This is a genomic window from Acidithiobacillus sp. AC3 (assembly GCF_050261095.1).
GTDB lineage: Bacteria > Pseudomonadota > Gammaproteobacteria > Acidithiobacillales > Acidithiobacillaceae > Igneacidithiobacillus > Igneacidithiobacillus copahuensis.
Genome location: NZ_CP189838.1, coordinates 2,056,466 through 2,222,500, shown reverse-complemented (window position 1 = coordinate 2,222,500; position 166,035 = coordinate 2,056,466). Strand labels below are relative to the sequence as shown.

Sequence of the window (166,035 nt, the reverse complement as noted above, 5' to 3'; positions counted from 1 at the left end):
GGCGTTCCGATTGCAGGCGGAACGCCTCGCCGATCAGGATGATCAGGGCCGCGCCGATCTGGCCGCCAGCTTCCAGCAGGCCATCGTCGATACCCTGGTCGAAAAGACCCGGCGGGCGCTGCAGCAAACGGGCTTTGGAGAGCTCATCGTGGCCGGTGGCGTCAGTGCCAATCGTCTGCTCCGGACCAAGCTGCAGGAAACGCTCGCACCGGTGGCGCAGGTCCATTTTCCGAGCATCCGGCACAGTACCGACAATGCGGCGATGATCGCCCTGGCCGGATCGATCCATCTGGAGAAGGCCAATACCGCCCTGCATCCGCTGCGGGAGCGTGCGCGTTGGCCGCTGGAGGAGCTATGAAGACCTCGCAGGAAGCACCTTTTTCCCTCTATGAGCTGATTCAGGACGCGGCTGAGCGCAATGATGATTTTGCTGAGGGCCTCGATTGGCAGCAGACCGGCCATTTTCCGGAAGCGGTCAAATCCTTTCGTAAGGCCCTGGACGCAGAGCCGGATTCCTCCCTGTTCTGGACCTTCTATGCCTGGGCGCTGGCGGAATCCGGCGATGTCCATGGGGCCATTGCCGCCTGCCGCAAGGCGATTGGCCTCGATCCGGAATGGGGAATCGCCTGGAATGACCTCGGGGAATACCTCATGGAGAGCGGTCGGGTAGAAGAGGCACTCTTCCCCATCCGCAAGGCGCTGCGCAGCAAGCATTTCGATCGCCAGCATCTGGCGTATATGAATTTGGCACGCTACTACCTGCATCATGGTCAGTTGCGACGCGCGCGGCAGGCGGCCGAGGAGGCGCATCGCTTGCTGCCCATCTTTCATCCTGCCAAGGAACTGGCAGAATGGATTCGCGAACGGCAGGAGGCCTGGGGCATCGACGATTGATGGTGGTAGCGCTGGAGCGTTAGCCACGCCTTTCGCTATACTTCGGGTGCCCATTCCCAGCCAAGGAAGATTCATGAGCACCGAACTCTGGTACACCGAACGGTATGAAGAACATGGCGCGGCCCTGAGCCTGAAGGTACGCGAGGTCTTGCACCGCGAGCAAAGTCCCTACCAGACCATCGAGATTTTCGAGACCGAACATTTCGGTACCCTGATGACTTTGGACGGCCTGGTGATGCTTACCGACCGGGACAACTTTCTCTATCATGAAATGATGACCCACCCGGCACTGTTTGCGCATCCGGCGCCCAAGCGGGTGCTGATCATTGGTGGCGGGGATTGCGGCACGCTGCGCGAGGTTCTGCGTCACCCCGAGGTGGAAATGGCCGAGCAGGTAGAGCTCGATGAGCGCGTTACGCGCGTAGCGGAGCGCTTCTTTCCGCTGCTTTGCGAACGCAACGACGATCCGCGCGCACGTTTCCGTTTTCAGGACGGCATCGCCTGGGCAGAGAATGCCAAACCGGGCAGCTATGATCTGATCATCGTCGACTCTACCGATCCGGTGGGGCCAGCGGCCGGACTCTTTGGCGAGGAGTTCTATGCGGCGTGTTTCCGTGCCTTGGGCGAGCAGGGCGTGCTCGTTGCCCAGTCCGAGTCGCCGCTACTCCATGCCGATCTCATCCGCCAGTGCCAGCGGCGGATGCAGGGCGCCGATTTCGACGCGGTGGATACCCTGTTCTTCCCGCAGTTTGCCTATCCCTCCGGTTGGTGGAGTGCCACCCTGGCGCGCAAGGGGATCGAGCGCGACGCCTTCCGCCGCAAGGATGCCGAACAGATGACGGGCCTGCAGTATTACCACGCGGACATGCAGGCAGCGGCGATGGTGGCCCCAGCATTTCTGCTTTCTGAACACTAAGAGATGTTGTTATCCTCTTATTCTGTTGTTTCGTAAAGAAAAAAATATTTATCCTGGTTTAATAATCCTGTAACAATTCTTTGCTACACTGCTCCCATCAAAAATTGCCGATCGGCCCCCGGTCGGCTTGAGGAAGGGAGCGTGTAGCATGTCGAACTTGATTCGGCTGTTTCGGCCTGAATCTGCTTTACAGGTGGGTGGGACCTCGAGCCCTACCGATAGTGATCTCGTTGCCCCGCGCGGCTGGCAATATTTTCCCCAGCCAGTTGCCATCCTTGAGGAATGGGGGCTCCAGCGTGTCCTCGTCTACCGCTACCTACGCGGACCCGACCGGTCCTGGGGACTCCATCCCTGGTGGCGCTATCCCAAGGCGCGCTGGCCTAAATTGTCCGACGCACGGAGTCTCCTTCGCCGCTGTTTTGTCGCAGACGTTGTCAAGGGAGAGCCCATAGCCATGGGTTCCGGACGCTATCTATGTCTACAACAATCCGCGAATGGCCTGTATTTCTTCTTTTTCGATCTTACTCTCAAGGCTGTGGCGACTTCAGACGTTTTGGGCGTCATACTGAAAAATTTGACGGAGGCGTTGCCCTTGCAGGTGCCCTTCTTCCCCCCGATTTCGGTTCAAGAAAAACATATCGCTCGCCTTTTCATGCGAAAAATGAGCAGCGCAGAGATTGCCCAAGAGCTATCCGCGGAACCGCAAAAGATTAACAAATCCATTACGCGAATCGGTAGACTTTTTGGAGTTGTGGATCGCGACGAGTTGATGATTTGCCTGTGGCAGGCGTATCGGAAAAATAAAATCTGGCTTTATGAGGAAAATTATGAATAAGTCACTTAACTATATGGTTATTATTTCTGGTCTCGTCCTGCTCCTGCCGGGCACGTGTTTCGCGGAGGAGAAGGGACAGGATCTGCCTTTCCTGCATCGTTATCCGGGCAGTTCCATTTACCACTACGACCACATACGTTTTGATGAGGCCAACATGCCTCTGGGACCCTTCATCGACAAGGCTGCGACCCAGTCTCAGCCTGTCCAGGGCGAGTTGGTTTACATCTACTACAAGAACCCCATGGACCGTTCTCCTTTGGAGATCATGAGCAACTACCAGCAGACCCTGCAGCAGGAGGGCTTCAAGATCCTTTGGCAGTGCGCAAACGATGCCTGTATCGCCAAGGGCTATAGCCACCAGGTCAGTTTTTATACTGACCCTATCTGGCGCGGCGCGGGAGATAATTTCGGTACCTATTTCGGGCCAGGCGGGGGCCGCATGAGTACGGCCCGCCTGGACTCCCCCAACGGCTCGCAAACTTGGGTCTATTTATGGGTAGGTAGCCATAACGGTCCTTATGCTGGGAAAACCTACATCTACGCCGTACAGACCAAGCCCATGCAGACCGGTCTGGTCACCGCTGACCGGGAACTGTTGACGGCAACGGAGATGGGTAGCGCCCTGGCACAGCAGGGCCGCTTTTCCATGCACATCCATTTCGACTACAACAAGGCAACCCTGCGACCTGACGCCCTGCCGCAGATCCAGCAGTTGGCGCAGACCCTTCGCCAGCATCCCAACTGGACCATTGGGCTGGACGGTCACACCGACGCGGTGGGATCGGCGGAATTCAACCAGCGCCTTTCGGAAGACCGCGCCCGTGCCGTGAAAGCGGCCTTGGTTGCCGATGGCGTGCCCGCACAACAGATCGCTACGCGTGGCCTGGGGGCGACACAGCCGGTGGCCGATAACAGCACAGACGCCGGGCGGGCCAAGAATCGTCGCGTAGAGGTGGTCAATCTTACCCCTGGATTTGTGCCGACGGCGGGCACGACGGGTGCGGGTGGAGCTCCCGCGATGGCAACTGCAGGCGCCGGGGGCGTGGGTTCGGCGCCTTCCATGGGGGGGGCAGCGGGTCAGGGGCCCTCTCAGAATTCTGCTAATCAGCCTGTACCTGCACCGGTGCGACAGATCACGGATACGGCTACCGATGCCGCGCAGTCGGAACTTCGGTATCAAGTGTCTCGCGGTGTCAGCAATCTGGTCGGCGGTTTGTTCAATCACTAGAGAAATCTCATCTTCCGGGGTAATGCTCAGTCAGGGGGGGCGTAACAGTGCAAAGGAAACGAATCGGCGCGAAGCGCCAATTTGGGCAAGGCATGACAGAGTATTTGATTGTCGTGGCCTTGATTGCGATTTCATCCATTGTGGTCTTTTCGCGCTTTGGTCAGACCATGCGCAACCAGGTAGCCGGTTTGGCTCACGAATTGGTGGGAACGGACTCTACCAAGTATGGCGTGAAATATGCCAAGCAAAAGGCCCAATATGCGGCCGATAATGCTCAAAAGACCAAAAGTATGTCTGACTATAGTTCGTATAAGGATTTGCAGAAGAGGTAAAGGCAGTTTGTCTTGCGTAAGCGAGGATCCCTTGTTGTAACTCACTAAACTGATGGAGATGTTTTATGAAGCAGAAATTCGTTGCAGTAAAGAAATCTGTGCGTGAGGCTGGTCAGGGCATGACTGAGTATCTTATCGTTGTCGCCCTGATCGCGATTTCCGCTATCGCGGTGTTTTCCTTTTTTGGCCAGACTATGCGCCACCAAGTTGCGGGCATTGCCAATGAGTTGTCTGGAGGCGATTCCACCCAAAACGTGAATGCAGCGAAGGGTACGGCTAGCTCTGCAAACAGCAAAGGCACAGTGCAGAAGACCATGGGGGATTATAGTTCCACTACAGCTCTGAAATAAGCCAAATTTTTTTACTTGCGACCGCTTCGGCGGTCGCATTTTTCCGCAAGGACGTGGAACACCCGCGCCCTTACGGAAGGGTACATTCATATTTGTGATTTTATTGCGAGCGATTGTTAGTGGGATTTTTGTGGGAGGCGGGATGCGAGGCGTAACTTGGAACGCAGAGCTTGGCAAGCTTCGCCAGAGGACACGCTCTGGCAAAAGTCGGGAGTCCGGTCAGGCCGCGCTCTTTGCGTTGCTGCTGATACCAGCAGCCATCGCGGGCGTTTTGCTGGTTTTCAATACGGGCCAGGTCACCGCCAACAAACTCAAGGTACAGAACGCTGCCGATGCTGCCGCCTTCAGCGCCATGGAGCTGCAGGCCCGGCAGATGAATCTCGACGCCTACCTCAATCGCGCCATGCTCAGCAACCAGATCGCCATCGGTCAGGCGGTAAGCATTCTCTCCTGGTCGCGCTATGTGGGGCGAGTGGGGGAGAACATTCATACCTTGTTCCAGCCATACCAAACTTTGGCCCAATTTATCCCCTATATTGGTACGTGGTTATCTCAACTTATTAGTACGTATCAGAAAGGAATTGAAGCTAATGCAAAAATTGTAAAAACTGCTGGTACTTTCTATGCCGGGGTCTTCATACCCGTAGCGAATACTATGGATGCTGTATATTCGGGGGCATCTCAAGCCTTCAATTTGGCTTTGGCGGTGAGCACCCCGAACGGGGCCGTGCAAAAGACCGTTGAGCAGGTCGTCAAGCTCAACGCCGGACCCGACGCTCGGGTTCTGAATTATACCCCTGCCGGATATACGGCAACTATTGCCCCTTATTGGAATGCTCGGCGAAGCTTCGTCACTACCTGGGGCGGCAAGGCGGACCCCAACGGGTCGGATCCGGGCGGCCGTGCGCGTATGGCCAGCATGATCAATGAGGGTAGCCAAGCGTTTACCAGAGACCGTGATCATGATTTTGGCCCCGGGCTATTTAACTTCTCACTGTGGATTGCTGGCGTTGGTAGCCACAAAAGTGGTGGCAGCCAACTCAGTCTGAACAGCGATGGACGCTACGTTTGGTCGGGAGCGGATTCCGTAAATACTTATTTATGGTTTCGTACAATCACTTGGACCGGTATCAAAAAGAAGACGATATACAATGATGCATGGGCCTGGGGTGGGGCGTGGTCCCTGCCTAGCGAAAGCAGTTTCCGGTACTACCAAACGGACTATACCAACCGCACTTGGCGCTACCCTTACGTGGACCCACAAATTGCTGGGGATCAGAAATCTGTAATGGACCGTACAGGTGCCGTCTATCAATCTGCTTGGCAAAGGGATAGTCGCGGTATGTATAAAATAGTGCGGGATGATTCCGATCGTTTTGCACCGGACTACTTTCCCGACGCGGGAGTTGGGCGTGCAGACACCCGTGAGGCGAATGGCATTGCTCGCTACCGCGACCTGAAATGGAACGGCAATCGCCCGCGCGAAGACATGACCGACAGCGCCCCCCGCTACTTGGTCGTCGTGGACCTCCCCATCGCTAAGGTCCGGGACTCAGCAACGGCTCTCGGTATCAGCCATGATCCTGATGCAAGCAATGCAAAATTGGGTTGGCTGAATATGCACCTACAGAGCAAAGGTGCCGGGCGCAACGAAGGCGTGCGTGCCGCCGCTGCGGCCCAGGTCTATTTCCGTCGGCCGCAATCGCTTTGGCCGCGAAGCGATGGCCTTGATGAGCGGGCGAATCTTTTTAGTCCCTTCTGGACCGCGCGTCTGGTGGATCTCAATACCACTGAGAAGGCGCAGGTACTTGCTTTGAATGCTACGGAGTAACAGATGATTTTTTTGCGGAAAAGATCGGTAGGAGTGCTGACTCTACTCGCCGCCTTGTATGGTGGTCCTGCGGCTTTGGCAGCGGATGCATCGGGCCAGCACGGGCAAAATGGGTTTAAGGAGTTCTTGGCCAGACCGACGGCGCCCAAGGAGGTATTGCAGTCGAAATCGCTGCAGGGACCAATGGATCCCTACCCGGCGGCAGATGCCCTCATGCGGCACAACGTGGGGCGGTTGGCAGATCTGGACTGGAAGGGTATGCGAGCGCATGACAATTCCAGCGCTGGCTACCTGGGTGATTCGGTCGTCAATGGCCCGATGGAGGCCAAGCTTCAGCAAATTACCGCTAAGTCCTTGATGAGTTGTCGTGCGCTCAGCCAGTCCGATATGCCCCAGGGCTTCACGTTGTCGGATGACCTGCACGATTTTGTACTCAACCCTGCAGCGTTGCAGGCGAGTCTCGCCTTGCAAGGGATGCTGTTTGCGCCTGCGTCCACCGAACATTGGAGGATTGTGCAGGTCTCCTGGCAGCTTGCCGGCCATGCTATGCCGCATTGGGACATGACCCAAAAGACGGAATACACACAGCTGCAGACCTTTTGGCGCGTTGTGCCGTTTGTTGCTACCGGCTCCATGTCGCAGTTGCACAAGGCCTTTATCCAGGCCGCAGCAGCGCAAGGCTACGTTTTTAATCCCCCACCAAAGGTTCCGGGTTGGAAGGCAGGGGATGAATTTATGACCTTCACCCAGCGGGTTACCCCTGAGGTCGCGAACAACGCAGTGATCATCGTCGACGATCCCAGCAAAGATGATGGTGATCCAGAATCGGTAGAAGACAAAAAGCTGATGCAGAAACTACACAATACCGGCTGGCGCTGCGTCGTTTTCAATGATCTGGCGAAGGACTGGTTAACAAGGATCAATCCCAAAACCAACCGTCCCTATCAGCTGTGTGATCTCAAGATGGGATACATTCTGCAAAGCTCGATCATCCCCTTGGGAAAGAAGACCGAAGAATTTACCAAGGCCCACCTGAAAGAGCGCCTGGATAAGGAGAGTAAAATGACCCCGGCGCAGTTGGCGGCTTATAAGAAATCAGTAGATAAGCGTTTAACGTTGGATACACTGAACAATTCACCTCAGCGACGGGAAAAAACCTTGGAAATTATAGGTAAATTCTCTAATGCAAAACAAAAAGAAAAAAGTTTTGAAAAGACGGAGTGGCCTGAGATTGCAGCGCAGTTGCGAAAGAGTGGAGTCCCAGAGGAGGAAATATCGAAAATGATAAATAGTTACCGAGAGGCTGCAAAGATAGCTGAAGACAAGTTAGCCAAACCATGGATTCAAATGGAAAATCAGGCGGCGTCCAACTGAGGATAGAACATGCTCAGAAAAAATACGGAATATTTCTCTACGATGACGGGAAGATGGCCTTCTCGTGAGAAGGGGCAGGCCCTGACAGAGGTGGTCGTGGTGGCGGGTTTCGTGCTCGTGCCGTTGCTCATCCTCGGAGTGTGCGTGGGCAAATGGGGATATTTGCAGGATCGCAGCATCGAAGCCGCCCGCTATGCCGCCTGGGAGCGGGGGGTATCGCCGGCAGCGCCTCCTGTTGGACGCGACTGGGCTTCTCTCAAGTCGGACGCTGACCTGCAGAAAGAGGTTTCCATCCGCTTCTTTGGGGGGCGGGGTGAACGGCTCACCGCAGTAACAAGCAGTGCCGGGGCTGCAAGGATCGCTAGCGGTTCGAGCCCCGAACCGCTGCTGCGTAAGCACGACGGGCAGCCTCTACTGGTGCAGCGAGAGCAGAACATCACGGTGGCGACGCGGCAGGAGGCCTTCGACGGTGGCTGGACATCTGGAGTCAGCAACGCCCTCAATCGCCTTGCTGGAAATCCCTTACAGATGACCGGACCGACGGTAGCAGCAGTGACGGTATCGGCGGCCGGTCTGCCGCAGCGGATTTTTGCCGAGGTGGGGCTCGGTGATCCACTGCAGTTCAGAGCACAGGCGGCGATCTTGACGGACCTATGGACGGCCAATGGACCGGGAGAGGAAGAGCACTTGCTTCGTGATGGGTTCATGAAGCCACAGGAGCTCGTTTCGAAGAGTAAGGTGGCATTCAGCGTCGCGGGCCAAGCCTTTTATCTGGCAACTTGGCCACTAGGCAACCTGGCCGAAGAATTTGAAAAGCATTGGAATGATCCAGACCGCGACCGGCTGAGAATCGATACAGAGCAGCAATTTGGCGATCGTTTGCAGCCCTATCCGCAGATCCCACCGTACCCGGGACCGTGATCCGATGGCCAAAATGCGCCTGCTTGCCTTGTTGGCGTTGGGTCTTGCGGCACTATCGTCCTGCGCTCAGGCAGAGGAATTGCCCCTCTGGCCCCTGCCAGAGAGTCTGGGCGAGAGGCCTTTGGCCAAAGAAATGCGCCTCAATGGTGTACCCGTGAATATGGCTATTTTCGGCGGCAGGATGAGCGTTGATGAATTCCGTCGGGCTATGGAGCGCAGTTGCAAGGCAGAACGTGGAAGCTTCCAGGCGATGGCATTTGGCATGAGGCAATTGTGGTCGTGTATTCACGAGCCTTATTCGCAGACGGCGCAGTGGCAACAGGTAGGCAATCACATCCAGGGGGAGCTTTCTACCTTGCGGATGGACGCTCACGCCGAGCCCCATCCCCTGCCGATCGCTCTGCCCGATGGGACCGCCCTGCAGTCTGATCTCGAAACGCTGGACCCCGGTGGCAAAGAGGGCCGAGTTCTCGTGCTGCAAAGTGGGCTGAGCGTTGCGCAACTGCGTGCCTGGTTTCTCCGCCAGGCGCAGGCGCACGGGTGGAAAGTGGCGGACGCGTTGAGCACAGCCTCCACGCGCCTGAGTCTGGCGAGGGCGGACGGGCGTCTGGATATTGCCTTCCCCGCCCATGCCGGGCTGGGGACACAGGTTGTAATCGTTTGGCAAAAAAGGAAATGAGGAAGATCAGCTATGAAACCAGAAGCAAGAAGCAGCACTGCAATCTGCAAGACGCAAAGAGGACAATCGATGATCGAATACCTGGTGGTGCTGCTTGCGGCGGTTGTTATTTTACTCGCCCCCATCCCCTCAATCGTTCCGGGAAAATTGCCAGACAACGCCTCCGTGCTGACGCAGCTTTCCGCGGCGCTGCGCGGCTTCTACAGCGATTACTCCTGGGCGGCATCCCAGCCTGTGGTTAATTGACACTGAAAAAGGAAGGAAAGTGGCTACGCAACTCCCCAATGACTTCGAATCCGGAAACGTGCAAAAAAAGCCGGCCCGTGCCCTGGGTGGCTGGCTGATTCTGGCCGTCGCCATCGTGGCTGGTCTGGCAGCGGCCTTCCTCGCCGTGCACACCTTGCGGTCTCGCGAGGAAGCGGCGCTGGATCAACTGAGGGCAAGCAGAGCAGGGAATATGATCCGCGCGGTAGTGCCCGTCCGCGACATTCCTGCAGGGACGATTCTGGATCTAGGTATGGTAGCCGCGCGGAACATTCCGGGTGATACCGCTCCTGCCGATGTCATTACGCCGGAAACGTTCGACAGTTATGCCGGCCATCGAGTCAATGTTCCTTTGCTACAGGGAAAGCCGATACTGAGTTCCTATCTCAGCGGTCGGCGTACCCTGGCAGACATCATTGATCCGGATAAGTTGGCGATGACCTTTACCGTCGATAACATCAGCACCCTCGATGGCATGCTGCAGCCTGGCGACCATGCGGATGTGCTCTGGTTCTATGCCGGGCCGGTAGGTGATGAGCAGCAGGGTAGCGGGCAGCTTCGGGCTCGGGATCGCTTTTTGAAAGCGGGGCAGGATGTGTTGCCATCCGCTGGCTCCGACGCACTTGAGGGCCCCGCGGCGCTTCCCGGTTTGGCTGGCAATACCGGCGGACCGCTCATTTTTCGTGCTGGAGGCACGGAGCAAGAGAGCAAGCTCCCCAAAGATGGGGTGCGATTCCTCGAGCGGGATCTCAAAATTGTTGCGACGGGGACACGCACCGTAGCCTCCGATTCTGCTGCCAATATGAACAATGATCCCGCCATGACGGGACAACCGGCACAATTTAACACCGTGACCGTGGAGCTGAAGCCGGAGCAGATTCAGAAGCTGGTTCTTGCGAAGCGACTGGGGGAATTGCAGCTCGTGCTGCGTAGCCATGATTCTCAGGTGGCCGCTTCCAACAAGGTCTACACTGTGCGCGATATCTTGGGAATTCGCGATCGCAAAGGCGGACCGCTCTATGCCGCCGATTCCATCGAGTACATTGTTGGCGGTACGGGTCAGAACGGCCAGGTCAACAAGCGCCTCGACATCAGTGGGCTGCGCCGCCTGGCCGATGGATCACGCCAGAAACAGCAAGGTCTTGCTCGTCAGGAAGTCTCTGCTTCTGGCGATGCAATACCGCGTCCAGTTCAGATAGACAAGTTGCTGCCGCCCGTGGACGCTTCGCGGCCTTTTCTCCCCCGTTAACTTCTGCACAAAGGAAACCTCATGTTATTGGGTAAGAAACTGTTGCCTGTTCTTATCAGTACTCTGCTGGCTGCTCCCGCCTTGGCCGCAGAGGATCCCACCCTGGACCTGTACGCCGGCCAAGTGCGGGTGATACCCACCAAGCCGGTGAAGCGCGTAGCGGTTGGGGATGGCAAGGTGCTCAGCACTACCGTGGTCGACGGCAGGGAATTGCTGTTGCTCGGCGATGGCGAAGGCGAAACCAGTCTTCGGGTGTGGTTCAAGGATGGCGGAGAGGATGCCTATCGTGTGTTGGTAGCGCCAAAAAACGTGGGTCGTGCTGCCGCCGAAATGCGGGAGCTGCTCACCAACAGCAGTACGCCTGTCACAGTCCGCATTGTTGGCGACCACGTCGTGATGGACGGAAAAAATCTGCCGGCTACGCTATTGGCCCGGATCACGCAGCTGCAGACTCTCTATCCCAAAACCATCGTTCTGGCCAGCCCGGCACCTTTCAAGATGGAAAAAATGGTTTGGCTGGATGTCAATGTTCTAGAAATCAAAAAAACGGCACTGGAGAATCTGGGTGTCGACTGGACGAAGCAGATTGCTGGTCCTTTCGTTGGCTATGGTAAAGATTTTGTTGGCCCGCGCAATGTGCCCCTGGTTCCCCTGGGCCAGGATCTCACTCAACCGCCCGTCGCTGGGACCGGGATTCGCTTGACGCCTACGCCTCCGGGCCTGGATGGGGTAATCGATTTAACCAATCTGGCTCGCCCCATAGCTGGCGTTTCGAATGTTGGAATCATCACCGGGATGTTGTCCAAAATTAATCTGGCCATGAGTAAAGGCGACGCGTATCAAATCGCCAACCCGCAACTCAGTACCCGCAGCGGCGGCGAAACCAAGTTTCTGGCGGGCGGGCAGGTTCCCATTCTGCAGGCGCTGGCGTCGGGTACGGCGGCGTTTCAAAACGTCACCTATAAAAATTACGGTATCCAGCTTGATTTCAAGCCCCAAGTGGATGACGACAACAATATTACCATGCACGTTTTGGCCGATGTATCGGACATCGATCCGAGCACCAGTGTGGTCCTGAACGGCCTGAACGTGCCTGGTTTTCTCACCCGGCGCAGTGAGGCCGACATCAATGTCGGGGACGGTCAGACCATGGTTATTTCGGGATTGGTGAACCCCAAGACTGCCAAGAGTGCCTCTCAGCTGCCCTGGCTCGGAGATATCCCTATTCTGGGCAACCTCTTCAAATCGACAGATTTCCAGGCCGGCAGCACCGATTTGGTCATCCTGGTGACTCCTCGCGTGGTATCGCCTGCCTCGCTTGAGAACATTCGTCAGGTTTCGCGAGCGGTCGGCATGAAAGACGAGTTCAAGAACACCTTGCCCAAAAATTCCCCAATCCTGGGCGCGGTGGATAACACTCTTGGCTCGCGCGTGCCGTATCCCGAAACGCAAGCGCTGCCGGCACCGCACCCTCAGCCGCCGCTGGTGGTAACGCAGCCGCGCCCCAACCCGACTGTCACCGATCCGTCGACCAAGGAGTAGGACATGTTTCGTGTCGTCGCACAGCATCACAAGCACGGACTACTGCCCGTTCAGCCCCATGACGGGGTCTGCGTCATGGGGCGTTCCCCCGATGCGCATCTACGCTTGGAGGGTTGGAACGTCGGCAAAGAACACGCGCGGCTCGTGCAGCGAGAGGATGGCGTACATGCAGAGGCCGTAGGCGCACTCGGCTCCATCGTCGTCAATGGGGAGAGGGTTAAATGGTACGGTCCTCTGAGCGACCGGGATATTATCGAAGTGGCTGGGGTGACGGTTCGGGTTGAACGGGAAGCCTCGCAAAGTACCTTGCCATCCTCTCCGACGAGCCCCACGGAGGAGGCAGGTGCCGAGCGAGTTCTCGTCCCGGCCCAGGCCCAGTCTGCGCCAGAGCCGGATTTGCCTCGGGCGCTGCCCGTCGATCCGCGCTGGATGCAGTGGCGTCAGGGGATCGAGGAACGCTTGCGCACGCAGATGGACCTGCGTCGGCTGGATCTCAGCAGTATGAGCCGGGAGGAGCTGCAGCGCATGGTCACCCAGCTCGCCAGTGAAGTGGTACAGGGCATGCGCCTGCCGCCAGAGCTGGACCGAGAGCGTCTGATCAAAGAGGTGGTCGATGAGGCCGTAGGTCTGGGGCCTCTGGAAGACCTGCTCGCCGACGAAACCGTTACGGAAATCATGGTCAATCGCTTCGACGAGGTCTTTATCGAGCGCTCCGGGCGTCTGGCGCCTGCGCCAACGGTTTTCAGTAGTGAACAGGCCGTGCGGCACATCATCGATCGCATCGTCGCTCCCATCGGTCGGCGCATTGACGAGAGTTCACCCCTGGTGGATGCGCGACTTCACGATGGATCCCGCGTCAACGCCGTCATACCGCCCGTGGCGCTGAAAGGCGCCAATATCACCATCCGGAAATTCAGCAAAAAGCGTCTGCAGATGGAGGATCTCATCGGCTTTGGTTCGGTAGAGCCGCGCATGGCCGAATTCCTGCGGGTGGCTGTCGAACAGCGCAAGAATATCGTCATTTCCGGAGGCACCGGCTCGGGCAAGACAACGCTGCTCAATGTCCTTTCCAACTACATTCCGCCGCGGGAGCGGGTCGTGACTATTGAAGACGCGGCGGAACTGCGACTGTATCAACCGAATCTGGTATCAATGGAAGCGCGCCCGGCCAATGTCGAAGGGAAAGGCGCCATTCCCATCCGCGAGCTGGTGCGCAATGCCTTGCGTATGCGCCCCGACCGTATCGTGGTTGGTGAGTGTCGTGGTGGTGAGGCCCTGGACATGCTGCAGGCCATGAACACCGGCCACGATGGCTCCCTGACCACCGCCCATGCCAATAGCCCCCGCGACATGCTTTCCCGTATGGAGGTCATGGTGATGATGGCAGGCATGGAGCTGCCCCTGGCGGCCATTCGCGAGCAGATTGCCTCAGCTATCGACATTATCGTACAGATCACCCGTTTTTCCTGCGGTTCCCGAAAGCTCACGGCCATAGTGGAGGTCACTGGTACGGAAAGCGGCGTCATTCAGCTCCAGGAACTTTTCAGCTACCGGCAGCAGGGCTTCGGGGCCGACGGCAAGGTGCGGGGCAGCTTCCGCGCCAGTGGGAGCATGCCGGAATTCTACGAGGAGATGCGGGCTCGTGGCTTGCCGGTAGATACGAGTATTTTCCTGGAGGAAGAACATGAACGGTCCTGAGCTGGGCTTTGCTGCTCTGGTCTTCCTGTCCGTAGGGGTACTGTTCTTTGTTCTTGTCCAGGGCGCACGTATGGTCCTGGCCCGCCAGCGGGCGACCTTTACCCAGACGACCAAGAGCAGTCTGGCGGACATGTTTCTATTTGCTGATCCCAGTCTGCTCTGGCGCCTGAATCTGGGTGCCTTGCTGCTGATTCCGCTGCTAATATACCTGCTGATACCCTCATTGCCCCTGGTGATTGCCGTAGCGTTGCTGGTGGCGGTGTCTCCCCGGCTGCTGCTCGGTTACCTCAAGGCGCGGCGTTTCGACCGCTTGCACCAGCAACTTCCCGACACCTTGCTCATGATGGCATCGGCTCTGCGCGGTGGGGCCAATCTGGGGCAGACTCTCGAGGGCCTGGCCCGGGATCTCAGTGCCCCCATGAGTCAGGAACTTTCCTTGGTCGTTCGGGAACAACGCCTGGGCGTTTCTTTCGAGGACGCTGTGGGGAATCTGGCCATGCGTGTCCGTTCGCAGGATTTCGATCTGGTGGTTTCCGCCCTGCGCATCAATCGGGAGGTGGGGGGCAACCTTGCGGATACCCTGCAGCGCCTGGGAGAAACCGTTCGTCGGCGTTTGATGATGGAGCAAAAAATCAAGGCACTGACCTCCCAGGGAAAATTGCAGGGCCTGGTCATGACCGCCCTGCCGGTGCTCATTGTGCTCGCACTGCTGCACATCGAGCCGGCTGCCACCGGCGCTCTTTTCAACACCTACAAGGGATGGGGAGTGCTGGGCATTACCCTGGTACTTGAACTGCTCGGGTACTGGGGTATCCGCAAGATTGTCAGTATCGAGGTGTAAAACGATGTCCATACGTTCCTGGCAGGCGTGGTTGGTTGCGTTGCTTGGCGCTGGGTTCGCGCTGCTATTGCTGGTCTATTTTGGTGAACGAACCCTGCTTGCTCTGGCAGGCAGTTCCGGACAGCTTCCCTTTCTCCTCGTCGGGCTTTTGGTTGCCCTGGTGGTGGGGGCGGGCATCTACGGCTTTTCCCTGCTCTATCAGGCAGTGGATAAAGTGCCGCGCGAGTATCTGGATCCCTTACCCAAGGGCTTGGCCAAGATTTGGCCTCTGGTGCGTTTTGTGGATTCCACCATCGTTCGCTTTTTGCCCGACAAGCTCGTCTACCGCAGTGCCCCCCGTATTCAAAAGGCTGGTCTCCATTATCTCATCACCCCCCGCGATTTCTTTGCGCTCAAGATTTTGTCGGCGCTTTTGCCCCTGGCCTTCGCACTTTTTGTCTATGCCACTCTCGGGTTCTTCCGTTGGGAATTCACCCTGCTCGGGGTGCTGCTTTTCAGCTTTTACCCTGATCTCTGGCTGGTGGAACAATCCAAAAAACGGCAGAAGAGAATTTTGAAGGATTTGCCCGTCTATCTGGACTTTATCACCCTGATGGTGGAAGGGGGGCTGAATCTGACGGGCGCCATCCAGATTGCCGTAGATAAAGGACCGGAAGGGCCATTACGCAACGAATTTCGCATCATTTTGCGGGATCTGCGCTCGGGTATGCCGCGCATAGAAGTCTTTCGCCGTTTTGGCGAGCGCGTAGCGATGCAGGAGTTGCGCAGTCTGGTCACCGCCATCATTCAGTCGGAAGAGCGCGGGGGAAGCCTGGCTCCGGTACTCAAGGCACAGGCGGAGCAGCGTCGGGAAGAGCGCTTTTTGCGCGCAGAGAAAGCCGCATTGGAAGCGCCGGTAAAGCTCCTGGCACCCTTGGTCATGTTCATTTTCCCCATCGTCTTCATTGTGCTCGCCTTTGTCATCTACATGAAATATGTGCAGGAGGTGGCGACATGAGCGAGCGCGGAGGGATCTGGCGGGAGGATCACTGTCTTTGGCCGCGCGCCCGCTTGGCCCGCGATCCACTTTCCCGGGCAGTCGGATTGCTGGGAAGACGTGGTCTGGCCGACGACGAGGCACTCTGGCTGCGCCCCTGTAGCGCCGTACATATGTGGGGCATGCGCATCGCCATCGATATCGTCTGGCTCGATGGTACAGGCAGGATTCTCGGTCTGCGCGCCGGACTTCGTCCCTGGCAGTATGCCTGGCCACGGGTACGCGGGGTACGAGACACGATCGAACTGGCGGCTGGCGCCATCGAACGCTGGCAGCTTTTAAGCGGCCAGCGCCTGGAGTGGCGCAGCGCTGGGTCAGGGGTGCTGTAACCGTCAGGAAATTGGAAGTTTCAGGAACAAGGGAGGGAGCCAATGAAATCTATGCGACAGGTATCGCGGTCCCCGTCACAGGCCGGCGCTGGGGCAGTGGAGTTTTTGATCAGTATTCCCATCGTCCTGCTGCTGATTCTCGGCAGTTTGCAGGCCAGCCTTCTCTACCAGGCGCGCCTGCAACTGGAAGTCGCTACCCAAGAGGCGGCCCGCGCCGGTGCCCTGCATGGTGGCGACCTGAACGAGATTCGTGAAGGTCTGGCGAGGGGACTGACCCCTCTCTATACCCACGGGCAGGGTGTTGCGGATCTGGCCAAGGCGCGTCTGCGTGCCGAGGTGGCGGCCCGAACGGCGACTATTGAGATTTTGAGCCCCACCAAAGAGGCGCTGGCCGATCACAAGGAATTTGGCCGTCTCCCCTTGGACGACAAGACCGGTCAGGCCCTGACCCCCGGTGGAAACTGGGGGTGGGGGATTCCCGAAAGCCAGCTGGGGTATCGCAAGACCGCATTGGGCGGGCAAAGCGGCCTCAGCATCCAGGACGCCAATCTGCTCAAGATTCGTGTCACCTATCATCACCCCATGATCATGCCCTTTATCGACAGGCTTTTCGCGCGTTTTGATGCCGCCAATGCCGGGCACGGCAGTGCCGTGGGCAGCGATGCAGGGAGCAAGGGTGCTTTTGCTGGGGCGCAAGGATTGCAGGATCGGTTACGCAATACCTTTCCGCTCACGGCCGAGGCCACTTTCCGGATGCAGACGCCCTTCACGCATCTCGGAAATTTGCAGGCCGTAGGCAATTTGGCCAACCCGCAGGCAGGCGGTAGCGAACAATACAATCCGCCGGACGCAGCGCCACCTGCCGATTTAGAGCCCTTGCCCGCGCCAGAAGCCGAGATTCCCGACTACGAGGGCGATCTGCCCCCGCCACCTGATTTTTCTGCGTGTGTCCATTAAATCCTTGAGCAAACCAGGAGGGAGAGATACTATGATACCTGAGCGTATGCCGCGGGTTGCAGCATGGAAATGGACGATACTCTTTATGACCAGCAGCTCTGCATTTACTGTGGCATCGGGCGTCAGCGCGATGGATTGCAGTAAGGCGCGAACCCCCACAGAAAAGGCCATCTGTGATGATCCAGAGTTGATGAAATTGGATAGACAGCTGAGCCGTGATTACAAAGAGCTTCGCTCGACCTATGAAAAGAGTGGCCATTATACGTCATTTCTGCAGTCTCAGGCTGATGAGCAAAAGCAGTGGCTAACTGAGCGAGATGCCTGTGGGACTAATGCGGATTGTATTGCGAAAGAATACAATTCTCGCTTAAAAGATATCGCAGGTTATTCGCGAGTATGCATTATCCCCGACGCTGTTTCGACCGCGCCCACGGCTTCCAAAGGCTCGGATACCGAGCCACCCAAACTGGCGGCTCCGAAATGCTCCCCCGCAGATCGTGTGGACTACGGCTTTATAAAGAAGAGTGAAGGCGCTATGCTTGACTTTTATGTGCCAGGAGCTTTTAAGGCGAATATCAAAACGGGAAGAAATTTGGGGCCAAGATATGTGAATGGTAAACAAACGGCCATGGCGGCCAGCGGGGTCACGGTGGGAGAAGGTGTGGATCTTGGGCAGCAAACCATAGCCAATCTAAGGCGCTATATGGAAATAGAGGAGAAGAAATACGGGAAGCCGGGTAGCGTCTCAATAGAAAATATACTATCGCTGGTATGGCCATACATTGGATTGAAAAAATCGGACGCTGTAAATGCACTCAACGGTTATTACGACAAAAATAAGAGCTATCCGACATTGAATAGCGAAGAAGCTGGTTTCATTTCCTCGGCGGTAAAACACGGTTATGCCGAAGACGCCGCGGCATTATTCAACAAGAATGCCCATCCAAAAATGAATTTCTGGTCTTTACCTGGTGCCGTGCAGACCACCCTCACCGATATGAAATACCATTCCTATATCTCGAGCGTCGCCCAGCATTACTATCGTGCGGATTGGGAGGGAGCCGCGGCGGAATTTGAGACCCTTGCCATTGGAAAATATGCCCAGTATAACAGCTTGCTGAAAAAGTCCGTGGTATAATTGCCGGAATAGGCAAGGAGGGATTCGATCATGCGTGGAGCCAAGGCGGAGACAGGTGCGATGTTCAGTTATCTGTCCCCGGAGGAGCGTGTGCCGGCAGACCATCCCCTGCGTGCCATCCGGGTGATTGTGGACCGATCCTTGGTTGAACTTGACGGACACTTCAACCAGATTTACTCGGACCTTGGCCGTCCCTCGATTCCTCCAGAGCACCTGCTCCGCGCTTTGCTTTTGCAGGTCTTTTACAGTGTTCGCTCGGAACGCCAGCTGATGGAACAGCTCGATTACAATCTCTTGTTCCGCTGGTTTGTGGGCCTGGGAATGGATGCCCCGATTTGGGTGCCTACCGTGTTCACCAAGAACCGGGATCGCTTACTGGACAATGGAACGGTGCAACGTTTTTTCCAGAGGGTCGTGGAGCAGGCACGGAATCAGGGGCTACTCTCCGAGGAGCACTTCTCTGTCGACGGTACGTTGCTGGAAGCCTGGGCTTCGCAGAAATCCTTCCAGCCCAAAGACCCCGAGGATCGGCAGGGCGATGGCTCTGATTTCCGTGGGCAGAAGCGGAGCAATGACACCCATGAGTCGATCACCGACCCCGATTCCCGCCTCTACAAGAAGGCGTCGGGAGATGCCTCACGGCTGGCCTACCTGGGGCATGTGCTGATGGATAACCGGCATGGGTTGATTGCTGGAGAGCAGGTTACCACGGCAGACGGCACGGCAGAGGTGGATGCTGCAGTCCAGCTCATTGATGAACTGGGCGGCGCTGATCGCATTACCTTGGGAGCCGACAAGGGCTACGACCGGCACGAATTTGTGCAGGATCTGCGTGACCGCAATGTCACGCCCCATGTGGCGCGCAAATGCAAAGGGTCCGCCATAGATGGGCGCACCACACGGCACGTCGGCTATGCCGTCAGTATCCGCGTGCGCAAGCGGATTGAATCGATCTTCGGTTGGATGAAGACCGTGGGCGGGATGCGCAAAACCCGATTCCGTGGCCTGGATCGTGTAGGTCTGCACTTCACCCTGGTGTCCACCGCCTACAATCTGATCCGAATGGCGCGACTGGGGGTGGTGTGATGGGAGCACTGCGCCCAGAATTCGGGAAATCGACAAAAATGGCTAGGAAAATCGCAAAAAACCCGTACAGAGATGCCTTCAGACAGCCATTTTCGAGAAAAACAGGGACCTCGCAGATTTTATTGCGGGGTTTTTCCGCAGCCTGATAAAGCCCGTTTTCAGGCACGTGCCCAGATGTTGCGCAATGCCATCCAGGATCAATCCCTGCCAAAACAGGGCGATCCCTGTGCCCCTAAAAAAATGCCTGTCGCCTTCAATCGTTCCAAAGAGTGGGAAACCCAGCGGCTGCCCCGTTGGGCGTGAGTATTTACCCCTACTGCAGATCAGGAGATTCAGCATGATACGAAAACTTATTTTGGGCACGGCAGCTTGTGTGGCTATCACCTTCAGTGGGAGCGCGAGCGCGGCAGATACCCTTCTCAACTGCCCAGCCATAGCGGCCAAAACCCCGGAGAACTATGCCCGCGGCTGTAATCCGCCACTGACTCCCCTACAAGACGCTATTTGCCACTACAAACCAAAGTCTTGGACCGACAGCCTCCTGATGTTAGATGATGCTGTCGGCGTCCACTACGTCCGCGATTTACGCGCGGCTGGTATAGGCACACCGCAATGCAAGGATCTGCTCGAAAGCCACAATGCTTATGAGAAGAAACTCCAAGGCTGCGGCAGCAACGGAGAATGTGTTCTCAAGGTCATGAGGAATTGGGCGGGGACTTTATCGCATTTGGAAGATCGTTTGCGTCCGCCTTTAAACGAGACTGTCCTGAAAAGATTTGCCGGCGGAATCGAATTCCAGGAAGGGCAGCATGCTATCTCCCTGCTGAAACGCCTGGAACAAGGCATGGATCTCTACCCTCTGCCACAGATGGCGTTACCCAACGGTAACGTTCTGGTCTGGGGTTTCCAATCCCACAATGCACAGGTGCAGTCGCTTGCCGTGGTCAATCGCCAGGGCGCGGTGCAGCTCCTTGGCGTCGTGGACGGGATTTACCTAGCCTGGCCTTCGGGAAAAACCCAATGGCAGCCAGAGAAAGACGCACGGATTGCCCTATTCATTCGCGATTCGTCCGTCCTGAACCAGAATTTGCCCGCTATCCGCGCCTGGGCGGCGGCGGCCGTTCTGGGCTTCAATCAGGATTGTCCGGGCAAGGACCAAGCCCGCTGTCAGACGGCTATAAAGCTTTCCCTGCCCATCCAAGCTTACAGCCTGAATTGTAAGGCTACCAACGGTAAAGTCATCAACCAGCGCTGCGCCGTTCCCTTGCCGGAGGTGCCGGATAACGTCTCGCCAGGGCTATTCTGGCAGTGATTTTGCGTTGGCCCAGGTTTCCTCTGCGGGATGTTTGGTTGCGCCCCTGTAGCGCCGTACATATGTGGGGCATGCGCATCGCCATCGATATCGTCTGGCTCGATGGTACAGGCAGGATTCTCGGTCTGCGCGCCGGACTTCGTCCCTGGCAGTATGCCTGGCCACGGGTACGCGGGGTACGAGACACGATCGAGCTGGCGGCTGGCGCCATCGAACGCTGCCAGCTTCTAAGCGGCCAGCGTCTGGAGTGGCGCAGCGCTGGGTCAGGGGTGCTGTAACCATCAGGAAATTGGAAGTTTCAGGAACAAGGGAGGGAGCCAATGAAATCTATGCGACAGGTAACGCGGTCCCCGTCACAGGCCGGCGCTGGGGCAGTGGAGTTTTTGATCAGTATTCCCATCGTCCTGCTGCTGATTCTCGGCAGTTTGCAGGCCAGCCTTCTCTACCAGGCGCGTCTGCAACTAGAAGTCGCCACCCAAGAGGCGGCCCGCGCCGGTGCCCTGCATGGTGGCGACCTGAGCGAGATTCGTAATGGTCTGGCGAGGGGACTGACTCCCCTCTATACCCACGGGCAGGGTGTTGCGGATCTGGCCAAGGCGCGTCTGCGTGCCGAGGCAGCTGCCCGAACGGCGACGATTGAGATTTTGAGCCCCACCCAAGAGGCGCTGGCCGATCACAAGGAATTTGGCCGTCTCCCCCTGGACGACAAGACCGGTCAGGCCCTGACCCCCGGTGGAAACTGGGGGTGGGGGATTCCCGAAAGCCAGCTGGGGTATCGCAAGACCGCATTGGGCGGGCAAAGCGGCCTCAGCATCCAGGACGCCAATCTGCTCAAGATTCGTGTCACCTATCATCACCCCATGATCATGCCCTTTATCGACAGGCTTTTCGCGCGTTTTGATGCCGCCAATGCCGGGCACGGCAGTGCCGTGGGCAGCGATGCAGGGGGTAAGGGAGCTTTCGCCGGGGCGCAAGGGTTGCAGGATCGGTTACGCAATACCTTTCCGCTCACGGCCGAGGCCACTTTCCGGATGCAGACGCCCTTCACGCATCTCGGAAATTTGCAGGCCGTAGGTAATTTGGCCAACCCGCAGGCAGGCGGTAGCGAACAATACAATCCGCCGGACGCACCGCCACCCGCCGATTTAGAGCCCTTGCCCGCGCCAGAAGCCGAGATTCCCGACTACGAGGGCGACCTGCCCCCGCCGCCTGATTTTTCTGCGTGTGTCCATTAAATCCTTGAGCAAACCAGGAGGGAGAGATACTATGATACCTGAGCGTATGCTGCGGGTTGCGGCATGGAAGTGGACGATACTCTTTATGACCAGCACCTCTGCATTTACTGCGGCATCGGGCGTCAGCGCGATGGATTGCAGTAAGGCGAGAACCCCCACAGAAAAGACCATCTGCGGCGATCCGGAGTTGGAAAAAATGGACAGGCAGTTAAACCGCGACTACCGGTCTTTTCTGGACGAATACCAGAAAAAAGGCAATCACGATTGCCTGTTGGAAGACGAAACGGCGAAGCAGAAGGCTTGGCTCAAGGAACGGGATGCCTGTGGAACCGATGTAAACTGCATCAAGTTCGCATACGCTGATCGCAGCAATCTGCTCAGGTCGTATGCATCGGTATGCGTGGTCATCAACGACGCGTCTGAGAAGTATTTGGGGCGGGCTTGCTACAAGCCCGCACTTCCGACCGCGCCAACAGCAGTGGCAACATCTCTACCGGTAAATCAAAAGTCAAAGAACGATTGTTCTCCGGGGTATAAAATAGACTTTAGTGTGACTAAAAATGGTGAGGGAGATCGAGTAATTACTGGATATATTCCGGGCTATTATATTGCGGATGTCAGGGTACAGTCTGGCCCCGATGCTGGTGCCCTGATAGCCCGCCCTGTAGCTCTAACGACAGCTAAGGCTCGCGCAAAAGCGAAAAAAGCTGCTATAAGTAGTGGAGTCACCATCGATACTGGGCTGGATCTCGCTCAACAGAGTGAATCTCACCTACACAGCATAATGACGAGTTATGTGAAAGGGCATGGGGTTCCTGTGGGTGCGTCCATCGACAGAATATTTAAGCGCGTGAGATCGTTTTTAGCCAAAGGGCCAGGGCATTCTGGCCCACAAGGAGAAGCGGCTTACCACATGATTCTCGGTAACGAACCCAAGTTAACGCGTGCGGATGTCGAACTTATGCGCGACTCCATGCGTGAGTACAACGTGCAACTTGCCGAGAGAAATTATAATTTATATAACAAGGACGGAAAAAAATTCCAGGAACTTCCGGCGGAAGCGCAGACACTTATGTTGGACGTTGTTTGGAATTTTGGTGGATTTGATGACGTTCACGGAAAAAATGCTTATTCCCCCACGAAAGAGGGCGAAATAATACAGAAAAAAGGTGAGAGAGCCATGCTCGCTAAGAAGACACGATATCAATTCTGGACGTTGGTCTATGCCAATGACTGGAAACGACTGGCTGAAAAACTTAAGAGTGCCGACTTTCCACTGCGCACCAGGAGTTACGACGAGAGATATCGTGCGCGTGGACGCTTGCTCGATCGGGCACTGCAGCGTGGCTGGCCAGACAGTTCGGCTTGTTGATTGAGATCCAGAAGGAGAAGGGAAATGAAGAGATTGGTACTTGCAGTCGTGATTTCATGGCTGGCATCAAATACCGCCTGGGCAAAATCCGTCGAGGATTTGCCCTATACACAGGTCTATGATGGTTGTTCGGAAGGACATAGCGCTTGGCGCGTCATATGTAAGGCGACGGAAGAGCATCATGTAAAGCCAGCGTTAGAGAAAATTATCGATGAATCAATTCAATACGACGGATATGTAGCATCAGCCTATACCCATGTCCTGGAGGATTTGCCTATGGACAGCCCGCAGCAGAAGGCCATGATTGCCGAGCAAAAGGCCTATCTCGACGGCATGGACGACTGCGGCAACGATCTGAAATGTATTTTGCGGGCAGAAAAGAGGCGCCTGGATGAGTTGAACGCCTTGCGTAGGAAGCTCGAAAAGCCTCTGCCGGATGCCGAGATGCAACGTCTGACGAAGGGCTGGAAGATCGGGCGCGAGAGCCTGTATGACCGTCTGGTAGAGGGTTTCAGCATCTATCCGCTGCGTCAGGTCACCCTCGCCGATGGCCGCACGGTACAGTGGGGATTTGCGCCACACGCCGCCATGGTGCAATCGGTGGCTGTGCTGGGACCCGATGGCCATCTGCAGGCCCTTGCCGCAGCCAATGATCTCTATCGCTCCCAACTCCCCTCTACAGTGAAATCTGTGCCGGAATTCCGAGTGTTTCTGCCAGATGCCCAGCGGAGTTCTGCGGTATTGGGCATCCTGCGCAGCTGGGCGGTGGCAAGCAGTTTGGGTTTTTCTGTCGATTGTGCGGCCAAGGACCGGGGTGCCTGCAATAAAGCCCTTGTCAGCCTGCCGCCGCCAACGGTCTACGACTTGCGCTGCCTTCAGAAGCGGCTGGTGGCGGCCTGCGCTGTGCCGGGAGACGGAGCAAAAGGCAGCCTCCAGGAGGTGAGTCTATTTTGGCAATAGGATCGGCAAGCACGTTTGATGCAGGGGATAGGGCCTATCCGACAGCGGCGCTGTTTTGCCTTGTTCAGCGAGTTTTCCTCACGGAGGAATGAATGAAACGCCTGGGTCTCGTATTCTGGCTTCTCGCCTTTTTGTCCCCGACACTATTCGCTGCTCCTGCCCCCGTTACTGCCGAGGTTCAGGATGGTAAAAAGATTGTCATGCACAATGGCGGAGTGATATATCCCTACACTCTCATCCTCAAAGAGGGGGATAAAATTGTGGTGTCCCGCAAGGGGGAGTCAAATGCTGGTCATATACCCTCGGTAGAAACCTTCCCTGCGAAATACTGCGGCTTCCCGGCCCAGATCGCGGTGCTTAAAGAGATGGTCAACAATGCTGACGGTAGTGGATATATTTATGACTTTCTGATCTTTAACAGCTTGCTGAAAAAGTCCGTGGTATAATTGCCGGAATAGGCAAGGAGGGATTCGATCATGCGTGGAGCCAAGGCGGAGACAGGTGCGATGTTCAGTTATCTGTCCCCGGAGGAGCGTGTGCCGGCAGACCATCCCCTGCGTGCCATCCGGGTGATTGTGGACCGATCCTTGGTTGAACTTGACGGACACTTCAACCAGATTTACTCGGACCTTGGCCGTCCCTCGATTCCTCCAGAGCACCTGCTCCGCGCTTTGCTTTTGCAGGTCTTTTACAGTGTTCGCTCGGAACGCCAGCTGATGGAACAGCTCGATTACAATCTCTTGTTCCGCTGGTTTGTGGGCCTGGGAATGGATGCCCCGATTTGGGTGCCTACCGTGTTCACCAAGAACCGGGATCGCTTACTGGACAATGGAACGGTGCAACGTTTTTTCCAGAGGGTCGTGGAGCAGGCACGGAATCAGGGGCTACTCTCCGAGGAGCACTTCTCTGTCGACGGTACGTTGCTGGAAGCCTGGGCTTCGCAGAAATCCTTCCAGCCCAAAGACCCCGAGGATCGGCAGGGCGATGGCTCTGATTTCCGTGGGCAGAAGCGGAGCAATGACACCCATGAGTCGATCACCGACCCCGATTCCCGCCTCTACAAGAAGGCGTCGGGAGATGCCTCACGGCTGGCCTACCTGGGGCATGTGCTGATGGATAACCGGCATGGGTTGATTGCTGGAGAGCAGGTTACCACGGCAGACGGCACGGCAGAGGTGGATGCTGCAGTCCAGCTCATTGATGAACTGGGCGGCGCTGATCGCATTACCTTGGGAGCCGACAAGGGCTACGACCGGCACGAATTTGTGCAGGATCTGCGTGACCGCAATGTCACGCCCCATGTGGCGCGCAAATGCAAAGGGTCCGCCATAGATGGGCGCACCACACGGCACGTCGGCTATGCCGTCAGTATCCGCGTGCGCAAGCGGATTGAATCGATCTTCGGTTGGATGAAGACCGTGGGCGGGATGCGCAAAACCCGATTCCGTGGCCTGGATCGTGTAGGTCTGCACTTCACCCTGGTGTCCACCGCCTACAATCTGATCCGAATGGCGCGACTGGGGGTGGTGTGATGGGAGCACTGCGCCCAGAATTCGGGAAATCGACAAAAATGGCTAGGAAAATCGCAAAAAACCCGTACAGAGATGCCTTCAGACAGCCATTTTCGAGAAAAACAGGGACCTCGCAGATTTTATTGCGGGGTTTTTCCGCAGCCTGTTAACCCCCAGAACTGGGGCTTGATCGATGAATTCGAACAGATTGATATGAGAAACAAACCGACTGACGAGTGGGGCTCCCATGCTGATGGAGAGCACAGCATCGCTGTATTACGCGCAGGCCACTATTACGGGCCCCGGTGCAGAATCTTTGACCTCTACACCAAGCCCCTGCCTGCCAAGGGCCCTTCCTTCGACTGCAAAACGGCGAGCAACCTGGCCGAAGAAATGGTGTGTAAGCACCCCGAACTCGCTGCTCTCGATCGAGCGTATGGGGCAAGACTGCGGGACCGACTCTTGAAGGTGCCTGCCGCGGAGCGACAGGATGCGGCCAATGGCTATTACTGGGATATGGGGATTCGGGATAACAGTGCGATGAGCGTGAAAGACTTGGCAGCCGCCTATCGGGATGCGCTGGGTACCGACTCAGCCCAGTACTTTGCGGAGAAACAGCCAGCGCAATCTGCCCACGCTGCCTGCGAAAAGGCCCATACCCCCAGCGAAAAGACGGTCTGCGCCAATTCCCAACTCAAAACCCTGGATGAACAGTTGGCCCAGGCCTACCATCAGGCCTTTATCCGGACCCAGCCCAATTCCCCCGAACGTCGCGAGTTGATCCAGGCTCAGCGTAACTGGCTCAAGACCCGCGATACCTGCAAGGCCGATGTGCCCTGCCTGGAGCAGGCTTACCGTAATCGTATCCAGAGGCTAAGCGATCATGCGCGCTAGGGGGTTGCTGACAATTTCCGTTGCGTTGTTTTTGGGTGTCGGTGCTGCTGTGTCCCTCGCAGCGCCGCTCGCTGCCCCGGTCGACCAATACGACTGCCCCGCGCTGGCCGAGTCGAAATATTGGTATGGGGGATTTACCGAGCTCTGCAAAAAGGATCCCCAAACGCCTTTCCAAAACGTCTGTTGGGTAGACTATAACTATAAACCGAAAGATTGGCTGGATATTCCGTCGCTTTTGGATAGCACGGTGCAAATGAGTTTTCGTAGGGATCTACTGCAGGCAGGCAAGAACACTCCCTACTGCAAAGCCCTTATCGATACCCAGGGGCCCTACGAGCGCAAGCTCATTGCCTGCGGTAAGAATGGGCCTTGTGTGGTCCAGGTGATGAGAGACCGATCATGGCAGCTTGCTGGAATTGAAAAGCGGTATACCGCCCCAGCAACAACACGCGAGACCTTTGAAGCCTTTTTGGGCAAGGAAGGCTCGTTGCGACTGGATGATGAGCAGACGCTGGAGCAGCGCGCCATCCGGGGATTGAGTATCAGCCCCCTGCCTCGCGCGCCGTTGGCAGAGGATTTGACCATCAGCTGGGGATTTGAGCCCCACAACGCCCAATTGCAGTCGGTACTGTTCAGCGGTGCACAGGGCAAGGTCTTTGCCCTGGCGTTGGTGGACAGTCTCTACCTTGACGGAGAAGGGAAGACTACCCTGCCCAAGGACGCACGGATTCGGCTCTTTGTGCGCGATCCGGGCCAGCTTGCGCGAATCCTTCCGGGGCTACAGGCCTGGGCGGCAGCCGATGCCCTGGGCATGAATGTAGCTTGTGATAAACCGGGTGTATGCGAGCATTGGCGTCAGTATCCCATGCCCATCACCGCCTATCGCCTGCCCTGTCCGGGCGGTCATTGGGATGCCTGTCGCCTGCCCTTGCCGAAAATCACCGCCCCCATACCAGCGCTGGAGCGCTTCCGGCAATAGGTATCGGACGTCATGAAACCATCTGCGCTCGTTGTTCTGCTTTTGGGTCTGACATCAAATACCGCCTGGGCAAAATCCGTCGAGGATTTGCCCAATACACAGGTCTACGACTCCTGTTCGGAGGGGCCTCGCGTCTGGCACGTTATATGTAAGGCGTCCGAGGGACATCATAAAAGGTCAGCTTTAGAGGAAAAGCTCTTAGATGAATTATTTCAATACTTCGGATATGTAGCATCGGCCTACACCCATGTCCTGGAAGATTTGCCCATGGACAGCCCGCAGCAGAAGGCCATGATTGCCGAGCAAAAGGCCTATCTCGACGGCATGGACGACTGCGGCAACGATCTGAAATGTATTTTGCGGGCAGAAAAGAGGCGCCTGGACGAGTTGAACGCCTTGCGTATAAAGCTCGAAAAGCCTCTGCCGGATGCCGAGATGCAACGTCTGACGAAGGGCTGGAAGATCGGGCGCGAGAGCCTGTATGACCGTCTGGTAGAGGGTTTCAGCATCTATCCGCTGCGTCAGGTCACCCTCGCCGATGGCCGCACGGTACAGTGGGGATTTGCGCCACACGCCGCCATGGTGCAATCGGTGGCTGTGCTGGGACCCGATGGCCATCTGCAGGCCCTTGCCGCAGCCAATGATCTCTATCGCTCCCAACTCCCCTCTACAGTGAAATCTGTGCCGGAATTCCGAGTGTTTCTGCCAGATGCCCAGCGGAGTTCTGCGGTATTGGGCATCCTGCGCAGCTGGGCGGTGGCAAGCAGTTTGGGTTTTTCTGTCGATTGTGCGGCCAAGGACCGGGGTGCCTGCAATAAAGCCCTTGTCAGCCTGCCGCCGCCAACGGTCTACGACTTGCGCTGCCTTCAGAAGCGGCTGGTGGCGGCCTGCGCTGTGCCGGGAGACGGAGCAAAAGGCAGCCTCCAGGAGGTGAGTCTATTTTGGCAATAGGATCGGCAAGCACGTTTGATGCAGGGGATAGGGCCTATCCGACAGCGGCGCTGTTTTGCCTTGTTCAGCGAGTTTTCCTCACGGAGGAATGAATGAAACGCATGGGTCTCGTATTCTGGCTACTCGCCCTCTTCCCCCCGGTCCTGTGCATATTCTGGACCATCGTGGGCACCGATTCTGATGCATCGTGGGCGGTCATTCTGATCGATCGTGGGCACTGATTCTGGTGTGATCGTGGGCACTTTTGCGGGTTTTTCAGAATCAGTGCCCACGATTCCAGAATCTGTTCGGATTTACCCTCTGGCGAATTGAAATCTTTCTGGTCATTCATTGGCTTAGCAAGCATTCTTGGCTCTTTTACAGGAGATCGAGGATGCCTACACCGAGGATGACGATGAAAGCGATTTACGAAGTGCTCCGTTTACACGCCGCAGGGTTCAGCCAGCGGCAAATTGCCCGATCTTGTGGGCTCTCCAAGGGAGTCGTCGGGAAGTATTTACAGAAAGCCGAACAGGCAGGTATCTCTTGGCCTCTGCCAGAGGGGCAAGAAGTAGCCCTGGAAGCGGCATGGTTCTCCAGTCCCTCACGGCACACCGTCTCTGGCAAGGTGCAGCCGGATTTTGCCCGGATCCATGCCGAGCTGCGGCGCAAAGGCGTGACCCTGCAGTTGCTCTGGGAGGAATATTCCGCCGCGTACCCGCAAGAAGCGGTGTATCAGTATGCCCAGTTCTGCGTCCTGTACCGACGCTGGCGGGCGGGGCTCAAACGCAGCATGTGGCAAAACCACAAGGCTGGTGAGAAGCTGTTCATCGACTACGCTGGTCCCATCGTGCCGGTGGTTGATCCCCAGACCGGGGAGATCCGCCCGGCGCAGATCTTCGTCGCGGTGTTGGGTGCCTCCAACTACACCTATTGCGAGGCTACCTGGACCCAGAGTCTGCCGGATTTCCTCGGCGCGCATGTACGCGCCCTGGAGTTCTTTGGCGGGGCACCGCGTCTGTTCGTGCCAGATAATTTGAAGGCGGCGGTAACCAAGGCCTCGCGCTACGAGCCCGAAATCCATCGAAGTTATCAGGATCTCGCCCGGCATTATGCTGCGGTGGTACTGCCCACCCGCCCTTATAAACCGAAAGACAAGGCCAAGGTCGAGGTCGGGGTGCAAGTGGTGGAGCGCTGGATTCTGGCGCGCCTGCGCCACTTCCAGTTCTTCTCGCTAGCGGAACTGAATCAGACTCTCCACAGCCTACTGGAAGACCTGAACGGACGCCCCTTCAAACAGCTACCAGGCTGCCGCCGCAGCGCTTTTGCGGAGTTGGACGCTCCTGCCCTGCAGCCACTACCAGAACAGCCCTACGAGTATGCTGACTGGAAGTCCGCCAAAGTCAGTATCGATTACCATGTTGCCTACCAAGGACGCTTCTACTCCGTACCGCATCGCCTCGTCGGACAGCGGGTGGAGCTACGCATCAGCGCGCAAACCGTGGAGATCTTCCAGGGGCAACAGCGCGTCGCTTGCCATCTGCGTGAGGGCGTCCAGGCGCGCTACAGCACCTTGACCGAACACATGCCCAAGGCTCACCAGCGGCACCTGGAATGGAGTCCGGGGCGCCTGTTGCATTGGGGGCTCTCCATCGGTCCATCGACTCGGGACGTGGTGCGCTGGCAACTGGAGAACAAGCCCCATCCGGAGCAGGGATATCGCTCCTGTCTCGGCCTACTCCATCTCTGTCGCCGCTACGGGAAGGAGCGTCTGGAACACGCCTGTCACCGTGCTCTACGCCACGGCTCCCCCACGACCCGCAGTGTCCGCTCCATCCTGGAGCGGGGACTGGACCACAGCCCACACGATCCCGTTCCTGCCAAACCGTTACCGCAGCACGGCAATATCCGCGGCCCTCGCTACTATCACTAAACCGGAGTCTTCCCATGTCTTTGCAACCGACCATTCAGACCTTACAGCAACTCAACCTACACGCCATGGCAGAGGCCCTGGCCGAGCAGTCCACCTCGCCGCAACTGCAAGAACTTCCCTTCGTAGATCGCCTGGCACTGCTTCTCGACCGAGAACTCTGTGCGCGCGACAACCGCCGGCGAAAGCGCCTGTTGCAGCTGGCCAAACTCAAGGTACATGCCGCCGTCGAAGACCTCGATCATCGCGCCTCCCGTGGTCTGGACCGTACCAAAATGGCGGCCTTGATACAGTGTGACTGGATACGGCGAGGACAAAACCTGCTGATCACCGGTGCCACCGGTACCGGCAAGACCTGGATTGCCTGCGCCCTGGGGCACCAGGCCTGCCGTCAGGGCCTGAGTGTGCGCTACTTCCGTTTGCCGCGCTTACTGGAAGAGCTTCATATCCGTCACGGTGACGGCAGTTTCGGCCGCTTTCTCACGACTCTTGCCAAGGTGCACCTGTTGCTCCTGGACGATTGGGGCCTCGCCCCGATGAACAGCGAGGATGCCCGGGATCTGCTGGAAATCCTTGATGATCGCGTCGCCCAGCAGGCCACCCTAATCACCAGCCAATTGCCGGTCTCGCATTGGCATGAAATCCTCGGAGAACCCACCGTCGCCGATGCCGTCCTCGACCGTCTGCTGCACAGTGCCCACCGCCTGGAGCTCAAAGGCGAATCGATGCGCCGCCAACGGGTACAGACCGGCGATGGAGAGGCAGGATCATGAGTAAATTTACCGTTTACATGGTAAAGGTAAATGAAGAAATTTACACCGATGATCGGCCACCACGGCCGGGTGCTCATGACGCCACTGATTTGACCGATCGTGGGCACCTATGCCTAGAATTTACGTGACCAGAAAGTTCGCTGATTGGGGGTGCCCACGATCAGCAGAATCACCGCCCATGATCAACAGAATACGCAGTCCTGCAGGCTGCCCCTGCCCCTGTGACTGCGGAGACTCTTGCGGGGAAATCGAGTTCGCCCGGTGTAGGGCCAGACACTTATACCCTTGTTCTCAAGCAAGGCGGCAAAACTGTCGTTTCCCGAAAGGACGATACGGAAGGCGGTCATGTCCCAGAGGTACAGACCTTTCCCGCGAAGTACTGCGGAGTTCCGGTCCAGGTGGTTGTTTTATGGGCCGAGCATAATAACGCCGAGTGGGGCGGAGATCTCTATGACTTTTTGATCTTTAATCCGCAAAACTGGGGTCTTGTAGATGAATTCCAACAGTCCGATACAATAAATAAAGAAAGCGGCAAATGGAATTCTCACGCCGACACTGATCATACCATTGCCATATTACGCGCAGGCCACTATTACGGGCCCCGGTGCAGAATCTTTGACCTCTACACCAAGCCCCTGCCTGCCAAGGGCCCTTCCTTCGACTGCAAAACGGCGAGCAACCTGGCCGAAGAAATGGTGTGTAAGCACCCCGAACTCGCTGCTCTCGATCGAGCGTATGGGGCAAGACTGCGGGACCGACTCTTGAAGGTGCCTGCCGCGGAGCGACAGGATGCGGCCAATGGCTATTACTGGGATATGGGGATTCGGGATAACAGTGCGATGAGCGTGAAAGACTTGGCAGCCGCCTATCGGGATGCGCTGGGTACCGACTCAGCCCAGTACTTTGCGGAGAAACAGCCAGCGCAATCTGCCCACGCTGCCTGCGAAAAGGCCCATACCCCCAGCGAAAAGACGGTCTGCGCCAATTCCCAACTCAAAACCCTGGATGAACAGTTGGCCCAGGCCTACCATCAGGCCTTTATCCGGACCCAGCCCAATTCCCCCGAACGTCGCGAGTTGATCCAGGCTCAGCGTAACTGGCTCAAGACCCGCGATACCTGCAAGGCCGATGTGCCCTGCCTGGAGCAGGCTTACCGTAATCGTATCCAGAGGCTAAGGAACCTCTGAACTGGTGGTAAAATCGTCGTGATTTGGAGCGAGTTTGTCTCGCAAAATCGATTTGGCGACGAAAGTTCTCATTTTCCCTCTCCAGAGACGCCAGAAAGCGCATGGTGAGCACGGAAATCGCCCACTTTCCGTCTTTGTGACGGATTACGCCCGTAGCCAACAGAGCTCCTCACGAACCAGATACAGGTTCACCAGGGCAAACAAGGTGGTCAGTTGCGCACCGTTTTTGGTCAGGCCTCGATAGCGAGTCTTGCGGTAGCCAAACTGACACTTCAGGACGCGGAAGGCATGTTCACCACGCGCACGGATGCTTGCCACACGGCGGTTGAAACGCTTGAGTGCTTGTAGCCCCGTCTTCTGGCCGGGATGGCGACGTCGGGCCACGGCATCCTGAATCCTCTGCTTGCGCAAAAATTCATGGACCTGCGGGTAATCGTAGCCACGATCGGCGAGCACCGTCTTCTCGTTTCCGGTCAGCAGCTCTTCCAGCACCCGATGATCCGGGACATGGGCCGCGGTGACCTCGACGGTCTGAACCAGACCTTGCGTGTCCGTCGCGACATGGGCCTTCATGCCGAAATACCACTGGTTCCCCTTCTTGGTTTGATGCATTTCGGGGTCCCGTTTACGGTAAGCGTGCAGCCAACCCATCTTTTCACTGTGTAAATTTTTGCTGACGCTATCCCCGGATTTTCACTGGAGGGGATAGTGATGACAAAGGAAGAGCGGGCGGAGAAGGTGAAATTTTGGCGGCAGCAGTTGGACGCTTTTGCAGCGAGTGGTCTTTCGGTCAAGGACTACTGCGCGCAGCAGGGGATTGCCGTAGCCAATTGGTATTATTGGCGCAAGCGCCTGACCCAGCACAGTACGCCGCGAGAGCTTTCCGCATCCGGTGAAGAATTTTTGCCGGTCCGTCTGGCAGAAATGTCTTCCTCGATGCCCGCAGTAGAAGTCCAGTTACTGTCCGGGCGCCGCCTGAAATTCTCGGCGCCGCTGAATAGCGCGTGGCTGCAGTCCCTGGTTCAGGTTCTGGAAGGGCCATGTGGCTGAGTCCAGGCAGTCGCATCTGGCTGGCAGCCCATCCCGTGGACATGCGTCTGGGCTTTGATGGTCTGGCGGCCAAGGTACAGGGAGTGCTATCCGCCAATCCCTTCTGCGGCCATGCCTTTGTCTTTCGTAACCGGCATGCGTATCCCGCTGGATCTACTCTGGATCGATGGATATGGGAAGATTCTGGCTGTGCGCGCCGGACTTCGTCCCTGGCAGTATGCCTGGCCACGGGTACGCGGGGTACGAGACACGATCGAACTGGCGGCTGGCGCCATCGAACGCTGGCAGCTTTTAAGCGGCCAGCGCCTGGAGTGGCGCAGCGCTGGGTCAGTGGTGCTGTAACCGTCAGGAAATTGGAAGTTTCAGGAACAAGGGAGGGAGCCAATGAAATCTATGCGACAGGTATCGCGGTCCCCGTCACAGGCCCGCGCTGGGGCAGTGGAGTTTTTGATCAGTATTCCCATCGTCCTGCTGCTGATTCTCGGCAGTTTGCAGGCCAGCCTTCTCTACCAGGCGCGCCTGCAACTGGAAGTCGCCACCCAAGAGGCGGCCCGCGCCGGTGCCCTGCACGGTGGTGACCTGAACGAGATTCGTAATGGTCTGGCGAGGGGACTGACTCCCCTCTATACCCACGGGTAGGGTGTTACGGATCTGGCCAAGGCGCGTGCGCGTGCCGAGGTGGCGGCCCGAACGGCGACGATTGAGATTTTGAGCCCCACCCGAGAGGCGCTGGCCGATCACAAGGAATTTGGCCGTCTCCCCCTGGACGACAGCACCGGTCAGGCCCTGACCCCGGGCGGAAACTGGGGGTGGGGGATTCCCGAAAGCCAGCTGGGGTATCGCAAAACCGCATTGGGCGCGCAAAGCGGCCTCAGCATCCAGGACGCCAATCTGCTCAAGATTCGTGTCACCTATCATCACCCCATGATCATGCCCTTTATCGACAGGCTTTTCGCGCGTTTTGATGCCGCCAATGCCGGGCACGGCAGTGCCGTGGGCAGCGATGCAGGGGGTAAGGGAGCTTTCGCCGGGGCGCAAGGGTTGCAGGATCGGTTACGCAATACCTTTCCGCTCACGGCCGAGGCCACTTTCCGGATGCAGACGCCCTTCACGCATCTCGGAAATTTGCAGGCCGTAGGTAATTTGGCCAACCCGCAGGCAGGCGGTAGCGAACAATACAATCCGCCGGACGCACCGCCACCTGCCGATTTAGAGCCCTTGCCCACGCCAGAAGCCGAGATTCCCGACTACGAGGGCGACCTGCCCCCGCCGCCCGATTTTTCTGCGTGTGGCAATTAAATTGTTGAGAAAACCAAGAGGGAGAGATACTATGATACCTGAGCGTATGCTGCGGGTTGCAGCATGGAAATGGACGATGCTCTTTATAACCAGCACCTCTGCATTTACTGCGGCATCGGGCGTCAGCGCGATGGATTGCAGTAAGGCGAGAACCCCCACAGAAAAGACCATCTGCGGCGATCCGGAGTTGGAAAAAATGGACAGGCAGTTAAACCGCGACTACCGGTCTTTTCTGGACGAATACCAGAAAAAAGGCAATCACGATTGCCTGTTGGAAGACGAAACGGCGAAGCAGAAGGCTTGGCTCAAGGAACGGGATGCCTGTGGAACCGATGTAAACTGCATCAAGTTCGCATACGCTGATCGCAGCAATCTGCTCAGGTCGTATGCATCGGTATGCGTGGTCATCAACGACGCGTCTGAGAAGTATTTGGGGCGGGCTTGCTACAAGCCCGCACTTCCGACCGCGCCAACAGCAGTGGCAACATCTCTACCGGTAAATCAAAAGTCAAAGAACGATTGTTCTCCGGGGTATAAAATAGACTTTAGTGTGACTAAAAATGGTGAGGGAGATCGAGTAATTACTGGATATATTCCGGGCTATTATATTGCGGATGTCAGGGTACAGTCTGGCCCCGATGCTGGTGCCCTGATAGCCCGCCCTGTAGCTCTAACGACAGCTAAGGCTCGCGCAAAAGCGAAAAAAGCTGCTATAAGTAGTGGAGTCACCATCGATACTGGGCTGGATCTCGCTCAACAGAGTGAATCTCACCTACACAGCATAATGACGAGTTATGTGAAAGGGCATGGGGTTCCTGTGGGTGCGTCCATCGACAGAATATTTAAGCGCGTGAGATCGTTTTTAGCCAAAGGGCCAGGGCATTCTGGCCCACAAGGAGAAGCGGCTTACCACATGATTCTCGGTAACGAACCCAAGTTAACGCGTGCGGATGTCGAACTTATGCGCGACTCCATGCGTGAGTACAACGTGCAACTTGCCGAGAGAAATTATAATTTATATAACAAGGACGGAAAAAAATTCCAGGAACTTCCGGCGGAAGCGCAGACACTTATGTTGGACGTTGTTTGGAATTTTGGTGGATTTGATGACGTTCACGGAAAAAATGCTTATTCCCCCACGAAAGAGGGCGAAATAATACAGAAAAAAGGTGAGAGAGCCATGCTCGCTAAGAAGACACGATATCAATTCTGGACGTTGGTCTATGCCAATGACTGGAAACGACTGGCTGAAAAACTTAAGAGTGCCGACTTTCCACTGCGCACCAAGAGTTACGACGAGAGATATCGTGCGCGTGGACGCTTGCTCGATCGGGCACTGCAGCGTGGCTGGCCAGACAGTTCGGCTTGTTGATTGAGATCCAGAAGGAGAAAGGAAATGAAGAGATTGGCACTTGCAGTCGTGATTTCATGGCTGGCATCAAATACCGCTTGGGCAAAATCCGTCGAGGATTTGCCCTATACACAGGTCTATGATGGTTGTTCGGAAGGACCTAGCGCTTGGCACGTCATATGTAAGGCGATGGAAGAGCATCATGTAAAGCCAGCGTTAGAGAAAATTATAGAAGAATCAGTTCAATACGACGGATATGTAGCATCGGCCTATACCCATGTCCTGGAGGATTTGCCTATGGACAGCCCGCAGCAGAAGGCCATGATTGCCGAGCAAAAGGCCTATCTCGATCGCAGGGACGACTGCGGCAACGATCTGAAATGTATTTTGCGGGCAGAAAAGAGGCGCCTGGATGAGTTGAACGCCTTGCGTAGAAAGCTCGAAAAGCCTCTGCCGGATGCCGAGATGCAACGTCTGACGAAGGGCTGGAAGATCGGGCGCGAGAGCCTGTATGACCGTCTGGTAGAGGGTTTCAGCATCTATCCGCTGCGTCAGGTCACCCTCGCCGATGGCCGCACGGTACAGTGGGGATTTGCGCCACACGCCGCCATGGTGCAATCGGTGGCTGTGCTGGGACCCGATGGCCATCTGCAGGCCCTTGCCACGGCCGACCATCTCTATCGCTCCCAACTCCCCTCTACAGTGAAATCTGTGCCGGAATTCCGAGTGTTTCTGCCGGATGCCCGGCGGAGTTCTGCGGTATTGGGCATCCTGCGCAGCTGGGCGGCGGCCAGCAGTCTTGGGTTTTCCCGTGACTGCGAGGGCAAGGACAAGTCTGTATGTGCGCGTGCCCTGGCGGACGTGCCGCCACCGACGGTCTACGATCTGCGCTGCCGTCAGAAGCGGCTGGTGGCGGCCTGCGCTGTGCCGGGAGACGGAGCAAAAGGCAGCCTTCAGGAGATGAGCCTGTTTTGGCAATAGGATCGGCAAGCACGTTTGATGCAGGGGGAAGGGCCTACCCGGCAGCGGCGCTGTTTTGCCCTGTTCAGTGAGTTTTCCTCAGGGAGGAATGAATGAAACGCCTAGGTCTCGCATTCTGGCTTCTCGCCCTCTTTCCATGGTCCTGTTGCAGGCAGTAGAGAAGACAGGCCTAAGCAGATCGTATTATTAAATTCTCGGAGGTTCTGGTTATGAGTTCTATAGAGTGGCAGAGCCGGTTGGGCATCGAGGTCATTTTGTTCATCTTGGGTTTGGGTGGACTGTCAGCGCTTATGCTGAGGTGCAATCCATAGATCAATTACCATATATAACTCCTAATTCTTGTGGGCCTAAAGACAAGCGTCCTGCGGAGGAAATTACATGTGACTTAGTTGACGAAAATATAAAAAAAACGGGAAAAGTAGATGGAGACAGTTTCAGCGCAAGATTATTGCAGGAAGATATGTACGTCACCGGCCTGTATTATCGTGCTTTGCAGAATACGGCGCTGAATAGCCCGGAGCAGCAGCGTATCGTCAAAGAGCAGGGCGAGTACCTGGACCGGCGCGATGCCTGCGGTCAGGATGTGCACTGTATAATGCGCGTCGAAAAGGCTCGCCACAAGGAATTGATCGCCCTGACCCGGTCGCTGGAAAAGAATCTGCCGGACGAGGAGATTGTTCACTGGACCCATGGTCGGGTGTTTCCAGGCCGGAACGGCAAGGCTCAGTCCCTGGGCCAGCGGGTGATGGCAGGCTTCGACCTGTACCCTCTGCCGCACGTAACCTTTGCGGATGGCAGCACGCTGTTTTGGGGTTTTTTACAGGGTGATGGCTCCGTACAATCCCTGGCCATTACCGACGCCAAAGGGCACCTGCAACTGCTGGGTACGGCCGATGGCCTGCTATTGGCGGGAACGGGAGAAGGAAAGCTCCAGCAGGCGCATCTGAATCTGTTTGTGCGCGACGCGAAGATGCTGGAGCGTTATCTGCCAGCTGTCAGGGCTTGGGCAGCCGCGGACGTCTTGGGTTTCAACCAGCAATGTCCCGGTAAGGACAGCGATCGTTGTGCATCGGCGCTGCGGGCCCCTCTCCCCATAAAGGCCTACGCTTTGGATTGCAATGGTCATGGACAGGGCCAGGTGCAGGTCCAGCGCTGCCCTCTCAACCTGCCGGCGCTGCAGAACATGCTGTCCCCCGGACTGTTCTGGCAGTGAACGCATTCCGTCGGCCGGTGCGCCGGTCTGGGCTGTAACAAAGCGCTTCTGCGTGATGAGTATCCGTGTGACGCTGCAATAGGGAATGGAAGGATGATGAAGAAGGGAGTGTTATGAAAAAAACAGCGGTGGAAAAATGAAGCAGGCGAATGGACGCCTAAAAAATACGCTGCTGGCTACGGGGGCGTTGCTTTGGGCCGCTGGCGCCTGTGTTTCCTGGGCGGCAGTACCCGAAAAATACGACTGCCCTGCGTTGGCGCTGTCGAAATACAATTACGACGCATTTTCCGAGCTCTGCAACAAGGATCCCCAAACGCCTTTCCAAAACGTCTGTTGGGTAGACTATAACTACAAACCGAAAGCTTGGGTGGATAATCCGTCGCTTTTGGATAGCACGGTGCAAGGGAGTTTTCGTCGGGATTTACTGCAGGCGGGCAAGAACACTCCCTACTGCAAAGCCCTTATCGATACCCAGGGGCCCTATGAGCGCAAGCTCATTGCCTGTGGCAAGAATGGGCCTTGTGTGGTCCAGGTGATGGGGGAGCGCTCACGTCAACTTGCCGGAATTGAAAAGCGGTATACCGCACCTGGAGTGACGCGGGAGGCCTTTGAAGCCTTTTTGGGCAAGGAAGGCTCGTTGCGACTGGATGATGGGCAGACGCTGGAGCAGCGCGCCATCCGTGGGTTGAGCATCAGCCCCCTGCCTTACGCGCCGTTGGCAGAAGATTTGACCATCAGCTGGGGATTTGAGCCCCACAACGCCCAATTGCAGTCGGTACTGTTCAGCGGTGCACAGGGCAAAGTCTTTGCCCTCGCATTGGTGGACAAACTGTATTATGAAGGAGAAGGGAAGACTGCCCTGCCCAAGGACGCACGGATTCGGCTCTTTGTGCGCGATCCGGGCCAGCTTGCGCGAATCCTTCCGGGGCTACAGGCCTGGGCGGCAGCGGATGCCCTGGGCATGGATGTAGCCTGTAACAAACCCGGTGTATGCGAGCATTGGCGTCAGTATCCCATGCCCATCACCGCCTATCGCCTGCCCTGTCCGGGCGGTCATTGGGATGCCTGTCGCCTGCCCTTGCCGAAAATCAACACCCCCGTACCAGCACTGGGGCGCTTCCACCAATGAAGCGGGGGACGGTATGTAGGAAAAAGACGTTTTTCTTCTGTCTCTGGGAGAGAAGTTTATGTCAACCCTGCGGTAAGGTTATTGTCAGGAAAATGTGAGCGCCGACCAATATCCAGATAATAGGAAGGTCTATGTGATGATTAGTATTATCAGGTTATTTTTTGCTACCGTTATTGTGTTCTTTTTCATCTCTCCTGTGGCGTATGGTGGGAACAATTCTGAAATGGAGAAAGAGCTTGTCGTATATCTCAAAAAAATTCAAAAGTTGTCTACCGATTATCGCCAGGATGGGCTGCTAGAAAAAGAAAACCAAGCTTTTCGAAAAAAGCTTCTTGATTCTGTCAAAATGCCTTCATCACTTTCTTCTAAATATACCGAATTAAAAAAATTCATGTACATTTCAACCTCGAAAGATGGAGAGGTCCGCGCCTATACTTGGGATACGGAACTGGGCGGTACAATGCACTTTTTTGATACAGTTTATCAGTTTATGGGAAAAAACGGAAAAATTTACACGGAAAGTGAGGAGAGGGGAAAAAATGATCCTGGCGGAATTGTGACGGGAATTTTTGATGTCAATACTGAGAAGGGGAAAGTCTATCTGCTTCGGTCGACAGCAATCCTGGGCTCCAGTCTCGATTATGAGTCCATAAGGGTGGTTGAAATCGCAGAAAATTCGCTCCAAGACAAAAAACTGATTAAGACAGAGTCAGGTCTAACAAGCTCCATCGGATTTGAATATGACTTTTTCTCTATAGATGATAGCGGTGAGAGGCCGATAAGGCTTATCAAGTATGACACTGCAACAAAAACAATAAAAATCCCAGTGGTGGTCAGCAGTCAGAAGTTCCCATATGGGAGGGTTACCGATAGGTTTATCAGTTATAAGTTTAATGGCACCTTTTTCGTGAGGCAAGGTTAAAGGCATGGTTAAAGGCAGGCTATCCGCAAGCTGTTTCTGACCGAGCGGTAAAAGCGCAGGTATGCAGGTATTCGGACGGTAGAAAGACGGAACCGATCACCGCTCACTACAGGGCGCTGCCAAATGCGTGCGATCGTCCCAGTACTGGCGGCACTGCCGTGTTACCCGCAGTGGACATTCTGGCCAACGATTCCGCTTTTGCTAACAGCACCGTGGGGCGTACCGACGTCCCTAGGGTTTTTCCTGATGCTCGTTGATATGCCGCAGCAGCTCCTCGGCGCTGGCATGGGTGTAGTCTTTGGCGACGCTGAGTGTCAGGGTTGCCTGACTGGGATGATCCAGCGCCTCGCGCAGCAGGCCGAGAAACTCGGGTGAGGCAACCAGAATCAGCGCCTCGAATGCACCCTGCTTGCGTTCCTCGTTGAGGAAGCTGCCCAGCTCGGCGGCAAAATCCTGCTTTTCATTTTCCTTGGGGCTGCTCTGGGGTTCGATGGCCGGGCGAGCGCCGTGGGCGAAGCTTTGCTGACTGCGACCAGCGGCGCTGTCGGCGATCAGATCCGCAGCGTGTTTGCGGCTGTCCTCGTGGCTCCAGGCGCGCAAATATTCCGGCATCTGCAACGAAGTATGTCGCTGGTAGAGTTTGGCGCTGCTGCCATTGGCCACCAGGATCCAGGTTTTGGCTCCCATATTTTTTCCCTTTGTGTATCCGCTACTCTCTCATCCTTACCGCAAGTCCTCTGGTTCGTCATACTCATAACGAGGTGTTCCGCCTGCGCTGGGCACGGGATCGGGCAACAATTTCCGTAGTTCCGCACCCGCGGCGCCAACGATTTTCGCATTCTTGTCCAGTTGCGCCGCAATTTCCTGCGCTTCTTCCATGCTCATTTCCAGAGTGGTACTCTCTGCATCTTCACGAATGATCTTCATACGGGCCTCCTCAATCAAACACGCCTTTCGGTTGCTGGAAATGGTCGTCGATACGGTAGTCCTGCTCACCAAGCAAATAGACCATATCCAGCGGGACGGCGGAAAACTGCTCGGCATTTTTGATGATCGGCTCGACGATCTTGTTGAGGTCTTTCTTGGCAAATTCGATACGCAAGGTATCGGAGGGAGATTCTACCAATTTCATGGGCAATGCCTCCTTTCTGTCTGACACAAGATAAGTGTAGTACAGCGTGTCCGGAACTGTGTTCGTGGATTGACGCTATCTCAGGCTAGTCGTTGGTTCCACAAGACGATGGCCGGGCTGGTATGCTCCCAGCCCAGTCGGGAGATGCTCGCGGCATCCAGATGTAAATGGTCGCCAAATTCCAGACCCAGCCCCAGCCAGCAACAGGCAAGGGCGCGCAGAATGTGGCCGTGGGCAAAGCATAGGACATGTTCGTGTCCTGCATCCTCCCAATCCTGGAGCAGCTGCCGGCAGCGCTCCTGCACCTGCTCGCCGTTCTCGCCCTCGGGTGCACCGCAGCGAAAGATGGTCCAGTCGGGATTTTCCTGATGGATTTCCGGGGTAGTTTTGCCCTCGTAGCGGCCGTAGCGCCACTCGTACAGGGCCTCGTGGGCCTCTGGCGCGAAGCCGGCGAGCACGGCGGTGTGCCGCGCCCGTCGCAGCGGACTGGTGTAGATTCCATCGAAATGGTGTTCCCCCTCGGCAAAGTGGGTCCACAGAGCCTTTGCCTGTTCCCGCCCTTCCTCGGTGAGATCGATATCCGTGCTGGAGGTGTGTTGCCCGCTTTTCGACCATTCCGTCTCCCCATGCCGGACCATGGTGATGGAGCGGATCTTTTCGTGCTTCATAGATCCCCCCACTCCGGCTCGGCCAGACGGAAGGGGTCGTTGTCGACATATTGGTAGCGTCGCTCCCAGGGGCGCGGGGTCAGTTCCTCGCCACTCTGTTTGACCGCCAGCACCTGGTGCAGGGCCGACCAGTTGCGCCAGAAGCCGTAGGCGCAGCCGGCCATGTAGATGGCCCAGATGCGGTAACGGGTCTCGCCGACCATGGCAATGGCTTCTTCCTTGTGTGCCTCCAGGCGCCGGACCCAGTGGATGAGGGTCTGGGCGTAATGCGGGCGCAAGTTTTCGACATCCAGTACTTCGAGATTGGCTCCGGCCATGTCCCGTACCACCCGCCATAAATGGGGAATTTCGCCATCGGGAAAGACGTATTTGTCGATGAAGTCACTACCGGAGTGATGACCACCCTCGTCATCCTGACTGGCGGCGGTGATGCCGTGATTCATGACCCAGCCGCCTTCCTTCAGCACCCGCTGGATGACGTCGAAATATTCGGGGAGTTTGGCGCGCCCCACATGTTCAAACATGCCGATGGAACTGACCTTGTCGAAGTATTCCCGTTCGGGAATGTCCCGATAGTCTTGCAGGCGGATCTCGACTTTGTCGGCCAGGCCCTCGCGCTCCATCCGCTCCTTGGCCAAGGCATACTGCTCTTCGCTCAGGGTCACGCCCACGCCCTGTATGCCATAATGGCGTGCCGCCCAGCTCAGCAGCCCGCCCCAGCCGCAGCCGATGTCGAGAAGTCTCTCGCCCGGCTGCAAATGTAGCTTGCGACAGATGTGGTCGAGTTTTTGCTCCTGGGCGGTGTCGATGTCTTCTTCGCCGGTTTTGAAGTAGCCGCAGGAGTAGACCATGTTGCGGTCGAGCCAGAGTTGATAGAAGTCGTTGGAGACATCGTAGTGATAGTGGATGGCCTCTTGGTCCTTGCTCTTGCTGTGCAGGGCCTTGCGAATGAGGCCGGTTTTTGAAGACTTTTTCTTGGGGAAGGCATTGCTCAGGCCCTCGGCCACGGCAAGGATATCCTGATAGCGTCCCTCCAGATCCAACTCGCCTTGCACATAGGCCTCCCCCAACACATCCAGGGTGCTCCCCACGAGCAGGCTGGTGATGATTTTGGCGGATTTGAGCCGCATGGTGACGATGGGCTCGTCGGCAAAATCGTAGCTGTGATCGTCCCAGAAAATGATCCGTAGCGGTAGCGGATGGCCGTTGAGGCCATTTTTGACATGGTCAAGAAAGTTTTTACGTAGATCCACTCGCTTCTCCTTGTATCAAAATTTCCGAAAATCTAGCGGGTGACGCATCGTATGCGCCTTATCAGTATAGGGAAGGCTGCGCGTTTTTGCCGTGTTGGAACGACTATGCTGCTGAGCCTCCTTTGTTTTGCGTGCTCTGGGCCGCTTCCCGCACACTGTGCGCGGGATGCTTTTCGAGCAGTGAAAGTGCCTGCAACTTTTCCGCGCCGTTGGGCAAGCGGGTGATGGCCTCTACCACCGCCAGACCCTGTACCACATCCACGTCGGACTGCAGGGCACACTCGGCGAGGGGGACGGCGGCCTCTGCCCGACCCTGATTCTGCAGGCTGAGGATGGCGCCCATGCGCACCTCGGAGTGCGGATTGCGCAGCGCCCAGACCAGGCGATCAAAATAGGGGGTGTTGCGCTCCCACGCCTCGATGTCCCGCCCGCAAGCCGGGCAGATCTGGCTGCCGACGGGAATTTCCGCGTAGCAGAGTGGGCAGTAGTGGTGGTTCACTAGCAGCCACACTCCGCTTCCCAGCGCAGGATGTGGTTGGCGGGCACCAGCTCTTGCAGGCGCGGCATGACCGCATCCACGGTCTCCGGCTCGTCGAAAAATTCCAGAACCAAGGGGAGATGCACATTCAGTCGCAGCACGTCATCGGCATGGACCGTACCCTTGCTGCCAAAGCCGGCAATGCCCCGGAAGGCCGTTACGCCATGGACCTTGTATTGGTCATGCAGCATGCGAAAAATCTCTTCCATGAGATTGTGCCCGTCGTGTTTGTCACCCTCTTTGATGTACACGCGTACTACCGATACCGTCGTCATGCTTCACCTCTCAGATGCTGCGCGAAATCCAGGCACCGGCAAAGGCCGCCGCCACACATAAAAACAGGGAAGAGAACATATACAGCAACGCCTTCACCGGTTCGCCATTTTCGAAGAGCACCAACGTCTCCAGCGAAAAAGTGGAAAACGTGGTATAGGCCCCTAGGCCGCCGGTGAGCATGCCGGTGCGCAACTCGGGGCTCAGGGAAATGCGCTCCAAGGTTTCGAAAAACAGGAATCCCATGATGAAACATCCCATCACATTGATGCTGAGGGTGGCCCAGGGAAAGTTTCGGCCAAACACGGTCTGCACCAGTAGCGACTGTCCATAGCGGGCCCAGGCGCCAAGAATGGCAAAAAGCGCTATGAACCCAAACGTGGCGAACATCTATTTTTCTCCTTGTCCTCAAACATAAAAAACACTGGCAAAAATCACCAAAAGCAAGAGACCGATATATGCTAAGTAGGCATTCAATGAGCCATTTTGCAGGGCGAGTCCGATGCGGTCTGCCAAAATCTGTGTCAGCCTCACCACGGGACGAAAGAGCCACGGCCCAAAAAATGGTGCCTCGCTGTAATTAAAATGCAGCTCGCGCACAAAATATTCCCGCCCGCGATGTTGCCGCTGCAGATCGTTCGTAGGCCGATACACGAAGCTGTAGAACACCCGCAGGGCATTGGCGAAGGCAAGCGCCGTGACGGCATTTTGCGCCGGTACTTGACGCAGGCCGTGGGCCCAGACCGGTACCCGTCGCCGGCCTTGTCGCAAATGGCCCCAAACGATGAGACCTACGGGTAGCAAGGCAAAGAGCAGCCCCACCAGCAAGAGCAAGGGCGGCGAAATGAAGGCAAAGTGAAAGCGTAGCGGAATGAGAATTGGCCCTTGGGTCATGGCCTGGACGGCCTGGGGGTCAGCTGGCCAATGGGCAAAGCGCAGCCAGTGCAGGCTCCAGGGCAGGACCACGGCATAGAGCAGAACGAGAAGACCCAACAGGAGGACGGGCCAGGTGCCGCCAGGACGCCGACGCGCCCCCCCACCGCCCAAGAGTCCGACACCAAAGACCTTGATCATGGTCGCCAGGGCGATGGCGGCGGTCAGCGCCAGTCCGGCTCCGCCCAGGGCAAGGGCAATCCGTGCGGCGGTATTGTGTAAATGGAAGTCCTGAAAGACGGTCTGAAAGAGATACCACTCGCCGGCAAAACCAGCGGTGGGGGGCATGGCGGCCAGACTCATGGCCCCCAGTACCGCCCCGAGACCCAGTGTCCAGGGGGCCAGGGCCAGTATCCGGCTTTGTGCGATCTGATAGTCATCCTTGACGTCGGCAGCACGATCGGCAGACAGCATCATGCTGCCCTTGGCGAGGCTATGGCCCCCCAGGTGAATCAGGCCTACGGTCCAGGCCAGGGTGCTCAGTGCGACAAAGCCCTCGGCGCGAAAGAGCGAGGCAGCACCCAGCGCCACCACGGCCAGGCCAGCATTCTCTGCCGTCGAAAAGGAGAGCAGACGACGCCAATCATCCTGCTGAAAGGCGTAGAGAATAGCGAGGATGGACGATACGGTACCGACGGCGACGAGCAGGATGCCCGTGCTGGTGGCTGAGCCGATGGGCAGCCAGTCGAGGATGGCCCGTCCCAGGGCAAAAAATGCCACATTCAACACGATACCGGAAAGCAGGGCTCCGGAAGCGCCGGTGCCGCTGCCGTAGGCTCCCGGATACCATTCGTAAAAGGGCAGCAGGCCCAGTTTCGCGCCAAAACCAATGATAAAGAGCACGGCGATGCCGAAGGCAGTATTGGGGTACTGCGCCCAGCTTGCGGCCCAAGTGGAAAACTGCGTATCGCTGGCACCAAGCAGCAGCACGCAGAGCAGCAGGGCTACCGCCCCGATTTCCAGCAAGGCCAGCATGTAGAGATTGGCCAGCCCCGAACGTTCCACGGCCTCGCCGCGATCCGCCAGCAACAGAATGGCTCCGCCAAAGCTGAGGAATTCCCAGGCGATTAAAAAGGCGATGCCTTCCTGCAGCCCGGCTACGCCGAGACTGCCCAGCAAGGCAACTGCGGCGCCGGCATACCACAGATGCGGGCGGCGCGCCCGGCAAGGCGAAAGAAAGGCCGCAACGGCTGCCAGCGCCCCAAAAAAGAGCAGCCAGGCCGCCGCCGGTTGCAGCATCCAGCGCACCTGCTTTGCGCTCAAGGACCAGAGCACTGCCGCTTGCTGAGACTGGGGTAAGGCTAGGGCACTGCCCACCACAATGGCAATGCTGCCGGCCAGCACCGTCAGCCGTGCCAGAACCGACAGACGCAGCAGCCCCAAGGGAATCGTCAGCAGAAGGAACAGAACGGCGATGGCGAAACTAGTCAACATAATGACCTCCTTCCACCCACTGTGGCTGCCGCTCCAGGAGCAGGAGCAGGGCATGGATGAGGGCCGCCGGATTGGGCGGGCAGCCAGGCAACCAGACGTCCACTGACAGCACGCCGTCCAGACCATGCCCGCCGGCATAGCCAGCATCCATGGGTGCCCCGGAGACCGCACAGGTGCCGACGGCAAGTACCATGCGAGGCTCCGGCATGGCCTCCCAGGTGGCCAGCAGGGGGTCACGCATGGGGGCGGTCACCGGTCCGGTTACCAGCAGCAGATCGGCAAAGCGGGGTGAGGGGGTGAAGAAGATCCCCAGGCGATGCAGGTTATAAAAAGGATTGTCGAGGGCGCTGATTTCCGACTCACAGCCATTGCAGGAGCCGGCATCCACGTGCTTGATGTGCAGGCTGCGCCGCAGGCTGCGCGCGACTTTTTTTTGCAAGTCCTTGGCGGCAGGGCTGTTTAGCGCCGCCTGCCAGTGCAGGTCCTGGCGCTCACGCACGGCAAAGGCCCAGTCCCCCGAGGGCAGCATCGCCTCCTCTGGGCAAGCCTCGACACAGGCCTGGCAGACGATGCAGCGCCCGTAATCCACGCCCATGCCGTCGCCTTCGCGGTGAATGGCCGCCGTTGGGCAGGCATCGGCGCAGGACTGACAGTCCGACGCGCAGCGCTCGGGTTGCCAGCGGGGCATCCCCAGCACTCCCTCCTGACCGTCTGGCCCACGGGCTGGCCATTGGGTGCTGGCAACACCGTTCTTGATTCCTGTCCAGGTCCAGAATGGCATCTCGTCCCCCTAGCGATCGCAACCAGCAATGGTCAAACCAAAACTGGCCTCATTGATGGCATAGTCCATCAGGTTGGTGTCGTGTACGGTGAGGGGAAAGACCCGCCAGTTGGAAAACGATGGCGACTTGATCTTCACCCGCTGTAGTTTCCCCGCACGGATACGCACGGCATACAACAGGGAACCGCGCGGGCTTTCTGCCCAACCAAGCCCCGCCTGCTCGCCGTCGGGGATGGCGAAGTCGGCGCGCACCGGCCCCGGTTTGAGGCGGCCTGATGCCTGCACGATCAGTGCCAACGCCTCACGCAACGATTCGGCGCGTACCTCGGCACGGGCCATGGCATCGCCTTTTTCGCGCACCGGCACGTTGAAGCGCAGTTTGGGGTAGGCCGCATAGGGATGATCACGGCGCAGATCTCGATCGAGACCGGAGGCGCGCGCTACCGGGCCGGTCGCTCCCTGATCGAAGGCGGCTTGCTTGGGCAGCACCCCCGTACCCATGAGGCGATCGAGGTGAGTGGCAGTATCGTGAAGGTCTTGCAGATAGGCATCGGCTTCGTAAATGAAGCTCTCCAGATTGCCGGCCAGATGCTCGGCAGCGAGATCGCGGCGCAATCCGCCTACGCAGAGCAGCCCACGCAGGAAACGGGAGCCGGTGAGCTTGCCGTTCAGCTGTTTGACCCGCTCTTCGAGAAGCAGACCGGTGGCCGAGCCGACTTTGAGCGTCGTGGTTTTGGCGAGCAGCCCGAAGAAATGGAGATGGTTGTAAAGACGCTCGAGCTCCACGATGATCACCCGCAGCAACTGTGCCCGCCACGGCACTTCGATGCCCCAGGCTGCCTCGACAGCCTGGCAGTAGGCCAAGGCATGGCAGGCGCTGCCCACGCCAGATACGCGCTCGGCGAGGAACACGGCCGACTCCGCGGACATGCCCTGAAAGCGCTTTTCCAGGCCCCGATGCTTGTAAAAGAGGCGCGGGTGATAATGGAGGATCGCTTCGCCGATGTACGAGAAATGAAATTCTCCCGTCTCCACGAAATCCGCCCGCACCGGCCCCCAATAGAGGTCCTGCACCTGATCGTTGGCAACCTCGGGCATGGTTGGGGGGGCATAGGCGCCGGCGATGCTTTCACCGCTGTATTGCGGGCCAAGGGGGGCTGCGGCGAGCTGGTAGCCCTCGTGAATCACCAAGGGATAGGGTTCGGGGTGGTCCAGGAACTCCACTCCACCCAGTTCCTGCATCTCCCGCTCGTACCAGCCGAGCAGCGGGACCAGCTTCGCCAGGGAAGGGATCTGTCGTGAGGCACGCAGCTCCAAGAGTAGAAACTGTGGGTTCTCCGGACGGCTGAGCAGATAGCGCAAGACACAGACATCGTCCTCTTCCCAGTCATGCCAGGCCATGAGGAAGCGCATGCCTTGCTGCAGACAGTCCTGCGCACGGCTTTCGAGGGCGTCAGCCGTGATCTCGTGGACTTCGAGTTGAGGGTTGAAGGGAGACGTACTCATGGCGCCACCGCAAAGGCATGTTGAAAGAAGTTCCAGAGGCCATCGGGCCACCACAGGCCAAGCACCAGTATGGGCACGAAGGCCAGCAGCATGGGCAGGATGTTCCACAACGATAACTTGAGGGTCGGTTCCTTGCCGGATTCTGGCTCTGGTCCCCAGATCATGCGCCGAAAGTGATTCAGGAAGGCGGTAAAGATCAGGATCAGCAACACTGCCATCACCCATACGGCCCAAGGGTTAGCGCTCAGGATGCCGCCACGCAGAATGGTGATCTCCGACAAAAAGAGACCAAAGGGCGGCGCCCCGGTAATCGCCACTGCCCCCAGCAGCCAGACGCCGCCGGAAAAGGGATAGTAACGCAGAACCCGGCGCATCTGGCTCATCGACTTGGTTTCGTAAGCGCGCATCATGTTGCCGGCACCGAAGAACATGAGGGATTTGGTCAGTGAGTGGTTGATCATGTGGTACATGGCCCCGGCGAAGGCGATCGGCCCGCCAAAGCCAAAGCCCATGGCCAACACGCCCATGTGCTCCAGGGAGGAATAGGCGAACATGCGCTTGGCGCCATCCTGGCGCACGATGAAGAGCCCTGCTACTGCCAGAGAGATGACCCCCAGTACCAGCAGCGCCGTGTGGCCCATAAGGCTGTATCCCCCGGCGTCGACGATGGAAAGGAAACGATAAATGCCGAGCAGGGCAATATTGAGCAGCGCGCCAGAAAGCATCGCCGAGCCGGGGGCCGGACCTTCGCTGTGGGCATCGGGCAGCCAGGTATGCATCGGCGCGAGACCCACTTTCGTTCCAAAACCGACGAGGGTGAGCAGAAACGAGAAAAACAGCAGCGCTTCTGGCACCTTTGGAGCCGTCAGGCGCAGGTTCTCCCAGGTGAGGGCATAGGTAGGTCCGAGGGTAAAGGTCCCGCCCCAATAAAAGAGGATGATACCGAGCAGGGCCAGGGCCAGACCCGCGGAGACCACGATCAGATATTTCCAGGCCGCCTCGATGCACTCCGCTTCGCGTTCGAAACCCACCAGAAAGGCGCTGACGATGGTCGTGAAATCGATGGCGATCCAGAAAATGCCCGGGTTGTTCATCAATGGCGCGATCAGCATGGTCAGGGCGAAACCTGCCTGCAGCGCGTAAAATTTGTGCAGACGCGGCCTTTCCTCCGGTAGCAGGCGCATGTAGCCGATGGCGTAGATCGAGGCCAGGAGATAGACGACGCCAACGCAGAAGAGCACCCAGGCCCCCAGTGGCGTGATGAGGATATACTGCTTGGCGGTGACTACGGCGTGATTCGGGGCGGCGACCAGAATTGTCAGGGTCAGGCCGAATACCACCAGGGCGCTGGCCAGATTGAGGAACTCTCCCCAGGCAGGACGGCGAATGGCGAGCATGGCAACAATTGCCAGCGATGGCACGATCCACAAGGCGGCGATCAGGGCGTTGAAGTTGACCATGCTCAGCCCACCAGTTTCTGCAGGCCGCGGCTGCTGGTGGTCCCGGCGTGACTCTGCAGGAAGCGGACCAGCATGCCAAAGGCCATGACGATAGTGACCAGATCGAAAATAATGACCAGCTCCAGCAGTGCCGGCATGCCAGGAACAATGATCTGTGAGCCGAGGAAGATACCATTTTCGATGACCAGCAGACCGAGGATGTGGCTGATGGCCTCGGAGCGCAGAATCATCATCAAAAAGCCGATCAATTTCAGGCTGAACATGCAGGTGAGTGCCAGTACCGCGATGTTGTCGGTGAGATGCAGGGAAACGCCCAGCTTCCGCGCCACCTCATAAGAAAAAATCACCAAAGCTGCCCCCAAGAGCATGCTCGACGAGGGCTTGAGCAAGGGCGTGAATTCGCGATTGATGTGCAGGCGCTTCACCAGGCGCAAGACCAGATAGGGCAGGAGGCTGCCGCGAAAGAGCGCCGACAGGACAGCGATGATGTAGAGCTCCGGGTAGTGCCCGTAATAGCCGATGGAGGCCGAGATAGCGGCGATCACCCAGGACTCGGCGGCAAAGGCATAGACATGATTTTTCAGCCAGTGCGAACCGAGCATCACGAAAGACAGCACCAGGGCGAGGATGGCGAGCAGGCTGAACAGCGACGTTGCCAGGGGGCCCAGATGGAAGATCAGCATGGCAGGCTCCTAGAGTTGGTCCGCCACAATGGCGAGTACGGCAAAGAGAAAGGACAGGGCCAGCGGCTCCTGATAGCGATAGAAACGCAGGCGCGACTGCACCGTATCCACCATCACCATGAACAGCCCCACGGCAGCATATTTCGCCAGGATGACCAGCAGGGCCAGCAGTACCGAGCCAAAATCCCCGCTGACCGACAGGCCCCACGGGAAGAGGAAGACATTCAGAAAGATGGTGTAGAGAATGAACTGCTTCATCCAGCTCGCCCACTTCAGTAGCGCCAGTAGCGGCCCGGAGTATTCCAGTATCCGCGCTTCGTCGATCATGTAGATTTCATAGGGGATGGTGGAATGGATGGGTAGACGGTCGGTTTCAACCGTCAGCAGGATGATGAAGGCGAGGACCAGAAAGATGTGGGCCGGACTCCAGTACGCTACTGGGTTCTGTGCCAGCAGGTGATTGGCGACAAAGGGCAGCATCGAATGATCGAGAAAGGTGATGCCGACAAAGACCAGGATCAACGTCGGCTCCGCCAGAATGCCCAGCATCACGGCCCGGCTCGATCCCAGGCCGCCAAAGGGCTGGCCAGTGTCGAGCCCGGCGAGCAAGATGAAAAAGCTCCCCAAGGTCAGGATCAGACCACCGCCGAGGATGTCTCCCATATCGGAAAGGGGCAGGGGGAAATTGGTCAGCACCGGGATGAGCATGGGCACGATCATCATCGCCACGAAAGCCACCACCGGCGCCCAGAAAAAGACCCAGGTCGCCGTTTCCGGCACCAACTGCGTTTTGTGGAAAAGCTTCCAGAGATCCCGATAGGGCTGGAAGATGGATGGACCCTGGCCGCGCTGGACCTTCTCTTCCATCTTGGCGATGAATCCGTGCAGGAGAGGCGAGAGCAACAGGACCGTCAAGACCTGCGCCACCTGCAAGACAATATCCTTCAATGAGCACCTCCCCCTGCCTACAAAAGACAATCTACCACCCCTTTTTGCGGGGATGTGGTAGAAGTCATTAGCCACGGGGGCGGTTCGAGGCGGACTTCATCGCCTTTTTTTATAAGCTAGGCGAGAGCAGAAGATTTGTCAATTTCGCGGTAGCTTTGGCTTGTATGCCACTGTAAAGCTGCTGCGTGCTCGTCAGCCTGTCTATTGTCATATAGAAATAATATATGGCAAACGTAGGTAAGTGTCGTACTGGAATTCGAATCTTGCCAAAGAACCCACAATCAAGCCACGAGCACGATGAACATCTCGCTCCCGGAAACGCTAAAGTCCTTTGTGGACGAACAGCGCAGTCAGCAAGGCTATGGCAGGAGCAGGCCAACCGGAATGTGGACGCGGCTGTCCCCTAGATCAGTCTGAAGGATATTCGGAGCCCTCATCCCTTCTCAAAACGCCCAATGACCAGAAGCGAAAAAAGCAGACTGCAAAAAGAGCGCAGCGGCACTGAGGGCCAGGGCAACGTAGCCCCAGCGAGGACGCCATTGCCAGAGCTGGCCACCGAGTAAAAAGAGCGGCAAATTCAGATACAAGAGCCGGTAGGTGGAGACAGGTCCCTGGGAGGCCCCCTGAAACCACAGGTAGGCGCCCACCAGCACCAGCGCAATCCAGGCCCAGGCCCAGGCGCGGCGCCAGACGAAGTAGAGCAGTGCAAGCAGATTGCCGGCGAGGACGACCACATTCATCAAAAAATATACCGAACGCGCCGGATTGAGGGCGGTGACTTCCCCTGCCAGTGCCTGCCAGAGAGGTGTGTAGTCGGCGCCAGAGAAGGGGTACAGGTGAACAATGTTGGTGAGCTTTTGCAGCGGCGATAGTTCACCCAGGTACGAAGCGTGGCCATGGATGAAGGCGAGTGGCGCAGAAAAAGTCACATACTGATATACGATGAAGGCTATGAGCCCGCTGCTGGCAAACAACCCCAGGAGCACTGACCCCCCCAAGCTCCGCCAGGACCGTTCTTGCCAACGCTGCCAGGCCAATATCGACCAAAGGGCAAAGGCAAAGAACACCATCAGCGGGCCGCTGGCGCTGCCCAGGCCCAGCCAGAAGGCAGTCAGAGCTGGTCTTTCCCTGTGCCAGGTAAGCAGTGCCAGGAGTGCCAGAACATTCATCAGGCCCGTGGGATAATCGCTGGCAAAGAAAAAGGCCGCCGGAGAGAGGGCGTAGAACCAGGTGGCAGCATTGGCTGCAGGCTCTTCCAGATTCTCGCGGGCGAAGCGATGGAAGAGGAAGATCGACAGGACTCCGCTTCCCGCCGCCAGCCAAATGCCGATATTGGCCAGCGCGAAAAAGGGCAGGATCTTGCCCAGCAGCGCCAGGATCAGGGAGTACAGGGGGAAAAACACGATGTTCTGCCCGGCCGGCGAGCCCGGCACATATTGGTATCCGTGCTGCGCAATATCCAGGTACCACTTGGCATCCCAGTTGACGAGGCTCGCTGCCAGCGGCCCGGGCACCGGATCGAGACCGCGGCTGAAAAAATAATAGCCGCAGAACACCCCGAACCAGATCAGCAAAGCGGTGACGAAGTTGACGCGTAAACGGGGAAGGAGGTCGCGATAGGTCGAGAGCTTCGGGATCTTCATCCGGATGTACAGGCTTTCTCGGCTTCCAGCATGGGAAAGTATGCGACTATGCAGTATCTGCCCGGCGCTGCCAACCGGGTTATTGTCCCAGGAACAGCGGAAACAGGAGCCAGCCGAGACCGAGCAGCAGCATTCCCGCAGCGGCATACAAGCGCAGGATGGCAGGTTGCCAGAGCGCCAGACTGCGTTGCTCGTGCGGGTGACGCCAGAGACTGGGCAGGTAGTAGGCGAAGGACAGGGCGCTGCCCAGGATGAGCACGATGGCAAGACCCCAGACCTGGGCGTGGATATCGGCTACCAGGACGCCAAGTTTCACAAAAAAGCCCAGGGTCGGTGGCATCCCGGCAAGGGACAACAGGCTCACGGCGAGCAGTCCTGCGGCCAGCGGTGCCTGCTGGCGCAGGTGACGCCAGGGAATTTCGTCAGTTCCCTCAGGCAGGCTGAGCAAAGGGCCAAAAATTCCCGTATGCATCAGACCGTAGACCACGGCGTAGAAGGTGGCGATGATCAGGCCCAAGGGGCCAGCGGCGAGGGCAGCGAAAAAATAGCCGGCGTGCGCAACCGCCGAGTAGCCGAGCAGGCGGCGGAAAGAAGGGGTGCGCCAGGCAAGCAGGTTGCCGATGACCATGCTGAGCACCGCCAGGGCCAGATAGGGCAGGAGCCAGGTGCCAGAGACCCCGGCCAGATTGATCAGCACTCCCATGATGGCGACCTTGCCCACCGCCCCCAGGTACAGCACCGCCGGGGTTGGCGCTCCGGCATAGATATCCGCCACCCAGGCATGAAAGGGGGCGACCGCCAGCTCAAAGCCGAGGGCGGCGAGCAGCAGGATAAAGCCCAGGCGCGCGGCGAAGGTGCCGTTGATCGGCCCCAGCGGTGGATTCAGGGCGAGGTCACCATTCCCTAGGTAGATCAGGGCGATACCCAGGGCAAAGAGGGCCGAGGCGAGGGCTGCCAGCAAGGCATATTTCATCGCGGCCTCAAGGGCGCGGGACGAAGAGCCGGGCCAGACAAAGAGCGCAAAGAACGGCAGGACCTGCAACTCCAGGCCGATGAACAGCCCGATCAGCTCATCACTGCCCACCAGCAGGAGCGCTCCCAGCAGCACACTCAGGCAAAGTCCGGTAAAGGCCCCGGGCATGCGTTGCAGCAAAGGATGACGGGCCAGGAGCAGAAAGAGCACGGCACTGGCCAGGCCCAGATAGGTGCCGAGGATCGTGGCGCTACTGTCCCAGTAGAAACCCTGGCCCAAGTCGAGGCGGCCATGCAGCACCAGGGCAGCGGCGCCGAGGCTACCCAGCACTCCCCAGTACGGGGCAAGACGGCCAAGGCGCGGATGCAGGTCGAAGAAAAAGGCCAGGAGGGCGGCAATGGCAACGGCGATCGGCGCCCACAGCGTCGCACTAATGACCATGCGCACCCCCGATCAGCAATGGGCTGTGTACTGGCAGGAGCTGGGCAAAATCGGCGAGCAGGGTTTGGCTACCCAGACCCAGATAGAGGCTTGCCGCGCCCAGGAGCAAAAAAACCCACCATTCCCGCTGGGCGAGGTCGGCAATCTGCGCCGGCAGTCGCGGATTGATCTGTCCCAGCATGCTGCGTTCATAGGCGCGTAGGAAGACCACCAGGTTGACGATCATGCCCAGGGTGGCGATGCCCGCCCAAAGCGGCAGGACGCGGAAACTGCCGAGCAGGGTCAGGAACTCACCAGGAAAGTTCCCCAACCCGGGCAGGCCCAGGGCCATCAGGAAAAACAGCAGGGTCCAGGCACCGAAGCGTGGCATGCGCCGGAACAGTCCACCCAGACCCTCCCAGTTGCTGCCAAGGCCCCGCGCCTCGAGTACGGCCAGCACGGTAAAGAGTCCGGCGGCGAGGACGGCATGGGCGATGCTGAGAAAGAGCGCGCCGCTCCACGCTTGCTCCTGTAGGGCGAAGATCCCGAGGGCAACGAGGTTCATGTGGCTGACACTGCTATAGGCAACGGTCTCGCGCAGCTCGCTGGTGCTGAGGGCGAGGAAGGCGCCGTAGAGGGTGCCGATGGCTGCCAGGATGATGCCGGCGGGACTGAAGAGTAGCGCCCCCTGGGGCAGCAGGGGCACGGCCCAGTGCACCAGCCCATAGACGCCCGCCAGCACCGTCGCCCCGGAAAGAAAGAGGGCGGCAGCGGGAGCGCTTTGCACATAAGCTCCGCGTGCCCAGCCGTGCAGAGGAAAAAGAGGGAGCTTGACTCCGAGCCCTGCCAGCATCCCCAGAAAGAGCAGCAGTTGGATCCGTCCGGAGAGGTCACTCCCACTCAACTGGATCCAGGAAAAATCATAGATACCGGTACTGTTGCCGCGATTGAGGTAAATGGGCAGGACTGCCAGCAGCAGAAACAGCGAGGCGGTTACCGTATACAGGAGAAAGGTCAGGGCGGCGCGTCGGTCTTTTTTGCCGCTGCGCAGGATCAACCAGGCCGCCGCCAGGGCGACGATCTCGTAAAAGATGTAGAAGCTGAGGAAGTTGTTGGCAAAATAGGTGCCCATCAGGGCGCCCTGCAGCACCGCCAGAATCCGTGCCAGATGCAGATATTCGTCGTGGTGCCACTGCACGGCCAGGGCGACGGGCAGGAGCAGGGCGGTCGTCAGGGCAAAAAGATCCGCCAGGGGATTGGCCTGCAGCTGCCACAGGGCGCCGAGGAGGGGAAGATGAATGGCCACCACGGCGGAAGGATCGCCCGCCAGCAGGGGAATGCAGAGCAGGATCTCCGCCAGCGCGCCCGCAATCGTCAGGGCAACGGCCGAGCGCTGCGCCAGGCTCAGCCACAGGGCGATGCCCCAGGGTAGCAGGACCAGCAGCGAGACGATCATAGTGGCCAGCTCCAGATCAGCAGCAGGAGGAGCAGGAGCCCGGCAATCATGCTCACAGCATACCGGCTTGCCAGTCCATTTTCGCCGCGGGCCAGGGCATAGGCCGACAGGCGCAGGCCGTCGCGCAGCCCCCCCTGGGCCAGTCCCTGCACACCCAGATTCTCGACGCCACTACGCAGGAGTCTGCCCAGGGCGTAGAAGGGGGCAGGGAAGAGGCGCAGGATCGTGCCGTCGATCCACCAGCCGCTGGCCAGAAACCGCCAGCGACTGAGACCGCGGCCGGCACGCTCGCGCCGTGCTGCCCAGTAACCGAGTGCGATACCCAGAAAGGTGGCCAAGGCCCCCACCAGGGTCAACAAACCTCCCTCCAGCCCGATCGGGCGCGGCGGGAGTCCCAGCTCGGGGGCCAGCCAGTGCACCCAGAGGTGCGGTCCAGGCCAGCCGGGCGGAAACTGCAACCAGCCAATGCCAATGCTTGCCGCCGCCAGGAGGGCCAGGGGGATCTTCATCCCCCAGCCCATCTGATACGGCCCTTCCAGTTCCGAGGGCTTGCCCTCGAAGACCAGAAAATACAGGCGGAAGGCGTAACCTGCTGTCAAAACCGCGCCGCTCAGGCCGAGGGCGTAAGGAACGCCACCGCCCGCTACCAGGAAGCTGGCGTTGATGATCGCGTCCTTGCTGTAGAAGGCCGCAGAAATCAGAGGCACGGCGGCGAGCGCGAAGACCCCGGCAAGAAAGGTCCAGCGTAGGAAGGGCTGGCGGTATTTGAGACCGCCCATATGGCGGATGTCGTGATCGTCGGCGTAGATCAGAATGATGGCGCCGGAGGCCATGAACAGCAGGGCCTTGAAACAGCCATGCACGAGCAGGTGAAAGAGCCCGAGGCTGGGGGCACCGATGCCCACCCCCATGAACATATATCCCAGCTGACTGATGGTGGAATAGGCGAGGACGCGCTTCACGTCGACTTGTGCCAGACCGCAGGAGGCTGCAAAGAATGCCGTCCAGGCGCCGAGCACGGCAATGGCCTCGAGCATGCCGGGGACGGCAGCAAAGAGCCCCAGCAGACGGATACAAAGGTAGACCCCAGCGGTCACCATGGTCGCCGCGTGGATCAGCGCGGATACGGTGCTCGGGCCGGCCATGGAATCCGGCAGCCAGATATGGAACGGGAACTGCGCCGACTTCGCATAGGCGCCGATCAGGATCAGGATACTCGCCGCCAGTAAGAGGGCAGGCGCAGGTTGCGCCGTGACCAGAGCTAGAAGGGTACTGATGCTCAGGGTATGGTACTGGGCAAAGAGCAAAAAGATGCCCAGCAGCAGTGTGGTATCACCAATGCGGGTGACGACGAAGGCCTTGCGCCCCGCCCAGGCATTCTCCGGTTCGCGGTACCAATGCGAGATCAATGCATAGGAACACAGACCCACGGTCTCCCAGCCCAGATAGAGCAGCAAGAGATTGTTCGCCATGGTCAGAATGAGCATGCCGGCAACGAAGAGATTGAGATAGAAATAGTAGCGTCGCTCGCCGTAGTCGCCGCGCAGATATTGCTGCGAAAACAGGTGAATCAGAAAGCCGACGAAACTGGCGATGGAAATCATCACCAGGGTCACGTCATCCACTCGCAGGGTCAGATCCACACGAAAATCGCCCACCGCCATCCAGGTCCAGAGCCGATCGAGCAGGGCGGGCTCGGCGCCCGGGCCGAGCCAGATAGCGAGTACCACCAGAGAAGAAAGTAAGGGCATGGTGGCGGCCAGGCGTCCACACCAGCGCGGCCCGAGCCGTTCGCCAAAAAGGGCGTTGATCAGGGCGCCGAGTAGAGGAAAGCCCGGGATGAGAAAGAGCCATTCAGTCATCTTGCTTCTCCCGTTCGCGCAACAGACGCAGGCCATCGACGTTGAGGGTGCCGAGTTCCCGGCGGACGCGCAGCAGCAAGGCGAGGCTTGGTGCCAGGGCGGCGCCGCTCAGGGCCATGATGAAGAGCGCCAGTACCTGACCGCTGATGGCGTGCCAGCGGGCACCCCCCGCCAGGGCTATCAGCAGAGCGGCGTTGAACAGCAGTTCTACCCCGAGCAGCCAGAAAACCAAGCTGCGGCGCAGCAGGATCAGGGCCAGACCCACAAAGAAGAGCAGGGCGGCGGCAGCCAGGGCGATCTCAATCATGGTCTTTCTCCCCGGCATGCAAAACCAGCACCGCCCCAATAACCACAAAGAGCAACACCGCTGCCGCTTCGCTCCACCACAGGTTGGGACCGTAGAGGGCGCGCCCCAGCAGGGCCGGCCCCAAGGCATGGATCGCAGTGGTGATGGGTTGCTGTTGCCAGAGCAGGGCCGCCAGCGCCAGGGCGAAGGCCAGCAGCAGCAGGGCGCCAAGGGGCCAGCCGCTACGCCAGCTCTGGCGGGCGGCGGCGGCCCGGGCCTCGGGCCCGATGAGCATGAGGGTAAAGAGAAAGAGCACCAGGATGGCACCCAGATAGAGCAGGATCTCCATCGCCGCCAAAAAGGGCGCACCGAGCAGATAAAAAAGGATGGCGAGGATGCCCAGGACGGCGGCAACGGCGACTACCCCGTACATGGCGTCGCGCAGCAAGAGCACCCCCAACAGCAAGGCGGCAAGCACGACGAGCAAGAAAAAGCCGAGGAAGATCATGGCAGGTTGCTCCGCGGATCGCAGTTTCTCGGCTCTGGGAGGGCTTGGGTGCGTACGCCGGCGTGGTCGTAATAGCGGTACTCGGGATGCTTGCCGGTGCCGTCGATGAGCAGGGCCTCCTTGTGGTAGACGAAGTCACCGCGTTCAGTCTTGGCAAAGGCGAATTCCGACGAAAGCTGGATCGCTACCGTCGGACAGGCCTCCTCACAGAGTCCGCAATAGATACAGCGGGCAAAATTGATGCGAAAGCTCTGCGCAAAGCGGCGGCCATTCGGGCGATCCGCCCCTTCCAGGGCAATGCAGTGCGTTGGGCAGACCGCCGAACAGAGTTCGCAGGCCACACAGCGTTCCTCGCCATCGGGATCGCGGGTCAGGATCGGGCGACCGCGCCAGCGCTCGCCCAGTTTGGGCTGCTGCTCCGGATATTCCAGGGTGTCCCGGCGCCGGAGCTGTCGCAGGGTCGTCCACAAGCTCGCCAGTAGGCCGTGCCACAGTCTCATAGCGTCCCCCACAGGGCGGCGGCAATGGCCGTCAGCAGCAGATTGAGGATGGCCAGCGGCAGCAAGGCGTTCCAGCCCCAATGCAGCAACTGATCGTAGCGTGGCCGGGGCAGGCTGGCGCGCAGCCAGAAAAAGATCCCAATGATGAAGCCGGTCTTGAGCAACATCCACAACCAGCCCGGCAACCAGGGGCCACTCCAGGCACCCAGATAGAGCAGGCTGATCAGCGCGGCGATGAGCACCAGCCCAAGGTACTCTCCCAGGAAAAAATAGCCGAAGCGCATACCACCGTACTCGGTGTGATAACCGGCGACGAGCTCACTCTCTGCCTCCGCGAGATCAAAGGGCAGACGCTGGGTCTCGGCAATGCCGGCTATGAAAAAGATCAGAAAGCCCAGTGGCTGATAGACGATCAGCGGCACCGGCTGACCCGCCGCACCGAGCCCCTGCAGGGCGAGACTGCCGGATAGCAGGACCAGGGCGAGCAGGGCAAGGCCCATGGGCAGTTCGTAGCTGATCAGTTGGGCCACGGCCCGGATGGCACCATAGAGGGCAAACTTGTTGTTGGACGACCATCCCCCAAGAAATACCCCGTAGACGTGCAGGGAGCTGAGGGCCAGGATGAGCAGAAGACCGATCTCCCAGTCGCCCGCCCAGGAAATGCCCGGGGCCAGGGGAAGCACGGCAAAGCCCGCCAAGGCACTGAAGGCGACCAGAATTGGGGCCGTGCGATAGAGCAGGCCGCTGGCAAAAGGCGGGACGAAATCCTCCTTGCAGAGCAGCTTCAGCGCGTCGGCCAATGCTTGCCCAACTCCCAGAGGACCCAGGCGGTTGGGCCCCAGGCGATTTTGCAGCAGGCCCAACACCCGCCGTTCGGCAAAGACGAGAAAGCCAGCAATGCCCAGCAGCACCAGCAGGGTGACGAACATGGCGACGATTTGCGCAAAGAACAGCATCAGTCCAGCCACTCTGGATCGACGCCGTCGCCCGGGCGCAGGCCCAGGAAAACGAGTTCAGCACGCGGGATGGCGAGGACCTCCGCCGCCATGTCCGGCAGTTCGCGTAGCGGCAGGGTTCGGCTCGTGCCATCGGCGGCGCGGAGTCGCACCTGTCGCGCATCTTGCTGCCCGGGAGCGATCCAGGCAGCACTGGCGGGGGCCAGGCTGTGCAGTTCCCGCGCGCCGTTGGCGAGCTCTTCCTCGCTGTAATGGCTGAAGCGGCAAACGCTCCAGCCTTGGTCCGTGGCGCGGGGTGGGGGCGCCGAGTGCAGACGGAAGCGGGCGCGCAGCTCTTCCGGCAGAAACACGCCAGGGTCCCCCGGCCGAGGTTCGGAACGCAGCAGAAAATCACGATGGAAGCGCAGACGCTCCTGCCAGCGTTCGGAAAGCCCGAGGCGCTCGGCAAGGGCGCGACAGAGCTCTACGGGACTGGGCAGGAGCTCCTCGCGCAGGGCACCCCCCGCCGCCAGCGGGAACGGCCCCAGCTCCGGGCGCCAGTGACGCTCTTCCCGTGCCGGGGTGTAGGCCACTGCCGCCGCTTGCAGCCGCCCCTCACCGTTGTAGTACAGCCCCGGGCGCTCGCTCAACGCCGCGCAGGGCAGGGTCAGCCAAGCATCGTCCCAGGATAGGCTGCGGCGGTGATCGATGAGGCTGAGATCGATGTCGCCGTGGCTCCGCCACCAGGGCCCATCCATTTCCTGCGGGTCCTGGCCGAGGGCCAGCAGATGGTCATAGTCGTGCCCGGCAAGGGCAGTACGCAGACGGCTGGCGTGACCATCGACGGCGTAAAAGGAGGCGCCCGGAAGGTTGCCCTGGCGATAGACCGGCAGGATGCCACTGCCATCCGGCCAGGTGCCGATTTCCCGGCGCAACAGGTGCAGGAGTTCGGGCCCCACCGACTCGCTGTCGATAAGCAGCAGGAAAGGCCGATGATGGCGTTGTCCCAGCCAGTCCCAGGCAGCATCGAGCAGATCCGCCGGGGGTAACAGACGATCCTCGCCAGCCAGCGCCGTCAGAGGACTGGGCAGGCAGCGCAGGAGGCTGATGGCCGCGCCGCGGTCGTGCGCCGCGCGCAGAAACAGAGGCAGGGTGGGCGCGACCCGATCCACCGCGCCGATGACGAGAATCTCTGCATAGGCGGAAATCCTGGCCGGTCCTGGCGGGTGTGGCAGGGCCAGGATCTCGCGTGCCTTGGCTTCCTCCCAGGGCTCGAAAAAGGCGGCGAAGGGGGCATCGAGGACACGCGCGAGGGCAAAGAGGGCCAGATTGCTGTTGAGATCCTCTCGCGGCGAGCCGAGGAAGGCGCTACGCCCTTCCGCCAGGCGTGCCGCAAGTCGGTCGAGGACGCTGTCGACATCCTGGCGGCGCCCCCCGGCCTGGGCCTGCCGCGGCCGATCCTCGGCGGCGACGTAGCGAAAGCCATAGCGGCCGCGGTCACAGAGAAAATGCGGATTGATTTCGCCATGGCAGCGCTGGCGGACGCGCCGCAGGTGGCCGCGGGCGGCACCGGGTCGGGTATTGCAGCCGATACTACAGTGTGGGCAGATGCCGGCGCTTTCCTCCAGATCCCAGGGGCGCAGGTAGTCCTGATGGTAGACCTTGTCGGTAAACACCCCGGTGGGGCAGACCTCGGCGAGATTGCCGGCGAGGGGGCTTTCCAGTGGACCATCCTCCAGACGACCGAAAAAGACCCGATCGCGTGAGCCGAAAACGCCAAAGTCTTCGCCGCCCGCCAGATCCTGATAGAAACGCACGCAGCGATAGCAGGTGATGCAGCGATTCATCTCCTGACGGATCAGGGGACCCAGCTCCTGACTCTGATAGCGGCGTTTTTCTGGTTCGTATTCGCGGTAGGCATGGCCACTCGCCACCGTCATGTTCTGCAGGTGGCACTGGCCCCCTTCGTCACAGATCGGGCAATCATGGGGGTGGTTGCGCATCAGCAGTTCGCTGATCAGTTGGTGTTCGTGCTGTACCTTGGCTTCTGCTCGCCCCAGTTGCAGATCGCGGCTGGCGGGCAACAGGCAGGCCATGGTCAGGCGCGGCGGGTGCTTGCCGTCGTGGGGATAGACCATCACCCCGCACTGGCGGCAGGCTCCCAGGCTGCCCATGGCCGGATGAAAGCAGAAATAGGGGATGCTGCTTTCCTGCCGATGTGCGAGGACGGCCTCCAGGACATTCTGCCCCGCGCGGAAGGGGATCGCCTCGCCATCCAGGTAAAAGACCTCAGCCATGGCGCACCGCGTAGGGACAATGCCCTTCCTGCACATGTGCGGCGAGCTCGTCGCGGAAGATCACCATCCCCGATAGCAGCGGCATCAGGGCACCCGGGGCCAAGGCACAGAAGCTGTTGGGGGCGATCTCCTTGCCCAGAGTTTCGATTTTTTCGAGATCGCGCATTTCGCCTTCTCCTCTTTCGATCCTCTCCAGTAACCATAGTAGATAGGGAAGACCTTCGCGGCAGGGGGTGCAAAAGCCGCAGGATTCGCGGGCGTAGAAGCGGGTGGTGGCGACGAGAAAATCGAGGGGGCAGTGTTGATCATCCAGGACGATACAACCACCGGTGCCCAGGCGCGAGCCGATTCTCGCCATGGCATCGAAATGCATCGGGGTGTCGAAATCCTGGGGCTGGACGAAGGGCGTCGAGGCGCCCCCGGGCAGTACGCCGCGAATTTCCCGTCCTGGCAGCGGCCCGCCCGCATGTTCGTAGAGAATCTCGCGCAGGGTCGTACCCATGGGTAGCTCAAAGAGCCCCGGCTTCTGCACTGGCCCACAGACGCTGTAGAGCTTGGTCCCCACCCCGCCATTGGCCCCCCAGCCCTGATAGGTCTCGACGCCCTCGCGCAGGATCCCAGGCAACTGGGCAAAGGATTCGGCATTGTTGACGGTGGTGGGTTGCTGCCAGAGTCCTTTCTGGGAGATGTGGGGTGGTTTCTTGCGGGGGTTAGGGCGGCGTCCCTCGATGGCGTTGAGGATGGCGGAGTCCTCCCCGCAGATGTAGCGTCCGAGGGAGAGATGGATGTCCAGTTGCAGCCGGCCGGCGGGCAGGTCCAGCAATTTCGCCGCCTCGGCAGCGGCCAGGGCGCGGGCGAAGACCTCGGCACCGGCCGTATATTCGCCGCGGATGAAAATGACCGCCTCCTGCACCCCCAAGGCATGGGCGGCGATCAGCATGCCTTCGAGAATCTGCTGGGGGGCACCAAAGAGCAGGGCGCGATCCTTGAAACTGCCGGGCTCGGTCTCATCCAGGTTACAGACCAGATAACGGGGCTCGGGGGCATCGAGGCCGCGCAGGCGCCATTTCACACCGGTCGGAAAGCCCGCGCCACCACAGCCGCGCAGACCGGATTTTTCCACCAGGGCAATCAAATCTGCCGGAGACATCTGCAGCGCCTGCGTGAGCCCTTGGTAGCCCCCCACGGCGCGATAGGCGTCGAGATTGGCCGGATCGTCACTCGCAAAGAGCATACTGAGGGGCTGAATGCTCATGACTCGCGCTCCCAGCCCTGGAGTAGCTGGCGCAGGGCCTCGGCGCTGAGGGGCGCAACCGTGTTCTTGCCATCGACAAAGGCCGCTGGCGCGCGCTCGCAGAGGCCCAGGCAGACATGCGGCAGGACGCTGTAGTGCCCGTTGCTCTGGCCGAGGGGCACGCCGCTCTGCGCCACCGCCATCCGCAACAATCCGGGTGCGCCGGCAAGATGGCAGGCGATGCTGTCACAGATGCGCAGCACATGGCGTCCGGGATCCTCGCGCAACACCAGGGGATAAAAGGTGCAGAGTTCCTCCACCCGCACCGGGCTGATGCCGCAGAGACGCGCTACCAGCTGCAGTCGCTCGTCATCGATCCAGCCGTGTTCCGCCTGCAGGATGCGCAACAGATCGCAGACGGCGGCCTCCGGATGGCTGCCCGCATGTTCCACCACCTGCTGCAAGCGGCTGAGCAGGGTTGTGGGTACGCTTTCAGCGGTCGAGGTCGGCGAGGACATAATCCAAGGATCCAATACTGGCGATGAAGTCGGGAATGGCGAGACCCTGCCCCAGCTCGGTGATCATCTGCACATGCGGAAAGGAGCCTGTGCGCACCCGCAGGCGCTGCGGGCGCGGGCCACCATCGCTGCAGACAAAATACCCCAGCATCCCGCGCGCCGACTCCCCCAGCCCCAGGGCCACCCCGGCGGGTGGGCCAAATTCCGCCGCCATCTGCTCGAAGTGGTGGATCAGGGTCTCGATGTCTTGCAGGGTGCGGTCCTTGGGCATCAGCGCCTCGGCAGCATCGCGCGCGAGCACCGGGCCGGAGGGCATCATCCTCAGCAGCTGGCGCAGGATAGTGATGCTCTCGTGAATCTCTTCCAGGTGCAGGGCGGTGCGGCTCCAGGCGTCGCCGTCGCTGGCGGTGGGCACGGCAAACTGCAATTGCGGATAGAATCCGTAGGGTTCGGTTTTGCGCAGATCCCAGGCGCTGCCGGTGCTGCGCAGGACGATACTGGTCGCTCCCCAGCGCTCGGCCATGGCGGTACTCACCTGGCCAATGCCGCGGGTGCGGGCGCGGAAGATGTCATTATCGATGCTGAGCGCTTGGGTATCGCGCAGGCCGGCTTCGACGCGATCAAGGACTGGGCGCAGCTTTTCTTGCCAGTCCTCCGGCAAATCCTCGGCTACCCCGCCAATGCGAAAAAACTGCGGATGCAGGCGTCCGCCGGTGAAGTCTTCGATCAGATCGAGGAGCAGGGAGCGGTCGCGAAAGGCATAAAACGCCGGACCCATGGTGCCGAGGTCATTGCCATAACTGCCCAACCAGACTAGATGCGACTCGATGCGGCAAATCTCTGCCAGCAGGGTGCGGATCCCTTCGGCGCGTTCGGGCACGCGGATGTCCGCCAGGGTCTCGACGGCGCGCAGGTAGGGCCACTCGCCGAGTACGCCACCCAGGTAATCGACGCGATCGGTATAGGGGATGAAATTGTGGTAGCTGTGTCCCTCGGCAATTTTTTCGACGCCGCGATGGTGATAGCCGATGTCGGGATCGACGCTCACGACGCGCTCGCCGCGCAGACGCAGGCGATAGCGCAGGATGCCGTGGGTGCCGGGATGGTGCGGCCCGACATTGAGCAGCATTTCTCCTTCGCCGGGGGCGTCTTCGGGATTGTAGACGGCGAGCTGCTCCTGCAGGCAGCCGCGCTCAAAGCGCAGGGGCGGGCGCTCGGTGGCGCGGAGAGGCTCGGCCTTGCGCAGGGGGTGTCCCTCCCAGTCTGGGCTCAGCAGGATGCGACGCAGATCGGGATGCCTGGTGAAGACGATGCCAAAGAGGTCATAGATCTCCCGCTCATACCAGTTGGCCGCGGGATAGATCGCACAACAACTGGGCGCCTTTTCGCCCGTCAGGGACACACGCAGACGCAGCCAGTCGCCGGGCTGCAGGCTGTGCAAGTGGTAGATCAGGCAGAGCTGACTTCCGCTTGCAGTCTCCTCTTCCCGCGCGGTCAGGTCGAAGAGAAGGCGCATGGCGGGCTCGCGCTCCTGCCGGAGGTAGGCCAAGGCGGGGAGGATCTGACTTTCCGGTAGCCAGAAATCCGGCAGCTCGTCGCGCGCGTCACCGGCAGGATGAGCGGCGAAGCGGCGCTGCAGGATCTCGGCGAGCAGCATCAGTTCTCCTGCGCCAGAACCCGGGCCGGGCGGGCGCGAATCTTCCGCTGCAAGAGCAGCAAGCCATCCATCAGGGCCTCGGGGCGCGGCGGGCAGCCCGGCACGTAGACATCCACCGGCAGGATCTGATCGAGCCCCTGTACCACGCTATAGACGTCATACATACCCCCGGAATTGGAGCAGGAGCCCATCGAAATTACCCACTTGGGTTCCAGCATTTGCTCATAAAGTTCGACGATCATCGGCGCCATCTTGGCAAAGACGGTACCGGAGCAGATCAGCACGTCCGCCTGCCGTGGCGAACTGCGGATCACCTCGGCGCCAAAGCGGGCCAGGTCGTGTCGCGGGGTAAGCGCCGCCACCATCTCGATGAAGCAGCACGAGGTGCCAAAGTTGAGCGGCCACAGCGAACCAGCGCGACTCCAGGCAATGATCTCATCCAGTCGTCCGGCAAAGAAGGCCAGTGGCCCACGCTTCATGTCCATCGTAGGCCTCCCATCGCCCATTCGTAGAGCCAGCCCAGGGCAAGAATGACGAGAAAGGCGATCCCACCCCAGAGTGCCGCCGGTGGCAGACCATGAAAAGCGACCGCCCAGGCGTACAGAAAGGCGCCTTCGAGCTCAAAGACCAGGAAGGAAACCGCCAGCAGATAAAAACGAATGGGAGTAGCGGGATGCGTGGCCGTACTGACGCCCAGGCCGCTTTCGAAAGGGATGTCCTTGTTGCTACTCGGATGGCGGCCGCCCAGGTAGCGTGCCAGCATCAACAGCCCGAGCAACAGGCCCAGTGCGAGCAGGGCAAATACGGCAACGGCGGCGGCATGGTGCAGGGGCATTCGGCTCTCCTTGCGACTTTGCTAAGAGTATAGTCAAGAAAAACGTGCCTGGCAGATCCGTCGCGCCGAGGCCTGGGATACGGATCTAGGCAAAGAAAATCGCCCACGACTGCACTATGCTGAAAGCAGCGGAGAAGCGAAGTGGGGCTTTCGTCCCAAGGAGATGACTATGGCGCTGTGGGATGAGTCGCAGGTGCAGGAGAGAATCCTGGATTATCTGGATGCGCACCAAATGCTGGCCAGCTTTACCAGTATTGGCGGGGTGGCCGTGCGGGATGGCGCCCACTGCCAGTGTCGATTGGTAGAAAGCGGTCAGGACCAGAATCTGCTCAGCTGTCTGGTCGATTTCGAGGAAGAAATCGGTTTTGGTGCCGCCGAGCGGCAACGCCTGCGTCAGCAGGGCGAGTTGCATGTGGTTCTGGGTAGTGATGGGGTGGTGCGCGATGCCTGGCTGTGCCGTGGGGGAAGCTGCTGAACCCTCACTCCGAGGCGTTTTCCTGCAACGCCCGCTCGATGCGGCGATCGGGGACCAACCAGAGGAATGCTACCAGCACATACATCGCCAAAGCCGGCCAGGGGTGACCCAGCGCCGCAGCGCCGATGCCTAGCGTATAGAATACCGGCGAAGCGTTTCCCTTCCAGTCGCGGCCAAGGACCGCGCGCAGCTGCGATTGCGCGCCCTGAAAGGCGATGATCTGGCGCTGGAGCAGCCAGTAGGCCAGGGCGGCGGCCAGCAAGACGATACCGTAGAGTAGCGCGGGCAGGGCGGCAAAGTGGTTTTCCCCCAGCCACGCGGTCATGAAGGGGAAGAGAGACAACCAGAAGAGCAGGTGCAAATTGGCCCAGAGAATGCGGCCATTGACCTTGGGGCACAGGTGCAACAGATGGTGGTGGTTGTTCCAGTAGATGCCGATGTACACAAAGCTCAGGATGTAGCTGACGAACACCGGTAGCACGGGCAGCAGGGCGCCGAGGGTCGGGGTCGAAGGTGGCCGCAAATCCAGCACCATGATCGTGATGATGATGGCGATGACGGCGTCGCTGAAGGCCTCTAACCGGGTTCTGCCCATAACGAGTCACGACATTCCATGGCAACAGATAGCCGCAGTGTCTCACCACTATTGCTAGCAAGCCAAGCGCGAAACACATAGATTATAGTAAATATAATAATTTATAATAAAAAATTATATTCTATATATGTATCTTGGATACTCTCTGCTCGTGCCCAATATCGGGTACAAGCAGGAGATCCTCCATGAATACCAACCTCTTGACTGCCGTCACGGGCGGTCTGTTGTTGATCACACCGCTTTTGTACATCTTGGCTGCCCTGCCCAAGGCGCTTCCCGGAGTGGTCTCGGCGCAGCGCTATCGGGCGCGGATCCAGTTTGTCTCCATCGCCGGATTTTTGCTTGCGCTGGCAGCAGTCGTGGGCTACGCCCTGGGCGCACAGGGAGACTTTGTCCTGTTCGCACTGCCCTTGCCGGCCACTGCGGCGCATCTCGACCTGTCGGTGCAGCTCAACGCCATGACCATGTTGCTGGCGCCTTTGGTGTCCTTTGTGTTGATGATCCTGGCGCGATTCAGTGTCGAATATCTGGACGGCGACCGGGCGCAGGCACGCTTCTTTCGTCTCCTTGCCCTCACCGGCGGTTTTTTTCTGCTGGTGACTATTGCCGGTAACCTGGGATTCTTCACCCTGGCGATCATTGCCACGGGCTTCAGCCTGCACCGTCTTCTCGATTTCTATGACGACCGGCGCAAGGCGATCATGGCGGCGCACAAAAAATCACTGTTCAGTCGTGCTGCCGATCTTTTTCTGCTGCTCGCCAGCGGCCTGACGGCGATTGGCGCGGGAACGCTGGAGTTCAGCAAGATCGCTGTCCTTGCCCAGTCTCCAGCCTTCCCCTGGCAGTTGCAGCTGGCGGCCTGGTTCCTGGTCTTTGCGGTGATCCTGAAAAGTGCCCAGTTCCCCTTCCATGGCTGGCTGATCCAGGTCATGGAAGCGCCAACCCCGGTTTCGGCCTTGATGCACGCCGGTGTGGTCTATAGTGGTGCCATTGTCGCCATGCGCATGAGTCCGCTGCTCCTGCGCGAGGAGTCTGCTCTGCTCTTTTTGGGAGTCATTGGCTTGCTGACCCTGGCGATTGCCTCGCTGGTCATGATCACGCAAACGGCAATCAAGTCCTCTCTGGCCTGGTCGACGGTGGCACAGTTGGGTTTCATGTTGCTGGAATTGGGTTTGGGGCTCTTTTATCTGGCCCTGTTGCACTTGTTGGGACACTCCTTGTACAAGGCGCACGCCTTCCTCAGTTCCAGTAGTGGGGTGGACCAGTTACGGCAGCTGAAGCCGCAGGCAGAGAAGGGCGGCTTTGCGACCTGGCTTCTCGGTACGCTGTTGGGTTTGGCGGCGTCTATGGGGTTGGCCCTGGCTTTTGCGCTGCAACCTCTCGGGCACCCGGTGACCCTCGCGATTGTGGTCATCATTGGTATCGCCATGTCGCAGATCTTCATCAAGGGGGCGCTGTTTCCCAGCTGGGGTAGCCGTGCCGGCGCAGCCGTTCTGGCGGTACTGATGATGCTGGTCTACTACGTGCTGCACATACTCTTTCATGGCTTCTTTGGGCCGGATTTCGCTGTCACCGTCAGCAATTCCGTCCACTACCAGGTCTTTGCCGCCTGGGTGATGCTGACCTTTCTGTTCCTCTCCTGGATTCAGGGGCCGGGAAGGATGCAGCTGCCGGTAGCCTGGCAACAGAGTCTCTATGTGGCCCTGTATAACGGCCTCTACGTAGACCTCTGGATCGAGAGGATTGCCTATCGGCTATGGCCAGAGAAGTTTGCCGTCGAAAAACAGGGACCGAGGATGGAGTTTGCGACCCTGGAGTCTGATGAGATCACGAATACTGCGGGAGGTGGACGATGAAAGAAGAGATCATGCAGAAGCAGTGGGAAGAGGCTGTACAGCAAGCCTGTGCCCGCATCGCGCCGGTTTGGCCTTTGGACTCCTTTGTTGCCGTCAACCCCTATTGGGGCTTCGTGGAACAGGATTTTGCCGAGACGGCGGTATATCTGCACCGTCTCTCCGGTGAAAAACTCTTCCTCGACCGCTCCTGGTTTCGCCAGCAGTGGGAAGCCGGCAAGATGCGCATCGAGGACGTGCAGGCGGCGGCCGCGGATTTCGCTCAGACCCTGAGCAGCAGTGAGGTGCATCGCTATCTTCGCCGCGAGGAGACGCCACCGACGCAGCCGCTGGCCCTGCTCAGCAATGTCCTGCACCGACCGGATGCCCCGGCCCTGGAAGACTTCCTGCTCGATCAGATCGGACAGTTTCTGGCGGCGTACTATGATCGCGGCCAGGCGGCCTGGACGCGTCCTGGTGCGGCGGACGAACAGGGGCTCTTCGATGCTTGGCGGCAGTATGCACTGCGCAATCGCAGCGCCAGTGTCATCGGCATTGGCGATATCCGCCGGATCCTGCTGCAGGTACCGAGGGAATCCGCGGCGGCGCGCCAGTGGGCCCTGGAAATTCTGCAGATCCCCGATGGACTGCTCTCCGACTACCTTCTCGCCTTGCTGAAGTCCATCGGTGGTTGGGCCAGTTGGTGCCGCTACCAGGTTTGGCAGGCGGAGTTGCAGGGGAAAAGTCGCAGCGATCTGCCGGAGCTCTTGAGCATCCGCCTGGTCTGGGAGGCGATGCTGCACGCCTTTGCCAGCCCAGAGAAGCGCAAGCAGTGGCGTAACGGGCTACGTCGTTGGCAACATGGTGAGATCCAGCCATTACAACGGGAGATGGATCTGCGCGAGGCGTGCCTGCGTGCCTTGGAAAAGAACTTTCGCCAGGGGATTGCGCGGCAGTTCCATCGCCGTCGGGAGGACTCACCGGTATCGTCTGCCACGCGTCCCCGCTTGCAGGCGGCCTTCTGCATCGACGTGCGCTCGGAGGTCTTTCGGCGCCACCTCGAGTCGGTTATGGAAGATGCGCAGACCATCGGCTTTGCCGGATTTTTCGGGGTGCCGTTGCAGTACCAGCGGGCGGGAGAATGCCATGCCCGTGGTCATCTCCCGGTCCTGCTGCCCGCCCAGATGACGGCGCAGGAGTCGCTGCCCGGCAATCTCCAGAAGAAGCGCCTCGGACGCCTGCGTCGGCGGGCGGAATGGAAACAGTTCAAGACTGCGGCAGCGTCCTGCTTTTCCTTCGTGGAGTCCTCTGGAGTGGCCTATGGCTTCCGTATGTTGAGCGAAAGCCTAGGCTGGCAACAACCCTCCCAGGCACCGGATCAGGCGGGGCTGAGCGCGGACGAGATGCGCCAGGTGCATCCGGTGCTTGCCGATGCGGCTTTCACCGGTAACGCGGAAGCCAAGGCGGAGGCCAAGACGGAGCTTGCCGAAAAAATCCTGCGCGGCCTGGGGCTGACGCAAAGCTTTGCCGAGCTGGTACTGTTGTTTGGACATGGCAGCACGACCACCAACAATGCCCACCGAGCGGGTCTTGACTGTGGCGCCTGTGCCGGCCAGACCGGGGAGGTCAGCGCCCGGGTGACCGTCGACCTGCTCAACGATGCGGCGGTACGCAGCGGGTTGCGGCAGCGAGGGATAGCTATCCCCTCCGACACCGTATTCCTGGCGGGTATGCACGACACTACCCTGGACCAGACGCAGTTGTATCCGTCTTCGCTGGCACCAGCACCGGAGTTGTTGCAGGAGGTACGCGAGGCCCTGCAGCGTGCTGGGGATCTCACCCGCCTGGAGCGGATCACCAAGCTCGTCCCCGGGGTAAGTGACTCGCAACAGGCCGAACGCTTGCTGACCTGGCGGGGCAAGGACTGGTCGCAGGTGCGTCCGGAGTGGGCCTTGGCGGGTAATGCGGCCTTCATCGCCGCACCGCGCTGGCGCACGGCGGGCGCCAATCTGGCAGGTCGCGCCTTTCTGCACGACTACGACGCGAAAAAGGACGCCGATTTTGCCGTCCTGACCCTGATCATGACCGCACCACTGGTGGTGGCGAGCTGGATCAATCTGCAGTACTACGGCTCGACGGTGGACAACCTGCGCCAGGGTAGCGGTAACAAGGTGCTGCACAATGTCGTCGGTGGGCTGGTCGGCGTTCTCGAGGGTAACGGTGGCGATCTGCGTGTGGGTCTGGCCGTGCAGTCGCTACTCGATGGCTACGAGCTGCGCCACGAGCCGCTGCGCTTGTCGGTGTTCATCGAGGCGCCGCAAGCGGCTATGGATCAGATCATCGCTGCCCACGCGGTGCTGACGAATCTGGTCGATAAACGCTGGATCATCCTCTTCCAGATCAATGAAGACAGCACATTGCACGAGCGGTTGCCGGGAGGGGGATGGCAGACACGCGCCATGTAAAAAAGCCAGATTACGTTCCTGATCCCTCGACGCCCGGCGCGAGGGATTTTTTTATGGTCGGCCAGATCTGTTCCAGTCGTTCCCCGATTTCCCCCTCCTTTTGCCGGGCGAACTGCAGGAATGCCTGCGTCGCCAAGGAGAGTGGCCTTTCCTTGGAATAGACCAGGTACCATTGCCGCAAAATCGGAAAGCCCTGGACATCGAGAACGCGAACGGGCCCTTGCGTGCCTTCCAGCGACAGCGAGTGCAAGGACAGGACGGCAATCCCCAGATGGCCGATGATGGCGTGCTTGATCGCCTCGTTACTGCCCAGTTCCATGCGCACATGGGGGTGAAAATCCTCTTGCTCGAAGACGCGCATGGTGGCTTTACGCGTACCAGAGCCCGGTTCGCGAAAGAGAAAGGGCTCGTTTGCCAGATCTGCCAGGGGAATGGAAATCCTGCCTACCAGAGGGTGATTGGCCGGCGCCATGACCACGATCGGGTTCAAGGCAAAGGCGATGGATTCGATGGAAGAATCCTCCTGCGGTGGCTCGCCCATGATGTAGGCGTCGTCCTCGCCCGCTTGCATGCGCTCGAGGATGCGGTCGCGGTTGGTAACCTGCAGGAAAAGATCGATTCCGGGATAGCGTTCGCCGAAGGCGCCCAGCAATTCTGGGGCAATGTATTTGGCCGTACTGACGACGGCAAGACGCAGATGGCCACGCGCCAGACCGTGACGTTCGGATATGGCCGTCTCCAGGTCGTCCAGACTTTGAAAGATGCTGCGGCAGCAGGCGTATAGGTCCTCGCCGACGGGGGTCGGGCGCAGGCCCCGTCCGACTTTTTCAAAAATCGGCTCCCCCAGAGTTTCTGCCAGGGTTTTCAGCTGGATCGATATGGTGGGTTGGGAGACAAAGAGCTCCTCTGCCGCCTTGCCAACACCACCAAGCCGCACTACCGCTGCAAAAATCTGTAACTGACGCAGACTCAGATTGCGTAGCAGCCTGTTTGCCATGCCGATTACCGGCTAACGGTAGAGTGCCGCTTGGCCCTGGCGTTGCCGGGTCTGGCTGGGGCGGGCACCCTTGGCTGCTGCTTGACGGACGACCTCGTCCGGATCCTGCAAAAGCATCTGTCGTTGGGTTTCGTTGAGAAGAGGATTGCGGGCGATCGCGTAGCGCACATTGGGGTCTCTGTCGCTACAGAAGGCCGCGACCTGCTCGGGGCTCAGATCGGGGCGCTTGGCAATGCACAGACGAATCACATAGTCGTCGTCTGCGGCAAACTGAGCCACTTCGCTGGGCCGGAGATCCTGGCGCCGGGCAAAGTAGCAGCGGGTTTGCACCCACTGCTCCCGGGCCAGGGCCTGCCGGTACAGATCAGGAATTTCTGGGGCCAAGGCCCAGCGCAGCCGGGCCTCCAGATCGAGACTACGCCAGGGTGGCAGATCCCATGTGTCGCATTCCTGCATCCGTTACTGCGGGTTGCAGGTGTAGCCCGGCGGGCAGGAGGGGGGTGGGGTATTCTGGATACAGTTGTATCCCGGTGGGCAGTTGGCCGGCTGTTGCTGTTGGTTTTTGGAGACTGCATAGCCTGCCAGCCCCCCCAGTCCGGCACCAATCGCCGCTCCCGTCAGGGGGCTGCCGGATTGGTTGCCAATCACAGCACCGGCAACGGCACCCAAGGCGGCGCCTGCAGCAGTGTCGGTGGTGGTTTTGCTATTGCCCAAAGGGCTGCTGTTGTACCCATAGGGGTTGCCATAGGGATTGTTCGCACAACCGGCCAGCAACAACGTAGCCAGCATCATGCCCAACCATTTTTTCATCGTCTTTCTCCTCGTTCTCTTTGTCACCAGTTGACGTTGAGGCGCTTAGCACGAAGCGTGCCCGATATGCATCTCTGAAAAATCAACGTATTTGCTCGCGTCAAAACGATCTGTTGTCGGGACTTGGCGACATTAGCCCACAGAACTGGCCATCCGCTTGCGATACTGGCTCAGATCCTTGGCGCTGCGAATCGGTACGTCGAGGAGCGCCGACAGATTGCGCAGGATGCCATTGACCACCTTGCCCTCCCAGATCGTGTCGAAGTGAATCTGATTGTCGAGCCAACGTTCCAGCCAGCCGGGATCGGGGAGATGACTCTGCACGCTGTCCTGCGGATACATCTCCTTATTGACGTGCAGGTTGGTGGGATGCAAGGCCTTGGCGGTCTTGGTATTGGCCATGAGCACACCAATCTTGGCAAAGGCCAGGCGGGCTGAGTCGCCCACACGCTCCACCGCCCGACGCATGTACTTGAGGTAGATGCCGGCGTGCCGTGCCTCATCCTTGGAAAGCGTTTCATAGATGAACTTGATGACTGGTTCCTGGTGCCACTCGGCAGCGGCCTTGTACCAATGCGTCAGACGAATCTCACCGCAGAAATGCAGCATCAGGGTCTCCATTGCCGGCGCTGGATCAAACTCGAAGCGCACCTCATGCAGCTCTTCCTCGGTGGGCAGGTATTCGGGCGCGAAGCGGCGCAGATATTCCATGAGCACCAGGGCATGCTTCTGTTCTTCATAAAACCAGATCGACATGAAGGCCGAAAAATCCGAATCGTCGCGATTGTCGCGCAGAAACATCTCCGTGGCAGGCAGGGCCGACCACTCGGTAATGGCGTTCATCTTGATGGTTTGTAGATGCTCTGGGGCGATCTTGCTGGCGTCGAACTGATCCCACGGGATGTCCTTCTCCATATTCCAGCGGGCGGCCTCCAGGGCTCTGAACATTTCGGGGTATAGCATGGTACCAACCTCTCTCGAAAAACCTTGCCTGTCAAACAGGAGTATTTCTCATTCTACGGCAAAGTGCCGGTAAAGAAATACCCCCAAATTGCACAATGGCAAAGAAAAAACCCCGCCAATGGCGGGGTGGAGTGTCAGCACCGCGGGCTTTAGTCGGCTTGCCGGCGCAGAAAGGCAGGGATGTCGAGATCGGCATAATCTGCCACCGGGCGTGGGGCGCTGCGCTGGTCAGTACTGGTTGCGGCACTGCGCGTCGCTTGCTGGCGCAGGGCTGCAGGGCGATCCAACTGGCGCCAATCGACGGCGTTGGCGGGCGTGGTCACTTCCGGGCGCAGACGGTTGTTTTCTACCGCCAGCCGCACCGGCTCGCGCTGCAGACCGGTGGCGACCACAGTGACGCGCATTTCCCCTTCCAGGTTTTCGTCGATCACGGTGCCCACCTTGACGTTGGCATCGTCCGAGGCGTAGCTGCGGATCAGCTCACCGACTTCCTCGAATTCACCAAGAGACAGGTCGTTGCCGGCGGTGATGTTGACGAGAATGCCACGTGCGCCGGAGAGGTTGATGTCATCCAGCAGCGGGCTGCTGGCGGCGCGGTTGGCGGCATCGCGGGCGCGGCTTTCGCCACGGGCGGCGGCCGTACCCATCATCGCCAGTCCCATGCCGGACATCACCGTGCGCACGTCGGCAAAATCGAGGTTCATCAGGCCGGGACGGGTGATCAGCTCGGAAATGCCCTGCACTGCCCCCATCAAGACGTTGTCGGCAGCGAGATAGGCATCGCGCAGGCTGATCTGCTTGCCTAGTACCGCCAGCAGTTTTTCGTTGGGGATGATCACCAGCGAATCGACATGCTGCGCCAGTTCATCGATACCGGACAGGGCATATTGCTGGCGCTTTTTGCCTTCAAAGTTGAAGGGTTTGGTGACCACGCCGACGGTCAGGATGCCCATGTCGCGGGCGATGGAAGCGACCACGGGCGCTGCACCGGTGCCGGTCCCGCCACCCATACCCGTCGTGATGAAGAGCATGTCGGTATTTTCGAGCACGCCGCGGATCTCCTCGCGGCATTCCTCCGCCGCCTTGCGCCCGATCTCGGGGTTGGCACCTGCGCCCAAGCCGCGGGTCAGTTCACTGCCCAGCTGCAAAGTGCGCTGGGCATGGGAGTTGCGCAAGGCCTGGGCATCGGTATTGGCGCTGATGAATTCCACGCCTTCCAGCCCGGTCAGGGCCATGTTATTGATCGCGTTGCCACCACCGCCGCCTACCCCGATGACCTTGATGACGGCTCCTTCCTGCTGCATTTCGTTCAATTCAAACATTGTCGATTCCTCTTGCTGGATCTGTGGGATGGGGGACTCAGCCGAAGCTGGTCTGTACCCAGTTGCGCAATTTGCCAAAGACGCCGCCCATGGCCGCGGCGCGATGTCCTTCGTCGCGCACCGTACTGGTGGCGGCAGCGGGCTGTTGCACCGGCTCGGCCTGGCCGGCCAGCCCGTTGTGCATGCCATACATGACCAGACCGACGCCGGTGGCATGCCAGGGGGCGCGCACCACCGTTTCCATCCCGGCCAAATGCATGGGCTCGCCGGTGCGCACCGGCAGGTGCAGAATTTCCTCGGCCAGTTCGGCCATGCCCTGCAGGCGGCTCGAGCCACCGGTGAGTACGACGCCGGCGGCGACGAGGTCTTCAAATCCGGTGCGACGTAGTTCGGCCTGAATGAGCTCGAAGAGTTCGCGCACGCGCGGCTCGATGATGTCGTTGAGCACGCGACGGGAAATGGTGCGCGGGGGACGGGCACCGACACTCGGCACCGGGATGTCGTCGTCCTGTTCGATCAGGTCGCCCAGGGCACAGCCATAGAGCTTCTTGATCTGTTCGGCCTCGACGGGTGGGGTACGCAAGCCCAGAGCGATGTCGTTGGTGATCTGGTCGCCGGCAATGGGAATGACCGCGGTATGGCGTACGGCGCCATCGCGGAATATGGCGATGTCGGTGGTGCCGCCACCGATGTCGACCAGGCAGACGCCCAGCTCCTTTTCATCCGCGGTGAGCACGGCATCGGCGGAAGCCAGTTGTTCGAGCACCAGGCCCTGCACCTGCAGGCCGCAGCGTTCGACGCACTTGGCAATATTCTGCGTGGCGCTGATGGAGCCGGTGACGATGTGGACCTGCGCTTCCAGGCGCACTCCCGACATGCCGATGGGTTCGCGTACCCCTTCCTGACTGTCGATGGTGAATTCCTGGGGTAGCACATGGATCACATTCTGGTCCTGCGGAATGACGATGGCGCGCGCAGCGTCCATCACCCGACCGAGATCATCATTGCTGACTTCCTTGTTTTTGATGGCGACGATGCCGTGGCTGTTATAGCCGCGGATGTGTCCGCCAGCGATACCCACGACCGCGCCGTGGATCTGTACCCCGGCCATGAGTTCGGCTTCCTGTACCGCGCGATTGATGGCCTGCACGGTAGATTCAATGTCGACGACCACGCCCTTTTTCAGGCCACGGGAGGGATGCTGGCCAACGCCGATGATTTCTGCCTCGCCCGTGGAGCGTGCTTGCGCCACGATACAGGCGACCTTGGAGGTACCAATGTCCAGACCAACGATGAGTTCTTGATTGCCGCGTTTCATTTCCTTTCACTCCTTGGGGCTGCCGACCCCTCACTGACACTCGTAGAAGCCGCCTCCGGCAAGGCGACCGCGAAACCGTTGTTGTAGCGCAAATCCATGCTGGCGCCGGGCACCAGGTACTGCTTGATTTCCGGGGCGACGCTGACCCAGCGTTGCACACCTTCCATGATCTTTTCCCGACCAAGCACCAGTCGGACCCCATTACTGAGGATGCAACGCCAGCCACCGCGTGGGTCGAGCTCCAGGGCGCGTACCTGCAGATGCAGAGGTGCCAGGGTCTGATCCAGCTTTTGCCGTTCTTGTAGCATTTGTAGTCCTGCATCCGCCGGACCAAAGAGGGCAGGGAGCTGTTGCGGGATCTCGTTTGCGGGTACCGGATAGACTTTACCGTCTTTCCCCAGGACCTCGCCGGCGCCCCCCAGCCAGCGGGCTACTGGCTGCACCCCCTGCAGGTCGATCGCGATGCGATCGGGCCAGACCCGGCGTACATCGGCATTGGCTACCCAGGGCACCTGCTGCAGGGCGTCGCGCACTTGCGTGAGATTCACCCAGAGAAACCCCTGTCCGAGGAATGGCGCAATGGCTCGGTTGATTCGGTACACCGGGATCTTGGATGACAGTCCTTCGATGTGGATAGTAGCGATGGGCATCAGCGCGGGCTGACGTACCCAGTCCCAGGCCTGCAAGGCGCCGAAGCCAAGAGCGAGCAACAGCCCACCCCCGAGGCTTGCGCGTAGGGTCTTGCCCCAGGGAAAGGGCCGGCTGGGAGCGATGGCCGCAGCTGGCTTTTGACTCTCTTGTGGTGGCGGCGCCTTGGCGACCGGTTCCCGTCGGTATCCTTGCAAATCGCGAATGGCACTTACCATGATTTCACTCCCTTCCCCGCGTTGAGGATACGTCTGCATAACTGGCCAAAATCCCAGCCGATGGCCTGTGCCGCCATGGGCACCAGACTGTGACTGGTCATACCGGGAACGCTGTTGATTTCGAGCAAGGCCGGCGCACCGTTCGCATCCACCAAGAAATCCACCCGGCCCCAGCCGCAGCCACCGATTTCGCTGAAGGCCTGCAAGGCAAGATCCTGCATTTTGCGATCTAGCACATCGCCGAGACCCGAGGGCAAGAGGTAGCGGGTGTCGTTGGCAATGTACTTGGCGTGGTAATCATAAAACGGACCGCTGGCCTCGATGACGATCGGAGGCAGAGCCTCGCCACCGACAATACCGACGGTGACTTCCTTGCCGCTGATGGCGGCTTCCACCAGCACTTCGCTGTCGTGGGCGAAGGCCGCGCCGAGGGCGCTTTCCAGCTCCTGGGTGTTGCCAGCGCGGCTGACGCCAATGCTGGAGCCGCCGCGGTTGGGCTTGACGAAAAGCGGCCAGCCCCAGCTGGGCAGACTGTTGGGCAGGGCGTCATCGGCGCGCAACAGCATGCCGCGGGTGGTGGGGAGGCCAGCGCTTTGCCAGAGACGTTTGCAACGCCACTTGTCCATCGACAGGGCACTCGCGAGTACGCCGCTGCCGGTATACGGGATGCCCAGGTTGTCGAGATTCGCCTGCAGATGTCCATCTTCGCCGAAGGCGCCATGGCAGACGTTGAAGGCCATGTCGACGCCCGCATCGCCCAGTTGCGCGGCGAGGTGTTGCGGCTCGACGTCGATGCCACAGGCATTCAACCCCGCATCCTGAAGGGCTCGGAGTACCGCCGCACCACCGCGTAGGGAGACCTCGCGCTCCTCCGAGGGGCCGCCGTAGAGTACGCCAATGCGCTGTTTTTTCGACATCCTGCCCTCATTCATCAAAATCTTCTCCCAGCACACGCATTTCAGGCTGCAAGACAACGCCGAAGCGACGGCGTACCGTTTCCTGCACTTCCATGACCAAGCCCTCGATTTCCCGTGCGCGCGCCTGTCCGCGATTGAGAATGAAATTGGCGTGTTGCGTGCTCACTTCGGCATCGCCGATGCGACGTCCCTTGAGTCCTGCCGCCTCGATCAAACGCGCCGCATGGTCGCCAGGGGGATTGCGGAAGACCGAGCCGCAACTCGGCCAGGACAGGGGCTGGGTCGCCGCCCGCTGGCTCTGCCAGGCGCGCAGCTGAGCGCGCAGTGCATCGGGTTCTCCGGCGGATAGACGCAGCCCGGCGCGCACAAAGCAGGCATCGCCCTGGCCGCGTACGGAGCGATAGCCCACCTGAAACGCGGCTGCAGGACGGCGCTCCAGCTCACCGTTGCGATGGAGCAGTTCGACCCACTCCACCAGGGGCCAGGTTTCTCCCCCATGGGCACCGGCATTCATGGCCAGGCAACCGCCCAGGGTGCCGGGAATCCCGGCGAGAAATTCCGTACCGGCGAGACCATTGCGGGCGGCGAAATGGGCAAGTTTGACCGCCGAAATCCCGGCCTCGGCAACCAGTTCGCCATGCTCGCCGATCGTCATTTGATCCAGTCCATGGGCAAGACAGATGACCGTCCCGCGCAGGCCGGCGTCGCGCACCAGGACGTTGCTACCGAGGCCCAGCCAGGTGATCGGCCCGTGGGAAAAATTCCGCAAATAGCCGACCAGATCTTCTATGGTGTCGGGGATATAGAAACGCTCTGCTGTACCCCCTACCCGCCAGCTGCTATGGCGTGCCAGAGACTCACCGAGACGCAGACGACCACCGATCATGCCTGCGCCCCCTTGCCAAAAATCGCATCCCAAGCCCCGGCAAGCTGGCTGATATTCCCTGCTCCCATACAGAGCAGCACCGCATTCTCGGGTAGCAGGAGCGGGATTTGTGCTGGCTGCTGCAGGGCGCCGGGGAGATGTATGGCATCGGCTCCCTGCTGTTGCAGGGCGGCTACCAGGCTGGCACTGTCGGCGCCGCTGATGGGGGCCTCTCCCGCCGCATAGACATCGAGCAGGATACTGCGGTCGGCCTGCGCCAAAACTTCCACGAAATCGGCGAAGAGATCTCGAGTACGGGTAAAGCGATGTGGCTGAAAGAGCAGTACCAAGGGGCGTTGCGGCCAGATCCGGCGCGCCGCGGCGATGGTGGCGGCCAGTTCCCGCGGGTGATGACCATAGTCATCGACAATGGTGTACCCCTGCCAGTCGCCGAGCAGCTCGAAGCGCCTGGCCACCCCCCGGAACCCAGCCAGGGCCTCGGCGATGACTTCCTGGCTGACTCCCACCTTGCTGGCGATGCCAATGGCTGCCAGGGCATTGAGGACATTATGCTCGCCGGGGATATTCAGTTGCAGGTCGAACCAGTGCACCGCCTGACCATCCACGCGGCGCCAGATCTCGACCTCGCTACCCAGACCGCGATAGCGAATGTTGCGTGCCTGCAGGTCACTATCCTCGGCCAGTCCATAGCCCAGCACCGGCGTGCGCAACTCCGGCAGCAAGCCGCGCACCATGGGCTCATCAGTACAGAGTACCGCCAGGCCATAGAACGGCAGACGCTGCAGAAACTGCAGGAAAGCGGCGCGCAATTGCCCCATGGTATTGCCGTAGGTCTCCATGTGGTCAGCATCGATATTGGTGACCACTGCCATTACCGGAGACAGGTACAAAAATGAGGCATCGGACTCGTCCGCCTCCGCCACCAGATACTCACCGCTGCCAAGAGCAGCGTGGGTTCCGGCACTTTTCAGACGTCCGCCAATGACAAAGGTGGGGTCCAGCCCTGCTGCCCCGAGGATGCTGGCCACCAGACTGGTGGTGGTGGTCTTGCCGTGGGTACCAGCGATGGCGATCCCCTGCTTGAAGCGCATTAGCTCCGCCAGCATCTCCGCGCGACGGATGACGGGGATACGCTGTTCCCGGGCAGCGACGATCTCGGGGTTGTCATCGTGGATGGCGGAGGAGACGACCACCACATCCGAACCGCGCACATTGGCGGCCGCGTGACCACTGAAGATGCTCGCGCCCAGATCGCTGAGGCGCAGGGTCGCTGGGCCGGGACGCAGATCGGAGCCGGAGACGGCGTAGCCCAGATTGAGCAGGACCTCGGCAATACCCCGCATGCCAGCACCGCCGATGCCCACCAGATGGATTTGCCGCACCCAGTTACGCATGTGCAATTCCTCCGCAGGCATCGGCGACATCTTGGGCGGCGTTTACCCGCGCCTGACGGCGGGCCGCCTCGGCCCAGCGCAGTCGCAGTGACGGATCCTCGAGCAGTGGCAACAGAATGCTGTGCAATTGCGCCGCGTCGAGCCCCTCCTGACGCAGCATGCGACCGGCTCCGGCGTCTTCCAGAAAGCGGGCATTGGCCGCCTGATGATCATCTACGGCAAAGGGGAAGGGAATCAGCAGACTGCCAAGGCCGGCGGCGCATAACTCCGCCACCGTGGCCGCGCCGGCCCGGCAAATCGCCAGATCGGCCCAGGCGAGGGCCGTGGCCATATCGTCGATGAAGGCATCGACCCGCGCCGGGACATTTGCGGCAGCATAGGCTGCCTGGGTCTTTTCCAGATGCGCCTTGCCGCATTGGTGCCAGATTTCCGGCCGCTGCGCTGGCGGCAGTTTGATCAGGGTGGCGGCGCAGATCTCGTTCAGCACCTGGGCGCCCTGACTGCCCCCCATGATCAGAATCCGCGCTTTGCCCTGATGTTGCGCAAAGCGTAGCGCTGGCGCGGGTAAAGCGGCAATTTCCGCGCGTACCGGATTCCCCACCCAGCGGGCCTTCTTGAGCCCGGTATCGGGAAAGCCGGCAAAAATCTGGGTAGCCAGGGGCGCGAGCAATCGATTGGCGAGTCCGGGAATGGCATTTTGCTCATGCAGGCAAAGGCGCTGGCCCAGGCTCCAGGCGGCAATCCCGGCAGGGGCCGAGACGTAGCCCCCCATGCCCAATACCGCTTCGGCGCCGCACTGGCGGAGGATCCGGCGCGCCTGTAGTGTCGCTCGCCCCAGGCGCCAGGGCGCGCTCAGCCAACGCTTCCATCCCTTTCCGCGCAGGCCCTGCATGTCTAGTTGGTGGAGAGGATAGCCTGCGGCAGGTACCAGACGCTGTTCCATACCCTGCGCCGTGCCGATCCAGTCGACGGCGACGCCGCGCGCACGCAACTCCTGCGCCACGGAAAGGGCGGGGAAAATGTGCCCGCCGGTACCGCCGGCAGCGATGACGACGCCCCTAGCCATGTGCCACCTCCTCAGCCTTTACTTGCTGCACCTTCGCCTGTTTCGCCAGCGGCGGATAGCGGCGGCTCACCGCGAGCACCACTCCCAAGGTGGCGCAGAGGAAAACCAGGGCGCTACCGCCATAACTGATCAAGGGCAGGGCAAAGCCCTTGGTCGGCAGGGCCCCGAGGTTTACGCCCAGGGACATCACCGCCTCGCCACCAAACCAGATCAGGGTGCCGTAACAGAACAGGGCATAAAAGGCATCACCGGCGGCGGCGGCGCGGCGACCAACGCGATAGATGCGCCAGCAGGCCACCGCATAGAGGAAGATCAGGGCCCAGATACCGATCATCCCGAGTTCTTCGCCGATCACCGCCGGGATGAAGTCAGTGTAGGACTCGGGTAGGTAAAAATACTTCATGATGCCGTTGCCCAGTCCCACCCCAAACACGCCACCGCGACCAAAAGCAATCAGAGATTGCACCAACTGGAAGCCGCTGCCATAGGGATCGGCCCAAGGGTTGGAAAAAGAGGTAATGCGGGCAAGACGATAGGGAGCAGATACGGCAAGTACCCCCAGGGCCGCACCGGAGGCGATGCCAGCAATGAGCACGTAGCGCATCGGCAACCCACCCAGGAAAAGCAACGTGCCGGTGATCGCCACGACCATGAAGAAGGAGCCAAAATCCGGCTGCAAGAGCAGGAGCACACCGAGGACAAAAAGCAGGATGAAGATCGGCCATAGGCCGTCCTTGACGCTGCCGAGCAGCTCGCCCTTGCGCACCACATAGCGGGACATGAACAGGAGCAGGGCAAACTTCAGCAGCTCTGAGGGTTGCAGGCGGACGATCAGAAAATTGATCCAGCGGTGCGAACCATTCACCCCCACGCCGATGACCGGCACAAAGACCACCAGCAGGGCAATGAGGGAGATGCCCATGAGCGGAAAGGTCATCCGCTCCCAGAATTCCAGCTCGACGCGGCTGATGTAGTACATCCCAGTGAGTCCGAGGATGGCATAGAGCACCTGCCGTTCCGCAAAAAACAGTGGGTTGCCGGTTTCCTGTTGGGCGACCGGAGCGCTGGCCGAGTAGACCATCACCAAGCCAAAACAGAGCAGGATGATCAGGATCCACCACAATACGGTGTCGGCTTTGCCGTTTTCCGCCAACCACCAACTCGGCTTATGCATGGGAAGCTCCTGCCAGGGCATGGACGGCAGCGGCAAACTGCTGTCCGCGGTCATGATAGTCCTGGAACATATCGAGGCTGGCGCAGGCCGGCGAGAGCAGTACCTGATCTCCAGGTCGGGCGAGGGCGGCAGCCTGCCGCACGCATTCCGCCATGCCGCTGCGCCCGGTACGCCGGATGGGCAGCTTGCCAGCCAGGATTCTGGCCAGTTCCTCTTCCGAATTTCCCAGTAGCACAGCGCCACGCTGTCCGACACAGGCGGCGGCAAGCGGCTCGAGATCAGCACCCTTGGCGTCGCCGCCGAGGATCAGGACCAAGGGGCCGGAAAGGGCCTCGATAGCGCGCAGGCTGGCGCCAAGATTGGTGCCCTTTGAGTCATCGAAATAGTCGACACCATCTGCCGTCGCCACCCACTGCAGGCGATGCGGCAGACCAGTGAAATTCTGCAAAGCCTGTCGGATGGCCGCCTGCGGAATCCCTGCCGCGCGTGCCAACAAGGTCGCGGCCAGGGCGTTCTCCTGATTGTGGCGTCCGGGAATACGGAGTTCATTGACGGGAAGGAGCACCTTGCCGTCGATGACGATCTGCCCGTCGACAATCTCGCCTGCGGCACCGGGCCCAAAACGGCGTACTGTGAATTGCGTCGAAAACTCGCTGGGAAGCCTTTGCAACTCCGCATCCTGGCCAGGTAGTACCAGAGTGTCGCCAGCACCCATGCACCGAGCGATGCGCCACTTGGCGGCGACATAGCGGGCAAAATCGCCATGCCAGTCCAGATGATCCGCGCTGATGTTGAGGATGGTCGCGGCACGCGGGCGCAGGCTCTCACAGTATTCCAGCTGGAAGCTGGACAGTTCGAGAACGTAGAGTTCCGGCTCCGTGCCTCCTTCCTGCGGCAGCAACTCCAGGGCCGGGGTGCCGAGGTTTCCCCCCACCGCCACCTGCAGCCCCGCTGCCCGCGCCATTTCGCCGACCAGGGTGGTGACGGTGCTTTTGCCGTTGCTGCCGGTGATGGCGATGACCGGCGTCTGCGCCTCTTGCGCGAAAAGCTCGATATCGCCCCAGAGCGGAATCCCCGCGCGCCGCGCTGCCGCCAGGGCTGGGGTCAGGGGTGATAATCCCGGACTGCAAAGCACGTGCTCATACGGCAAAAAGGCATCTTCCGGCCAGTCACCAAAATGGATCTGGACTCCAGGATACCGTTCCCGCCAGGCTTGCGCGTCCAATGTTGCGCGGGTATCCCACAAGGAGCAATCCGCTCCTCGCGCCAAGGCAAAACGGAGCAGGGATTCCCCAGTCTTGCCCGCCCCTGCTATCGCCATCTTGCGTGCTCGCCAGTCGGTCTTCTTCATCGGATTTTCAAGCTCGACAGGCCAATCAGCACCAGGATCACGGTGATGATCCAGAAACGGACGGCAACGCGCGGTTCCGGCCAGCCTTTCTTTTCGTAGTGATGATGGAGCGGCGCCATGCGGAAGACGCGCTTGCCGGTCAGGCGGAAAGATGCGACCTGGATCATTACCGATAGCGTCTCGACCACGAAGACCCCACCCATGATCACCAGCACCAACTCCTGCCGGGCGACGATGGCAACGATGGCCAAGGCGGCTCCCAGGGCCAGGGCGCCGGTATCGCCCATGAAGACCTCGGCAGGATAGGTATTGAACCAGAGAAAGCCCAGTCCTGCTCCCACCAGCGCGCCGCAGAAGATGATCAACTGGCCTGCACCTGGGACGAAGGGAACCTCGAGATAGTTGGCGAAAACCGCGTTACCTGCCACATAACTGAAGATGCCCAGAGCCCCAGCCACCATCACCGTGGGGACAATGGCGAGTCCGTCGAGACCATCCGTAAGGTTGACGGCATTGGAGGTACCGACAATGACGAAATAGCTGAAGACGATGAAGCCGATGCCCAGTGGAATCAGTACGTGTGGGACGAAAGGCACGATCAGGCTGTGGGGTAGACTCCCCTGGCCCCAGAAATACAGGGCCGTGGCAGCAGCGATGGCGAAAAGCGACTGCAGGCCATATTTGCCGCGCGCCGAGAGGCCCTTGCTGTTTTTGCGGCGCAACTTGCGCCAGTCGTCGATGAATCCCACGAAGCCAAAGGCGAGAGTCGTCAGCATGGCAATCCAGACCATGGGATTGCCGAGGTCGGACCAGAGCAGGGTGGTCAACAGTACGACCAGCACAATCAGCGCCCCACCCATGGTCGGGGTGCCCTGTTTGCTGAGATGGGTCTCCGGCCCGTCGCTGCGCACCATCTGTCCAATCTTGTACTGGCGCAGTCGGGAAATGACGATGGGACCCAGACCCAGGGACAAGACCAGGGCGGTGAGGATGCTCAAGACCCCGCGCAGGGTCAGGTAAGAGAAGACGTGAAAGCCGTGATAGACGCCTTGCAGCTGGAGCAGGAGATAATAGAGCATTTCAGCCAGCCTCCTGCCGCAGGGCCGTAACCACCCTTTCCATATGAGCGGCACGAGAACCCTTTACCAGCACCGTGACATCGCCCGCCAGCACTGGCTGCAGGGCGGTAACGAGGGCGTCGATCTCGGCAAAGTGGCTGGCGCCGCGGCCGAAGGCCTCCACTGCTGCCGCGCTCAGGGGGCCCGTGGCGAAGAGCCCATCAATGCCCAGTTCGCGCAGGCGTTTCCCCGCCTGGGCGTGGTAACTGCGCGCCTCCGGGCCCAATTCGCCCATATCCCCTAAAACCAGAAAACGCCGACCTGGTTGCTGCGCCAGGACCTGCATCGCTGCCTCCAGGCTCGCCGGGTTGGCGTTGTAGCTGTCGTCCAGGAGACGGCTGCCCTGCCGCCCCGCGACCCACTGCAGGCGCCCAGAGACGCCGCGCAGCTGGGCGACGCTACGCACAATGGCAGCGATCGGGGTGTCGAGGGCCAGGGCAGCAGTAACCGCCGCCAGGACATTGGCGCCGTTGTGCCGGCCGGGCAGGGGAATCTGCAGATCAAAGGTTCCCTGCGGTGCCCGCACCTGCATCTCTCCGCCCGTCGCACTCGCCTGCCAGGCGCCGCGAACGCGCGCAGGCCGGTCTTCCAGACTGAAACGCCAGACCTCTCCAGGCGCCTGCGCTGCCCATTCCTCACAAAAGCGATCATCTCCATTGAGCACGGCGATACCGTGGGGGCCCAAGCCCTCGAGGATTTCCCCCTTGGCCGCCGCGATGGCCTCTACCGTCCCCAGGTTTTCGAGGTGCGCCGTTCCGGCATTGTTGATGAGCACCAGGTCCGGTGCCGCCAGACGGCTCAGCACCCGAATCTCTCCGGCATGGTTCATCCCCATTTCGACTACCGCGTAGCGGTCCGTCTGACTGAGGCGCGCCAGGGTCAGGGGAACGCCGATATGGTTGTTGAGGTTGCCCTGGGTGGCGATGCCGTGACCGGTTTCCTGCAGGATTGCCGCCAGAATCTCCTTGACCGTGGTCTTGCCGCAGGAACCGGTGACGCCAATGACCTTGGCGGGACAACGCTGGCGCCAGGCGGCGGCGAGGTCTTGCAGCGCCTGCAGGGTATCAGTGACCAAGACCCCGGGCTCCGCCATCGCCCGGCTGACGAGCACGGCCGCGGCGCCGTTGCTGCGTGCCTGGGCAACAAAGTCATGGGCATCGAAATGTGGCCCAGAGAGGGCAACGAAGAGCGCGTCGGGTTGCGCGCTGCGGCTATCGCTACTGAGTCCGCGAATCCGCAGTTCTGCCGGGCTACCAGGGAGGGTTTTCCCATGACAGATCTTGGCGACTTCCCGGAGACTCAGCTCGATCATTGACGTAACGCCTCCTCTGCGTGCTGCGCGTCAGCGAAGGGCTGTTTCTGACCGCCGCGATCCTGATAGCTCTCGTGACCCTTGCCAGCGATCAGTACCCAGTCGCCAGACTGGGCATCGGCGATCGCCAGCTGGATGGCGCGTGCCCGATCATGTTCTACGGTCGCCCGACCGCTCGGAATTCCGGTCAGAATCTCGTTGGTGATTTGTTCCGGGTCTTCCATGCGTGGGTTGTCGTCGGTGACGATCACCCGATCCGCCAGACGCGCGGCAATGGCGCCCATCTGCGGACGCTTGCTGCGATCGCGATCGCCGCCGCAACCAAAGACCAGCGTGATCTTCCCCTTGGCAATGGCACGCAGGTCTTGCAGGACGGCATCCAGGGCATCCGGGGTGTGAGCGTAATCGATCATCACCCGCGCCTTGCCCGGTACGGCCGGCAGGCACTGGTAACGTCCTACCGGCAGGCTGAGGCGGGCAATCTGCTCGTCTTCGATCTCCCAGCCGAGAGCTGCAGCGCAGGCCAGGGCTGCCAGCAGATTGTAGGTGTTGCTGCGCCCGAGCAGAGGACTGCGCAGGCGGCGTCTGCCCTGGGGTGTATCCAGCTCCAGCAGTGTACCGCTGGCCCCCGGATGGTAGTCGCGCACCTGGATGGCAGCCGCGCCAAATCCATAATCCAGTACCTTTACCTGCGTTGCGATGGTTTGCCGCAGTTGCGCAGTGAAGGGATCATCGGCATTAAGGACGGCGTATTGCAGTTCCGGCGTCTGAAAGAGCCGCGCCTTGGCTGCCCCATAACTCGCCATATCGCCGTGAAAGTCGAGGTGATCCTGGGTCAGGTTGGTGAAGACCGCAACGTGGAAGGGGACCGCAGCTACCCGGCCCAGGGCAAGGGCGTGGGAGGAAACCTCCATACTGACCGTCTGCGCCCCGGCAGCACGCGCCGCGACCAGCAGGCGCCATAACTCGACCGCTTCGGGGGTGGTGTTGGGCAGTGCCCGCAGCGCATCCACCGGCCCATAGCCGAGGGTGCCGATGATCTGCGCTGGTGCTGGCGCCAGCTGGGCGATCAGCCGCGTCACACTACTCTTGCCATTGGTCCCGGTCACGCCAATAAGCCGGGGGGCGGCGTCCGCGTCCCAGCAGTAATGACGCCGCAAAGCCAGCCCCAGGAGGGCGCGGGCATCGGGGCGCGACCAGAGCGGTCCGGCTTCGGTGTCGCGAAACCCTTCCTGTTCCGCCTCGACGATGGCAGCGGCGGCGCCCGCCTGCCAGGCCTCGGGCAGAAAGTGCGCCGTGGGTCCATGGCGGGTCTCCAGAGCGACAAAGAGCCCCCCTTTGGGCAAGCGGCGGCTGTCACTGTCGATGCCGGTTATGGGAATGGCTCGTGCTGGCTGCAATTCCGGGAGGAGACGGTCGAGGGTTTCAGTGCTGGACATCACCCGCTCCTTCTGCCCAGCGCTGCTGTTCGGCAATGCTCCGTGGGCGGATAGCCTGGGCGCTTCCTGCCTGCGGCGGAACACCGGCGTTGCGCAAGGCCACGCTCATGGTGCTGCGAAAGATCGGTGCCGCGACGACACCGCCATAGCGCCAGCCTTGGGTAGGGTCGCGCACTGTCACCGCCATCACAAAACGCGGATTCTGTGCCGGCGCAAAGCCGACGAAGCTAGTATTCACCTGATGGCGATGAAACCCACCTTTGCCGTTGGCCATGGCCGCCGTGCCGGTCTTGCCAGCTACCGTGTAGCCGGGGATGGCAGCGAGAAAGCCGGTACCCCCGGGCGCGACGACCCCGGCCAGCCAACTGCGCAGCTCGGCGGCGGTACTGGCCGCCATCACTCGGCGTTCCTCGCCTTGTTGCCCCTTGAGCAGGTGTGGTTGGACGTAGACACCACCATTGGCGATTGCCGCATAGGCGGCGGCCAGCTGCAGGGTATTCACCGAGATGCCGTAGCCGTACGCGATCGCCGCATGCGCCGCTGGCCCCCATTGTTGATAGGCGGGCAAGCGGCCGGCGCTCTCGCCGGGCAGGGCCAGGCCCACGGATTGGCCGAAGCCAGCGCGGCTGAGCAAACCATAGAGATCTGCTGCAGGGGTGCGCAGCGCAATCTTGGCCGCGCCGATGTTGCTGGAATATTTCAGAATTTGCGCGATGTCGAGGGTGCCATGCCGGGCGTCATCCTGAATGCAATAGCTAGCGACGCGAAAGCAGTTGGTGTCGACATCGAAGCGGCTGCTGGCCTGGATGCTGCCGCTATCCAGGGCCGCTGCCACGGCAAAGGGCTTCATTACCGAGCCGGGTTCGAAGGTGTGGGTGATGGCGCGATCCGTGGCACCGGCGGGATCATAGTGTTCCCGATCGTTGGGATTGCTCGCGGGGTAGTTGACCATTGCCAGGATGGCACCACTGTGGGCGTCGAGAAGGACCGCAGAGCCTGAGTGCGCGGCGAAACGTTGTACGGCAGCCGCCAGAGCCGTGTAGGCGGCATACTGCAGGCGGCGATCGATCGTCAGGGTCAGGGGCTGGCCTGGGTGGCTGACATTTTCCGGGGCGCTGGACAGCAGGTGCCCATGATTATCGCGCAGAACTTCGCGCTGGCCGGCCTGGCTGCGCAGGACGTGATCATAGGCCAGTTCCAGACCTTCACTACCAGCCCCTTCGATATTGGTAAAACCCAGCAATGGACCGGTGATCTGCCCGCTGGGATAGAAGCGTCGGTACTCCTGCAATTCATGCAGCCCGGGGATGCCCAGGGCCAGTGCTCGTGCAGCCAGTTGCGGGTCGACCTGCCGAAGCAGGTAGGCAAAGGCACTACCACTGTGTTGCAGGCGTTTGCCAATCTCTGCGGTCGATATTCCCAGGACCTTGGCCAGCTCTGGCCAGCGCGCCTGCTGTTGCGCAAAAACCTTGGGGTCTACCCAGAGGGTGCTGCTGGGCACCGATAGGGCCAAGGGCTGACCATAGCGGTCGAAGATCTCCCCGCGCGCCGGCGCCGGCATGGGCAGCTGCCGCTGGTAACGTTGCTGACCCTGGGCACGCAGGAAGCCGCTCTGCTCCACCTGCGTCTGCCAGGACTGGTAGAGAATGGCACAAAATCCAGCGCCCAATACCCCGAAGATCAGGCGCGGTCGCCAGCTGGGCAGGGAGGATTGCGCCAGGGCATTCACTGGGCTTTCACCATGACGATTTGGCTGTTTTTCGGTGCCTCCAGCCCTAGTTTCTGATGCGCAATGTCACCAACACGGGTATCGGAAGCCAGCGTTGCTTGCTCCAGTTGTAGCTGCCCCCAACGATTGTTGAGGGTAAAAATGTGATTTTGCAGGGCCTGCAGATGAATGAATTGCGCCCGACTGTTTTCGCGTGCAGCCACGATGCCGAAGAGGGTGAGAGTGATCAGCGCGACGAGAAGGATGGTGCTACGACGCATGACAATACTCCGGATTCTTGGTAGCGGTACGCAACACGGCGGAACGGGCGCGGGGATTTTTGGCGATTTCTGACTCCTGTGCACGAATAGCGGGGCTGATCTCGACCCAGGGCTGGGCGGGCAGTTCCGCGGCGCGCAAAGGCAGGCGGGGATCAGGGCGCGCTTCATGCGCGCGGAAAAAGCGCTTGACCAAGCGGTCTTCGAGGGAGTGAAAGCTGATGATGGCGAGCCTTCCACCGGGGCGCAGGGCAGTCAAGGCCTGGGGCAGGAAGCGCTGCAGTTGGCCCAGTTCGTCATTCACCTGGATGCGAATGGCCTGGAAGCTCCGGGTAGCGGGATGGATTCCTTTCCCTGCAGGGAGCAGATCAGCGATCAGCTCCGCAAGCTCGCGGGTACGCAAAAGAGGCGCGTCTTGACGCCGGGCGATGATGGCTTTGGCAATCCGCGTTGCCGCTTTTTCCTCGCCATACTCCTGCAGCACGCGCCGCAGCTCCCGAAACTCCACCTGCGCCAGCCACGCGGCAGCAGACAGCCCCTGACTGGGGTCCATGCGCATATCGAGCGGGCCATCGCGCAAAAAGCTGAAGCCACGTTCGGCCTCGTCCAGTTGCGGCGACGAAACCCCCAGATCGGCGAGGATGGCATCCACCCGCCCAAGCCAGCCGCGGGCCTCCAGCAGTTGCGCCAGGGCGTCGAAGGGGGCCTGGACCAAGTCCACCCGCGGATCGTCGGCAAAGCGTTCGCCCAGCGCCTGAATGGCCGCGGGATCGCGATCGAAGATACACAGCCGATCATCGACGGCCAGCTGCGCGAGGAGCAGGGCGCTATGACCACCTCTTCCTCCGGTAACATCCACCAGGCGCCGCGGTCCTGGAGCCTGCCAAACCGGCTGCAGTGCCGCAAGCACCTCGTTGGGCAGAACTGGCTGGTGAGCGCCGCTCATAGCTGCAAATCTCCAAGGCTCGCGAGCAGGTCCTCATCAGGCGATAGAGTCTGCTGTTGCTGCCACAACTCTGCATCCCAGATCTCGAACTTGCTGACTTGCCCTACCAGCACCACATCGCGCTCGATCTGTGCGTATTGCCGCAGGTTGGCGGATAGGAGGATGCGGGATTGGTTGTCGAGACGGAGTTCTTCTGAGTGGCCGATGAAGAGGCGCTGGAAGCGGCGGACGCTGGCCTGGGTGCTGGGGAGGGCGGCTACCTGTCGTTCGACTTCCTCCCAGCGCGGCAGAGGATAGGCCCAGAGGCAGCGTTCGGCCGCTTCGTTGGTGGGGTTGATGGTGAGCACGATTTGCCCGTCACAGAGGGCGTTGAGCTGGTCGCGAAACCGCGCCGGCACGCTGAGACGTCCCTTGCTGTCGAGAGTATGACAATGCGTGCCGCGAAACATGACCGGGTGGCTCTCCGTTGTTTACCACTTTGCCCCACTTCTTCCCACGTTGCTAAGGGTAAGGACGGGTCTTGTTTGTGTCAAGGCAAAAACGCTTATAATTTCTGTATCTTAGCGATTCCTGAAGTGATTTTCGCGCGATTTCTGAGGAAAAGTCGACAACCGTATGAATTTAAGAAAGATTTCGCCTGAAAGGCGAGAATGGCTAGCGGGTGGGGAAAAGTGGAGTGAGTCGGTAAGCCGGGTTCTGTCGTGGACGACCATTCCTCTAGGCCGGCCCTTACGAGCCGGCTCCAGCAACCTACCCGCGCACGCTGCGGGCCACAGCTTGGTGCGCCTATTTGGTCTTGCTCCGGACGGGGTTTACCCTGCCACTCCCGTTACCGGGAGCGCGGTGCGCTCTTACCGCACCTTTTCACCCTTACCGGCGTTTACACGCTTTGGCGGTGTATTTTCTGTGGCACTTTCCGTAGGCTCACGCCTCCCGGCCGTTAGCCGGCGTCCTGCCCTGTGGAGCCCGGACTTTCCTCCCCGGATCGCTCCGCGGCGGTCGTCTGACTCACTCCACAGCGCACTATACGCACTTTGCGGCGCCGTACAACTCGGCACACTCCGCCAGACCGGAACTATACTCTCAATACAACGTGATCTGAGGAGAGACTGTCATGATCGATGATACATTTCTGGATGAAGTGCGTGAGCTACCGTCCGTGACCCCCATGGAACGGGTGGTGGCGTGGTCGGTGTTTCGCACGAGGGACGCGGCGCGGCAATTGCTGGAGCATGTCCATTTGGCACCGGGTCAGGCACTCGTGGGTGGGCATGGCAAGGACAGCGTGGCGGAGTATTGGTGGGTGGGGGTACAGGTGCAGAACCTGGAAGGCTGGGGCCACAGTGCCTCCATAAATAAACATGGGCGCATGGGCGACTAGCCCAAAGCACGGAATCAGCGCTGTAGGGCGGCGAGTTCGGCGGCATACTGTTCCGCGACGCGGCGCCGCTTCACCTTCAGCGTGGGGGTCAGGGTGCCGCCACTTTCGCTCAAGGGCTCGCGCAGGATGGCGAAGCGCCGCACCTGCTCAAAACTCGGCAGGCCTTGCAGGGCCTGATGAACGGCTTGCCGGAGCGCGTGTTCGAGCTGCCGCGCATCGACACTCTCCCCCAAAGTGTCGCGTACGATCTCGGGATTCGGGTAGAGCAGCGCAATCAGATACGGAAGGTGGTCGCCAAAGACGACCGCCTGAGCGATGAGCGGCTGGCTGCACAGCCGCAGCTCGATCTTCTGCGGCGCAATGTTTTCCCCGGCACTGTTGACGATGATTTCTTTTTTGCGTTCGGTGATGTGTAAATATCCATCGACATCCAGCTCGCCCACGTCACCAGTATGCAACCAGCCCTCCACCACCGTCTCGCGGGTGGCGGCATCGTTGTTCCAGTACCCCTGCATAATGGACGGACCGCGCACCAGGATTTGCCCATCGTCGGCAATGCGCAGCTCGAGATTGGGCAGGGGCTTGCCCACGCTTCCCGGGTGGATGGCATTGAGGGGGTTGGCAGCGATGACCGGGCTCGCCTCGGTCATGCCATAACCCTCGAGAATGGGCAGGTCGAGTCGCAGAAAAAACTGGGCGATGGTAGGGTCCAGAGCGGCGCCGCCGGAGACGAAGTACTGCAGGCGCCCGCCGAGCTTCTTGCGCAGCTGTTTGCGCAGCAGATAACTGCTTGTCGCCTGTTGCCAGTGCGCCGCCGTTTTTCCTTCCAGCCCCATGCCCTGGCGTAGAAATTTCCCCAGCCAGTCATGGCGATCGTTGAGAGTCCGCAAAGTGCGTTCGTAGAGCACTTGAAAAATGCGTGGAACAGCAATCAACAGATCGGGATGGGTAGTGGCCAGATCGCGCAGCACAGTATCGGGCCGTTCGGCATAGGCGGTCTCCAGACCCAGCAGATAGCCGCCAAAATGGCCGGTGGCACGTTCAAAGACATGGCTGAGCGGGAGCACCGAAAGCAGTCGTTGCCCGGCGCGTAATGGTACCAGGTGCAAAAAGCCCTCGATGTTGCTGAGAAAGTTACCGTGACTCAGCATGACGCCCTTGGGCCAGCCCGTGGTTCCCGAGGTATAGACGATGCTGGCGAGGTCTTGCCGTCGCAGGGGGTCTGCGGGGAACGCGGGTGCCTCCTCATCGCCCCCGAGGGTGTCCAGGTCTTGCCAATCGGCCAGCCCCGCCGCGGCCTCCTGCAGAAAGACATGGCCGGGCGCGACACCCCAGGCCGCGGGTTCCAGACGGCTGTAGATCTCCTGATTCTGCAACAGGATCACACTGGGGCTGCAGTCCCCCAGAACATAGTGAATCTCGCGTGCCCCGAGGCTTGCGTAGAGGGGCACGGTAACCGCACCAATGCTGAGAATGGCAAAATCGAGAATGGCCCAATCGACGGAATTGGCGGCCATGAGCAGGACCCGGTCACCCCGGCGTACTCCAAGCCGGATCAGTCCCCGTGCGCGGCGCCGCACGCTTTCTGCAAAGTCGGCGGCGCGCAGGGGAAGGAACTGTTCACCCACCCGCTGCCAGGCGATATTTCCGTCGGGATCGCGCTGGCAACGGGCGAAGAGTCCGGCCGCGAGGTGATCGAGACCGGTTACCGAAAGCGCCATCAGCGCAGCGCTTTTTCTGCCGGGGTCAGGCTACGCTGGAAACTCTCCAGCGCAAAAATCTGTTCCGCATAATCTTGGGTGGCCCTGGCCGCCTTGGGAATCTCGATGCCCAGGCTTGGCAAGCGCCACAGCAGTGGTGCCAGGGCGCAGTCGGCGATAGACAGCTCATCACCGAAAAGGTAGCGTTGCTGGCTGAATAGGGTGCTGAGTTGGGCCAGGGAGCGACGCAAAGAATCCTTGGCGGCGACTTTGTCCTGCTCGCTGTAACCCGGCCGGAACAGGGGGTTGAACCAGTCGCGATCAAACTGCATCAGTCCCACCCGGACGCGTGCGCGCGAGATGGGATCGGCAGGGATCAAGGGGGGATGCGGAAAGCGCTCGTCGAGATATTCGATGATCAAGAAGGACTCGATGACGGCCAGGTCACGGTCGACCAGGGTGGGCACTTCGCCATAGGGATTCAGCGCGAAGAGGTCTTCCGGCTTGTCAGCGAAGTCGATATCGACTACCTGATACTCCATGGCCTTTTCTTCCAGTACGAAGCGAACGCGATGGGCAAAGACGCAGTCCTGCGCGGAATACAGCGTCATCAGGGTCTTCTTGTTGCTCGGTGTTGCCATGCAAGGGTCCTCAAAATGTCTAGTGGGGTGTTTCGCCGTAATATCGGAGCATTTAGTGTATCAGAACGTGTGGGGGATTGGGTGGGGAATCGTGAACGGATGTCAAATTTGATTGCGCAGCCCTGAAGGGTGGCATTACACTGGCGCGACAGAATTAAGTTGTAACTTCGCAACAGTCGTTGTATCGTTGGCTCTAGTGAAACGTGGGAGGGCGATCCCGGCGATCGCAAAAAGGTAGATGATTCAACAGCGCACTCTGAAAAACATGATTTGGGGCACCGGGATTGGCCTGCATAGTGGCAAGAAGGTGTATCTTGGTTTGCGCCCAGCGCCAGTGAACACGGGAATCGTCTTCCATCGCAGTGACCTCCCCGGCAAGGCCTACATCAAGGCCGATCCTTTGCATGTGGTCGACACGCGACTGTCTACCAATATCGGCGATGGGGAAATTCGCGTCGGCACCATCGAACATCTGATGTCTGCCCTGGCCGGCCTCGGCATCGACAATGTGTATGTGGATCTGGACGGTGCGGAAGTCCCGATCATGGACGGTAGTGCCGCGCCCTTCGTATTCCTCATCCAGTGCGCCGGGGTGGAGGAGCAGAATGCTCCGAAACGTTTCATCCGCATCACCGAGACCCTGGAAGTGCGTGATGGCGACCGTTGGGTACGTCTCGAGCCCTTCGATGGCTTCAAGGTCAGCTTTACCATCGACTTCGATCATCCCGTGGTACGCAATGGCGGCCAGGAAGTCAGCGTCGATTTTGCCCACACCTCCTATCTGAAGGAAGTTTCGCGGGCGCGCACCTTCGGCTTCATGCGCGAGGTCGAAACGCTGCGGCGCATGGGTCTGGCCTTGGGGGGCAATCTCGATAACGCCATCGTCGTCGATGACTACCGCGTGCTCAATGAGGATGGCCTGCGCTACGCCAATGAGTTCGTCCGCCACAAGGTCCTCGACTCCATTGGCGATCTCTACCTGCTAGGGCATCCGTTGCTGGGACATTTCTCTGGTCACAAGGCCGGGCATGCCCTCAACAATCAGCTTCTGCGCCTGCTCCTGCAGCGCGAGGATGCCTGGGAATATGTGGATTATTCCTCGCCGGAGAAGGCGCCGTTTTCCTTTGTGGATTCCCTGGCGGCGGTCCCTGCCTGATCCAGGGTCCGGACCAGTCGTTGGAGGGCGGCGCCGAGGGCGCCGTCGCTGTTTTCTGCCAACTCGCGCAGGGCGTCCGGCGCGGGTCCGGAGATGCGGGTGGCGGCAGGCGGCCGCGACGCAGACGCTTGCGATTGCCGTGGGCGCACCGTGGCCACGATCCGTTCCGCCGGATACTCTGGAAAACGCGCATTCCAACGCTGACAGATGCGTTTCTGGTGGCGTCGTAACCAGGCCAGCCAGACGCTGCTCTCCACCAAGACCTGCAAGGTGCCGTCGCGCCAGTCCACGAGCCAGGTGCGTTCTTGGGCTTCCAGGCTCAGCAGCGCATTCCAGTCCTGCTGCCGGGCGTGCAGCTCCTGTCCGTGACGAAACACGGCTGCGAGCGCCGGGCCGATCTGATCACGGGCGCGACGTTTCGTCCGTGCGGGCTTCGTGCTACCCTCGGGCATATTTTTTTGACTTAGAGTTTTGGCATTCATGCTGGGAACCATCATCCGTCATGTGGTGGGCAGTCGCAACGACCGCCTGATCAAGAAAGCCCGCGCTGTAGTTGCCCGGATCAATGGCTTGCAGGAACAGGTTCACGCCATGAGCGATGCCGAGCTACAGGGGCAGACGGCGCGACTGCGCGAGCGGGTCGGGAACGGGGAGCCCCTGGACAGTATCCTGCCCGAGGCCTTTGCCACCGTACGCGAGGCGGCGCGGCGCGTTATGGGGCTGTTTCACTACGATGTGCAGCTGATCGGCGGTTACATGCTGCACGAGGGCAAGATTGCCGAGATGCGCACCGGCGAGGGCAAGACCCTGGTCGCCACTCTGCCGGCCTACCTCAATGCCCTGACCGGCAAAGGCGTTCACGTTGTGACGGTCAACGACTATCTGGCCAGTCGTGATGCCGAGTGGATGGGGCGCGTGCACCGCTTTCTGGGCCTGTCCGTTGGGACCATCATTGCCAATCTTTCGCCCGAGGAGCGCCGTGCGGCTTACGCTGCCGACATCACCTATGGCACCAACAACGAGTTTGGCTTCGACTATCTGCGTGACAATATGGCCTTTTCGCCCGCCGAGCGAGTGCAGCGCGGCCTGCATTACGCCATTATTGACGAAGTCGACTCCATCCTTATCGACGAGGCGCGCACGCCGCTGATCATCAGCGGGCCCACCGAGGAAAACACCGATCTCTACCAAAAAGTCGACAAGCTCATCCCGCAGTTCGTTGCCGACGAAGACTTTACCATCGATGAAAAGGCCAAGCAGGTGCTGCTCACGGAAGAGGGCGTCGAAAAGGCCGAGCAACTGATGCTCGATAATGGCTTGCTGCGCGAGGGGAACCTCTACGACGTCCAGAACGTCAGTCTGGTGCATCATCTCAATCAGGGTTTGCGCGCACATCATATCTACCATCGCGAAACGGACTATATCGTTCGCGACGGTGAGGTCTGCATCGTCGATGAATTTACCGGCCGCATGATGACGGGCCGGCGCTGGTCCGACGGCTTGCATCAGGCGGTGGAGGCCAAGGAGGGGGTGGAGATCCAGAACGAGAGCCAGACCCTGGCCTCCATCACCTTCCAGAATTATTTCCGTATGTACGAAAAATTGTCGGGCATGACTGGCACTGCCGACACCGAGGCCTTCGAGCTCAACCAGATCTATGGCCTGGAAGTGGTCGTCATTCCCACCCACCGACCCATTCAGCGCAAGGATCTGGCCGATCAGATCTACCGTACGGCGGCGGAGAAATGGGATGCGATCACCGCCGATATCGAGGCCTGTCGAGAGCGCGGGCAACCCGTTTTGGTGGGTACGACTTCTATCGAACACAATGAGTATTTGTCGCGCTGTCTGCAACAGAAAAAAATCCCCCATTCCGTGCTCAATGCCAAGCAGCACGAGCGCGAGGCGGAAATCATTGCCCAGGCGGGAAAATCCGGTGCCGTGACCATTGCCACGAACATGGCCGGCCGCGGTACGGATATCGTTCTCGGTGGCAATGTCGAGCATCAGATTGAGATGATCGAGGCACGCGAAGACCTCGACGATGCCGCCAAGGCAGCGCAAGCCCAGGACCTGCGCGATGGCTGGGGAGCGGAGCACGACAAGACCCTGGCAGCCGGCGGTCTGCACATCATTGGTACGGAACGTCATGAGTCGCGGCGGGTGGACAACCAGCTGCGGGGACGTGCCGGGCGCCAGGGCGACGTTGGTAGCAGTCGGTTTTATCTGTCTCTGGAAGATCCGCTCATGCGGATCTTTGGCAGTGATCGCCTGGGCGGACTGATGCAGAAGCTTGGCATGCAGCCGGGGGAGGCCATCGAGCATCCCTGGGTGACCAAGTCCATCGAAAACGCCCAGCGCAAGGTTGAAGCGCGCAATTTCGATATCCGCAAGCAGTTGCTCGAATATGACGACGTCGCCAATGAACAGCGCAAGATCATCTACGCCCAGCGCAACGCCTTCATGGACAGTGACAATTTGCACAGAGAAGTGGAATCCCTGCGGGTTGATGTGCTCGATGCTCTGCTCGATGACTATGCCCCGGCGGGCGTCATGGAAGAGCAGTGGGACATTGAGGGGCTGGAACTGGCCCTGGAACGGATTTTTGCCGAAAAGTTCCCAGTAGGAGAATGGCTGGCAGCCGATCGCACCTTGAATCATGAGGGCCTGCAGGAACGCATCCTGGAGGCGGTGCACGCCCGCTGGCAGGAGCGCGAGGCATTGATGGGCGAGGAAATGGCTCGTCATCTGGAAAAGAGTGTGACCTTGCAGGTGCTCGATAGCCAGTGGAAAGATCACCTCGCCAGCATGGATCACCTGCGCGAGGGTATTCACCTGCGTGGCTATGCGCAGAAAAACCCCAAGCAGGAGTACAAGCGCGAGTCGTTGACCTTGTTCAATGCCATGCTGGCGCGGGTGCGCGAAGAAATCGTCAGCACCCTGTCGCATGTGCAGGTCAGCCCGGTTAGCGAGACGCCTGCCGAGGCCATGGATTGGAGCAGTCTCTTCCCGAGCCCGCCGACGAATCAGGGTCTGGTCTTCCAGCACCCCGATCTGCCGGGTGGCTCCAGTGCAGACGAGGACCGCGACCTGTCCGCCGTAGCGGCCCTGGGTGGGGCGGCGGCGATGCCCATACACGTGCAAAAGGTGGGTCGTAACCAGCCTTGCCCATGCGGTTCCGGCAAAAAATATAAACACTGTTGTGGTCGCCTCGGCTGAGAGACTGTCATGCCCGTTGCCCTTGATCCTCCCCGTTCCCTCCTGCCGGTTGCCGGCGTCCGCCTTGCCATAGCCGAGGCCCAGATCCGCTATGCCGCGCGTCGCGACCTAACCTTGATGGAGCTCGCCCCCGGGACGCAGGTGGCGGGTGTCTTCACCCGCAACCGGTTTCGTGCGGCGCCGGTCCTGGTGGCCGAGGAACACCTCGCCACCGGTCAAGGCATTCGTGCCCTGATCATCAATACGGGTAACGCCAATGCCGGGACCGGGGCGGCGGGACTGCGTGCTGCCGAAGATAGCTGCCGGGTGGTGGCTGCGGCATTGGGTTGTACGGCGCAGCAGGTCCTGCCGTTCTCCACCGGGGTGATCGGAGAGCCGATCGACCTGGCGGGCAAGATTGCGGCAGCCTTGCCGGGCTGTCTGCCAGCGCTGGCCGAGGATCGCTGGCTGGAGGCCGCCGATGCCATCCGCACTACCGATACGGTGGCCAAGGGCGCCTCGCGACAGCTCAATATTGCCGGCAAAGAGGTCACCGTCACCGGTATTGCCAAAGGCTCCGGCATGATTCGGCCAGATATGGCGACCATGCTCGCCTATATCGCTACCGATGCCGCCCTTGCACCGGAGGCCCTGCAGCCGATCTTGAAGCAGGCGGTGAACCGCTCCTTCAACCGCATCACCGTGGATGGCGACATGTCCACCAATGATGCCTGCATGCTCATCGCCACGGGGCGGGCGGGGAATCTGCCCCTGGCGCTGGGTGAGGCAGACGCCCTGATCGACGCCATCACCGAGGTGGCGACCGAACTGGCGCAGGCCATCGTCCGCGACGGTGAGGGTGCCAGCAAGTTCATCCCCATCCGGATCAGTGGCGGACGCAGTGTATCCGAGTGTCTGCAGGTGGCGTATCGCATGGCCCATAGTCCCCTGATCAAGACCGCCTTTTTTGCCTCGGATCCCAACTGGGGCCGACTGCTCGCGGCCATCGGTTCGGCGGGAGTGGAAGATCTCGATGTCGAGCGGGTACAGATTCATCTCGGCGATCTGTGCATCGTGCGCAATGGTGCCCGTGCTGCAGAGTACAGCGAAGAGGCGGGGCAGGCGGTCATGGCGCGGGCGGAGATCCCCATCCATGTCGATCTTGGACGCGGATCGGCCCAAGAGCAGATCTGGACCTGTGATCTTTCCTATGACTATGTGCGCATCAATGCCGATTACCGGAGCTGAGTCGTGGCGGTAGTCCCCGTCGCTACGGGGGTCTTGCAGCGGGATGATGGCCGGGTGCTGGTTTCTTTGCGTCCCGAGGGCAAACCCTGGCCGGGATTTTGGGAGTTCCCGGGGGGCAAGATCGAGCCCGGCGAGACAGCGGAGGCGGCCCTGCGGCGGGAGCTGGAAGAGGAGATCGGCGTTCAGATTGGTCACCCCGAAGCCTTTCTGCGACGCGATCATCCCTATCCCGAACGCACCGTGGCTTTGCACTTCTTTCGGGTGCGTAGCTGGCAGGGGGAGCCCTACGGGCGAGAGGGGCAGCAGATTCGCTGGATCTACCCGTGGGAAATTGCAGCACTCGATTGTCTTGCGCCCAATCTGCCGGTGGTCGCCAAGCTGCTCGGCGAAGAGCTCCCGCAGCCGCCGCTTTGGCTGATTGCGGATCCCGCGCGGTTGCCGGCTTCCCGCTTTTTGCCGGCTCTGCAGTCCGCCATCGCTGCCGGCCTGCGTGCCGTGGTGTTGCGGATCAAGGAGACGATGCCAGCGGAGCTCGCGGCGGCGATGCCTGGGTTTCTGGAGCAAGCCCGCAATATGGGCGTACGCTTTTTCCTCAATCATCCCGAACCGGCCCCAGACTGGCCAGTTTCCGGCCAGCACTGGACGGAAGCCCGCCTGCAGGCGGCAACGGGGAAGCTATCGGAACCTTTTGGCGTTTCTTGCCACGGGGGGGAGTGCTTGGCGCGCGCTGCACGGTTGCATGCGCGTTATGCCTTTCTCTCTCCGCTGTTCGCCACCCAGACCCACCCCGACGCGCCGGCCCTGGGAATCGAGCGCTTTGCCGAGCTGATTGCGCCTGCGGCGGTCCCGGTGATTGCCCTGGGCGGGATGACGCCGGAGCGGGTTGCGGCAGCCCGTGCTGCGGGCGCCTCGGGGATTGCCGTCCTGTCGGGAATTTTGGAAGCCGAAGACCCCGCCAGCGCCACCCGTGCCTTTCTCGATGCCTGGAATACCCATGCCTGAACTGTCGGTCATCATCCCGCTCTACAACGAAATTGACAATGTCGAGCCCTTAGTGGCGGCTCTGCGCGCCGCTTTGGGCGAGGCCGATGTCGAGGTCATCATCGTCGATGATGGCAGTCGCGATGGTAGTGCCGCCGCCCTCGACCGTGCCCAGGCGGAATGGCCAGAGGTCCTTACGGTGCTGCACCTGCAGCGCAATTTTGGACAGACGGCGGCGATGCAGGCGGGAATCGACGCCGCTCGCGGCGAGGTCATCGTCACCCTCGACGCCGATCTGCAGAATGATCCGCAGGACATCCTGCCGTTGGCCCAACGGCTTCTCGCGGAAAACCTGGATGTCGTTGCCGGTTGGCGCAAGAACCGACAGGATGGGCTCTTGCTGCGCAAGATCCCCTCGCGCATCGCCAACCGCCTCATCCGCCGTCTGACCGGCGTGCGCCTGCATGACTATGGCTGTACCCTCAAGGCCTACCGCGCCTCGGTCCTGCAGGGGGTCCGGCTGTATGGAGAGATGCACCGCTTCATCCCCGCCTGGCTCTCTACCCTCACCTACACCGACCGTATCGTCGAGGTGCCGGTGCGTCACCATCCGCGCCGGGCGGGCAAGAGTAAGTACGGCATCAGCCGTACCTTTCGCGTGCTGGTCGACCTGCTCTTCGTCAAGTTTTTCCTCGGTTACAGCCAGCGCCCCATGCACTTCTTTGGGGTGATTGGGCTTTTTTCCCTGTTCATTGGCTCTGGCATGTTGATCTACCTTTTTATCGATAAATTTGCCGAAGGAGCCGCCATCTCCGGGCGTCCCATGCTGGTCGCCGGGATGCTCTTCTTTCTTGCCGGGCTGCAGTTCCTCAACACCGGCATCGTCGCCGAAATGCTGTCGCGCATCTATTTCGAGGGGCAGGGGAAGACCACCTACGTGCTGCGTAGCCGGAAATCCGATCAAGTCTGAGATGGCCCGCATTCCCATTCTGATGTACCACAACATCGCTCAAGCCCCGGCGGGGGCGCGACTGCGTAGCCTCTACGTTGCGCCGCGCCGCTTTGCCTGGCAGATGGGGCTTCTGGCGCGAGCCGGCTATCAGGGCCTGTCCCTGCGGGATGCGCTGCCCTATCTGCGGGGGGAAAGCAGTGGCAAAGTGGTGGTAATTACCTTTGATGACGGCTATCGCGACAATGTGGACAGCGCCCTGCCGATCCTGCAGCGCTGGGGATTCACCGCCACCTGTTTTGTGGTATCGGCCGCGCTGGGGGCATTCAATCGTTGGGATGCCGAGCAGTTGCGAGTGGAAAAGCCGATGATGTCCCTGTCGGAGCTCGAACACTGGCGCGATGCGGGTATGGAAATTGGTGCGCACACGCAAAATCACGTTCATCTGCCGGCTCTGGCAGACGCCGACGCGGAGCAGGAGATCTCCGGCAGCAAGGCAGAACTGGAGGCGCAGTTGGGCCAAGAGATCATGACGTTCTGTTATCCCTATGGTGAAATGGGCGCACGCGAGCGGGAGATGGTCGCGCGTTCTGGCTTTGCCGCGGCGGTGACCACGCGGCGCGGAAGAGCGCAAAGCGATGCGGACCTGTTCGCCCTGCCGCGCATTTCCGTGGGGGGGCATCATTTGCCGCATGTATTCCCGTTGCAGCTTTGGACAGGATATGAAGATCGTCCGCGTTCCTGATGCACAGGTGGGTGCAGGAGAAGGATTCTGAGCATCCGTTTGCTGTGGGTGGGCACCAATCCCGGGGGCGGTGGCACGGAGACCCATATGATCACCCTGCTGAGTGCCCTGGCGCGGCAGGGCGTGGAGACGCATGCCTTGGTCCATCCGCAGGGAAAAATTGCGGCTGCACTGCAAGGCGAAGCCGTCTCTCTCCATTACGGTAGCTTCCGCAACAGCGCTGATCCCCAGGGTCTCGTGGCCCTGCAGCGAAGTCTGCGCCAGCTGCGACCGGACTTTCTGGTCGGCAGTTTCAGCAAGGAATACTGGCCGTTGGCCCTCCTTAGCCGCGCCCATGGCGTACCGCTGACGCTGTTTCGCCACATGGACCTGCGCCTTCGCCCCAGTACCCGTTGGCTCCTCTCCCGCTGGCCTTTACGTCTTTTTGCTATCTCCAACTACCTACGCGAGCGGCTGATCGTCCAGGGTTTGCCCAAAGAGCGCGTCGAGACGCTGCCCAATCCCTTGCACCTTGCCGACTTTTCGCGTGACCCCGAGGCACGGGCGGAGCGGCGTCAAGCCCTGGGGTTGCGGGAGGAAGATTTTTTGGTCGGTTTTGTGGGGGCATGGCATCGCGGCAAGGGCATTTTCGTACTCGCTGATGCCATCGATGCCGCTCATGCCCAGGATGAGCGGGTGCAAGGAATCTGGATCGGCGGTGGCCCGCATGAAGCGGGGTTGCGGGAACGCTTGGCCGGTCGCCCTTGGCAGCACGTCATCGGCTGGCAGGACAGGGTCACCCCCTGGTATAGCGTCATGGATACCCTGGCGTTGCCCTCTATTGAGCCGGACACCTTTGGTCGGGTCCTGGTCGAGGCGCAGGCTTGTGCTACCCCCGTTCTCGGGGCGGCAATGGGAGGAATCCCGGAGAGCTTTGCGGATGGCGTATCGGGGCTTTTGCTGCATCCCGGCGACAGCGATGCCTGGCGCGACGCCATTCTCCGTCTTGCCGCTGACCGGACGCTATACCGGCAGCTCGCCGCCAACGGGCCGGCTCAGGTCGAGCGCTTTGCTGCCGACGCTATCGCCCGCAAATTTCTGGCAGCCTTGGGACGATGACAGTCGAGAGCCGGAACCTTATGCTATGTGCTGGAAATTTGCGGAAAATCGCCGTGGGGTGCACGTTATGAAAGTGGCCTTGCTAACACCGTTGCCTATGCAAGAATACCTGGAAGGCGAGCAACGATCGGACATCCGCCATGAATATGTGGCGGGGCAAGTCTATGCCATGGCTGGTGCCAAATTGCGCCATAATGCCATCGTGCGCAACCTGGCAGTATCACTGGGGCAGCACAACCGCTGTGGAAACCCCTTACCCGGAGACAGTCTGTACCTGAAAGATCCTTGCCTGATCATCGAGGTGCTGTCGGAGAGTACGGCCAACATCGACCGTCGCGAAAAGCTGCATGCCTATCAGACTCTCCCCAGTCTGCGGGAATATATTCTCGTCGATTCCGATAGCCGCAGTATTGAGGTCTATCGTCGGCGGCCCGAAGGGTGGTGGCATGAACTCCTCAGCGAAGGAGATCGCCTGCACTTTCATTGCGTGGATCTGGATCTCTCTCTGCTGGAGGTCTATGCCGGTGTGGATCTGCCGCAAGGGGAGGCGACGGTCTGACCCCCTGCTCTATATACGCTTTATCCTCTGTCGCACTCCATGGTTCTCTTTCTCCAAAAATGAGTAGCAAAATATCATGGTTTCCGAAGGAATGTATGTTCATGATTATCACCTGTAGTTAGATCAATTGGCTAAAAATTTGGGAATCCCTCATATGAAACGACTGATGTCTTTTATCGCTGAAGATGCCGACGACGTTCTGGTTTATTTGATTGGCCTACAAATGGTTTTTTGTTATTACACTGTCGCGATGTCTAGTATCTCTGGCGGCCTGGCTATAGCCGTTTTTCTGCTGAGTTCGGTTCGGAATAGAATCGTCTCAGTTCTTGGGTCCAAACAAATTTATCCGGTGTTGGCAATTCTTCTGTGGTTACCAATCACTCTAATTTGGTCAAGAAACATTCATTCTGGTTTGGATGAGCTTAGGAATTTATGGTTTTATCTCTTATTTGTTATAGGGACGACTATTTTCTGGGACGAGCGAAGGGTGAGGATAATTATTGTAATGTTCATCGTTGGAGCAATGTCAAATTTTGCAATTGCGTTGTTGCAAATGTTTGGCCTATGGCCTCTCGGTGGGTATGATCCCATTCAGGGTCCTGTAGGCTATAGCTATCGGGTATTTCTTGGTGTTGACACGGTTCCGGTAATATTGTTCATGTTGTGGGATATGAAATACAAATTTATTTTTCGTAGTAAAATATATCCAGCGATGATTGCACTGTCCCTCTTGATACAGCTGGCAATAACTACTGGAAGAACTGGTCAGGCTATTTTTGCGATGCTGGCTATTCCGTTTCTTTTCTTGGTTTTTAATAAACAAAAAAAATTTCTTGGCGTGCTAGTTGGTGCGCTTGTTATTATGGTGCTGATACTGGGGTTTACTGTTCCAACAGTAGAGCTGAGGTGGCACGACGCTTTGCGAGATGTGTTTCTTTTCTTTTCTGGAAAACCAGACACAGATCTTGGTTTACGCATGGTCTTTTGGGACTCCGCATTTCATATATTTCTGTCGCATCCACTTTTTGGTATTGGTCCGGGCTCGTTCATTGAGTATACCATTCACCTCATGGAGGCTGGTGTCATACCGGCAATACCAAAGGGGTATTATGTAATGATTGAGCCTCATAATAGCTTTCTCGCTTATTTGACATCGTATGGGCTAGTCGGCTTGTCTCTGTTCGTGTTCTTTCTTTATTCTCTGCTTCGGAGGACCTGGCGACAGAAGAATAACGCACTTGGCATGTTTCAGTTATTGATGTTGGCGAGTTTTGTTGTTGGTTCGTTTTCGGATGTGATGATTTTTCGCTTTGCGGTTGTCGCCCCCTTCATGGTTTCTATGTCCATGTCGTATAGGAATAGGTGATCTGCGTGGAATTTTTCATCATCACAATGTTGGGTGACAGAAGGCGTGCGAACAACGCCAGTCGTTCGGCCGAGCAATTGGCTGGCAATGGCTATAATCCAAAAATATTTCCCGCGATATGCCCTGCACAAAATTATGTGGATGAGCCGGGCTATGACAGCGCATACCGTGTGCGACGTTTTGGATACCATCTTACACGCGGTGAGGTTGGGTGCTTTCAGAGTCACAAGGCGATCTGGGAAAAGATGGCACAACGACCAACCGAGGTGTTCGGCGTGTTGGAGGATGATGCTGTTTTGCAGGATAATATTGTAGAGTCAATCGAGGTTGCTCTATCTTTCAAAAAATATTGGGATGTTTGCCGTTTACAGCAGGCATATTCAAGCAAGGTTGGCTTCACGAAATGCCGCATGGGAAATTTTTTTCTACGTTTCTCCTTGCTGCCAACCTTGGGGACAGGCGCTTATTTACTGAGTGGACGAGCCGCACGGATTTTATCTGATAGTTCCGGTTCGATCCGTCAGGCTGTGGATCATCTTCTGGATGATCCAAGGAGTCATGGTTTGCGCGTGTTAGATCTCACTCCGGCAAGTGTGACCATTTTGGAAGATCTGCCATCTGTTATTGGTGACCGTGGGTGGGACACTAAAGTCAATGGTAGGAGGAGCCTTTACCGAAGAATCCAACGTGATTCTTACAATCTTGGCTGTCATCTCGCGCGCGGAAAGATGCTGTTGAATATGCTTTTCATGCGGGCGCAATAGCCGGATTTATTTAAAGTCATGAACATTAGCGTCGTTATCGTGAATTTCAATGGTGGCCCCATGTTGAGGAAATGCGTTCGATCGTGCGTCGACGAGGGGGTTCTTCCTGGCGAGATCATCGTCGTGGATAACGGCAGTATGGATGAATCTTGTGATCTGCCGCCGGAGTTTGGCGCGGTTCAAATTCTGCGAATTGGTTGTAATGTTGGTTTCGCTCGCGCAGTGAATAAGGGGATTCGTCAAGCAACCCAGAATTTCATTCTGATCCACAATAATGATGCACGGCTTCTACCTGGTGCGATTACTTCTCTTTTGCAATGTGTTGCCCGGTTTCCACAGGCCGCGTTCGTCGGTGCTCGCTTGGTCAATCCAGAAGGTAGACCTCAAAACGTGGTAGCGGAGTTCCCGCACTGGTGGTCCGATCTGATTCCAAATTTTGTAAGAAAGGTTCGTCGAAAAAATCCCAAAATGCTTGGCGTCGAACAAGCTGTTGACGTACCTTCGTTGATCGGCGCTGCCTTTCTTGTCCGTAGGCAGGCACTGGAACGTTTGGGCCTTTTGGATGAGGATTTCTTTTTTTATCTCGAAGAGACGGAATGGTGTCATCGTGCCCATCAGAAGGGGTTTCAGGTCATATTTTGTCCAGAGGCTCGGGTGGAACACGGTCTGGGTGGCACCGCCAATCGGTATAAGGCGGAGGCGCGCATCGAGTTTCATCGGTCCCGACTGATCTATGCGCGAAAGGTTGAGGGCACTACTGCACGTAATCTGCTTCTCGGGGTGCTGTTTGCGTCGAGCTTCATCAATTTCCTGAGCAACGCAGTGTTGCTGGTCCTTACACTCTTCGCTTTTTCCAAGCTACGCCGAAAAACTGCCATGTATGGTAGGCTTTGGCTCTGGCACCTCTTGGGGCGCCCCGTTGACTGGGGATTGCCAAATAAATGTCCTGAACTGAGGAAGTGATGGGCACGGGTCTTTCTGCAGTGTACATCACTAAGGACGCTGCGCAGCATTTGGCCGCATCTATCCGTAGCGTTGCGCGATTGGTGGATGAGGTTCTCGTCGTGGATAGTGGGTCCAGTGACGAAACTGTCTCCATAGCTGAGCAAGAGGGCGCTCGAGTAATCTTCCATCCGTGGTCGGGTTTCGGCGCTCAGCGGGTATTTGCTGTCGCCGCTGCAGTCCACGACTGGGTTTTGATCGTCGATGCGGATGAGGTCTTGGAAGCTGGTTCGGAGCGAGCTTTGCGTGAGGCAGTGGCGATGGCGGATGGTGTCGGTGGATTCCTCCTTCGACGAAAAAATTATATTGGCAGGCGAGAAATTCGGCATGGCGATTGGGCAGGCGAATGGGTGTTGCGCCTCGTGAATCGTCAGCAAGGTCGATATAACCCCGCGGATCTGGTGCATGAATCGTGGCAATGCAGCTGCGCGGTCGCGCGTTTGCAAGATGCCTTAGTGCACCATTACACGTTTTCCAGCACCCAAGACATGCTTCCGAAACTCCAGCGCTACGCCGAACTCAACGCACAGAAGGTGGCAGCGCGGGGGCGTCCAGTGGGGCCTTGGGCGCCCATGAGTCATGCCCTTTGGGCCTTCTTTCGCGCTTACGCGTTGCGCCTAGGATTTCTCGATGGAGTGGAGGGCGGTGCCATTGCTTGGACCACTGCCGTGGGGGCTTACTTCAAATATGCCATTGCCCGTGACCTGCTGGCCGCCCGACCTGCGGAGCGTCGATGAGGGTTTTGCTGGTTCGTTTGAGTTCCCTGGGGGATGTACTGCATACCTTGCCGGCCATTAGCGATTTGCAGCGCAACGGCAAGGATGTGGAACTGGACTGGCTCATCGAGCCTGCCTTTGCCCCGATTGCCCGCTGGCACCCCGGAGTGCGAGAGGTCCTGCCTTTTTCCCTGCGCAGTCGGCAAGGAGGAATCGGCACGCTCCTCCGGCAGCTCCGCGAACTTCGCCGGCGACTGCGTGATCGCCACTACGATCTGGTTCTCGATAGCCAGGGCTTGTTCAAGAGCGCTTTGCTCGCCCGTCTGGCCGGGACGACCGTTGCCGGACTCTCGCCCAGCAGCGCCCGGGAACCCTTGGCGACCTACCTATACGGCCAACGCCACGCGGTCCCCTGGGGGCCGACGGCCATCCAGCGCAATCGGGAGCTCTTTGTCCAGGTCTTTGCCAACCCACGCCCTTCAGGACTGGCAGACTTTGGCCTGCAGAAGCAGGCGGCAGCCTGGCGAGAGGAGAACGTCGCATTGGCCGCAGGGGAGAGTGCGCAACCCTTTGTCCTCGGCTTACACGCCACTTCCCGCGCCTGGCAAAACAAGGAGTGGCCCATCCGCCATTGGATTACCCTGGCACACGCACTGGCCGATGCCGGGTATGAGCTGGCGCTGCCGGCCATCGACGAGCGTGAACAGCAACGGGTCGCGGCGATCTCGGCCGAGACTGGCAATGTCCGGGCCTTGCCGAAAATGGATCTGGAGGGCTTGGGGCGAATCATGCTCCAGGCACGCGCCTTTGTGGGTATGGATACGGGGCTTTCTTATCTGGCCGCGGCATTGGGCCTGCCGGGGGTGACCCTATATGGCCCCACGGCTTCTGAGCAGGAGGATATGCCCGGCTCTGCACAAGCGATACTGCAGTCCAGCGAAACTTGTGCCCCTTGTGGAAACACCCGCTGTCGGCGGATCAGTCAGCCCGGACAGCCCATTCCCTGTCAGGAAGGAATGCAGCCGATAATGGTCTGGGCACGTTTGGTCCCATTTTTGGAGCGATCATGATTGCCGGAAGTCAGTTAGGCCGCGCGGAAACCCGCCGTTACCGACGGCACCAGTTCTGGACCGATCACGGCATCTTTCGCGAATTGTTCTACGCCAATTTTCACGAGATTGCGCCCGGGCTCTTCCGCTCGGCGCAGCCGGCGCCCTGGCAGCTGAGCCAGTGGCAGGCGCGTTATCACTTTGACGCGGTGCTGAATATTCGCGCCCCCGCTCCCGATGAGCCCCATTTCCGCTTGGAGCAGGATGCGTGCGATGTTCTTGGTATCGCGCATTTGCCAATTCATGGCTTTGGCTCCCGCGATCTGCCGCAGAAAGACTCCTTGCTGGCATTCCTGGACCAGATTCCAGAGCTGCCGCCCAGGCTGCTGGTGCATTGCAAATCGGGGGCAGATCGCGCGGGCTTCATCTGCTCGTTGTTACAACACCAGCGCTATGGGATGCCTCTGGCGGAGGCGCAACAGGAACTGCGGCTCTGGCCCTACGGCCACATTCGCCATGCCAACACTGGCATCCTCGACTGGTTCTTTGCCTGCCTGCAGGAGGATTTGCGCCGGGAACCGGGGCTTGCCCTGCGCGATTGGGTGTTGACGCGCTATGACCGGGAACAGATGCTGGCCAGCTTTCGCCCCTGGTATCGTCTCGACTGGCTGACGGATCGCATCCTGCGGCGGGAATGATGGCGCGCCTTTATCGCCTGCTGACCTGTTTCCTCACACCGCTCCTGCTACTCTTCACCTGGCAGCGGATGCTGCGCCGACCGGCCTATCGCGCCCACTGGCAGGAGCGCTTTGGTTTTGTACGCTGGCGCAACGATCGCCCGCTGTGGATTCACGCGGTCAGCGTGGGTGAGGGCATGGCTGCCCTGCCACTGATCCGCCAGTTGCGGGAGCGGCATCCGGATCTGCCGATTCTTGTTACCAGCACGACGCCGACCGGAAGGGTAGTCGTAGCACGGGAGTTGGCGGGGACGGTCACGCAAGCCTACCTCCCCTATGACCTGCCGGGGGGCGTGCGGCGCTTTCTGCAACGTAGCCAGCCGCGCCTGGGGGTATTGATGGAGACCGAGTTGTGGCCCAATCTGTTGCGCGGGGCACGCCAGCGAGGGATTCCGATGATGCTTCTAAACGGTCGCCTGTCGGCTCGCTCTCTGGCGGGCTACCGCCGCTTTGCCTCGCTCTTTGCCCCGGCCTTGAGCGGACTGGACTGGGTTGGCGCGCAAAGCCCGGAAGACGCGCAGCGCTTCGCTGAGCTCGGCGCGACCAGGGTCAGCGTGCAAGGGCAAATGAAGCTCGACCTGCAGATCGATGTCGGTCAGCGAGAGCGGGCGGCGAGCTGGCGGGAACGCTTTGCGGACAGGCGGGTGTGGGTCTTTGCCTCGACCCATCCCGGCGAGGAGGAGCTGGCGTGGGATGCATTGCCAAGCTTGCGCAAGATCGAGCCACAGCTGCTGCTCGTGCTGATCCCGCGCCACCCGGAGCGGGGTGACGCCCTGGCCGAACAACTGCAGAATGACGGGTTATCGGTGCGGCGCCGTAGCCGCGGGCAGTTTCCCGGACCTGACGATTCCGTGTATCTGGTCGATACCCTGGGCGAGTTGATCGACCTCTATGGCGCAGCGGATCTGGTCTGGATTGGGGGAAGTTTCGTCGCGCGCGGCGGGCACAATCCCATCGAAGCGGCAGCCTGGGGTAAACCCATCATCGTCGGACCGCACATGGAAAATTTTTTTGAGACCCTGCGTTCTCTGCAGGCCGCTGATGCCATCTGCCAGGTAGAGGATGCAGAGGAAGCCGCGCGTCGCAGCGCTGAGTATCTCGCCGCCCCCAATCTGGCCCATGCCTTGGGAGGGCGCGCCGCCACTTGGCAGGCGCAGCAGGGCGGTGCCGTCGCACGCGCTCTGGCGGCCATTGAAGAGCGTCTGTAAAACGAACGCGGTCAGGCTGATTCGCGCCGCCGCCAGACGCTGACCTGGGCAATGCTGTGCTGGTACTTGCGCGCCGTTTCACGAATCACAAAGGGCAGATCGCGGGGGAAGCCGGGCTGCAAGACAAAGTACTCCCCGAGAATCTCTTGCAGGCCATGCAGGCTGTCGAGGATTTCCCCATCCCGGCGTACACCGCCAATCCAGCGCTCCTTGGGCGTGAACTCCTCAAGCCAAGTATACGGTGAGCTGATCACCAACATGCCACCAGGGAGGATGCGCTCCGCCATGTCACGCAAGAATTTCTCTGGATTGCTCAGGCGGTCGATCAGGTTAGCGGCCACGACCAGATCGAAATCCCGATGCATAGGCTTCAGGTTGAGGGCATCCCCCTGCAAAAATTGGCAGCGATTGGCCGTCGCCGCCAGGCCCAGGGCGTTGAGGTCTGCCCAATGGTGGCTCTGCAGTTCACCCTCCTCGGTGATGGCATAGGGAAAACGCAGTTTTTCTTGCAGCCGCGCCGCGACCTGCACGAAGCGGGTGGAAAAATCGATGCCGATCACGCTCTCTGCGCGAGTTGCCAGAGCGAAGCTGCTCCGCCCTACGGAGCAACCGATATCGAGAACACGCTGTGGCCGCCCCGCGCCCCATTCGGCCAAGGCCAGATCCGCGATGGCTTGGGCATAATTGGCGACGCCAAAATAGTCGGGACCAAAATGAAAGTGGCAATACTGTGCCACCGCAACATCGCTCTCATAGATCGGGACCTCGGACAGGGGATTGTCCGAGTGCACATAGCGAAAGCCTGCGTGCTGGAAAAAATGACGCCGGAAGGCGTAACGAGCCTCGCTTTGCGTCTCGTTGCCCAGACTGATGAAGGAGCCGCCCTTGATCAAGTTATGGCGCTGGTCAAAGGTCGGCACGGTGAAGTCATCGTAATACGGGTGCACACGGAAACCCGCGAAAGGATAGATGGGAGTTTCCGTCCACTGCCAGACATTGCCGACCACGTCGCAGAAATCGCCGTGTCGGAAGCGATCGACGGGGCAGGGCGAGGCACCATGGGCAAGCCCGATCTGGGCCGGTGCCATTTCGCCCCAGCTGTCGCTGTCGCCAAGCCCGGAGAGATCGCGCAGACGGCGCCATTCGTCCTCGCTTGGCAGGCGCAGATTGGCGCCGGTCTGTTCTGACTTCCAGCGGCAAAAGGCGCTGGCTTCATGATAGTTGACCTCCACTGGCCAGGACCAGGGCATGGGGCGTTCTTCGGCAATGAGGCGCAAGCGCCAACCCGCCGGATCTTGCCGCCAAAAGCTAGGGTGCTGGGGACGGACATATTGTCGCCACTGTTCCCCTTCGCCGCTCCACCAGCGCGATTCCTGATAGCCACCGCCTTCGACAAAGGCGAGAAACTCCGCGTTACTGACCAGCATTTCGCTGGCAGCAAATGCCTGTAACTCCTGTTCGTGCGAGCCATATTCGTTATCCCAGCCATAACGCAGGGCATCCTCGTCCTTACCCAGGCGCACCCGTCCGGCGGGAACATCCCGCAGACGGTTTTGCGGGATCTCCCGCGAGGCGGAAGGGAGAGCTTCGGCGGTGAAGGCGGCTACCGGGCGCACGCGTTCCAAGGGGAGTTGCCGCATGAGGACGGAGCTCGTTTCGATGTGGATGTTTTCGTGCTCGATGCTCATCAGCACTGCCCACCACGGCGAGTCCCAGTGTATCGGTAGTTCCAGAGGCAGACGGCTGATTACCCCGTCAACCATCTCGCGCACCTGGTTGCGGTAGGCGCGGACGCGATCCACCGTCGGCCAGTCGTAATGGGTCTCGTCAAGATCGTCCCAGGACATCTCATCGACGCCGACCGCAAAGATCGACTCCAAAGCGGCATCGATGTGTCCGTCCAGCAGTCCGGCAACGCGGAATTTGTTGCTGAAAAAGGTTGCCGTATGCCCAAAATAAAAGATCAGCGGATGTCGTAGGGGAATTGCCTTTTGGTACCAGGCATCCGCATCGCGCAGATGTGCAAACAGCGCTTCGTCCAGACTGAAGGTTTGGTGAAAGACGCGCCGGATCTCTTCCCGCTTTTCCTCCGGGTGCCGACCGTCCAGCCGCAAGGGGTGAATACGCATTCCGCTCATGAAGATCCTCCCGATTCTGGTATCAGAATACCACAAGATACCGTCCGGTCGGAAAACAAAAGCCCCGCTGGAGCGGGGCCAGGTTGGAGCGGGATAACATCAGACGTGGGCGGGCTGAGATGGTTTTTTCAAGGGCACGATCCGATCCTCACCACTGACCTCCTCCAGGGTTTTGCCGCTGGGCTCGGGGATGAAGAAGATGGTAAGCAGGAGACCTGCGAGAGCGAAGAAGAAGGTGATCATCAGCGTGCCATGCAGCCCGAAGTCATGCAGCAGGACGGGGAAGATGAAAGCACCGATGAAGGCGCCGACCTTGGCGGTACCCGCCGACAGCCCATGCCCGGTGGTACGCAGATTGACCGGGAAGACCTCGCCGGCAATGACAAAGGTGGTCGTGTTGGGACCATATTCGGCGAAGAAGTAGGACAAGCCATAGATCACCAGGAACACGCCGATACTGGCAGAGACTGCGGGAAACGCGCCAATCAGCAAAAACATCAGTCCCATCATGAAAAAGCCGAGCATCTGCAGGCTCTTGTGACCGATACGGTCGATGGTGAAGGCCGCCAGAAAATAGCCGGGCACGGCGGCCACTGCAAAGACGATCAGGCTCAGGGCGGTGCTTTGCATGACATCGGCATGGGGCGCCAGACGATGCATGATCATCGGGGTCGAGATGGTGTTACCGTAGTAGGCATAGTCAAAGACAAACCAACTACCGGCAGTACCGATCAGGGTTAAGAGGTACTTGGACAGGGGCTGCTTGACGATTTTCGCCTCTGGCTTACGCGCCGTGGCGGTGCCCAGGCTAAAAGACGCCAGCTCCCGCGCCGCTGCCTCACTATCGCCTTTGACCCGCGCCAACCAGCGCGGGGATTCGGGCAGGGTTCGCCGGATATAGATCACCGCCAGGGCGGGCAGGGCCCCCAGGCCGAGCATCAGGCGCCAGGCCAGGTCGTGGTTCATCCCCGCTGCTAGCAGGGTCAGGGCCACCACCGGACCGGTGACCAGGCCGATGGCCTGCGCCGAGAACACCAGGGAGACCATGCGTCCTCGGGACTTGCTATTGGCGTATTCCGACATCAGCACGGCCGACATCGGATAGTCGCCGCCGATTCCCAACCCCAGGATGACACGGGCGATGATCAGGACGGTGACGCTGGGGGCCACGGCCGATAGCAGCGCACCGATTACCATCAACAGGGCTTCCAGGCCGTAGATCTTTTTGCGGCCGAGTTTGTCGGCGAGAATGCCGAAAACATAGGCTCCGACGAAGGTGGCGATTAGGGAAATGGCTCCCACCAGCCCTACTTCGTCCGGACTTAGATGCCATTGCTCTTTGATCAGCACCAGAGCGGTACCAATGATGAAGAGATCATAGGCGGAGGTGAAAAAGCCCATGGAAGATGCCCACATGGCCTTCAGATGAAAGGGACTGAACGTGGCGGTGTTGAGAGCGCTGGAAATATCGCTATCCCCGACGCTGGTAGTGGCGTTGCTCATGCGGTGACCTCCTGCAGTTTGCGGCTATGTACTGAGCAGGACCATAGTCTATACCTTTTATGTGACATTATGATGAAGCTTTTATGACACTTTTATGACAGCTTACTGGCCGCCGATGTAGTCGAGCTGTCGCCATGCCTCGAAGACAGCGACGGCGCAGGAGTTCGAAAGATTCAGGCTGCGCTGTCCGGGTCGCATGGGGAGACGGAGAAGACGGTCTGGAGGAAATTCTGCGAGGACCGCGTCGGGCAGCCCCCGGGTTTCCGGACCAAAGAGAAAGACATCCCCGGCGGCAAAGCGTGCCTCGGCAAAACTTCCTGCAGCCCCTTTGGTGCTGAAGGCAAAGATCCGCCGGTCACCGAATTGGGCGGCGCAGTCTGCCCAGCAGGCATGCCGCTGTACCTCGGCAAATTCATGGTAATCCAGGCCGGCGCGGCGCAGACGGCGATCCTCCCAGGCAAAGCCTAAGGGCTCGATCAGATGCAGGCGCGCCCCGGTGTTGGCGCAGAGACGGATGACGTTGCCGGTGTTGGGAGGGATTTCGGGCTGATAGAGCACCAATTCGATGAAGGGTGTGCTCACAGTGCGCGCGCCAGAATCCACAGATCCACCCGCTGCACGCCCTGCGCTTTGAGGAGTTGCGCCAGCGCTTCTGCGGTACTCCCGGTGGTCATGACGTCATCGACCAGGGCTATGTGTGCCGGTAGTTTGCCACGCAGGGTAAAGGCGGACTGCAGGTTGGCACGGCGTTGGTCGCGGCTACCTCCCACCTGATGAGGGGTGTTGCGGGTACGACGCAGGACATCGCGCAACGGAATCCGGTATGCACGCGCCCAGTGCCGCGCCAACAAAGCCGCCTGATTGTAGCCGCGTTCGGCCAGACGGGCCGGGTGGGCAGGCACTGGCAACAAGGCACCGGGGCGTGCCGGCAGGCTCTCCGTGGTCCAGGTCCGTAGCCAGGCCTGGGCCAGCGGGCGGGTCCAGTCCAGCCCGCCATGAAATTTCCAGGCGCTGATGGCTGCGGCCAACGGATGGGTATAGACGAAGGGGCAAAAGGTGTAATCGTAGCTGGGTGCCTCGATACTGCAGACCGGACAGTCGCCATCGGCATTGACGGGCAGGGCGCACCAGCTACAGCCGTCGGCGGGCAGTCGGGGCAGTTCGCGGTGGCAATCGTCACAGATCGCGGTTCCGGGTGCCGAGCAGAAACGGCAGCTTTCCGGCAGGAGCCAAGAGACGAAACGTCCCGGTGCCTCGCGCCAAATCTCTCGCCTCGATAACCCGAGTGGTATTGCTAGCAAGCTGCCATCCCCTCTGCCCAGGCAGCATTGTCACCATTGCCTGACGCATTGACAAGGCGCGCCCAGCTCCCCTATACCGTGCCCATGACGATAGCCAGCACCCTGCACTGCGATTGGGAGGCAGCCCTCGCGGCGCGCGCCGAGGCGGGACTTCTGCGCCAGACGGAAGTTCTGCAGCCGCTGCCGGGGCCGCGGCCCTTCTACCGCGACAGCGCTGGCCAGACCCTGCTTTCCTTTGCCAGCAATGACTATCTCGGTCTTGCTCGGCACCCCGCCTTGCGGGCGGCGGCCACTGCGAGTTTTGCCAGTGGCGAGTACGGTGCGGGCGCCGCGCCCCTGCTTGGTGGTGTGCGGGCGGAGCATGAGGCCCTGGCGCAAGCCCTGGCTGATTGGCTGGAGGTGGAAGACGTCCTGCTCTTTGGCTCGGGCTATCTGGCCAATCTCGGCATACTGAGTGGGCTGGTCGAGGGCCGTGACCTGCTCCTCCTCGACCGCCTTGCCCATGCCTCCCTCATCGACGGCGCGCGACTCAGCGGGGCCCGCCTGCAACGTTTTCGCCACAACGACCTCGCGCATCTGGAAACGCTGCTGCAAAAGCCGCGGCGTGGCCGAGCCTGGATCGTCAGCGAAGGGGTGTTCAGTATGGATGGAGACCTGGCCCCGCTACCGGAATTGTCGGCCCTCGCCGCGCGTTATGACGCCGGTCTGCTGCTGGACGAGGCGCATGCCTTTGGTGTGCTCGGCGCGCAGGGGCGGGGTAGTCTGGCGTACTGGGGTTTGCCAGCCGGGGCGGTGACCCTGCGCGTGGGCACTCTCGGCAAGGCCTTTGGCAGTTATGGTGCCTTTGTTGCCGGTCCCCGCCGCCTCACGCGCTGGTTGCAGCAGGCAGCCCGCAGCTATCTCTTTCATACCGCTTTGCCGGCGAACGTCGCCGCGGCCAGTCGCGCCGCCCTCGACCTACTGCGCGAGGGAGAGGGGTTACGTCAGCATCTACAGGGGCTCCGCAATACCCTGCAGGCCGGTCTGCAGGGGCGGGCGTTTCTGCCCAGCCAGACGCCCATCCAGGGGTTGATCCTGGGTAGCAACGCAGCAGCCTTGCGGGCGGCCGCTGCTTTGCGCAGTGCGGGCATCTACTGTCCGGCGGTACGACCGCCGACTGTGCCCGTGGGGCAAGCTCGACTACGCATCAGTCTCAGCGCTGCCCACAACCAAGACGACATCCAGCGTCTACTCTGTGCCTTGCAGCTCATAGCGGGTGGCGAGTGATGCGCCAACGTCCGCATCTCGTCCTGTTGCATGGCTGGGGTATGGAACGGCGGGTCTTCTCGCCCTGGCTGCCAATGCTGGAGCAGGATTTTCACGTGCACAGCTGGGAGCTTCCGGGACACGGCGAGCGTCCCTGCCCGGCGGCAGGCTGGCAATGGGAAACGGAGCTCGACGACTTGCGCGAGCGGCTGGCGGCAGTCCCCGCAGCTTCCATTCTCTTGGGCTGGTCGCTGGGTGGATTACTTGCCCTGGCCCTGGCCTTGCGTGGAGATCTGCGTCTGACAGGATTGGTGTTGGTCGCCACTTCCCCCTGTTTTGTCGAACGCCCCGACTGGTCAGCGGGAATCGCAGCGCAAACCCTCGACGATTTCGCTCGAGAACTCACGCGCGATGCCCAGGGGCTGCGGCGGCGTTTTTTTGCCCTGCAGACCCTGGGGGATCCTGCCGCCCGCGCCCGTATGCCGCAGATTGACGACTGGCCCTTGCCAGATCGCGACTGTTTGCAGGCAGGTTTGGAATTTCTGCGGGATATCGATCTGCGTCCTTCCCTACATGCTCTTCCCTACCCGGTGTTGCTGTTGCAGGGGGATGCCGACCGGATCGTGCTGCCGGCAGCGGCGGAGGCCCTGCAGCAGGCCCTGCCCGGGAGCGTGCTGCGCCTGCTACACTGTGGTCACGCCCCCTTCCTCAGCCAGCCCGCGGCCTGTTCCCAAGCCCTGCGTGAAGTCTTTCTCGCATGATCCTGAACAAACACCTCGTTCGTCGCCACTTTGCCCACGCTGCAGCAGACTATGAGGCACTGGCCACCCTGCAGAATCAGGTCGGGCAGGAAATGATCGAACGTCTGGATCTGCTAAAGATCGACCCGCAGATGCTACTCGACCTGGGTGCCGGGACGGGCTTGCAGAGTCGGCGTCTGAATCGTCGCTTTCCCCGCGCTCGGGTGCTCGCCGTCGATCTGGCACTACCCATGCTGCAAGAAGCGCGCCGCCGCAAATCCTGGCGCCAACGGCAGTGGTATCTGCAGGCCGATGCGGAACGGTTGCCCTTGCGCGATCAGTCGTTGCAAATGGTGTTTTCGAATTTTGTCCTGCAATGGCTGCCCGACCCCTTGCCCGCCTTGCGGGAGCTGCGGCGGGTGCTCCAACCGGAGGGGCTTATACTCTGCAGCTCGCTGGGGCCCGATAGTCTACGCGAGCTGCGACAGGCCTTCCGGTCCGTCGACGAGGAGCCGCATGTGCATGATTTTTTGGATATGCACGATCTTGGCGATGCCATGGTGCAGGCCGGTTTCGCCGACCCGGTGCTCGATGTCGAGCGCTACGAACTGCACTACGACGATCTGGATACGCTGCTGCGTGATCTGCGCGGTATTGGCGCAGGCAACTCCCAGCCTCGTCGAGGCCTCTTTACGCCGCGGAAATTGCAACGCCTGCGTAGCGCCTACGAGGAATTTCGTACGCCAGACGGTAAGCTGCCTTTGCAGTACGAGGTCGTCCATGCCCATGCTTGGCGGGCTGCCGACCGGCCGTCAGGAGAGTTGCAACCCCTGCAATTTATACCGCGCAGGCGCAACTGATGGCGCAGGGATATTTCATTACCGGTACGGATACGGAAGTCGGCAAGACCCACGTCACGGCCGCTCTTGCCAGCGCCTTTGCCGCGCGCGGTTTGACGGTGGCGGCGCTCAAACCCTACGCCTCGGGGCAGGAGGCCGACGGCACCTGGACCGACATCGAGCAGTTGCGCGCTGCCAGTCATCCGCCCTTGCCGCAGAAGGAGTGCAACCTCTATCGTTTCGCTCCGCCCATCGCGCCGCATTGGGCGGCGCAGCTGGCGGGGCAGAACATGGATCGCAGCCGGTTGACCGCCTTCGTGCAGGCCCGTGCACAGCAGGTGGATCGCCTCCTCGTGGAAGGGGCAGGGGGGCTACTCGTGCCCCTGGGCCCCGGCTGGGATACCCTGGACTGGATCGAGGAACTTGGATTGCCGTTGATTCTGGTGGTTGGTTTGCGCCTGGGTGCCATCAATCATGCCCGTCTCAGCGAGGCCGTCGTTCTGCAGCGCGGGATACCCTATGCGGGATGGATCGCAAACCACTGCCAGGAACAAGTCGCCGCCGGCACCCTTGAGACCCTGCAGGAGCTGATGCTCGGCAACTATCTTGGTAGATTGCCTTTTCTTGCGACGGAGTTCGACGGCCTCGAGCTTCCGTAATGCTCAGGATCTGTTTACACTCTTCCCAATATTAGAAGCGCATTGCAGGCGTCAACATGCCGCAAAAAGTACAGAGAAGGGAGCGTGTGGGATGGTGTGGATCAAGACATTGGCGTGGCTGTTGCTCAGTGCTTTCCTGATGACGATAGGGATGGTCCTGGTGATCTCCCTGGCATTGTTGCCGTTTTCCGGCAGTGACCTCTCCTCTTCGCTGCACACCTTGCTCCCATGGCTGCCGCTGCTTGTTTTCGGATGGAGCCTTTTCGGCGCTCTGTTTTTCGGGTTGCTTACACCTTTGGTGGTCCAGCGCGGCTTACACTTGCAGCGCTTGGGCGCGACGCCCCGAGAGCACTTCGCGACTGCTGTCGCCAATGAACTTGCACAACGCCTGGGAATGCCAGCGCCCCAACTTTACCGGTTTTCCGCCGCAGGCCCCAACGCCTTTGTGCTGGGCATGGGTCAGCAACATGCCTGGCTGGTCTTGTCTTCGGACCTCCTGCAATCGGCTTCCGACGCAGAACTACGTGCCGCCATCGCCCATGAAATGGCGCATATGTACTATGGAGATATGCTCAGCATGCAACTCTTGCTGGGCACGAGTATTGTCGCGGCCTTTGCCCTGGCACAAATTCTGACCATGCTCTTTCATACTCCGCAGCAATCGCGATCCCTTTTGTTGAGCGTGCTGCAAGTCGTCATTTTTCTGTTTGCGCTGCTCCCCATCGCCTGGTTTTCGCGGCGCCGGGAATATGCGGCGGATCGTTTCGCCGCCGAGCAGTATGGGGTTGCCGGGATGATGTCGCTGCTGCGCCGACGGGTGTCTGCCAATACGCAGGACGACTGCTGCGGACCTTTGGCAGCACTGGCCACCTTTGGTCAGAGTCGAGGACTTCTGGCCGGACATCCGACGCTGGAACAACGGATCGCCGCCCTGCAAAGCAAAGATCCAGCGCGCTGACGCGGGCCAGCTAACGTACATTGCGCCTCGCGCCACCCCGGAGAATGTAAGAAAATCTGGGGGTGGAGATGGCGAGATGAGGTCGAGCAACATTTTGGCGATTCCATCCCGAGCTTAACGTGACCCGCCAGGCCGACTCGTACCCCGGACTGCCTCTTCTCAGATCGCACAGGAAAAGGGCCACCTGAGGCTTGCCTCAGATTGGTAACTTCGGCACTGGCACCCGCCATCTCCCCTTTTTGATCATAGCTGGGGTTTCCTATAAATGGCTAACGTTTAGCTTGAGGGGCCGGCCGACGGCGGGCAAAGCCCGCTGTTGGACAGTCCCTCTCGAAGCGGTTGTTAGCCGTAGTTTTAGCGAACAACGGCACGATGTTTCCTCTCCTCGCCGCGAACCATTTTCCCTTCGCGCATGAGTAACCCGAGCACACTCCAAGCAAGATAATCCTTGGACCCACCGGCGTAATCGCTTTGAAGGCCAAGAGATTTTGATGCGTCGGAATTAGTGATTCCGTCAGGGTTGGCCTGGGCTAGCTCAAGGTAACCGTCCAAACCAGACCGCTATTGCCCCAATTGCGGTTATCTGAGTCTTTTTTTGTCGGCAGCTGGCGGGTGGGGCTGGACGGGTCCAGCGTCCCTCACCGGCGAGAGTAGATGGGGTGGGATATTCCAGCTCCGGCCGTTGTCGGTGACCACGGTGACGGTCTTGCGGTTGTATTTGACCACCGTGCCCAGCAGGCGTCCGCCCTGGTAGGCAAAGCTGACACGCTGGCCGGGAGTAAAGCGCATCATCTCCAGGTGCGCCTGCATCGATTCGAGCATTTTCAGGCGCGCCACTACGCGCTGGTTGAGCCCCAGCAGTTCTTCGAAGCTCAGGCCATCGATGTCAACGGGCATGGTCGAGATCCGAGCGCAGGGGCTTGGCGGCAAAGCGCTCCTTCCAGACCCGAGGGGTCAGTGCTTCGACATCCCGGGCCGGGTGCAAGGCAACCCGTTGCAGGACATCGACCAGATAGGTGTAGGGATCCACGCTGTGCAGGCGGCAGGTGCTCAGCAGGCTCTGGATGATGCCGACGTGCCTGGCTCCCACTTCGCTCCAGCAGAACAGCCAGTTCTTGCGCCCCATCGGAATGACCCGCAGGGCCCGCTCCAGATGATTGGTGTCGATGGGTACCTCGGGATCGCGCAGGTAGACCTGCAGTTGGGCTTGGTGATTCTCGGCATAAACCAAGGCCTTGGCCAGGAGATCGGTGTTGAGCAGATCCATGCGTTGGCGCTGCTGGTGACACCAGCCGAAGAAGGCTTCGGCAACCGGGCCGGCATGGCGGCTGCGATGGTCGCGCTTCTGCTCGCCTTCGAGTCCCTGCTCCCGAATCCGCTGTTCGATACGGTAGAGTTCGCCGATCCAGGTGAGGGCCTCGGCAGCGGCCGGGTCCTGCTCCTGCGCCCGTTCGAAGTAGCGCCGGGCATGCGCCCAGCACTGGGCCTGGGTCACCTGAGGGCGGGATTTGGCATAGCGGTCATAGGCCGCATAGCCGTCACTGAGCAACACGCCTGCAAAGCCCTCGAGCTGTTGTTCAATGTGCACGCTGCCACGGCTTGTCGACCAGGTGAAGCACAGCTCGTCGTCCTCGCCATAGATCGGCCAGTACCAGGTCGCCTGTAGCTGCCCCTGCTTCTTGCGTCCCGCCTTGATCGGTGTCTCATCCATCGCCAGGACCCGGCTTTGTAGAATGTGTCGCCACTGGGCATCGTAGATCGGGCGCAGGAGCTCAATGGCCCGTTGGGTATAGTTCGTCGTAACCGCTCAAACCGCACCGTACTTTCGGGGCTGGCTGGCGAGCTCTAACCTGCTTTTGTTTTCACTGAGCAGGAGTGCGATATGAACCCGCGACGCAGCCAGAGCGACTGGCAACGACTGATCGACGAGCAGAAGGTTTCTGGCCTGAGCCAGAAGGCATTTTGTGCCCAAACTGGTATAGCGGTGGCGACCTACCAGTATTGGAAGCGCAAGCTGCGGGTCGATGCTGCGGTCCAATCGGACGCGGTGACGGGTTCCCGGAAGGACTGGCTCGAGCTGACCCCCGAGCTGTCCGAGCCGGCGCTTGGCTGGCACATCGAGCTCGATCTGGGCCACGGGGTGTGTCTGCGGCTGCGTCAGGGCTGAGCATGCTACTGCCGGAGTCCGGTATCCGGGTGTGGCTGTATGCGCCGCCTGCGGATATGTGAGGTGGCCCCCCTGGATTGGACAGCCTGCTGGAGTGATTAAGCTCTGAACCTGTTTCCATGGCGGGTCAGGCCACCAGCCTTTGTAAACCTTCTGCATAGACCACATCGGGTGTTCTGTCTCCCAGAGAGGAGTGCGGTCTTTCGGCATTATACCAGTCGAAGTAGGCTCTGAGGCCAGCTTTCAGCTCGGTTCCAGTTTCTGCTGGCCGCAGGTAGACGTGCTCGTATTTGACGGTGCGCCAAAGCCGTTCGACAAAGACGTTATCTAGGGCCCGGCCTTTGCCGTCCATACTGATTCGAATGCCGTGCTGGCGGAGTACAGAGAGGAAGGACTCCGCGGTGAACTGAGCGCCCTGATCCGTGTTGAAGATCTCGGGGGTGCCATAGCGGCGTATGGCCTCTTTCAGGGCCTCTACGCAGAAACCCGCATCAAGACTGTTGGAAACCCGCCAGGACAACACCTTACGACTGAACCAGTCCACTACGGCTACGAGGTATTGAAATCCTCGTGCCATGGGCAGATAGGTCACATCCGCGGACCAGACCTGGTGGGGACGGTCCACCGTCACGCCACGCAACAGATAAGGATATTTTGGGTGCTGGGGATGGGGCTTGCTGGTGTGTGGTCCGGGCGCCACCGCGGCAATGTCGAGGATACGCATGGCCCGGTGTACCGTTTTGCGGTTGACCACGACATTCTCCGCTTTCAGCATCCGATGGATCTGCCGCCTACCCATGAATGGAAAGGCGGTGTAGAGGCGATCGATCGCCCGCAACAGCCCGTCGCCCATCGGCCGAGGATGCGCGCGGTAATAGACCGTACTGCGGGGCACGCCCAAAAGAGCGCATTGCCGTTGCACAGAAACTGGGGTTTGGGCCCGGTCGATCATTTGGCGCCTTTCCCGATCCGAGACATGAGACCGGGCCTGGAGGCTAAAAAATCGCGTTCCATCTCCAGCTGTCCGATCTTCCGATACAAAGCCTGCACGTCCACGGGCTCCTCGGTCCGGGACTTTCCCCGTTCAAAGGCCGTGGCCGCATGCTCCACCAGCTGCCGGCGCCAGGCATTGATCATGGTGGGGTGTACCCCAAATTCTTGCGCCAGCTCGGCCATCGTCTTATCGCCCTGCAAGGCCGCCAGGGCTACCTGCGCCTTGAATTCCGGCTTGTACTGCTTGCGTTTTCCCTTCATCCCTCGACTCCTTTCCTGAAGCCCAGAGCTTAACCCCTTGTCCAACTTTCGGGGGCCACTTCAATGCGCAAGTCCTTCGATGGGCTCAGCGCCCTGGTGCGACAGAAGTTGGCCGACGGATCGATTCCGGGTGCGAGGACGTTTTATGCTTTGGAATCAATGAGTTGCATGCACGGCATTATAGCATTTCGGGCCTCTCATGGCTACGGTTTTTGCCCTTTTCGAAGCGCTTGAAGCGGCGCAGCGAGGATAGATCAATGCCTTCGATCATCAGACTCAGGTCTGTCCAACTCAGTGCCTGCCGGTCACCCGCTTGCTCGTTGAAATGAAAGCGACCCGCCTCCAAGCGCTTGCTCCACAGGCAGTAGCCGCCTGGCTCGAAGTACAGCACTTTCAACTGCGTGCGCCGGCGGTTGAGGAACACGAAGAGCTGGCCGCTGGCCGGATCCCCGGCGAGCTTCTGTCGCACCAGGGCGCTGAGCCCATCGAAGGACTTGCGCATATCCGCAGGCGGCGCATACAGCCACACCCGGATACCGGACTCCGGCAGTAGCATGCTCAGCCCTGACGCAGCCGCAGACACACCCCGTGGCCCAGATCGAGCTCGATGTGCCAGCCAAGCGCCGGCTCGGACAGCTCGGGGGTCAGCTCGAGCCAGTCCTTCCGGGAACCCGTCACCGCGTCCGATTGGACCGCAGCATCGACCCGCAGCTTGCGCTTCCAATACTGGTAGGTCGCCACCGCTATACCAGTTTGGGCACAAAATGCCTTCTGGCTCAGGCCAGAAACCTTCTGCTCGTCGATCAGTCGTTGCCAGTCGCTCTGGCTGCGTCGCGGGTTCATATCGCACTCCTGCTCAGTGAAAACAAAAGCAGGTTAGAGCTCGCCAGCCAGCCCCGAAAGTACGGTGCGGTTTGAGCGGTTACAGCTCAAGAACAGCTGCCTTCAGGAGTTCCAGGCCAATTTGAGCTTTCTCAACAACGCCAGCGGGAACCGTCAGGTTGCGTCGAGCTTTAGGCGCGGCGCCAGATGGCATTACCGAATTTGTGAGGAGGCCGCCCGTGTCCTCAGAACCAAACGCTGCGATTAACTCGGCTTCCAATTTCAGTGCTTGGGCTTCGGTTAGGTCATCAACAAGTACTGCCGTCACGACTTCGTGACCTTGTTCTTGGATTTCAGAGATGCGCCTTCCTTTGCGAATCGCATCCACGCGCAAGGTGTGATCCCAGGCGCAATTGCCTGTCCCTTTCCCGATGTAAAAAGGCTTCGCAGGGGAAGATCTTGGATCTTTCAGTGCGTAGATGTAGTAAGGATTCATAGCGCTTGGTTTACCCGTGGGGATGACGGCTAACCTTTGAATTCACCGGACTGCGCGGCTTTTCGCGCAGGTCCGGTGGAATGATGGGTTGGGCCTCGGAATTGACACTGCACGCAACCTGATTGATTTGCCTATTGAACTGCGACATAGATGCTCTCGCAGATATGAGCGACGAAGTTTAGAGATTGGTCGACGTCTGACTGAATAATTGGCCAGCGCATGTTTGGAAAGCTGGGATCAACGTCTGCCTCGTGCGCGATCTTGTTTCGTCGGTCCACAATGAGCTTGAGTCGAGCTTTGACATCCTGTTCAGGCATGGACAATTGCAGTGCGACCTGCTGCCAAAGGTTCACGTCAGAGAATAGACGTATTGCATCTGCGATTTTGTCAGGCTGCTGAAATGAGAGAAAACTGTGCCGCTCGCGGATGTCGGATTCAAACCACGCGTATCCCGTGCTACCAGAGAGTACCGAATCCATCGCAACACGGTACTTCAGAAATGCTGGCGTGCGAGGTCGCCTTCCTTCTAATACGGCAACCATTCCCAGCACTGTAATTTCGTGAACGTAGTAATCGAGGGCACTTACCCCAAGGACAAGCTGCGCTCTGAGTAAGTCCGAGGAGTCTACTGCGCTTGTCGTCAGCGACGACAAGACGTCGTGTAGACCGCCCAAGTGGCGAGCGCGGTCCATGCTTGTTCGGAATGCGTCAATGGCCTTGATCATAGGACGTGAGGGTCAGGATGCGATCTGCCGCGTCTGAGAAAAGGTCGCGAAATTGGTGCATTGACTTCTTCGTACGCTCTAGGACGACTCCAGTCTGCTCTAGTTGTGCGTCGCTCAGTGCGAATACGGGAACCTTATGCTTCTGAGAGAGGGCGATTAGGCTGTTGAAGTCCGACATCTGCAATAGAGGCTTACCCGGAGGGATGTCGATGCTTTGGTAAGCGGCATCAGCCATCAGCATGTCAGCAGCCTTAAGTGCAGGAAGTAGCTTTTGTTGGACTCCGCTTTCAATCTCGTCAATCCAATTCTGAAATGCTGCTGAGGGTGTTTGTCCTTCCCTGAGCCGATATTTCTGCACAACTGTACCCAAGAATTTTGGACTAACTGTTGGGAATGGGTAGGCTGCTTTTTGAAGGACTGCGACGCCCTGCGCCTGCTTAGCCCATGCCCTCCACTTTGGGAGGACGGAAGCAAGGGAGTCGGTTGCCATTACCGAAAAATAGTCAGGCGCCATTGGCACCAAGAAGTGGTCGCTCGTCATCAAAAGGTTTTGGTTGATGGGACCAAGGCTCGGACTCATGTCGACCAAGATATAGTCAATTTTGTACTTCAACGCAGTTAGGCGAAATAGGTAATGTAGCGCCCCAGGAAGATTCTGGAGGGTTACTAGTGATCCGGAAAGTTCTTGAGCAATACCGAGTGTTACTTCGTATTCAGCTAGTCCGATATGCCCCGGAATGAGATACATGTTTGGCTGGCCATCAATAGACTCACAGGTTACTGGGTCGATTGGTGCGGGACGCGATTCGAATGCCGGGGCAAGCCCATCGCGGATGTTTCGGACGCCGCCAGATTCGTAAATCGTGGCGAATTCTTCAGGGCCCTTGAACCCTAAAACCATTCCAGTCAGATTGCACTGTGGATCGCAGTCCGCAAGAAGTACCTTCTTTCCTTTAGCGGCCAGCATCCAACCCAGATTGAATGCGGTTGTGGTCTTGCCTACACCGCCCTTGTGGTTAAAGAGGGAGATTTGAATCGCCATGGGTTTAGGTTCCTGTAGAGGGGTTATCGGCGTAGAGCAGGATCAGTGCGTGGTGAATGAAGGTAAGCGAATTAGAGGCCCAACTACTATTAGGATTATTAAACCTACCACCGTATACTGCCTAAGTCAATCGCTCGGGCAGACGGTGTCAACCCAAAGCTGAAATGTCCTCTTTTCTCCCAGACTGAAATGTCCCCTTTCTCATGCCTTTTGTGGTGTCAGACGGTAGCGGAGGGTGAAGAAGTTGCGCCTCGTCTCCACGGATGGTCGGGTGCGGGCTTATAGGTTTTGCGATGGAGCTGGATGGTCTTGGCTTGCTCGACGGTGGCATGGATGCTCTTCTCGTCGTCTACGGGGATGGGCGGCTCGCCTTCGTTGAGGATGCGATAAGGCAGAGCCTTCCCTTGATAAAGCAAGGTCACCGTGCCGTCGAAGGCCTCGCAGACCGTGATCTGTGCCCCTCTGAGGCGATAGCCTTTGCCCTGTCCGGTGAGCTGGTACTCCCGGTTCTTGTACTGGAGGGTGAGGTTCTTCGAGAGCTTGCGGTGGCTTTGGAGGCTGAAGATCAGGTCGAGCTCCAGAGCGTCGTGCAGCACCGGACGATGCGCGTCGGTGGCATTCTGCGGAGCCACGGCGAAGCGTGCGTTGTACTCCTTTCTGAAGCTCGGCAGGAAGGCGTTGGCGGCGTCGATGTCCGAAATGCCGGCCAGACGCAGCTCCTTGACCAGGCGATCCTGGAGGGTCTGATTGGCCCGCTCGACGCGGCCCTTGGCCTGCGGTGTGTTGGCGTGGATCGGTGCGATGTCGAGGGTCTTGAGCGCGCGGGTGAACTGCGTCAGTTCCCCCTCCCTCTCCGGGTGGTTCACCCGGAAGATGCCGTGCTTGTCGGAGTAGAGCGCCACCGGCCGCCCATGCTCGCTCAGGTAGCTGCGCAGGGTCTCCAGGTAGGCTTGGGTCGTCTCGGCGGGGGCGAAGCGCAGGGCCAGCAACTCGCTGGTGGCATCGTCGATGAACACGATCAACGTGCGACGCGGTCCCCGACCTTCGGCTATTGGCGCAAAGGAAAGACTATCTATGAGCGCGAAAATCAAATACACCGATGAACCTCTTGGCAAGATTCAGGTGCTTCCTGACTTCCTTCCTTCGCCAGCCGAATTGGCGTTTCGTGAAGAGCGCATCCCCGTTAACTAGATACACCATGTGATGTTCATCGATTATGCGCACTTGATAACGGGCAAGAGGCTCATATGCTCTACGAAGGGCAGGAAATCCTGATCCTGAAACAGTAGTGGGCACTGATTCTCGATGCTGTAGGTGGCAATGAAAACGTCGATCGTCTTTCGTATTGTGACGCCACGTTTGCGTAGCGCTCTGTAGTGCTCGGCGCACTTGATGGCGTTCGCTTCACCAAGCATCTCTACAACGATAAGAGAACTCATGAGGCTTTTGGCGATCTTGTAGTCCGCATCGCTCCGAAAGCCCTGTAGCACTTCGGCAAGGATCACGTCACCCACGGCCAGAGCTTCAACCCCCAGCAGGGCGTCGAGCGTGTCGGTTTCGCGGCTAGCAACACCGTTGAAATAATCGATCCAGACGCTGGAATCGACCACTATCATCGGGCAGTCCGTACTGCTGTCAGATCGCCCTCCCAGGTCAGTTTGCCTCTATACTCTTTGATGGTCGCCTGTTTCTTTAGCGTAATTAACGTCTTCAGACCAAGCTCCACGGCTTCCTTCTTGGTTTTGAGGCCGGTGGCTTTCAGGGCCTCATCCATGAGCTTATCGTCTATCACGATGTTGGTCCGCATCGTTGTCTCCTCAATGTGTATCAATAGTTAATACTATACACACCAGAGGCTTGGCGTGTCACGCTATGCCCGCGCATGACAATTCGTTGCGGTGAAACGGCATGGCAAGCCTGCTATAGTCACCGCTTATTTTCCGTTTCGAGAAAGGTATGCAGTACGCTGCGACCGGTTTATTCAGTCATTTTTCGCCGTGGGCGATTGCTGGCGTCTTTGGTCTCCTCGGCAGTTCCTGGGCGCTGTCTGCCTGGCAGCGGCTTGGAGTGGGGCGGGAGTTGTGGTGGTCGGCGCTGCGTGCCACCGTCCAGCTTGCTATCATGGGCTTTATCCTGGGTTGGCTGTTTCGCCAGGAGTCACCACCTCTCCTCATTCTGTTTCTTGCCCTGATGATCTTCACTGCCGGTTTCTTCAATCGCAAACGCGGGGCGGGAATCCCACATGCCTACTGGGTGGGAACTGCAAGCATCTTCCTGGCCACCACGATCACCCTAGCGTGGATGTTGGTGTCGGGTCTGGTCACCTGGAAGGGGCAGTCCCTGGTGCCGATCGGGGGGATGATCATCGGCAACTCGATGAACGCGGTTTCGCTTGCCCTGAATCGTTTGCGTAGTGAGGTCGACCAGCGCGAGGATCTGCTACTTGCCATGCTCGCCCTAGGCGCCACCGAGCGCCAGGCCATGCGCCAGCTCTACGCGATGGTAGTGCGCAGTTCCCTCATCCCCACGTTGGACAGTCTGAAAAGCGTGGGCATGATCCATATACCGGGCATCACTGCGGGGATGATTTTGGCGGGCATGGCGCCGCTTGCGGCGGTATCGATGCAGTTGGTGGTGATGCTAATGTTGACCGCCGCGGTGAGTCTGAGCGTCGCCAGCGCCGTAGTCCTTGCCGGGCCGCGGGCGTTGCGCTTTCCTGCGCGAGTGGACGCCGTATGAGCATGACCCCCATTGCTGAGCGCGTGCGCGGTTTTCTGCCGGTGGTAGTGGATGTCGAAACTGCCGGCTTCGATTGCCAGCGCCATGCGCTGCTGGAGATCGCTGCGGTGGTAATTGCCGGAGAGAGCGGTAACTTGCAGCCGGTGCAAACTCTGCACTATCACGTAGAACCTTTTGTCGGCGCCATCCTGGATCCGCAGGCCTTGGCATTTAACGGGATCGATCCTGAGCATCCCCTGCGCGGCGCCATTCCTGAGGCGCAGGCGCTGCGCGAGCTGTTTCGGGCGCTGCGCGGCCAAGTGCGTGATCAGCAATGTCGTCGTGCCGTTTTGGTGGGACACAATGCCAATTTTGATCTGTCTTTTCTGCACGCCGCTGCGGCACGAGAGCAGCTAAAAAACAGTCCCTTTCATCCTTTCAGTACCCTGGATACGGTCACACTGTCTGCTTTGGCGCTCGGTGAAACCGTCCTCGCCAAAGCGGTGCGCAAGGCCGGCTTGGATTGGGATGGAAAACAGGCGCATTCGGCCTTATATGATGCAGAAAGGACCGCTGCATTGTTTTGTTGGATCTGGAACCGTTTTGATCAGAGCGAGATTTCGCCCTTTTCTCCGCTTCCCGGGTCGTCATCTCTTCTCGACAGGAGTAGCACATGACTTATCGTTTACGCATCGAACCCAGTGGCCATGAAATGGACATCGAGGCCAACGAAACGATCCTCGAGGCAGCCCTGCGTCATGGCTATGCCTTGCCCTATAGCTGTCGCAGTGGCACGTGTGCAACCTGTAAAGGCAAGATTCTGGCGGGATCTGTCGATTATGGGGACGTCGATGAAAAGATGTTGCCGGATGAAGAGATGGAGGCAGGTTTTGCCCTCTTTTGTCAGGCGACACCGTTAACGGATTTATCGATTGAGGCGCGCGAGGTTGGTGCTGCCGCTGGGATCGAAATCAAGACTCTGCCTTCCCGGGTGGCGCGTATCGTTGACCTCGCGCCCGAGGTACGAGCCCTGTTTTTACAGCTGCCCAGCACCCAGGAATTTCGCTTTTTACCTGGCCAGTACATCGATATTCTGCTCAAGGACGGCAGTAGACGAGGCTTTTCCATCGCCAATATGCCAGGACCCGGCGCGCAGCTGGAGCTGCACATCAAGCATGTCCCGGGTGGCCAGTTCACCGGGCATGTCTTTTCCACCATGAAGGAAAAAGACATCCTGCGCTTTGAAGGTCCGCTGGGTACTTTCTTCATCCGTGATGACTGGCCGGAGCGCCCATTACTCCTGGCGGCAACGGGAACGGGCTTTGCGCCGATCAAGGGAATGCTGGAACAACTCTTTGCCAATCCTGATACCCGCGATATCCATTTTTACTGGGGTGTGCGCTATGCCCAAGAATTTTATTATCAGGAACTGTTACAGGAATGGCAGGCGAGGCATCCTAACTTTCACTTCCATCCCGTGGTTTCGCGTCCAGATGCCTCCTGGAATGGGAGAACTGGTTATATCACCACGGCAATCGGCGCGGATTTTCCCCAGCCGAAAGACCTTGTCGCCTATCTTTGCGGGCATCCGGATATGGTCTTCGACTTGGCCGAAAGTCTGGAGCAATCCGGTCTCGATTCGCAATATATATTTTCTGACGCTTTCGTATTTGCGAAAAGTAAAACGAGCTGACATAATCTCTGGCGTTGGCGTAGATGACGCCAAATCTTCGGTAATGGGGAGCTCGGAAAATGGAAAAGCAGAAAAGACATCGGCGTACGGCGGAAGAACGTTTGGCAGATCTGGAAGCCAAAAAACTGCAGATGGAAGCTCGCATGCGCGAGCAGATGAACAAGATCGAGGAGCAGAAGCGCCGCTTGCAGGAAAATCCCAAACTCAAGCGTGAGCGTGATGCGCAGCGGCGTATGCTGGTCGATCGTATTTCTCGTTTGGCCAATGGCTGGGAGGCGACGCAAATCCTTGCAGCCGTGGCAGAAGTTTATGAACGAGTGAATGGGGACGAAGCCAAGATGAATGCGCTGCATCAGCGCGGTGAGGCTTTGATGCAGGAGCTGAAGCCTCGTCGTGGACGTCGCCCGCGCAACAGTATTTGATTACGCGCTAGCCAAGCAAAAGGGCCTGCTGCATGCCGGCCCTTTTGCTTTATCCACTTCATTTCTTGCGCCATCGGGACAGGGTGGCAATCCGATGCGCCATGTACGCACGGATGTACCAGGGCTGACCGCGTTTGCGCAGCAGGTTGCGGGCGCGCTGCTGCATCTGCTCCAGCTCCAGATCGGGCTCCTTGAATTCCCCAGACGCGTAGCAGTAGCTACAGAACTTCTTGCTGCGGCTGCCGTCTGCTTCGCTGCCTCCGCCCTCTGGATCGAAGCACAGAGGCATGCCGCAGCTCTGGCAACGTTGTTTCTCCAATTCCCACTGCCGTTTTAATTTTTTCATAGGATCCTTCCTTACAGGTCTTCCGGAGCTTCCAGCTCCAGGGCCTCCAGGTAGAGGTGAGCCATGCCCAACAGAAATACGACGTTGGGCAACAAAAAGGTAAGAATGCCGGCGGCAAACCAGGACAGACGCTGGCCGCTATGGGTCCAGTGGACGATGGGGGCGACACTCTGCTGCCACTGCTGCACCGCGACATGCAGATTGGGGAGCCAATCGAGCAAGAGCGCCTCGCCGCCACCATGGTCGTACAGCGCATTCGCCAGAAATGGCGTTGCCGCCGCCAGCGTCAGGGCATAGCCGCCGTAAAGAAGCAGAATGATGACTACCGCCACAGCGCTGCTCAATACTCCGAGCAAAAGCATCATCAGTAACACGGAACCAGGCCGTTTCCGAGCGATGGTAATGGTATGTCGCAAGGCTTTTGCCACTCCCTCGCCATGCCAGAGGGCGGGGCCCGACAAATTGAAGACAATAATCGCGAGGATGAGCAATGCGGCATTGAAAATGACTGCCAAAGGAAAGAGCGGTACAACGAGATAGGGACCAAACGCAGGAATGCGCGTCAGACCAAAGGCCAGCATTTCGACGACACCGATTCCCAGCAGCAGCAGTCCCTCCATTACCACCAGTAAGAGAAGGCGCGGCCAGGCCCGCAATGCGAACGCGATACTGCGCCAGATACCTGGGCTGCGCTCGCCGCGGGCGTCGTAGACCAGCAGACGTCCGGCGGCCAGGTAGCCAATCAATACAGCCAGGACGAAGAGAGCCGCGCCCAGCACTGCGCCCGCTGCGTCCTGTCCCCAGCTGGCTAGGCCCTCCCAAAGGATAGCCCCGGCGAGGATGCATCCGCCGTAGACGACATTGGGACGCCAGAGGGTGACGCCATGCAATGCCTGCAAAAGCAGGGTGAAAGAAAAGTCGCTGTGGCTGTTATGTTGGTGGAACATTGGGCACCATGCAGAGGATTGGCGCTAAGAATAGCAAATGGCAAAGCCGACTGCATCGCGTGGATGGTGTTGGGAGGCGCTCCAGTGCTAGACTGACCGACGAGTCAGTATCGGTTGTGTGGGTTACCAGAATGGAAAATGACGCGACCAGCGTGAGCAGCGAAGGAGAGGGTTGCCGCAAAATCATTGCGGCGGCCGAGAAGCTGTTCGCCGATCACGGTTTCGATGCGGTTTCCATGCATGCCATCGCTACCGATGCGGGTATTAGCAAGGCCAATATTTATCACTATTTCCCCAACAAAGACGCTCTTTATCTGGCGGTTCTGCAGAGTGCCGCGGCCAGCCTGCGCGCCCTGCTGCAGGCAGCGGTGGACAAGAGCGGCACAGCCAGCGAGGCCTTGCACCATTTTGCCGTGAATCATCTGCAGCACCTGCTGGCGCGTCCACGATTGGTGCGTCTGTTTCTGCGGGAGATGCTGGAAAAAGGCGAGCCACGCGCCCGCGATCTGGCGGATGCCGGGCTGGCAGATCTGTTCGCCAGTTTGGTGCAGATTCTCCAGCTCGGTCAGGAGCGGGGAGAACTGCGCAAGGATTTCGATCCGGCGTTGGTGGCTACCATGTTGCTCGGCGCCAATGTCATCTTTTTTCAATCGCGCGAATTGCTGCGACAATATCCTACCGTGACCTTTGTCGATCGCCCCGAAGAGTATGACCGAGCGATGGTCGAGATGCTATTACGCGGAATTCGCAACCGTTCTGAGCCATAGGAATTTCTTCATGAGTATCGACCCCCGTCAGCAGGCCGAATTCCTCATCGAGGCCTTGCCGTACATGCAACGCTTCCAGGGCAGCACCTTGGTCATCAAATATGGTGGCAACGCCATGACCGAGCCCGTCTTGCAGGAACAGTTTGCCTACGATGTCACCCTGCTCAAACAGGTGGGGATGAACCCGGTCATCGTGCATGGTGGTGGTCCGCAGATCAATGCACTGCTGCAGCGCCTCGATTTACCTTCCAAAATGCTCGATGGCATGCGCGTGACCGATGACGCGACGATGGAAGTGGTGGAGATGGTGCTCGGTGGCCTGGTCAACAAACAGATCGTCCAGGGAATTCAGCGTGCCGGTGGAAAAGCGCTGGGGCTGACCGGCAAAGACGGGAATCTGATCCAGGCAGCCAAGCTGCAGCGGGATGATGGCGTCGATCTGGGCTGGGTGGGAGAAGTGACGCGGGTCAATGCCGAGCTGATCCGCTTTCTCGATGCCGGTGGGGTGATTCCGGTGATTGCGCCAATTGGTGTTGGGGTGGGTGGAGAATCCTACAACATCAATGCCGACCTGGTGGCAGGCGCCTTGGCCAGCACCCTGCATGCCGAAAAGTTTGTGCTGATGACCAATGTTGCCGGCGTCCTGGACCCGGAGAATCAACTCTACGAGCGGCTGCGCATCGCCGAGGTACAGCAGCTGATGAGCAATGGCGTGATCACCGGCGGTATGATCCCCAAGTTGCGCTGTTGTCTCGATGCGCTGGCCGGGGGCGTGCGTGCCGCCCACATCATTGATGGTCGAGTACCGCACGCCTTGCTGCTCGAGGTGTTCACGCGCCTGGGTGTTGGCACGTTGATTTCGGATCTCGATTGAAGCGAAAACGGAAACGAGGGCAGCGGCGTGGGGCCCCACGAGCCGATGGTATCCTGCCGCGTTTTTTGGGGTTGCGCCGACGGCCCTGGCCGGTCTACCTCTTCGATCTCGACAACACCCTCTACGATGCTAATGTGCACTGCTTTCCGCAGATGCATCGCTACATGCATGCCTATCTGCAAGAGAAGTTCGGCCTCGAGCGTGCGGCAGCGGAGGCGCTGCGCCAGCAATACTGGCGCCGCTACGGAACCACGCTGGCGGGATTGATGCGGCATCACGACACCGATCCCCACGAATTTTTGCAGGCCATTCATCCGCCAGCCTTGGCGGCCACGGTACCCGCCGATCTGCATCTCGACCGCTGGCTGGCCAGCCTCGACGGACCTGCGTATATCTTCACCAATAGTGTCACCGCGCATGCCGAGCGGGTCCTGGCGCGCTTGCAGGTGACGCGACATTTTTTGGGAATTTTTGACCTCTCGGCGGCGGCCTTGCGCGGCAAACCCGATGTTCACGCCTACCGCAGCTTGCTACGACGCTACCGGGTCGCTGCCCTGCGCTGTCATTTTTTTGATGATAGCCGCGCCAATCTCCGCACTGCGCGCCTTCTGGGTATGCGCACTACCTGGATTCACCCGCGTCGCCGCCAGCCCGGGCAACTGGCCAAGCTGCCACCTGCTTGTCGCAAGTCATTGGGAGGCGCAAGGTAGAGAGACACGCAAAACGGAGGTGTCGCAAGGAACGCAGGCGCCGCCTACGATTGGGGTAGAAATCGAAGGCAAGCGCATCGGGCCTGCCTAAAACAAAATCAGAAGTATGGTTGTAGAAAGGTAACCCAGCCGGGGACATGTTTGGTGGTTACGGTGACGGTTGCGCTCGTACCGATGTGCAGGGGCAGCTTCGGATCGGGATTGAGCACGTCGATACGTACCGGCACGCGTTGCGTGACCTTCACCCAGTTACCGGTCGCATTTTCCGGAGGCAGCAGGGAGAAGGCATTGCCGGCACCACCGCTGATGCTCACTACCTTGCCTTTGAAGGTGTGGTTGGGGTACATGTCGATATTGATGGTCGCTGCGAGTCCCGGATGGACGCGGTCGAGATCGGTCTCTTTGTAATTTGCCTCGATCCAGTAGGCTTGGTTGCCAATCAGGGGAAAGAGATCCTGGTTGACGGAAACGACATCTCCTATATGAATTTTATCTACCTTGCTGACCACACCGGTAATCGGTGCGTAAATCGTGGTCTCGGAGAGATCCAGCTTGGCCATGCGCACTGCTGCCTCGGCTGCGGCAATCCGCGCTTTGTTCAGCGATTTTTCCGACACGGCTCCAGCAAGGGATGCGTGATTGGCCTGCAACTGCGCTTGCAACTCAGCCGCTTTGGTCTGCGCGTCGTCTGCTGCTTGCGCAGACAGATACTGTTTGGCGGCCAGCGCCTTGGCGCGGTCGGCATTGCGTGCGGCGTTGGCATAATTGATCTGGTTGGCCTGGACTTGTGCCTGTGCCGAATCGATTTTGGCAGCAATGCTGGCGCGTTGCCGCTCTGCCTGGGCGAGTTCAGCCTCGGCCTGTTCTAATTTATACTCATATGCCCGTGGATCGATCTTGAGCAGCGGCTGCCCCCGTTGGACAGTCTGGTTGTCGCGCACGTAGAGCGCGACGATATGACCAGTTACCCGCGGAGCGATGTTGACGACATGGGCGTGCACGTAGGCATCATCGGTACTTGGATAGTAGTCGGAGATCTGAAAATAGGCGTAGGCGCCGAAGGCAACCAGCACCACAATGATGAGTACCGCAAACCGTTTGATCCATCGCATGGCGATTTCCCTTCTCCCGCAGCAATACGTAGGGCACTTCTGTCCGTCTTGGTGCCTGTCCAGCGCTAGAATCTTTGACGGAATTCGTAACACAAGACATACTGACCGTTCGGTCGATAAGGTAGCGCATGGCGCGCCTACGGGCAAGTGATTTTTGAACAGAGACTAAGGAGTAGAGGATGCGAATTTCTTCCCCGAAGATGTTATTTGCAGGTGCCGCTATGCTGGCTTTTGCACCTTTTGCCAGCGCCGAGGGCTTGCATGTGATCCAGGGCGGGCCGGCGTATCTGAGTGCCGGCGTGGGGGTGTTCAACGGGGTGGGGATTCACCCCATTTCTGGGCCGAATCCGCGCGTGCCGGAGATCAACGTAGAGTATCAGTCGGCATCCAAGCTATTCGGTATCGGTGCGGCATGGGGGCTGATGGCCAATACCCGGGGTGGCTTCATGGGCTATACCGGTTTTTATTCCGACATCGCCTGGGATCGTTGGGTCTTGACCCCCGTTCTTGGCTTTGGTGGTTATGACGCCGGCAATGGCAAGCAATTGGGCAGCATCTTCGAGTTTCGCCTGGAATTGGGTCTCGCCTATCAGTTTGCCAATGGCGGGCGCCTCGGGGTGAAGATCGCGCACATTTCCAATGCCTACATCGTCAATCAGGATCCTGGCGAGAACGAAGCTCTAGTTACCTACTCCTTCCCCCTCTCCTTTGGCGACCACGGCTAAGACAGGACGCCGCTGCTTAACCGGCGGCGCACAGTCCGAGCTTGGCGAAGAGGCTGGCGTCGTGATCGCTGCTGGCGTTGTTGGTAGTCAGCAGACGATCTCCCAGGAAAATGCTGTTGGCGCCGGCAAGGAAAGCTAGCGCCTGCAGGCTGTCGCTCATCTTTTCCCGACCGGCGGCCAAGCGCACGTAACTATTGGGAAAGAGAATGCGCGCCACGGCAATGGTGCGCACGAATTCGATCTCGTCGATGGGTTCCGCCTCGGCGAGGGGGGTACCGGCAATAGGCACCAGGGCGTTGATAGGAATGCTTTCCGGTGCTGGCTCCAGGGCGGCCAGGCTTTGCAGCAGGCGGGCACGGTCACGCCGACTTTCTCCCATACCCAGGATGCCGCCGCTGCAGACCTTGATCCCGGCGTTACGTACCGCCGCCAGAGTCTCCAGCCGCTCGTCGTAACTGCGGGTGTGAATCACCTCCCCATAGAACTCGGGCGAGGTATCGAGATTATGATTGTAGTAGTCCAGACCCGCCGCCTGCAGGCGCTCCGCCTGCCCGGGTTTGAGCATCCCCAGGGTGACACAGGTTTCGAGGCCGAGTTCTTTTACTGCCCGCACCATCTCTGCCACTTTCTCCAGGTCCCGTTCATGCGGGCTGCGCCAGGCCGCGCCCATGCAGAAACGCTGCGCCCCCGCGTCCTTGGCGGCTTGTGCGGCTTCGAGCACGTCTGCCAGAGGCAGCAGCGGGGTGACCGGCAGTTTGGCCTCATGATGCACGCTTTGCGCGCAGTAGCCGCAGTCCTCTGGGCAGGCCCCGGTCTTGATCGACAGAAGCGTGGAACATTGCACGGCATTCGGCGCAAAGTGCGCTCGATGCACCTGTTGGGCGCGAAACAGGAGATCGTTGAAGGGGAGGGAAAAGATTTCGAGAATTTCTTCCAGGGAAGGGTGTGTCATGATCTTGGTCCAAAAAGGTCAAACCGGAAAGAGGATATTAGAAACCACCAAAAAACAGGCGATGCAGAAGCATCTTGGCCGCTTCGATGAGCAGCATGGCCACCAGCGGGCTGAGATCGATGCCGCCCAGAGGCGGTAGATGCTGCTGCAGTGGGCGCAGGATGGGATCGGTCACGCGGTCGAGAAAACGCACGACTGGATTGTAAGGATTGGGTTGCACCCAAGAGAGGATGGCGCGGATAAAAATGGCCAAGAGCAACAAGGTCAGGGCAAAATCCAGCAGGCGATAGAGATCGAAGAGCAGCATCTTCAGAGCTCTTCTGCCAGGAGTGCGGCGAGCTCCTGACTACGCCGACTGGCAGCATCCAGGGCACGTTTGGCGAGAGGCCGCAGGCCTTCCTCCCAGGCGCTGAGCCCCGCCGCCGTCGTCCCCCCGGGACTGGTGACCTGGTGGCGGAGCAAGGCCGGTGCCAGATCGCTCTGCTGCGCGAGTTCCGCCGCCCCGCGCAGGGTGGCAATGGCCAGGCGGCGGGCCTGATCACGATACAGTCCGCCAGCCACGGCGGCATCCTCCAGCGCTTCCAGAAAGAGAAACACATAGGCGGGACCACTCCCGGCGAGGGCGGTGGCCATGTCCATACTCTCTTCATCTGGCAACCACTCTGCCAATCCCGTGCTCTGCACCAATTTTTCCGCCTGTTGGCGACGCGCGGTGTCGAGCTCTGCTGGCGCATAAAGAGTGCTTGCGCCAGCGCCAATCTGCGTGGGGGTATTGGGCATGACCCGGACGACGTCCACTTCGGGTACCAGCGCCTGTAACGAACTGAGGCGAACGCCGGCAGCAACCGAGATCAACAAGACTCTGGCAGCGCGCAGTTCGTGCGCCCAGGCCGTAAGTATTGCCCGCATCTGTTTGGGCTTGGCGGCGTATACGACTATGGCTTCTGGCGGCAGGGGGCATGGCTCGGCAGCTAAGCTCTGTACCCCGAACTCCGCAGCCAAGGCGTCGCGGCGCTGCGGATGGGGGGCGTGGACCTGGATCTGCTGCGCGGGAAAACCATGGTTGCAGAGGCCGGCGATGAGAGCGCGGGCCATGTTGCCCGCTCCGAGAAAGATAATCTGCTGCTGCAATCATTGCTCCTTGGGACGACTGCCAAACAGCACGGTCCCCAGTCGAATTTCCGTGGCCCCGTGGGCCAAAGCTTCAGGATAGTCGCCTGAGGTGCCCATGGAAAGAGTGTCGATCTGCTCTGCGGGAAAATGTCTCTGCAATTGTTCATAAGATTCACTTAGCTGCGCAAAATTCCGGGCAGCCACATGAGGATCGGGATGTGCCAGAGCCATCAGGCCGCGGAACCGCAGATTGGCGCTGGCGACAATCTGTTCCGCCAAGGAAAAAATGCCTTCTATCGCACAACCGCCTTTACTCTCCTCGCCGCTGATGGCAACCTCGATCAAGACCTGCAGAGGTGGGAGTCCAGCCCGCTCGCGATCCAGACGCTCGACGAGAAGGCTGCGATCGACACTCTCCACCCAGTCAAAGTGGCGAGCGATCTCGCCGGTTTTGTTGCGCTGGATGCGGCCAATGAAGTGCCAGCAGATTTCCAGATCCGCCAGGGTCGCCATCTTGCCCAGGGCCTCCTGCAGATAATTCTCCCCAAAATGGCGCAGGCCCAGTGCGTAGGCGGCGCGCATACGCTCAGCTGGCACCGTTTTGCTGACCGCCAGGAGACGGCAGGGCGCATGGCTGCGAAGTTCTTCTTGTATCTGCTGCAGGCGTTGCGAAAGGTCCATTCAACTCTCTTTGGGCGGAATCTGGAAGATCGCCTATAGTAATGGCCTATCGCTGGTTGCCCAAACAAGGAAGTCGCAGATGAGCCAAATGGATGTGACCGATCTGCTCGGTTTTGCGGTAAAAAACAACGCGTCCGATATCCACGTTTCCGCTGGTCTGCCCCCCATGGTGCGCATCAATGGCGAGATCAAACCCGTCAACGTGCCACCTCTTAGCAAAGAGATCGTGCATGCCATGATCTACGACATCATGAACGACGCGCAGCGGAAATGGTATGAAGAGAATCTGGAAATCGACTTCGCCATCGACGTCCCGCAGGTGGCACGCTTTCGTATCAACGCCTTTCAGCAGGATCGCGGCCCCGCCGCGGCGTTTCGTACTATTCCCGCCAAGGTCCTCAGTCTGGAAGAGCTGAATGCGCCGACGGTATTCAAAGAGATCATCGACGTGCCGCGGGGACTGGTGCTGGTGACCGGCCCGACGGGATCGGGTAAGTCGACTACCCTGGCGGCCATGGTGAACCACATCAATAATCATCGTCAGGATCATATCATTACCATCGAAGATCCGATCGAGTTTCTGCATACCCCCAACAAGTGTCTGATCAACCAGCGTGAGGTCGGGCCTAACACAAAATCCTTTGAAAACGCCTTGCGCTCTGCCCTGCGTGAGGATCCAGATGTGATTCTGGTGGGTGAGTTGCGCGACCTCGAAACCATGCGTTTGGCGCTGACCGCAGCCGAGACCGGGCATGTCGTATTCGGTACCCTGCACACCAGCTCTGCTCCAAAGACCATCGACCGTATCATCGATTCCTTCCCTGGCGGGGAGAAGGATATGGTGCGAGCCATGCTCTCGGAGTCCCTGCGCGCGGTGATCGCGCAAACCCTCATCCCGACCGCAGACCATCGTGGGCGGGTGGCGGCGCACGAGATCATGATTGCCAACCCGGCGATCCGCAATCTGATTCGGGAAAACAAGGTGGCGCAGATGTATTCCGTCATCCAGACAGGTCAGAATCAGGGGATGCAGACCCTTGATCAGTGTTTGCTTGCCCTGGTCCGCGCGCACAAGATCAGCCGTGACGATGCGCTGCGCCGGGCACAGAACAAAGAGAGCCTCGCCAACGTCGCTTGATGGGAGAAGACCATGCCAGTGCTTGATGACCTGTTACGGTTGATGATGGAGAAAAACGGTTCCGATCTGTATTTTACGGTTGGCTCGCCACCGGTGATGAAGATCGATGGACGCGCCGTTCCCGTCAGCGACGAGCCCCTGAAACCCGGCCAAAGTCTGGCGCTCGCGAAGGAGATCCTCGGTCTGGAACGACTGCAGGATTTCCAGCACGAAAAGGAGGCCAATCTCGCCTTGTCCATCCCGGGTGTGGGTAGGTTTCGCGTCAACGGATTTTTTCAGAGAAATGAAATATCCTTCGTTATCCGTGCCATCAAGACGCAGATCCCGACCTTGGATCAGCTGCACATGCCGCCGATTCTGAAGGAATTGGCGATGACCTCCCGCGGCTTGGTGCTTTTTGTGGGGGCTACCGGCTCCGGAAAAAGCACCTCCCTGGCGTCCATGCTGCAACATCGCAATGCCAGTTCGGCAGGGCACATACTGACCATTGAAGATCCCATTGAGTATCTCCACAAAAATATCAAGTCGATCGTCAATCAGCGCGAAGTCGGTATTGATACTCTGAGTTACGAGAACGCCCTGGAAAACGCCCTGCGTGAGGCCCCCGACGTCATCCTGATCGGCGAAGTGCGCAGCCGCGCTACCATGGAACATGCGGTGGCCTATGCCGAAACCGGCCATCTGTGTATGTCTACCTTGCATGCCAACAATGCCAATCAGGCGGTGGAGCGCATCATCAATTTCTTCCCGGAAGAGCGTAAACGGCAGTTGCTCATGGATCTTTCCCTCAACCTCAAGGCGGTGGTATCGCAGCGTCTTCTCCCCCTCAAGGGCCGATCAGGACGAATTGCGGCAATGGAAGTGCTGATCAATACGCCGACAATTGCCGATCTCATCTATCGCGGGGAAGTCGGCCTGTTGAAGGACGCCATGGCCCGGCCCAACGATGTCGGCATGCAGACTTTCGATCAGTCGCTGGTGAAGCTATATATGGACGGCATGATCGAATACGAGGATGCCATCCGTGGCGCCGATTCCCAGAATGATTTGCGCTTGGCCATCAAAATGGAGTGCATGAAGCGTGGTCTGGAGGACCCGGGTTCCAAAGCCGAGGCGGCGACCCAATGGCGGATTGGTGGCAATGCCTGATGCTGCTGGGCTTTGCGATCGCGGTTTTTCTGGCGTGGGTTGTCCTGTATCTGGCGCGGGGAGGATTTTGGCTAGCGGACCAACGCCTTACCGCCGCGGAAATTGCACAGTGGCCGGCAGTCACTGCCGTGGTCCCCGCACGGAACGAGGCGGCCGGAATTGCTGCCTGCGTGCGCGGGATTCTTGGCCAGGACTATCCCGGCGAACTGCGACTGATCGTCATTGATGACCAAAGTGCCGACGGTACTGCGGATCTGGCGCAGTCTGCTGCGGCAGAACTGGATGCTGCATCGCGGCTGACGGTCCTGCGCGGAAAAGACCTCCCGGCAGGCTGGGCGGGTAAGGTCTGGGCGATGTCGCAAGGGGTGGAGGCGGCTGGCGCCGTACCCTACCTCTGGTTTACCGATGGCGATATCGTACATGCGCCGCTGGTCTTGCGCGCCCTCGTCGCCAAAGCGGTGACGGAAAAGCGTGTTTTGGTCTCACTCATGGTGCGTCTTTCCTGTCAGACTTTGTGGGAGCGCTGGCTCATTCCGCCTTTTCTGTTCTTTTTTCAGAAGCTGTATCCCTTCCCCTGGGTCAATGACCCGCGACGTAAGCTCGCCGGCGCGGCGGGGGGATGCATGCTGGTGGCAGGCGCAGCGTTGACGGCAAGCGGCGGGCTGCTGGCGATGCGTGGCGCGCTCATCGACGACTGCACCCTAGCCGCGCAACTCAAGGCACAGGGGCCTATCTGGCTGGGACTTGCCGATCACAGTGTCAGCCTGCGACGCTATACCCGCCTGCAGGAAATCTGGCAGATGGTGACGCGCTCCGCCTATGTGCAACTCGATTTTCGCCCTTCGCGCCTACTCATTGCCACGTTGAGTATGCTCTTTCTGTATCTGTTGCCTTGGGTGTTATTGCTCGTCGGACTCGCCTACGATCAAGTCTGGGTCTGGGGACTATCCCTGGTCAGCCTGTTACTCTCCTGGCGGATGTTCTGGCCGACCCTGCGCGATTATCGGCTTTCTCCGCTTTGGGTGCTGACATTACAGCCGGCCGCCTGGCTGTATACCCTGATGACTTTGGACTCCGCCCGTCGTCACTACGGCGGGCGGGGTGGTGCCTGGAAGGGGCGGGTTTACCCGGCAGAACGGGGGCGATAGGGGGCCAGATAGCGCCATTCAAAGGCGCGCTTGGCCAGATGCCACCAGGAGCCGGGGACGACGCGGGCCGTATTGGGGTTGCGAAATACGAGGTTGCCGCCGTCGAGACTGTCGACGATGCAGATAAGTTCCTGGCGGAAGCTCTGGTCGGCCGCTTGTCCTTGCACATGGCGAAGGGCATTGTGCACCGCAGTCTTAGCCTGGAGATCGGCGCTGTGTCCCTGTTTGGGTAGCCAGTCCGGACTGTCACCGTAGGATGCCGCATCCCCCACCACATAGACCCCGGGCAGGCCAGGAACCTGACAGTGATTGTCGGCCTGCAGGAAACCGCCCGCCGACAGCGGCAGGGCACTGTTGGCCGCAAAGGCCGGGCCGGTCATACCGGGCATGAAGAGGATCAGATCGGCATCGATGTCGCCCCCCTCGGTGTGCACCTGTTGGGCATCGAAGCCGGTAATTTTGTGGCCGAGGTGGGTGCGAATCTGGCGTTTTTCCATCTCCGCCAACAATCCCGCGACGGCATCGACACCGAGACGATTACCCGGCTCGCGCATGGGATTGAAGAAGGTCAGGGTGAATTTTTCGCGATTGCCCTGACGGCGTAGGTAGGTGTCGATCCCGAAGAGCAGCTCGAAGATGGGGCCGCCGCGTACGGCACCCGGTTCCTGGGGATTACCGGCAAAGCCGAAGGCAATCTTGCCACCGGCCATGCTCTGCAGGCGCTCGCGAATCTGTTGCGCGGTCTCGATGCCATCGCAGATGGCGAGACTGTGTTCGATCCCCGGCAGCTTGCGCAGGCCGCGTCCGCCGGCGGCAATGATCAGGGCATCCTGTTGCAGACTGGCGCCGGATTCCAGTTCCACTTGTCCTTGGGCATTGATGGATTGCACCGTGTCGGCAACGAACTCCACCCGTTGGCGCTGGAAGAAGTCGCGCAGGTCGATGCGCAGTTCCTCGCCCTGGCGCAGACCGGTCGGAACCCAGATGAGACTGGGGTAGTAAATGAACTCCGGCTTGGGGGCGACGAGACGGATCTCTGCGTCGGGGGCGCGGCGGCGCAGCTCGCGCACGGCCGTCAGGCCGCCAAAGCCACTACCAATGAGGGTAAATTGGGCCATACAATCCTCCTGTGATGCTACCGATGCTTTTGATCAGGATAGCTCAGGCCAGCACGCGCCGATAGGCATCCGGCAACGGGCTCTCCTGCTGTGCCTGGGCGCCGCCTTTGGCAACGAAGAGATTGATGATCTGGCCATGGGCCTGGATGAGTTCGACCACATTCGGATCTTCGCTGGTCTCCTCGATCAGTACACCATCCGGCAGCAGGGTGAGCTCCATATGGATCTTGTCGTGCTGGGCAAAGAGCTCGGCGAAGGCCGGGTCCCAGAAGCGCAGGCCAAAATTTTCTTCCAGCCGCTGCTTCATCGAGGGGACATGGTCGTGCAACAGCGCGACGATTTCGGGATTGTTGGACCGGGTGCGGGCACGCACGCCATTGGGCAACAACTCCAGGTCGCGTTCGATCTGCTCGTGCAGGGCCAGCAGACGGTGAAACACCGCTTGATCGTGCTGGTGCCGGGCGGCTCGGGCAGGATCGCCACCGGCGCGCCCGCCACCCTGGCCACGAACGCGGAACATTGCAGAATCGTTTTGGTACATGATGGAATCTCCTTGTCTCAATTTTTGGTGCTGTAAAGAGTGCTGCTTTCGCGACGAAACAGAGCAGCATCTCGCCAATGGAGATATCTTGCCTAGGGCAGCACAAGCGTGCATTGACAAAGATCAATCTCGAGTGAATCAGTCGGATTTGGCCGCAGCGATTTCCTGCAGTCTTTGCGGGGAGAGGATTTCCAGTTGGTTGCGAGCTTCTTGCAGCAGTTTCTGACGCTTGAATTCCGCCATGAGGCGGCTGACATGCTCCACCGATAGCCCAAGAAAATCGGCGAGATCCTGACGGGTCAGAGGGAAGGGCAGGACGCGCAGCTGCGGATAGCGCTGTGCCCATTGCAACAGAAAGGTAGCGAGGCGTGCCTCGGCCTTCTTGGCACCGAGCTCCACCACCCGTTCCTCGCTGGCGCGCAGAGCGTCCTGCCAGCGCTGAAAAATGGCCTCGCGGACTTTCGGCTGGCGCTCGGATAGGCGCTGCAGTTCGACGAGATCCAGGCGACAGAGTTTGCCCGGCGCGATGCTGATGGCATCGTGCCGATGCTCTTTCTCCCGCAGTCCTTCAAAGCCAAAGAGATCACCGTGATGCAGCAGGCGCAGGATGACCTGCTGGCCGTTGCTCAAGGTCTTTACCAACTTCACCGCTCCTTCCCGCAGGGTGTAGGCGTGGCGGGCGGGATCTCCCGAGCGATAGAGGACCTCCCCGGCGGCGCAATCGATGTCCTGCACTTCCATGCCCAGGGTGCAGAGTTCCGCCGGATTGAGGCCAGCAAAGATACTTTCCCCGCGCATCCGGCAGTGCAGGCAATCGGAGAGGCGCGGCACGCTCATTTTTTGCGACAAGCAAAGCGCAGGTCGAAAACGGCATGGCCCAAGGCCGTACCGCGGCGTTCAAAACGGGTCTGGATACGGTTTTCCGGGGGGGCTGCATAGTGCCCCGATCCCGCCAAATTCTCCCAGCCGGGCGCGCTTTCCAGCAAGGTCAGCATCTGCTCGGCATAGGGCTGCCAGTCTGTCGCCAGCTGCAACTCACCACCGGATTGCATGACCCGATGCAGCAGCTCCAGAAAATCGGGCTGAATGATGCGCCGCTTATGATGCCGTTTCTTTCGCCAGGGATCGGGAAACTGGACGACAACCAGCGCAAAGACGCTGTCTGGCAAGCTACGCAACCACGGCGCGACATCGTCATGCAGTACCCGCAGATTCTGGAGTCCTGCCGCTTCGGCACGCAAGAGTAGGGAGCCGACGCCGGGGGAGTGGACCTCGGCACCGATGCAGCCCCAGTCCGGATGCTTCTCGGCAAACTGCGTCAGATGTTCTCCATTGCCAAAGCCGATTTCCAGCATCAGGGCTTGGGAGCCGGCCCAGGGTGAGTGCCAGGCTGCCTGAGCATCGAGAATGTAAAAGCTGCCGCGCTCTTGCAAAATGCGCGCTTGCGCGTTGGTGAGGCGGCCCTGACGCAGGACAAAGCTGCGGATGGGACGAAATTCGGGCTTGAGAGACGCGTTCATGCCCGGCATTATAGCCAGTTTCCGGTGCGACGCCGAAGGGGAGAGCAATGCAGCAGGGGCCGATTGTCGGCGTGGTCATGGGCAGTGTGAGCGACTGGGAGGTGATGCAGTCGGCTGCCCAGATTCTGGCCGATTTGCAGATACCGCATGAGACCCGGGTCGTCTCCGCCCACCGCACCCCCGATCTCCTCTTTGCCTATGCAGAGGAGGCCAGCGCGCGCGGATTGCAGGCCATCATTGCGGGCGCCGGCGGTGCCGCCCACCTCCCGGGGATGCTAGCCGCCAAGACCCTGGTGCCGGTGCTAGGGGTGCCAGTGCCTTCGCGGCACCTGCAGGGGCAGGACTCCTTGCTGTCCATTGTGCAAATGCCCAAGGGAGTGCCGGTCGCCACCTTTGCCATTGGCGCGGCGGGGGCTGCCAACGCGGCGCTCTTTGCCGCAGCACAACTGGCCCTGCACGACCCGGACTTGCATGCGCGGCTGCAGCGTTTTCGGGCAGCGCAAACGGAGCAGGCCTTGCACAGCCAAGTGCCGCCACCGGCATCATGATCGCGCCCGGCAGTGTCCTTGGCGTTCTGGGTGGTGGCCAATTGGGGCTGATGTTTGCCCTGGCCGCCCGGCGACTCGACTACGATGTCTGGGTATTTGATCCGGATCCCAAAGCCCCGGCGGCGGCGGTCGCGGCCCGACATTTCTGCGCCCCTTTCACCGAGGATGCGGTGTTGGCGGAGTTCTGCGCTGGAGTGGCCGCCGTCACGGTCGAGCGCGAGCAGATCCCGCTTTCTACCCTCGCCTACTGTGCCGAGCGGCTTCCTCTGCGGCCAGGTCCAGAAGCCCTGCGCATCGCCCAGGACCGGCGTCTGGAGAAAGCGTTTTTTCGGGATCTGGGATTGGTAACGGCACCCTTTGCCCTCCTCGAGCAGGCCGCCGATCTGCCGGCTGCCGCGCAGCTTGCTTTCCCGGCAATCCTCAAGACCGCGCAGGATGGCTACGATGGCAAGGGGCAGGTGGCCGTAGCCTCTGCCGCCGATTTGGCAACGGCGTGGCAGGAACTGGGACAGCGTCCGGCGTTGCTGGAAGCGCGGGTCGCCCTGCGTCAGGAGTTTTCGGTGATTCTTGCGCGCAGCAGCGATGGCCTGGCGGTCTTTTACCCCATCGCCGAGAACCGACACCGGCATGGCATTCTGGACCTCAGCATCGTGCCCTGCGAGCTTTCTGAAGCGCATCAGGAACAGGCGCGGCGCGCGGCCCTGCGCATTGCCGAGGCACTGGAGTATGTCGGTGTCCTCGCCGTGGAATTTTTCCTCAGCGCGGATGGCGAATTGCTTGTCAACGAGATGGCGCCACGCCCGCATAATAGTGGCCATTATACCCTCGACGCCTGCGTGCACAGCCAGTTCGATCAGCAGGTACGAGCCCTGACCGGCTTACCTTTGGGCGATACCCGCCTGCTCTCGCCGGTGGCGATGCTGAACCTGCTCGGCGAATGGTGGCAGGGGGCGGGGCCAGACTGGAACGCCTGGCTTTGCCATCCGCAAGTAAAGCCCTATCTTTATGGAAAGAGTGAGGCGCGGCCGGGGCGCAAGATGGGTCACCTCAACATTCTGGCCGAGAGCCGGACGGCTGCCCTGCGCACGGTGGCGGAGCTGTGCGGCGCTGATAGTGGCTACTAGACCATGTCTGTAGAGCGTCGCTTGCAGCAAGAGCTGTGCGGCGACTGGCGGGTAGAGGCCAGTGGGGCGAGTGATTTTTTTCGCATGTATCGGGCACACAATGCCGACCGGGCGCTTTTCCTCAAGATCGGGAAGGGGCGCACCCAGTCGGAAGCCGAAGCCGACGGCCTACGCGCCCTGCAGGCGGCGGGCGTGCCGGTGCCCCACGTCTATGGCGTCTGGGAGGAGTCCGGCGATACCATCCTGGCCCTGCAGTTATTGACCTTCGCGCACAAGGACGATGCTGCCTGGGCCGCCCTGGGCGGTGTCCTGGCCGCTCTGCATAGCCCGGCCTGGCCGCAATTCGGTTGGCCGCGCGACAATTTTCTCGGCGCTACGCGGCAGCAGAATCGCCTAACGGACGGAACCAGCGCCGCAGAATGGCAGAAGTTTTTGCGCGAGCAGCGTTTGGAGGTCCTAATCGCGCAGATGGAGCTGCAGCGCGAGGAGGCGAGGCTGTTTGCGGATCTTTTGGCGGCTCTGCCCGAGATCCTGCAGAATCATGCCCCGCAAGGTTCCCTCACTCACGGCGACCTGTGGTCAGGGAATTGGGGCGCGGGGGTCGATGGCGATGTCTGGCTTTTCGATCCCGCTGTAGCGGTCTGTGATCGGGAGATGGATCTTGCCATGCTGGAACTCTTCGCCCAGCCACCGGCAGTGTTCTGGCAACGTTATCAAGCCCTGGCCATGCCGGCTTTTGATGCCGCTGGCTATGCCGTTCGGCGTCCCCTCTACCAACTCTATCATCTGCTCAACCACTGGCTGCTTTTTGGTCGTTCCTACGCGGGGCAGGCCCAGGCGGCAGCTCGGACTGCCCTCAGCGCCGCCGGGCGCTGAAGAAAATCGCCAGCAGCAGGCACAGCGCACAGAGCAGAAATACGGTAACGCTCCAGTGGGTGATCGGCAGGTTCCAGAAGCGCTGCTGCCCGGCAATCGCGCAGGACCCTTGCCCGGCCAGAGCGCCAGCCAACGTTCCAGCAAAGCTCCCGGACGCAAAGTTTTCTTGCGGTAGTAACTGAATGGCTGCACAGGCATGAACCTTGCGCGTCGCGCTATTTGCCAGATGCCACTGCCATCCTGCCAGTACCGCCCCGCCGAGTGCCGCCAAAGCAGCCAAAGACCAGAGCCAGCGTCGCCCGGCAAAAAAGCCGATGCTGATCGCCAAGAGCATCGCCAGATCCGCCACGCGCTGATAAATGCAGAGACTGCAAGGCTGAATATCACCCGCGAATTGCAGGTACAGCACCGTACCCAGGGCAGCCAGACCAAGCAGTAGCGCCAAGCTGGCCAATGCCAGGCTCAAGGTCCGTCGATGATCTGCTGCCATTGCTGATGGTCGGGAAGGCCGAGGACGTACTGCACCTGCTTGCCACTGCGATAGACCAGCATGGGCGTGCTTACCCCCGATTGCTGGACGCTCTGGGGATCGAGTAGGGACTCCTTCCCCGCCAAGAAGTTGAAGTTGCGCTGCAGTTTGCCGAGCTGCTTCTGGATCAGGGCGGCGCTTGCAGGAGCAATGCCGCCCTCTGGCGCACCATTGTGGATAGCAAAGCCCTTCTCGTTTTCCTTCAACGCCTGTACAGGGTCTTTGGCGCCGAGAATCGCCGCGGCTTTGCCCATACTGGAGGAGGAGTTCGGGAAACCGATAATGACGACGCGCAGGCGGAGCTTGCCCGAACTGACGGGGTTTTGCAGCCAGTTATAGAGCACATGACAGTACGGACAATCAGGCTCCAGAAACAAGTAGACCAATGATCCTCGTGAGCCCTCCTGTACGTAATAGGAGTGGCTGAGGGCATCCCAGAATTGCAGATCATGGTCTGCTGCATGGGGCGCCGCGTCTTGCGCCAGTACTGGCTGCAAGGGAAAAAGCAATAGGCTGCCGAGGAGCAGCAGGAAGGCAAGCAGGAATTTATTTCGCATCGATACGCACCAAAGAAATATTCTGACGACTGTACATCTCATAGCCAGTATAGAGGATTTTTGCCGACTCCCCAGCAGTCATTTCCTGGCGCAGTGCAACGATATCTTTTTGCGGCAGGGCCAGAAACAAAGGTCCGTGGCTGGCTGCCAGAATCGCCGGAATTTGTTGTTTGGGCTGCTGGATCTGTGTTGCAGTCATCGCTCCGCGGCCGGCGTAAAACAGGAAGCTCGGCTCCCACCACTGCCAGGTGGCGATGGCATAGGGCCGCTGTCCCTCTATGCTGTGCACCATCTCTCCCATGGTCACCGAGGGCTTTAGGTGATCGAGGCCGGGCATGAGCAGCAGAATCATAGAGAAGGCCAGGGCAACGGCTCCTACCCCCAGGCTGCCGATCACGCCCAGGAATTGCTGCCGATAGACAAAATACAGGCCGACGACGGCGGCAAGTAGATAGGGCAAGCCCAGATAGGCGACCGAGCCGAGCGGTGGCAAGCTTTGCGGTACCAGCGTGGCGCCCAGCCCGAGCAGGATGCCGCCGATTGCCGCCAGGCCGAGCAATGAGGCGATGATGCCACGCCCGCAAAAGGCGTGGACACCACTCAAGGCAAGGTCCATGCGCCAGGCGAGGAGGGCGAGTAGAGGCGGATAGGCCTCCCAGACATAATTGGGCAACTTGGTCGCGCCCAGACTGAAAAAAGCAATCCAGATCCCCGCCCAGAGCCCAAAGAAGAGCAGGTCTGGGCGCGAACGGAAATACTCTTTCCGCTGCAACCACAAGGTGGCGAACATCTGGGGAAAAAACACTGACCAGGGTAGCAGGCCGAGGAAGGTCGTGAACAGATAATAGACGATGGGCCCTTGATGTCCCTGCATGGCGCCGGTGTAGCGGGCTACATTTTGCTGGGCAATGAAGAGCAGATCCCAGCGCCAGTGGGTCTCGATTCCCACGGCAATGTACCAGGGCAGGGTGAGCAGCAAAAAGATCGGCAGGCCCCAGCGCAGCTGCCCCTGCCGCCACAGATGCGGCAAATCGCGGCGCAGCAGCAGAAAGACGACAATGATCAGGCCGGGCAGCAGGAAAAAGATCGGTCCCTCCGTGAGGGTGCCCAGGGCCATGGCGGCATAGGACAGGAGATACTGCCAGCGCCGTTCCTCCGGGTAGAGGTAGCCGCGCAGATAGGCCAGCAAAGCGACGGTAGTAAAGAGGATGACCAGGGGGTCGGGGACGGCGGCGCGAAAGATGATCTGACTGTGCAGTGCGGTGGCGGTAAACAGGCCAGTGAGCAGAGCCGCGCGTGCTCCAAGCAGACGCCGCAGGGTCAGCGTCAAATACAGTACGAGGAGTGCGCCCATGAGCACCGAACCGATGCGCAGCCCCCAACTATTCATGCCCAGGGCACGTACTCCCAGGTCCATCAACCAGTAATTGAGAACAGGCTTGTCCGGTCGCAACTGGCCATTGAAGGTAGGCACCACGTAGTTGTTGTGGGCGATCATCTCCTTCAGACACTGGGCGTTGTTCGGCTCGTCGATGTCCCAAAGACTCGCGTCGCCGGTATGGAAAGCAAAAAGCCAGAAGGCAAAGACGAAGAGCAGCAGGGCATGGAGAAGATGGTGCTCGCCGTTCTTCTGCGTCTTAGCCATCGCGTGCGCCACCTTTCAGAATGCGCGCCTTGTCCCGCTGCCATTCGCGTTCTTTCAGAGTGGCGCGCTTGTCGTGTGCCTGTTTGCCCTTGACCAGGGCGATCTCGGTCTTGGCGCGCCCCTGCTTCCAGTACATCGCCAGAGGGACGATGGTAAAGCCTTTGCGCTCGACGGCACCAATCAGGCGATTGATTTCCAGACGATGCATCAGCAACTTGCGGGTACGGGTCGGATCCGGTTGGATGTGGGTGCTGGCAGTGGGTAGCGGGCTGACATGCGCGCCCAGGAGCCAAAGCTCTCCGTTTTTGATCACCACATAGCTGTCCTTGAGCTGCAGGCGTCCGGCGCGCAGGGACTTTACTTCCCACCCTTCGAGGGCGATGCCGGCCTCGAAGCGCTCCTCGATAAAGTACTCATGTCTCGCCTCACGATTGAGGGCAATGGTGCTGCTGCTCATGACATCCCAAGCTCTGGATCAGAGGGGCGATCTTAGCGCAAAGCGCGGCGCAGCGCACAAGGCGCCATAGCCCCTGCGGGGTGCCTGGGGTTAGACTGCCAGCGGGAAGACCCGGCGAAGGTTTGAGCAATGCCGAACATTGGGGAGGGGAGAGATGACGCGGCGTAACCCGGCCTGGCTGCCGGCGGAGGACTGGACCCTGCTGACGGAGATGCCAGTCATTGCGCGCCATCTGGTGGAAAAGCTGCGCTCTGCGGAACAGGAAATTCTCTTCGAGAACTATATCTTCCAGGCGGGCAATTGGCCGGAAGAAGTTTTTGACATCCTCTGCGCGAAGGCGCGCGATGGTGTGCTCGTGCATCTGCGTCTCGATGCGGTGGGTAGTCGCGGATTTCCCGAGCGCTGGATTCAGAAATTGCGTGCCGCCGGTGGCACTTTCGAATGGTATCACCGCCTCGGCTGGCGCGGTTGGGAAAAGAGCCTGCGCCGCAGTCACCGTCGCATTGTGCTCATCGACCAACAATGGTTGGCGGTGGGCGGTTTTGCCCTTGCCGATGCCTGGCTACGCGGCGATCCGGGGCAGCTTCCCTACCGCGATGTGCTTTTTGCCTGTCGCGGGCCGATCGTGCCTCTGGTCCGTCGCCTGTTTCTGAAAAACCGTCCACTATCGCACAAGGAGTTGCGCGCCGCTCCCAGCGAAGCCCCAGACCGTCATGCAGACGCTATAGTACGCTTGCTGGCGGGTTCGCCACCGGATCGCTTTACGATCCGCCGGCGCTATCTCGCCGCCTTCCGCTCGGCGCGGGAGAGTCTGTGGATCGCTACTCCCTACTTCAACCCCGATCCCATCGTTCTCTCAGCCCTGTATGGCGCCGTGCGTCGTGGCGTGGATGTGCGCGTGCTGCTGGCGGGCCGGGTGACCGATCATCCTCTTTTGCGCCTCGGCATTCAGGCGTATTATCAAAAACTGTTGCGACATCGCGTGCGGGTGTATGAATATCAGGAAAGCTTTCTGCACGCCAAGTACATTCTGGTGGATGGTCAGTGGGGAGCGGTCGGTTCGGCCAATCTCGATTTTCTGAGCCTTTGGTTCAACCGCGAGCTCAATCTCGAAGTAAAAGGTCTGCTTCCCCTGGCCTCGCTGCGTACCCTGTTTCTGCGCGAGTTTGCCCGCTCTCGGGAAATTTCGGCGGAGCACTGGCAACGCCGGTCCTGGTGGCGACGTCCGCTGGAATGGTTGCTGGCCCAGGTCGATCGTCGCATTCAGGCGCGGGCGCTGGGCTCGCGCCGCTACTGAGTCGAGGAGCTTGATGCACCATATCCGCAAGTCGGCGGTGTTGCCCTACAGCGCCGAAGAGATTTTTGCCCTGGTCGAAGATATTCGCAGTTATCCGCAATTCCTGCCCTGGTGTGGCGCCACCCGTATCCTGCAGGATCGTGGCGATGAAGTGGTGGCCGAGATCCGCATCGCCCACAATTCTTTCGGTAAAGCCTTTTCCACGCGCAACCGCTACCAGCGTCCCAAGCTGGCCGAGGTGCGACTGGTCGACGGTCCCTTTCGTTTTTTGGAAGGGCTCTGGCAACTCGAGCCAGTGGAGGGTGGCACACGCGTGACCCTGGACATGCGCTTTGAATTCGCCAGCCGTCTCATCGGCGCATTCCTGGAGCCAATCTTCAAACAGGCCGCCGAAACCATGGTGCAGCGCTTTGGACAGCGGGCACGGCAGGTATATGGCAGCCCGCGTCTGGCAAAAAAACCAGGCTGAGCGCTTTGTCAGCCCTTTTCGCCGGCGAGTGCCTTTACGTCGCCGCTGATACTTTGCAAGCTGCCGTCCCGACTGAAATGCAGGATGACGTTGCGCACTGTGGTACTGCCGTAAGCAGGCTTGTCACTGTAGCTGTAGACCCATTCATCGGAGCTCCAGGGATCCTGTAGTAAAGGCGCGCCCAACACCGCGCTGACCTCGGCCTTGTCCATGCCTTTGTGGATTTGCGCCAGTTCTTTCTGACTGACGACGTTACCTTGCTGCACATTGACGCGATAAATACTGCAGGCGCTCAGGGTGGTGCAGAGAAGGAGGGTGCTCGCGAGAAAAGAGAATGTGCGCATGATCCTTGTCTTAGGCGTACGGTGCCACTATGCTACTAAAAGAACGCGCTACTTGCCATTGGAACGGATGAATAGTGAAGAACTGAAACGGGCTGGTCTGAAGGCCACCCTGCCGCGCCTGCGGATCCTGCAGATTCTCGAGGCCAGCGATACGCGCCATCTGACAGCGGAGGAGGTCTACCGGCAGCTGCTCGATGCCGGAGAAGAGGTGGGCCTGGCCACCGTCTACCGCGTCATGACCCAGTTCGAGATGGCGGGTCTGGTGCGTCGCCACCATTTTGAAGGCGATCGCGCGGTCTTTGAACTCAATGAAAGTGGTCATCACGACCACATGGTCTGTACCGCCTGTGGCAAAGTCCTCGAGTTTTTTGATCAAACCCTGGAAAACCGGCAGCTGCAGATCGCTGCCGAGCGTGGCTTCCACATCACCGACCACAGCCTTTCTCTCTACGGCACCTGCAAAGGAATGCAAGAGAAGGGCGTCTGCTCCCTGGAAGGGCAGGGTAGCTGAACCCCCTGCTTCTGATAACGGCTCGTTTCTAGCGCTGCTGGCGCAGGGCCGCAATACGCTCCTCCAGGGGCGGATGACTCATGAACAGGCGCGAAAGGCCGCCATGTCCGAGAATGCCGAAGGCCGTCATGGCCTTGGGTAGATGGCTTTCTTCGTGGGACGCGCGCAGGCGTTCCAGGGCGGCGATCATCTTGTTGCGCCCGGCAAAGCGGGCACCGGCGGCATCGGCGCGAAATTCCCGCTGGCGGGAAAACCACAAGACAATGATGCTGGCCAGCACGCCAAGGACCATTTCGGCGACGATGGTGGTAATCCAGTAGGCGATGCCATTGCCCTCTTCATTGCGAAACACCACGCGGTCTACCAGATTGCCAATGATGCGGGCGAAGAAGATGACGAAGGTATTGACCACGCCCTGAATCAAGGTAAGGGTGACCATGTCGCCGTTGGCGATGTGCCCAATTTCATGTCCGAGCACGGCCTCTGCCTCATCGGCATTCATCTGCTGCAATAGGCCAGTACTGACGGCAACCAGGGCGTGATTCCGACTGGCACCGGTGGCAAAGGCGTTGATCTCGGGCGAGGGATAGATCGCGACTTCGGGCATGCCAATGCCGGCGGCAGTCGCGTGGCGCTGCACGGTCTGCACCAGCCATTGTTCGGTGGGGTTACGTGGCTGCTGGATGACTTCGGCACCGACGCTGCGCTTGGCCATCCACTTCGACATCAGCAGGGAAATGAATGCACCGCCAAAGCCAAAAACCAAGGAAAAGATCAGCAGGGTCGGCAGGTGGACTCCCGCTCTGGCCTGATCAAAGCCAAAGAGATGCGAGAGAATGGTCCAGGAAATGCTGAGGATCAGCAGGATGGCAAGATTGGTTGCCAGAAACAAAAAGACGCGCTTCATGATTTGACTCCGTGCGCAGACGCTCTGCCAATATTAACGCAGCTCTGCGCCGAGAGTGCAAGCGTCTGCAGCGATGCGTACACTACGACACATACCATCTCGGGGAGGAGAAATGCAGCACACGGCAGAGGGTTTGGAGCACCAACACCATTCGCATGGGCATGGTCACCATGCCCACCATCACCATGCGCCAGCAAATTTTGGTCGCGCCTTCGCCATCGGCATCGCTCTGAACGTTGCCTTCGTTTTGGTAGAGATTGCGTTTGGCATTCTGGGAGACTCCCTCGCCTTGTTGGCAGACGCCGGACACAACTTTGCGGATGTTTTTGGCCTGCTCCTGGCCTGGGGGGGAAGCAAGCTGGCGCAGCGTTCTCCTTCCCTGCGCTTTACCTACGGCCTGCGCGGAGCCTCGATCCTGTCGGCCTTGGGCAATTCGGTGTTTCTGCTCCTGGTCACCGGCGGTATCGTCTGGGAAGCCATCCTACGCCTAATGCACCCGGCGCCAGTCGCCGCCTGGGATATCATCGTCGTGGCGGCCGTCGGTGTGATCATCAACACCGCGACGGCTCTCCTCTTCGTCGCCGGGCAAAAAGAGGATCTCAATCTGCGCGCCGCCTTTCTGCACATGGCGGGGGATGCCGCGCTGTCGCTAGGGGTCGTATTCACGGGCATTACTATTCTGTTCACCGGCTGGCTCTGGCTTGATGCCGCCACCAGTATTCTGGTCAGTGCCTTTATTGTCTGGTTTACCTGGGGCGTGCTGCAGGAGTCGGTCGGTCTTGCCCTCAATGCCGTGCCCAGAGGGATCGATCCTCTTGCTGTGCGGCATTTTCTCCTTGCCCAGCCCGGGGTGCAGGAGGTGCACGATCTGCACATCTGGGCCATGAGCACCAGTGAAAATGCCCTGACAGCCCATCTGTTAATGCCAGATGGGCCGCGCGGCGACGATTTTTTGCACGAGCTTGCCGAAGAGCTGGCAGAGCACTTTCAGATCCATCATCCCACCCTGCAGGTGGAAACCGGCGATAGCGCGCATTCCTGTGTACTTGCCCCCGAAGGGCACATCTAGAACGTCCTCAGGGGAGCAGGGCGAGGTTGTCGCGGTGGATGAGTTCCACCGCCTCCTGCTCGCCAAACAGCTCGGTAATCTCGGCGCTGTTTTTCCCCAAGCGGGCCGCCACTTCGGCGCTGGCGAAATTGATCAGGCCGCGGGCGATCTCCTGTCCTTCGGGATCCAGGCAGGAGACCAGGTCGCCACACTGAAACTCTCCCTCGACAGCCGTCACCCCTACCGGTAGCAGGCTGGAGCCTTTCTCGCGCAGGACGCGTGCCGCCCCAGCATCGAGCCGGAGTGTGCCCATGGGCCGTAACTGCCCCACAAACCAGCGCTTGCGCGCAGCAAGCCGAGGGATTTGTGGCTGAAAACGGGTGCCCAGTAGCGCCCCTCGGTACAGGCGCAGCAGCACGTCTGCTTCGTGGCCGCTGGCAACGATCGTCGCGGTACCCGAGCGTGCCGCTCGGCTTGCAGCCATTACCTTGCTGCGCATGCCACCGGTTCCGACCTTGCTGCCAGCGCCGCCAGCCATGGCCAGCAACTGCGGGTCGCCAGCGCGGACTTCGTGAAGAAGTCGGGCCTCCGGGTGTTGGCGCGGATCGGCCTCGTATAGGCCCGCCTGGTCGGTGAGGATGATCAGCAGATCGGCCTCCAGCAGATTGCTCACCATAGCAGCGAGGGTGTCGTTGTCACCAAAACGCAGTTCCGCGCTGGCGACCGCGTCATTTTCGTTGATGATGGGTAGAGTTCCCATTTCCAGCAGGGTGCGCAGGGTGGCGCGGGCACTGAGGTAGCGCTGGCGGTCGCGGAGATCTTCATGGGTGAGGAGAACTTGCGCACCGATCATGCCGCCCGTCTGCAGATATCCCTGATAGACCTGGACCAGGGCGGCCTGCCCAATGCTGGCGGCGGCCTGCAGTTCGGCCAGAGCGCGTGGGCGGGTCTGCCAGCCGAGGCGTTCCATGCCTGCTGCCACGGCGCCGGAACTGACCAGGATCAGCTCCAGTCCCTGGCAGTGCAATTCGCTGAGCTGCGCAACCCAGGCAGCAATGGCGGGATGGTTCAGCCCCTTACCATCATTAGTGAGCAGACTGCTGCCAATCTTGACGACCCAACGACGGGTTTCGGCGAGTTCGCTGCGGCTCATTCCTCTTCCTCATCCTCCCAATCGGCGTCGCCCCAATCCTCTTCGTCCCAGTCACCCTCTTCGGCAGCATCTTCCTCGTCGTACCAGTCGATGGCACCGCTGGGTTCCGGGGCTGGAGGAATTTCCGGCAGAGCACGCCAGATGGCTTGCGTCAATTCCTTGCAGCCGGCGCCCGTCGCCGCCGAGACAAGAAATGCGGGTCCCTCCCAAGCGAGCTCTTTACAAATGGCCTGAAAGCGTTGTTCGGCCTCCGGGAGGGGCAGGAGATCGGCCTTATTGCCGATCAGCCAGCGCGGGCGGCTGGCTAGTTCGCTGCTATACGCCTCGAGCTCGGACGCCAGGGCCGCGACGCTTTGTGCCGGATTACTTTCTTCCAGGGGGGCGATGTCGACCAAGTGCAGTAGCAGCCGGGTACGGCGCAAATGGCGGAGAAAGCGGGTGCCAAGGCCCGCACCCTCGGCAGCACCGGGAATCAGGCCGGGGATATCGGCGAGGACAAAGGATTCGTGTTCCCCCACGCGCACCACGCCAAGCTGCGGGTGCAGGGTGGTGAAGGGGTAACTGGCAACCTTGGGTTTGGCAGCACTGACGGCGCGGATGAAGGTACTTTTGCCGGCATTGGGCAGGCCCAGCAGGCCGACGTCGGCAAGCAGGCGCAGTTCCAGACGCAGGTTGCGCTCCTCCCCAATGCCACCTTTTTCAAACTGGCGGGGTGCGCGGTTGACACTGGTCTTGTACCAGAGATTGCCATGCCCACCGCGTCCGCCCTTGGCGATCAGGAGGCGCTGCTGGTTTTCGCGCAGATCGCCAAGTAGTTCACGGGTGTCTTCGTCATAAACCAGCGTGCCGACGGGGACGGCAATTTCCAGATCCTTCCCAGCCCGCCCCGTCATCTGTCGACCGGCACCACCATGACCGTTTTCGGCACGATAGCGCCGCTGGTAACGGAAATCGATGAGGGTGTTGAGGTTCTCCTGGGCCACGAGGTAGACGTCACCGCCCCGCCCACCATCGCCGCCATCCGGTCCGCCGAAGGGGATGAATTTCTCCCGACGAAAGCTGACAGAGCCGTGGCCACCATTGCCGGCGCCAACCACGATGCGGACTTCGTCGAGAAATTGCATGAAAAAACCCCACCCCGCTAAACCGGGGCGGGGCTTTCCCGATGGCTGTTTTTAGCCGTTGATGACGCTGACGGTGCGTACCTGACGCGGACCCTTGCGCTCAAACTGTACCACACCATCGCTCAGAGCAAAGAGGGTATGGTCCTTGCCAATGCCGACGTTGGCGCCGGGATGATACTGCGTACCCCGCTGGCGGATGATGATGTTGCCGGCGATGACCGCCTGCCCACCGTAGCGCTTGACGCCCAGACGCTTGGACTCGGAGTCGCGTCCGTTACGCGAAGAACCGCCTGCTTTCTTGTGTGCCATATTCGTTGCTCCTGGATTTACGCGTCGATGCTGGTGATGCGGACTTCGGTGTAGTACTGACGATGGCCCTGCCGCTTCCGGAAATGCTTACGGCGACGCATCTTGAAAATGTGGATCTTGTCGGCGCGCCCCTGGCTCAGCACCGTAACTTTGACACTGGCACCCGCGACGAGCGGCTGTCCCACCTGCACTTCTTCGCCTTCGCCGAGCAGCAGTACACGGTCGAGAACCAGCTCGCTACCAGCTTCGGCTTCCATCTTCTCCAAGCGCAGCTTGTCACCCACTGCCACTCGATACTGCTTACCGCCATTCTCGACTACCGCGTACATCAGAACCTCCACAAATGGGACTGCCGGCGAGAGGCGCCGGAAAGGGTCAGAATAATATGGAGAAAGCTTCCCTCCGTCAAGCGCCGAGCAGCCCATGCGTGCCACTCTGGATATAGAGGAACATAAGATGGGCCGGTAGAGCCGCAAGAGCGCAGCGGCAATCGACGGCTACATCAGATCCGGTTACTCCAGGATCACTGCCGTACCGTAAGCCGTTATTTCATTCATTGCCTGGCCTTGTCCAGAGTCGAAGCGCATTCCCAATGAAATTATGCAAGCGCAGCAGAGCGCAGGCTTGTCGCAAGCAGAATTCGCGGAGGCCTTGGGTATTTCCAAGCGCACACTGCAGGAGTGGGAGCAAGGGCGAAGGTCTCCGTCGGGTGCTGCTAAGGCCGTGATCTGTATCGCAAGGCGCTGAACCCCTCCAACGAGTGGATAGGTCTCGGAAAACCACTCACCCAAAGTACAGAGCTACCATCAGCATCATTCAAGCCGGTAGTGTTGTTGACAATTGCGCGTGGATCGCTACCATCGCATGCAACAGTGTTGCAAAACAGGCCCCAAAGCATGTCTGAGTCGGAATCCGGAACCTTACAACAGGACGTGGTGAGCTTTTGGGGCCTGGTGGGCCAGAGCATATCCGGCATGGCGCCGACCTGCGACGTGGTCGCTTTCATGACTGCCGGTGCCGCTTTTGCCTTGGTAGCCATGCCACTCTCTTATCTGGCAGCGTTCATCCTGATGTTCATCGAAGTGAACACCATCTACCACCTGACCAAGCATCGGGCCTCAGCCGGTGGCTATTATAGTTTTGTCTCGGCAGGGCTGGGAGCACCGGCGGCGCTGGTGACAGGTTTTATGGTCATCTTCTACCAAACCCTGAGCGTCGGAGCGATCCCGGTCTATGTGGGCGGTGTCTTTCTGCCGGGCCTCGCGCGCAGCCTGGGCATCGCGCTACCTTCCTGGTTTTGGATTGCCAGTATTCTGTTTTTTGTGGGTGTCCCCTGGCTGCTCAGTGTGGCCGGCATTCGCCCAAGCATTCGCACAGTGGCGATCACCAGCCTGATGGAGATCCTGTTTTTGGTGGGCAGTTCGCTATTCATTATCAGCCGCGCCCTGCCTGCCCATCCGTGGGCGCCCTTCAGCACGGCAGACGTTGGTTTCAAGGGCGTAGCGATGGGAATGATCTTTGCCATTACCAGTTTTATCGGCATTGGTAGCCACACACCCCTGGCCGAGGAGGCGCGGGGGGTACGCACCCAGAACGGGCGCGTGATTGGCAAGGCGGCGCTAGTCTCCCTGAGCCTGGTTGGTGCTGCGCTGATCCTGTCGGCCTACGCCCTGACCGTGGGCTGGGGGGTGCACGATATGCGCAGCTTTGCCAGCAACGGCGCTCCAGGGGTAGTGGTTTTCGAGAAATATCTTGGATTCTGGGGCGCGACGGCCTTGGTGATCCTGGCCATCAACAGTGCCATGGCCGACGGCCTGGCCCTGTTGAATGGTTCGGCACGGGTGCTCTTCGCCATCGCCCGTGATCGCTTGCTGCATACCCGTTTCGCTCTGGTGAATGGGCAACGTGCGCCCCAGGGGGCCATCAACTTTCTTGCCGCTTTGGCACTGGGTTTCGCAATTCTGTTCGGCCTGGTTTTCGGACCCAGTAATGGCTTCAATGTCATGACGACTGCCGTCCTGATTGGCCTGGTAACCGCCCATACCCTGATGAATCTTGCCCTGATGCGTCTGCCGGCGGGTGGCGGCTCCCATGGCAGTCGCATCTTCTTCCATATTCTCTTGCCGATCGTGGCAACACTGCTCTTCTGGTGGGTGCTTTGGGAATCGCTCTTTCCTCTCGCTTATCCGCTCGGCTGGTCCTTGGCCCTTTGGGCGGTAGCCATCGTGCCCGCGCTACTCTTTGCCAAGTGGCGGGCGCGCCGTCTGTCTCCGGAAGAGGCGCACCGCTTGGGGACGACAGCCCCCTGAGAATGGCTTGCCCTTCGCCTGATCGGCAAGGCAGGGATTCCCAGACTACAGCGCGTTCTCAGCTTGATGCCAGAGAGTACCGATCGTGCCCGCAGGTTTGGCAGCCTGGGCCGCCACTAGCGGGGTTTCACCAAGCACTTTGCCGTGCAGAGTGATCTGCAGGTGGCCCACGATGGCACCAGCGGCTACCCCATGCCCGCCAAGCTTGTCATAGCTGACGCTGCGCTGCAGATCCTTTTGCTCTCCCTCTGGTACCGTCACCCAGACATCCTTCGCCGCCTTGACTGCGAAGTTCTCTGGATCCAGTTGTGGATCGCTGTATTTGCCCAGCACCGTCCCTGCCTTCACTGCTTCTAGGTCGTGGGTAAAGGCGTAGCCATAGTCGAGCAGGGCAACGACATCATTCACGCCGGCGGGCCAACTCGGCGCCCCCATGACGACAGCGATCAAGCGCCGTCCATTACGAATGGCGGTGGTGTCCATGCAGTGACCAGCGGCATTGGTATGACCGGTTTTCAGTCCGTCAATACTCGGATGGCCAAAGAGGGCGGGATTCCAGCTGCGCTGGGTGATGTGGTTGTAGCGATAATATTTGATCTTGGAAATATCGATCACCTGCGGATACTTTTGGATCAGGTTGCGAGAAATGATTGCAATGTTCATGGCCGAAAGATGCAGGCCGGGATCGGGTAGACCATCGACATCGGTATAATGCGCCCCCTTGAGGCCCATTTTCTCGGCCTCGGCATTCATCTCCTCGACAAAAGCGGCGCGACTGCCGGCGACGGCTTGGGCCAGGGCTACGGCCGCGTCATTGCCGGAGTCGATGATCAGCCCGTGCATGAGCTGGCTGACGGTAACCGGCAGGTTGGGCTGGATGAACATGCTCGAACCGCCAGTGTGCCATGCTACGTTACTGACCGGGATCTGCTGGTTCCAATGCAGACGTCCGTCAGCGAGGGCGCCATAGGTCAAATAGGCAGTCATCAACTTGGTAAGACTGGCGGGGGGCAACTGCAGGTCCGGATCTTTTTCGGCAATGATGGCGCCGGTACGAGAGTCCATCAGCACGTAGCTTTTACAGTCGGGAATGGGCGGTGGCGGGGGCTGCAGGTCCGCCGCTTGCACAAGAGAAACGCCCAGAGGAGAAAGGCACAACGCCAACAGAGGCGCCCGCAGGCGCCGCAGGGATGGATTCATCTGTCGGTTTCCTTAGTTTTTGGGCAGATGGATGACTACAAAGAGACTGTTATGTCCCTGACGAATCAGAACGGAAATGGGTTGATGCGCCGGAAGATTCTTGACGATGCTTTCTAGCTGTTCCGGACTGTCGACGGGTTGCTGATCGATCTCCTGAATCGCCATACCCTCATGCAGGCCGATTTCTGCCGCGGGTCCCGGATAGACGCTTTCTATATAAACCCCGTGGCGGATCCCGAGGGCCTTTTTCTCGGCCGCATCCAGGCTACTCACGCGTAAGCCCAGGCGATGAATATCCACTACCTTCTCCATCTCGGCATGGCGCATTTTCTGGGGCATGGTGCCAATGACGACATTGATGGTTTCGGGTTTGCCATCGCGCAGGATGCCGATGGGAACCGTTGTCCCTGGTGGCGTGTCGCCTACCAGCGGCGGCAGGGAGCCGACGCTGTACACCGGCTTGTGATCATAGGTGACAATGACATCGCCAGTCTTGAGGCCCGCTTTTGCGGCGGCCTCATGGGGTTCTACGTTGGCCACCAGCGCCCCTACCGGCTCTTTCAGGTGCAGAGCCTGCGCCATTTGCGGCGTAACCTCTTGCACATCGACGCCGAGCCAGCCGAATTCCAGTTTCTTGTGCGCGAGGAAGGCATCCACTGCACGCATGGCGGTGTTGATGGGGATGCTGAAGGAAAGCCCCATGTAGCCACCATCGTTGGTGTAGATCTGATCGTTGATACCGACCACTTGGCCGGACATATTGAAGATAGGGCCACCGGAGTTGCCTGGATTGATCGGCACGTCACTCTGGATGAAGGGGATATATTCGTCATCATGCGGCAAAGAACGATCCAGGGCACTCACTACTCCCTGCGTGACGGTGTTATAAAAACCGAAGGGCATGCCAATGGCCAGTAGCCATTGACCGACCTTGAGATCTTTTGAATTGCCCAGCTCTACCGTGGGCAAGTCATGGGCGTCGATCTTCAGCAGGGCCGTGTCATAACGCACCGAAAGACCGACGACCTTGGCGGGGTACGCGTGATGATTGGTGAGAGTGACAACGATGTGATG

At 59.6% G+C, this 166,035-nt stretch carries 177 protein-coding genes, 1 other RNA gene, 5 pseudogenes and 1 riboswitch (2 of these 184 only partly in view); of the genes and pseudogenes, 91 read left to right on the top strand and 92 right to left on the bottom strand.

Going from position 1 to position 166,035, the window contains the following annotated elements; genetic code table 11:
* The 36 genes and pseudogenes from tsaD to ACQAYK_RS11055 form a co-directional block, all read left to right on the top strand.
* Positions 1-358, top strand: partial view of a tRNA (adenosine(37)-N6)-threonylcarbamoyltransferase complex transferase subunit TsaD gene (tsaD, locus tag ACQAYK_RS11230; RefSeq protein WP_483167618.1) — the 3' end only. 644 nt of this gene lie to the left of the window's left edge; the window shows 358 of its 1,002 coding nt (coding positions 645-1,002); its start codon lies off the left edge, out of view; the stop codon is at positions 356-358.
* A complete protein-coding gene (locus ACQAYK_RS11225; protein ID WP_483167617.1) occupies positions 355-894 on the top strand; it encodes a tetratricopeptide repeat protein in 540 nt (179 codons plus the stop codon). The genes tsaD and ACQAYK_RS11225 overlap by 4 nt, the downstream gene beginning before the upstream one ends.
* Positions 895-967: 73 nt before the next feature.
* Positions 968-1,810 carry a polyamine aminopropyltransferase gene (gene speE / locus ACQAYK_RS11220; protein WP_483167616.1) on the top strand — a complete coding sequence of 281 codons (843 nt, stop codon included), beginning with the start codon at positions 968-970 and terminating at the stop codon, positions 1,808-1,810.
* 148 nt (positions 1,811-1,958) lie between these two features.
* Positions 1,959-2,645: a hypothetical protein gene (locus ACQAYK_RS11215; RefSeq protein WP_483167615.1), complete on the top strand. Its 687-nt coding sequence runs from the start codon at positions 1,959-1,961 to the stop codon at positions 2,643-2,645.
* Entirely contained in the window at positions 2,638-3,873 is a 1,236-nt protein-coding gene (locus ACQAYK_RS11210; protein WP_215870799.1) for an OmpA family protein, read from the top strand. The genes ACQAYK_RS11215 and ACQAYK_RS11210 overlap by 8 nt, the downstream gene beginning before the upstream one ends.
* A 47-nt stretch (positions 3,874-3,920) precedes the next feature.
* A complete protein-coding gene (locus ACQAYK_RS11205; protein ID WP_483167614.1) occupies positions 3,921-4,205 on the top strand; it encodes a pilus assembly protein in 285 nt (94 codons plus the stop codon).
* A 65-nt stretch (positions 4,206-4,270) separates the two neighbouring features.
* Entirely contained in the window at positions 4,271-4,555 is a 285-nt protein-coding gene (locus ACQAYK_RS11200) for a pilus assembly FimT family protein (protein ID WP_483167613.1), read from the top strand.
* 142 nt (positions 4,556-4,697) lie between these two features.
* Positions 4,698-4,847, top strand: a pseudogene (locus tag ACQAYK_RS11195) (hypothetical protein); the annotation flags it as partial.
* An 81-nt stretch (positions 4,848-4,928) separates the two neighbouring features.
* Complete coding sequence (locus tag ACQAYK_RS11190) at positions 4,929-6,386, top strand: pilus assembly protein TadG-related protein (protein ID WP_483168033.1); 1,458 nt, start codon at positions 4,929-4,931, stop codon at positions 6,384-6,386.
* Positions 6,387-6,389: 3 nt separating this feature from the next.
* Positions 6,390-7,760, top strand: coding sequence for a hypothetical protein (locus tag ACQAYK_RS11185; protein WP_483167612.1), 1,371 nt, complete (start codon positions 6,390-6,392; stop codon positions 7,758-7,760).
* A gap of 42 nt (positions 7,761-7,802) precedes the next feature.
* Positions 7,803-8,681 carry a hypothetical protein gene (locus tag ACQAYK_RS11180; protein ID WP_483167611.1) on the top strand — a complete coding sequence of 293 codons (879 nt, stop codon included), beginning with the start codon at positions 7,803-7,805 and terminating at the stop codon, positions 8,679-8,681.
* Positions 8,682-8,685: 4 nt separating this feature from the next.
* Positions 8,686-9,360 (top strand): hypothetical protein, encoded by a 675-nt coding sequence (locus tag ACQAYK_RS11175; protein WP_226827758.1) that lies wholly within the window; start codon positions 8,686-8,688, stop codon positions 9,358-9,360.
* A gap of 12 nt (positions 9,361-9,372) precedes the next feature.
* Entirely contained in the window at positions 9,373-9,606 is a 234-nt protein-coding gene (locus ACQAYK_RS11170; RefSeq protein WP_215870795.1) for a hypothetical protein, read from the top strand.
* Between the two features lie 19 nt (positions 9,607-9,625).
* Positions 9,626-10,873 carry a Flp pilus assembly protein CpaB gene (cpaB, locus tag ACQAYK_RS11165; protein ID WP_215870794.1) on the top strand — a complete coding sequence of 416 codons (1,248 nt, stop codon included), beginning with the start codon at positions 9,626-9,628 and terminating at the stop codon, positions 10,871-10,873.
* Positions 10,874-10,894: 21 nt separating this feature from the next.
* On the top strand, positions 10,895-12,415 hold the full coding sequence (locus ACQAYK_RS11160) for a type II and III secretion system protein family protein (RefSeq protein WP_215870793.1): 1,521 nt from the start codon (positions 10,895-10,897) through the stop codon (positions 12,413-12,415).
* A 3-nt stretch (positions 12,416-12,418) separates the two neighbouring features.
* Positions 12,419-14,113 carry a TadA family conjugal transfer-associated ATPase gene (locus ACQAYK_RS11155; protein WP_215870792.1) on the top strand — a complete coding sequence of 565 codons (1,695 nt, stop codon included), beginning with the start codon at positions 12,419-12,421 and terminating at the stop codon, positions 14,111-14,113.
* Complete coding sequence (locus ACQAYK_RS11150; RefSeq protein ID WP_215885791.1) at positions 14,100-14,954, top strand: type II secretion system F family protein; 855 nt, start codon at positions 14,100-14,102, stop codon at positions 14,952-14,954. The genes ACQAYK_RS11155 and ACQAYK_RS11150 overlap by 14 nt, the downstream gene beginning before the upstream one ends.
* 4 nt (positions 14,955-14,958) lie before the next feature.
* Positions 14,959-15,951: a type II secretion system F family protein gene (locus tag ACQAYK_RS11145; protein WP_215870790.1), complete on the top strand. Its 993-nt coding sequence runs from the start codon at positions 14,959-14,961 to the stop codon at positions 15,949-15,951.
* Entirely contained in the window at positions 15,948-16,319 is a 372-nt protein-coding gene (locus ACQAYK_RS11140; protein WP_255789753.1) for a DUF192 domain-containing protein, read from the top strand. The genes ACQAYK_RS11145 and ACQAYK_RS11140 overlap by 4 nt, the downstream gene beginning before the upstream one ends.
* Before the next feature lie 42 nt (positions 16,320-16,361).
* Positions 16,362-17,276, top strand: coding sequence for a TadE/TadG family type IV pilus assembly protein (locus ACQAYK_RS11135; RefSeq protein WP_215873315.1), 915 nt, complete (start codon positions 16,362-16,364; stop codon positions 17,274-17,276).
* A 31-nt stretch (positions 17,277-17,307) separates the two neighbouring features.
* On the top strand, positions 17,308-18,414 hold the full coding sequence (locus ACQAYK_RS11130; RefSeq protein ID WP_483167610.1) for a pesticin C-terminus-like muramidase: 1,107 nt from the start codon (positions 17,308-17,310) through the stop codon (positions 18,412-18,414).
* 30 nt (positions 18,415-18,444) lie between these two features.
* Positions 18,445-19,500: an IS5 family transposase gene (locus tag ACQAYK_RS11125; RefSeq protein ID WP_483167549.1), complete on the top strand. Its 1,056-nt coding sequence runs from the start codon at positions 18,445-18,447 to the stop codon at positions 19,498-19,500.
* 337 nt (positions 19,501-19,837) lie between these two features.
* The gene (locus ACQAYK_RS11120) at positions 19,838-20,812 is read left to right on the top strand and encodes a hypothetical protein (RefSeq protein WP_215872352.1); all 975 of its coding nucleotides are present in this window, start codon (positions 19,838-19,840) and stop codon (positions 20,810-20,812) included.
* A gap of 38 nt (positions 20,813-20,850) precedes the next feature.
* Positions 20,851-21,090 carry a DUF192 domain-containing protein gene (locus ACQAYK_RS11115; RefSeq protein ID WP_483167609.1) on the top strand — a complete coding sequence of 80 codons (240 nt, stop codon included), beginning with the start codon at positions 20,851-20,853 and terminating at the stop codon, positions 21,088-21,090.
* A gap of 42 nt (positions 21,091-21,132) precedes the next feature.
* Positions 21,133-22,047 (top strand): TadE family protein, encoded by a 915-nt coding sequence (locus ACQAYK_RS11110; RefSeq protein ID WP_483167608.1) that lies wholly within the window; start codon positions 21,133-21,135, stop codon positions 22,045-22,047.
* Between the two features lie 31 nt (positions 22,048-22,078).
* A complete protein-coding gene (locus ACQAYK_RS11105) occupies positions 22,079-23,419 on the top strand; it encodes a pesticin C-terminus-like muramidase (protein WP_483167607.1) in 1,341 nt (446 codons plus the stop codon).
* 276 nt (positions 23,420-23,695) lie between these two features.
* Entirely contained in the window at positions 23,696-24,379 is a 684-nt protein-coding gene (locus ACQAYK_RS11100; protein ID WP_483167606.1) for a lysozyme inhibitor LprI family protein, read from the top strand.
* A 92-nt stretch (positions 24,380-24,471) separates the two neighbouring features.
* On the top strand, positions 24,472-24,825 hold the full coding sequence (locus tag ACQAYK_RS11095; RefSeq protein WP_483167605.1) for a hypothetical protein: 354 nt from the start codon (positions 24,472-24,474) through the stop codon (positions 24,823-24,825).
* A 30-nt stretch (positions 24,826-24,855) separates the two neighbouring features.
* Positions 24,856-25,911: an IS5 family transposase gene (locus ACQAYK_RS11090; RefSeq protein ID WP_483167549.1), complete on the top strand. Its 1,056-nt coding sequence runs from the start codon at positions 24,856-24,858 to the stop codon at positions 25,909-25,911.
* A 192-nt stretch (positions 25,912-26,103) separates the two neighbouring features.
* A complete protein-coding gene (locus tag ACQAYK_RS11085) occupies positions 26,104-26,784 on the top strand; it encodes a lysozyme inhibitor LprI family protein (RefSeq protein WP_483167604.1) in 681 nt (226 codons plus the stop codon).
* A 253-nt stretch (positions 26,785-27,037) separates the two neighbouring features.
* Positions 27,038-27,763 carry a hypothetical protein gene (locus ACQAYK_RS11080; protein ID WP_483167603.1) on the top strand — a complete coding sequence of 242 codons (726 nt, stop codon included), beginning with the start codon at positions 27,038-27,040 and terminating at the stop codon, positions 27,761-27,763.
* 267 nt (positions 27,764-28,030) lie between these two features.
* The gene (locus tag ACQAYK_RS11075; RefSeq protein WP_483167602.1) at positions 28,031-28,714 is read left to right on the top strand and encodes a lysozyme inhibitor LprI family protein; all 684 of its coding nucleotides are present in this window, start codon (positions 28,031-28,033) and stop codon (positions 28,712-28,714) included.
* 92 nt (positions 28,715-28,806) lie between these two features.
* Positions 28,807-28,935 (top strand): hypothetical protein, encoded by a 129-nt coding sequence (locus tag ACQAYK_RS11070; RefSeq protein ID WP_483167601.1) that lies wholly within the window; start codon positions 28,807-28,809, stop codon positions 28,933-28,935.
* 152 nt (positions 28,936-29,087) lie between these two features.
* Positions 29,088-30,626: an IS21 family transposase gene (gene istA, locus ACQAYK_RS11065; protein ID WP_483165846.1), complete on the top strand. Its 1,539-nt coding sequence runs from the start codon at positions 29,088-29,090 to the stop codon at positions 30,624-30,626.
* A gap of 14 nt (positions 30,627-30,640) precedes the next feature.
* A complete protein-coding gene (gene istB / locus ACQAYK_RS11060) occupies positions 30,641-31,396 on the top strand; it encodes an IS21-like element helper ATPase IstB (RefSeq protein WP_483167356.1) in 756 nt (251 codons plus the stop codon).
* A gap of 398 nt (positions 31,397-31,794) precedes the next feature.
* On the top strand, positions 31,795-32,583 hold the full coding sequence (locus ACQAYK_RS11055) for a lysozyme inhibitor LprI family protein (protein WP_483167600.1): 789 nt from the start codon (positions 31,795-31,797) through the stop codon (positions 32,581-32,583).
* Positions 32,584-32,727: 144 nt separating this feature from the next.
* Here ACQAYK_RS11055 and ACQAYK_RS11050 read toward each other — a convergent pair.
* Positions 32,728-33,213: pseudogene (locus tag ACQAYK_RS11050) on the bottom strand (IS5 family transposase); the annotation flags it as partial.
* 81 nt (positions 33,214-33,294) lie between these two features.
* Here ACQAYK_RS11050 and tnpA (ACQAYK_RS11045) point away from each other — a divergent pair.
* The 10 genes and pseudogenes from tnpA (ACQAYK_RS11045) to ACQAYK_RS11000 all read left to right on the top strand — a co-directional run bounded on the left by tnpA (ACQAYK_RS11045) (position 33,295) and on the right by ACQAYK_RS11000 (position 40,528).
* Positions 33,295-33,633 (top strand): IS66 family insertion sequence element accessory protein TnpA, encoded by a 339-nt coding sequence (tnpA, locus tag ACQAYK_RS11045; RefSeq protein ID WP_483167599.1) that lies wholly within the window; start codon positions 33,295-33,297, stop codon positions 33,631-33,633.
* Positions 33,624-33,713, top strand: a pseudogene (gene tnpB / locus ACQAYK_RS11040) (IS66 family insertion sequence element accessory protein TnpB); the annotation flags it as partial. The gene tnpA (ACQAYK_RS11045) and the pseudogene tnpB (ACQAYK_RS11040), both read left to right, overlap by 10 nt.
* Before the next feature lie 31 nt (positions 33,714-33,744).
* Positions 33,745-33,975, top strand: a complete 231-nt coding sequence (locus ACQAYK_RS11035) for a DUF192 domain-containing protein (RefSeq protein ID WP_483167598.1) — start codon at positions 33,745-33,747, stop codon at positions 33,973-33,975.
* Positions 33,976-34,017: 42 nt separating this feature from the next.
* Positions 34,018-34,272, top strand: coding sequence for a TadE/TadG family type IV pilus assembly protein (locus tag ACQAYK_RS11030; protein ID WP_483167597.1), 255 nt, complete (start codon positions 34,018-34,020; stop codon positions 34,270-34,272).
* Between the two features lie 69 nt (positions 34,273-34,341).
* Complete coding sequence (locus ACQAYK_RS11025; RefSeq protein ID WP_483167596.1) at positions 34,342-34,932, top strand: hypothetical protein; 591 nt, start codon at positions 34,342-34,344, stop codon at positions 34,930-34,932.
* A 31-nt stretch (positions 34,933-34,963) separates the two neighbouring features.
* Entirely contained in the window at positions 34,964-36,304 is a 1,341-nt protein-coding gene (locus ACQAYK_RS11020; protein WP_483167595.1) for a pesticin C-terminus-like muramidase, read from the top strand.
* A 276-nt stretch (positions 36,305-36,580) separates the two neighbouring features.
* Complete coding sequence (locus ACQAYK_RS11015) at positions 36,581-37,264, top strand: lysozyme inhibitor LprI family protein (protein WP_483167594.1); 684 nt, start codon at positions 36,581-36,583, stop codon at positions 37,262-37,264.
* Positions 37,265-37,724: 460 nt separating this feature from the next.
* Complete coding sequence (locus tag ACQAYK_RS11010) at positions 37,725-38,477, top strand: lysozyme inhibitor LprI family protein (protein WP_215873283.1); 753 nt, start codon at positions 37,725-37,727, stop codon at positions 38,475-38,477.
* Between the two features lie 136 nt (positions 38,478-38,613).
* Positions 38,614-39,606, top strand: a complete 993-nt coding sequence (locus ACQAYK_RS11005) for a hypothetical protein (RefSeq protein WP_483167593.1) — start codon at positions 38,614-38,616, stop codon at positions 39,604-39,606.
* 94 nt (positions 39,607-39,700) lie between these two features.
* Entirely contained in the window at positions 39,701-40,528 is an 828-nt protein-coding gene (locus ACQAYK_RS11000) for a hypothetical protein (protein ID WP_483167592.1), read from the top strand.
* A 231-nt stretch (positions 40,529-40,759) separates the two neighbouring features.
* On the opposite strand, the gene ACQAYK_RS10995 is transcribed toward ACQAYK_RS11000, so the two are convergent.
* The 28 genes from ACQAYK_RS10995 to ACQAYK_RS10860 all read right to left on the bottom strand — a co-directional run bounded on the left by ACQAYK_RS10995 (position 40,760) and on the right by ACQAYK_RS10860 (position 67,261).
* Positions 40,760-41,215, bottom strand: a complete 456-nt coding sequence (locus ACQAYK_RS10995) for a host attachment protein (protein ID WP_483167591.1) — start codon at positions 41,213-41,215, stop codon at positions 40,760-40,762.
* A 36-nt stretch (positions 41,216-41,251) separates the two neighbouring features.
* On the bottom strand, positions 41,252-41,455 hold the full coding sequence (locus ACQAYK_RS10990) for a hypothetical protein (protein ID WP_215873088.1): 204 nt from the start codon (positions 41,453-41,455) through the stop codon (positions 41,252-41,254).
* A 10-nt stretch (positions 41,456-41,465) separates the two neighbouring features.
* On the bottom strand, positions 41,466-41,660 hold the full coding sequence (locus ACQAYK_RS10985) for a hypothetical protein (protein WP_215873087.1): 195 nt from the start codon (positions 41,658-41,660) through the stop codon (positions 41,466-41,468).
* An 80-nt stretch (positions 41,661-41,740) separates the two neighbouring features.
* Positions 41,741-42,328 (bottom strand): histidine phosphatase family protein, encoded by a 588-nt coding sequence (locus tag ACQAYK_RS10980; RefSeq protein ID WP_215873086.1) that lies wholly within the window; start codon positions 42,326-42,328, stop codon positions 41,741-41,743.
* On the bottom strand, positions 42,325-43,581 hold the full coding sequence (locus ACQAYK_RS10975) for an SAM-dependent methyltransferase (RefSeq protein ID WP_215873085.1): 1,257 nt from the start codon (positions 43,579-43,581) through the stop codon (positions 42,325-42,327). Before ACQAYK_RS10975 ends, ACQAYK_RS10980 begins: the two co-directional genes overlap by 4 nt.
* Before the next feature lie 103 nt (positions 43,582-43,684).
* Positions 43,685-44,080: a HEAT repeat domain-containing protein gene (locus tag ACQAYK_RS10970; RefSeq protein WP_483167590.1), complete on the bottom strand. Its 396-nt coding sequence runs from the start codon at positions 44,078-44,080 to the stop codon at positions 43,685-43,687.
* Entirely contained in the window at positions 44,080-44,394 is a 315-nt protein-coding gene (locus ACQAYK_RS10965) for a DUF190 domain-containing protein (protein ID WP_483167589.1), read from the bottom strand. Before ACQAYK_RS10965 ends, ACQAYK_RS10970 begins: the two co-directional genes overlap by 1 nt.
* Positions 44,395-44,404: 10 nt before the next feature.
* Positions 44,405-44,782, bottom strand: a complete 378-nt coding sequence (gene crcB, locus ACQAYK_RS10960) for a fluoride efflux transporter CrcB (RefSeq protein WP_483167588.1) — start codon at positions 44,780-44,782, stop codon at positions 44,405-44,407.
* 18 nt (positions 44,783-44,800) lie between these two features.
* Complete coding sequence (locus tag ACQAYK_RS10955; RefSeq protein ID WP_483167587.1) at positions 44,801-46,759, bottom strand: proton-conducting transporter transmembrane domain-containing protein; 1,959 nt, start codon at positions 46,757-46,759, stop codon at positions 44,801-44,803.
* Complete coding sequence (locus ACQAYK_RS10950; RefSeq protein WP_215873080.1) at positions 46,749-47,540, bottom strand: NADH-quinone oxidoreductase subunit B family protein; 792 nt, start codon at positions 47,538-47,540, stop codon at positions 46,749-46,751. The genes ACQAYK_RS10955 and ACQAYK_RS10950 overlap by 11 nt, the downstream gene beginning before the upstream one ends.
* Before the next feature lie 9 nt (positions 47,541-47,549).
* Positions 47,550-49,046 (bottom strand): hydrogenase large subunit, encoded by a 1,497-nt coding sequence (locus ACQAYK_RS10945; protein WP_226827836.1) that lies wholly within the window; start codon positions 49,044-49,046, stop codon positions 47,550-47,552.
* Positions 49,043-50,506: a proton-conducting transporter transmembrane domain-containing protein gene (locus tag ACQAYK_RS10940; protein WP_483167586.1), complete on the bottom strand. Its 1,464-nt coding sequence runs from the start codon at positions 50,504-50,506 to the stop codon at positions 49,043-49,045. Before ACQAYK_RS10940 ends, ACQAYK_RS10945 begins: the two co-directional genes overlap by 4 nt.
* Positions 50,507-50,508: 2 nt before the next feature.
* The gene (locus ACQAYK_RS10935) at positions 50,509-51,189 is read right to left on the bottom strand and encodes a hydrogenase (protein ID WP_483167585.1); all 681 of its coding nucleotides are present in this window, start codon (positions 51,187-51,189) and stop codon (positions 50,509-50,511) included.
* Positions 51,190-51,198: 9 nt separating this feature from the next.
* A complete protein-coding gene (locus ACQAYK_RS10930) occupies positions 51,199-52,137 on the bottom strand; it encodes a respiratory chain complex I subunit 1 family protein (protein ID WP_483167584.1) in 939 nt (312 codons plus the stop codon).
* 51 nt (positions 52,138-52,188) lie between these two features.
* Positions 52,189-52,250, bottom strand: a riboswitch (Fluoride riboswitch).
* A gap of 330 nt (positions 52,251-52,580) precedes the next feature.
* On the bottom strand, positions 52,581-53,780 hold the full coding sequence (locus tag ACQAYK_RS10925; RefSeq protein ID WP_483167583.1) for a mannosyltransferase family protein: 1,200 nt from the start codon (positions 53,778-53,780) through the stop codon (positions 52,581-52,583).
* Positions 53,781-53,859: 79 nt separating this feature from the next.
* On the bottom strand, positions 53,860-55,194 hold the full coding sequence (locus tag ACQAYK_RS10920) for an NADH-quinone oxidoreductase subunit N (protein ID WP_483167582.1): 1,335 nt from the start codon (positions 55,192-55,194) through the stop codon (positions 53,860-53,862).
* Complete coding sequence (locus tag ACQAYK_RS10915; protein ID WP_483167581.1) at positions 55,184-56,629, bottom strand: complex I subunit 4 family protein; 1,446 nt, start codon at positions 56,627-56,629, stop codon at positions 55,184-55,186. Before ACQAYK_RS10915 ends, ACQAYK_RS10920 begins: the two co-directional genes overlap by 11 nt.
* The gene (gene nuoL, locus ACQAYK_RS10910) at positions 56,626-58,491 is read right to left on the bottom strand and encodes an NADH-quinone oxidoreductase subunit L (RefSeq protein ID WP_483167580.1); all 1,866 of its coding nucleotides are present in this window, start codon (positions 58,489-58,491) and stop codon (positions 56,626-56,628) included. The genes ACQAYK_RS10915 and nuoL overlap by 4 nt, the downstream gene beginning before the upstream one ends.
* Complete coding sequence (locus tag ACQAYK_RS10905) at positions 58,484-58,798, bottom strand: NADH-quinone oxidoreductase subunit NuoK (protein WP_483167579.1); 315 nt, start codon at positions 58,796-58,798, stop codon at positions 58,484-58,486. The genes nuoL and ACQAYK_RS10905 overlap by 8 nt, the downstream gene beginning before the upstream one ends.
* Positions 58,791-59,285, bottom strand: a complete 495-nt coding sequence (locus ACQAYK_RS10900; RefSeq protein ID WP_483167578.1) for an NADH-quinone oxidoreductase subunit J family protein — start codon at positions 59,283-59,285, stop codon at positions 58,791-58,793. Before ACQAYK_RS10900 ends, ACQAYK_RS10905 begins: the two co-directional genes overlap by 8 nt.
* A complete protein-coding gene (gene nuoI, locus ACQAYK_RS10895) occupies positions 59,282-59,785 on the bottom strand; it encodes an NADH-quinone oxidoreductase subunit NuoI (RefSeq protein WP_483167577.1) in 504 nt (167 codons plus the stop codon). Before nuoI ends, ACQAYK_RS10900 begins: the two co-directional genes overlap by 4 nt.
* Positions 59,782-60,753 (bottom strand): NADH-quinone oxidoreductase subunit NuoH, encoded by a 972-nt coding sequence (gene nuoH / locus ACQAYK_RS10890; RefSeq protein WP_483167576.1) that lies wholly within the window; start codon positions 60,751-60,753, stop codon positions 59,782-59,784. Before nuoH ends, nuoI begins: the two co-directional genes overlap by 4 nt.
* Positions 60,741-63,017 (bottom strand): 2Fe-2S iron-sulfur cluster-binding protein, encoded by a 2,277-nt coding sequence (locus ACQAYK_RS10885; RefSeq protein WP_483167575.1) that lies wholly within the window; start codon positions 63,015-63,017, stop codon positions 60,741-60,743. The genes nuoH and ACQAYK_RS10885 overlap by 13 nt, the downstream gene beginning before the upstream one ends.
* A complete protein-coding gene (locus tag ACQAYK_RS10880; RefSeq protein ID WP_483167574.1) occupies positions 63,010-64,272 on the bottom strand; it encodes a complex I 51 kDa subunit family protein in 1,263 nt (420 codons plus the stop codon). Before ACQAYK_RS10880 ends, ACQAYK_RS10885 begins: the two co-directional genes overlap by 8 nt.
* Positions 64,269-64,769 carry an NADH-quinone oxidoreductase subunit NuoE family protein gene (locus ACQAYK_RS10875; RefSeq protein ID WP_215873068.1) on the bottom strand — a complete coding sequence of 167 codons (501 nt, stop codon included), beginning with the start codon at positions 64,767-64,769 and terminating at the stop codon, positions 64,269-64,271. The genes ACQAYK_RS10880 and ACQAYK_RS10875 overlap by 4 nt, the downstream gene beginning before the upstream one ends.
* Positions 64,744-66,426 (bottom strand): NADH-quinone oxidoreductase subunit D, encoded by a 1,683-nt coding sequence (locus ACQAYK_RS10870; RefSeq protein WP_215873067.1) that lies wholly within the window; start codon positions 66,424-66,426, stop codon positions 64,744-64,746. Before ACQAYK_RS10870 ends, ACQAYK_RS10875 begins: the two co-directional genes overlap by 26 nt.
* Complete coding sequence (locus tag ACQAYK_RS10865) at positions 66,426-66,911, bottom strand: NADH-quinone oxidoreductase subunit B (protein ID WP_215873066.1); 486 nt, start codon at positions 66,909-66,911, stop codon at positions 66,426-66,428. The genes ACQAYK_RS10870 and ACQAYK_RS10865 overlap by 1 nt, the downstream gene beginning before the upstream one ends.
* On the bottom strand, positions 66,902-67,261 hold the full coding sequence (locus tag ACQAYK_RS10860; protein WP_215873065.1) for an NADH-quinone oxidoreductase subunit A: 360 nt from the start codon (positions 67,259-67,261) through the stop codon (positions 66,902-66,904). The genes ACQAYK_RS10865 and ACQAYK_RS10860 overlap by 10 nt, the downstream gene beginning before the upstream one ends.
* Positions 67,262-67,430: 169 nt before the next feature.
* On the opposite strand from ACQAYK_RS10860, the gene ACQAYK_RS10855 reads away from it, so the two are divergent.
* Complete coding sequence (locus ACQAYK_RS10855) at positions 67,431-67,736, top strand: hypothetical protein (RefSeq protein ID WP_215873064.1); 306 nt, start codon at positions 67,431-67,433, stop codon at positions 67,734-67,736.
* Positions 67,737-67,740: 4 nt separating this feature from the next.
* Here the strand turns inward: ACQAYK_RS10855 and ACQAYK_RS10850 are convergent, their stop codons facing one another.
* Positions 67,741-68,331, bottom strand: coding sequence for a TMEM175 family protein (locus ACQAYK_RS10850; protein WP_215873063.1), 591 nt, complete (start codon positions 68,329-68,331; stop codon positions 67,741-67,743).
* Between the two features lie 185 nt (positions 68,332-68,516).
* On the opposite strand from ACQAYK_RS10850, the gene ACQAYK_RS10845 reads away from it, so the two are divergent.
* A complete protein-coding gene (locus ACQAYK_RS10845) occupies positions 68,517-70,187 on the top strand; it encodes a proton-conducting transporter transmembrane domain-containing protein (protein ID WP_255789748.1) in 1,671 nt (556 codons plus the stop codon).
* Complete coding sequence (locus ACQAYK_RS10840; protein ID WP_480082177.1) at positions 70,184-72,628, top strand: YbcC family protein; 2,445 nt, start codon at positions 70,184-70,186, stop codon at positions 72,626-72,628. Before ACQAYK_RS10845 ends, ACQAYK_RS10840 begins: the two co-directional genes overlap by 4 nt.
* A 10-nt stretch (positions 72,629-72,638) precedes the next feature.
* On the opposite strand, the gene ACQAYK_RS10835 is transcribed toward ACQAYK_RS10840, so the two are convergent.
* From ACQAYK_RS10835 to rnpB, 21 genes are all read right to left on the bottom strand, one after another.
* Positions 72,639-73,625 (bottom strand): LysR family transcriptional regulator, encoded by a 987-nt coding sequence (locus ACQAYK_RS10835; RefSeq protein ID WP_255789746.1) that lies wholly within the window; start codon positions 73,623-73,625, stop codon positions 72,639-72,641.
* A 12-nt stretch (positions 73,626-73,637) separates the two neighbouring features.
* Positions 73,638-74,081, bottom strand: coding sequence for a hypothetical protein (locus ACQAYK_RS10830; protein ID WP_255789745.1), 444 nt, complete (start codon positions 74,079-74,081; stop codon positions 73,638-73,640).
* Positions 74,082-74,084: 3 nt separating this feature from the next.
* A complete protein-coding gene (locus tag ACQAYK_RS10825; RefSeq protein ID WP_255789744.1) occupies positions 74,085-74,435 on the bottom strand; it encodes a glycine zipper domain-containing protein in 351 nt (116 codons plus the stop codon).
* A gap of 132 nt (positions 74,436-74,567) precedes the next feature.
* A complete protein-coding gene (locus tag ACQAYK_RS10820; protein WP_215873057.1) occupies positions 74,568-75,398 on the bottom strand; it encodes a ferritin family protein in 831 nt (276 codons plus the stop codon).
* 149 nt (positions 75,399-75,547) lie between these two features.
* Positions 75,548-76,720 (bottom strand): cell division protein FtsZ, encoded by a 1,173-nt coding sequence (gene ftsZ / locus ACQAYK_RS10815; RefSeq protein WP_215873056.1) that lies wholly within the window; start codon positions 76,718-76,720, stop codon positions 75,548-75,550.
* A gap of 37 nt (positions 76,721-76,757) precedes the next feature.
* Positions 76,758-78,038: a cell division protein FtsA gene (gene ftsA / locus ACQAYK_RS10810; RefSeq protein WP_215873055.1), complete on the bottom strand. Its 1,281-nt coding sequence runs from the start codon at positions 78,036-78,038 to the stop codon at positions 76,758-76,760.
* Positions 78,035-78,904, bottom strand: a complete 870-nt coding sequence (locus ACQAYK_RS10805) for a cell division protein FtsQ/DivIB (protein ID WP_215873054.1) — start codon at positions 78,902-78,904, stop codon at positions 78,035-78,037. Before ACQAYK_RS10805 ends, ftsA begins: the two co-directional genes overlap by 4 nt.
* Entirely contained in the window at positions 78,898-79,821 is a 924-nt protein-coding gene (locus tag ACQAYK_RS10800; RefSeq protein WP_483167573.1) for a D-alanine--D-alanine ligase, read from the bottom strand. The genes ACQAYK_RS10805 and ACQAYK_RS10800 overlap by 7 nt, the downstream gene beginning before the upstream one ends.
* 7 nt (positions 79,822-79,828) lie before the next feature.
* Positions 79,829-80,707, bottom strand: coding sequence for a UDP-N-acetylmuramate dehydrogenase (gene murB, locus ACQAYK_RS10795; RefSeq protein ID WP_483167572.1), 879 nt, complete (start codon positions 80,705-80,707; stop codon positions 79,829-79,831).
* Complete coding sequence (murC, locus tag ACQAYK_RS10790) at positions 80,704-82,101, bottom strand: UDP-N-acetylmuramate--L-alanine ligase (protein ID WP_483167571.1); 1,398 nt, start codon at positions 82,099-82,101, stop codon at positions 80,704-80,706. Before murC ends, murB begins: the two co-directional genes overlap by 4 nt.
* Positions 82,094-83,167: an undecaprenyldiphospho-muramoylpentapeptide beta-N-acetylglucosaminyltransferase gene (gene murG / locus ACQAYK_RS10785; RefSeq protein WP_483167570.1), complete on the bottom strand. Its 1,074-nt coding sequence runs from the start codon at positions 83,165-83,167 to the stop codon at positions 82,094-82,096. Before murG ends, murC begins: the two co-directional genes overlap by 8 nt.
* A complete protein-coding gene (ftsW, locus tag ACQAYK_RS10780; RefSeq protein ID WP_483167569.1) occupies positions 83,160-84,341 on the bottom strand; it encodes a putative lipid II flippase FtsW in 1,182 nt (393 codons plus the stop codon). Before ftsW ends, murG begins: the two co-directional genes overlap by 8 nt.
* A complete protein-coding gene (gene murD / locus ACQAYK_RS10775; RefSeq protein ID WP_483167568.1) occupies positions 84,334-85,692 on the bottom strand; it encodes a UDP-N-acetylmuramoyl-L-alanine--D-glutamate ligase in 1,359 nt (452 codons plus the stop codon). The genes ftsW and murD overlap by 8 nt, the downstream gene beginning before the upstream one ends.
* Complete coding sequence (gene mraY, locus ACQAYK_RS10770; protein WP_483167567.1) at positions 85,689-86,771, bottom strand: phospho-N-acetylmuramoyl-pentapeptide-transferase; 1,083 nt, start codon at positions 86,769-86,771, stop codon at positions 85,689-85,691. The genes murD and mraY overlap by 4 nt, the downstream gene beginning before the upstream one ends.
* A gap of 1 nt (position 86,772) precedes the next feature.
* Positions 86,773-88,122 (bottom strand): UDP-N-acetylmuramoyl-tripeptide--D-alanyl-D-alanine ligase, encoded by a 1,350-nt coding sequence (locus tag ACQAYK_RS10765; RefSeq protein WP_215873046.1) that lies wholly within the window; start codon positions 88,120-88,122, stop codon positions 86,773-86,775.
* Positions 88,119-89,561 carry a UDP-N-acetylmuramoyl-L-alanyl-D-glutamate--2,6-diaminopimelate ligase gene (locus ACQAYK_RS10760; protein WP_215873045.1) on the bottom strand — a complete coding sequence of 481 codons (1,443 nt, stop codon included), beginning with the start codon at positions 89,559-89,561 and terminating at the stop codon, positions 88,119-88,121. The genes ACQAYK_RS10765 and ACQAYK_RS10760 overlap by 4 nt, the downstream gene beginning before the upstream one ends.
* Positions 89,548-91,290: a peptidoglycan D,D-transpeptidase FtsI family protein gene (locus ACQAYK_RS10755; protein ID WP_215873044.1), complete on the bottom strand. Its 1,743-nt coding sequence runs from the start codon at positions 91,288-91,290 to the stop codon at positions 89,548-89,550. The genes ACQAYK_RS10760 and ACQAYK_RS10755 overlap by 14 nt, the downstream gene beginning before the upstream one ends.
* Positions 91,287-91,550 (bottom strand): cell division protein FtsL, encoded by a 264-nt coding sequence (gene ftsL, locus ACQAYK_RS10750; protein WP_215873043.1) that lies wholly within the window; start codon positions 91,548-91,550, stop codon positions 91,287-91,289. The genes ACQAYK_RS10755 and ftsL overlap by 4 nt, the downstream gene beginning before the upstream one ends.
* Complete coding sequence (gene rsmH / locus ACQAYK_RS10745) at positions 91,540-92,493, bottom strand: 16S rRNA (cytosine(1402)-N(4))-methyltransferase RsmH (protein WP_215873042.1); 954 nt, start codon at positions 92,491-92,493, stop codon at positions 91,540-91,542. The genes ftsL and rsmH overlap by 11 nt, the downstream gene beginning before the upstream one ends.
* Positions 92,490-92,942, bottom strand: a complete 453-nt coding sequence (mraZ, locus tag ACQAYK_RS10740; protein ID WP_215873041.1) for a division/cell wall cluster transcriptional repressor MraZ — start codon at positions 92,940-92,942, stop codon at positions 92,490-92,492. Before mraZ ends, rsmH begins: the two co-directional genes overlap by 4 nt.
* A 220-nt stretch (positions 92,943-93,162) precedes the next feature.
* Positions 93,163-93,508, bottom strand: an RNA gene (rnpB, locus tag ACQAYK_RS10735) — RNase P RNA component class A.
* 99 nt (positions 93,509-93,607) lie between these two features.
* On the opposite strand from rnpB, the gene ACQAYK_RS10730 reads away from it, so the two are divergent.
* The gene (locus ACQAYK_RS10730; protein WP_215873040.1) at positions 93,608-93,874 is read left to right on the top strand and encodes a hypothetical protein; all 267 of its coding nucleotides are present in this window, start codon (positions 93,608-93,610) and stop codon (positions 93,872-93,874) included.
* A 14-nt stretch (positions 93,875-93,888) separates the two neighbouring features.
* Here the strand turns inward: ACQAYK_RS10730 and ACQAYK_RS10725 are convergent, their stop codons facing one another.
* Together ACQAYK_RS10725 and ACQAYK_RS10720 are read right to left on the bottom strand one after the other, a co-directional pair.
* Complete coding sequence (locus ACQAYK_RS10725) at positions 93,889-95,595, bottom strand: AMP-dependent synthetase/ligase (protein ID WP_215873039.1); 1,707 nt, start codon at positions 95,593-95,595, stop codon at positions 93,889-93,891.
* A complete protein-coding gene (locus ACQAYK_RS10720; protein WP_215873038.1) occupies positions 95,595-96,215 on the bottom strand; it encodes a glutathione S-transferase N-terminal domain-containing protein in 621 nt (206 codons plus the stop codon). The genes ACQAYK_RS10725 and ACQAYK_RS10720 overlap by 1 nt, the downstream gene beginning before the upstream one ends.
* A 238-nt stretch (positions 96,216-96,453) precedes the next feature.
* On the opposite strand from ACQAYK_RS10720, the gene lpxC reads away from it, so the two are divergent.
* Positions 96,454-97,371, top strand: a complete 918-nt coding sequence (gene lpxC / locus ACQAYK_RS10715) for a UDP-3-O-acyl-N-acetylglucosamine deacetylase (RefSeq protein ID WP_215873037.1) — start codon at positions 96,454-96,456, stop codon at positions 97,369-97,371.
* Here the strand turns inward: lpxC and ACQAYK_RS10710 are convergent.
* On the bottom strand, positions 97,308-97,853 hold the full coding sequence (locus ACQAYK_RS10710) for a DciA family protein (protein WP_226827830.1): 546 nt from the start codon (positions 97,851-97,853) through the stop codon (positions 97,308-97,310). The two genes, lpxC and ACQAYK_RS10710, sit on opposite strands and share 64 nt — an antisense overlap.
* Here ACQAYK_RS10710 and secA point away from each other — a divergent pair.
* From secA to ACQAYK_RS10640, 14 genes are all read left to right on the top strand, one after another.
* Positions 97,852-100,590: a preprotein translocase subunit SecA gene (gene secA, locus ACQAYK_RS10705; protein WP_215873036.1), complete on the top strand. Its 2,739-nt coding sequence runs from the start codon at positions 97,852-97,854 to the stop codon at positions 100,588-100,590. The two genes, ACQAYK_RS10710 and secA, sit on opposite strands and share 2 nt — an antisense overlap.
* A gap of 9 nt (positions 100,591-100,599) precedes the next feature.
* Positions 100,600-101,817 carry a bifunctional glutamate N-acetyltransferase/amino-acid acetyltransferase ArgJ gene (argJ, locus tag ACQAYK_RS10700; protein WP_215873035.1) on the top strand — a complete coding sequence of 406 codons (1,218 nt, stop codon included), beginning with the start codon at positions 100,600-100,602 and terminating at the stop codon, positions 101,815-101,817.
* A gap of 3 nt (positions 101,818-101,820) precedes the next feature.
* Entirely contained in the window at positions 101,821-102,819 is a 999-nt protein-coding gene (locus ACQAYK_RS10695) for a Nudix family hydrolase (RefSeq protein ID WP_483167566.1), read from the top strand.
* On the top strand, positions 102,812-103,768 hold the full coding sequence (locus ACQAYK_RS10690) for a glycosyltransferase family 2 protein (protein WP_483164758.1): 957 nt from the start codon (positions 102,812-102,814) through the stop codon (positions 103,766-103,768). Before ACQAYK_RS10695 ends, ACQAYK_RS10690 begins: the two co-directional genes overlap by 8 nt.
* A gap of 1 nt (position 103,769) precedes the next feature.
* Positions 103,770-104,492 (top strand): polysaccharide deacetylase family protein, encoded by a 723-nt coding sequence (locus ACQAYK_RS10685; RefSeq protein WP_483167565.1) that lies wholly within the window; start codon positions 103,770-103,772, stop codon positions 104,490-104,492.
* A 48-nt stretch (positions 104,493-104,540) separates the two neighbouring features.
* Positions 104,541-105,590, top strand: coding sequence for a glycosyltransferase family 4 protein (locus ACQAYK_RS10680; RefSeq protein WP_483168029.1), 1,050 nt, complete (start codon positions 104,541-104,543; stop codon positions 105,588-105,590).
* Between the two features lie 67 nt (positions 105,591-105,657).
* Entirely contained in the window at positions 105,658-106,149 is a 492-nt protein-coding gene (locus ACQAYK_RS10675; protein WP_483167564.1) for a Uma2 family endonuclease, read from the top strand.
* A gap of 154 nt (positions 106,150-106,303) precedes the next feature.
* On the top strand, positions 106,304-107,515 hold the full coding sequence (locus ACQAYK_RS10670) for an O-antigen ligase family protein (protein ID WP_483167563.1): 1,212 nt from the start codon (positions 106,304-106,306) through the stop codon (positions 107,513-107,515).
* A gap of 5 nt (positions 107,516-107,520) precedes the next feature.
* Positions 107,521-108,279, top strand: coding sequence for a glycosyltransferase family 25 protein (locus tag ACQAYK_RS10665; RefSeq protein ID WP_483167562.1), 759 nt, complete (start codon positions 107,521-107,523; stop codon positions 108,277-108,279).
* Positions 108,280-108,297: 18 nt separating this feature from the next.
* Positions 108,298-109,242, top strand: coding sequence for a glycosyltransferase family 2 protein (locus tag ACQAYK_RS10660; RefSeq protein WP_483167561.1), 945 nt, complete (start codon positions 108,298-108,300; stop codon positions 109,240-109,242).
* Positions 109,242-110,018: a glycosyltransferase family 2 protein gene (locus ACQAYK_RS10655; RefSeq protein ID WP_483167560.1), complete on the top strand. Its 777-nt coding sequence runs from the start codon at positions 109,242-109,244 to the stop codon at positions 110,016-110,018. The genes ACQAYK_RS10660 and ACQAYK_RS10655 overlap by 1 nt, the downstream gene beginning before the upstream one ends.
* Positions 110,015-111,067: a lipopolysaccharide heptosyltransferase I gene (waaC, locus tag ACQAYK_RS10650; RefSeq protein ID WP_483167559.1), complete on the top strand. Its 1,053-nt coding sequence runs from the start codon at positions 110,015-110,017 to the stop codon at positions 111,065-111,067. Before ACQAYK_RS10655 ends, waaC begins: the two co-directional genes overlap by 4 nt.
* Positions 111,064-111,744 (top strand): protein tyrosine phosphatase, encoded by a 681-nt coding sequence (locus ACQAYK_RS10645; RefSeq protein ID WP_483167558.1) that lies wholly within the window; start codon positions 111,064-111,066, stop codon positions 111,742-111,744. Before waaC ends, ACQAYK_RS10645 begins: the two co-directional genes overlap by 4 nt.
* The gene (locus tag ACQAYK_RS10640) at positions 111,741-112,991 is read left to right on the top strand and encodes a 3-deoxy-D-manno-octulosonic acid transferase (protein ID WP_483167557.1); all 1,251 of its coding nucleotides are present in this window, start codon (positions 111,741-111,743) and stop codon (positions 112,989-112,991) included. Before ACQAYK_RS10645 ends, ACQAYK_RS10640 begins: the two co-directional genes overlap by 4 nt.
* An 11-nt stretch (positions 112,992-113,002) precedes the next feature.
* On the opposite strand, the gene ovoA is transcribed toward ACQAYK_RS10640, so the two are convergent.
* The 4 genes from ovoA to ACQAYK_RS10620 form a co-directional block, all read right to left on the bottom strand.
* On the bottom strand, positions 113,003-115,129 hold the full coding sequence (ovoA, locus tag ACQAYK_RS10635; protein ID WP_483167556.1) for a 5-histidylcysteine sulfoxide synthase: 2,127 nt from the start codon (positions 115,127-115,129) through the stop codon (positions 113,003-113,005).
* A gap of 99 nt (positions 115,130-115,228) precedes the next feature.
* On the bottom strand, positions 115,229-116,632 hold the full coding sequence (locus ACQAYK_RS10630) for an MFS transporter (RefSeq protein WP_215873023.1): 1,404 nt from the start codon (positions 116,630-116,632) through the stop codon (positions 115,229-115,231).
* A 102-nt stretch (positions 116,633-116,734) separates the two neighbouring features.
* Positions 116,735-117,214, bottom strand: coding sequence for a tRNA (cytidine(34)-2'-O)-methyltransferase (locus ACQAYK_RS10625; RefSeq protein ID WP_215873022.1), 480 nt, complete (start codon positions 117,212-117,214; stop codon positions 116,735-116,737).
* Positions 117,211-117,933 carry a ComF family protein gene (locus tag ACQAYK_RS10620; RefSeq protein WP_226827824.1) on the bottom strand — a complete coding sequence of 241 codons (723 nt, stop codon included), beginning with the start codon at positions 117,931-117,933 and terminating at the stop codon, positions 117,211-117,213. The genes ACQAYK_RS10625 and ACQAYK_RS10620 overlap by 4 nt, the downstream gene beginning before the upstream one ends.
* Positions 117,934-118,017: 84 nt before the next feature.
* On the opposite strand from ACQAYK_RS10620, the gene ACQAYK_RS10615 reads away from it, so the two are divergent.
* The 5 genes from ACQAYK_RS10615 to ACQAYK_RS10595 all read left to right on the top strand — a co-directional run bounded on the left by ACQAYK_RS10615 (position 118,018) and on the right by ACQAYK_RS10595 (position 122,374).
* Positions 118,018-119,199: an aminotransferase class I/II-fold pyridoxal phosphate-dependent enzyme gene (locus tag ACQAYK_RS10615; RefSeq protein WP_215873090.1), complete on the top strand. Its 1,182-nt coding sequence runs from the start codon at positions 118,018-118,020 to the stop codon at positions 119,197-119,199.
* Positions 119,199-119,939 carry an alpha/beta fold hydrolase gene (locus tag ACQAYK_RS10610; protein ID WP_215873021.1) on the top strand — a complete coding sequence of 247 codons (741 nt, stop codon included), beginning with the start codon at positions 119,199-119,201 and terminating at the stop codon, positions 119,937-119,939. The genes ACQAYK_RS10615 and ACQAYK_RS10610 overlap by 1 nt, the downstream gene beginning before the upstream one ends.
* Positions 119,936-120,778, top strand: coding sequence for a malonyl-ACP O-methyltransferase BioC (bioC, locus tag ACQAYK_RS10605; RefSeq protein WP_215873020.1), 843 nt, complete (start codon positions 119,936-119,938; stop codon positions 120,776-120,778). The genes ACQAYK_RS10610 and bioC overlap by 4 nt, the downstream gene beginning before the upstream one ends.
* A complete protein-coding gene (gene bioD / locus ACQAYK_RS10600) occupies positions 120,778-121,416 on the top strand; it encodes a dethiobiotin synthase (protein WP_215873019.1) in 639 nt (212 codons plus the stop codon). The genes bioC and bioD overlap by 1 nt, the downstream gene beginning before the upstream one ends.
* A 91-nt stretch (positions 121,417-121,507) precedes the next feature.
* Positions 121,508-122,374, top strand: a complete 867-nt coding sequence (locus tag ACQAYK_RS10595) for a M48 family metallopeptidase (protein ID WP_215873018.1) — start codon at positions 121,508-121,510, stop codon at positions 122,372-122,374.
* Positions 122,375-122,953: 579 nt separating this feature from the next.
* On the opposite strand, the gene ACQAYK_RS10590 is transcribed toward ACQAYK_RS10595, so the two are convergent.
* On the bottom strand, positions 122,954-123,271 hold the full coding sequence (locus tag ACQAYK_RS10590; RefSeq protein WP_215873017.1) for a hypothetical protein: 318 nt from the start codon (positions 123,269-123,271) through the stop codon (positions 122,954-122,956).
* Positions 123,261-124,172 (bottom strand): annotated as a pseudogene (gene tnpC, locus ACQAYK_RS10585) (IS66 family transposase); the annotation flags it as partial. The gene ACQAYK_RS10590 and the pseudogene tnpC, both read right to left, overlap by 11 nt.
* Positions 124,173-124,256: 84 nt before the next feature.
* On the opposite strand from tnpC, the gene tnpA (ACQAYK_RS10580) reads away from it, so the two are divergent.
* Positions 124,257-124,541: an IS66 family insertion sequence element accessory protein TnpA gene (gene tnpA / locus ACQAYK_RS10580; protein WP_215872660.1), complete on the top strand. Its 285-nt coding sequence runs from the start codon at positions 124,257-124,259 to the stop codon at positions 124,539-124,541.
* Between the two features lie 127 nt (positions 124,542-124,668).
* Here the strand turns inward: tnpA (ACQAYK_RS10580) and ACQAYK_RS10575 are convergent.
* The 9 genes and pseudogenes from ACQAYK_RS10575 to ACQAYK_RS10535 all read right to left on the bottom strand — a co-directional run bounded on the left by ACQAYK_RS10575 (position 124,669) and on the right by ACQAYK_RS10535 (position 130,687).
* Positions 124,669-125,795, bottom strand: a protein-coding gene (locus ACQAYK_RS10575) for an IS3 family transposase (protein WP_480082161.1) whose coding sequence is annotated in 2 segments (ribosomal slippage) — positions 124,669-125,526 and positions 125,529-125,795 — 1,125 coding nt in all. Because the reading frame shifts where the segments join, the coding sequence is not laid out codon by codon here.
* Positions 125,796-125,973: 178 nt separating this feature from the next.
* On the bottom strand, positions 125,974-126,351 hold the full coding sequence (gene tnpB, locus ACQAYK_RS10570; RefSeq protein WP_215872661.1) for an IS66 family insertion sequence element accessory protein TnpB: 378 nt from the start codon (positions 126,349-126,351) through the stop codon (positions 125,974-125,976).
* Positions 126,352-126,353: 2 nt separating this feature from the next.
* Positions 126,354-126,638: an IS66 family insertion sequence element accessory protein TnpA gene (gene tnpA / locus ACQAYK_RS10565; RefSeq protein WP_215872660.1), complete on the bottom strand. Its 285-nt coding sequence runs from the start codon at positions 126,636-126,638 to the stop codon at positions 126,354-126,356.
* Positions 126,639-126,717: 79 nt separating this feature from the next.
* The gene (locus ACQAYK_RS10560; RefSeq protein ID WP_215872659.1) at positions 126,718-127,113 is read right to left on the bottom strand and encodes a GIY-YIG nuclease family protein; all 396 of its coding nucleotides are present in this window, start codon (positions 127,111-127,113) and stop codon (positions 126,718-126,720) included.
* Positions 127,114-127,244: 131 nt separating this feature from the next.
* A complete protein-coding gene (locus tag ACQAYK_RS10555) occupies positions 127,245-127,805 on the bottom strand; it encodes a HEPN domain-containing protein (protein WP_215872658.1) in 561 nt (186 codons plus the stop codon).
* Positions 127,806-127,821: 16 nt separating this feature from the next.
* Positions 127,822-128,880 (bottom strand): ParA family protein, encoded by a 1,059-nt coding sequence (locus tag ACQAYK_RS10550; protein ID WP_215872657.1) that lies wholly within the window; start codon positions 128,878-128,880, stop codon positions 127,822-127,824.
* 218 nt (positions 128,881-129,098) lie between these two features.
* Positions 129,099-129,926 (bottom strand): annotated as a pseudogene (locus ACQAYK_RS10545) (ISNCY family transposase); the annotation flags it as partial.
* A gap of 168 nt (positions 129,927-130,094) precedes the next feature.
* Positions 130,095-130,496 (bottom strand): type II toxin-antitoxin system VapC family toxin, encoded by a 402-nt coding sequence (gene vapC / locus ACQAYK_RS10540; RefSeq protein ID WP_215872887.1) that lies wholly within the window; start codon positions 130,494-130,496, stop codon positions 130,095-130,097.
* Complete coding sequence (locus tag ACQAYK_RS10535) at positions 130,493-130,687, bottom strand: type II toxin-antitoxin system VapB family antitoxin (protein ID WP_215872888.1); 195 nt, start codon at positions 130,685-130,687, stop codon at positions 130,493-130,495. Before ACQAYK_RS10535 ends, vapC begins: the two co-directional genes overlap by 4 nt.
* Positions 130,688-130,836: 149 nt before the next feature.
* Here ACQAYK_RS10535 and ACQAYK_RS10530 point away from each other — a divergent pair, with 149 nt between their 5' ends.
* The 4 genes from ACQAYK_RS10530 to ACQAYK_RS10515 are packed head-to-tail and all read left to right on the top strand — an operon-like array spanning position 130,837 to position 133,713.
* The gene (locus tag ACQAYK_RS10530; protein ID WP_215872889.1) at positions 130,837-131,619 is read left to right on the top strand and encodes an ABC transporter permease; all 783 of its coding nucleotides are present in this window, start codon (positions 130,837-130,839) and stop codon (positions 131,617-131,619) included.
* On the top strand, positions 131,616-132,275 hold the full coding sequence (gene rnt / locus ACQAYK_RS10525) for a ribonuclease T (RefSeq protein WP_226827806.1): 660 nt from the start codon (positions 131,616-131,618) through the stop codon (positions 132,273-132,275). Before ACQAYK_RS10530 ends, rnt begins: the two co-directional genes overlap by 4 nt.
* Complete coding sequence (locus tag ACQAYK_RS10520; RefSeq protein WP_215872890.1) at positions 132,272-133,291, top strand: CDP-6-deoxy-delta-3,4-glucoseen reductase; 1,020 nt, start codon at positions 132,272-132,274, stop codon at positions 133,289-133,291. Before rnt ends, ACQAYK_RS10520 begins: the two co-directional genes overlap by 4 nt.
* A 59-nt stretch (positions 133,292-133,350) precedes the next feature.
* Positions 133,351-133,713 (top strand): hypothetical protein, encoded by a 363-nt coding sequence (locus ACQAYK_RS10515; RefSeq protein ID WP_215872891.1) that lies wholly within the window; start codon positions 133,351-133,353, stop codon positions 133,711-133,713.
* Positions 133,714-133,771: 58 nt separating this feature from the next.
* On the opposite strand, the gene ACQAYK_RS10510 is transcribed toward ACQAYK_RS10515, so the two are convergent.
* Complete coding sequence (locus tag ACQAYK_RS10510; RefSeq protein ID WP_215872892.1) at positions 133,772-134,059, bottom strand: zinc ribbon domain-containing protein; 288 nt, start codon at positions 134,057-134,059, stop codon at positions 133,772-133,774.
* An 11-nt stretch (positions 134,060-134,070) separates the two neighbouring features.
* The gene (locus tag ACQAYK_RS10505; RefSeq protein WP_215872893.1) at positions 134,071-135,006 is read right to left on the bottom strand and encodes a hypothetical protein; all 936 of its coding nucleotides are present in this window, start codon (positions 135,004-135,006) and stop codon (positions 134,071-134,073) included.
* Between the two features lie 131 nt (positions 135,007-135,137).
* On the opposite strand from ACQAYK_RS10505, the gene ACQAYK_RS10500 reads away from it, so the two are divergent.
* The 3 genes from ACQAYK_RS10500 to ACQAYK_RS10490 are packed head-to-tail and all read left to right on the top strand — an operon-like array spanning position 135,138 to position 137,357.
* A complete protein-coding gene (locus ACQAYK_RS10500) occupies positions 135,138-135,773 on the top strand; it encodes a TetR/AcrR family transcriptional regulator (RefSeq protein WP_483167555.1) in 636 nt (211 codons plus the stop codon).
* 10 nt (positions 135,774-135,783) lie between these two features.
* Complete coding sequence (gene argB, locus ACQAYK_RS10495) at positions 135,784-136,647, top strand: acetylglutamate kinase (RefSeq protein ID WP_215872895.1); 864 nt, start codon at positions 135,784-135,786, stop codon at positions 136,645-136,647.
* A complete protein-coding gene (locus ACQAYK_RS10490) occupies positions 136,644-137,357 on the top strand; it encodes a pyrimidine 5'-nucleotidase (RefSeq protein WP_226827803.1) in 714 nt (237 codons plus the stop codon). The genes argB and ACQAYK_RS10490 overlap by 4 nt, the downstream gene beginning before the upstream one ends.
* 98 nt (positions 137,358-137,455) lie before the next feature.
* Here ACQAYK_RS10490 and ACQAYK_RS10485 read toward each other — a convergent pair whose 3' ends face one another.
* The gene (locus ACQAYK_RS10485) at positions 137,456-138,469 is read right to left on the bottom strand and encodes an HlyD family secretion protein (protein ID WP_215872896.1); all 1,014 of its coding nucleotides are present in this window, start codon (positions 138,467-138,469) and stop codon (positions 137,456-137,458) included.
* Positions 138,470-138,648: 179 nt separating this feature from the next.
* Between ACQAYK_RS10485 and ACQAYK_RS10480 the strand changes: the two genes are divergently transcribed.
* On the top strand, positions 138,649-139,194 hold the full coding sequence (locus ACQAYK_RS10480; protein ID WP_215872897.1) for an acyloxyacyl hydrolase: 546 nt from the start codon (positions 138,649-138,651) through the stop codon (positions 139,192-139,194).
* A 16-nt stretch (positions 139,195-139,210) separates the two neighbouring features.
* Here the strand turns inward: ACQAYK_RS10480 and bioB are convergent, their stop codons facing one another.
* The 4 genes from bioB to ACQAYK_RS10460 are packed head-to-tail and all read right to left on the bottom strand — an operon-like array spanning position 139,211 to position 141,940.
* Entirely contained in the window at positions 139,211-140,146 is a 936-nt protein-coding gene (gene bioB / locus ACQAYK_RS10475) for a biotin synthase BioB (RefSeq protein WP_215872898.1), read from the bottom strand.
* 37 nt (positions 140,147-140,183) lie between these two features.
* Complete coding sequence (locus ACQAYK_RS10470; RefSeq protein WP_215872899.1) at positions 140,184-140,453, bottom strand: YggT family protein; 270 nt, start codon at positions 140,451-140,453, stop codon at positions 140,184-140,186.
* Positions 140,454-140,455: 2 nt separating this feature from the next.
* Positions 140,456-141,277, bottom strand: a complete 822-nt coding sequence (gene proC, locus ACQAYK_RS10465; RefSeq protein WP_226827800.1) for a pyrroline-5-carboxylate reductase — start codon at positions 141,275-141,277, stop codon at positions 140,456-140,458.
* Positions 141,278-141,940 (bottom strand): YggS family pyridoxal phosphate-dependent enzyme, encoded by a 663-nt coding sequence (locus ACQAYK_RS10460; RefSeq protein WP_215872900.1) that lies wholly within the window; start codon positions 141,938-141,940, stop codon positions 141,278-141,280. It abuts the gene before it with no gap.
* Between the two features lie 79 nt (positions 141,941-142,019).
* On the opposite strand from ACQAYK_RS10460, the gene ACQAYK_RS10455 reads away from it, so the two are divergent.
* The 3 genes from ACQAYK_RS10455 to ACQAYK_RS10445 are packed head-to-tail and all read left to right on the top strand — an operon-like array spanning position 142,020 to position 145,375.
* Positions 142,020-143,078 carry a type IV pilus twitching motility protein PilT gene (locus ACQAYK_RS10455; RefSeq protein WP_303652380.1) on the top strand — a complete coding sequence of 353 codons (1,059 nt, stop codon included), beginning with the start codon at positions 142,020-142,022 and terminating at the stop codon, positions 143,076-143,078.
* Between the two features lie 12 nt (positions 143,079-143,090).
* On the top strand, positions 143,091-144,227 hold the full coding sequence (locus tag ACQAYK_RS10450; RefSeq protein WP_215872901.1) for a PilT/PilU family type 4a pilus ATPase: 1,137 nt from the start codon (positions 143,091-143,093) through the stop codon (positions 144,225-144,227).
* Positions 144,203-145,375 carry a glycosyltransferase gene (locus ACQAYK_RS10445; protein ID WP_483167554.1) on the top strand — a complete coding sequence of 391 codons (1,173 nt, stop codon included), beginning with the start codon at positions 144,203-144,205 and terminating at the stop codon, positions 145,373-145,375. The genes ACQAYK_RS10450 and ACQAYK_RS10445 overlap by 25 nt, the downstream gene beginning before the upstream one ends.
* Here the strand turns inward: ACQAYK_RS10445 and ACQAYK_RS10440 are convergent.
* The 4 genes from ACQAYK_RS10440 to trmB form a co-directional block, all read right to left on the bottom strand.
* The gene (locus tag ACQAYK_RS10440; protein ID WP_215872903.1) at positions 145,351-146,493 is read right to left on the bottom strand and encodes an NAD(P)/FAD-dependent oxidoreductase; all 1,143 of its coding nucleotides are present in this window, start codon (positions 146,491-146,493) and stop codon (positions 145,351-145,353) included. The two genes, ACQAYK_RS10445 and ACQAYK_RS10440, sit on opposite strands and share 25 nt — an antisense overlap.
* 43 nt (positions 146,494-146,536) lie before the next feature.
* A complete protein-coding gene (locus ACQAYK_RS10435) occupies positions 146,537-147,034 on the bottom strand; it encodes a hypothetical protein (protein ID WP_226827793.1) in 498 nt (165 codons plus the stop codon).
* A 138-nt stretch (positions 147,035-147,172) separates the two neighbouring features.
* Positions 147,173-147,871: a Crp/Fnr family transcriptional regulator gene (locus tag ACQAYK_RS10430; RefSeq protein ID WP_215872904.1), complete on the bottom strand. Its 699-nt coding sequence runs from the start codon at positions 147,869-147,871 to the stop codon at positions 147,173-147,175.
* Complete coding sequence (gene trmB, locus ACQAYK_RS10425; RefSeq protein ID WP_483167553.1) at positions 147,868-148,554, bottom strand: tRNA (guanosine(46)-N7)-methyltransferase TrmB; 687 nt, start codon at positions 148,552-148,554, stop codon at positions 147,868-147,870. Before trmB ends, ACQAYK_RS10430 begins: the two co-directional genes overlap by 4 nt.
* 47 nt (positions 148,555-148,601) lie before the next feature.
* On the opposite strand from trmB, the gene purE reads away from it, so the two are divergent.
* From purE to ACQAYK_RS10410, 3 genes are read left to right on the top strand one after another with little or no spacing between them, the layout of a single operon-like run.
* Positions 148,602-149,102, top strand: coding sequence for a 5-(carboxyamino)imidazole ribonucleotide mutase (gene purE, locus ACQAYK_RS10420; RefSeq protein WP_215872906.1), 501 nt, complete (start codon positions 148,602-148,604; stop codon positions 149,100-149,102).
* Entirely contained in the window at positions 149,099-150,226 is a 1,128-nt protein-coding gene (locus tag ACQAYK_RS10415) for a 5-(carboxyamino)imidazole ribonucleotide synthase (RefSeq protein WP_215872907.1), read from the top strand. Before purE ends, ACQAYK_RS10415 begins: the two co-directional genes overlap by 4 nt.
* Before the next feature lie 3 nt (positions 150,227-150,229).
* A complete protein-coding gene (locus ACQAYK_RS10410) occupies positions 150,230-151,102 on the top strand; it encodes a fructosamine kinase family protein (protein WP_215872908.1) in 873 nt (290 codons plus the stop codon).
* Here the strand turns inward: ACQAYK_RS10410 and ACQAYK_RS10405 are convergent.
* Genes ACQAYK_RS10405 through smpB form a run of 4 tightly spaced genes read right to left on the bottom strand, consistent with a single transcriptional unit; the run spans position 151,083 to position 154,290 of the window.
* Complete coding sequence (locus ACQAYK_RS10405; protein ID WP_215872909.1) at positions 151,083-151,592, bottom strand: disulfide bond formation protein B; 510 nt, start codon at positions 151,590-151,592, stop codon at positions 151,083-151,085. The genes ACQAYK_RS10410 and ACQAYK_RS10405 overlap by 20 nt on opposite strands.
* On the bottom strand, positions 151,565-152,188 hold the full coding sequence (locus ACQAYK_RS10400) for a thioredoxin fold domain-containing protein (RefSeq protein WP_215872910.1): 624 nt from the start codon (positions 152,186-152,188) through the stop codon (positions 151,565-151,567). The genes ACQAYK_RS10405 and ACQAYK_RS10400 overlap by 28 nt, the downstream gene beginning before the upstream one ends.
* On the bottom strand, positions 152,178-153,833 hold the full coding sequence (locus ACQAYK_RS10395; protein WP_215872911.1) for an ArnT family glycosyltransferase: 1,656 nt from the start codon (positions 153,831-153,833) through the stop codon (positions 152,178-152,180). The genes ACQAYK_RS10400 and ACQAYK_RS10395 overlap by 11 nt, the downstream gene beginning before the upstream one ends.
* A complete protein-coding gene (gene smpB / locus ACQAYK_RS10390; protein WP_215872912.1) occupies positions 153,826-154,290 on the bottom strand; it encodes an SsrA-binding protein SmpB in 465 nt (154 codons plus the stop codon). Before smpB ends, ACQAYK_RS10395 begins: the two co-directional genes overlap by 8 nt.
* A gap of 154 nt (positions 154,291-154,444) precedes the next feature.
* Between smpB and ACQAYK_RS10385 the strand changes: the two genes are divergently transcribed.
* Positions 154,445-155,587, top strand: coding sequence for a phospholipase D-like domain-containing protein (locus ACQAYK_RS10385; RefSeq protein ID WP_215872913.1), 1,143 nt, complete (start codon positions 154,445-154,447; stop codon positions 155,585-155,587).
* A gap of 13 nt (positions 155,588-155,600) precedes the next feature.
* Positions 155,601-156,056, top strand: coding sequence for a type II toxin-antitoxin system RatA family toxin (locus ACQAYK_RS10380; RefSeq protein WP_215872914.1), 456 nt, complete (start codon positions 155,601-155,603; stop codon positions 156,054-156,056).
* An 8-nt stretch (positions 156,057-156,064) separates the two neighbouring features.
* Here ACQAYK_RS10380 and ACQAYK_RS10375 read toward each other — a convergent pair whose 3' ends face one another.
* Positions 156,065-156,400, bottom strand: coding sequence for an outer membrane protein assembly factor BamE (locus tag ACQAYK_RS10375; RefSeq protein WP_215872915.1), 336 nt, complete (start codon positions 156,398-156,400; stop codon positions 156,065-156,067).
* Positions 156,401-156,467: 67 nt separating this feature from the next.
* Between ACQAYK_RS10375 and fur the strand changes: the two genes are divergently transcribed.
* A complete protein-coding gene (fur, locus tag ACQAYK_RS10370) occupies positions 156,468-156,911 on the top strand; it encodes a ferric iron uptake transcriptional regulator (RefSeq protein WP_226827788.1) in 444 nt (147 codons plus the stop codon).
* Between the two features lie 28 nt (positions 156,912-156,939).
* On the opposite strand, the gene htpX is transcribed toward fur, so the two are convergent.
* Complete coding sequence (gene htpX, locus ACQAYK_RS10365) at positions 156,940-157,818, bottom strand: protease HtpX (RefSeq protein ID WP_215872917.1); 879 nt, start codon at positions 157,816-157,818, stop codon at positions 156,940-156,942.
* Between the two features lie 112 nt (positions 157,819-157,930).
* Between htpX and ACQAYK_RS10360 the strand changes: the two genes are divergently transcribed.
* Entirely contained in the window at positions 157,931-158,887 is a 957-nt protein-coding gene (locus ACQAYK_RS10360; RefSeq protein WP_215872918.1) for a cation diffusion facilitator family transporter, read from the top strand.
* 7 nt (positions 158,888-158,894) lie between these two features.
* Here the strand turns inward: ACQAYK_RS10360 and proB are convergent, their stop codons facing one another.
* From proB to rplU, 4 genes are read right to left on the bottom strand one after another with little or no spacing between them, the layout of a single operon-like run.
* Complete coding sequence (proB, locus tag ACQAYK_RS10355; protein WP_215872919.1) at positions 158,895-160,019, bottom strand: glutamate 5-kinase; 1,125 nt, start codon at positions 160,017-160,019, stop codon at positions 158,895-158,897.
* Positions 160,016-161,143: an Obg family GTPase CgtA gene (gene cgtA, locus ACQAYK_RS10350; RefSeq protein WP_215872920.1), complete on the bottom strand. Its 1,128-nt coding sequence runs from the start codon at positions 161,141-161,143 to the stop codon at positions 160,016-160,018. Before cgtA ends, proB begins: the two co-directional genes overlap by 4 nt.
* Before the next feature lie 51 nt (positions 161,144-161,194).
* Positions 161,195-161,452, bottom strand: coding sequence for a 50S ribosomal protein L27 (gene rpmA / locus ACQAYK_RS10345; protein WP_215872921.1), 258 nt, complete (start codon positions 161,450-161,452; stop codon positions 161,195-161,197).
* A gap of 17 nt (positions 161,453-161,469) precedes the next feature.
* Positions 161,470-161,781 carry a 50S ribosomal protein L21 gene (rplU, locus tag ACQAYK_RS10340; protein ID WP_215872922.1) on the bottom strand — a complete coding sequence of 104 codons (312 nt, stop codon included), beginning with the start codon at positions 161,779-161,781 and terminating at the stop codon, positions 161,470-161,472.
* Between the two features lie 271 nt (positions 161,782-162,052).
* On the opposite strand from rplU, the gene ACQAYK_RS10335 reads away from it, so the two are divergent.
* Both ACQAYK_RS10335 and ACQAYK_RS10330 read left to right on the top strand, forming a co-directional pair.
* Positions 162,053-162,199 carry a helix-turn-helix domain-containing protein gene (locus ACQAYK_RS10335; RefSeq protein ID WP_483167552.1) on the top strand — a complete coding sequence of 49 codons (147 nt, stop codon included), beginning with the start codon at positions 162,053-162,055 and terminating at the stop codon, positions 162,197-162,199.
* A gap of 149 nt (positions 162,200-162,348) precedes the next feature.
* Positions 162,349-163,761 carry an APC family permease gene (locus ACQAYK_RS10330; protein ID WP_483167551.1) on the top strand — a complete coding sequence of 471 codons (1,413 nt, stop codon included), beginning with the start codon at positions 162,349-162,351 and terminating at the stop codon, positions 163,759-163,761.
* Between the two features lie 45 nt (positions 163,762-163,806).
* Here the strand turns inward: ACQAYK_RS10330 and ACQAYK_RS10325 are convergent, their stop codons facing one another.
* A complete protein-coding gene (locus ACQAYK_RS10325) occupies positions 163,807-164,961 on the bottom strand; it encodes a D-alanyl-D-alanine carboxypeptidase family protein (RefSeq protein WP_483164833.1) in 1,155 nt (384 codons plus the stop codon).
* A 12-nt stretch (positions 164,962-164,973) separates the two neighbouring features.
* A protein-coding gene (locus tag ACQAYK_RS10320; RefSeq protein WP_483167550.1) for a Do family serine endopeptidase crosses the window boundary here: on the bottom strand, positions 164,974-166,035 show its 3' portion. The gene runs 402 nt beyond the window's last position; the window shows 1,062 of its 1,464 coding nt (coding positions 403-1,464); the start codon falls outside the window, past its right edge — the gene reads right to left on this strand; it ends in the stop codon at positions 164,974-164,976.

Excerpts from the sequence above, each read along its gene's own strand:
- ACQAYK_RS11225 (WP_483167617.1), top strand. The coding sequence starts at position 355 with ATGAAGACCTCGCAGGAAGCACCTTTTTCCCTCTATGAGCTGATTCAG.
- speE (WP_483167616.1), top strand. The coding sequence starts at position 968 with ATGAGCACCGAACTCTGGTACACCGAACGGTATGAAGAACATGGCGCG.
- ACQAYK_RS11215 (WP_483167615.1), top strand. The coding sequence starts at position 1,959 with ATGTCGAACTTGATTCGGCTGTTTCGGCCTGAATCTGCTTTACAGGTG.
- ACQAYK_RS11210 (WP_215870799.1), top strand. The coding sequence starts at position 2,638 with ATGAATAAGTCACTTAACTATATGGTTATTATTTCTGGTCTCGTCCTG.
- ACQAYK_RS11200 (WP_483167613.1), top strand. The coding sequence starts at position 4,271 with ATGAAGCAGAAATTCGTTGCAGTAAAGAAATCTGTGCGTGAGGCTGGT.
- ACQAYK_RS11190 (WP_483168033.1), top strand. The coding sequence starts at position 4,929 with ATGAATCTCGACGCCTACCTCAATCGCGCCATGCTCAGCAACCAGATC.
- ACQAYK_RS11185 (WP_483167612.1), top strand. The coding sequence starts at position 6,390 with ATGATTTTTTTGCGGAAAAGATCGGTAGGAGTGCTGACTCTACTCGCC.
- ACQAYK_RS11180 (WP_483167611.1), top strand. The coding sequence starts at position 7,803 with ATGACGGGAAGATGGCCTTCTCGTGAGAAGGGGCAGGCCCTGACAGAG.
- ACQAYK_RS11175 (WP_226827758.1), top strand. The coding sequence starts at position 8,686 with ATGGCCAAAATGCGCCTGCTTGCCTTGTTGGCGTTGGGTCTTGCGGCA.
- ACQAYK_RS11170 (WP_215870795.1), top strand. The coding sequence starts at position 9,373 with ATGAAACCAGAAGCAAGAAGCAGCACTGCAATCTGCAAGACGCAAAGA.
- ACQAYK_RS11160 (WP_215870793.1), top strand. The coding sequence starts at position 10,895 with ATGTTATTGGGTAAGAAACTGTTGCCTGTTCTTATCAGTACTCTGCTG.
- ACQAYK_RS11155 (WP_215870792.1), top strand. The coding sequence starts at position 12,419 with ATGTTTCGTGTCGTCGCACAGCATCACAAGCACGGACTACTGCCCGTT.
- ACQAYK_RS11150 (WP_215885791.1), top strand. The coding sequence starts at position 14,100 with ATGAACGGTCCTGAGCTGGGCTTTGCTGCTCTGGTCTTCCTGTCCGTA.
- ACQAYK_RS11145 (WP_215870790.1), top strand. The coding sequence starts at position 14,959 with ATGTCCATACGTTCCTGGCAGGCGTGGTTGGTTGCGTTGCTTGGCGCT.
- ACQAYK_RS11140 (WP_255789753.1), top strand. The coding sequence starts at position 15,948 with ATGAGCGAGCGCGGAGGGATCTGGCGGGAGGATCACTGTCTTTGGCCG.
- ACQAYK_RS11135 (WP_215873315.1), top strand. The coding sequence starts at position 16,362 with ATGAAATCTATGCGACAGGTATCGCGGTCCCCGTCACAGGCCGGCGCT.
- ACQAYK_RS11130 (WP_483167610.1), top strand. The coding sequence starts at position 17,308 with ATGATACCTGAGCGTATGCCGCGGGTTGCAGCATGGAAATGGACGATA.
- ACQAYK_RS11125 (WP_483167549.1), top strand. The coding sequence starts at position 18,445 with ATGCGTGGAGCCAAGGCGGAGACAGGTGCGATGTTCAGTTATCTGTCC.
- ACQAYK_RS11120 (WP_215872352.1), top strand. The coding sequence starts at position 19,838 with ATGATACGAAAACTTATTTTGGGCACGGCAGCTTGTGTGGCTATCACC.
- ACQAYK_RS11110 (WP_483167608.1), top strand. The coding sequence starts at position 21,133 with ATGAAATCTATGCGACAGGTAACGCGGTCCCCGTCACAGGCCGGCGCT.
- ACQAYK_RS11105 (WP_483167607.1), top strand. The coding sequence starts at position 22,079 with ATGATACCTGAGCGTATGCTGCGGGTTGCGGCATGGAAGTGGACGATA.
- ACQAYK_RS11100 (WP_483167606.1), top strand. The coding sequence starts at position 23,696 with ATGGACAGCCCGCAGCAGAAGGCCATGATTGCCGAGCAAAAGGCCTAT.
- ACQAYK_RS11095 (WP_483167605.1), top strand. The coding sequence starts at position 24,472 with ATGAAACGCCTGGGTCTCGTATTCTGGCTTCTCGCCTTTTTGTCCCCG.
- ACQAYK_RS11090 (WP_483167549.1), top strand. The coding sequence starts at position 24,856 with ATGCGTGGAGCCAAGGCGGAGACAGGTGCGATGTTCAGTTATCTGTCC.
- ACQAYK_RS11085 (WP_483167604.1), top strand. The coding sequence starts at position 26,104 with ATGAGAAACAAACCGACTGACGAGTGGGGCTCCCATGCTGATGGAGAG.
- ACQAYK_RS11080 (WP_483167603.1), top strand. The coding sequence starts at position 27,038 with ATGAGTTTTCGTAGGGATCTACTGCAGGCAGGCAAGAACACTCCCTAC.
- ACQAYK_RS11075 (WP_483167602.1), top strand. The coding sequence starts at position 28,031 with ATGGACAGCCCGCAGCAGAAGGCCATGATTGCCGAGCAAAAGGCCTAT.
- ACQAYK_RS11070 (WP_483167601.1), top strand. The coding sequence starts at position 28,807 with ATGAAACGCATGGGTCTCGTATTCTGGCTACTCGCCCTCTTCCCCCCG.
- istA (WP_483165846.1), top strand. The coding sequence starts at position 29,088 with ATGCCTACACCGAGGATGACGATGAAAGCGATTTACGAAGTGCTCCGT.
- istB (WP_483167356.1), top strand. The coding sequence starts at position 30,641 with ATGTCTTTGCAACCGACCATTCAGACCTTACAGCAACTCAACCTACAC.
- tnpA (WP_483167599.1), top strand. The coding sequence starts at position 33,295 with ATGACAAAGGAAGAGCGGGCGGAGAAGGTGAAATTTTGGCGGCAGCAG.
- ACQAYK_RS11035 (WP_483167598.1), top strand. The coding sequence starts at position 33,745 with ATGCCTTTGTCTTTCGTAACCGGCATGCGTATCCCGCTGGATCTACTC.
- ACQAYK_RS11030 (WP_483167597.1), top strand. The coding sequence starts at position 34,018 with ATGAAATCTATGCGACAGGTATCGCGGTCCCCGTCACAGGCCCGCGCT.
- ACQAYK_RS11020 (WP_483167595.1), top strand. The coding sequence starts at position 34,964 with ATGATACCTGAGCGTATGCTGCGGGTTGCAGCATGGAAATGGACGATG.
- ACQAYK_RS11015 (WP_483167594.1), top strand. The coding sequence starts at position 36,581 with ATGGACAGCCCGCAGCAGAAGGCCATGATTGCCGAGCAAAAGGCCTAT.
- ACQAYK_RS11010 (WP_215873283.1), top strand. The coding sequence starts at position 37,725 with ATGTACGTCACCGGCCTGTATTATCGTGCTTTGCAGAATACGGCGCTG.
- ACQAYK_RS11005 (WP_483167593.1), top strand. The coding sequence starts at position 38,614 with ATGAAGCAGGCGAATGGACGCCTAAAAAATACGCTGCTGGCTACGGGG.
- ACQAYK_RS10995 (WP_483167591.1), bottom strand. The coding sequence starts at position 41,215 with ATGGGAGCCAAAACCTGGATCCTGGTGGCCAATGGCAGCAGCGCCAAA.
- ACQAYK_RS10990 (WP_215873088.1), bottom strand. The coding sequence starts at position 41,455 with ATGAAGATCATTCGTGAAGATGCAGAGAGTACCACTCTGGAAATGAGC.
- ACQAYK_RS10985 (WP_215873087.1), bottom strand. The coding sequence starts at position 41,660 with ATGAAATTGGTAGAATCTCCCTCCGATACCTTGCGTATCGAATTTGCC.
- ACQAYK_RS10980 (WP_215873086.1), bottom strand. The coding sequence starts at position 42,328 with ATGAAGCACGAAAAGATCCGCTCCATCACCATGGTCCGGCATGGGGAG.
- ACQAYK_RS10965 (WP_483167589.1), bottom strand. The coding sequence starts at position 44,394 with ATGACGACGGTATCGGTAGTACGCGTGTACATCAAAGAGGGTGACAAA.
- crcB (WP_483167588.1), bottom strand. The coding sequence starts at position 44,782 with ATGTTCGCCACGTTTGGGTTCATAGCGCTTTTTGCCATTCTTGGCGCC.
- ACQAYK_RS10955 (WP_483167587.1), bottom strand. The coding sequence starts at position 46,759 with ATGTTGACTAGTTTCGCCATCGCCGTTCTGTTCCTTCTGCTGACGATT.
- ACQAYK_RS10950 (WP_215873080.1), bottom strand. The coding sequence starts at position 47,540 with ATGCCATTCTGGACCTGGACAGGAATCAAGAACGGTGTTGCCAGCACC.
- ACQAYK_RS10945 (WP_226827836.1), bottom strand. The coding sequence starts at position 49,046 with ATGAGTACGTCTCCCTTCAACCCTCAACTCGAAGTCCACGAGATCACG.
- ACQAYK_RS10940 (WP_483167586.1), bottom strand. The coding sequence starts at position 50,506 with ATGGTCAACTTCAACGCCCTGATCGCCGCCTTGTGGATCGTGCCATCG.
- ACQAYK_RS10935 (WP_483167585.1), bottom strand. The coding sequence starts at position 51,189 with ATGCTGATCTTCCATCTGGGCCCCCTGGCAACGTCGCTGTTCAGCCTG.
- ACQAYK_RS10925 (WP_483167583.1), bottom strand. The coding sequence starts at position 53,780 with ATGAAGATCCCGAAGCTCTCGACCTATCGCGACCTCCTTCCCCGTTTA.
- ACQAYK_RS10920 (WP_483167582.1), bottom strand. The coding sequence starts at position 55,194 with ATGGTCATTAGTGCGACGCTGTGGGCGCCGATCGCCGTTGCCATTGCC.
- ACQAYK_RS10915 (WP_483167581.1), bottom strand. The coding sequence starts at position 56,629 with ATGATCGTCTCGCTGCTGGTCCTGCTACCCTGGGGCATCGCCCTGTGG.
- nuoL (WP_483167580.1), bottom strand. The coding sequence starts at position 58,491 with ATGACTGAATGGCTCTTTCTCATCCCGGGCTTTCCTCTACTCGGCGCC.
- ACQAYK_RS10905 (WP_483167579.1), bottom strand. The coding sequence starts at position 58,798 with ATGATTGAGATCGCCCTGGCTGCCGCCGCCCTGCTCTTCTTTGTGGGT.
- ACQAYK_RS10900 (WP_483167578.1), bottom strand. The coding sequence starts at position 59,285 with ATGATCTTCCTCGGCTTTTTCTTGCTCGTCGTGCTTGCCGCCTTGCTG.
- nuoI (WP_483167577.1), bottom strand. The coding sequence starts at position 59,785 with ATGAGACTGTGGCACGGCCTACTGGCGAGCTTGTGGACGACCCTGCGA.
- ACQAYK_RS10885 (WP_483167575.1), bottom strand. The coding sequence starts at position 63,017 with ATGGCTGAGGTCTTTTACCTGGATGGCGAGGCGATCCCCTTCCGCGCG.
- ACQAYK_RS10880 (WP_483167574.1), bottom strand. The coding sequence starts at position 64,272 with ATGAGCATTCAGCCCCTCAGTATGCTCTTTGCGAGTGACGATCCGGCC.
- ACQAYK_RS10875 (WP_215873068.1), bottom strand. The coding sequence starts at position 64,769 with ATGTCCTCGCCGACCTCGACCGCTGAAAGCGTACCCACAACCCTGCTC.
- ACQAYK_RS10870 (WP_215873067.1), bottom strand. The coding sequence starts at position 66,426 with ATGCTGCTCGCCGAGATCCTGCAGCGCCGCTTCGCCGCTCATCCTGCC.
- ACQAYK_RS10865 (WP_215873066.1), bottom strand. The coding sequence starts at position 66,911 with ATGGACATGAAGCGTGGGCCACTGGCCTTCTTTGCCGGACGACTGGAT.
- ACQAYK_RS10860 (WP_215873065.1), bottom strand. The coding sequence starts at position 67,261 with ATGCCCCTGCACCATGCCGCCGCCGTTGCCGTATTTGCCCTGCTCGCA.
- ACQAYK_RS10855 (WP_215873064.1), top strand. The coding sequence starts at position 67,431 with ATGGCGCTGTGGGATGAGTCGCAGGTGCAGGAGAGAATCCTGGATTAT.
- ACQAYK_RS10850 (WP_215873063.1), bottom strand. The coding sequence starts at position 68,331 with ATGGGCAGAACCCGGTTAGAGGCCTTCAGCGACGCCGTCATCGCCATC.
- ACQAYK_RS10845 (WP_255789748.1), top strand. The coding sequence starts at position 68,517 with ATGAATACCAACCTCTTGACTGCCGTCACGGGCGGTCTGTTGTTGATC.
- ACQAYK_RS10840 (WP_480082177.1), top strand. The coding sequence starts at position 70,184 with ATGAAAGAAGAGATCATGCAGAAGCAGTGGGAAGAGGCTGTACAGCAA.
- ACQAYK_RS10835 (WP_255789746.1), bottom strand. The coding sequence starts at position 73,625 with ATGGCAAACAGGCTGCTACGCAATCTGAGTCTGCGTCAGTTACAGATT.
- ACQAYK_RS10830 (WP_255789745.1), bottom strand. The coding sequence starts at position 74,081 with ATGCAGGAATGCGACACATGGGATCTGCCACCCTGGCGTAGTCTCGAT.
- ACQAYK_RS10825 (WP_255789744.1), bottom strand. The coding sequence starts at position 74,435 with ATGAAAAAATGGTTGGGCATGATGCTGGCTACGTTGTTGCTGGCCGGT.
- ACQAYK_RS10820 (WP_215873057.1), bottom strand. The coding sequence starts at position 75,398 with ATGCTATACCCCGAAATGTTCAGAGCCCTGGAGGCCGCCCGCTGGAAT.
- ftsZ (WP_215873056.1), bottom strand. The coding sequence starts at position 76,720 with ATGTTTGAATTGAACGAAATGCAGCAGGAAGGAGCCGTCATCAAGGTC.
- ftsA (WP_215873055.1), bottom strand. The coding sequence starts at position 78,038 with ATGAAACGCGGCAATCAAGAACTCATCGTTGGTCTGGACATTGGTACC.
- ACQAYK_RS10805 (WP_215873054.1), bottom strand. The coding sequence starts at position 78,904 with ATGGTAAGTGCCATTCGCGATTTGCAAGGATACCGACGGGAACCGGTC.
- ACQAYK_RS10800 (WP_483167573.1), bottom strand. The coding sequence starts at position 79,821 with ATGTCGAAAAAACAGCGCATTGGCGTACTCTACGGCGGCCCCTCGGAG.
- murB (WP_483167572.1), bottom strand. The coding sequence starts at position 80,707 with ATGATCGGTGGTCGTCTGCGTCTCGGTGAGTCTCTGGCACGCCATAGC.
- murC (WP_483167571.1), bottom strand. The coding sequence starts at position 82,101 with ATGCGTAACTGGGTGCGGCAAATCCATCTGGTGGGCATCGGCGGTGCT.
- murG (WP_483167570.1), bottom strand. The coding sequence starts at position 83,167 with ATGGCTAGGGGCGTCGTCATCGCTGCCGGCGGTACCGGCGGGCACATT.
- ftsW (WP_483167569.1), bottom strand. The coding sequence starts at position 84,341 with ATGCATAAGCCGAGTTGGTGGTTGGCGGAAAACGGCAAAGCCGACACC.
- murD (WP_483167568.1), bottom strand. The coding sequence starts at position 85,692 with ATGAAGAAGACCGACTGGCGAGCACGCAAGATGGCGATAGCAGGGGCG.
- mraY (WP_483167567.1), bottom strand. The coding sequence starts at position 86,771 with ATGCTCTATTATCTCCTGCTCCAGCTGCAAGGCGTCTATCACGGCTTT.
- ACQAYK_RS10765 (WP_215873046.1), bottom strand. The coding sequence starts at position 88,122 with ATGATCGAGCTGAGTCTCCGGGAAGTCGCCAAGATCTGTCATGGGAAA.
- ACQAYK_RS10760 (WP_215873045.1), bottom strand. The coding sequence starts at position 89,561 with ATGTCCAGCACTGAAACCCTCGACCGTCTCCTCCCGGAATTGCAGCCA.
- ftsL (WP_215873043.1), bottom strand. The coding sequence starts at position 91,550 with ATGCGTCGTAGCACCATCCTTCTCGTCGCGCTGATCACTCTCACCCTC.
- rsmH (WP_215873042.1), bottom strand. The coding sequence starts at position 92,493 with ATGAGCGGCGCTCACCAGCCAGTTCTGCCCAACGAGGTGCTTGCGGCA.
- mraZ (WP_215873041.1), bottom strand. The coding sequence starts at position 92,942 with ATGTTTCGCGGCACGCATTGTCATACTCTCGACAGCAAGGGACGTCTC.
- ACQAYK_RS10730 (WP_215873040.1), top strand. The coding sequence starts at position 93,608 with ATGATCGATGATACATTTCTGGATGAAGTGCGTGAGCTACCGTCCGTG.
- ACQAYK_RS10725 (WP_215873039.1), bottom strand. The coding sequence starts at position 95,595 with ATGGCGCTTTCGGTAACCGGTCTCGATCACCTCGCGGCCGGACTCTTC.
- ACQAYK_RS10720 (WP_215873038.1), bottom strand. The coding sequence starts at position 96,215 with ATGGCAACACCGAGCAACAAGAAGACCCTGATGACGCTGTATTCCGCG.
- lpxC (WP_215873037.1), top strand. The coding sequence starts at position 96,454 with ATGATTCAACAGCGCACTCTGAAAAACATGATTTGGGGCACCGGGATT.
- secA (WP_215873036.1), top strand. The coding sequence starts at position 97,852 with ATGCTGGGAACCATCATCCGTCATGTGGTGGGCAGTCGCAACGACCGC.
- ACQAYK_RS10710 (WP_226827830.1), bottom strand. The coding sequence starts at position 97,853 with ATGAATGCCAAAACTCTAAGTCAAAAAAATATGCCCGAGGGTAGCACG.
- argJ (WP_215873035.1), top strand. The coding sequence starts at position 100,600 with ATGCCCGTTGCCCTTGATCCTCCCCGTTCCCTCCTGCCGGTTGCCGGC.
- ACQAYK_RS10690 (WP_483164758.1), top strand. The coding sequence starts at position 102,812 with ATGCCTGAACTGTCGGTCATCATCCCGCTCTACAACGAAATTGACAAT.
- ACQAYK_RS10685 (WP_483167565.1), top strand. The coding sequence starts at position 103,770 with ATGGCCCGCATTCCCATTCTGATGTACCACAACATCGCTCAAGCCCCG.
- ACQAYK_RS10675 (WP_483167564.1), top strand. The coding sequence starts at position 105,658 with ATGAAAGTGGCCTTGCTAACACCGTTGCCTATGCAAGAATACCTGGAA.
- ACQAYK_RS10670 (WP_483167563.1), top strand. The coding sequence starts at position 106,304 with ATGAAACGACTGATGTCTTTTATCGCTGAAGATGCCGACGACGTTCTG.
- ACQAYK_RS10660 (WP_483167561.1), top strand. The coding sequence starts at position 108,298 with ATGAACATTAGCGTCGTTATCGTGAATTTCAATGGTGGCCCCATGTTG.
- ACQAYK_RS10655 (WP_483167560.1), top strand. The coding sequence starts at position 109,242 with ATGGGCACGGGTCTTTCTGCAGTGTACATCACTAAGGACGCTGCGCAG.
- waaC (WP_483167559.1), top strand. The coding sequence starts at position 110,015 with ATGAGGGTTTTGCTGGTTCGTTTGAGTTCCCTGGGGGATGTACTGCAT.
- ACQAYK_RS10645 (WP_483167558.1), top strand. The coding sequence starts at position 111,064 with ATGATTGCCGGAAGTCAGTTAGGCCGCGCGGAAACCCGCCGTTACCGA.
- ACQAYK_RS10640 (WP_483167557.1), top strand. The coding sequence starts at position 111,741 with ATGATGGCGCGCCTTTATCGCCTGCTGACCTGTTTCCTCACACCGCTC.
- ovoA (WP_483167556.1), bottom strand. The coding sequence starts at position 115,129 with ATGAGCGGAATGCGTATTCACCCCTTGCGGCTGGACGGTCGGCACCCG.
- ACQAYK_RS10630 (WP_215873023.1), bottom strand. The coding sequence starts at position 116,632 with ATGAGCAACGCCACTACCAGCGTCGGGGATAGCGATATTTCCAGCGCT.
- ACQAYK_RS10615 (WP_215873090.1), top strand. The coding sequence starts at position 118,018 with ATGACGATAGCCAGCACCCTGCACTGCGATTGGGAGGCAGCCCTCGCG.
- ACQAYK_RS10610 (WP_215873021.1), top strand. The coding sequence starts at position 119,199 with ATGCGCCAACGTCCGCATCTCGTCCTGTTGCATGGCTGGGGTATGGAA.
- bioC (WP_215873020.1), top strand. The coding sequence starts at position 119,936 with ATGATCCTGAACAAACACCTCGTTCGTCGCCACTTTGCCCACGCTGCA.
- bioD (WP_215873019.1), top strand. The coding sequence starts at position 120,778 with ATGGCGCAGGGATATTTCATTACCGGTACGGATACGGAAGTCGGCAAG.
- ACQAYK_RS10595 (WP_215873018.1), top strand. The coding sequence starts at position 121,508 with ATGGTGTGGATCAAGACATTGGCGTGGCTGTTGCTCAGTGCTTTCCTG.
- ACQAYK_RS10590 (WP_215873017.1), bottom strand. The coding sequence starts at position 123,271 with ATGCCCGTTGACATCGATGGCCTGAGCTTCGAAGAACTGCTGGGGCTC.
- tnpA (WP_215872660.1), top strand. The coding sequence starts at position 124,257 with ATGAACCCGCGACGCAGCCAGAGCGACTGGCAACGACTGATCGACGAG.
- tnpB (WP_215872661.1), bottom strand. The coding sequence starts at position 126,351 with ATGCTACTGCCGGAGTCCGGTATCCGGGTGTGGCTGTATGCGCCGCCT.
- tnpA (WP_215872660.1), bottom strand. The coding sequence starts at position 126,638 with ATGAACCCGCGACGCAGCCAGAGCGACTGGCAACGACTGATCGACGAG.
- ACQAYK_RS10560 (WP_215872659.1), bottom strand. The coding sequence starts at position 127,113 with ATGAATCCTTACTACATCTACGCACTGAAAGATCCAAGATCTTCCCCT.
- ACQAYK_RS10555 (WP_215872658.1), bottom strand. The coding sequence starts at position 127,805 with ATGGACCGCGCTCGCCACTTGGGCGGTCTACACGACGTCTTGTCGTCG.
- ACQAYK_RS10550 (WP_215872657.1), bottom strand. The coding sequence starts at position 128,880 with ATGGCGATTCAAATCTCCCTCTTTAACCACAAGGGCGGTGTAGGCAAG.
- vapC (WP_215872887.1), bottom strand. The coding sequence starts at position 130,496 with ATGATAGTGGTCGATTCCAGCGTCTGGATCGATTATTTCAACGGTGTT.
- ACQAYK_RS10535 (WP_215872888.1), bottom strand. The coding sequence starts at position 130,687 with ATGCGGACCAACATCGTGATAGACGATAAGCTCATGGATGAGGCCCTG.
- ACQAYK_RS10530 (WP_215872889.1), top strand. The coding sequence starts at position 130,837 with ATGCAGTACGCTGCGACCGGTTTATTCAGTCATTTTTCGCCGTGGGCG.
- rnt (WP_226827806.1), top strand. The coding sequence starts at position 131,616 with ATGAGCATGACCCCCATTGCTGAGCGCGTGCGCGGTTTTCTGCCGGTG.
- ACQAYK_RS10520 (WP_215872890.1), top strand. The coding sequence starts at position 132,272 with ATGACTTATCGTTTACGCATCGAACCCAGTGGCCATGAAATGGACATC.
- ACQAYK_RS10515 (WP_215872891.1), top strand. The coding sequence starts at position 133,351 with ATGGAAAAGCAGAAAAGACATCGGCGTACGGCGGAAGAACGTTTGGCA.
- ACQAYK_RS10510 (WP_215872892.1), bottom strand. The coding sequence starts at position 134,059 with ATGAAAAAATTAAAACGGCAGTGGGAATTGGAGAAACAACGTTGCCAG.
- ACQAYK_RS10505 (WP_215872893.1), bottom strand. The coding sequence starts at position 135,006 with ATGTTCCACCAACATAACAGCCACAGCGACTTTTCTTTCACCCTGCTT.
- ACQAYK_RS10500 (WP_483167555.1), top strand. The coding sequence starts at position 135,138 with ATGGAAAATGACGCGACCAGCGTGAGCAGCGAAGGAGAGGGTTGCCGC.
- argB (WP_215872895.1), top strand. The coding sequence starts at position 135,784 with ATGAGTATCGACCCCCGTCAGCAGGCCGAATTCCTCATCGAGGCCTTG.
- ACQAYK_RS10485 (WP_215872896.1), bottom strand. The coding sequence starts at position 138,469 with ATGCGATGGATCAAACGGTTTGCGGTACTCATCATTGTGGTGCTGGTT.
- ACQAYK_RS10480 (WP_215872897.1), top strand. The coding sequence starts at position 138,649 with ATGCGAATTTCTTCCCCGAAGATGTTATTTGCAGGTGCCGCTATGCTG.
- bioB (WP_215872898.1), bottom strand. The coding sequence starts at position 140,146 with ATGACACACCCTTCCCTGGAAGAAATTCTCGAAATCTTTTCCCTCCCC.
- ACQAYK_RS10470 (WP_215872899.1), bottom strand. The coding sequence starts at position 140,453 with ATGCTGCTCTTCGATCTCTATCGCCTGCTGGATTTTGCCCTGACCTTG.
- ACQAYK_RS10460 (WP_215872900.1), bottom strand. The coding sequence starts at position 141,940 with ATGGACCTTTCGCAACGCCTGCAGCAGATACAAGAAGAACTTCGCAGC.
- ACQAYK_RS10455 (WP_303652380.1), top strand. The coding sequence starts at position 142,020 with ATGAGCCAAATGGATGTGACCGATCTGCTCGGTTTTGCGGTAAAAAAC.
- ACQAYK_RS10450 (WP_215872901.1), top strand. The coding sequence starts at position 143,091 with ATGCCAGTGCTTGATGACCTGTTACGGTTGATGATGGAGAAAAACGGT.
- ACQAYK_RS10445 (WP_483167554.1), top strand. The coding sequence starts at position 144,203 with ATGGCGGATTGGTGGCAATGCCTGATGCTGCTGGGCTTTGCGATCGCG.
- ACQAYK_RS10440 (WP_215872903.1), bottom strand. The coding sequence starts at position 146,493 with ATGGCCCAATTTACCCTCATTGGTAGTGGCTTTGGCGGCCTGACGGCC.
- ACQAYK_RS10435 (WP_226827793.1), bottom strand. The coding sequence starts at position 147,034 with ATGTACCAAAACGATTCTGCAATGTTCCGCGTTCGTGGCCAGGGTGGC.
- ACQAYK_RS10430 (WP_215872904.1), bottom strand. The coding sequence starts at position 147,871 with ATGAGCGTGCCGCGCCTCTCCGATTGCCTGCACTGCCGGATGCGCGGG.
- trmB (WP_483167553.1), bottom strand. The coding sequence starts at position 148,554 with ATGAACGCGTCTCTCAAGCCCGAATTTCGTCCCATCCGCAGCTTTGTC.
- purE (WP_215872906.1), top strand. The coding sequence starts at position 148,602 with ATGCAGCAGGGGCCGATTGTCGGCGTGGTCATGGGCAGTGTGAGCGAC.
- ACQAYK_RS10415 (WP_215872907.1), top strand. The coding sequence starts at position 149,099 with ATGATCGCGCCCGGCAGTGTCCTTGGCGTTCTGGGTGGTGGCCAATTG.
- ACQAYK_RS10410 (WP_215872908.1), top strand. The coding sequence starts at position 150,230 with ATGTCTGTAGAGCGTCGCTTGCAGCAAGAGCTGTGCGGCGACTGGCGG.
- ACQAYK_RS10405 (WP_215872909.1), bottom strand. The coding sequence starts at position 151,592 with ATGGCAGCAGATCATCGACGGACCTTGAGCCTGGCATTGGCCAGCTTG.
- ACQAYK_RS10400 (WP_215872910.1), bottom strand. The coding sequence starts at position 152,188 with ATGCGAAATAAATTCCTGCTTGCCTTCCTGCTGCTCCTCGGCAGCCTA.
- ACQAYK_RS10395 (WP_215872911.1), bottom strand. The coding sequence starts at position 153,833 with ATGGCTAAGACGCAGAAGAACGGCGAGCACCATCTTCTCCATGCCCTG.
- smpB (WP_215872912.1), bottom strand. The coding sequence starts at position 154,290 with ATGAGCAGCAGCACCATTGCCCTCAATCGTGAGGCGAGACATGAGTAC.
- ACQAYK_RS10385 (WP_215872913.1), top strand. The coding sequence starts at position 154,445 with ATGACGCGGCGTAACCCGGCCTGGCTGCCGGCGGAGGACTGGACCCTG.
- ACQAYK_RS10380 (WP_215872914.1), top strand. The coding sequence starts at position 155,601 with ATGCACCATATCCGCAAGTCGGCGGTGTTGCCCTACAGCGCCGAAGAG.
- ACQAYK_RS10375 (WP_215872915.1), bottom strand. The coding sequence starts at position 156,400 with ATGCGCACATTCTCTTTTCTCGCGAGCACCCTCCTTCTCTGCACCACC.
- fur (WP_226827788.1), top strand. The coding sequence starts at position 156,468 with ATGAATAGTGAAGAACTGAAACGGGCTGGTCTGAAGGCCACCCTGCCG.
- htpX (WP_215872917.1), bottom strand. The coding sequence starts at position 157,818 with ATGAAGCGCGTCTTTTTGTTTCTGGCAACCAATCTTGCCATCCTGCTG.
- ACQAYK_RS10360 (WP_215872918.1), top strand. The coding sequence starts at position 157,931 with ATGCAGCACACGGCAGAGGGTTTGGAGCACCAACACCATTCGCATGGG.
- proB (WP_215872919.1), bottom strand. The coding sequence starts at position 160,019 with ATGAGCCGCAGCGAACTCGCCGAAACCCGTCGTTGGGTCGTCAAGATT.
- cgtA (WP_215872920.1), bottom strand. The coding sequence starts at position 161,143 with ATGCAATTTCTCGACGAAGTCCGCATCGTGGTTGGCGCCGGCAATGGT.
- rpmA (WP_215872921.1), bottom strand. The coding sequence starts at position 161,452 with ATGGCACACAAGAAAGCAGGCGGTTCTTCGCGTAACGGACGCGACTCC.
- rplU (WP_215872922.1), bottom strand. The coding sequence starts at position 161,781 with ATGTACGCGGTAGTCGAGAATGGCGGTAAGCAGTATCGAGTGGCAGTG.
- ACQAYK_RS10335 (WP_483167552.1), top strand. The coding sequence starts at position 162,053 with ATGCAAGCGCAGCAGAGCGCAGGCTTGTCGCAAGCAGAATTCGCGGAG.
- ACQAYK_RS10330 (WP_483167551.1), top strand. The coding sequence starts at position 162,349 with ATGTCTGAGTCGGAATCCGGAACCTTACAACAGGACGTGGTGAGCTTT.
- ACQAYK_RS10325 (WP_483164833.1), bottom strand. The coding sequence starts at position 164,961 with ATGAATCCATCCCTGCGGCGCCTGCGGGCGCCTCTGTTGGCGTTGTGC.